Here is a 230,686-nt window from a genome sequence, read left to right on the forward strand (position 1 = left end):
TCGGAGTTTGCAATGGTTTGGTAAGTTCTTATGAACCCCCTAGCCATAACAGTGCTCTACCCCCGAGAGTTAAATACGAGGCACTACCTAAATAGTTTTCGGAGAGAACCAGCTATCTCCAAGTTTGTTTAGCCTTTCACCCCTATCCACAGCTCATCCCCAAATTTTTCAACATTTGTGGGTTCGGACCTCCAGTACCTGTTACGGCACCTTCATCCTGGCCATGGATAGATCACTTGGTTTCGGGTCTACACCCAGCGACTAAGACGCCCTATTCGGACTCGATTTCTCTACGCCTCCCCTATCGGTTAAGCTTGCCACTGAATGTAAGTCGCTGACCCATTATACAAAAGGTACGCAGTCACCCCTTACGAGGCTCCCACTGTTTGTATGCATACGGTTTCAGGATCTATTTCACTCCCCTCCCGGGGTTCTTTTCGCCTTTCCCTCACGGTACTGGTTCACTATCGGTCGATATCGAGTATTTAGCCTTGGAGGATGGTCCCCCCATGTTCAGACAGGGTTTCTCGTGCCCCGCCCTACTTGTCGTTACCCTAGTTCCACAAACGGGATTTCGTATACGGGACTATCACCCACTACGGTCGGACTTTCCATTCCGTTCTACTATCGCGTCTGCTAAAAGTAACAGGCTGTTCCATGTTCGCTCGCCACTACTTACGGAATCTCGGTTGATTTCTTTTCCTCTGGGTACTTAGATGTTTCAGTTCTCCAGGTTCGCTTTACTCTTCCTATATATTCAGAAGAGAATGACCTTACGGCCGGGTTTCCCCATTCGGACATCTCCGGATCAAAGCTTATTTGCCAGCTCCCCGAAGCTTTTCGCAGGCTATCACGTCCTTCATCGCCTGATATCGCCAAGGCATCCACCATATGCACTTATTCACTTGACCCTATAACGTTAAAACCTAAACCCTTTTAAATCTAGATTTCGTCGTGCATGAGACACGCGTTACAGGTAATTCTAAAGCACTATCAAACCTCGTTAGATTCGCTACATCGCTGCAGCTTCTCAACTTGCGTTTAATATTTCTGATTTTGCAATCAATCGATATTACTTCCGGTTAAAAAGTAATATCGCCCATTGAATATAAGTTGTCATCACACAACTCATATTCCTTTACTTCTTCCATTTTGTTAAAGAGCAGTCTTTAGTTTTTTAAACTATCGTTTAAAAACCAGAAGCAAACATTATTCATACAACACTTGCTTCTAATCTCTAAACTGCAACAAAGATACCAAGTCATTGGTGGAGGATGACGGGATCGAACCGACGACCCCCTGCTTGCAAAGCAGGTGCTCTCCCAGCTGAGCTAATCCCCCAATATTCGGTGGTGGGTCTGGTTGGGCTCGAACCAACGACCCCCGCCTTATCAAGACGGTGCTCTAACCAGCTGAGCTACAGACCCTAAGGCGGTTTGCCTAAATCTTTGTTGCTGCTTAAATTCAAGATGACTGATAAGCGTGAATGCTTGAAGCCGAGTGATCTTCTCTAGAAAGGAGGTGATCCAGCCGCACCTTCCGATACGGCTACCTTGTTACGACTTCACCCCAGTCATGAATACTACCGTGGTAATCGTCCCCCTTGCGGTTAGACTAACTACTTCTGGTAAAACCCACTCCCATGGTGTGACGGGCGGTGTGTACAAGGCCCGGGAACGTATTCACCGCGACATGCTGATCCGCGATTACTAGCGATTCCGACTTCATGCTCTCGAGTTGCAGAGAACAATCCGGACTACGATCGGCTTTCTGAGATTAGCTCCCCCTCGCGGGTTGGCAACTCTCTGTACCGACCATTGTATTACGTGTGAAGCCCTGGCCATAAGGGCCATGAGGACTTGACGTCATCCCCACCTTCCTCCGGTTTGTCACCGGCAGTCCCATTAAAGTGCCCAACTAAATGATGGCAATTAATGGCAAGGGTTGCGCTCGTTGCGGGACTTAACCCAACATCTCACGACACGAGCTGACGACAGCCATGCAGCACCTGTGTCCACTTTCCCTTACGGGCACCTAATGCATCTCTGCTTCGTTAGTGGCATGTCAAGGCCAGGTAAGGTTTTTCGCGTTGCATCGAATTAATCCACATAATCCACCGCTTGTGCGGGCCCCCGTCAATTCCTTTGAGTTTTAATCTTGCGACCGTACTCCCCAGGCGGTCTACTTCACGCGTTAGCTGCGTTACTCATGGATTTTACTCCACCAACAACTAGTAGACATCGTTTAGGGCGTGGACTACCAGGGTATCTAATCCTGTTTGCTCCCCACGCTTTCGTGCATGAGCGTCAATATTATCCCAGGGGGCTGCCTTCGCCATTGGTATTCCTCCACATCTCTACGCATTTCACTGCTACACGTGGAATTCTACCCCCCTCTGACATATTCTAGTCTTGTAGTTTCAAACGCAGTTCCCAAGTTGAGCTCGGGGATTTCACATCTGACTTACAAAACCGCCTGCGCACGCTTTACGCCCAGTAATTCCGATTAACGCTCGCACCCTACGTATTACCGCGGCTGCTGGCACGTAGTTAGCCGGTGCTTCTTATCAAGGTACCGTCAGCCTCACACAGTGTTATTGTGTAAGTTTTCTTCCCTTGCGAAAGAGCTTTACAACCCGAAGGCCTTCTTCACTCACGCGGAATGGCTGGATCAGGCTTGCGCCCATTGTCCAAAATTCCCCACTGCTGCCTCCCGTAGGAGTCTGGACCGTGTCTCAGTTCCAGTGTGGCTGGTCGTCCTCTCAGACCAGCTACTGATCGAAGCCTTGGTAGGCCATTACCCCACCAACTAGCTAATCAGATATCGGCCGCTCTTATAACGTAAGGTCCGAAGATCCCCTACTTTCCCCCTCAGGGCGTATGCGGTATTAGCTAATCTTTCGACTAGTTATCCCCCATTACAAGGCACGTTCCGATATATTACTCACCCGTTCGCCACTAATCCCCCTAGCAAGCTAAGGTTCATCGTTCGACTTGCATGTGTAAAGCATTCCGCCAGCGTTCAATCTGAGCCAGGATCAAACTCTTCAGTTTAATTCCTAACTATTACTTTTTACCTCTTTACAGAGGCGGTATTCGTTTCGCTTATATCTCAAATTCATTTCAAGGTATGTGTGTAAACTACACTGTACATACTTGTCATAAATCTAAGTGTAAAGCATTTGTATTTTCTGAGTTTCTACGCATTAAATGCGCTTCACTCAACTACAAACACCCACACTTATCAGTCATCCTAATTTTTAAAGAACAGGGCCTCGAAGGCCTTTCGCTTAACGTTTCGTTTCAAGCGAAGCGCGCATTATACAGAGGTTTTTCGTTCGGTCAAGCATCAAATTCATTTAATTTTCAAACGCATTTTTGCTTGGTTGCGGGAACAGGATTTGAACCTGTGACCTTCGGGTTATGAGCCCGACGAGCTGCCAGACTGCTCCATCCCGCGTCCGAATCGACTTCTAAAACATGTGTTGCGTCGAGAGGTGAGACTATAGCAAAGAATGAAAAGCGCTGTCAACACCAATTGCGAAATTATTAAAGAGCCTCACAATCCTCTAAAAACAAAAGCCGCGTTAATCGCGGCGTCTATAGACTCAGTTAAAGATGATTATTTGACAGCGCCAAATACTTTCTTGAGCAGACTACTGGCCTGCCCCATGGGATCCTGGCGAATCGCGACCTCTTCCTTGGCGATCATCAGGTAGACGCCATCAAGTGCTTTTTGTGTGACATATTGATTGATATTAGCGTCTTCTTTTTTAATCACACCAAACTTACTGCCCATTTCGGCATATTTGTTATAAGTATCGGCCAACTGCACGTTGGCTGTCGCCTTTTGCACAATCGGCAGAAACTTGGCTGCCATGTCCGTCGAAGTAGTCTTCTTGAAATATTGCGTGGCGGCATCTTGCGGGCCGGTGAGAATGTTCTTGGCATCGGTCAAACTCATTTGCTTCACTGAATTGACTAGCAGAGTTTTGGCTTCAGGCACGGCCTGTTCGGCAGCGCGGTTCATTTTAAGCACCAGTTCATCGGCCTGCTTACCCATGCCTATCATGCGCATGCCTTTTTCTATTTTTTTCAATGACTCTGGCAGCGGGATTTTAACTTCACTGTTGCCCATAAACCCGTCAGTGGCTCCCAGCAAGTCCACCGCTTTGGAGACTCCCTGATTCAATGCAAGTTTAAGGCCATCACTGGTTTCCTTGTCGCTAAGGCTACTAACAGCACCATTGCTCCCAATGCTGCCAGTATTTGCACCGCCACCCACCTTTTCAACCATCTCACCCAAGCCTTTGAGATCAAGCGCTTGCACATCGGTGACTAACAAACCCGCCAACACTACCCACACCGTTCTTTTCATCATTGTTTTTCCTTGGCAATCTATATTTAGCACACACTAACCCGGCACCGCACGCGGTTTAGTGTACCCATAAAGCACAAAGCAAGTCTAGGACTTGCTTTGTATGCTACCGATTAAGACAGGCTTTACTAACTCAGGCCTTAAATGGTGAGACTTTCCAAATGCGCTGGGCGTAATCGTTGATAGTACGGTCGCTTGAAAATTTCGCCATCCGTGCCACATTCAAAATAGCCATGCGTGACCAGGCCTCTTCATCCTGGTACAACGCGGCCACTTTTTCCTGTGCCGCGACATATGCAGCATAATCTGCCAGCAACAGGTATTGATCACCCTTATGCAGCAAGGTATCGACAATCGTCTGATAGCGATTGGGCTCTTCTACAGAGAAGTAACCATTCCCTATCATGTCTATCACCTGTTTGAGCTCGGCATTGCCGTGGTAATAGTCCCATGGGTTATAACCGCTGTTTTTTAATTGCGCGACTTCAGGGGTGGTCAGGCCAAAAATAAAGATATTTTCGTCGCCAACTTCTTCCATGATTTCGACGTTTGCACCATCCAGCGTGCCTATGGTTAGGGCGCCATTGAGTGCCATCTTCATATTACCGGTGCCACTGGCCTCGGTGCCTGCCGTCGAAATCTGTTCAGATAGATCAGCGCCTGGGAACAATATCTCCGCTGCACTGACTTCATAATTAGGATAAAACACCACTTTTAACTGGTCGTTGATGGCTGGATCATTGTTGATCATCACGGCGACATCATTAATGAGGCGGATAATCTGCTTGGCAAGCCAATAGCCAGGCGCAGCCTTGCCGGCAAAAATGACGACGCGTGGCGTGTGCTCACTGACTTGGCCGCTACGGATACGGTTATATAAAGTGATCACATGCAACACATTCAGCAGCTGCCGCTTATATTCGTGTATGCGCTTGATCTGTACATCAAACAAAGCATTGGCGTTAATGGCAATGCCTGTTTTTTGCAATATTTTGTCCGCCAGCCTTTGCTTGTTGGCTTTTTTGACCTCGCGGAAGGCTTTTCTGAAAGCCGCGTTATCTGCCAGGGGTTCAACCTTTTTAATCAGTGCCAAGTCTTTTTGGAAGCCGGAACCAATATGCCTGGTCAACAGTTCAGTCAATAAAGGATTGGCCTGGTTTAACCAGCGACGTGGCGTAATGCCATTCGTGACGTTGGTAAACTTGCCCGGATAGATCTTGGTAAAGTCGGCAAATAGGGTCGTTTTTAGCAACTCACTATGCAACTCGGCCACGCCATTCACCGTGTGGCTGCCAACAATGGCCAAGTGCGCCATACGTATCCGACGGCCATGCGTTTCATCAATAATCGAAACCCGGCTCAACAATCCGGTATCCCCCGGGAAATGCTGATTCACCATTTGCAAGAAGCGGTGATTGATTTCGTAAATGATTTCAAGATGGCGTGGCAGCAATTGTCCAAACATCTCCACTGGCCAGGTTTCCAATGCTTCCGGCATCAAGGTGTGGTTAGTATAGGCAAACATGCTGGTAACCAGTTTCCAGGCGCGATCCCATTGCAAGTGATAGTGATCTACCAATTGATGCATCATCTCAGCGACAGCAATTGCCGGGTGTGTGTCATTGAGCTGAATGGCCACCTTATCGGGCAAGGTATTCCAGTCAGAATTGTAGTTGGTGAAGCGATGCAGGATGTCCTGTATGGAAGCCGACACAAAGAAATATTGTTGTTTCAGACGCAATACCTTGCCAGACTCCGAAGTATCGTTTGGATAAAGGACCTGCGAGATCGTCTCCGCACCATGTCGTCCTTCTACCGACTTTTCATAATTACCCTGGTTAAAAGAGGCCAGGTCAAACTCGTTAGTCGCCTTGGCGGACCACAAACGCAGATTATTCACTGTCTGCGTATCGTAGCCGGGCACTGGCACATCATATGGCATGGCGACAACACTCTCATGATCCACCCAATGATGTTCTACCCCATGCTCGGTATGCACATGCAACACCCGTCCATAAAACTTTATTTCACAGGCGTGCTCAGGCCGCTGTATTTCCCAGATATTCTGGTAACGCAACCAGTTATCAGGGTTTTCCTTCTGTTGGCCGTTCTCTATAGTCTGCCTGAACATGCCATAGTCATAACGGATACCATACCCGGTCGCCGGAATATCCATGGTCGCCATGGAATCGACAAAGCAGGCCGCCAGGCGACCCAACCCACCATTCCCCAGGGCCGCATCTGACTCCATCTCGGCCACACCTTCCAGCTTCTGACCAATCTCCTGCAGGCCGTCGCTTAGATCGGGTGCAATGCCCAAATTCAGTGCGGCATTTGACAACATACGGCCAATCAAAAACTCCAGGGATAAATAATAAACGCGCTTGGTATTGGCATCGCGATAAGCGTCGCGTGTATTCACCCAACGACTCATCAAATGGTCACGCACAGTAAACGCAGCCGTTTGGTACCAGTCCCGTGCCGTGGCCCAAGAGTTTGATTTACCAATAGAAAAAGTCAGGTGGTTACGCAGTGCCTGCGTAATCGGCAGCTGTTCAAGCAAAAATTCTTCAACGGCTTGGGCGGTTTCGGGTTTATCAGCTTCTTTACGTTTTTTATTCACATTGGCAGTCATTCATCTTCCCCTGGCGTTAATCAGAAACTTGCTCTAACTAAGTGAAAAGCAAAAAGCAAGCCTACAACAAGAATATGTCAGACAGAATAAAAACCACAAGATTCACGTCGTGGCTTTTGATTATAACGCCACGTCTTGACCCTACTGAAAAGTTTTACAATCCTGCGACCTTATTCTTGTATCAACATCATCCCCTCAATATGAGGGGAAAATTCCGTTTCTGCAAAGGTCTGAGGTTTACAATAAATGGGGTGGCTTATTTTTGGTTAACTAAATAAACCAGTCCCTCATTTAAAGCAGTCTTATTTCACACCATAATTGATATCCACCCGTCGATCCATTTTATGACAACGCTCGTCAGGGCAATCCCGGCTGGCAAACTCGTTACCATAACTCAAGGTTTCCAGCTGCGCATTCTTCACCCCTTGGGCATTAAATGCATTTCTGACAGCCACTGCTCGACGCATCCCGAGATCTTTGTTGTACGCTGGCGTACCCCGCTCATCTGAGTGACCTTGCAATAAAATTTTGCTTTGTGGATGGCTGAGCAAATATTTAGCATGAACGGCTATCAGGTTTTTATATTGCGGATCAAGGATATCTTTATCGTAATCGAAATAAATTTGGCGGTTTGAAAGATAAGCACCATATATTTTATATGGCCGACCTTCATCCTTCTCACCCACCACATGCTCTGCTGCCGCCTCTTGTTTTGAGGTCGGATCGCCAGTATGTGATAAGTTAGTAGGGGTACTTTTACACGCCGTTAAAACAAACGTCAGGGCAACAATTTTCCAAATGGATGCATGCATCACTTTCTTCTCCTTGATTCTTAAAATTTATTGAAAGCGCCGTGGCAATCACCACGCATGAGGTTAATGACCATTGCATTGCTTACTAGGAGGAGGCAGTCTTGGTATCAACCTTGGCAGGCTAACGAATTTGTAAAGATTGATTTATCAGAAAATTTCTTCAAACCATGTAGGAATTCCTTTCTAACTAAAATGGCTTGCGTCCCGCCAGCATGATGATTGATGCTCAGGCAGAAAGATGTGGAGATCAACCTTGTCCTACTTTGAAATAAGATTAAACCGGATAGGCATAAAACTTAGGGTGTCGTTAAATATCTGTACATCCTGCAAAGTCAGGACTTGAGATTGAAGAACTCACTTAATGAAAGGACCTATCATGAAAAAATTCATATTTTTATTAGCACTGACAGCCATTGCACGCAAAGTCATGGCTAAAGTTAAGGACGATAAATCCTGTTGTGCGGCTGAATCCAATGCACAACCCACTCCTTGATATCACCATGAGCGATTAATTGCTTCATACTAAAAAACCCGCGTCTGCGGGTTTTCTCGTTTATGGCATATAGTGCGCTTAATCTGTCATTGTCTCATTGCCATTGTCGTTACCGGCTTGGAGCTTTTCTACCAGCCTGTGGCTTAGTTTAATTTCCAGGTGTAAGCGATGCCCAAGGCGTCTTGATACATTTTGAGGTTTGCCTCACCGCCGCCAAAACCACTGGGCGGCACTCCAGGCGGAATCGAATTTTGCCCCCGCACAGTATTTTCAAAAGCATGCGTATAAGCAAACGAGACTTCAGACTGCGGACTCAAGATCCAGGTCGCCCCAATCGAGAGGTGAGCTTTCACCACACCAGGCGCCAGAATATTAAACAAGGTATCGCCACTTCTTATCGGCTGGTCTACATGGTTGTATCCCGCGCGCAAAATTAAATCCGGGCTATATTGATACAAGGCACCGATCTTATACACCTTGGCATCCTGCCAGTTAAATCCGGCGCCATTATCATTCCCCAAGCCATTGTTCAGGTTAGATAAAGAAGCATTACCAACCGCATCTACCTCACCGTAATTAATACGCTGAAAATCTGCCGCCAACGTCAATGCCGGTGTCACCTTCACGGCCACCCCTACCCCATAAGTAGAAGGCACATCAAAGTCGCCCTGCTCGGCAAACAAGCCTTTGTAATTATCAAAGCGGCTCATGTAGGTGCGGCTCTGGTATGTCGCACCCAGCGTCAAGTTATCAGTGATCTCACCCAGCCAGCCGATATGCACGCCCGCGCCGTATGAATCATCATGGCCATTATTCGTTAGATTGGCCGATGAACTACTCGCATTGCTAAAATTTTGCAGCCCCTTGGCTTCAAAACGCTGATAGGCCAAGTTCAAAGACACACCTAGCGTGTGATGCTCTTGGAACTTCCAGGTGACCGTAGGCGCCACAAACACCTGCGCCAAGTCGACCCCAGTGCGGCGTCCATTGTTATTAAAAAGAGGAATGCCGTTTTTATAGTCGGTATTCATACCACCATTACCATACACACTCACACCCAGCGTCACATCGTCCGAATACTGTGTGTTATAGCCAAACTCAGGAATAAAAAAATTCTGGCTATCGTTGCCCTTGTAAGTGCCATCAAACCCAAATGCATTGCCTTGAATTTCAGTTTCACGCACAGGCCTGAACCAAGTCACGCCTGCATCTACACGACTCCCGACTTTACCCATGCCCGCCGGGTTAGTCGCCGCGGCCAGCGCATCTTGCGGCAACGCGATGCCTACCCCACCCACGCCTTGAGAGCGCACGCCATACCCATGAAAAAAATAACCATCAGTCGCCCACGCATTACCAAACGAAAAAGCGATTACTACCGGAATAATCTTTGACCACTGACGCATTTTCAATCCTTTAATCACCATATTGGATTGAAATATAACAAGCAATCTAAATTCCAATAAATAATATATGAAAATATATTTATAACTTAAAAATATAAAAGCCCGCAATGCGGGCTTTTATAAATGAAAATCCTATCGGCCTTAGTAGTATGAGCAAGGCATTGCTCACGCGTGACAATACAAAATACGCTCCAACTATCCCCAAACCCAACACCTTCAAATGCTAAGGTTTTGTATTGCCCAATGTGTTAAATCCGGCAAAATTGGCAATCAATGATGCCCCTTACTTGGCTGTTAAGGTGCGTTTGCGATTGTCAGGCCTTCGTGTGCCACTTCGATGGATTCAATGGCCACTTCGTTACCGTCTGTTTGTAAATCAGTGGCGGTGATCTTAGTCGGCCATGCGTTAGTCAAGGTCCAAACCATGGTAGGCTTGCCTGCCTCATCAAGGAGGCTAATCGTGACAGGCCCTCGTTTGATGGTGTTCATTTTGACCTGATTAAACCACTCCCAGAACTTGTGATCAGATTAAAAACACCTTTTTTCATCGTGATATTGCCGTATTTTTTGATTCCCGGCATCTTGATTGTCGAAAACACCGGGCTGTCGCCACTTCGGTACTCAATCACCTTCGTTTCCATATCGAGCCCTGACACCTCCTGAAATAAAATCACCTCAGAATCCCATTGCACCTGGAAGTAAAATTTTGGCAGAGGCCATACACCAGATTGTTGCGAGCCATCATCAGCCATGTTGTTTCTCCGTGAGCAGTTGAACGCGTGGGCATCTTGCCCACCCTACTAGACTATTGGAAACTTATGTTTACTCTGGCTTCAAATGCATTTATTCATTCGCCCAATTTAGCGCGTTCAAAGTTTGCAGCGAGCTCTTTTAGAGTGCTTCTCGGCAGGCGTCCATTAAATCTGTCCACAAGCATCTCCAAGGGCATGCCTGCCTTTGCCAACGCCATTGCTTCTTCATGAATCATGCTGATCGGCATTTCCATGTCTCGCATACGAGAGCGTTCAGTCTCATGTTCAAGGCGCCGAATTCTTGAATTTAGCATTCTCGTATTCTCCAGAATCTCACCCAAGACATCTTCTTTCGGACGAGGCTTCGACGGAGGTTGTGCTTCGGTAGTTGCAAGAATGTCCGTAAAGCGGCGTTCGAACTGAGGCCAGTAGGTATCAAAAACCTGTTCAAGAATCCTGTTATCTAAACCATTGTTCGCTAAGGTGCTGTTCAGGGTTTTCACTAATCCAAGCACGCTTTCACGAGTAGGGAAGGTATGGTTGAATTGAGCTAATGGGTCTTCAATATCTTTTGGCTCTAGATCAACCAACAAGGTACAGACACGCGATGTAGAAAGCCCCTTGGCAAGAGCACCAGCCTCAAATAATATCCAAGGTCGCTCTTTATTCTCTTGCGTAAGACAGATAATGCCCACCGTTGTATCTTTCAGTTGGTCATTTATTTCACCAAACCAGAGTGAACCACGATCAAGGTCTCTTGTGGAAATCCAAGGCCGAGAGGCTTGGATTACACAGCAAAGCCAATCACTAAGTAAATTCGCTACTTCTTTACTTCTCTGACCAGACCAGCTAAGAAAAACCTTCATGCTTGCTACTCCCAAATGAATCTAAAGTTCAAAATAAACGGTCTACGCAACTTTTCGCGCAGGTCAGATTGATGGATATGTTCGATTATCTAGATTAAAAACAGGTAGAGTGCTTCAATCAGCAAAAGCAAAGATCTCTGCTGACTTATTTACATCCTTTAAATAATGCCATAAGCATCAAGAAATCAGCAAAAAATCTTTTCTTAATGTTAATAGAAATTTTTGAAAGGTGTCAGAAATGACAATGGATACCCGCTTTCGCGGTTATGACGAGCATTAGAAACTCTTTTGACATACAAAATAAAAAAGCCACCTAACTCCGGTGGCTTTCTCATCGCTGCTAATTAAAACAATTACAGAATCAAACTATTCATTCGCTTCACAAAGCTAGCAGGGTCTTCCAACTGACCGCCTTCTGCCAACAGCGCCTGATCAAATAACACATGCGCATAATCGGCAAACTTGGCATCGTCGCTTTCCGCTTTCAGCTTTTCAACCAAACGGTGGGTCGGGTTTATCTCTAAAATCGGTTTGGTATCTGGCGCTTTCTGGCCAGCGGCTTTGAGAATACGCGCCAGGTTACCGGAGAGGTCATGCTCGCCTGCTACCAGACAAGCGGGTGAATCGGTGAGGCGATGTGTCACTTTCACTTCTTTCACGGTCTCGCCCAGCGCTGTTTTAATGCGCTCAACCAGGTCTTTGGCTTGTTCTTCGACTTGTTTTTGGGCTTCTTTGTCAGCTTCGTCTTCCAGCTTGCCGAGGTCCAAATCACCCTTGGCGATGGATTGCAGTTTTTTGCCTTCAAACTCGGTCAGGCTGCCCAGCAACCATTCGTCTACCTTGTCGGACATCAGCAATACTTCAATGCCTTTTTTGCGGAAGATTTCGAGGTGTGGCGAATTTTTCGCCGCAGCAAACGTATCGGCAGTGATGTAGTAAATCGCTTCTTGCTCGGGTTTCATGCGCTCGATGTAGGCTTTGAGCGAAACGTTTTGCTCTTCAGTATCCGCATGGGTAGAGGCAAAGCGCAGCAATCCGGCAATCTTGTCCTTGTTGGCAAAGTCTTCGCCCGGACCCTCTTTCAGCACGCGGCCAAACTCGTTCCAGAACTTGGCGTAGTCTTCTGGTTTGTTTTCTGCGACGTCTTCCAGCAGGCTCAATACTTTTTTCACTGAGCCGTTTTTAATCGCTTCAACATCGCGGCTATCTTGCAGAATCTCACGGGAGACGTTTAATGGCAAATCGGCAGAGTCAATCACGCCGCGCACAAAGCGCAGGTATTGCGGCATCAGCTTTTCGGCGTCTTCCATAATGAATACGCGCTTCACATATAGCTTGATGCCCTGACGGCGATCGCGGTCGTACAGGTCAAACGGGGCTTTGCTCGGCACGTAGAGCAATGAAATATATTCTTGTTTGCCTTCTACGCGACTGTGGGTATACGCCAGTGGATTTTCGTAATCGTGCGAAACGTGTTTGTAAAACTCGTTGTACTCTTCTTCAGTGATATCGCTCTTGCTGCGTGCCCACAAAGCTGAAGCCTTGTTGATGGTTTCGTCTTCGTCGGTGGTGACCATCTGGCCGCCTTCACCGTTCTCGCCGTCTTTCCATTCAGACTTTTTCATGACGATAGGCAAGGTGATATGGTCAGAATACTTGCGGACGATGGTTTTCAGTTTCCAGTCATTGAGAAACTCATCTTCACCTTCACGCAGATGCAGAATCACCTCAGTGCCGCGCCCGGCTTTTTCCGTGGCTTCGATGGTGAAATCCCCTTCGCCGCTGGACTCCCATTTAATGGCTTCTGTTTCGCCTGCACGACGTGTAATCAACGTGACTTTGTCGGCAATGATAAAGCTGGAGTAAAAGCCCACGCCAAACTGGCCAATCAAGTTGGCGTCTTTGGCCTGGTCACCGGTCAGGTTCTGGAAAAACTCTTTGGTGCCAGACTTGGCAATAGTGCCGATGTTGTTGATGACTTCTTCGCGACGCATACCGATGCCATTATCAGCAATGGTCAAAGTGCGTGCGTCTTTATCAAAGGAAACTCGAATCTTCAGTTCACTGTCATTTTCATACAAACTGCCATTGGAAATCGCCTCAAAACGTAACTTGTCTGCGGCGTCAGAAGCATTGGAGATCAATTCACGCAATACAATTTCTTTATTGCTATACAGTGAATGAATCATCAATTGCAATAATTGTTTGACCTCAGCCTGAAAGCCCAAGGTTTGTTTAGATTGCGATTCTGCGGTCGCTGTCGTCATGACTATTCCTCCAAAAAACGGGATTAACACAAAAATTTACGTTTAGATGGGGAAACAAAAACCGTTTTTCAAGAGGGGAGATTGTGTTTTGGGGTGGCACGGGCGGAAACTCTCATTAGAGCAGGTTGAAGCGGGAGCGCATCTGCACAGAAATAGTGTGATTGGCGCTTTGTTTCGGGCTTTAAATCACTCAGTCCAGCATGTTTTTTGCTAGTTATTTTATGACCCCGTCTGTTAAGCAATAGGAGTGAATCATGAACATTTTTCACACATTGATTGAGCAAATGCAAGTCATGAAACTGCCGCTCACGGCAGTCACGCTGACTGCGGTTCCGCGGGCAGATACCCCTCTACTGCTCATGCTGCATTGGCACGGCTTCCGCAAACAGCCCACCTCCGCCTTACCCATGCTTAAACCCGTGCTACAGCCTGTGCCCGGCTCTGCACTACAGATCAACGACCGCTGGCGCCAGCCTGAAATGGTTGAAGAAGCCGTGCTGGATGCGGCATGGCAACTAGGCGCCTGGGATGTGCAACGCGAAGAACACCGCGCATGCACCTATGTGGGCGCCAGCGAGCAGGAAGCCTTGGCTTGCAAACAGGCTTTTGGTAAATACGACGAAGAACTCGAAGATGAGCTATTAGTGAGTGAAGCGCCTGACCGTGACGAAATGTTGCACCTAGGTGCCAAGGTTGGGTATATCCGCTGGCAATTCAGGCCCGTGAATGGCGGCGTGTGGCAATCGACAGCAGAAGATGACACTTTGCTGGAAGATGGAAGAAGGATTCCGCCGTGCCCGATTCGGCCATTGGCACTAAAAGGGGGCAAGTTGAGTAAAACGGCGTTTAGGTTGGGGCAGATTAATCGGATTATTTTGTTGAAATAATTTTTCGGCACCCTTAGCAACATAAAAGATATTTCTTTCGCCTGTAGGCGACCATTCTTTCTTATGCTTATCCATAAGAAAGAAGGCAAAGAACAAGACACCCTAGCTTCCGCTTATTTCCTGCGTTGCTCATCAAAATAAGCGCTCGCGAAACTCATCCTAGTGGCCTGCACACAACGCAGGCCACCGCGGGATTCGGACAGCCGCTCGCTTAATCTTATTTTGCCTGCGCTACTCGGCGCGGCAGATAGGGGCCCATAAAACCCCACGCGTGCCCTTTAGTGAAATTCTTTGCATTGCATCACGCTCGATCAAAGGTGTCACAAAAGAATTAACCAAACTGTTTATTGAAGCTGAGTCATAAAGAAGTTTTCTAGCGCCCTGAATTTAACATACCCAACGAACGCTTCATCGTGATGGGTTTAAACGGGCCCCTATCTGACGCGCCAAGTAGCGCAATCAGCGTGGGAGTTTTCGGCCATTGGCTGTTCGAGTTCCGCAACAAGCCACGAAGTGTGTGGCTTGTCAGGGCGAGTTTCAATGGACGCCCACGCTGATGAGCAACGCAGGAAACAAGCGGAAGCTAGGGTGCACTTTCTTTTGGTTACTTTATCTTTGGGCAAGCAAAGAAAAGTAACTCGCCTACAGGCGAAATAGAAAGGTGGATCGAGGCAGAATTAGCAAAAAGTACTTGCCGCAAGCTTTGCAGTCAGCTCTTCGATTGTTCCAAGTAGCGTATCAACCTCGCCTAGACTACCCCTTTCAGGGCGCACTGGTTTCTGCATAAGCCAGCCGTTCCGCAGGCACAGAGCATGCTCTGTGAAATCCCTGCTACACCCTCCGCCGGAATGACGACTTATGGCAGGGAGCTTACTTTTGCAAAAGCAGCTGTTAGGCATGCTCTGCTAAACCCCTGCTAATCGCTACGGCGTCCACCTCACCCCAATCGACAACCATTGCGTCTGGCTACTCCCATTCACCTGCTGCCCTACCGTCCCATCAATCTGAAACACGTCCGGCACAAGTGAGTAGCGCAACCCCACTTGATAAAAAGGATTTTGCGTATCATCACCAAACACTTCGGCAACCCCTTTAAAGCGCCCCGCCAGCTTGAACTCGGAGCCTAAGCCCATATTCAACTTGTTGCGATCTTCTTGGCGGTCACGCAGCATGCCGATGTTCACATGGACAATCACATCATCGTCTCTCATGGAGAACGACACCGGGATATATAAATAAGTATTACCGAGCTGGTTAGGCCCGGTCTGGATATCCGGATGCATGACGCGCCCAACTGCCAAGCCCACTCCCCAGCCATTGGTTTCCAGCGGTTTGAACAAGGTTTTGAATTGGGCCACCCAGTCCTCGGTACGGTAGTTGTCATCCCTGTTATGGTAGGTGCCGCCACCCAGGGTGATTTCAAAATTTTCACCCAGATTGCACGCAGGCAAGGCCCATAGCTCTTGTCCGCCCTGGTAGCTACGCATCCAGCTTTCAAGCTGGCAGCTGTGCGCATTGGTCAGGCGAGCATCATCGGTCACCAGCGGACGGGCGGCATGGGAAATCTGGGGAATCCAGAGCAAAAAAATCAGGGAAAGTAAGCGCTGCATGTTGTTGTATCTTTGTTTTTGATGATGTTATTTTCACCAGATGACGGTTTGATGAAATCCTGCGCAACGCGCTGCCTCAATTTCATATTAGTTTCACTGGCCTCTGCCAACATAACAATTTATACTGTTTAAAGAATGTCTGGGGAGGCAATCATGGCAACTATTGAAGTGACTGAAACCAGTCCTAACTCGTTTTCTGTCACCGTGCATGGCTCGCATGTCACCACGCACCAGGTCAGCGTCAAGCCTGATTATGCCAGTGAATTGATCGGTGCGACCCAAAATATTGCTGAACTGGTCAGCGCTTCTTTTAAGTTCCTGCTCGACCGTGAATCAAACACCAGTATCTTGAGAAGTTTTGATTTAAGCGTGATTGAACGCTATTTTCCTGAATACCCCAAGGCCATTAACCGCTATCTTAAGTAACCCATCCTGTATTATCGCATGCTAAAAATTACCCAAGACACCCAACTCGCTGCTGTAGATTTGGGTTCCAATAGTTTTCGCCTTGAAATCGGGCGTGTTGTCGATGGCCAGATCCTGCGGGTGGATTACCTCAAAGAAGCCGTCCGTCAAGGCGGCGATCTTGATGAAGACCGCAATTTGAAACCACAGGCATTTGAACGCGGCCTGAAATGCCTGGCACGTTTTGGTGAGCGCCTAAAAGGCTTTCCGGTTGAGCATGTCCGTGCGGTTGCGACGCAAACCTTGCGAGAGGCCACCAATAGCGAAGACTTTATCAAGCAAGCGCAAAAAGTCCTGGGCTACCCGATAGAGATTATTTCTGGCGTGGAAGAAGCGCGCCTGATTTACCAGGGCGTGAGCCGCATGTTGCCGCAATCGGATGAAAAACGCTTGGTCATTGATATTGGTGGTCGCTCTACTGAGTTTATCCTTGGCCAACACTTCAAAGCGAATGTCACCGAATCCTTGCGCCTGGGCTCTGTCGGCTGGTCACAAAAATATTTTGCTGACGGCCAGTTTAGCGAGCGCAACTTCGAACGTGCAGAAATCGCTGCCGAGTCTATCATCGACATGATTGCCAGCCGCTACGTTGGCCAGTCAGAAGTCGCCTATGGCGCATCGGGCACAGTTGGCGCTGTGGCGGATGTACTGGCGGGTGCTGGCTTTGCGCCTGACCGTATTGAGCGCGCCCAGCTGGAATGGCTGAAGCAGACGCTGATCAAAGCCAAAACACCTGACCGCCTCAATATGGAGGGCCTGAAAGACGACAGGCGTGCTGTCATAGGTGGCGGGCTTGCCATCCTCACGGCGGTGTTCGACACCTTGCAAATTGACACATTGATGGTTGCCAACGGCGCCCTGCGCCACGGTGTATTGTATGACATGCTCAGTAGCGACCATGCGACTGAAGATTTGCGTAACTTGTCGATTGCCAGGCTATGCAAGCAGTTTGGTGTAGAAATGGAGCATGCCAATAATGTCAGCAAGGCGGCTTTGTATTTTTATGATGCCATGCAGGCCAGTGATACACACAAACCGTTATTGCACTGGGCGGCATTGTGCCATGAAATCGGCTGGGCCATCTCACATACCGACTGCAATAAACACGGCGCCTATATTCTGGATAACACGGAACTGATGGGGTTTGCCCAAAGTGAGCTGCATACCATCAGCCTGCTGGTGCTCGGCCATCAGGGTAAATTGCGCAAGTTACCGGCAGACTTTGATAACCAGGACCTAGTTTGCCAATTGATGGCATTAAGGCTGGCTGTGATTTTCTGCCATTCGCGCCGGATGCCTGCGTTGAAACACTTGCAGTTAGAACGCCATAAACAGCAGTTCGTCCTGATACTCTCATCGCAATGGGCTAACCAGCATCCGCAAACACATTATCTGCTCGAAGAAGAGTGCTTGCTTTGGCAAAAACTGGGCTGGCAACTCGAGTTACAACTGACCTAAAAACAAACACGGGCCGATTGGCCCGTGTTTGTTTTTAACCAGCTTTAATCTTTTTTCTTCTTTTCGCGTTTCTCGTCCTCTTCACGCAGTTTGGCTACTTTTTCGCGCCACTCGTGCAATTGCTCGTCCTCAATTTCCAGTTGCAAGGCCAATGCCTCTTCCTGGGAGAGTTTTTCCTTAATAAAGCGCTTAGGCAGTTTTCCGCCCATGCGGGACAAAATACGCTCAGCCTCATCAGAACTTAGTTGTTTTACTTTTTCCAGGTATTCTGGATTGACCTTGTCTTTCATTAGGACTCCCTTTGATTGTCTGTTGACGGCCTGTTACCACAGGCTTGATTTAACTGTTTTGTAAAATCCAGTCCGTGACCGGATTCCACTGGGCAATGTCGACTTCTTTTAACGTACTCGACAATTCAAAAATACTGAGGCCTTCCTCGGCAGCAGTCACATAAATCTGTGAGGCGCGCAGCATGGAAAGCACGGAAAAACCGGATTCATCCATAAATGCCAGCAAGCGTTCGGCAGACCGTGTGCGGGGCATGACTCGCATGCCGACCAGGCCAACAAACGTTTTATGTTTGCGCACCGCTTTTTCTTCAGCCAGCAACTCTAAAAAGTCTTGCGTGGCACCAATATCAAACGCAGAAGGCGCCACCGGCACCAGCACCAAATCAGCCTCGGTCACGGCATCAGAGATTTTCTTGTCACGCAAGCCACCGGGTGAATCAATAATGACCCAGTCTGCTTTTTGCAACGCAGATTTACCCAGGTCTTCGGCATTGAATACGGTTGCCACATGTTGTGGGCGACGCGCCAGCCAAGCCGCAGAGGATTGCTGTCTATCAATGTCTTCCAACACTATTTTGTGACCCAGTTGCGCCAGGTAGCCAGCAAGATTTGTGGCCAGAGTGGTTTTGCCGCAGCCTCCTTTGGTATTTGCCACCAATACCCTGCGCATCTCATACTCCCCGATTGAAGGTGTTGAATTTTGTCATGAAAAGCAGCCTCTATAACACCATAAGAATATGAAATTTTTATGACAATTGACGTCTCAAAAAAACGGTATAAACTGTTTTCACAACATCAACAGGAGAGATTCATGGCCAGCAAACCGGGAGCCAAACCTTCATCGGCAAACAAGACAACCACAACGGCAAAACCAGTGGCAGCCAAACCTGCTGCGCAAAAAACAGCTGCCGCAAAACCGGCAGCCACAAAGCCGCCTGTCGCAAAAATAGCACCGAAAACCCCAGTGGTTGCAAAAAAAGTCTCTACCGCACCTGCGATCAAAGTAGTCAATAAATCGGCAGCGGTAACAGAAAAAGACAAGGCTAAAACCAGCAAAGTCAAAATGGAACGTGACAGTTTTACCATGCCCAAAGAAGAGTATGCACAGATTGCCACATTGAAAAAACGCCTGGAAGGCCTGGGCAAACCAGTTAAAAAAAGCGAACTGTTAAGAGCAGGTTTGAAGCTGCTTTCCGCCATGGATGATGCCAGTTTGAAAACAACCATGGCAACGGTACCTACCATTAAAACCGGCAGACCGAAAAAGTGATGAGCGATGTGCGTTATCCGCATGAAGCATGCTGATTGACGCATCATCCCCATTACTCAATCAAATCAGGGCTTTGCACACTATATAATTTGTAGGGCGGCCCTGATTTCGGCAAGCGCAACCACCAGACGGCACCTTTTTTGATACTGATCTGCCCATCGGGCATGCCTAGGCCATGCGCGGCCAGTTCACCTATCCAAGGCTGGTGTCCAACCAGCATGACCGATTCAAACGGACTTTGCGCGAGCAACTGTAATAAGGGTGCCAGAGGCCTTTCCGGCGCCAAGCGGTTATCTTCCTGCCAGTCATCGCCCCAGTAAGCAATCGTCTCGCGAGTACGTACCGAGGGGCTCACCAACACATAAGTTTGCCTGGGCAAATATTTCTTCAGCCAGCCTGCCATTTGTTTCGCCTGTTTGTGGCCTTTTTTTGTGAGCGCACGTTCCAGGTCTGATGCACCATGCATCAGCACTTCTGCTTCAGCATGGCGCCATAAAATCAGGTTTCTGACAGACATAATGATGTATTACATGGAATGGTATTGTTGCAGTAACAAGCGCTGGCAAGACAGCGGCTCGGCATCGCCTGATTGCTCTGCGACTGGGATATATTGGCCGTGTTCTGTGAGCTGCCAGGCATCTTTGTTGTCCTGCAGGTATAGCTGCAGGCTTTCCTGATAAATCCGCTGCTGCATCGCAGGATCTTTAATTGGCCATGCCAGCTCTACGCGGCGCACCATATTGCGGCTCATCCAGTCTGCACTTGAAAGCCACATCTGCACTTGACCATCCAGCTCAAAATAAAATACGCGTGAATGCTCAAGCAAGCGCCCAACAATAGAGCGCACTCTGATGCGCCCATTCACCACCGGTGAGTCGACTGGCAGAATGCACGCTCCCCGTACAATCAAATCGATCTCGACGCCAGCAGCGGCGGCTTTCATCAAGGCATTGACCAACGGCACATCTGTCAGTGCATTCATTTTGGCAATCACCCGGGCAGGCTTACCCAGCTTGGCGATGCGCTGTGCCTTGATCAATTGCCTGATCATGCTGGCTTGCAAGGTAAACGGGGCAACCAGTAAATGTTTCATGGCCGGGATAGGCAACTCACTGGTCAGGTGGCGGAAAACCGCCTCCATTTCGCGTGTCAGATTGGCGTCTGCAGTTAACATGCTCCAGTCGGTATACAGGCGGGTGGTTTTAGGATTGTAGTTACCGGTAGAAAGATGGCCATAGCGGTGGATAGCTTTACCTTCACGGCGCATGATCAGCAGCATTTTGGCATGTGTTTTCAGACCCACCACACCATACACCACCTGGGCTCCCACGGACTCTAGCGCCTCGGCCCAGTTGATATTGGCCTCTTCATCAAATCTCGCCTTGAGCTCCACCACCACCAGGACTTCCTTACCTCGGCGGACCGCTTCTTGTAGCAAGCGCAACATACGCGGATCAGCACCTGTTCGGTAAATAGTCATACGGATGGCTAACACATGCTCATCCTTGACCGCTTCTTCCAGTAACTGGATGACCACCTCAAAGCTCTCATAAGGCTGGTGAATGAGCAAATCTTTTTCGCGCATCTGCGCCAGTAGGGAAAGATTCTTTTTGATATGCTGTGGCCAATGCGGCTGGAAAGGCACAAATTTAAGATGGTCACCCTTAGCCATGTCTGGCAGCTGGATCAAGCGCCCAAGGTTTACCGGGCCATTGACCCGGTAGAGCGCTAGTGGCGGCAAATTAAACTGTTTCAGCAGGAACTCGGCCAGCGTGTCATCGCACTCCTGTGTGACCTCCAGCCGGACGGCTTCTCCATATTGGCGGTGCGCTAACTCTTCGCGCAATGCCGTACGCAGGTTGATCACATCGTCTTCATCGACTTCCAGGTCACTGTTACGTGTGACGCGGAATTGTGAAAAATGCAGGATCTTGGCGCCCTGGAACAAGACTTCCAAGTTAGCGCGGATAATACTGGTCAGCGATACAAAGCACTGATCGCCCTTGCTGATAGAGGGTGGCAACTGGATCAAGCGCGGCACCACGCGCGGCGCCCGGACAATGGCAATCTTTTCTTCACCGTCCACCGCAATGCGCACAATAAAGTTAAGCGATTTGTTGGCCACTTGCGGGAACGGATGCGATGGGTCCAGCGAGACCGGCATCAAGAACGGCAGCACTTCACGTTTGAAATAGTTGGCGACCCAGGTGGTTTGCTCTGGCGTACGGACAGTGCCGGATACCAGATGCACGCGCTCTTTGGCGAGTGCCGGCATTAGGGCGTCATTGAATAACTGATATTGCTGTGAGACCAGGCCATGTGCCATTTGCGCCACCTGTTCGCAGGTGGCCGCCGTGACCGGGCCACTGGTAACGCCCTGCTGATACGCTTCCATCTGTAATGGCATGCGCACTTCAAAGAACTCATCGAGATTATTAGACACAATACATAAAAAACGCAGGCGTTCCAGTAGCGGATAGTCTTCACGTTGCGCCAGGGACAATACACGTGCGTTAAAACTGAGAATACTGAGGTCTCTATCGAGCAAGGCAGGCGTATTATTTTTCATGGCGATTATTGTATCGGCTGAACTGGCGACTATTGTGACAGTTTTGTGAATTTAGCAGATTGCGCATTACAATTGATCGAGGTGCTGCAATCTTAGCGTGGCCATGTCATTGATGGCAGAACGCTCGTCTGCTGAAAGATTAGCCACATGCTTGACCATGAGCCGCGTACGCTGGTTACTCGCCAAACTGGCCTCGTGTTTGATGAGAAATGCCCAATAGAGCGTGGTAAATGGACACGCATGCTCACCCGTCTTTTGCTTGGGATCATAGCGGCAGCTTTTGCAATAATTGCTCATGCGCTGAATGTAAGCCCCGCTTGCTACGTAAGGTTTACTGGTAAAGCGCCCACCGTTGGCATACAAGGCCATGCCCATCACATTTGGCAGTTCCACCCACTCTACGGCATCGACATACACCGCCAGGAACCAGTCAGAAACTTGCTGCGGTGACAGCTGTGCCAAGGTCGAGAACAGGCCGATGACCATCAGGCGCTGGATATGATGGGCATAGCCGGTACGCAAGGTCTGGCCGATACACTGCGATAAACACTGCATATGCGTGTCTCCCGTCCAGAACCAGACTGGTAAATCCCGCTGATGCTGGAAATAATTTGCCGACTTAATTGCTGGCATTTCCAGCCAATACACGCCGCGCACAAATTCACGCCAACCCAATATCTGGCGGATAAAACCTTCGACACACCCCAGCGGCGCGTGCCCTGCGAGATAAGCTTGCTCGGCAGCTGCAATCACTTCTCGCGGGTTAAGCAATTTAAGGTTCATTGCAGAGGCCAGCAATGAATGCCATAAATATGGCTGGTCTTGCCACATGGCGTCTTGATATGGGCCAAACAGTGGCAACTTTTCCGCAATAAAGTGTTGCAGCAAATCCAAGGCCTGATCGCGCGTGACTGGCCAGGCAAACAGATCCAGCGCACCCGGATGCTGTGCAAACCGCTCCTGCACCAATGCCATCACTTCTTGAGTCACTGCATCCGGGCTAAAGACTGGCGGCGGCAACAAATCCTGTGGTCCCTGCTTGCCCAAAGGTTGACGGTTATCGTGATCGTAGTTCCAGTCCCCACCTGCTGGTGCGTCGCCTTCCATCAGAATCTGGTGTTTTTTACGCATGCCACGGTAAAAGAACTCCATGCGCAAAGAAGGATTTTTATCGCCATATTTGGCCGCCCAGCGTTGGAATTGGGCCCGGCTGCACATAAAATGCGTGTCTTCCAATACCTCCAAAGACGTTGAGTGCTGGTCTGCCACAGCTTGCAAGGCCTGCCAAACCCGCCAGTCGCCAGGCTCGCAAACCTTCATCGCAGAGGGGCTATGTTGCAACAGCATGGCCTGCCAGACCGCTGACAGGTTTGGGTAGGCATGTTCATTGAGTTTGAAATAGGTGAGCGGCAGAGACTGCGCTTGCAAGTGGGCGGCGAAATGCCGCATGGCTGAGAGAAAGAGAATAATGCGCTGCTTATGTGCCCAGACGTGCGTCGATTCCTCCTCCACTTCGGCCATCACAATATGGTCTTGGGCAGGATCAAACCCCTCCAATGCAGGATTATCCAGCGTGAGCTGATCGCCAAGGATGATAATGAGGTGCCTCATGCTGCGATCATTTTGGAGGCACGGCGGCAGCGTTCAGAGCAATACTTCACTTGCTCCCAATTATTGGCCCATGCTTTTCGCCAGGTCATGGGCCTGCCACATTGCTGGCAGCTTTTTGACGGTAAACTACTTTTATTGCCTTTGAATATGGATGTCATGCCTCAAATGACTGGCATGACGGGCGAGGGTTCCCTGAACGCTGTTTTTTGCATGTAGCAACGGCTGGCAATTCTGCAGATTTCGACAAAATCTTCTGCCACTAAAGCTGCGCGCCCCAGCAAACCACCATCGATATCCAGCATACTGAGCAGGCTGTGCGCGTTTTTTGGGGTCATACTGCCACCATAGACAATACGGATACGATCTGCAAACTCGCGGTCGCGCTCTGCGATCATCATGCGGATAAAAGCGTGCATGCGTTGCGCCTGTTCCGGACTGGCGTGCTCACCTGTCCCAATCGCCCACACTGGCTCATAGGCAATGACCATATTAAATTTTTTGGCCAGCGCAAACGCTTCATCATCCAGGCCGTAGACGACATTCAGCATCTGGTTGCGCACAATCAGTTCAGCCATATTGCCATCGCGCTCATCCTGCGTTTCACCGACACAGAAAATAGGCGTGAGCCCGGCATGCAGGGCATTAAGCAGGCGTTTGGTGGCGACCTGGTTACTTTCGAGCTTGAGGGCGCGACGCTCAGAATGGCCAATGATAGTATAGGTGCAGCCAAATTCGGCCACCATTTTGGCTGAAATGCAGGAGGTAAAAGCGCCTTCGGTGAATTGGCTGACGTTTTGGGCGCCCCAGGCAATATGGGAATCTTGCAACAGGGTTTGTGCCTGGAACAGGTATACATAAGGTAAACACACCGCGGCATCCACGCCAGGTAGATCGTGCAACTCTTGCTTGAGACGATTTAGAAGGCCTTGATTTTCAAGCAGGCCGCCATGCAGCTTCCAGTTACCAATGACTAATTTTTGTCGCATGATGAAATTCCTTTACTCATGCCCCCTCGATTATCATTATTTTCAGGCTGTGTTTTGTATTGTCAGCCAGTGTTAATAAATGGCTGCCATTTTTTCCAGTGGAACAACCTTTATCTTACTCGCTTGTCCGGCACTACCAAAGGCCTCGAAGCGTTCTTTACACAAATGCTGCGCTGCAACAGTCGCTTCTTTAAAATATTGTCGCGGATCAAACTGCTCCGGGTGCTCCGCCAGATGGGCACGGATGGCGGCGGTCATGGCCAGGCGGATATCGGTATCAATATTGACCTTACGCACCCCGTTTTTAATCCCTTCGACAATTTGCGAAACCGGGACACCGTAAGTTTCCTTGATATTGCCGCCATAGTGCCTGATTTGTTCCAGCAAGGATTGCGGCACACTCGAAGACCCATGCATCACCAAGTGCGTGTTAGGGATTTTGGCATGAATTTCCCGGATGCGTTCAATCGACAGCGTATCCGCTGAAGGTGGGCGCGTGAATTTATAGGCGCCATGACTGGTGCCAATGGCAATGGCTAGTGCGTCGACTTTGGTCGCTTCGACAAAAGCAGCGGCTTCGTCGGGGTCGGTCAGCAATTGGGATTCATCCAGCTTACCTTCTGCCCCTACCCCATCCTCCTCGCCTGCCATGCCAGTTTCAAGCGAGCCGAGCACACCAAGCTCACCTTCTACCGAAACCCCCACCGCATGGGCAAACTCGACGACACGACGCGTGACATCCACATTGTAATCATAACTGGCTGGCGTTTTATGATCTTCTTTCAAAGAGCCATCCATCATTACGCTAGAAAACCCGCTACGTATCGCCATCTGGCAAATCTTGGGCGAGGTGCCATGATCCTGGTGCATACAGACTGGAATATGCGGATATTGCTCAATGGCAGCTTCTACCATTTTGCGCAAGAATGACTCACCAGCATAGCCTCTTGCACCAGCCGACGCCTGCAAAATCACCGCACTATCGACTTCATCGGCGGCTTTCATGATGGAGAGTATCTGCTCCATATTATTGATATTGAATGCCGGGTAACCATAACTATGTTCCGCAGCGTGGTCCAGCAACTGCCTGAGTGAGATCAATGCCATGTAACACTCCTTCTAAGGTGAGGCTGATGATGCTAATGGGTTTGCTAATGCTAATGGGTTTGCTAATGCTAATCGGCTTGCTGATGATAGTCGCGCAAGCGCTGAACTTCCTGTTTTGAGCCTAGCAACACTGGCACGCGCTGATGGCAGCCGTTTGGCTGTATGGCCAACACCTCTTCCAGCCCGTCTATACTTTCTCCGCCCGCCTGCGTCACCAGCAAGCTCATTGGGTTGGCTTCATACAACAACCTTAACCTGCCCGCCTTGACCGGTTGCTTGCTATCACGCGGATAAAGGAACACCCCTCCACGCGTCAAAATACGATGCACATCCATCACCATACTTGCACACCAGCGCATATTAAAGTCGCGTCCACGCGGCCCTTCCGTGCCTTGCAAGCATTCGACAATATAGCGTTGAACGGCGGCTTGCCAATAACGCTGATTACTGGCATTGATGGCAAACTCTGAGGTTTCTTCAGGGACTTTGACTGTTTGTTCTGTCAATACAAACGCCTGGCTGCTGTGGTCTAATGTAAACACATGCGTGCCCTGGCCAATCGTCAGCACCAGCAAAGTCGCTGGCCCATACATGATATAAGCCGCCGCACGCTGATCCTTGCCCGGCTGTAAAAAAGCCTGTTCACCAAGGGCTGCCAGGCCAGTATTGGGCAATACCGAGAAAATGCTCCCCACCACACCGTTAATCGCCAAGTTGGAAGAGCCGTCCAAAGGGTCCATGCTGACCAGGAAAGGCGCCTCCAGTGTTTCAAACAACACAGGCTTATCCTCTTCTTCAGACAATACCGCTGCCACCACTGCAGAGGTACGTAACTGGGCCAGCGCCACTTCGTGACTACGGATATCCAAATGCATCTGCGTTTCGCCCTGCACGTTGGTACTGGTCATTTTTTCGGTGACCCCTGCCAGCGAGCCCTGCCTGACCAGCGCAGCAATCTCAATACCCGCCTCGGCAATATGCCAGATCAGCGTATTCAGGGCATGATTGATAGAAACCTTTTTTAGAAACACGTCCAATTGCATGGCAATACCTTTATGGGTTAAGCAAATGTGGGCCACATGTCACTGTAGCCTATCGTGTAATGACTTAAACTCATGATCACAGGCTGAAAACCGCTGTATTTACCTGGAGAGATAGTCACATGATGTCTGACCTGTTTAAGGGCGCTTCTATAAACTCAACTTCCTTTGCGATACCGCGTTGCGATTAAAAAATTTCTCCTAGCATATCAATTATATGCGGCGTCCAAATTTTTAAATCGCGCCTTGTCTGGCTTAGCCATTTGAATTTATAGAAGCGCCCTTAAGGTAGACGCCATCCTGAATACATTGTTCAACCCTATGATGGCAGAAATTGGTGAAATAAAAATGTTTTTTAAAAAAAGTTGACGTGATCAAGCCGCCAATAAGTGCTGTATAGCCTGCTGTGCCGCGATGAATCCTGCGCTGGCAGTGACACAAATACTCGAACCATATCCCGCGCAATTCAAACCTGTAAGACCTGTCTGCGAGGCATCACAGGCTTCCTCTGGCCGCTCTACCGGCTCGTCCGAATACACTGCCATGATGCCGAACCTGGCTGATTTTTTGTGATCGGGCGCCTTGGGGAACCCATGGTCGCGACGCAACTGGTTGCGCACCTTCGCCAGCATGCGGTCACCCTGCACCTGGGACAAATCCGCCAGGCGTAAACGCGTTGCATCCAACTTGCCGCCTGCACTGCCTACCATCACCAATGGTAATTTATGTTGCTTGCAATAAGCCGCCAGCGCAATCTTGGCCTTGGTATCATCCATGCAGTCCACCACAATATCCGGCAAGCTTGCCAGCACTTGTGGCAAATTATCCGGCGTGACGAAGTCTTCGACCTCAATCACCTCACACTGCGGATTAATTGCTGCAATCCGCTCGCGCATGGCGGTTACTTTGGCCTTGCCCAGGTTTTCTTCCAGCGCATGAATTTGGCGATTTACATTTGATTCAGCAACATTATCCAGGTCGACCAGTGTTAATTTGCCGACGGCATTGCGCGCCAGCGCCTCCACGGTCCAGGAACCGACGCCACCAATACCGATGACCAGCACATGTGCCTGTTGCAAGTTTGCCAGTCCTTGTTCGCCATACAGCCTGCGTACACCCGAAAAGCGGCGATGATCATCTATATTTTGGAGCATTTTCTAAAAACTTTATCTTTAAACATAAGAAACACAAACTATTCACCGTCTCGATACATGGGAATAGTCATCGTGAAAGTTGTTCCGTCAGCACCACTTAACCACTCTACATGAGCACCAAGAGACCTGCTACGCACTTGAATATTTTTTAAACCTCGACTTTTGCTTACTTGAGTGTGATCGAATCCACGGCCATTATCCTGAATATTGATGACAAGATTGGGATATTGAGACGATACCTGCCATGTAATACGGTTTGATGAGGCATGCTTGAAAATATTCGCAAACACTTCTTGGATGATTCTAAGTATATCTAAAGTGTAAGTTGGCGTGATCCATTCAATTACCGGAATAGAATCAAATTGTTGGTCAAGTTCAATATTGGTATACGCAAGTTTTTGTTTTATACGATAAGCAAAGTTTGCCAATGCAGAATCCAAAGTATTCTCGGCTGGTTCAATCGAATCGATGACCAGTTTCAAGTCGATAATACACTCCTCAAGATATCCCTCTACTTGCTGGGGTGTAATCTGACCATTTTTTAGCAGAATCAGCGTCGTAGATAAGGTTGATCCAAATCCATCGTGCATATCCTTCATTAATCTCTCACGCTCATGCGAAAGTAACTGCTGCCTTTCCTGTCGTTTTTTAATTTCATAGCTTTCATTTAATTCTTTTTCTTGCGCTGCCAGCTTGGTCTCCAAGTGGATATTAGAAAGCTGAATATCTTTCATTGCTTTGAGGTAGCGTGCTCTGACAATCAAAATCAGCACAAACATCGAACCAATCGCGGTATATGGCAGCAAATAAACATTCTCCAAACTGATTTGATAGTTCTGCAACATTAAGTCATGAATGCCTAAAGGAATATTAAACACGAACACACTCGATAACACAGCGCCCTCTTTTGACCTGCTTTTCCAGGACGCAACTACCATCATGCCAGCATAAAATACAAGCACCCCAAAAATTATCAGGCTTGCCATCGACCATACCTGGCCAAAATCATGGGCTAAGTTCAACGTTGGAAGCGTAAAAATGCTAACCAGTGCCATGATGCAAATTAAACCAAACTGAAGTCGTTTAAAACTTATTTGATAAAGATGTGAGCAGGTTGCATAAGTGAAAATAATCGTCCAGCCAGAGGCATTCACAACTAACCAACTAAACCAGTTTTCAGGAATGATGAGGGGATTGACACCGACGAAATATTGCATGCATCTGATGTAGGAAAATATTGAGACACAAAAAAACAACAAGTAAATAAATTCGTCACGTCTCCTCAGCCAAATCGTGAATGCAAATAATCCTGTCAAAAGTAAGGCGCTACTTGCAATTTCAGGGAAGTGAGTTTGTACCCATGTGCGAGTAAGATATTTCAAATAGAGATCTTGCTCATCTCCGAAATAGATCTTAGATAAACCCATTCCCGCCTGCTGGCTGGCATCCACTCGAATCAATAACGTTTTTGGAATTTGGTGAGCTTGAAAAGTAAGCCAGAGAGGATAGTTATAACCATTCCATACCGGACCAGAGTTGGAGGAAAAAACCAATTGCTGGTCGGCATATACTTTAATTTTGCCAATCGTTTGCCATCTTGGCAGATAAACGGCATAACGATTTCCATGTTTGGGGATCTGAGAAGTGAGATTTATCTTAAACCAATAGCTAGTAACCTCTGATCTGGAGTCAACTTGACCAATCTGCCGGGGTTGATAGTATGGCAACTCCACTGATCGCCATACTGTGGGCATATTATTTGGGAGTAAGTCATCATCAGCGGTCTCAAAACTCTGCTGGGAAATACCTAGCATGATGTTTTTGACCACTTGATGAGTAGATGGACCAGCCTGCGCCACACAATAAAACCAACTGATGCAGCATATTAAAATGAGTTGGGACCAATTTTTAGCGAATGACATCATGCTTGAGCATGGTTTCTCAACGATTAAAAAAGCTATGCACAAACATCCTCAACTATCAGCCTCATCCGCTTCTCAAAACGCTTTAAAAATATATTGATAAAAACACACAGATTAAATCCAAAAGTTTTCCTTGGCTTTTTGGACTGCAAGTAATTTTGAGTTTACTTCAAGCTTTTCGTAAATCCGTCTAAGATAGGTTTTGGTAGTATGCTGTGAGAGCCCCATCACTCTGGAAATCTCATTCAGACTCTTTCCCTGACTAATGAATACCAGAACTTCATTCTCTCTCGCAGAAAGTATGTTCTTATCTGCTGTTGTGGAAGCGGTCGGCAGAACTATCTCCGCAAAAAAACCAACCATCCTCTTTGCAATTGCCGGACTGACAACGCATCCATCCTGCCTGTTGAGCAAAGTCTCTAAAAACCCCTCAGTGGCATCCTGCTTTTGGATATAGCCATGCGCACCAGCTTGCAGTGCTTTAAACAAGCGCGCGTCGTCTTCAAACACACTATAGACCATGACCGTACAGTCGGGCTGAGTGGTACGCACCTGCTGAATCGCAGTAGTGCCGTCTCCATCAGGCAATCCGATATCCACAATTAAAAAGTCCATTGATCGCGTTGCGATAAGATCCAGTCCCTCTCTCAAATCATGCGCAAGAATCACGGACTCAACCCGATGATCAGCTTGCAAAAGTGTTCTGAGCATTTGGGCCAACAATGCATCGTCCTCAATGATGCCTATTTTGTAGTTACTGTTCACTTTAGGGGGGGTGATTAACATTGACCATGCAATATTAACTCAAATAAAACCGGCATATGTCGCACGATCGGGTGACATACAAATAATTATCGTATGTTTATGATGCAAGGCATACCAATAAACCGTACATCAGTCATGCATACCCCAAAATTAAAAAAAATCTACGCACTAATATCTCTCTGCTATGCACACGCGCTCATCGCAGGGCCTACAGACGGCCAAGTCATTTCTGGCACAGCCATCATACAACAACAGGGTGCGCTTACGCACATTGAGCAAACGACCCAAAACGCAATCATAAACTGGCAAGGGTTTTCGATTGCACCAGGTGAAACCACGCATTTTCAAATGCCAAGTGCATCTTCTGCAGTATTAAACCGTGTTGTTGGCGGCAACCCCTCAGAAATTCTGGGAACGCTCAGTTCCAACGGACAAGTGTATCTCATCAACCCTAACGGTATTCTCGTCGGTAATGGCGCCACCATCAACACCGCTGCATTTATCGCCAGTACACGAGATGTGAAAGATAGCGAGTTTCTGCTGGGCGGTGCAATAAACTTTTTTGGTAATTCACTCGCCAGCATCACCAATTTGGGTACTCTCAACGCCAGTAGCGGCAATGTGTTTTTAATTGCCCACAACGTGAGCAACCAGGGCAACATTAAAGCAGATGCCGGCACAGTCGGCATGGCAAGTGCAACCGACTTGATGCTGATGCCTTCAAGCAATGAAAAAATCCTGATTAAACCCACTGCGCTCAAAGACATGGGCAGCGTAGACAACCAAGGACAAATTCAGGCGGCACAGGTTGAACTCAAGGCAGTGGGTGGTAACCCTTACGCATTGGCGGTGAATACCGGTGGCAGTATCAGCGCCATCAGTATGAATAACGTAGGCGGCAAAATCATTATCAATGCCAAATCTGGCACTGCAAGCGTGGATGGCACACTCACTGCCAAACAAGGTGATAAAGGGGGTGAGATTCAAGTCACAGGCCAGCATGTTGCGCTGACGGAGGAAGCCAAACTGGACGCAAGTGGCAAACAAGGCGGGGGCACGATTGCGCTGGGTGGCGGCTACAAAGGTCAAGACCCTAACCTGCAAAACGCCGAAACACTCACGGTTGCCAAAGGGGCTGTGATCAATGCGGATGCTACAGAACAAGGCAATGGTGGTGATATTTATTTATGGTCAGATAACAATACACTTTATCGTGGTCACCTGAGCGCCAAAGGGGGTGCATTAAACGGTGATGGTGGCTTTGCAGAAGTCTCAGGCAAACAAGTGCTAAATTATCAGGGCACGGTAGACCTCTCTGCAAACAATGGCAAATTCGGCAACCTGTTGCTAGACCCCACCGACATTACCATTAATAACGACCCCGCCACGGGTTCAACGGCTGTTTCAGGCAACACTTCAATCATTACAGCCACAGACCTCAGAAACGCCTTAAGCCTAGCCAACGTCACCATTACCACAAGTTCAGCGGGGGGTGGTAACGGTGATATCACCTTTGCTGATGTTGCCGACAATAGCGCCTATTTATTTGATGTTGGTAACCGCTCGCTCACACTCTTGGCCGAACGCGATATTAATGTCAACCAAGAAGTGCGAGTGTTTGGCTTTGGCCCAGACTCCACTACTGCCGAGCTTAACCTCAAAGCTGGCCGCAATTTAACAGTCAATGGCGCTAACACCTATTTATGGTCAAACAACCTCACGCTGGTGGCTGACAATAACAACGGCGGCACTGGCAACGGCACCATGTCATTTGCCAATGGCGTTAATCTGTTTGGCGACAATATCCGCTTATTTGTCCCTTCTACCTCACAACTCACTTTACCTAGCTCAGCCAGTGTCAGCAACAATCCACCCACATTTGGTAAATACTTTGGGGATGCAGGCACTTCGGCCGCTGGTATTTATTACAAGCAAGGGTCAGCAAGCACTGGAGGTGGTAATACTGGTAGTAATCCAGGCGTCGGCACCCCACCACAACAGTGCGTGGCAGCGGGTTGTGGAATTGTAATTGGACCAACACCAGCCATTAGCGGGCCCAATGAAATACTTAAATTTCAACTAGCATTACTTGGTTACCCATCAAGCAACTACACACTTGATGATTTAGTTGCAAAAACAGGTGACCAAAACCTTGTATGGTGGCTCCAAATTCTGAATCAAGCCAAACAAAAACTAGCAAGTGACCCCAATGACGCTACCGCAAAAAAAGTGGTTGAGGAATATGAAAAATATATTCTGCAAGCGTTATTAAAAAACCTACCTGATTACGACCCACTGCATGAAAATCGAATTGCCCAAGCTGCTAAATACGAGGATCAGCAACTGACAATGTGGATGAACAATATTAAGACCTTGGAAGAGGCTATTTTAAAAAATGGCAGAAATCAAAAAACGCTGGAGAGTATTGCTGACCTAAAAAATAAAGTTGACATTAAGCTAGCTGGTTTTGTGATTGCAGATCGAATAAATGCTGTGAATGGGAGCGAGCTACAGAATATTACAGGATTTTCAACAAAAGACATGATAGACACTTTTAGTAATTTAGCTGATCCAAACTACCAAAAAGCGCGTGATGGATTAACTTTATATGAGAGAAGTATAAACGGTAATCAAAATTACGTTAACCAATCGACAGAGGCTGAACTGAGGGTTTTTATATTTGAAAGCGCCATAGACAAGCTGGAAGGGATGATCGCCACGATTGATAAAAAATTTGAAAATCAGATACAAATAAACAAAGAGCTTAAAGCATTATTAGAGCATGTTGATAGTAGAAAGGCTTCAAGGGGCATTTCAAATAGCAAAGAAACCAAGGTCAACCTTGCAATGTTGTGGGGTGATGAAAAATCAGAGATTGAATGGTATGGTGATTTGGTTTATACGGTTAACAAGACTTCTAATGACATTTCAACCTTCCTTAAACAACGTGCAGTAATTGGTCAAATGATTGAGTTACTAAACGATTATAAAAGTACCATTATCAGAGCAGGTGAATAAATCATTTTAATAAAATCAACTGAAATCAATTATGCGACCTACTAAAAAACAACTCATACTCATTTCTGCGTTATTAAACTTTTTATTGACAAACGCACGAGCCGAATCGCAAAACTCCATATTGCTAGATAGTGTGCTTGTGACCTCACACGCCGAAGAAAGTCCAATCGAGAGTGGCGTGAATGTGGCTGATGACACTGGCCTCAATAGCCAGTCATTAAAAGAGATGCTGGCTGGCTATATCGGCCAGCCCGTCACTGAGGCACTGTTGCAGACCATCATAGAAAAAGTCAACGCATCACTGGTGATCGCAAACAAGCAATTTGCGGTAGCGACTTTACCTGAACAAACGCTGGATAAAGGTCGTTTAAAGATACTGGTGACTCAGGCAAATGTGGGCACTGTGAATGTAAAAAACATTGGTGAGAACGTGTTTACTGAGGATACTCTCCGCCCCTTGTTGCGGGTAAAGCCTGGTGACGTATTAACGCAAGAAGTACTGGATGAGGATGTTGAGTGGATTAACCGCTCCAACCCTTACCGCAATGCAAAAATCGTGACAGAGCCTGGTAAGGCGTTTGGTCAAACCGATGTAAGCTTGATGGTGACTGATCGCAAGCCTTATGCCTTTTCACTAGGATATGATAATTACGGCACCAAAACCACTGACCGCGACCGTGTGACTTTTTCTGCCGGGTGGGGCAATGTGTTTGGCACTGACCAGCAAATCACTTATGCGCTCAATGGTAACCCAAATTTTAACCGTTTTGAATCGCATAGCTTGAGTTATGTGATTCCATTGCCATGGCGCCATTTATTGAGCGTTAGCGGTAATGTCTCAAAAATCAACAGTGACTTGCCGCAGCCTTTTGATTCACAAGGCCGAACCAGCATTTTATCCTTGCGCTATGACGCGCCGCTTAAACATCTGCATGACTATACCCACGGCCTCAACGCAGGCTTTGATTACAAACGGGCGGATAACAACTTGCTGTTTAGCCAAACACCTGTTTCAAACACACTGACAAAAATCTATCAGTTCAACCTAGGCTATAGTGGCACATTAAAAGACCGCTGGGGGCAAACCACAGGCTCACTCAACTGGGTGTATTCACCAGGTGGTCATGGCAACGAAAATGAAGATGCCGCCTTTAATGCCGCCAGATTCGGGGCCAAGTCAGACTATCAATATCAAACACTGTTCATACAGCGCGCCACTTATTTACCGCATAACTGGACATGGATGATTTCTGCCCGCATGCAATGGTCAGATACTAACCTGCTCGGTACCGAGCAACTCACTGGCGGCGGTGTGCAATCTGTGCGCGGCTTTGCCGAAGCCTATGCTTTTGGTGACGAAGGCTCTGTCATTCGTACCGAGCTTCAGAGTCCATTCTGGGAGCTTGGTAGCGGCATAAACACTTCTCGTTTGCAAGGCGTGTTGTTCTACGATGCCGCCCGCTTGAACAGTGTAGACAAACTGCCAGGTGAAGAAGCAAATAAACGTTTAAGTGCTTGGGGGGTGGGCTTAAGAGCTGGCCTGCCGTATCAGTTCACCATGCGAGTTGATGCTGCCAAACAACTGGTGGCGGATGTACCGGGGATTGATACGCAAAATATTGTGCACTTTAGTTTGAATAAGAATTTTTAATCATTGATTTATCTTAAGGAAGCACTATGCCTAACCCTCAAATTGCAAAGGTGGCTAAATTGATCATGTTAGTCACGACATTAAGCCTAGTAGCAATCAGTGGTTTTTGCCAAAAAGTATCAACTTCGGCGGTGGTGATGAATTCCCAGAACTTTTTTACGATGAATTAAATGGTGTTGCATTCAACGCTATTCCAGATACAAACACATTTGATAATGAACAATTTGGCGAATACTGGCTTGGTAGCGAGTACTTGCAGTGGCAACCTGATCGCGCGCTCGTTTTCGATACTGATATAGGTCTTGGGATGGATCAATTGATGAATCGCCAATCTTTTGTATGGGCAGTGACCCTAGGACAAGTCTCGGCAGTACCAGAACCTGAGAACATTGTCTTGCTTATTGGAGGTTTAGGCTTAGTGTCTGGCATGGTGATTCGCAAGCAAAAACATTTGCCTAAAATATGATCACTTATTATGGTCAAGTCGACGATTGTCAGGGATGCCAATTGGAAGTGGATATTTTTAAAAAATTAATTTGGTGAAATTTAATATGTGCTTTAAAAATAGAAGCAAATTTCTATCAACTCTGGCATTGCTTTTTATGGGATTTAGTTCACCTAATGCTGGTGCCTATGTTGTTAATGATCGAAATTTTGACGCAGTACAACAAGCCAATGCGCAAATTTTATCAAGTGTTAGCGGTAGCCCTGCACCACTTGTCACTAGCCTACCACCTATTGAGACTTTTGGCTTTAATAGTAATGGTAGCCGAGTCGATCCTCAATACTACTACATTGGTGGAGCAGGCGTTTCCAGAGAAGCGAAATTGTCTGGGCCGATTATATTTTCAGATAATATCCCACGTACATTTGAAGCCAGTTCATTATCAGTGGCAAGTGCGCGGACTGGTCAAATAATAACAAAAACGAGTGGGACCAATATTTATAGATGGACCGAACATGCTGTATCACCGCCAGCAAATGCGCCTTGGATTCAAATGCCTCCTGTGATTCAAGTTGATAGCGCAGGTGGTTTTGGTATTGCATCTGCTGAATTAAAGAATCACTGGAACTTCATCCTGGATCCCTCTGCCCCGAGCACAGCGGAACTGACAACACACCCACTAGACTTTCAACTTACCTTGGATGTAAATTCCAGATTTTTACCTACTCCTAATCATGACCATGCTTTTCTGCCTGCGTCAACTGGTAGCAGTGTTCTGATAGTGGAATTTAATTTATTCAATCTTGCTTGGCAACCAGCCGATATTTCAACCACAAGCGATGGCAGGCCGGCCGTAAAAACAATTAGTTATACTTACAACATCGACGCTAACTCTCCCAATCAGCAGACTTTCACCATCAATGAAAGTATTGATAAGTTGATTGAGTATTGGACTGTTGGTGGCAGTGCAGGCGGTGGACTTGTCTACCCCATTGACGGAGATAATAGTGAAAAGTCTCGCAGCTGTTTAGATGCTGCGGCAGGTGCATTGTCTGTCATGTGTAATATTAGTCTCTCAACCAACATTAAACTTCAAACATCAGGTGGTTTTTCAGAAGTCACTTTGAACGCAAATTGGGATGCGAGTATTAACGGAAAGAAAGATGGTATTGTGGCGGTCAATACATCCGCTGCTCGCTGGGGCGAGCCTCTTGATCCTTCACTTTTGATCTCTCCATCACAAATATCACCAGTGCCTGAGCCTAGCAGGGTCATAATGCTGTTTGCAGGTTTAGGCATGATGGCTGGGGTGGTTCGTCGCAAGCAAAACACCTAAAGCACGACCTAGTGCCTTCGAATATAAGTACAGGTTTCTCTTAATTGCTTTCATTGTGAGGTTACTTCTATTCAAGAGCTAAGCGGCCCAAATATTGTATAGGCGACTAAAAAAACCAGCCCAACCGAAATACCAGATCAGAATTGATTTTCAGGTCGTTATCAACCCGACTATCCTGAGAATAGCGTAACGACAAAAAAGTGAGTGGGGTTAGCATTTTACGCGCTGCTAAAAAGTAACGCTCTTGATTAGTCGGATTATCCAACTCAAACTCATCTACCCGTTGTGAACCACCTCTGTTGACTTGCATGCCAGCACTAAACTCCCAAAGTGGTATTGGTTGCCAGCGCAAATATGACGTTAAAGAATAGACGTCGGATTGTCTGAGTCTAAAGTCAGCTACATAGTCTGTATTGGTCGAGAAACGTTTCCACTCAGGTGTGATGTCCCAGTAAAGGCACTCTGATAACTTTTGCACCCAGCCTAGCTGCATTGAAAGTATCCAGCGATTATCACCTGCATTCAGCGCCTGATCATGATCATAACGGCCAGTGGGTGGTGTCACATTTGTAGAAACTGCCAAGGAATAGTTTTTATCAGGCGAGTGAATTGGCCAGAAGTTATAGGTAAAGCGAAGGTCACTCAAGCCTACTGCGCTTTCACCAAATCCGGCAGGCAAAGCGCCTGCTGTTTGTTCTGCCTTGATATAAGGCAAGGTGACTGACCAAGAGGCTGGATGGCTTAATATTTCGCCGTATTGGGTATAGGCAGAGACCAGTGCCTGCCCTCTCAGTTGCCCATCATAAGCAGGCTTGCCTCTCACATAGTAGTCAGAAAAGTCCCGGTGGAAATAAAAGGCAGAGATTAATCGCGTCCCCGCAGGTAACACGATGTACTCTGCAGGAAAAATTTCTGTTCCTGCATAAGAGAATGTTGTTATGAAAATATTGATTACGCTAACTAAATATCCGAAGATTATTTTGTTATCAGACACCATAGATTATTACTCTGTCATCATTTCAAGGGTAACAAAAGCCAGTGCAAGGTTTTTTTCATCGCTGATGCTGATATGCGACTGATGAATATGATGTTGTTTGAGAAACGCCTGTAATGCAGAAGACAACTTGAGCAAAGGCCGCCCCAACGCATCGTGTGTCACGGCAATATTGTGGAAACTGACATCGCCACGGATACCAGTGCCTATGGCCTTGGCAAAAGCTTCCTTAGCAGCAAACCGCTTGGCCAGGAATCGTGCCTTGAGTTGGCTTTCCTGATAGTCAGGCCATTCCGAATCCGCCAGAATCCGTTTGGCAAAGGCATCGCCAAACTGGTCGAGTGAAGACTGGATGCGCTCGACTTCGACGATATCAGTGCCAATCCCGTATATCATTGATACTCCGAATGTTTTAACAAAGACATCATCTAGGTGAAAACTCTTTCATGAGGGCTTTCATTTCGCGCACAGCACTATCCCAGCCGACAAATAGCGCATGTGCAACAATGGCATGGCCGATATTCAGCTCTTCAAAACCAGGCAGGCGCGCAATATGATGCACATTGTGATAATGCAAGCCATGCCCGGCATTGACCACCAGGCCCGCAGCTTTAGCATGTTGCAACGCTGTTTGAATTTTCTCCAGCTCGTCCTGCTGCTGTTTTTCTGTCTCTGCATCGGCAAACGTGCCCGTGTGAATTTCAATCACCGGGGCGCCCATCTTGGCGGCAGCATCAATTTGCGCCAGGTCCGGTGCAATAAACAATGAGACGCGGATCCCCTGGTCAGACAGTTTTTTTACCGCATGCTCGACCTTGCTGTAGTGCGTGAGTACATCCAACCCGCCCTCGGTCGTGCGTTCTTCACGGCGTTCGGGTACCAGACACACATCCTGAGGATTGACCTGGATGGCAATATCAATCATCTCGCCAGTGACTGCGCACTCAAGATTCATTTTGGTTTGCAGCAAGGGCCGCAGCGCAAAAATATCCGCATCCTGCATATGGCGACGGTCTTCGCGCAAATGCAGGGTAATGCTATCCGCCCCCGATTGTTCGGCGCGCAAGGCGGCCTGCACTACGCTAGGATATTTGGTGCCGCGCGCCTGGCGGATGGTTGCAACGTGATCAATATTGACGCCTAGTTTTAACATAATTGACTGATAAGAAAACGGATAAAGCCCTATTTTACCTGCTGACCGAATAAAACCATACCATTACGCGTCGCCATAAAACATCAATCTGCAGATGCGGTCTGTCTAGAGAGTGATCAAACAGAACCAGTGGATAACTAGGCCGCTGTCACGCGAATATATCTCGGCCGTCATCAAAGATTAATCCGCTAACGCCATCATGCCTGCGTTGTAAACACTTTCAACACTACCATGCCCCAGCCGGGGATGTTAATTAAGCGGGATTATCGTGAATAAATCAAAAGTATTTAAATCAACGGCCATGGTGGCCGCTGTGGCAGGCCTGTCCATCGGTGCCGTGTCTTTAGTTTCTGGCCTGGAAGTCAAGCCCATGCCAGCGCCCACAGAAGGCAAAGGTTCCTGGATGGTCGGTGACTTGCATACCCACACAGTGGAGTCTGATGACTCACGCACGACACAGACACTGGACTTTCTGCTGGATAAAGCACTAGGCACTTACAAACTGGACTGGATGATCCTGAGCAATCACTTACGCTCATCTAAATATGATCAGAATGGCAACTTGCTGCCCAAACCAGTGCCATTTGCCTATGCGATGGCGTCGATTGAGATACCGCACGTAAAAGACATGCAAGCAGGTGGGACTTACGCAGACAAGATGATACTCTCGGCAGCGGAATGGGATATGCCTACCCACGACCATGCCAATGTGGTCATGTTCGAGAACGAATCCACGCTGGAGACTTCCACCGATGGAGCCAAAGAATTCCAGTACTTGTTTACAACGCTGTCTGAATCATTGTTTAACCCGCAGGATGTGGCTGCTTGGAAAAACAGGAATGGTTCGGTTCGCCCTAACCAAACCGGCGCAGACGCCTTGTCCGCAATTGCCTGGTTGAAAACCCATTACCCGACAACCAGCTTTGCTACCATCAACCACCCCTCACGCAATCCGAATAAATATACGATTAAGGATTTTCGCCAAATGAATGACTTGGCACCAGATATCGTCTTTATGATTGAAGGTATGGTCGGTAACCAGATGGAGCCTGACCGTGGCGGCTATACCTCTGCCTATATTGACGCTAACCTGCCCAACCGAACCTATGGGGGCGTGGACGCCGTTGTCGCCAAAGTCGGCGGCGTATGGGATGCGTTACTAGGCGAAGGACGCCATGTGTGGAATATTGCCAACTCCGACTCACACTTTAAGATTGATGCGGCCAGCAACAGCAGTGGCTACTATCCTGGCGAATATTCAAAGAACTACGTTTGGATGCCGGATAGCAACCAGGACACGGCCACCGGCTTAATCTCCAGCCTGCGTGACGGCCGCATGTTTGGCGTATTTGGCGACCTGATTAATGCACTCGACTTCAGAATTGTCGGTTCTTCCGGTACCGCTTTCATGGGACAAGAAATCAAAGTTGGGGCTGGTGAAAAAATCAAACTCACCATCCGTTTTAAAAGCCCGGACCTAAATAACTACCTCAAACCAGTCGATAGCAACACGCTGGCGAACATGAAACCGGTAGTTAACCATGTGGACTTGATTGTCGGCGATGTCACACCCAAAGCCAGCCCGGATTCTGCCGCCTATACCGTGGCGACCAACCCGTCTACACGTGTGCTGAAGCGATTCACCGCAGCTGACTGGAAAGTAGGTAAAGATGGGTTTGCCTCGGTGACTGTGCAGCTAGTAGCCAACAAAAACCAGTACTTCAGATTGCGCGGCACTAATCTGGCTGTGGATGCGCCTGGATTCAGCTACAACGGCGAACCGCTGGCAGACCAGAAAACCTGGGTACTGAACAATCAGGGCGGCGTGGATAACAATGGCCGTGTCAACGCGATTAACGACCGCAACTACAGCAGCCTCTGGTTTTACTCCAACCCGGTGTTCGTTTCGGTTAAATAAAAAAGAGGCGCAATCTGCGCCTCAACCAGGCATGAATGACGCGTATTTTATTGATTCAATGATTAAGGATTTGTGATGCAATTTATTAAATTTGTAGTGTTCTTTCTGGCGCTGACTTTTGCTGGCAGTAGTGTTGCGCTGGCCGATTATCGTTACAACATTCTGGCGATTGATGATGTCAATGGAGACCCCACCTTTTCGGGCAGCATGACCACCAGTGCACCGTTCTCCCTGGATTACAACTTCAGCGTGTTAGATTTCGTATTGAATGACCCATTAGATAACGTGAGTTATCGCACTGCTGATGCCAGCATTACCATAGATACACAGGGCTTTACGTTTGCTGCCAACAACGGTTCTTCGATCTTTATACTGACGCTCTACCCGGATAACAGCTACTTCTCTGAATTCACCGCGCTCGGTCAAAGCACAGTCAATAATTCGGGCTACTTTCTCTTTCAGCAAACTGCTGCCGTTCCAGAGCCAGCAAGCAACGCCATGCTCCTGGCAGGTTTGGCAGTGTTTGGATTGCTGATCCGTCGTCAACAAAAAGTCAGATAACTTCAGCTAGGCACGTTTTGTCTCGTCAACTGCAGTCGGTCGAATGCCGACTAGCAGATCAGGTAAGGTGAGTCGTCATCGGCGACTCGCCTTACAACCCCAGATGCCATGCCCAGCAGAACGCCAGGACGGCGCTGAAACCGCTTCAAAAGCCTTGTAAGTCCACCAGTAATTGCCGCGTGTGCAACGGTTTTTCACCCAGATAGTGCTGTAGCAGGTAACGCATGAGCTGCTTGCTTTGAGCCTGGGTGACTGTCTCACTGTAATCCCCGCGTGCCATCTTTAGCAGCGTATTGCCTAGAATCAACAGGCCGTTTTTAGTGGCAGAGGGATCACACGCCCCATAATCGGCTTCAAAACGGTAAGTGCTGTCGGCATGGATGATTTCGCCGTGCTCATCATGCGTGAGCGGGACAGCATACCCAAGTTCTTGCAGCATTTTGAGCTCAAACTTGCGCATGATCATGGCGAGCTGTGTGGCATCTACCGGCATCGGCAACGCGGAGAGAACCTGAATGGTTTGCGCGTAATACTCAAATAGCTGCACATGGGCATCATCGCGTGGCAGCAGCCGCAGCAACAGCTCATTCATGTAAAACCCGCACATGAGCGCATCGCCTCTGAGCAGTGTGAGTCCGGTCATCCACTCCAGGTCGTGCAAAGTTTTGAGCTCATTCTTGCCTGACCAGGTCCCGGCCAGCTGCTGGAAAGACTGCAACATGCCACGCATGGCAGAAAGCGGGCGCCGTGCACCTTTAGCGACAGCGGCAATACGACCCAGGTCGCGGCTAAACATTTCGACGACCAGACTGGTTTCTTTAAAAGGGTAGGTATGAAGAATGAAAACCGGTTGCAGGCTTTGTTTGTGGCTGCCTGAATCAGAAGGTTTTACTGCCATGTGGATGCCAGTAGAGAAGAACCTGCCTGGCTAGAAACCCAGGCTCTTTAATGCGCGGGCGTCATCCGCCCAGCCACCCTTAACCTTGACCCAGGTTTCGAGATAGACTTTAGAGCCAAACAGCTTTTCCATATCCTGGCGCGCTTCGGTGGAGATCTGCTTGAGCTTTTCGCCACCCTTGCCAATAATCATGGGTTTCTGACTATCCTTATCAACAATGATGGCAGCAAAAATACGACGCAGGTTTTTGACGGTTTCAAACTTTTCAATTTCTACCGTGACCGAATAAGGCACTTCATCACCTAGCAGACGGAAGACTTTCTCACGTACCAGTTCAGCCGCCAGGAAGCGCTCGTTTTTATCCGTGAGCTCATCTTCAGCATAGATGGCAGGTTGTTGCGGCAAGTGCTCGCGTATGGCAGACAACAATTCATCCAGGTATAAATTCTTTTTGGCACTGACCGGGATAATGCCGGCAAAATCAAACAGTAAGTCAAAGTCCTGTATCAGGGGCAATAAATTACCTTTGTCTCCCATCAGGTCTGCCTTGTTGACGACTAGCAATACCGGTTTGTTTTTAGGCAACAACTTGAGCACCAGCTCATCGGCTTCCCCTAACTTCATGGGTTCAATGACAAACAACACGACATCCACTTCGGTCAGCACCTGAGTGACGGTTTTGTTGAGTGACTTGTTTAAGGTATTGAGATGCTTTTGCTGAAAACCAGGTGTATCGACAAACAAAAACTGCGTATCTTCAGTCGTGTGTATGCCCAGCAATCGATGGCGCGTGGTCTGCGCCTTGCGCGAAGTGATCGCCAGCTTAAGACCTAAGATATGATTGAGCAAGGTCGACTTGCCGACATTGGGGCGGCCAACGATGGCAACGGTGCCACAACGAAAATCGTCAGCAGCAGGAGTGAGTTCTGTCATGATTGAATATTATCCATGGCCAATTTGGCCGCTTGTTGCTCAGCCACACGGCGGCTGGTACCCACGCCGGTAGTGGTCAATTTAAGTTTCTTAATAAAACATTGCACAGTAAAGGTCTGTGCATGCGCTTCGCCTTCAATGGACACGACCTGATACTCAGGCAACTCCATTTTTTTGCTTTGCAGATATTCCTGCAGTTGAGATTTGGCGTCCTTGTCTATCGACTTGGGATCTATGGTGCTCAGTTTTTCTCGATACAGCAAGGCCACCACTTTTTGTGCCGCATCAAACCCACCATCGAGATAAACCGCACCAACAATGGCCTCCAGCGCATCCGCCAAAATGGAAGGCCGACGCCAACCTGCACTCTTTAATTCCCCCTCACCTAACTTGAGTGCATCACCCAAATGCAGATCAGCGGCAATCTCAGCAAGGCTTGCCTCTTTGACCAGTTTGGCGCGCAACCGGCTCAGGTCACCTTCGGGCAAATGTGGAAACAGATTGAACAGCTGGTGGGCAATAATAAAATTCAAAACGCTATCCCCCAGAAATTCCAGCCGCTCATTATTGCTGGCAGAAAAACTGCGGTGCGTCAGGGCCTGCTGCAGCAGCTCTGGCTGCGCGAAGCTGTAGCTGATTCTGGTTTGTAATACCGGAAGTGCATTCATTACGTTATGATCAAGCCTGCGTCACTATGGTTTGCTGGTCGCGTCAAAATCAATGAGCAGCGTCATTGTGTCTGTCAGTGGAATCTTTTTCTGGTAACGCATGGCGACCACACCACCACTGATTTCCAAATCGCGCCCCGTCACTTCGTGTATGCTGTCTACGTCCATCTGGCGGTCAAATGCCTTGCGGATATCGCTATCGTTTTGCAGCACTGGATCATGTGCGATACGGTTAACGGTAGACTGGATAGAGAAATACTCCATATAGGCTGGGAGGGCTTTTAAGGCAACCATGCCCAAGATACCAAAGGCCGTTAATACCAGTAAAAAGCCGATCAGGCCAATACCGTGCTGGGTAGAAGTCTTTGAGAATTTCATAGGTACTCCCTCAAGATGATGCCCTGTGACACGGCGTGACCCATGCCATTAACCGATACTTTGCCCGATACGGCGCCACTGGTCAAAATTAAACCAGATGAAAAAGGCTTTGCCCACCAAATGTTTTTCAGCAACAAAGCCCCAGACCCGGCTGTCGGAGCTGTTGTCACGGTTATCCCCCATGGCGAAATAATGACCTTCTGGCACGGTGATGGTTTCACCCTGCATCAAGCGGTCACCCAGGCTGCCCGGACTGTACTGGTTCATGATGTCATGGATGAGTACATCATGCTTCACCGTGCCTAACTGCTCATTTAAACGGGAAGCGGTTACATCGACTGCGCGCGCACTGCCAGACTCGTCATTAACATTGAGCGCATACTGATATGGCTGCACAAAATCCAGATTGATGACCTTGCCATTAATGGTCAACTGCTTGTCACGGTACTGAATCTGGTCGCCAGGCAAACCAATCACGCGCTTGATATAGTCAATGGTAGTATCTGGTGGGTAATGAAACACGAACACATCACCGCGCTGAGGCTGACCCACCGGGTAAAACACATTGTTAACGATAGGGACGCGCAAACCGTAGGTGTATTTGTTTACCAGGATGTAATCCCCTGCAAGCAATGTTGGCATCATAGAGCCTGATGGGATTTTGAACGGCTCAACAATAAAGGAACGTACCAAAAACACCAGCAAAATCACCGGGAAGAAACTTTTGCTGTACTCTACATACCATGGGTCTGCCACCTCGCCCAGCGCTCCCGCCTGGCGCTGTTTACGCAACACCAGGATATCCAGCAGCCAAATGGCCCCAGACACCAATAAAATCAACAACATAAACATTGCAAAATACATGCTTGCTTCCTAAAGAGCGGGTGTTCCCGTTTTTATTTATCTTCAACGCGCAAAATAGCCAGGAAGGCCTCTTGTGGAATTTCCACATTGCCCACCTGTTTCATACGCTTTTTACCTTCTTTTTGTTTTTCCAGCAACTTGCGCTTACGTGTGATGTCACCACCGTAGCATTTTGCCAACACGTTTTTACGCATGGCTTTCACCGTTTCACGGGCGATAATATTGGCGCCTATGGATGCCTGGATGGCAATATCAAACATCTGCCGTGGAATTAGCTCACGCATTTTGGCAACCAATTCGCGACCACGATAAATGCTGTTGGCTCGATGCACAATCAGGCTCAATGCATCCACCCGCTCACCGTTTACCATGATATCCAGCTTGACCAGATCAGCTGCTCTGAACTCAAGAAACTCGTAATCCATGGAGGCATAACCACGCGAAACTGATTTGAGTTTATCAAAGAAATCGAGCACCACCTCATTCAGCGGCATCTCATAGCTCAACATCACCTGGCGGCCCATATATTGCATATTGCGCTGCACACCGCGCTTGTTATTACACAAGGTCATCACCGGCCCCACATAATCTTGCGGCATCAACAAGTTAACCACAATCATGGGCTCACGGATTTCTTCAATGCGTGAAGGCTCAGGCAAGCGTGACGGATTCTCGATTTGTATGACTTCGCCACTTTTGAGCAACAGCTCATAAATCACGGTGGGCGCAGTCGTAATCAGGTCCATATCGTACTCGCGCTCCAGGCGCTCTTGTACGATCTCCATATGCAGCAAACCAAGGAATCCGCAACGGAAACCAAAGCCCAGCGCTGTGGAGTTTTCCGGCTCGAACTGCAAGCTGGAGTCATTCAGGCTTAATTTTTCCAGCGCGGTACGCAATGACTCAAACTGGTTGGACTCGACCGGGTACAAGCCTGCAAACACTTGCGGTTTCACCTCTTTAAAGCCTGGCAACGGCTCACTAGCTCCCTTGCCTGCCCCGGCAAGCGTCACGGTATCGCCGACCTTGGCCGCAGCCAGTTCTTTAATACCGGCAATAATAAAGCCAACCTCGCCCGCACTCAGTTGCTGACGCTGCAGAGATTTGGGTGTAAACACGCCCACCTGCTCACACAGGTATTCGGCACCGGTGGCCATCAAGCGGATTTTTTCCTTGGCACGCAGTACGCCATCCACCACACGCACCAGCATGACCACGCCCACATAGTTATCAAACCAGGCGTCGATCACCAGCGCTTTCAACGGCGCATTGACATCACCTTTAGGCGGTGGCACTTTGGCAACCACCTCCTCCAGCACATCACGCACCCCTTCACCAGTTTTGGCTGAACAACGCACGGCATCGGTGGCATCCACCCCAATCACATCCTCAATTTCCTGTGAAACGCGCACAGGGTCGGCTGACGGCAAATCAATTTTGTTGAGTACTGGTGTCACTTCCACACCGAGATCAATCGCGGTATAGCAGTTGGCGACACTTTGCGCTTCCACGCCCTGGGAAGCATCTACCACCAGCAAGGCACCTTCGCAGGCAGACAAAGATCGACTCACTTCATAACTAAAGTCTACATGACCCGGGGTATCAATCAGGTTGAGGAAATACGTTTCGCCATTGTTAGCTTTGTATTGCAAGGCGGCGGTTTGCGCTTTGATGGTAATGCCGCGCTCACGCTCAATATCCATACTGTCGAGCACTTGCGCTTCCATCTCGCGCGCTTCGAGGCCACCGCACAATTGGATGATACGGTCTGCCAGTGTCGATTTGCCATGGTCAATGTGGGCAATAATCGAAAAATTACGAATATTTTTCATGTTCTGTTATGCGTTAATTACAAGCAAGAAAGGCGCTTGAAGCGCCTTTCAAATTCGTTGCATTTTACAACAAATGCATGAATATCAGTGATTTATTTTCCATGGCAGTGCATTTTGGCAGCCGCTTGATAAAACACAAAAAGACGGGTTACCCCGTCTTTTTGTGTTCACTTTCAGGAAATGTCAGTTACTTGATTTTAATCGGCACATACAGGGTATTTTCCCCGCGCTGAACTAAGACGGCGATGGTCTTGCCAGAAGGCACGGCATTGATTTGTTTATTAAACAAGTCAACGCTTTGACTTTCGTTATTGTTTAAGCCCAAAATCACATCTCCGCGACGGATACCCGCCTGTGCTGCCGCCCCGCTGCTTTCAATCACCAGCAGGCCATTTTTGCCATTGAGCTTTTTCTTCTGCTGCGGCGTTAATTCACGCAGTGTCAGGCCCACTTTATTGGCCTCAGGTTTCACCGGTTCTTTACTCACCGCTGGCGCCTCACCTTGCTCGTTAGGCATTTCGCCCACACCCAATTGCAGCGTTTTATTTGCGCCTTTGCGTACAACTTCTACCGGCACGACTTTACCTGGCTTAGTAGCTGCAACCACGCGTGGCAGGTCGCTCGAAGTGGTGATCGGCTTGCCATCAAACTTGAGGATAATATCGCCTGCTTCCAAACCGCCCTTGTCTGCCGGACTGTTTTTCTCTACACCAGCAATCAGTGCCCCATTGGTCTGCTTCAAGCCGAAAGACTCCGCCAGTTCCTTGGTGACTTCCTGGATTCCAATCCCCAACCAGCCACGAGCAATCCGCCCATTGGCTTTGAGTTGATTAGAAATATCGATGGCGACATCAATGGGAATACTGAATGAAAGCCCCATGGAACCACCGCTTTTACTGTAAATTTGTGAGTTCACCCCTACCACTTCACCACGCAGGTTGAACAAGGGGCCGCCCGAGTTACCTGGGTTAATCGCTACATCAGTTTGAATAAAAGGCACATAATTTTCTTGTGGTAAGGCACGGCCTTTGGCACTGACGATACCAGCCGTCATTGTGTTTTCGAGACCAAAAGGCGAGCCAATCGCAGCTACCCACTCACCGACCTTAAGCGCATTGGGATCACCAATGGTGACTCTAGGTAAACCGGTGGCTTCAATTTTAATCAGCGCGACATCAGTCCGCTTATCGGCCCCGATGATTTTCGCCTTGAACTCACGTTTGTCATAAAGCTTCACCAGCACTTCATCTGCTTCATTAACCACATGCGCGTTGGTCAATATATAGCCATCTGCACTGATAATAAAGCCTGAGCCCAAGGATTGAGATTTGTAATCCTGACCACCGTCCTGCCCCGGCATGCCCGGCATCCCAGGGATGCCAAAGCGGCGCAGGAACTCTTGCAGGTTCTCATCATTCGGCATCCCAGGAAAACCGATACCGGTGCCGTGCACAACTGAAGTAATACTAATATTGACCACAGCAGGGCCTTGTTTCTCAGCCAGTTCAGTAAAGTCTGGTAAGTCTTTTGCCTGCACAGTCATTACTGGCATGGTCGCGGTGATTGCACACGCTAACATCACACCAGAAATCCATTGTCTCATCATGATTATTCCTATCATTTAATGACTATTAAAATTGTACTTCTATCTATTCGGGAAAATTGAGCAACACTCATCAATGAAGCTATCCGCTCATTAAGTGGTGGCGCAGTCTGAAAATGCAAGCCCTTAAAACGGATCACCTTTTGAATAAAAACTTACCTATCCGTATACTTGCAATGACGCAAACTACTATTTCTTGAAAGTGACTTGTTGCGCAATTTGCTCAACCGTTTGCGCAGGCACCTCACCGACAACAACCAGCTGGTAACCATTGAGCACATGCGCATACACATTCGTTGAGCCCATGCTTTTCTTGCCGACTCGAGGCTGCATGCCTTTGATCATCGGTTCAACAAACAACGACACTGAGGCCAGCCCATCAGAAAAAATCAATTGTCTTACCGGGGTCGTCCTGCCGGGCACCTTTAATTGTATCTGATCTACTTTTTTATATCCGGCAGGGAGATTTGGAACGACCAAGTTATCTTCTGTGTGCGTCAAGTCGGTCGTGTCATCCATGACATAGGGCTTGGTCGCATCAATTTTAGGCTGGAACCAGTCCAGGTCTTTGGTATGCAACATGGCCACCTGATTAAAGCCAATCTGCTCCAGCGTCCGGCCCTGCATATCGAGCATGCTCATTTTAAGCAGGAGCCCATATTCGGTATCAGACCAAATGCGGTATTGGTAGCGCAGGTTATCGTTAGGGATCATATCGAGGACTTGCGCCAGACGACCGGCCACTCGCTCCTGGCCGATAAACTTGAGCTTGTAATTCTGCTTGAGGGGATACAATTGGGTGGGCAGCATGGCTGGAAACAAATTCTGTCCGCGCCGCTTTTCAATGACGACCTTGTCATTTTTAGCATTGAAGATAACAATGTCATCGCCTTCGCTAAACACTTCACGCGGACGGCCATCAAGCACAACATTGCGCGTAAACTCGCGCCCACCTTCATAAATGTGGGTAATTTGTACTGAGCGGATCACCGCCCCATTCTGATAAACAAACAAGCCCTGGTAATTCAACTCCCTGGCTGCAGAAGCCGTTTTCTGCATGGTGGCCCAGAGATCCTCTTCGGCAACGGCAGATTGGCTAAAAATTGCGAGTAGCAAGACACGCAGAAAATGCCCAGGAAAAACAAACTTGAGTGACATATACCCGTAGATAACAATAGACTTATTCGCCAGCGTTATAAGCTACATTTTGCATGTAGTATGTTGCGCTAGTAGGGGCATAATTATGATGTGCTAATACATACTGATCAGTATCATTATCGGCAATTTGGTCAGGCGCTGCCACTTCGGGTTGATTGATCACAAACAGGCCGACAAAGAAAGCTGCTGCGACCGAGGCAGCAATTGACCATGTGTACTTACTGAAATGCGGACGGATGTGGGAAATTTTTTGGGAGGCAGCGACCGCCTGCGGCGCCAGCATGGTTGGCTCATCTGCCAACTGGGCCATAATGCGGCTAGTCATATCTGATTGTACCCAGCACTCTTCACGCAACACATCTCGGATCACATGGTAATCACGCCAGGCCTGTGCAACCTCACCAGTAGATTTCGCTGCGAGAAAAATATGTTCACAGCGCTCAATATCGACCTCACCGTCGACCAAGGCAGATAATTGCTGCTTCATAATAACCCCAAATCAATTACTGTTTTTATGTTAGCATTTAACAAAAAATTTGTCATAACACTCATATCGTTTTTGTTGTCGAATTGCCTACCAGCGCTTGTGCTGTGGCGTATCCAACAACGGTCTCAATTTGGTCGCAATCGTTTCACGCGCCCGAAAAATACGTGAACGCACAGTCCCGATCGGACATTGCATCACGTTAGCAATGTCTTCATAACTCAATCCTTCAAGTTCGCGCAACGTAATTGCAGTTCGCAACTCTTCAGGCAATGCCGCAATCGCATCATTGACCGTTTGCGCAATCTCTTTGGTCATCAGGGACGTTTCTGGCGTCTCCAGTGTGCGCATATCATCGCCTTCATCGAAGTTTTCTACATCTTCGATTTCCACGTCTTGCAGCACTTGTGGCTTGCGACCCATGGAGACCAGGTAGTTTTTGGCAGTATTAATGCCAATACGATACAACCATGTATAAAACGCGCTGTCGCCACGGAAGCTGTGCAACGCGCGATAAGCCTTGATAAAAGACTCCTGCACAACATCTTCCACTTCCGCCTGATCGCGGATCATGCGCGATAAAAGGCGTCCAAGTTTACGGTGATATTTTTCCACCAATAGTCCAAAGGCACGCTTGTCGCCCTGCTGAGCACGCTCGACCAGCATCTGGTCAAACTCTTTGTTCTCTTGCTGTTTGGCGCTGGCCGCCTGAACAGTCATATCGCGAGGACTCCCTTGGGTAATTTTATGATTAGGAGTAGTATACGCTTTTGTGTTATTTTCGACGAACCCGGTGCGTGTTAACGCTTCTAAATTTGCTGTGTGTAACATCGTCTCATCCCTTATTTTTTGCCTACAATGTCAAATAGCAATGTTGGCAATTGATATGACCCGAACCTCTCTGCAAAGTTCCATTGACTCCACCATCCTATGAATAAAATGTTCGATGTGCTGATTATTGGCAGTGGTCTGGCAGGCCAGTCATTGGCCTTACGCCTGGCAGATAATCATCGGGTATGCATACTGAGCAAACGTGAATTAACCATGAGTGCCAGCAACTGGGCGCAAGGGGGAATTGCTGCCGTGCTCAACAGCGAGGATTCAGTAGAAGCCCATATTAAAGATACATTGGATGCCGGCGCAGGATTATGTGACAGCGAAGTCACGCGCATGGTGGTCACCAATGGCCGTGCCAGTATTGAATGGTTATTACAGCAAGGGGTGAATTTTACACGCGAGGCTGAAGATGACCGCCTGCACCTGACGCGCGAAGGCGGCCATAGCCATCGCCGCGTGGTGCATGTCGCGGATGCCACTGGACAAGCGGTGCAGACAACCTTGACCGACCGTGTGCGCGAGCATCCGAACATCACCATCCTTGAACATCACATTGCGGTCGACCTGATCACCACGCATAAACTTTTCAAGCAGACCGCAATGGATGGCCCCAACCGCTGCCTGGGCGCCTACGTGCTCAACAACCAGACCGGCAAGGTGATTACTCTCTCGGCACAATATACCGTGATGGCTACCGGTGGTGCGGGCAAGGTCTATTTGTATACCACCAACCCTGACATCAGTACCGGTGACGGGATTGCGATGGGATGGCGGGCTGGTTGCCGAGTCGCCAACCTGGAGTTTGTACAATTTCATCCGACTTGCCTTTACCATCCGCATGCCAAATCGTTTTTAATCTCTGAGGTATTGCGTGGCGAAGGAGGCTTGCTACTCTTGCCAGATGGCACGCGGTTTATGCCCTGGCATGATGAGCGTGCGGAACTAGCCCCACGTGACGTGGTAGCTCGCGCCATTGACTTCGAGATGAAAAAACGCGGCCTGGATTGTGTCTACCTGGATATCAGCCACAAACCGGCAGAATTTATCCAGTCCCACTTTCCAAATATTTACCAGCGCTGCCTGCAATTGGGTATCGATATCACCAAACAACCTATCCCGGTCGTCCCGGCTGCACATTACACCTGTGGTGGTGTCATGACTGATATGCACGGCCGGACCGACATTGATTGCCTGTATGCCATCGGTGAAACAGCCTGTACCGGCTTGCATGGCGCAAACCGCCTGGCCAGCAACTCCTTACTGGAATGCCTGGCATTTAGCCAAAGCTGTGCACAAGATATTGAAGCTCTAGGAGCGCAACCCACCATTTCACTGCCAGACTGGGATGAAAGCCGTGTCACCGATGCTGACGAAGAGGTATTGATTACCCACACCTGGGATGAGTTACGGCGGTTTATGTGGAACTACGTGGGCATTGTGCGCACGACTAAGCGCCTGAGCCGTGCCCTGCATCGTATCCATATGCTGCGAGATGAAGTGGGCGAGTTTTACAGCAACTTTAAAGTCAGCCACGACTTGATTGAATTGCGCAACTTGTTACAAGTAGCGGAGCTGATCGTACTCAGCGCCATCGATCGCCACGAAAGCCGCGGCCTGCACTACAGCAAAGACTATCCTGACTTGCTATCGGAAGCGATTCCTACCGTGCTTACGCCTGACAACTACACCAGCCTGCTGGATTAAGATCAGCCAGGGATGAACCAAGCCTGGCTTCTATGCAGCCTGCTGGCATATTATGCCAATGCCCATGCACAGCCTGTATTGGAAAAAGTGCTTGATGGCGACACTGTCATCATTCGTGATGAGGCACGATCATACCACTTGCGGCTGCTGGATATAGACGCTCCAGAACTGCATCAGGCCTTTGGCAAACAATCCAGACGCAGCCTTGACCAACTTTGCATGAATGCCCCCATCTCGGTCCAATTACAAGGACAGGACCTCTTCGGCAGGACATTGGGGCACTTATACTGCGGCAAGCAGGATGCCAGTCAATCTCAAATTGCAGTGGGCATGGCCTGGTTTAACCAGCGTTATTCCAGGCGCTACGAATTGCAAGTCTTGCAAAAACAGGTCCAACAACAAGCATTAGGCTTATGGCAACAGTCGAATCCATTGCCACCATGGCAATGGCGCAAACTTTACGGACGACATTATCATCACCAAGAGTGACACCATCACTACAATATCCTTTAGAATATTGTTTTATTAAAGAACTTTAGGATTTTATACATGCAAGTAGCAATGAACACCGTGGTCACCATGACCTACAAACTGCAAAATAGCGATGGCGACATCCTGGAAGAAAGCAAGGATCCGGTAGCTTATCTGCATGGTGGTTATGACAATATTTTCCCTAAAGTGGAAGAAGCCATGCATGGCAAAAACGTGGGTGACGTAGTAGAAGTCAGCCTGGACCCGGAAGATGCATTTGGTGAGTATGATGAAGGCCTGGTACAAATCGAACCAGCAAGCGCGTTTCCAAGTAATGACCTCAAAGTTGGTATGCAGTTTGAGGGCGAAGACGAAACAGGTGATGTCATTTTGTACACCATTACTGACGTTGCCGACGGCAAAGTCGTCGTCGACGGCAACCATCCGTGGGCGGGCCAACGCTTGCTGTTTACGGCGACCATTGCCAGCGTCCGCTCAGCAAACCAGGAAGAGATTGCGCATCAGCACGTCCATGGCGCCGGTGGTCACCACCACTAATCAGCGACAAGCTGTTTAAACGGGTTGGCGCAACTTTCCTTGCGTCAATACTTCCGTTTTGACAACGTCTGCCACTTCACTCCACACAAGGCTGAGTGACAAAGTCGGCAATGCAGATGACGCAATCTCCTGCTCTAAGACCAGACTGGTTTCTGCTACTCCAGCGGAATTTCGGTTTGAGCAAAGGCTTCAAAGGGTGGCAACTCCGCCAAGGATCGTAAATTCAAGTCATCCAGAAAATGTTTGGTGGTGGCATAGAGTGAGGGTCTGCCGGGGACTTCGCGCTGGCCGACCACATCTATCCAGTCCCGCTCCTGCAATTGGCGAATCACGTTAGGATTCACCGCAACCCCTCGAATCTGCTCAATATCGCCCCGTGTCACAGGTTGCCGGTAAGCAATAATTGCCAGCGTTTCCATCACCGCCCGCGAATACTTTGGTTGACGTTCAGGATTCAGTCGTGAGAGATACTCGCTATACTCAGCCTTGGCCTGGAAGCGATAACCGCTGGCCACTTGCACCAAGTCCAGAGTCTTGTCCAACCAGTCCGCCTTCAATTCATCGAGCAGCATGCGCAAGGTAGCACGCTCCATGCGCCCGGCAAACAGCTTGAGCAAATCTTCCAGCGCTAATGGCTGAGGTGAAGTCAGTAAAGCCGCTTCCAAGATGCGCTTCATTTCCTCGATACTGTCGGGCTCACGCATGGCTGATCCTAACTCGAGCTATTGGCTTGCACATAAATCGTTCCAAACGCTTCCTGCTGGGTAATGCGTATCAAGCCTTCTTTCGCAAGCTCAAGCATGGCGAGGAAGTTCACGACCAGTTTGGGGATGCCTTCGGTTTGCAGGTCAAACAGTTCATCAAATCGCAGCACTTGCATCGTACTTAACCTACGCAATAACAAACTCATATGCTCACGCACAGAAAGCTCGGCTCGCCCTAATTTATGATGCTGGTTCAATTTGGCGCGCTTGAGCACATTGCGCCAGGCTTCCACCAGGTCATCCAGGCTGACTTCTGGCGGTTTCACCTGACTGATATGCTGGTAATACGCCGCTGCGACATCAATCTCTTCCCCGACCTTTGGCATTGCATCCAGTCGCTGTGCCGCCAGCTTGATCGCTTCATATTCCATCAGGCGCTTGACGAGTTCTGCGCGGGGATCATCCTCTTCCTCGACCTCGGTCGGTTTGGGTAGTAACATGCGCGACTTGATTTCAATGAGCATGGCGGACATCAATAGATATTCCGCCGCTAATTCGAGTTTAATCCCCTTCATTTTTTCCACATAAACCATGTACTGCACCGTGAGGTCAGCCATAGGGATATCCAGGATATCGAGGTTATGCTTGCGGATCAGGTACAGCAACAAATCTAACGGGCCTTCAAAGGTATCCAGGTACACCTCTAGCGCGTCGGGTGGAATATACAGGTCTTGAGGCAACTCAGAGAGTGTTTCGCCTTTGATTTTCACCTGGGCGGTGAGTGGGCTATTGAGTGTCGCGTCCATGCCACGATTGTAACGATTTGCGATGCAGGATTAAAGACTATTCTGCATAGGGATTAGCGAAGCCCAACTTCTGCAGGATGGCAATTTCCATGGCCTCCATCAAGTCAGCTTGTGCATCGATTTCGTGGTCATAGCCATGCAGGTGCAACACGCCATGCACCGTCATATGCGCATAATGTGCAAGCAAGGCTTTGCCTTGTTCCTTGGCCTCCCTGGCAACGACAGGGGCACAAATGACAATATCCCCCATGAGCAAAGGCTCTTCAGTTAACGGAAAAGTCAACACATTGGTGGGGTAATCCTTGCCGCGGTAACTGGCGTTCAACTGCTTCCCTTCCTCTTCATCCACCACACGAATGGCTAAACTGGTTTCTACCCGCAACGCCGCGCGTACCCAGCGCTTGAATTGGCTGGCAGAAGGAATATTCTCCGCTTGCGAGGCCAGTTGCAATGAAAAATCCAGTTGGGGCATACCGTTAAGTTTTCTGTAAAATATTCGTTATTATAGAAAGAAAACCCTTAAAGGAAACGGTGTGATGACAAATCGCTCCAAGCTGGTGGTTGCCAACCGCAAAATGCACGGCAACTTGCCAGACAATCAGCAGTTTATGCAAACGCTATTGCAACAAACCCGCCATCATAAGGCACGTTATGCGGTGTGCCCGCCACATCCTTATCTGTTCCAGGCACAGCAAGTGCTGCAAGACAGCCACATTGCCTGGGGTGGGCAAAACATGAGCCGCTATGAAAAAGGTGCCTATACGGGCTCGGTCTCACCTCTCATGCTAAAAGAATTTGGCTGCAGCTATGTGATTATCGGTCACTCAGAAAGGCGTCAACGCGGTCACGACAGTGATGAAACCTGCGGAGAACGTTTTGAATCAGCACTCAAAGCTGGACTCACGCCCATTTTGTGCATCGGTGAAACCTTAGAAGAGTACGAGCAAGGCGAAACTGACCTTGTCGTGGTACGGCAACTCAATCCGGTGATTGCGCATGTCGGCATTGAGGCGCTATCAAAAGGCGTGATTGCCTATGAGCCAGTGTGGGCCATAGGCACAGGCAGAGCAGCCACTCCACAGCATGCACAAGCCATTTTGTCTTTTATCCGTGGCCATATTGAATTACTGGACACAAAGGCGGCCGAGGACATTACCTTGCTGTACGGTGGCAGTATGAATCCTGGCAATGCCGCACAACTATTAAGCATGCCCGATGTCGATGGTGGCTTGATCGGCGGCGCCTCCCTGGTGGCAGACGACTTTATCCGCATCTGCCAGATTGCCAACGAATTGACCCCGCTCAAAACCGCAGCCTGACTCACGTTTCAGCCGCACTGCCCGGACAAGACCAATAAAAAAGCCGACTCACGTCGGCTTTTCTACATCTAAGTAAACTAGATCTTTACTAACAATTTAAGTAAAACCAGATTACTGTAGTCTGGATTACTTAGCTTCTTCAGCAGGAGCAGCTTCAGCTGGTGCAGCCTCAGCAGGAGCAGCTTCAGCAGGAGCAGCTTCAGCTGGTGCAGCCTCAGCTGGAGCTTCAGCAGCTGGAGCTTCAGCAGCAGGTGCCTCAGCAGCAGGCGCTTCTTCAGCTGGTTTTTCACCACAAGCAGTCAAAGCCAAAGCCAACAATGCAGCCAACAATGCAGAACGTGTCATCTTTATTTCCTTAGTATGTATGAGCAAAAAATTATTTACGGACAATTCTCTGGAGGAGAACCAGCCGAGTGAAAAAAATTGTATCAGCAATTGATTAAAAAAAGAACGCAAATCCAGTGAAAAACAAAGGATTTTTTTATGTCAGCGCCTAATCCTTGTGGTTTTCTCACAAAAAACCAGAATAAATCGTTTGTGACCAATGTAATTAACCGCTTTTTTCAGCCAGATGCACATAACCGGCCTGGTACACCTCATGCAACCAGGGCAATAGCGAATCCAGCGTATCTCCCTGGCACAGGGACACGGCCAATTGTCGGCAATTCGCCAATATATTCAATAGATTAGCATCCATTTTCGGGACACTCTCACCATTGATAAAATAGTGTCCTTGCCAGTGCAACATCTGGGTTTGCAGGTCCAATACTATTCCACTTTGCGCAGCACGTTGTTTGAACTTTTCCAGGCTCAGTTTGCGATTCGGCGAAAACACCACATATGCCTTGGGTTCAGAAAAATATTTGGCGAGAAATGGTCCTAATTGCTCTGCTTGCCAGGGCAAGCGACGCATCATGTCGGCCACATGATTGACCATCTCCTCACTGACCGACGACGCATCTGTGACGGGTTGCAAATCAGGATCACGATAAAGCTCATCCGGCAGGTTTTCCTGCCGACAAGCCTCAAGGAACTCAATAGCCAACTCACGTGCCGCAGGGGCACGGAAACCAATGGAATAAGTCATGCAATCATCGTCTTCTGAAATGCCCCAATGCGCCACGTTAGGCGGCAGGTAAAGCATGTCACCAGGTTCCAGCACCCACTCCTGCTCACACTCGAAGTGCGACAGGATACGCAAAGGGGCATCAGGGATGAGCCTCAGATCAGTTTGCTGACTGATGCGCCAGCGGCGTTTTCCTGCGCCTTGCAATAAAAAAACATCGTAACTATCAATGTGCGCACCCACACCACCCCCGGTAGGCGCATAACTGACCATGACATCATCCAGTCTGGCATTCGGGATAAAACTGAATTGCGACAACAAGGCTTGCGCTTCGGGCAGAACATGGTTTACACCCTGAACCAGCAATGTCCAATGCTGTGCCGGAAGTGCGGCAAAGTCTTCGTCATCAAATGGCCCCTGTGTCACTTGCCAACCACGCCCCGCCTGTTGACGTTCAGGATCAAACTGGATCAGCCTGGAAGGCACCTCGGCGTCACACGCCAGGCCTGCCAACTCACTAGGATCAAGGAGCCCCTTGAAATCCGGCATGGCGCCACGGATCAACAGAGGTTTCTTTTGCCAGTATTCCGCCATAAATTGGGCAGGCGTTAAGCCATTGAGTAGGGTCAGTGCTTGTTGCATGATTCAGTCATCTGAAAGGGAGGAAAGGAGCAGTACTGATACTTTGGGTCAGCCGCGAAATAAAGCGTTGTGACTTTTCTGCCAGTGTCAGAGCGAGCAAATCGGTACGCGCAATCAGTTTGCTGAATTCGCGCTCAAAGCTGAGGTTCTGCACTTCGCCCGGCTGGCTGTTGGTCAGCAGCAATAACTCACCCTGCGCATTTCTGGCATTGGCCAGCTTCCATACTGCAATTTCGATATTCCTGGCCGCATTATACAAATTTTGCGGTTCTATGCTATCTGTCAGAAAAAAAGCTGACTTATTACCATGCGCCCGGAATAACATGGACTGCATGCCCACCACCAATGCCAGCACGCGGTCACCGCTATATTGCGGGGTTAATGCCAGCTTAATAGCGGCAGTATCCTGGGCGCCACCCAATGCATCAAACTGCCAGTGATGGACAGCAGCCTGCTCGAACACATAGTCAGCGATCTGTTCCGCTGTACCCAAGCCAGACTTGTGCGCTTCCGCCGGATTGCGCTTGTACATCTTGAGCATGAGCAAACGCAAGGTACTGGCATTCTCGGCGTATTCGATATCTGCCAGTCGATCGAGGTCAGTTTTGACCAATTGGTGGAAGGTATTGCGGTCTTGTCGCGCCGGTATCGGACGTCCATTCGGCGAATCCACATAGCCAACGTTGGAGGTTGTGCCGCATCCGGCCAGCAGTAAGATAAATATACTGAGGCCGAACGGTCTCATGCAGGCAATACCCGATGTGCAGGAAAAATAATCTGGAAGCGGCTACCCTCACCTGGCTTACTCTCAATGTGCAGGCTGGCCTGATGGTGATGCAGGATATGCTTGACGATGGACAAACCCAGACCCGTACCGCCAGTATCTCGGCTGCGTCCACTATCTACGCGGTAAAAACGCTCCGTCAAGCGTGGCAAATGCTGGGACTCTATGCCTATCCCGGTATCCTGCACCGTAAACACGGCTTCTTCACCACGCAATTGCCAGTAGATATCAATCTTTCCATGTTCAGGGGTATAGCGCACGGCATTGCTGGTCAGGTTGCTTAATGCGCTTAACAGCTCATTGTAGCTGCCGCGGATATTCACTTCAGTCTCCATGTGCAATGTCACGGTGTGCTGCCCTTGACTCAGGGCTTGCGCATCTTTTTGCAACTGCCTGAGCAATGCTGGCATGGCAATATCGGTTTCGTCTTTAAGGGTGACGTTATTTTCCAAACGAGACAACGTCAGCAAATCTTCAATAATGCGGCGCATACGCGTCGTCTGCGATTGCATCATGTCAAAATAAGGCTGGATATCGGGTGAGATTTCACCTTGCATATCGCCTATCGTTTCCAGGAAACCGCCTATGACTGTTAATGGCGTGCGCAATTCATGAGAGACGTTGGCGACAAAGTCACGGCGCATGACTTCGGTTTTTTCAATCGCAGAGACATCCCGACAAATCAATAAGCGCTGTTTGCTGGCAAATGGAATAATCTGTAATTCGAGTGTGACATCCGGGCTACGCCAGGATTTAAGCTTGAGCGGTTCACTGTAATCTTCCGCCTGCAAATACTCTACAAACTCTGCCTGCCGCAATAAATAATAGATCGGCTGGTTTTCATCATGATGGCGCTTCAGGCCAAGCCGCTGGATGGCCGGCTCGTTAAACCATTCAATTTCATTACGGTTATTGAGGACGACGACCCCGTCCGGCAAGGCGCTGGTCGCATGACGCAAGCGCTCCAGAGTACTGCTGAGCTGACTCTGGCTACGCGAGTGACGCCGCATTTCATGGTAAAGGTTGGCAAAAATATCTTCCCAGATACCCTTGCCATTGGGAATGAAGTTAAGGCTGGGCTTGAGTGCCCATTGATATAGCCGATGAATCCAGTAAATATGTGCAGCCAGATAAGCCAGAGTCCCCGCTATAAACAGTAGCCAGGCAGTCTCTGCACGAGTAAACCAGCCAACCATCAGGCAACAAAACGCCCAAAACAGCAGATTCCAGAATGCTTTCCAACGAATATCTTGCACGAGCCATTCTCAACACATTGATGGCGCGATTATACGACAATCCCGTTTGCACGCGATGACAGGATGATGACACCTTTGATCGTCCTGTCGCTTACTCCTCCGTGAAGGAGACACTTTTGGCATAAGGTTTGGCAAGCGGCTCCCCTATAAACAAACCTTGCATGGGCCACTTGACGCTTTTCCAGTAAGCCTCGATCAAGGTTTCGCCCGCCAGGTAATGGCCCAGCACGATTTGCGGATTGGGAAATTTTTGCCAGTAATTACACGGCTCGGAGACCGTGCCATAGCTGCCCGTCACGCCCGCATCCAGCCAGCGGCTAGCTGGCATCTGTGTATTGTAACTGCCTAACACCCCTCCCGCTGAAGTCAGATGATCGGCAATCGCACCCGGCAAATAGCTATTGGTCAACATGTAATCCACCTGTTTTTGACCGGTGAAATAAAACATGACCGCAGACTGCTTTTCAATCGCTTCCTGGCTCAAGGTATGCAAGGTCAGTTTTTTGGATTTAATGGTCATGCCATCTTGCGGAAAAAAAGGCTCACGCGGTTTAGAACGGGCCGCATCACGTGTTTTAAGAAAATAACCATCCGCCTCATTGAGGCTAAACTCACTGAGCACGCCGCGATCAATGAGTGCCTTGGCAGCTTCTACACTGGTGATCGGCAACAGCATGGACAAACGCAGATGATGGTCTGCCCATGGCCGTAATGACATGCTGTTAAAGTAAGGACTATCGCGGCCGGGATCACAGGTTTTACGGCACTGATTGAGGTCCAGTCCTAATGTCAGCGCACTGGTCAGGCTGTTGCATTGCACAGCAAACGGCGTACGCCAAACCAGCAGCAATACTTGCTGGTGTGTCAGCTTAGCGTCCAGTTGCGTTTTCAGGGATTCAAATTCCGCAACGCTCAATGCATCTTTGGCATGCCTGGGCAACTCCACGCCAATCAGGTTTTCTGCCGGCACCTGCCTGGCCTGTAAGTAGTAGCGGGCAACTTCTTCACTTTGGGTATCGTTAATGTTGTAAATCACCGCCACATCCTCAGGCTTTAACAAGGAAGGCCTGGTCAAGATTTTTTTGCTGACATCCACGGCGCCCGCCATTGCCTGGGAGACTAAAAGAATCAGACCCAACCCAATCCAGAGCCCCGTTTTTATTCCGAACTTACCCACACCCATTCACACAAACTCCATCGCGGTTGCAAAGACATCACTCTGGCATAAAAACCAGCGTAAAATTCCATCATATCCCAGATTCAACTGCTTGCATGAAATGAGGTGAACGATGGCAATTCAAACGACGGCAACACAGACGATTTTAATCACCGGTGCCAATCGTGGTATCGGACTGGAGTATGTGAGGCAATATGCCGAAAGTGGCAACCAGGTGTACGCCACGGTGAGAGACCTCGCCCAGGCGACATCATTGCAGCAACTGGCTGCCGAGTACTCCAATATAGAGGTATTAGCACTGGATGTGGCAGATATCGCCGCCATCCGTGAACTTGCTGGCCAATTGTCCGCCATTACGGTGGATATTTTAATCAGCAACGCTGGGACCTATCCTGAAAGTAGCTTTGGCAAAACAGATCCACAGGCCTGGTTGCATGCGTTTCAGGTCAATACCCTGACGACCTATTACCTCGCCGAAGCCTTTTTACCGCAACTCAGGCGCGCCAGTCAGGCCAAATTGATTGCCATGACCAGCAAGATGGGTAGCATAGAAGACAACAGCAGTGGGGGCGAATACATTTACCGCAGCAGCAAAACTGCCTTGAACATGGTTGTCAAAAGCCTGGCCCTGGACTTGAAGGAATTCAATATTGCGGTCGCAGCCCTGCATCCAGGCTGGGTACGCACAGATATGGGCGGCCCGAATGGCCTCATCGATACGGCAACCAGTGTACGCGGCTTACGGCAAGTGATCGAACAGTTAACTTGCGAGCAATCAGGGCAGTTTATTGCCTACGATGGCAAACTGATTCCGTGGTAATGCTTGGCCGTAAAACCTAAGCGGGCGAGGACGTCACTTTATAGGGGCTGCGCTCTTCGAGTTCGTCCACGTAATGTTGCATCGTCCCCGCTTCGCGGTCCAGGAAACGGGCCACGCTCTGGTGAAAATCAGCATGACTTAAATAATGGTACGAACAAGTAGGGTAAGGCGCAAAACCACGCGCCAGTTTATGCACCCCCTGCGCACCGCCTTCAAAATAGCGGATGCCGTGGCGGATACAAAACAACTGTGGCTGGTAGTAACACAGTTCAAAATGCAGGCAGGATATCTCGCACAGGCTGCCCCAATAACGGCCATACAACGTGTCGGCGCCTAATATACACAAGCTGGCTGCCACATCTTCGCCATCTTGCGCCGCAATAAACAGCCTGAACTGCTCAGGCATGGCGCGGCTGACCTGCTCAAAAAAGGCTGGCGGCAAATAAGGACTGCTGCCATGCCTGTGATAAGTATTGCAGTAGCATTGATAAAATAAGGCCAGTTCCGCCTTGCTCACGTCATGGCCGTTGACCTCACGGCAAGACACACCTTGCTGGGAGACTTTATTGCGCTCCTGACGGATTTTTTTGCGTTTGTCGCGGCTAAGTGCGGCAAGAAATGCTTCCCAATCCGGGTAACCCGCATTCTCCCAACGGAATTGCACCCCGTTGCGCCGTAACCAGTTGGCGTCTGCACATTCACTGGCGGATGTCGGGTCGGGGAACAATACATGTGCCCCAGACAACCCATGTTGTTGGCATAAGGACTGCATGTGCGACAACATGGCTGATGCCAGCGCTTGTGGGTTTGCATAGCCAGGATGTATCAGTAATCTCGGGCCTGTCACTGGGGAAAATGGAATGGCGGAAATCAGCTTGGGATAATACTGCCCCCCTGCTTGTTCATAGGCATCGGCCCAGGACCAGTCGAATACATACTCCCCATAAGAATGTGTTTTGAGGTAACAAGGCGCTGCAGCTAGTAACTGCTCACCATCAAAGACTGCCAAATGATAGGGAATCCAACCAGTTTGCTCGCCCACAGCACATGATGATTCAAAGGCAAACAAAAACCGGTAATCCAGCATGGGATGATTTCCGGTCACTGCCTGCCAGGCGACAGGTGAGATTTCCTGCAATCCGCGATACCAGACAAACGATAACTGGCTGATATCCATACTGGCTTAGCAGAAGACAAAAGAGGCGCCTAATGGCGGACACGCCTCAATAACAATTGGCATGTAGTGAAGCATTCAGTCTAGCTAGGATGTTTGCGTATGGCCGAAACGTCCTTGCTGCTGGAGCTTGCAGAACTATTGGCCGGAATGACTGATGAAGTGGACTTGGATTTCATTCTGGATCGCGTGTCAGTGTCTGAGTCACTGACGATACTTTGCTGAGCTTCGCTTTTGGCTTCGGCTTCCCGTTGCCTTTCCACCATCTTGGCATAGGCAGTCTCAAGCTCATCCAACGTAATCACGCCATTGTTATCAAGATCAACATAGGAAAAATGGCGGGCGACCTGCGGCAAACACAGCGTGGCCTCTTCACGGTCCAACGAATCATCATTATCGCGGTTACATTCATTAAAACGCTGCGAAATGCTGTCATGCATGGCCTTGCGTTTTTGCAACATGAGTTGATGGTCAGGGTCTGTATTACGTGCGTAATCAGACAATGCCTTGCGCAAGCGTGCGCGGTCCTCCGGACTGAAATTATGCTCCAGAGTTTTGGAGAGGCCGACATCATCATTTTCGATAACGCGATTATCCGTGAGCCGGATAGGTAATTTGAGATCTGCAAATACAGGGAATGCCAGCAACATGGGTGTTGTCAGCAAAAACACATGCTTCAAATGTCTGATCGCTCTAAATATCCACATCCAAACGTAATACCTTACTGCCGTTTCACCAGGACTTCTTTTTAAACAACCGTTTTTAAAAGTGAAACAAGCATGATTAACATGGCTGATATTGCCTGAGTTTGTCTCAGGCGGCTTACCATAGCGCAAATATGGCCGCTCAATCCACTTATTTAACACAAAATAGCACTTTGTTCAAAGCGGTTTCGCGATTTTGAGCAAAGCATCTTGCCTCATGATTGTAACTGCAATATTTCATCGCTGACGCTATTTGTAACCAAGTTGTAACTGCTCCCACTTCATGCCCGTCAGAGCTTAGAGTATAATTATTAACGATAAGTTTACGGCCCCGCCGTTTTCCCTGTCTAATGTCAGGTCAGCCTGATAGCAATCTAGTGCGTTAACAAGCACGCCCGCTTCTGTGTAAAAAGGTACGTAATGGCAGAACAGTTAAAAAAAATCTTGATGGTCGATGATGATTTGCGTATGCGAGAGCTATTACAGCGCTACCTCACAGAACAAGGATTCAATATCAAATCGGTTTCTGATGGCAAGGAAATGGACAAGGCCATGTCTGCCGAGAGTTTTGATTTATTGATTCTCGACCTCATGCTGCCGGGTGAAGATGGCCTGGCGATTTGCCGACGCCTGCGTGGTTCTAACCATCTCACACCCATCATCATGCTTACCGCGCGTGGCGACGAAGTTGACCGTATCGTTGGCCTGGAAATGGGGGCAGATGATTACCTGCCAAAACCGTTTAACCCACGTGAACTGCTTGCCCGTATCAACGCTGTGTTACGTCGTCACGAAATCACGCCCAAGACCACGACAGAAGAAAAGACGTCAGCCTTCCAGTTCGGCGACTTTGTGTTTGATACCAATACCCGCAGCCTCACCAAAAATGGCGCACCCATTACGATTACCAGTGGTGAATTCACCCTATTAAAAGTGTTTACCGAACACCCGCGCCAGCCACTGTCACGAGACCGTCTGATGCAACTGGCACGCGGGCGCGAACTGGATGTATTTGATCGAAGCATAGATGTACAAGTGTCGCGCCTGCGCCGCATTATTGAGCCGGATCCAGCACACCCTCGTTATCTGCAAACCATGTGGGGCTTTGGTTATGTGTTTATCCCGGATGGCGAAGCGCCACAATAACCCTCTGTCTCCGCTCTAGCCCCAGTGCGCTTACTGCCCCGCAGACTGCTGTCCAGAATCATGTTACTGATTGCCATTTTGCTGGCCGTCAGTATTTACGCATCGCTTAAAATCTTTGATTACTTTGATCGCGAACCGCGTGCTACGGCGGCAGCCCTGCAGGCCGTCACCATTGTCAACTATACCCGCGCATCGCTGATTGCCTCACATGAAAACCGTCGCCTGGCCTTGCTATCAGAGCTGTCCGGGCGTGAAGGCGTACGTGTGTATGCTGCAGACTTTTTGGAAGATATTGAGCCCTTACCGGCAGACCCTTTCATTAACCTGGTGGCGCTCAAAATCCGTGAACGGCTGGGCGAAGAAACCATCATCACAGTCAATCATTACGATATCCCTGGCTTGTGGATCAGCTTTAATCTCGGCCAGGATGATTTCTGGGTTGTGATCCCAAAAATTCAGGTGGATCGCCCCTTTCCCTGGCATTGGCTGGGATGGGCGGCCGTGGTCGGCTTGCTGTCATTAGTAGGGGGCTATTTGCTGACCGCCCGCATCAACCGGCCGCTGACCATGCTGGTACATGCCGCAGAACGGCTTCGTAATGGCGAGCCCGCGCCCAAACTGCCAGTGGATAGTGTGGAAGAACTACGCGAAGTGACGCACACCTTTAATGAAATGGCGGAATCGCTGGCACGGCTGGATGCAGAACGTACTTTGCTGCTGGCAGGTGTATCTCACGATATCCGCACGCCGCTAGCACGCTTGCGGCTGGCAGTAGAAATGCTGCCGCAAGAAGCCGACTATATGAAACAGGGCATGATTGAAGATATTTCCGATATGGACAATATCATCCACCAGTTTCTGGATTTTGTTCGCGGCGTTGAAGGCGAGCCCACCCGCATGATGGATATTAACGATTTGCTCAATGCCCTGGCAGAACGGCAACGTCGTGCCGGCCGTGAGCTTAAAATCTCATTAGGACCCAAATACTTTATCCCCATTCGGCCGCTGGCCATGCAACGTCTGCTCGACAACCTGGTGGGCAACGCCTACAACTATGGTAAAGGCAAGGTCGAGGTGCGTAGTCAGGTCATGGCCGACAAGATTGTCATCAGCGTGCTCGACAATGGACCCGGCATTCCTCCCGAACACGCAGAGCGCTTATTGCGTCCATTTGAGCGTATGGACAGCGCACGAAACAAATATGAAGGAGGCAGCGGCTTAGGATTAGCCATCTGTAACCGCATTGCCGCCTTGCACGGCGGCCAGCTGGCGCTGCTTAACCGGCCAGAAGGCGGCCTGGAAGCCAGACTTTCGCTACCTATCCTGCCGAATACCTGATCTTTATTCAGTCGGCGTAAACCAGTTGAGGCGCGACCTCAATTTTACCACTTCACCAATGATCGTCAGGCTAGGCGGCTTCAACCCGGCCGCCGCAACATCTGCAGCTAGATGCTGCAACGTAGATTCCACCACACGCTGCTTCTGCGTGGTGCCTTGCTGGATCACTGCCGCTGGCATCTCTGGCGACAGGCCTTGTGCTATCAGCTTACTGCAAATCTGCTCCAGGCCCACCAGCCCCATATAAATCACCACGGTTTGTTTGGGGCGTGCCATGGCTTGCCAATCGAGGTCTATGGTGCCGTCTTTGAGATGGCCGGTAATAAACAAACAAGCCTGGGCATAGTCCCTATGTGTCAGTGGAATCCCGGCATAACTAGAAACACCATTCGCCGCCGTGATGCCAGGCACCACCTGAAACGGCACGCCATGCTGCATCAGCGTCTCAATCTCTTCACCGCCGCGGCCAAAAATAAACGGGTCGCCGCCTTTTAAGCGCAATACGCGCTTACCCTCCAGCGCCAGCTTGGCCAGCAAGGCATTAATTTCTTCTTGCGGCAAGGTGTGCTGGTCACGCGACTTACCAACATACACCAGTTCCGCATCGCGCCGCACCAGCTCCATCACCTCTTTGCTTACCAGCTTGTCATATACGCAAACATCGCATTGCTGCATCAGCCGCAAAGCTCTAAAGGTGAGCAAATCTGGGTCACCCGGACCACCACCCACTAGGTACACTTCGCCGCGCGTAGGGGCATCTTGTTGCTGACTTAGCAACTCCCCCAACAATTCGCGTGCCGCCTGCTCCTGCCCCGACAACACCCGCTCCACCAGCGGGCCATTCAATACATCTTCCCAGAAGCGGCGGCGGGCAGGCAGGTTGGAAAATTTGGCTTTCACCTGGTCGCGAAACTCACCCGCAATGGCGGCAATGCGGCCGTAAGCCGCGGGCAACATGGTTTCGATCTTACTGCGGATATGGCGCGCCAACACCGGCGCATTACCTTCACTCGAAATCGCAATCACCACCGGGCTACGGTCGATCACCGAGCCCATCGTAAACGTGCATAAAGCAGGCGCATCCACCACATTCACCGGGATATTCAAGCGTTTTGCCGCCACTGACACGGCTTCATTAACCACTTGGTCATCCGTGGCTGCAATCACCAGGCACGCGCTGGTCAACTGTTCTGCATGAAACTCAGCAGGCACATAGTCAATCTCGCCCTGCGTATGCATCTCCCGCAACTCGTCGCATAACTCGGGTGAAATGACGGTAACCTGCCCTTGCGCCTTGCGCAACATAATCACTTTGCGTGTCGCGACATCGCCACCACCGATGACAATACAAGGGCGTTGTGCAATGTTGAAAAAAATCGGTAAAGCTTGCATGCAGAGAAGACTTCGACAAGAAAAGTGTATTTTACCGCAGTCCGTTGTCTTGGCTGGGGTTTCCCCTGCAAATACGCTAAAATACTGTTTTTGTGAGAAATTTAACGTTCGATGAAGCAGGACAGCGGAAAAAAGATATTCATTAAGTCGTTTGGTTGCCAGATGAATGAATACGATGCTTCACGCATGGTGGACTTAATGCGTGAGCACGATGGCATGACCCAGACTGACAAGATGGAAGAAGCGGATGTCATTCTGCTCAACACCTGCTCGGTGCGCGAAAAAGCCGAAGAAAAAGTCTTCAGCCATCTCGGCCGCATGATTCCACTCAAAGAAAAAAATCCCAACCTTGTGATTGGGGTTGGCGGCTGCGTGGCCAGCCAGGAAGGCGAAGCCATCATAGCGCGTGCGCCTTATGTCGATGTGGTGTTCGGCCCGCAAACCCTGCACCGCCTGCCCGAGCTGATTAAAGCCAAACAAGCGGCAGACAAACCACAAGTGGACATTGCCTTCCCCGAGATTGAGAAGTTTGACCATTTACCGCCGCCCCGCGTCGAAGGCGCCACCGCATTCTTAAGCATTATGGAAGGCTGCAGCAAATATTGCAGCTTCTGCGTGGTGCCCTACACCCGCGGCGAAGAGTTCTCGCGTCCGTTTGAAGACATCATTACCGAAGCCATCCAGTTGGCTGAACAAGGCGTCAAAGAGATCACGTTGCTTGGTCAAAACGTCAATGCCTACCGCGTGCCATATCAAGGTATAGAAGCCGATTTAGCACTGTTGATTGAAACGATTGCAGAACTGCCGCAAATTGAGCGCATCCGCTACACCACCAGCCACCCGAATGAAATGAGCGAGCGTTTGATTGCCTGTCACGCTAATGTCCCTAAACTGGCGAATCAATTGCACCTACCGGTACAAGCTGGCAGCGACCGCATTTTAATGGCGATGAAACGCAACTACACGGCCTTGCAATACAAAGGCCTGATCCGCAAATTGAAAGCGGCAAACCCGCTATTAACAATTACCAGCGACATCATTGTCGGCTTTCCTGGCGAAACTGAAAAAGACTTTCAGGCCACACTAAAACTCATGCGCGATGTGGGCTTTGATTACAGTTTCAGCTTTTTATACAGCCCACGCCCTGGTACCCCGGCCAGCTATTTGCCGGATGAAACACCGCAAGCCGACAAGGCGGCGTGGCTTAAGCAATTGCAAACCGAAAACGAAGCGAATGGTGACGCCATTAGCCGCGCCATGCTGGGCACGGTGCAACGCGTACTGATTGATGGCCCGTCGTGGAAAGACCCTAACCTGCTGGCAGGTAAAACCGACAATGGCCGTGTTGTCGATATTGCCGCCAATGCAAGTTGTATCCACCAAATGGTGCAAGTGAAAATTACCGACGTCTACAACCCCAAACGCCTGGTCGGCGAAATAGTGAATTAAGCATGGAAATCACCCTCAGCCCTGAAGACAACCTGATGCTGGCCAACTTATGCGGCCCGCTCGATGAAAATATCCGTCAACTGGCCAACGGCCTGGATATCGACATCAACCGCCGCGGCAGCACGTTTTACTTGAGCGGCAACCAAACCAATATGCGGCTGGGCGCGCAAATGCTGGAAAACTTCTACGCCCGCTCAAAAAAACCGATTGAGCTCGAAGATATTCAACTCGGTCTGGTAGAAATCGACAAACTCAAGCCAGAAGAAGTCAGCAGCAGCGCCATGCCAACGCTAATGACGCGCCGCGGCGACTTGCACGGCCGCACGCCGCGCCAGGTCAGCTACCTGCAACAGATACAAGACCACGACATCACCTTTGGCATCGGCCCCGCAGGCACCGGCAAAACCTACCTGGCCGTCGCCAGTGCAGTGGATGCCATGACGCGTGACCGCGTGAAAAGAATCGTGTTAGTCCGTCCGGCAGTGGAAGCCGGTGAACGCCTGGGCTTCTTGCCAGGCGATTTAAATCAAAAGGTTGACCCCTACCTGCGCCCGTTATATGACGCCTTGTATGACCTGGCGGGTTACGACACGGTGAACAAAATGTTCGAACGTGGCGCCATTGAAGTCGCGCCGCTGGCCTATATGCGTGGACGCACGCTGAATCAGAGTTTTATTATTCTGGACGAAGCGCAAAACACCACACCGGAACAAATGAAAATGTTCTTAACCCGTATCGGCTTTGGCACCAAAGCCGTGATTACCGGCGACGTCACGCAGATTGACTTGCAACGCCACCAGAAAAGCGGCCTGGTAGAAGCACAGAAAATCCTCAAGGAAGTCAAAGGCATAGCCTTTACCCAATTTATGTCGCAAGACGTGGTACGGCATCCGTTGGTGCAGAAAATTATTAATGCTTATGAGAAATTTGAGCAGCACGCAGAAAAGAGCTAACTTACCAGCAGTGCATGGGGGTGACCATAATCACCATTTATAAAGGTGTATTGGTCTTTACGCGGTTAATTTCCTGCAACCAGAGATCAACCGGTTGCGGTCTGGAAAACAAATATCCCTGTTGCACGATTTCAGCTTTTGCGTTTAACAGGACAGACTGTGCCTCTGTCTCTACCCCTTCGGCGACAACCCTCAAGCCTAACTTTTGGGCGACGGCGAGGATGGCGTCAATTAACACTTCATCACTCTGATTGGTCGGTGCATCCTGCACAAAAGTTTTGTCTATTTTAAGTTCGTGGACGGGTAGTTTTTTAAGGTAAGCTAAAGATGAAAAGCCGGTCCCAAAATCATCTATCGAAAAATGGATACCCAGACTACTGAGCATCTTCATTTTCTGGACAACCTCTTCAAGATTATTTAACACCATACCTTCAGTGACTTCCAGCATAATTCTGTCTCCACTCAAGCCATAGATTGAGAGCATCTGCTTGATTGAATCGGTAAACGTGTGCTGCCTGAATGTTCGTGGGCTGATATTAACCGAGATCCTGTGCTGGAATGTTTGCAAGTGGGGAGAGACCAGAAGCTTGCATACTTCGTGCAGGACAAAATGATCAATTTGCGTAATCAAATCCGAGTCTTCGGCCACAGGAATGAAAATGTTGGGTGGGATAAATCCTTGCTCCGGATGCTCCCACCTTAGTAACGCTTCTGCTCCAACGACCTCGGCCGAGGCATTGACCTGAGACTGAAGATACAACTGTAGCTCTTGACCAAGCAAGGCATCGTGCAAGTCACGCTCCACCTGATAATACCTTTCAACAGCCTGTGCCATGGGCGACTCAAAAAATACGGTTTGATTGCCTCCTCGCTGTTTGGCAATATGCAGCGCCGTATCTGCATTTTTTAACACCGTCAGCGCCGTATCATTATTGGCCTCAGGAAAAAGGATCACGCCGATACTGGCTGTAATATGCAGTGGTGTCCCCTGAATGCTAAACGGCTGCATGATCACTTTGGAAACGTTGCCCACAATCGTGGCGGCATGATGCGCCATGGTCCCTTCGTACGACAAAGGGTGATGGATATGAATGGCAAACTCATCTCCACCATAACGGGCGATCATGGCTTGATCAAAATTCAAATCCATTAAACTTTGCGCTACACTTTTAAGCACATCGTCGCCAAATCGATGACCACGCGCATCATTCAAATGCTTGAAATGATCAATATTGATCAGCATCAGAATGTCATTCTGCATTTGACGCTGAGCGGAAGATAAATGCTGGCTTAAATGGCTGATCAGCAAATTGCGATTAGCCAACCCGGTGAGTGTGTCGTAATTGGCTAATCGATAAGCCTCCTCTTCCGCTTTTCTTTGCAGGGTGATGTCCTGCTGCACAGATAGATAATGCGTGATGTCGCCTTTATCGTCCCGCACCGGTGCAACCACAGCCTGCTCTACATATTCAGTACCATCTTTACGAAGGTTGATAAAGCTACCGTGCCAGACCTTGCCTTGCAGCAGGCTATTCCATAAGGCCTCTATAGATGATTTGGGGGTCTTATGAGACGCCCTGAACCCCGGATTTTTTCCTAACACCTCAGCAGCGGTATAACCGCTATTAATTTCGAAGGCTTTATTCACGTACTCAATGTTGCCGTCGAGATTGGTGATAATTGTATTCACAGGCGACTGTTCTATGGCCTGTGACAATTGACGCATGCGGGACTCAAGCGCTTTTCGCTCTGTAATATCCCACATAATCCCCTGCAGGTAGCTAATGTGATTGTGCTCATCTTCTATATAAACGGCTTCATCATGAAAGATTCGCCACTCGCCATTTTTCGTCCTAAGCCTGTACTCACAGGAGAAGCCCGTTTTGTTCTGATGGGCGATCTCCAAGGCCTTGATGGCAATCGGTCTGTCTTCTGGATGTATCTTCTCCATCCATGCCTCAGGGGAGGCCAGCCATTCTTCCAAGGTATATCCAAGCTCGCGTATTTTAGGGCTGACGTAGACATTTGAACTCGCATCATTGATATTGGCGCGATAGATAATCGCCGGCACCTGCTCAGTCAGGGAGCGATAAATCGCCTCGCTTTTAGACAGCTCTTCCAGGGCTTTGTGCTCGGCCGCTTGTGAAACCAACACTCTGTGCAACAGTCTCTTGACCAGCACGTACAACAAAAGCGTGGTCAGCCCAACAAACAGCCAGCCTTTTAAAATACTGACCTGGGTGATTTTTCCCGGCTCTTTGAACAACAAGCTGACAAAGGAGTCTGACAGCCAGATATATAAAGCCGATACGACCGCATAGACAAAAACCACTTTAAGCACCCCTTGCTCAAAGTTGCCATGCTTAAAAAGTGCTTTTGCTCTACTTGCTAAAGACTCCATCCCATTCCCTGGCCTAGGTAATTGCAAAGTGTATTTATGGAAAATTTATTAGGCTATTAATTATCGCGCAGTCTAACACAAGGATTCACACTAACACTGAAGCCTAGAGTCAAACATGGGCTGAATATGCTGCATTAAACACTTCGTGCAAAATCGCTCAGGACAACCTCTCGCTGGCGGTCATAGCAAAGACAGGAAATTTTTGCATGATTTCTGCAAACAAGGCACTCTCCACCCAAGTCGCCAGCCACACACGTAACCTGGAATATGGACTCATTACGAACCATTCCGTATCCACCGCTGCAAATTGCCGAATAAACGGGAATATGGCGACATCAGCCATGCTGGGTTTATCACCAAGCAAATAGTCATGCTGCGCTAACGCGGCTTCCAGCCTTTGCAAAAAATGCTCACCTTGCTCACGGTAATAAGCTTGCGTATGTTCAGGGTAACGGTCAGGATATTTATAGCGATCTAACGCTTTTTTGAAGTCACCGTCGTTGATGGTAATCAGCGCGTTTACTGCTTCAGGCGCTGCATTCAGCCAGCCCTGCGGATCATTCTGGGCAAGTGCCCACTGCATGATATCCAGGCTTTGTTCAAGCACGGTGCCATCAGGCAGTTGCATTACCGGCACGGTGCCTTTGGGGGAAATCTGCAGTAAATGTACAGGTTTTTCACGTAGGGAAATCTCGCGTACTTCTACCTGAATATTCGCCGCCCAGATCGCCATACGGGCGCGCATGGCGTAGGGACAACGGCGGTAGGAGTAAAGTATAGGTAGCGCCATCAGAGGAGTGCGCGACGACAATCTTTAATCAGTTGCGGCCCTTTATAAATCAGGCCACTGTATAGCTGGACCAAACTGGCGCCTGCGGCCATTTTTTCTTTGGCATCGTCGCCGTTCAAAATACCGCCCACACCAATAATCGGCAGACTGCCCTGCAAACTGGCCGCGAGTGTTTGAATGACACGTGTTGAACCGGCTTTTACCGGTGCGCCAGACAACCCACCTGCTTCTTCTGCATTCGGCAATCCAGCCACGGCATCGCGTGACAAGGTGGTGTTAGTGGCAATCACGCCGTCCATGCGGTGCTGCATCAGCAGTTCAGCGATTTCTTGCACTTGCTCGGTGGTTAAATCGGGAGCGATTTTGAGCACAACTGGCACATATTTGCCATGCAATTGCGAGAGGATTTTTTGCTCGGCTTTGAGTGTCGCCAGCAGCTGGCCCAGCGCTTCTTTTTCTTGTAACGCACGCAGGTTTTTGGTGTTGGGTGAGGAAATATTCACCGTGATATAACTGGCATGGTTATACACTTTGCGCATGCAGGTGAGGTAGTCTTCAGCAGCGCGATCGTTCGGGGTATCGAAATTTTTACCAATATTAATGCCCAAGATGCCTTTGAATTTGGCTGCTTTGACATTCTGGATCAGCTGATCGACACCCAGGTTATTAAATCCAAAACGGTTAATAATGGCTTCGGCTTGTGGCAAACGGAACAACCGTGGTTTTGGATTACCTGGTTGAGCGCGTGGCGTGACCGTCCCCACTTCAATAAAGCCAAAACCGAGCGCGGCCATGCCGTCGATGACCGCCGCATTTTTATCTAGCCCTGCAGCAAGACCGACCGGGTTAGGGAATGTCAGCCCCATCACTTCGATGGGTTGATCGGGCAAACGTGGAGCAACCAATTTCAGCAGTCCCATTCTTTCTGCACGGTTGAGCGATTGCAAGGTAATATCGTGTGCTTGCTCTGCATCAAGTTGGAACAGCAGAGGTTTAAGCAGGGGGTAGATATTCATACTTCAATTTCCTGAACAGGGTTTGCAACTTTACAGCCTATGACAATATTTGCTGCTTACATCACTTTTGCGTTACATCAAAAACCATATTGATAATAGGGTTCAAAATAATCCTCAGATGGCTTGCAAGATTATCTGACAGGAGGAACCCAATATGAAAATTTTGATTGATTTGTTATCAACTGACTATGGTTTGATGAGCTTTATTGTGATCGCGGCGATTCTAATCGCGATGACTTGGGCGGGCATTTACGTGTATATCCGCGCACGCAAGCAATAACTCATCCACCAGCCAGTAGAACAAACCCCGCTTGCGCGGGGTTGTTCATTTACAGCAGCACTTTCTCAATGCCGCCGTTATTGGCTTTCTGGATGTAGTTTTCCATCCAGTTTTCACCGAGCACGTGCTTGGCCATTTCCACCACAATGTAGTCAGCCTCAATGCCAGTGTCGTCACCGTAACGTGACAAGCCTTGCAAGCAGCTTGGGCAAGAGGTGAGAATTTTCACCGGCTGCTCAGGTGCGCCTACGGTCAGGCCAATTTTTGCCATACCTTTTTCGAGCTCTTCCTGCTTGCGGAATTTGACCTGGGTGGCAATGTCAGGACGCGCTGCAGCAAACGTACCGGACTCACCGCAGCAACGGTCATTCAGCGCCACATCGGTACCCATGAGCTTGTTGGTGACTTCCAGCGGTTTGTAAGTCTTCATCGGCGTATGGCAAGGGTCATGGTACATATAGCGTGTGCCAGTGACGCCTTGCAGGCGCATGTCTTTTTCCATCAGGTATTCGTGGATATCGAGCAGACGGCAGCCAGGGAAGATCTTCTCAAACTCGTATTTCTGCAACTGATCCATACACGTACCGCAAGACACGATGACGGTCTTGATATCCAGGTAATTTAGTGTATTGGCCACGCGGTGGAACAACACGCGGTTATCGGCCGTGATTTCCTGGCCTTTGTCATGATTACCTGCAGCAGTTTGCGGGTAGCCGCAGCACAGGTAGCCTGGTGGCAACACCGTAATCGCACCGACTTCGTACAACATGGCTTGCGTCGCCAGACCCACATTAGAGAACAGGCGCTCGGAGCCACAACCCGGGAAGTAGAACACGGCTTCTGAATCCTCTGTGACCTTTTGCGGATTACGGATGACCGGAATCATGGTGTCATCTTCCAGCCCCATCATGGCACGTGAGGTTTTGGATTGCATCTTTTTAGGCATTGGGCGATTGATAAAATGAATCACCTGTGCCTTGATTTCTGCTCTGCCCACAGTGGCTGGCGGTGCTTTCTTGTCTTTTAGCAAGCCAAATTTTTTGGCCAGGCTGTTGGCGATGTTAATGGCTTTATAGCCCATTTGTATCATGGTACCGCGCAGCAACTTGATGGTCGCCGGGTCTTTGACATTGAGGAACATCATGCCTGCGGCAGTGCCAGGGTTGAATTTCTTTTTACCCTGCTCGCGCAGGAAGTTGCGCATCTTAACCGACACATCACCAAAGTCAATATTGACCGGGCACGGCTTCTCGCAACGGTGGCAGACCGTACAATGGTCAGCCACGTCGTTAAACTCGTCAAAATGCTTGAGCGAAATACCGCGGCGTGTCTGCTCTTCGTAGAGGAAGGCTTCAATCAGCAGCGAAGTCCCCAGAATCTTGTTACGTGGCGAGTACAGCAAGTTGGCGCGTGGCACATGGGTAGAACACACAGGCTTACACTTGCCGCAACGCAAGCAGTCTGAAATATCATCCGCAATCTCGCCAATGGCAGACTGTTCCATGATAATAGACTCTTGTTCCAGCAGGCCAAAGCTTGGTGTATAGGCATTTTCCAGCCCAGAACCCATCATCAGCTTACCTTTATTGAAGCGGCCTTCAGGGTCTACCTTGGCTTTGTATTTGGCAAAGGTATCAATGGTCGCCTGATCCAGAAACTCCATTTTGGTAATTCCGATGCCGTGCTCACCGGAGATCACACCGTTGAGGCCGCGCGCCAGGTCCATCACGCGCGCCACCGCAGCATGCGCATCTTGCATCATGCCGTAGTCATCGGAGTTAACCGGTATATTGGTATGCACGTTACCGTCACCGGCGTGCATATGCAGCGCAATAAACACGCGGCTCTTCAGGACTGTTTTCTGGATCTCATCCAGCTTGTCGAGAATCTTCTGGTATTCGCGGCCAGCAAAAATATCTGCCATTGGGCGCTTGAGCTCACGCTTCCAAGAGATACGCAGATCATAAGACTGCACGGCGCGGAACACATTGTCATACTGTGCAAATGATTTACCCATTTCGCCCAGTACAGAGACAGGTTCATCCAATGTGTTGAGGATCAGACGCCATCTGGCGCGCACATCACGCAACAACTGCAATGCAATATTTTGCTTGGATTTCACGCCTTCTGGGTCAGCGTTACCGTCTTCATCTGGCTGCAATGGCAAGTCACCCGAAACAAACGCTTCCAGCTCGTCGACCAGTCGCAGTTTGTTATTGATAGACAGCTCAATATTGATCCGCTCAATGCCGTCTGAGTATTCACCCAGACGTGGCAGCGGAATCACTACGTCTTCGTTAATCTTAAAGGCGTTGGTATGGCGGGCAATTGCTGCTGTGCGTGAACGGTCCAGCCAGAATTTTTTACGCGCCTCAGCCGACACGGCAATAAAGCCTTCACCGTTACGGGCGTTACACATGCGCACCACGGCAGAAGCCACTTCGCCCACTGCGTTTTCATCGTCAGACGCGATATCGCACAACAACACCATTTTCGGGCGTTGCTGGCGCGCAGCCTTGGTCGCATAGCCAACCGCTTTCACATAGCGCTCGTCCATGTGCTCCAGGCCAGCCATAATCACCGCTGGGTCGTTTTTAGCCGTCGCATCCAGATAGTCTTTGATCTCAACAATCGCAGGCACCGCGTGCGACACGTTGCCAAAAAACTCCAGCGCAATGGTGCGCACATGCTTGGGCATGCGATGAAGGATAAAAGTGGCCGAAGTGATGAGGCCATCACAACCTTCTTTTTGCACGCCTGGCAGACCAGACAAAAACTTGTCAGTCACATCTTTACCCAGGCCTACTTTACGGAAGCTTGGACCGGGGATTTCCAGGATTTCCGGCTCTGACAACAGATTTTTGAAGTCAATATCGTAACGGCTGATTTTGAAACGCGCCGTTTCAATATCGTGAATCTTGCCCAGGTTATGGTCGAGACGCTCGACTTCGAGCCAGGTCGCATCTGGCGTCACCATACGCCAGGAGGCCAGGTTATCCAGCGCCGTGCCCCACAAGACTGCTTTTTTACCACCGGCGTTCATGGCAACGTTACCACCAATGCAACACGCATCAGCAGAAGTTGGGTCACAGGCAAACTCCAGCCCGGCCGCAGTGGCAGCATCCATGGCACGGCGTGTCACCACACCGGCACCGCACTCAATGGTGGCCACTTGGCGTGAAACGCCTGGCAAGGTACGCATTTGCACGCCGGTATGCTGGTCCAGTTTTTCGGTGTTAATGACGGCAGACAAAGGCGTCAAAGGCACGGCACCACCGGTATAGCCGGTACCACCGCCACGCGGGATAATGGTTAAACCAAGCTCGATACAGGCGCGCACCAGGTAGGAAATCTCAGCTTCAGTATCCGGGTTAATCACCACAAACGGATACTCAACTCGCCAATCGGTCGCGTCCGTGACATGTGAAACACGTGCCAGGCCATCAAACTGCACATTGTCCTTGCGAGTATATTTGGTCAGTTTGGCCAGGGCTTTTTTACGCAGCTCAGCCGTTTGCTTGAAGTCATCAGCAAACTTTTCCACCGCCTTGGTGGCGGCACTCACCAGCTTTTGTACTTTATCGTTGCCACCGCTACGCTCGTTAATGGCAGAAATACGGTGGTACAAAGCCTCGATCAATGCTTTGCGACGTTTGGGATTTTCCAGCAAGTCATCTTGCAGATAAGGATTACGTGACACCACCCACAAATCGCCCAATACCTCAAACAGCATGCGTGCACTACGACCTGTTTTGCGCTCTGCGCGCAAGACATTCAGGATTTCCCAGATTTCTTCGCCCAGAAACCGAATGACAATTTCGCGGTCTGAGAAGGAGGTATAGTTGTACGGGATTTCACGTAAACGCGTGAGAGGAGTAGAATCGTGCTTTAACAAATCTGCGTTGACAGGTGCGTTCATTGATAATTTATCAAAACCAAAAGCTAATTATAACACGCCGGATACGGCACAAACACGTTAAACGGTCTAGGGTTTTTGAGTAAGCAGGTTTAGGATGTCGATATTAAATACTAAGTTCAAAAAATGGCTGGTTCCGCTGATTGCGCTGTTATTGTTTGTCGGCCTGGCTGTGGCTGTGATGCAAAAACCGCAGGCGCCCGAAGTGACTTTCACCACCTTAGACGGTCAAAAAATCAGCATGCAGGACCTGCGTGGAAAAACGGTATTGGTGAATTTCTGGGCCACTGACTGCCCGGGCTGCATCAAAGAGATGCCCGATCTGATAGACACCTACCAGCAATACAAAGACAAAAATTTTGTTGTGATTGCGGTAGCCATGCCCTATGACCCGCCGGCACAGGTCGCCAATTACACCAAAGAAAAAAACCTGCCCTTTGCCGTCATGCACGATGGCTATGGCGAAATGGTCAAGGCATTTGGTGATGTCAACCTGACCCCCACCACCTTTATTTTTGACGCGCAAGGCAACCGCCTGCAAAAAATCATCGGTGAACTTAACTTCGCTGAGTTGCGCAAACTACTTAACCAGAAAGCCAGCTAATGCTTTGGGTTAAGGCGCTTCACATCATCTTTGTGACAAGCTGGTTTGCCGGCTTGTTTTACCTGCCACGCATTTACGTCAACCTGGCAATGGAGCAGGACCCACAGGCCCATGCCCGGCTGATCCTGATGGCCAACAAATTGTACCGCTTTATGCAGCCACTGATGTTGCTGGCACTGGTATTTGGCATTTGGTTATGGCTGGGCTATGGGTTTACAGGCGGCTGGCTACACGCCAAGCTAACACTGGTTGTGCTATTGATCGGTTACCACCACTACTGTGGCAGGCTGCTTAAACAATTCAAAGCCCAGCAAAACCGCCATAGCCATGTCTGGTTCCGCTGGTTTAACGAGATACCGGTGCTGATTTTGTTTGCCGTTGTGATCCTGGTTGTGATCAAACCCTTCTGATCACATGCTCACCGCCCTGCTGCAATCCGAATGGCTGATACGCATGCTGGACAAGTCCGGCAAGCAAGCCTCCCATAAGCTCCTGGGCCTGTTTAACATTTTGGACGACCTGCTATCCAGCCCGCTATATAGCGAAAATGCACCGCAAACATTTGAGTCAGCCCCTGAGACCAACACCCCGGAAAGGCTGCAAAACTATCTTGCTACCCAGGCGCAACTGGCTGGCGCCAGGCTGCCTGACATGCTGGCCAACCAGTTGTACTTTATGGCATTGAGCGCCTGCCAGGAAAAATTGCGCAACAAGCAATCCAGCGCGCTGCAACATGCCAGGCACGCAGCTCAGGCGCTGATTGATGAACAAACAAACCGCGAAATCAATTGGCTGGCGATCCGCAACTACAGCATTGTCATCATGGCATTATTCAGCGGCGTCATGGGCGGTTATTACTGGCACATGCAACTGACCACTAAACCGCCGATACAAACAGCTGAAGCACCACAGCCACCACCAAAGCCCCTCTCGCTTGAAGCCAGCCCGTCGGAAACTGCCGCTATTTACAGCCGCCTGGAAACCATGAAGCATGGTGATTGCCGCCTGCTGGAGGCACTTCAATTGCCCGACCGCGTCAAGAGCGTCTACATCGAAAATATCATTAACGGCCACGTCACCACCAACCGCGACGAACAAATACTTGTGAATCAGCTGTTAGACCAGGTGCAATGCAATTACACACCCAAACTAATGGCAAACTCAAAATAAAAAAGCCGTCGCGGTAACGACGGCTTTTTGATGGATGCAGCGACCTACTGGAACAATGTTTTCAACTGGTTCAAGCCACCATCATAAACACCTTTGATCGTGTCTGAAGCGGCCTTTTCATCCGCGGGTGCTTTAGGCAAAAAGTGGCTTTCCCAAACCACCACTGACTTACCCTCACCATTGCTGTGCACACTCACGGTTGAGGCATACTCATTGACTGGCAACACCCCCTCTGTGATTTTATAAGAGTAGCTTTTAGACTTCGGGTTGTAAGCTGTCAATGTTTCATTGATTTTGCCGCCGTCTTGGAGGGTTAACACTCGCTTCGCTCCTGCGCTGTTGTTTTTACCGGACACAATTTCTGTTTTTGCCACGGCAGGATGCCAAGCGCCCAAATTGCCAAAATCAGACACCTTCTTCCACACCACATCCGCTGATTGATTGAGCTCTACAGACTTCACCACAAACAGCGGCTCCGCAGCAAAAGCACTGCCTGCCACTGCCAATAATGTTGCCAATACTAAAGATGATACTTTACGCATGATTTTCTCCTGGTTAAGTTTTAACGCACTACTAAGCATATACTATACAGTATAGTATATGTAACACAACATAAAGCGTCAATCAATAGGAGTTAATCCTTTAAAGAGGGCTTTAGGCTATACAAGATGGTATAGAGTGCTATAATAAAGTCATGAATACTTTAAAGCAGAAGATTCTGCAGGTATCCACAGACCTGTTTCAGACGCGCGGCATCAACTCCACCGGCGTGGATACCATCGTGGCTGTCGCCGGCACCACCAAAATGACGCTTTACAAATATTTTGAAACCAAGGAAGAACTGATACTGGCCGTATTACAGCAAAGTCATCAGGATTTCCAGAACTGGATGAATGAGAAACTGGGCGGCCTTGGTAGCAACCCAAATGAGAAAATTCAGAAACTGTTTGATTTTATTGAGGAATGGGTGACCTCCCCTTCTTTTACCGGCATTGCCTTTATCAAGGCTTCGGCAGAATTCCCCAATGAAGAAAACCGCATCCACCAGCTGTCTTTCCAGCAATCGCGCGAATTCCGCCAATTCATTTCCAAACTGGCACAAGACGCTAATATCAAGGATGCAGAGGGTCTGGCCCTGCAACTTTCCATTCTGTTTGAAGGTGCCGTTCAGGCCGAACAAATCAAACGCGGTTCAGGGGCGATCAAATCGGCCAAAAAAGCAGCCAAAGCGCTCATTGACCTTGCCATTAAGCAATCCTGACCATCTTCGGGACCTGCGCCTCTTGCCAGCATGCTGGCTGACAGCAATAATAGCCCTACTTTACTTAAAAACCTGACTTCATTCATGAAAATTCTTATCTGTGGCTCACTGGCCTACGACACCATCATGGTGTTTCCTGACCAATTTAAAAATCATATCTTGGCAGACAAAATTCATAAGCTAAGCGTGGCATTTCTGGTGCCGGAAATGCGACGCGAATTTGGCGGGACCGCCGGCAATATTGCCTATAACCTGCAATTGCTGGAAGGCCAGCCACAGATCATGGCAACAGTGGGCGATGACTTTTCGCCTTACCAATCGTGGCTGGAGCAAAACAACATAGACCCCCAGCACATCAAGGCCATTGCCGGGACTTACACGGCACAGGCATTTATCACCACCGATATGGACGATAACCAGATTACGGCCTTTCACCCTGGCGCGATGCAATATGCGCACGCCAATAGCGTGAATGATGCGCGTGACATTGCGCTGGCGATTATTGCACCGGATGGCCGCGATGCCATGTTCCAGCACGCCAAAGAATGCCATGATGCTAACATTCCGTTTATGTTTGACCCTGGCCAGGGCTTACCCATGTTCAACGGCGAAGAACTCATGTATTTTATTGAGATGGCCGATTACCTGGCAGTGAACGATTACGAGTCACAAGTCATCCAAGACAAGACAGGCCTGACACTTGAGCAATTAGCCGCTAAAGTAAAAGCTTTGATTGTGACCCTGGGCAGTGAGGGTTCACATATTTACGCGGATGGTCAACGCCATGACATTCCATGCGTTAGAGCAGAGCAAGTGGTTGATCCGACAGGATGTGGCGACGCATATCGTGCAGGTTTATTGTACGGCATTGTGCGTGGCTGGGACTGGAAAGCCTGTGGCCGACTGGCATCCACCATGGGGGCGATCAAGATTGCCAGCCGGGGTGGGCAGAATCACAAACCAAGCAGAACAGAGATTGAAAACATTTACAGTCATGCGCTGGTCCAGGATGCACTGAAAGAAGATCCTACCCTGCGCCAGACTGCTAGCTGATTAACAGGAGAGAACAATGAAAACACGTGTATTGCAATGGGTTGCAGTGGCATTGATCACAGGGATGCTGGGCGCATGCGCCAGCTCAAATTCCGGCAGCGTTTACTCACGCGATGAAGCGCGCAAAGCCCAGACTGTCAAAACTGGCGTCGTCGAGAGCGTACGCGCAGTCAAACTGGAAGGGACGAAATCTCCAGTCGGCACGATTGCTGGTGGGGCAGTCGGCGGCATTGCTGGCAGTACCATTGGTGGGGGGAGAGGTAGCGCCATCGCTGCCGTGATCGGCGCAGTCGCAGGTGGTCTGGCAGGCTCCGCGGCCGAAGAGGCTGTCACCCGCAAGAACGCGCTGGAAATCACCGTCAAACTGGATGGCGGCGGCCTGGTAGCGATCGTGCAAGAGGCTGACGAGCAATTCAACGCCGGTGACCGTGTGCGTATTGTTGAGAATGGCGGTACTTCCCGCGTTTCACACTAAGCCGCAGACTATCTAAAAAAGAGCGACCAATGGTCGCTCTTTTCGTTTTTCGCTACCGACACCGTCACACAACTGTCACGTCAGCGTCACCAATCGTTCATGTGACACTCCTAATATCACGCTAACCCTCAATCAAGGAGCCGCGTGATGTTAGAACGCAATCTGCAAGAACATGGCTTATACCAGCCAGAGATTCAATCACCCACCACTAGCGCCCGCCAGTCTACCTTAAGTGTCGCACTGGCCACCAGCGCAGAAGAAATCACGGAAGCACAGCGTTTGCGCTACCAGGTATTTGCCGAAGAAATGGGCGCACAAATCAAGAGTCAGAATGGCCTGGATGTGGATGGCTTTGATGCATTTTGTGATCATTTGCTGGTACGTGACGATGCTACGCAACAAGTCGTTGGCACCTACCGCATTTTAAACCCCATGCAGGCCATGCTGGCTGGTGGTTACTATTCAGCCGGTGAGTTTGACTTAAGCCGCCTGGCACCGTTATCTGACCGGATGGTAGAGGTAGGCCGTGCCTGTGTGCATGCCGACTACCGGACCGGCGGCACCATCACCATGCTATGGGCAGGCCTGGCCAAATACATGATGGCGCGTCAGTACGAATACATGATCGGTTGCGCCAGCATCTCCATGCATGATGGCGGCCATACTGCCGCTTCGCTGTTTAACAATTTGCGTGAGGATTATTTATCCCCGGCAGAATACCGTGTGTTCCCACACCATCCTTTACCCATAGAAGCGCTGGACCAATCATTGCCAGTGACCTGCCCGCCGCTGGTCAAAGGCTATCTGCGTCTGGGTGCCTACATTTGCGGCGAACCCGCCTGGGACCCGGCTTTTAATACCGCAGATATGCTGGTATTGTTACCTTTATCCAGAATCAATCCCAGATATGCTGCGCATTTCTTGAAATAACTTGCCAAAAACAAACTTTCTTACTCGCTATTGGCGCATCGCCCGCATTTTTCTCCACACCCTGACCGGACTCACATTGGCAACACTCGTGTTGCCTGTGTGTGGCCGCCGTGGCCGCGAGCAAATCATCCGCTGGTGGTGTGCAAAACTCCTGCGCTGCTTTAACTTACAGGTATCGGTCAGTGGTCAACGCCCTGCACCTCAGACACAGCATACCCTGTTTGTTGCCAACCACATTTCCTGGTCAGATATCCATGCCCTGAATAGCCTGATTCCGGTACGCTTTGTCGCAAAACTTGAGATCAAGGATTGGCCAGTGTTTGGATACCTGGTGAAAAAATCAGGGACGATCTTTATTAACCGGACACGTCAACGCGATGCGGCACGCGTGCTTAAAGTCGTCACACAAGCAATGAAACTGGGGGACAATCTGTGCGTGTTTCCCGAAGGTACGACGACCGATGGACAACAGGTGCTACCGTTTAAAAGCAGCCTGATCCAGGCGTCTATTGATGCTGAGGCAACGGTGATCCCGATTGCAATCCATTACCCTCTACCTGACGGTAGCCCCAATCTGGCGGCTGCTTATGCAGGGGAAACGACCATGATCGAGTCCATGCTGTCTTTTTTAAACATGCAATCCCCACGCGTGCATTTACATTTTTGTACGCCGATAGAAGCGCGCCTGTTGGACCGGCAAACGCTCACCAGCCAGGCAAGAAATGAAATCATTGCACACTTGCCATGGACGACAGCCTCTGAGGTCGTCAGCCAGCCATCACTACAAAGACAACAAGCGTGATCGCAATTAAAAATAGGCCTGCCAGGCCGTCCTGATAATCAGCACCGCAACCACCAGCATAAATACACGCCGCACTAGCTGGGCACCATGCTTGAGCGCCAGCGCCGTACCCAGCAAACTGCCGGCTACATTGGCCGCCGCCATCATCAGGCCCACCTGCCACCAGACATGCCCGGTCGCTGCCAGCATTAGCAAGGCGGCCAGGTTAGTCGTCGCGTTCAATACTTTTGCTGACGCCGAAGCATGGAGGAAGTCCTGCCCCAGCCAGCGCACCAGCAAGAAAATAAAAAAGCTACCGGTGCCCGGCCCAAAAAAGCCGTCATACCATCCAATCGAGGCACCTATCGCAACAGCGATCAGGAAACGTTGCCGCACACTATGCGAAGTCGTGATGCGTGTTAAACCGAATTGCGGATACTTGAAGGTATAGAACAATACCAGCAGTAACACCCAGGGCAATAATTTGCGCAGGAATTCAGGATCCGTCCAGGTCAGCGTCCATGCTCCCAGGCCGGACCCTATCAATGCCGCCAGTGCAGCAGGCGCCAGCCACGCCCAGTCTAAGCGGACATGCCGACCATAACGCCATGCTGCCACGGCAGTCCCAAACACGCTGGAGCACTTGTTAGTTCCGAGCAACAACGCTGGCGCAGTATTCGCATAAGTTGTCAGCAAGGCCGGAACCGTGACCAGCCCACCGCCACCGACCATGGCATCCACAATGCCGGCCAAGAAAGCTGCCGAGATGACCAGCCATAACTCCATATCGTTTGCCTTCTGCTAATCGCTGGCCAAATCGGATGGGCGGTCACGCAAATCTAACGGCACCTGGCTGATCTGCCCGGTCTCCAGCGCATACGCCGTCAACTGACGCCCCCACAGGCAACCGGTATCCAGCCCAATCACACCGTGCCCTTGGTACAACCCTAAGGCAGACCAATGCCCAAACAGAATTTTCTGCGCTGTGTTGGAAGATTGACGGTCAGGGGCGAGAAACCATGGCATATAGCCTGCAGGGGTATCTGGCAACTCGCCTTTGAAAGAAAACTCCATGACCCCTTCAGCATCCAGCAGGCGCATGCGTGTAAAGGCATTGGTAATCGCGCGCAAGCGATCCATCCCTGCCAGATCATCCTGCCAGGCAGCGGGCTGATTGCCATACATTTGCTGTAAAAAGCCAAGGTATTCCGGAGACTGTAAAACGGCTTCGACCTCAGCCGCCATTGCCCTGGCCTCGGCTAATGTCCATTGTGGATAGAGCCCGGCATGCAGCATGGCAAAATCGTCTTCAAGCACCATGAGGGGTTGCTGACGTAACCAGTGCAATAAGTCATCCCCATCTGCAGCAGAAAGGAGTTCAGACAGCGTATCAAAACGATGCGGCGGCTTGATATGATGTGCCACCGCGATGGCGTGCAAATCGTGATTACCCAACACGACCCTGACGTGGGATTGATGCTCAAACACCCAGCGCAGCACTGCTAGCGAACCCGTACCGCGATTGATCAGGTCGCCCACTAGCCACAAGGTGTCATAGCCTGGCTGAAAATCCAGCTGCTCAAGTAAATGCATCAGGGAGTGATAACAACCCTGGATATCACCAATTGCGTATCTCGCCATGGGTTCAATGTGTTCCGGAAACAGATTTACCAATAAAAAAGCCGCTTGATTCAAGCGGCTTTTAACGTGTTACTTCATTATTTTTTCAAGCTGGCAGCGTCAAATTTTGCACCCGCCTGATTCGCCATATAAGCGACGGCATCTGCCACTTCATGGTCGGTCAACTCAGCGTTGCCACCACGGGCAGGCATGCTACGAATGCCTTCAATCGCATGCTTGACCAGGGTTTCATACCCTTGCGCGATACGTGGACCCCAATCGCCAGCGTCGCCCACTTTAGGCGCACCCAGGGCACCAACGCCATGACAGGCAATACACACGCCTTTAACGATTTCCTCGCCGCTTTTCTCAACGTGCTCACCAGCGGCCTCAGCCACTTCCACCGTTGCCACTGGCTGGATATTGGCGACCACTTTCTGTTCTGCTGCCTCAGTGGCTTCTTTAGAAGGCTCCGCCTTTTCGCCACCCACCACGCCAAAAAGATAAGCCAGTAACGAGACTAGCAAAGTGAAACCAATGATGGCCCCTGGAATCGCAATAATTAATTCTTTAATGCTTGAACCCTGATTGTTACCCGACATATCCGTATCCCGTTGCGTTAGAAAAAATATCCACGCGATTATAACGCAGAACGTCAGGACAGGAAACGCACGCACGGCTTTTGTGCCGGAGTAAAAAAACAAACAGCCAGGCATTGCGGATGCCTGGCTGCAATTAATCACTTAAAGATTATTGCTGACGACGACGCATCGCAGCGATAGCAACCAAGCCCAAGCCCAACATTGCGGCAGAACCAGGCTCAGGCACTGCGCTGATGCTGAACAGCGACGTGGTATTAGAGCCTTCGTTGGCAAACGCCAGGTAAGATTTACCCCCTATGTCAAACGCCACCAGACCTTCTGGTGCCAAGTCACCATCAGAGACAATCATATCGATAAAACTGACTTTAGTTGGGTCTGTGATATCAAACAGGGCAACAGCGCCTTTGAGTGTTCTTTCCAGGCCCACCGCAGCAATGGTGCGGCCACCCAGGGTGAACAGGTCAACCCCCTCAGGCTCTACGCCTTTGTCACGGCTGCGGCCATCATCGTAAATGCCACGTGCAAACGCCTCTTTATCAAGAATGTCCCCACTGTCATACACAAGGTTACCATCGGCATCCCGGATACTGAAAGAACGAGCCCCGGCAGCGTATAAATCCCCTGCGGAAGAATCTGTATTGGAGATACGGATATTTGCCAGATCACCGGTTGCGCCCAGAGAACTGGCAGCGGAACGGTCGCCGTCATCCTCACGGAAATCACCTTCATTTGCCGTCACCAGATAGGTCTTGCCAGCCACGTCATAAGTGGCAATGCCATCCGGCATATACAAGCCTTTGACATTGGCATTGATGAAGTTGACGTTACCATTGTTGAGCGGATCAATCGTATTGCCCGGCAAGCTAAAGTCTTTCGCACCCAGGCCAACCACATTGGTAAAGGTATTGGTTTGCAGGTCAAGAATACCGATGGCATTCGCTTCTTGCAGCGTGACATAAGCCTTGCTGCCATCCGCGCTCACTGCAATATATTCTGGTTCAAAATCCATGCCGGTATTGGTACGGATATGAGTACCAGACGTAGGCACACCAGCCAGCGTGGCTGTCGCCGCTACCGTGCGGTTTGCGACATCAATAATCGTGACGCTACCGACTGGGTCATTCGCGGCCGAGCCATACACGCGCGGTACGCTAGACCCAATCCGTTTGCCGTATGCATCTGGCGTGCCTTCGTTAGCCACCAGTATTTTCTTGCCGTCTGGGGTAAAAGTCACCATATCCGGCAATGCACCAACGTTAAAAGTATTGGTCCCTGCGGCCAGGCTGCGACTGGAAGTGTTATATAACTGGACAATGCCCGCATTGGTACGCGTCGAGTTTTCAATGGCAAATGCCGCCATGCCATTGCTGATGCTCACGCTGTTGATACTGCCGTAAGCACTGGTATCAATATGCTGCAGAAAGCCACCTGTCGTGGCATCCAGCACATCCACGCCCTTCACGCCAGCCACCCATAAAGTATTGGTCACCGCATCAAACGCCGGAATTTCAGACAAATAACCACTGCCGCTATGCGTAAATGTCCACTCTTTGCTGATGTTATAAGTGCTTGCGGCCTGGGCTGAGCTTAGTGTGCCCAGCGCCAATGCCAACATGATGGTCAGTTTTTTCATTTTGGTATCCTCTCTCAAAAGTGCTTTAGAGGATACTTAGCGAATATGACATATCCTTGAAACTGGCATGTCTGCCATGTTTCAACGGACTAGTGGAGCTTGAGAATCAAGCAACTTTGCTCAATCAATTATGTAAGTACACACTTACACTACAATCTTGTATAGGCGTAATTCTGAGGATAAACCACTTTTTCGCGTGCATCGGTCCAGATAATATCGCAATTGTCATCATCGATATGCACCATACGCCCCTTGCGATCCACGCAATAATCACCGCAAACAATGCGCTCTTCAATTTCATAGCCTTGCGCAATCCGCGTGTAATCAAACAGGATAGAGCGGATCACCGTACTGTCGCGCTGAACATGACAACCAGAGCTGATCCAGGTTGGGCCAATAATGCGGGCGTTTTTATCAATACGTGAACCAGAGCCGATATACACCGGCCCTTCAATCTGCGTATGTTCCCAGTCGATATGCACATTCAACCCCACCCAAACACCGGGTTTGATCTGCTTGCCTGGAATCGGCATAGAGGGGAAAAATCCCTGCATCATTTGCTGCATCACCAGCCAATAATCGGTGACCACGCCGATATCAATCCAGTTAAACGGATGCTGAATCGCATAAAACGGCATGCCGCGTTGTACCAACAAAGGGAACAAATCCGAGCCGATATCAAACTCGCTGCCTGAAGGAATCAGGTCCAGCACCTCAGGTTCAAAAATATAAATCCCCGTACTCGCCCAGTTGGAGCGCGCCTCCTGCTGACTAGGCTTCTCCTGAAAAGAAATAATGCGACCCTCTTTATTGGTGACCACAATCCCGTAACCAGAGACCTTATCCATAGGCACCTGCATGGTCACCAGGCTCGCCAGCGCGCCTTTCTCCTTGTGCTCTTTCACCGCTCGCGTGATGTCCAGGTCAATAATCGCATCCCCGCACAAAACAATGGTCGTCTCATCAAAAAATCCGCTAAAGTCCTGAATCTTGCGCATCCCGCCAGCAGAACCCACCGCATGTGGCACCACTTGCCCATCCACAATATCGCCTTCAAACGAATAGCCGATATTCACCCCAAAGCGGTGACCATCCTCAAAGTAATCCTGAATCTTTTTGTGCAGGTAACTCACATTGATCATGATATCGGCCACCCCATGCATGGCCAAATGCTCAATCAGGTAAGCCATCACAGGTTTACCTAACACAGGGATCATAGGCTTGGGTAATTCATAAGTGAGTGGTCGCACACGTGTGCCCTTACCTGCAGCAAGAATCATGGCTTTCATAACGCAACACCCTTAAATAACTTAACGTTTAGCGGGTAAGCATAGTCAGCCATGATGACAAGATTATTTCACAAGAGTAGTGCTGGATAAGCTTAAGAGAAAATTGACAGCGCTCGCGCCAAGCCAGCGCGGACTTATTTGCTATAATGGCGGGATTGCGCCCGTAGCTCAGCTGGATAGAGTATTGGTTTCCGAAGCCAAGGGTCGTGGGTTCGACTCCCGCCGGGCGCACCATTGACAAATGATTATCACAAACGAGTGAATTTCACCGCATGTCACTGCTGAACTGTTTCTAAATGATCTCTCAGCCCAGAAAGAGATATTTCAACCACTTTAGATAGTTGATTTAAAGTGGACCCATCTTTGGCTCTTAATGCCATTCCGTGGATAACCGTCAAATAGTACTCCGCCAAATCAGATGTATCCGAGTGATTTCTAATTTGCTTCTCAAGAAGCGCAAGCTCGAATCGCTTTACCAATCTCTCTTTGTAGTCATCTCGGTATGTGCGGACAAAATTCACAAGATCAGTATGCTCAGGCGTCGCATTAATGGCTGACGTCATGATCAAGCAGCCTCTAGGGTTGGCTGAATTCATAAAAAACTCCAAGTTAGCCTGCAAGAGTTTTTTTATGGACTGATAAATATCAGGCTCTTCAGTCAGCGCCTTAAGTGGGCCACTCAGCATCATTTCAGAATATTCTTTGACGGCTTCTACAAAAATTGCATCCTTATTACCAAAAGCGGCATAGACACTGGGGCCTTTCACTCCGATAGCCTCAACAAGATCCGACATCGTTGTGCCCTCATAGCCTTTGGCCCAAAACACATGCATGGCATTTCTTAGCGCTAAAGATTTATCAAAGGTTCTTGGTCTTCCTGCTGGTGCCATCAATATTCCCCTTAAAACTGATTTATTGTCGTCATAAAATAATTATATAACGTAGATTACATAATTATGTTGACAAAGGCAACTCCTTGGCAAATAATGTAATCCAGGTTACATAATTAATGTGACTATCAATATCTTGTCAACGTGAAAGGAAATAAAAATGTCTTATTCAAAAATTTTGGTGTCAGCTGTGATTGGTCTTGCAATGGTGAATGTATCCGTGGCATTTGCAGACAACTTGAAATCCGAGTCAGAATTTATCAATAAAACTTTGTTGGGAAATTGGAAAGCGCAGACCGTATCCAAGAATGATGAAGTGCGTAATGTAGATATCTCTAAAGACCGCTTTATGGACAATATTCTGGGTAAATTCAAAATCGTGACTAAAGAAAACCAGCTTGCAGAGAGAAATGTTGATAGCTCTTTAAAAAGATATACAGAGCAGTTCGGGCATGCGAAGAAGTCTTAAATGACTGAGGCATCGTATAAAACACGATGCCTGCTTATGATCTCTGGCGGTTTATGCAAAGTCCATTGCGAAAGCAATGGACTTTTTAATGGCATCAAGTGGCTGTCATCATAAACAGCCACGCAGCTATGGCCGGTTTGCGAATCAGAGTCAGGCAAGCCCAAAGGTTTTTCTCAAGCCCTTTTCGACGGGACCCGCGGGCATAAAACGCCGGAGTATCGCAAGCAGACTGGCTTCGCCTTTAGGCGTGTGTCGCATTTTCCAAGTGTTCAGTGCTGCTCGTACAATCGTGTCCGCCACCTCATCCGGCAAAGGCGCTTTTTGCACATTTTGTTGGATTGCCTTTGAAACCACAGCAAGCTCTTTTTGATAATCAGCAATCTTGGTCGCGGTCTCGGGTGCATTCATATCTAAATTGGTCTTGGTGAAGGATGGCTCAACCAGTGAGACACGAATACCAAACTGGCGAACTTCATGATCCAAAGACTCAGACAGCCCTTCAATCGCGTGCTTGGAAGCCGAGTACAGTGACATGTAAGGCGCAGGCAGAAAGCCTAATACCGAGCTTACATTGATGATACGACCAGAGCGCTGCTCGCGCATGTAGGGCAAGACGGCCTTGATCAATCGCAAGTGACCGAATACATTGGTTTCAAACAGATGTTTGGCTTCGTCTATGGACGCTTCTTCAGTCGCCCCAAGTAAAGTAACGCCTGCGTTGTTGACCAATACATCGATGCGTTTAGTCTGTGAAACTATTGTTTGCACGCCCGCCGCAATCGACCCCTCGTCGCGAATATCCATTTGAATCAGAACCACACCTTTGATCGCTTGGGCGCTTTCGGGATTGCGGACCGTGCCAAATACGCGACAGCCCTGCGCGACAAACTTTTCTGCAACTGTACGTCCTATGCCTGATGAGACACCCGTGATCAGGACCACTTCAGAGTTTGACATGACGAATTCCTTTAAATATTCATGTTGTGATAAGAGAAAATATAGAGATACCGTTATGCAGGCTTGATCTTGAACCAGATGGCATACATGGCTGGTAAAAACACCAGGGTAAGCACAGTGCCGGCAAAGGTGCCGCCAATCAGCGTGTATGCCAGCGTGCCCCAAAACACGGAATGCGTGAGTGGAATAAAGGCAAGGATGGCCGCCAGCGCGGTCAAGATCACAGGCCTTGCGCGTTGCACCGTGGCTTCAACCACAGCCCGGAAAGGATCTAACCCAGCCTGTTCATTCTCATGGATTTGGCCAATCAGAATCAGGGTGTTCCGCATCAGGATGCCGGATAAGGCAATCAAGCCAACCAGCGCATTAATACCAAACGGCTGCTGGAATAGAATGAGTGTTGGCACCACCCCGATCAGGCCAAGCGGACTGGTCAAAAACACCATGACCATGGCAGCCATAGACCGCACTTGCAGTACAAGTATCAGCAACGTGATGGCAAGCATGATGGGGAAGATGGGCAGCATCGCCACGCTTGCTTTGCCTGACTCTTCAATCGACCCCGCTTCAGTGATCCGGTATCCAGGCGGGAGCTTGCTGATCAGCGGCTGAAGCTGTTTTGTGATTTCTGTTGAAACATCCGGTGGTTGCAGTTCTTCTGCAATATCACCTCGCACCGTGATGGTAGGCACCCGGTCACGACGACGCATGATGGGTTCTTCCATACGGATATCGACCGTACCCACTTGTGATAAAGGGATGCGCTGACCGTTAGCACCAGCTAATGTAAAGTCACCCACTTTGGCAGGATCCAGCCGCTTGTCTCCAGACGAACGGGCAATGACCTGTACGGTACGAATATCTTCACGCACCTCTGTCACCGGGATACCTGTCAGCAGAAACTGTAGTTGTTGCGCGACTGAAGTAGAACTCAGGCCCACAGCTTGCAAACGATCCTGATCTAAGGTCAGGTGAAGCGCGGGGACGCGCACCCCCCAGTCAGTATTGACGGTGCGCATCAATGGGCTGGCATCCATTATCTGCTGCACCTGCTTCGCTATGTCGCGCAAAGTGTTGATGTCCGGCCCTGAAACGCGATAGGCCACAGGGAACGGCGAGTATGGGCCGAACACCAGTTGCGTCACGCGCAAGCGGGCTTCTGGCGCCAGGCCGTCAGCAATCACTTGCCGCAATCTTAACTTTAAGGCTTCGCGCTCCACCTGGTTATCGGTACGCACCACGATTTTGGCGAAGGATGAATCAGGAAGCTCAGGCCCCACCGAGAAAAAGAACCGTGGCGCACCCTGGCCGACATAGGCGGTGACGATTTTGGCTTCTTTTTGTTTGGATAACCAGGCCTCGACCTTGCTGGCCGCCAGGCTGGTTTGAGCGATAGAGGTGCCATACGGCATCTGTACCTCGACCAGGACTTCTGGCCGATCTGAAATCGGGAAAAACTGTTTTTTGACCACGGCCATCCCCAATACTGACATCACGAAAAGCCCAATGACGGTGGCGGCGACGAGCCACTTGCGCGCAATAATCCGCCCTAATAAGCGACGGAAACGGTTGTAACTGGGCTTGTCATAAATCGCATGGTGCCCACCTTCAACTTTTTTAAAGTCAGGCAACAGCTTGACCCCAATATAAGGTGTGAACACCACGGCAACCACCCAAGAGGCGATCAGGGCGATACCAACGATCCAGAACATATTACTGGTATATTCACCTGCGCTTGAACGCGCGAAGCCATTGGGCATAAAGCCCACGGCAGTGACCAGCGTGCCTGATAGCATAGGGGCAGCCGTATGGCTCCAGGCGTAGGCAGAAGCCGTCAGGCGGTCATAGCCCTCTTCCATCTTCACTACCATCATCTCAATGGCGATGATGGCATCGTCAACCAGCAAGCCTAGTGCGAGGATTAAAGAGCCCAAGGTGATGCGATCAAAGTTTTTACCCGTAGCCAGCATGACGGCAAACACCACTGCCAGTGTCAACGGCACCGCAGCGGCAACCACCACCCCAACACGCCAACCCATGCTCAAGAAACTGACCAACAGCACCACCAGCACAGCGGCAAAAAACTTGACCATAAACTCATCGACGGAAGCACTAATATTCACCGCCTGGTCAGTCACTTTCACCAATTGCATGCCCAATGGCTGTTGCGCATTGATGTCAGAAACTTCCTGATCCAGGGCTTTGCCCAAGTCCAGTCCGTTCCACCCTTCACGCATCACCACACCCAGCAATATTGCGGGTTCACCGCCATTGCGTATCATAAAGGTGGCAGGATCTTCATACCCGCGTGCCACTTTTGCAATATCCGATAATTTAAGGGTGCGCCCCTTGGTCACGATGGGCGTATTGCGTATTTTCTCCAATTCATCAAACGCGCCATCGACGCGAATGACGACTGCTGAGCCTTTAGTTTCAACAGTCCCTGCTGGCGTTAACGCATTCTGGTTATTGAGTGCAGCGAATACATCCTGTGGCGTGATGCCTAACGTGGCAAGGCGGTCATGCGAAATTTCAACGAAAATACGCTCCGCCTGCTCGCCGATGATATTGACCTTTTTAACACCAGGCACATGCAGCATGCGCTGACGCAATCGTTCGGCATCGCGTATCAGGGTGCGTTGCGTCAGTCCTTTCGCTTTCAGTGCAAACAAAGCAAAGGTGACATCAGAATACTCGTCATTGAGAAAAGGCCCGATTACGCCAGCGGGGAGCTGACGCACTTCATCGCCTACCTTTTTACGCGCCTGGTAGAACTCATCCTGCACTTCAGAGGGGGGCGTGCTATCAAGCAGGGTCAGCGTAGTAAACGCCAGACCAGGACGGGTGTAGGTCTCACTTCGTTCATACCAGCGCAACTCTTGCAGGCGCTTTTCAATTTTCTCCGCCACCTGGTCCTGCATCTCTTGTGCAGTGGCACCGGGCCAGGCGGTGATAATGGTCATGACTTTGATCGTAAATGAAGGATCTTCAGCGCGACCCAGCTTGAAAAACGCCATCACACCACTGATGGAGATGAGAATAATCAGGAACAGTGTGATGGCACGTTCACGTACTGCCAGTGCCGACAAATTAAAGCCGCTCATTATTGTGCTCCACGGCTAGATGCGGCATCAGGCTTGCCTGCTTTGAGCACCCTGACCTTTTCGCCATCCCGTAAAAGATGCGCCCCCAACGCCACGATCTCATCACTCGTCTTCAGGTTGCCTTTAACGATTACAGATTCTTCACCAACATTCACCAGCTGAATTGGGCGCCAATTGACCTGGCTGGATGTTCGATTCACCACCCACACCCCGGTTGCACTGCCTGTATCCAATATCGCACCGACAGGCACCTCTAAAAGATCGCTTTGATTAGCCTCATCCTCTTTCATCTGGATAATGACGGTTGCCCCCAGTCGTGCATTCACCAAGGCATCGGTCAACGTAAATCGGGCTTCATACGTGCGCGTCAGGGGGTCAGCTGACTCTGAGAGCTGCCTCAGTTTGGCGTTCGATGTCTGATCTTGTTTGCCGTATAGGGTGGCAGTTGCCTTTATGCCAAGCGGAGGATGCATGGTTTCAGGCAGATTCACAATGGCTTCACGCTCGCCTGCATGGGCAATGCGAATGACGGTTTGACCGGCATTAACGACTTGCCCGGGTTCAGCCAGGGTTTCAACAACGACGCCATCTGAGTCTGCCAACAGCATGGCGTAGCCGGAAGCATTTTTGGCGACACCGGCTTGTGACTCAGTCGCTTTGAGCTGGGCCTGGGCAGCATCGGCTGCCGCTTTAATCTGATCATAGGTGGAAGAAGAAATAGCCCCCGCTTCAACCAACCCCCGGTGCCTGAGTTCTTCTTGTGCGGTTTGGTCTGCCCTCGCCTTGGCAGCCAGAACTGTTTCTTGTTGCCCCTTAACGCCCAGCAATAAGTCATTTGCGTCAATACGCAGCAGGGGTTGACCACGTTTCACTTTTTGTCCGGCGTCTACATATCGCTCAAGGACTTTACCGGAGACACGAAATGCCAGGTCACTTTGCACTCTTGCCGCGACCGTACCCGTAAAAGCGCGTGATGCTGTAGAGGCAAACTTGACCGTTGCCGTTTTCACCAATGGCACAGCCGTACGCGGATCCTGTAGTGGCTTCTCGCTGCAAGCGACTAACGATAGTGAACCGAGCAAGATGAGGCTTGCAAGAATGGATGTACGCTGAGGCATGCGAGTTTCTCCCAAATATAGACACTCGCATTCTGAGACTAGTGACTAATTATGTCAATAGTCACTAAATATTTAGGGGGCTAAACTTCTCAATATTAAATTCGAGAGCACCATAGGGGCTTGATCAGCAATATTCAGATTGTGTTGCAGCAGCAAGGGATTGCAATAAGGAAGCATCACAAAAAAGATCGCATTGACGGTTTCATCAATGGGAGTTTTACGCTCAAACTCGCCAGCCTCGCGCCCCTCGCGCACAATATCAAGGATGATTTTTTTGATACTCTCCTGGTAATCAGTGCAGGATTGCCACTGCTCAGTGGCGGCGGATGCCGCAATGTCATATAGCTTGCGGTCTTCAAAAAACAACTGTGAACTGGTCTCAACAACCACCCTAAAAACCCTCCTAAGGCGCTCTGATGCTGAATTTGCATCAGACATCCCGGCTTCTACCGCTTGTAAAATAGCGCTTAAGGTGTTCGCGCAGATCACTTCTCCAATGGCTTGTTTGGTAGAAAAAAACTTATATATATAGGCCTTGGAAAAGCCTATCGCTTTAGCAAGATCAGAAACGGTGGTTTTTTCATAGCCATAGCGGCTGAAGTATTCCGCCGCCGCATTGACGATCTGGTCACGGACATTATGTTCAGAGGGTCCGCGTACATTTGGCTCTGGTTTTTTCATCATATTCATAGCATACATCCACAATGGGGGATTGACAACTAGTGACTATATTGTAATATGGTCACTATCCAACTTGAACAAGCAAAGGTTATTATGCCTTTTAAACGACTGATTCTGACATTGCTGAGCGCTGGCCTATTGAGCAACTGTGCGGTGGGGCCAGAGTATAAAAAAGCAGAGATGCCCCTTCCTGACAGCTTTATGGGACAGTCGACACTTGCGCATCGGAAGGCGACCGCCGATACCGATATCACCAAGTGGTGGGAAGCTTTCGGTGACCCGCAGTTGACCCAGCTTATTGCAATCGCGCTGGAGCAAAACCTGGATATTGCCCAGGCACAAGCACGCATCACCCAAGCCAGATCCGGCTTGAGCTCAGCAAATGCGGCGTTATTACCTTCAGGCAATATCAACAGCCAGGTCACCAGAAACCATCAGTCTCTCGAATCGCCATTAGGCCAGCTGCTGAACGCAGTCCCTGGTTACGATAGGAATGCGACGCTTTACGAGGCAAACCTGAATGCCAGTTGGGAGCTGGATATCTTTGGTGGATTAAAACACCAGCAACAGGCCGCTTTTGCCGAATATCAAGCCACGCAAGCCGGTGCGATTGCAACAAGATTGGCGATTGCTGCGAATACCGCAGACCTTTATGTCACTGTGCGCGGATTGCAATCTCGGCTGGAGATTGCAAGAAAGCAACTTTCAACGCAACAACAACTGGCAGACAAGATACGCCTCCTCCATTCGCGAGGGCTCGCCCCCAAGCTGCAAGTGGAGCAATCAGAGGCAGCCGTGGCGCAAGTTGCCGCCACTATTCCCGTATTAGAAGCGGGGTTGGTGGCGGCCATGAATGCGATAGATGTGATGTTAGGCCAAGCGCCGGGTAAATATCGCGCCGAATTAAATGTGGTGAGACCGATTCCAGCAGCCCCACAAATGACCTCATTGGGCGCCCCGGGCGAGTTGCTCAAACGCAGACCAGACCTGATTGTCGCCGAGCGGCGTCTGGCAATGGCCAATGCCAACATTGGCCAAGCCATCGCGGAATATTATCCAAAAGTTGGGCTTAGCTTGTTAGTCGGTAGTGCGACTGCTATTTCTGGCGGCAATCTGTTTAGCAACGCTGCCAATCAGGCCGCAGCCGTGGCAGGCTTGCGCTGGCGACTGTTCGACTTTGGCAGGATTGACGCACAAATCCACCGCGCAAAAGGACAAGAAGCTGAGTTGTTAGCGGCTTACAGACAATCTGCGCTCCGTGCGACCGAAGATGTAGAAAATGCCATTTCAGCCTTAGTCAAGCGAGAAGAGCAATCCATTTACCTACGGCAAGGAGAGCAGGCATTGGCGCAGGCACGGGATACATCTTTTATCGCCTATCAGCGAGGCGTCGTCAGCTTGATTGAAGTGTTACATGCAGATGAAAACTTACTCAGGGTATCGGATGCAAAAGCGCAATCGCAAACAGAAGCCGCCAGATCGGCCATCGCGGCGTTTAAAGCCTTGGGCGGCGGATGGGATCCAAACAGCACGCAAGCGGCATCTCTGACTCAAGCAGGCATTGAACATAGCAGCAGCGCAAATCCCTGATTGAACCGCAGGCTGCAGCAAACAGTTAAACCTTAACGCAATTAACAGGGAGTAAAAGATGAAAAAAATATTGCTGATGATAGGCGTTGTCTTCAGCCTGTTTCTGACAGGCTGCTCAACTATCAGCCACGGTGAATATACGCAAAACTGGACGCAAAGCGCGCCTGAACTTTTAACCCTGGAGGGGGGAGTCACGGTCAGGTACATGCGCACCGGCAATGGCCCGCCACTTGTTCTGTTACACACCATCCGCACCCAGCTCGACTATTTTGAAAAATTAGTCCCGTTGTTGAGCAGTCAATACGAGGTGATCGTGCTGGATTTACCCGGCCATGGCCAGTCCAGCATTGATGACATTGCCTACACTGAAGAATTTTTCAGGCGAACAACAAAAGAGTTCATCACCAGGCTGGATTTAAAGGAGGTGACGCTCGCAGGCGAATCCATTGGTGGTGTGTTAGCGCTGACTGTCTCTACTGAACTTCCAGATAGGGTGACGCGCGTTTTTTCCCTGAACCCGTACGATTATGGTGAACAATTTGGCGGTGGCATACGCCGTAGTAAAAACGGCTGGATGGTGGGTTTATTCAACATTTTTGGAAGCTACACGCTAGAGCCGCGTTTTGTAACAGCGGCAGTGATGCACGGCGGTTTTTATGATGTGCAGAAATTGCCTGAAGATCTACTGACCGAGTTTTCTAATACGGGCAAGCGAGAGGGGTATCGTGGTGCCGAATACACTGTGTTCAGACACTGGAAAACATGGATAGCCGCCCGGCAGTTATATCCGCGTGTGAGCGCACCCGTCACCCTTATTTACGGTAGCGATGACTGGTCCAATCCCAGCGAACGTATCCGGAACCAAAAAGAGATTGCCCACGCAAACCTAATCACGATTGAAAAATCAGGGCACTTCACAGCGCTGGAAAGCCCAGAAAAAGTGGCTGAGATTATTCTCGGAAAATAACACGCGCTTGCATCTCTTTTACTGCCCTATAGATAAAGTAAATATATAACTTTTAAATCACCTGACCATAAGAGCAATCTATTTAATAGAGGTGGCTTCGATTAGAAACCTATCGCACATAGCGGAAGTTTGATAAAAAAAATCAACGGCCAGATGCGTTTGATTTTTATAGACCAGTGCCTACGTTCACCCACTCGGACACCCCTCATAAAAGAAAAACCAAGGTCGTGATGACCAACTTGTGTCCACCTTTAATCGCATGATCAATTAAGTTGAATAATTAACCTGCCTCGCCACTTACTTAAAGACGTTTAAACCATAATGGGGTTAAACATAACGCTATCCAAATCACTGCTTCTAAAAATGCTGCCAGCACATCGCTCAAGTAATGAGCGCCCAGATACATGCGGCTAAACGCAACCAGAAAGACCATCGCAATCGCTATCGGCAAAATATAAACAGCCCTGCAAAGGGCAGACTTTTGTGAAATCAGCAATACGGCCAAAGTGCCATAAAAAACCGTACTGGCAACGACATGCCCGCTTGGAAAACTGTAGGTGACAAGAGTGACAAGCGGATCATCAAAGGTCGGGCGTGCTCGCTGAAACATATGCTTTGCCAGCAGATTAAGCAACATTGCACCTTGCACTATGAGCAAGACGGACAATGCCGCATACCAGCGTTTTTTCCCAATGTAATATAGCGTGATCATCCCGGCCACGGAACTCAGGATCCAAGGGTCATGCAGGTGGGTGATGACGAGCAGGCATTGTGTGAGCATCGTCGTGCTATGCGCATGCAGCCATTGGGCAACCTCCAGATCGACGAGCGTCAACGCGACTTCGTTAATGACATTTTCAGCAATCAACGCAAACAGCGTACCTGCACTGGCCAGTACGATCAGGCCTAACCTTCGCAGCCGTTGGTAATCAGGCGATGAATGTCTCTCTTCACTGTGAGTGAATAGAGGGGCATGGGAGATGACTGGTTGATAGAGGGTGATCATTCGCCCTACCCAAACCAGCATTAGAATCATGATACCCGCAACTGCCAGGAAAATACTGCCCGCAATGAGCCAGGGTGCTGTTACCATTTAACGAGATATCCTATCTTTATGAAAGCGCCAGCACCTGGGTGTGTGCTGTGATGAACCGGGAGGTCACGGCATCAAAATCCAGCCGTTCAACATGGCAGTAACGCGACGATGTTGTCGGCTCATAGCGGATAAGGTTCACGGAATTCGGCTTGCCTTCGCGTATACGGCTGGAGATGGCCGTTCCCGCGGAGAGGGTCCAGACCGAGCGTGTCAGGCCATCCATTTTTTCTGCAAGATTACGGATATAAGCCAGATGGATGTGCCCACTTAAAATCAAGTCTGCGCCTGCCGCTGCCCAGGCTTTAACAGCTTGTTGGTGACCATGTAGCAGGTTCTCGAGATCACTTTCCCGCTCAACGTACACAGGCTGGTGGACTGCCACGATACGTAACTGCGCTGGCAAAGCACCTCGTAACTGCTGCGCTACCCGTTCAATCTGTTGCGCCGAGACTTCGCCATCGGCGTGGCGCCATGGTCGGGTGGCATTAACGCCTATCACCAGCGCATCCTGACTGGAAAATTGCGGCTCAAGCTGTTTCCCGAATACGCGACGGTAGTTACCATAAGGATTAAAAACACGTGCAAATAGATTAAACAGCGGAATATCGTGGTTACCGGGAATCACCAGCTTCACCGGAGCTGCCAAGGCATCCATAAAACTGCGCGCGGCAGCGAATTGTCCGCGTTTTGCCCGCTGGGTGATATCGCCTGACAGGATAGCGATATCAGGGCGCAACTCCTGGGCAAGCTGCAATAGCGCAGCCGTCACGTGCGGCTTTTCAGTGCCAAAATGCGGGTCGGAAAGATGCAGGATCACGCTCACTGTTCGGTCCCTGACTGCTCACTGGCCGACTTGGGCACGACCAGGCGCAAACACTGTGGACCCACGCGGAATGTTAAAGGTGGACGCATCTGGGACACCTCGCCATCCATAGCAACTTTTACGTAAGGCTTACGCAGCCGCAGCGGCTCCACCACCAGCTGACGACAGGCAAAATGTGTCAACTCAGGCGCTTTGCGCAGCAGCCCCAGCATGCCTCTAAAGGCAAAGGCGATGCGTTTGAACACTGTCATCGGCGGCAGCGCAATAATGGCAAGCTGGCCATTTTTCACATGTTGCGATTCGGAAGCAAGGCCGACATCATGCAGCTGGATAGAGTTGTTACCGACGAATATGGTGGAAGCAGGAATGACACTTTCTTCACCCTTTTGCTCTCCCCCGCTATGCGCAATACGTAACAGCATTTTGATATCGCGTTTTAATATGGTGATCAAGGCCGCCCATTTCGCCACCAGGCGGCTACGTCCGTGCTGTTTTTTAAATACCTCTCGGTCTGCCAGCAATTGCGGATAAAGACCCAGGCTGGCATTCACCAGAAAGACCTCATCATTCAACTGCCCCACCTGCACCTGGCGTTCGTTGCCTTCGCGCATGCCTGTGATCAAGGCCTCCGCCGCCAATTCCACCTCCTGTGGCACACCCTGGTCACGCGCAAAATAGTTGAAGGTCCCCAACGGCACGATGCCGAATGGCAGGCCAGCAGTCAGCGCTGCCTGCGCGATATACCGAATCGTGCCATCCCCGCCTGCAGCAACCACCACGCCATGGCGATGGCTTGCCAGCTCGACAGCCTGCTTGGTCATATCGGAAATATCTCCCGGCCGACGGCATAGGAACAGCTCATAAGGCTGTTTAGCCGCATAAAATATTTCCGCAAGTTTATTTGCAACTGTCTCTGCATTTTTATCGCCGGAACCCGCGTTCAGGACAATGAATAATAGCGTGTATGTCTCGCGCTCTGCGGGATGCGTCGATTGTGTCAGTGTGTCCATATAATGAATACAGAAATTTCTTCTTAGAGTTCTCTATAAATTCATTGTAGATGAAATCCGGGTAAACGACGAAGGCGTCAATCATTCTCGCATTACGCAAGATCACTGCAAGAAATGAACGATCAAAATGTGGGCTCGGTCATGTTGCCAGGTGGCTGCCAGCGTAGTCACTAGGGGAGAAGGTCGAGCGGAGAGGAATAACTAGAGGAAAAGCAGACCAGATGACAATCATCCTTTCGCGGATAAGCTGCGTGCGCCGATGACGACAGTCAACGTGGTCAGTCCGCCTGTGGTATGAACCAAAGCTCATATTCCTCAACGGCTTGCACACCCATGCGTCATCCGACACGATTTTCACCTGACAAAGATAATCTCAACACAAATCTTGTGTCACGACAATCATTTTATTGATAATGGTTCTCATTAGCAATATGAATTACAATCCCGTCCCCAGAATACTAATAACTAGGAAGAGGATATGCCGAACCATCAAATTGTTTCTATTCAACTCAAACGAACGACATTAGGTTCTTTGATTGCTGCGATGTTTGCTACATCAGCATTACATGCCGGTGAGATCACCCAAACAGTTGAAAAGAGTGAATCCAAAAGTGCTTCAGAAACCCAAACTTTAGAGGCGGTGACTGTAAAAGCCATTAAAGAAACCCGTGGGAAGCCTATGCCAGCGTATGCGGGTGGCCAAGTAGCCTCAGGTGGCCGGGTGGGTTTATTGGGGAACAAGTCTGTGATGGATACGCCGTATAGCATGACCAGCTACACCCAGGAGCTGATTCAAAATCAGCAGGCGACGACTGTCGCTGATGTGGTGGCTAATGATCCGTCTGTGCGCAATATCAATCCACGATTTGGCCGTTTCGATCAATTCACCATTCGTGGGTTTAGCTTATCGAATAGCGAAATTGCGTTTAACGGTTTATATGGCCTGGTCCCGACCTATACCGTTCCCGTTGAGTCTGCTGAACGTGTAGAAATTTTCAAAGGACCAAATACTTTGTTGAACGGCATGTCGCCTAGCGGCGCTGTGGGAGGAAGCATCAACATTGCTCCTAAGCGTGCAACTGATAAAGACATCACCCAATTCACCGCAAGTTATGCCACTGAATCAGTGTTAGGCGGACATCTGGATGTGGGTAGGCGCTTTGGTAGCGATGGTCAATTCGGTGCCAGAGTCAATGCTGTTCACCAGGATGGAGACACCGCATTCTCAAACGATCAATCCATAAAACGGAGCTTGGTCTCTTTAGGGCTGGATTTACGCGGTGAGAAATTACGACTGTCGAGTGACATGTACCATTATGAAAACCGTGGCACAGCCCCTTTAGAACGCGTGGCTTTACTCGGGACTGCCGTGACTCCGGATGCCGACCGAATCAGCCGCAATTTTGCTCAAAAATGGTCGTATGCGGACACCACAGACAGCGCCGTCCTGTTAAGGGGTGAATACGACATCACCGCACTGACAACGGCTTATGCCGCTTGGGGCGCCAGAAGAGGCCGTTATGATTTTCTGCGTGTATCGCCAATCAATGTGAATTCAGCGGGTAACTTCACTGCAGATACCAATAAATTTCTACGTGATGAAGACACGATCTCTAATGAAGCAGGCTTAAGAACTGCGTTTTCAACCGGATTTATAGATCATGCAGTCAACTTCAATGCCAGCTTGTTCCGCATTGACTTCGCAAACGCTGAAACCACTGTAGGTAGCATCACTTCCAATATTTATGACCCGGTGAACCGGGCACAACCCAATACGCCAGGCACGCCTGAACGCCCAACCGGGAAAACACAGCTTGAAAGTTTTGCGATCACCGACACTTTATCCATGCTGGATGAACGGATTCAGCTGACATTGGGCGTCAGAAAGCAGCGTGCGATTGGTATCAGCACTCCGGCTAATCGCCCCAGAACCGAATACGATAAAGATGCCTACACCCCAACCGCAGCGATTGTGATTAAACCTTACGACCACGTCTCCATTTTCGGCAATTATATTGAGGCGCTGACGCAAACACCGATAGCTCCTTCCAATGGCGTTGCTAACCCCGGCGCGATGTTCCCACCTGCCAAGACCAAACAAATAGAAGCCGGGGTAAAAGTAGACCTGGGGACATTTACAACGACGATGAGTGTTTTCAGGATAGAGCGGCCAAACGCCTTCACCGATCCAGTCACCAATGTTTTTGGCTTAAACGGCGAGCAGCGCAATACCGGACTAGAGGTCAATGTTTTTGGAGAACCGATGACTGGTGTCCGCCTATTAGGCGGCCTCATGCTTTTGGATGCAGAACTCACAAAAACGAATGGCGGTGTCAATGAAGGTAACACTGCCATCGGTGTGGCTAAATTAAATGCGAATCTCGGCGCTGAATGGGATGTTGGTGGGGTTCCAGGCTTGACGTTTACCGCGCGCGCCATACACACGGGTGAACAATACATCAATGAAGCCAATACCCGCGAAATACCCGATTGGACGCGTTTTGATCTCGGCAGCCGCTATGTATTCAAGACACAAGGCAAAACCGTGACCTTGCGGGCAAGCGTTGAGAATGTGTCTGATAAACGTTACTGGAGCACCGCCTCGCAATTTGGCTTAACTTTCGGGACGCCAAGAACGGCCATTCTCTCAGCCACTGTAGATTTTTAAAATGGATTAATAAGTAAAAGTATCCAACGAAATACTTAATCCGCCCAAAGAAAAAGTCCATTTAGAAATAAATGGACTTTTTTAACGCTTGCCGAAACGAGATATAAAGCATAGTGCTCATAACGATGGCTCAACAACTACTCTTCTGTCATCAATAAGAATCGAGCCACCGGCTTCTGTGTCTGCTTTTATCAATAAAGTGTTCAAACAAGTTCGACTTCAACCAGATTGTCACTAAACGTATTTGAGTGGCCCATGTCGCCATACTCGGCAGAACTGATACAGTTAACCGTCCCCTTGTTGAGTTGGCGCCAATAGCCCAACGTGGCAACCACGATGCCGGGATTCACGTCTGTGGTGACACGGGCGACTGCTTCAAAACCGCCTCTCTCGTTATAGGTTTTGACCATCATGCCATCCTGAACATTGCGCGCGAGTGCATCCACCGGGTTGATCATCAGGTATTGCTCGCCTTGCACACGGAGTTTGGATTCCATATTTGCGTAGGAAGAGTTGATGAAGCCATGGCTTTTGGGAGAGATGATGTTTAAAGGAAACCTGGCGGCCAGCGCTGCGTTGGAGTCCGCCGTTTCACGACTGGGCACATAGGCCGGCAATGGGTCTAAATCTTCGCCTGGCTGAAAACCGTCATACATCTGCCTGAAGGGGCCTGCGACAAAGTTTTTGGCGCCTTCTACCATGAACATACATTTACCGGTCGGGGTGGGGAAATTGCCCTCGCGATGCGGGGCGCGGTCGTCTTTGGTGCCTACATTGAGCCTGACAAACCCATGCTCGCGCATATAGTTGAGGTCTATGCCTTTGCAGGCGGGTGAGTTCCAGTCGACATAATTTTCAAGACATTCGCTATCACTCCATTTGAAGTTATCTTCTTCAAACCCTAACCGTTTCGCCAAGCGGCGGAATATTTCATTGTTGGGTAAGGCTTCGCCGGGCGGCTCTATGCATTTGGTGTTGTAGGTGAGGTATAAATGGCCCCAGGATAAGATCATGTCTTCCTGTTCCGCACCCATGGCGGCGGGCAAGACAATATCTGCATACGACGCCGTATCTGAAATGAAATGGTCAGCCACAATGGTGAACAGGTCTTCACGCTTCAGACCCTCAATCACCTTATCGGTTTCGGGGGATTGGGTCACGGGGTTGGTGTTCCACACCATGATCGATTGAATCGGCACCTCAAGCGGCGTTTCGCCAAGCAGCGCCCGGCCTAATTGCAGGATATTCACCACCGGCGTGCCTTCAGGGATCAAGTCCGGCCTGCAAATCACATCGAACTTGTAAGGATGCTCCCAGACCGGGAATTGCAGCGCACCGCCGCCTACGTGGCGCCAGGCACCAATCAAGGCTGGCAATGAGGTGACAGCGCGTATTGCCTGACTTCCGCCATAACTGCGTTCCAGCGCGACGCCAATGCGGATGGCGGCTGGAGGCGTGGTCGCATATTCGCGGGCAAACAGGCGAATCTGGTCGGCGGGGATGCCTGTGATGTCAGCTGCCCATTCAGGTGTACAGGGTTTAGCTCTTTCCGCCAGCTCGGCATAGCCGACGGTATATTTCTCAACATAGTCATGGTCAACCAAGTCTTCTGCAATGATCACGTGCATCATCGCCATGGCCAGCGCACCATCGGTACCCGGCTTGGGGGCGAGATGCCAATCGGCTTCCTTGGCGGTTTTAGAGGCGAACGAATCCACCACCACAACCTTCGCGCCGCGTTTTTGCGCGTCTTTAATAATGTGCCAGTGATGCAAATTGGTGGAGACAGAGTTACAGGCCCAGATCACAATAAAATTGGCATGGATAAAGCTTTCGGGATCCACCCCGGCTGTCGGCCCGACGGTTAGCAACCACGCCGTACAGGAGCCTTCACCACAAAAGGTTCTTTCACAAACGGTGGCGCCCAGCCTGTTGAAAAAAGCATCGCCGCCATTGAGGCCATGCACCAGCCCCTGATTACCCAAATAACTAACGGGCAATATGGCGCGGGGACCGGTATCTTTGATCAATGCCTGCCATCGATCGACAATGGTATCCAGTGCTTCATCCCAAGTGATGCGCTCAAACTGATTGGTGCCTTTGGGCCCTACCCGCTTCATGGGGTATAACAGACGATTGGGGTGATAATGTCGCTTTTCGTAATCTTTTAATTTCACGCATAAGCCACCACGCGTCATCGGATGATCAGGGTTGCCTGATACCGAGACCAACTCACCGTTTTTGACATGAAACTGCATCGCACAAGTATCGGGACAATCATGCGGACAACCACCATGAAAGGTTTGAACTACATCTGCAACATCATTCATATTTCACTCCAAGCGCACGATTAAATGCCGTCAAGTTTTAAAAAGAATCAATGCAAGACAGGTCTGTCTATTCCGAATACTATACTCCTTGCCCCGGAAATACAATGCTACTGGATAGGCTTTATTTTTGTTATATTCATTGTTTCATCTACGGTAACAAACTATGTGGAAATCTGTGATTGCAATTAGCGTGGGAGCCTCTCTCGGGGCTTTGCTCCGTTGGCAATTAGGCCTCAAGCTGAATAGCCTGCTTCCTGCGCTACCGCTCGGAACCCTGTCCGCCAACTTAATCGGCGCCTATATTATCGGCTTTGCAATTGCCTATTTCTCGCAGCTACCGCAACTTTCCCCAGAAGCACGTTTATTGATTATCACTGGATTTTGTGGCGGATTAACTACTTTTTCCACCTTTTCTGCTGAAGTATTTACCCAACTGCAAAACAGCCAGATACTCTGGGCACTCAGAACCACGCTGGTGCACATCGTCGGCTCAGTATTACTGACCTTTTTGGGATTTGTTTCTTTTCAGTTGTCCCGCCACTAACGTAGTTGTCACGTATCGAATGGAGCCGTTATGCAAGGTTTTCAAATCACCTTTTTTACTCGCCTGGACCAAAAGCATGGCAACCAAATGTTGAGTGAATGGTTGATGCTTACGGCAAGAGAGTTAGGCATCCAAGGTGCAACCATTTTTGCGGCGAGTGAAGGATTCGGGCGGGATAAGAAAATTCATGCCGGACATTTTTTTGAACTGGGTGATCAGCCACAAGAAATTGTAGTCACGGCCAGTGAAGAACAGACCGCAAAACTATTTAGCCTGTTGAAAACTGAAAAGATCGATATTTCTTATATCAAAACACCTGTTGAGTTTGGTACCACTGGCGAATAATCCTCTGCCACAAAGCCTCCCTTTTGCCGTGATGGACATCGAAAAAGTGAACACGCCGGCCTAGATTAAACGCGTCATCTAGAGACAATACAGACCGCTCCAACCCATTAAAATGCATGAAATATTGATGCGTTATAATGCATTTTTGTCTAAAAAATAAATGACATGAGTACGTCAGACCAGTCATCAAGTAGCGAGAATGCCCAAAGCTCTCTTGTTCATATTTTTATCATCTTCCTCAAGCTTGGCCTGACAAGTTTTGGTGGCCCCATCGCGCACCTGGCTTACTTTCGGGAGGAGTTTGTGACTAAGCGTCGATGGCTCACTGAGCATGCTTATGCCGACCTGGTGGCTCTTTGCCAGTTTTTGCCCGGGCCAGCTTCCAGCCAAGTAGGCATTGCCATCGGATTATCACGCGGCGGGATCGCTGGCGCTTTTGCATCGTGGCTGGGCTTTACGTTACCTTCGTTTATCGCGTTGGTGATGTTTGCCGGATTGCTCACCCATGTCAGCGGTCTCTCCGAAGGACCATGGCTGCATGGCTTAAAAGTTGTGGCAGTGGCCGTGGTTGCGCAAGCCATCTGGGGAATGAGCAAGACGCTTTGCCCGGACGCCAGAAGAGCCACGCTGGCGATCATTTCAGCAATGATTGTGGCTTGTGCCCCGGGCTTATACTCGCAACTCGGTGTGATCATCCTGTCAGGAATCGTCGGCTGCTTTTGGCTAAAACATCACCATGGCTTACCTCATCAACCCATGCAAGTGCCCATCAGCAAGGCAAGCGGAATCATCATACTTTCGGTTTTTATATCATTACTGTTATTCATTCCGATCATGCATGATGGCTATGACAGCCATCTGCTCGCAATGTTTGATAGCTATTTCAGGGCCGGTTCACTGGTATTTGGTGGCGGACATGTCGTCTTGCCACTTTTACAGGCAGAAACGGTGTCACAAGGATGGGTGTCGAATGATTTATTTCTGGCAGGCTATGGTGCCGCCCAGGCTGTGCCAGGCCCTTTATTCACGTTCGCTGGATACCTGGGCGCGGTGTCAAATGCACAACCCAACGGCTTGCTCGGGGGGGGAGTTGCGTTGGCAGCGATATTCTTACCGGCATTTTTGCTTGTCTTGGGTGCGCTGCCACTTTGGGAATCCATTCGTCAATATCCCTCGATCCAACATGCGATGCTGGGAATCAACGCTGCGGTGGTCGGGTTGTTGATCGCTGCCTTCTACAACCCGGTCTGGACAAGTGCGATTCTCAGCTCACAAGATTTCGGTTTGGCATTACTGGCTTTTTTAATGCTGATGTTCTGGAAGCTGCCGCCCTGGCTGGTTGTGATGATTGGTGCCCTCGCCGCTACGTTATTAACCTCAGCTTTATAACTGAATCGCCGCTCACTTTACGATACCGTTCAGCCCATGCAAACCACCAACCTGCGTCAATTGATGCAACACTTTAGTCAAGCCGGACAACTGGAGGCCATTTACCTGCGTCCAGAGCGTGGTCAGCCTTGTTTGTCAGCAAATCAAGTCCTGGCCCTTGCCAACCTTGGCCTGCAAGGGGATCGCGCCAGTTTGCGCGCTTCATCGCAGCCAAATGGCAGCAAACGGCAAGTGACCTTATTGCAAGCAGAGCATTTACCCGTGATTGCAGCGCTGACTGGTCACGCAGCCATTGATCCGGCATTACTCAGGCGCAACCTGATTGTCTCCGGCCTCAACCTGCTGGCGGCCAAAGCATTGTTTAAAGATCAGCCCATGCACCTGGTGATAGGCGATGTCGTCATGGAAGTGACCGGGCCATGTGAGCCCTGCTCACGTATGGAGCAGGTGCTGGGTGCAGGTGGCTATAATGCCATGCGGGGACATGGCGGCGTCACAGCACGCCTTGTGAGCGGTGGTCTGTTGCGTGCTGGAGACACGGTACAAGTGGTGACAGGGACGACTCCTGGTCACCCGCTGCAATCTTCACTCCCGCTTTAGCAGCAGGAACACGCAAAGCTGGCGACTGACACACCCACCATACGTACACAGACAGACATCATTAACGAATGGGTTGGTCTGCTAAGCGATATTACCTGGGATTTAATTTTGTATGACTACGCAGGACATCAACAATATTGTCTATGAAACTCCGGACCTTGGAAGAACCTAACTTGTCTTCCCGGTGGACGACATGCACTGGCCATGGCTCTTCTTCGTACGCTTCCAGTATTAATCGCAAAGAACCCTTCTCAACCTCGCTCCATACTTGATAGGAAAGTAAGCGCGCGATGCCTAATCCACTCACGGCGGCCGAGAGTGCCGCATCATTGCTGGTGACCGTCAATCGTGGACCCAGCCTGACCAATAACGCTTCTTTTTCAGCGTTGAATCGCCACTCGGTGTGTGGCGAAACATGGCTGGAGGAGATAATCGAATGCTTAGCCAGCTCAGCTGGGTGTTCAGGTGACCCAAACTTATCTAGATAGTCTGGCGATGCGCACAAAACCCGCCGCACGTGACCCACTTTAATGGCGCGCAAGCCGGAATCAGGCAGGTGACCAATACGGATCGCCACATCCATACCTTCATCCACCAGGTTGGTCACGCGGTCGACTAAATGCGCAATCAACTTCACCTGCGGATAACGTTGCATGTAGTCAATCACACTGGGCATGACAAACATGCGCCCAAACATCACAGGCGCCGTGATCGAGAGCGTACCGCGCGGCGTCGCATTACTTTCTGCCACGGCCTCATTGGCCTCTGCAATGCTTATCAGGATGGCCCGCACATTTTCGTAGTACTGACGGCCTGCATCCGTAAAACGCACATTGCGCGTGGTTCTCTGCAACAACCTGGCGCCCAATTGCTCTTCGAGCGCCACCACGGCACGCGTCACTGCCGCTGGGGAAAGGTCCAGCTTGCGTGAGGCCGCGGCAAACCCGCCTTCTTCAGCGACGCTGGCAAACACCCGCATTAAGTGAAACTGATCGATCGTATTTCTCCTGATGAAATAATGTATTGCGGCTAGCCACGATTTTCTCGCCACCATTATTGACTAAAATTTGGTCATGCGTAAACAAACCAAGGAGAAAATCATGACTGCCAGACTGGTTTCAACTTTAGCGTCACCGAGTGATGTGGTATTCACACCGTCAGTCAAAGCCAGGCAAGAGGAAAATGGCTCCAGGGCAGGTTATGCAAACTTTGAAGCTTCACGCGGCTGGGAGTCACGGGTCACGCCGATACTGGCAGAGTTTATTGCAGCGCAGACCAGCTTTTACATGGCCACCGCCAATGCTCAAGGTCAGCCGTATATGCAGCATCGCGGCGGCCCTCGTGGATTTTTGCATGTGCTTGACGAGCAAACCCTGGCCTTTGCCGACTATGCCGGCAACAAGCAATACATCACGGCCGGTAACCTGGATGAGAATCCCAAAGCACAGCTATTCTTGATGGACTATGCCAATGCGCAACGCGTCAAAATCTGGGGAGAAGCCAAAGTGGTCACAGGTGACCAGGAACTGACCGCCCGCGTATCCTCGCCAGACTATGCAGCAAAAGTCGAGCGCGTGATTGTGTTTACCCTCAAAGCCTGGGATGCAAATTGCCCCAAGCATATTCCTCAACTGCTTAAGGCAGAGGATGTCATCCCGGTGATCAGGGAGCGTGATCAGAAGATTGCAGCGCTGGAAAGCCGGTTGAAAGCGCTGGAAGAAAAACTAATGAGTTAAGGGTTAGGCGCTAACCCCCTGAAGATTAAATGGCTGCCCTAAGTGGCAGCCATTTTGATGATCGTGACGGTCTGGACATATTCATGCGCAGCCATGAAAGGCAGCTTTTTACAGATAGCTGAACACGCCATTAGACGATTGCGCTTTGAGGCGCTCGACCAGCAACGAGGCCAATTGCGGATTATTTTTCACCTGTTGTGCTAACTGCGTATATAACTCTACATTTTCTGTCGAAGCAGAATTCCCTAGTGAAACTTTAGCACTGGCACTGCTGTTATTAATTTGTGATAACACCTGATTAATAATCCCCGATGTATAGCTGGTGCTATTGTTATTGGCACCAGTATCGCCCGCAGACAAATAATTAAGCAGGCTGGAAAGCTTGTTGTTTACTGACACGGCGCTATTGGTATCAACCCCAGAGGCCAGCTTGGTCAGCTGTTGCCAGGCTAGAGGCGTGGTCAGATCACTTGACCCGGTTTGCGCTGGATTCACCACCTGCCAGGCAGACTGAATATCGTCTTTTTGCAACGCCTGGCCTATCTTGAAAAGAGGACTATGACTATCGATAGTCTTCAACTGGCTTAGCTTTGAGAACGCGTCTTTAGCCGCCTTCAGGTCGCCTGATTTCAAAGCGCTATCGAGAGAAACGATGGTCTGCTTGGCTTGCTGCCAGTTGGTTGCAGTTTGAACCTGATTGGCACTGTATGCACTCACACCATTTACCGCCATGACGCCTCCTATCTCAATTGGGCTTGATATTTGCCATCAATATAAAGCGAACGCCATGATTTTATTATTTGAATTAGCCACATGAATGCCGGCTAATTACAGAGTTAAAGCGCTGTCATTGATCCTGCGAATAAATCAGGCAAGCATAGGCACCGATGGTGATAGTTGCAGAGAAGTCATAACCGTCGCGCCCTTCTTCATTGGCTGTGATATCCCCGGAAGGAGTCTGGTCCAGCTGTTCGTTATATAGGCCGGCATCGTTATTGAAACGTAGCTTCCATTCTCCGCCACGAGGCAGACCAATCACATAATTCTCTTTACGACCTTCGGCAAAATTGAATATGACGATGACATCGTCACCCACACCGCCTTCTTTCCAGCGGTGCATGGCAATCAATTTATCATGGTCATTCACATGATAAACAGCGGTATGTTGCCCCGTGAGTCCCGCAGAGTATCCTGCCTTATTCAGCCGCAAATTAATCAGGTCACGATACATGGTGGTAATGTCGGCATATTCTTCCGCCCGATGCCAGTCAATAGGACGGTCATCACGGAACCATTGGTCACGTAAGAACTCCTGCCCCTGGAACAGCATGGGAATCCCCGGCGCGGTCATGACCAGCGCGGCCCCCAGGCATGAGCGCTTGATAGCGTAGCGGCCTGGCTGTTCGCTTGGGTCAATTTCTGAAACAAGGCGTTGCTTACCATTGGCAACTTCGTCATGCGATTCAGTATAGATCACGCGCTGAAAAGCATCGTGGTTATATTGGTTAAGTATGGCATCGCGCACAGCCGCCATGGAGCGGTTGGCGTCATTCATTTCAACCAGGGCAGCACGGACAGGATGCACAAACCCGGCATCCCACTGGCTACCAAAATGGGCGCCACCATCATCACGTTTCAGCGTCAGCTCTGCGCTATTTTGCAGGTCTTCGGCAATGGTGATTTTGCCAGGATGTCGTGCTTCCACTTCGCTGTTAATCCATTGCAGCAGGCTCCAGCCTTCAGCAATCAGGTTTTGTGCGCTGGCTTCTACACTGCGGATATATAGCGTCATGTCATAACGCAGCCCATCAGCGTTGTAATCGTCCAGCCACATCATGGCATTATCAAAAATATATTTGCGCACTTCACCACGGCCATAATCCGGGCGTGTATCTCCCCAAGGCGTAGCCGAACGCCAGTCGTTATAAAAATAAATGCCACCTTTGTTATTTTCGTGCCAGCCATCAAACTGCCACAGGCTGATATCAGAAGGGCCAAAGTGGTTGTATACCACATCGACAATCACTGCGATGCCCATCTCATGTGCTGCGGCGACAAAGCGCTTAAACGCCTCTGGCCCACCGTAAGCGCTCTCCACCGCATAAGGATGTGCCGGGTTATAACCCCAGGAGTAATCGCCGGCAAATTCAGCGATTGGCATGACCTCAACGGCATTAATGCCTAAGGCCTTCAGATGTGGCAACCGCTCAATGGCGGTATCGAATGTGCCGACATGCCCGTCTTTGGCGTTAAAGGTCCCAATATGCAACTCGTAAATCACCAACTCATTCCAGGCAGGCATTTCAAATGGAGAAGATGGCTGCACAAAGAAATCCCCCGCCGGGATCACGCCGTTGCCAACCGAATTGGTAACGATTCTGGCGTAAGGGTCTATGCGCTCCATTTGCTGCTCGCCATTCACCAGGTGAAATTTGTATTCATCTCCCGGTTGTGCATTGTTGATATTGATATACCAATAGCCGTTGTCTTCGCTGATACACTCATCGACTCCGGCTTGCCAATCATTGAATGAGCCAATCACAGATACTTTTTGTGCATTGGGCGCCCAAACGCGGAAAGCGACCCCATCGGCATGCGGGATAGCCCCCATACCGGGCAGTGGGTCGGTCACGGGAGGATTGAGTGGTTGTGCGCTGGCAGTGGGCATAAGGGCTTATCTCCGGGATAGGTGATTAATGGCGTCGCATCATGAAATATCGTGCAAATGCCAAGAATGTATATAAAGCGCAACCGCGAAAAAAGGCGTTCAATTCTGATATTTTTGTCAGTATTTTCTGTCAAAACGGGTCGTATGAAAGATCAAGTAAAACCAGCCTGTAGAGAAACTTAAAGAGACATAAGCACTGGCAAGAAACTCGTAAAAAAACCCTCTCGCTTTCGCAAGAGGGGCAAGGTACCTTTGGAGATCCCTCAAAGGTTCAATGCGTGCACTATTCCATGGCAGGGGGCGTCAGAGGATTGAAGTGATTGCCTTGATCTGCTGGCCTGACTGGCTCAGCACCTTGCGTGTCATGCATCCCCCTGGAAGTATTCAAGGCCTGGATCACTCTTTCCACATGTGGCAAATCTGTGCTGACTAACGCCTGGACTTCACCCTCAGGCATGGTCAGCATCACAGCATATTGAGGTTTGGCGGCTACCCATGCCACAATGCCCAATAAAATCAAACAACCGCCAAAGGCGAATAAATCGCCTTCATCCAGCACCAGCAATACACCAATCGCCATGCATGCCATTGCAAACCAGCGATTAGGTTTTAATCGTTGATAAGTCAGGAAGGAAATCTTATTGATCTCGTAAAGTTGTCCCCTGACGATAAAGCGCGTTTTAGACACCGTCACGCCATACTGATTAAAGAAAACCTTTTTATCCATTCTTGGTAAATCCTTGGTAACCAAAGCGAAGCGAAGAATGGATGAATAAATCACAACCACTATAACGCCCACGCATTGCATGTTAGGCTTTAAAACTATGATGCAAAAATATGCGACGAAAGTGGAAGTGTACGCACTCAGGAAGCACGGGGGGGTATTAAACAAGTACCGGAAAGCTTAAGGCCCGAAGACTGCAGGAGGGGACTTTATTAAAGAATGATAAAACCCACTATACGCGCAATTACATGATATGGAACTGAATTTTCAAATGTTAAGACCTACACACACGAATGAGTCACAGGAGACGTCTGTTTAAGGCGCTATACTACGTTTAAAGGAAGTTGAATCAATTGATAGAAAGGACGCCCATGCATCAAAAAACATTTGTCGCAAAAGATGGTCAGGTCTATCTAATCCGAATAGATGACACCGGGGAGGAAATCCTGGTTTTGAGAGAAGAAGATCCGCTTGGGGTGATAGATTTAAAGCGCCTTCATGAGACAAAAGGCGCGGAAAGCTTCCTGGTCAGCGTATTGGATCTTGAAAAATGCAAAAGAATTGGCATAGGCGAAGCGGCACTGTGCTATCACAAAGAGGTGTTTCATAAACCGCTGCGGGCTAACGGGAATGTTCGCGAAGGTAGGCAGTCCGGAGAAAACCTAATGACGCGTGAAGGCATTGCTTTCATTGGCAATATGCGCAGAAAAGGCGTGATTGAGCTGATTGACTTTCATGATGCCTTCAGTGAGGATGAGTAAAATGACAGACACTCAACCGCACTGGCAATCAGTTAGCGCAATGTAGCGCCTATCATCCACCGCTCTCATTCAATGAGTGGGAATACCGGTGGCAAGTGTACCAAAATGATCCTGCATCTGTCTGACCGGCTCTATTCTTGATGGCGTACCCCGATTGATCATCGCAGCATCCAGCGCATACACTACCTGTGCGATGTAGTCCGAATTTTTGTCCTGCAATACCTTATGTTCACCTGTCTTCGCCCTGAGAATGACAGCGTACCGGGTCTTCGCAAACAACCCGGCCATAATACCGAGCACAATCAGGAAACCACCGACCACAAAGAATGCCCCCTCTGTGAGCAAGAGTACCACACCTAATCCAATGCTATACATGGCTAACCAGCGCGGCGGTTTGATCACGCCTAATCTGACCGAGCTAAGGTCTGCAATGTTATATATGTAGCCGCTAGCTATAAACCGGCTGTCGCTAATGATGACTCCCCTGTCACTGAAAAACACTTTTTTATCCATGACCTGCTCCTTTGAATGGGTTGAAGCGGGCGAAAAAGGATGAAATAGTAGCTTCCAGGATGCCCGTGCTTATTGCGTATTACGTTTTAAAACCAAACGTCTACAAACGCATGCCGCGGAAGTAAAGGACTACTCAGGAAGCACGAGAGAGTTTTGAAGCGATTACTAAAGAGATGTGAAACAGCCTCATACGATCATTTAATTCAATGAGGCTGTATAAATGAATAAAAACACTATACGCTCATATCCAGGTAGTGTGCATTATTTGCATATGTAAACCACTTCATCACAAAACACATCCGGCCACCTGAACAACCCTTGCAGGACGCATTGGCCAGCATTTGCGAAAGGGACTGAAGTTCCAGGGATACCCGGAATAAGTGGCTATGCGGGCAAATTGCTGCGTTGCGCGGTACTCGCAACCTCGCTGTACACAGCGTACTATCTCGGTTTCTGCGTTCCGTGCGCCTTGCACTTCATCCCGCTCGCTCACTTATTCCGGCTATCCCTAGGTTTTGATTTTACGGGCCGGACGTACGGGCGCCTGATCAGCATACATATTAATCAAACTACGCTGACTGCCATCGCCACATAGTTGAAAATGAATCAGGTAACGCTTGCCGACTTTGATAAATTGATGCGCGGCCTGGATTTCTTCCATTGACAACACCGGATTCTCACCGACATTGGTAGCAATATGAAATTTGCTTCCGCGCCAGTCGACCTCGAATTTTTCTGGGGTCAAACCGCTTTCACTGTAAAGCACTGTTTTCACCTTTGCCATCGTTACTTGTTGCTGGCAGTCCGGCAAGACTTCATCCATATTGAGCAACGCCACCACTTTTTGCCTGGTCTCGGCTTTGTTGATGTTTTTCTGCACCGGCGTGCTGATCACTTTAGCGCTATCGCTGGAAGCAAAGACTGACAACGGCATCCATAGACTCAGCGCTAATATGGATAATGGGCGCCCGAATAGATGCAACCGATGAACCAACGACATAAGCCTCCTCCTTTCAAATCCTTCAACGTCAACATGAATAAACGCGGCTATATTCCAACTCAACAGTGAGCGCACACTCACATATGTACTCCTAGTGATGTTAGCCACGCTATTAAAAATTATTATTAATATACCCGCATTTCCGCTTTGGGCGTAAGGGGGGCAGTCATTTTTGATATGGTGATCATCCATTGAATCATCGCAATAATAGACATCGCGTAGGTACATTCTGACCTTTCATCTAGTCAAAATCCGATATGGCAAAGCGCACCGACCTTTTATGATGTCAACATCACCGTAATCAACGAAGGACTCACTGATGCTTTACTACGCGCTGCTGTTTCTTGTCATTTCTTTTATCGCCGGTTTGCTGGGATTTAGAGGTATTGAGTCTGGCGCCGCCACGATTTCAAAAGTGTTTTTCTTTATTTTCCTGCTGTTAGCGATAGGCATCGCCTTGGCAGCCGTGTTGGGTATTAGCCTTTTTGTCTAAACTGACGCTGTAGTATCCGAATCTTAGTTTGATTCATTTTTGTCACGCATCCTGATAGCTGAGTCAGGATGCGTTTTATCTTTACGCTGACTCGGAATCGCGGCGATAATAGGGCATGGTTTCTGGTCACCGCTCTGCACAAGCTCCAACTGCTACTGATCCGCAAACATTGTGTTTGTGGGTTGAGTCTTTGCCTCAACGGTTTACTCCCAGCGAGCTGGCGCAGATTCGTGAGGCGGGAGAGCTGGCTGCCCCCCTCTATGCCCAACACCACGCCATTAACAGCCAGCCTCTGTTACAACATGCACTCGGGACAGCGTCTATCCTGTCTGACATGAACCTGGATGCAGACAGCCTGATTGCCTGCATTCTGTATGCCGTGCCAGACTTTATGGATGACTGGTCTATCACCTTACCCACCCGCTTCAATCCCACCGTTGTGAGCCTGATAGATGGCATTTCGCGTATGTCACATATCCAGGCCTTGAGTGAAATGGATGGCTCGCACCCTGCGGATTCCAAGGCGGACCACAAACACGGTGACCGCGCACAACAATTGGAAGCGCTGCGCAAAATGCTATTAGCCATGGTGCAGGATATCCGGGTCGTGTTGATCAAGCTGGCTGAGCGCACCCAGTTATTACGTCATTTGGCTGGCGCCAGCCCAGCGCAACAAGTGCAGATTGCGCGCGAGAACCAGAATATTTTTGCCCCGCTGGCCAACCGTCTCGGTGTATGGCAGTTGAAATGGGAGCTCGAAGATTTATCCTTACGCTACCTCGAACCACAGCTTTATAAAGAAGTCGCCAAAATGCTGGACGAACGGCGAGTCGACCGGGAACAGTATATTGCGGAGGTAGTGAAGCAGTTGCAGCAGGAGCTGGCCCAAGCTGGCATTGAGGGCGAAGTGAGCGGGCGGCCCAAGCATATTTACAGCATCGTCAAAAAGATGAAGAGCAAGCATCTGCAATTTAACCAGCTGTATGATGTGCGTGCGGTACGCATCATGGTACAAGATGTCAAGGATTGCTATACCGCGCTGGGCCTGGTGCATCACTTGTGGCAACCGATTCCGGGTGAGTTTGATGACTATATTGCCCGTCCTAAAAGCAACAACTACCGCTCACTGCACACGGCTGTCAGCGGGCCTCGTGGCCTCGCCCTAGAGGTACAGATCCGCACCTTTGAAATGCACCAGCATTCTGAGCTGGGCGTGGCAGCGCATTGGCGTTATAAGGAGGGCGGCAAGTCTGATGCAAAATTTGACGAAAAAATTGCCTGGTTGCGCCAGATCCTTTCCTGGAAGGATGAAGTCGCTGATCAGGGTGACCTGCTGGAGCAATTCAACAATGAGTTATTCCAGGACAAAGTGTATGTGCTGACACCTCAAGGCAAAGTCATTGATTTGCCCGCAGGCGCCACCCCCATAGACTTTGCCTATGCTTTACATACAGACCTGGGGCATCGCACCCGCGGCGCGAAAATCGACGGACATATCGTCCCCTTGCATGCCAAGCTGGAGAATGGCCAGCGGGTGGAAATCCTGACCGCCAAACATGGTGCACCCAGCCGTGACTGGCTGAACCCGTCCCTCGGCTTTTTGCAAAGTGCCAGCGCACGTGCCAAGGTGCGGCACTGGTTTAAATACCAGCATTTTGAAGAAAACGTCGCCCAAGGCCGGGCCAAGCTGGATAAAGAGTTACACCGCGCCGGTGCCAGCAGCCTGCCACTCGAGAAAGTCGCGCAAAAGCTGCAGTTCCACAAACTGGAGGATTGCCTGGCGGCCATCGGCCGTGGCGATATCAGCGAGCACCAGATTGCCATCACCATTCAGGGGGAGTTGACACCGGTTGCACAAGACAACTCGCCAGCGATGATCAAGCGCCCCAGCGCCTCCCAGGTGAACCATGCGGGCATCATGATTGAAGGCATAGGCAATGTGCAAACCACCATGGCCAAATGCTGCAAGCCGGTGTCACCAGAACCGATTGTCGCCTATCTGACGCGTCACCACAGCGTGACCATCCACCGCCAGGCCTGCTCGTTTATTACGCGCCTGGACAGTGCACGCCACAACCGCCTGCTCAATGCGCAATGGGGTAACAAACAGTCTGGGGTATATGAAGTCGATATCGTTCTGGAAGCGAATGACCGTCAGGGATTGTTGCGTGATATCAGCGAGCTGTTTGCGCGTGAAAAAATCAATACCACAAAAGCTAACACCCTTAGCCGCAACCATGTTGCTCTCATGCATTTTACGGTCGAGCTGGTTGACCTGGACCAGCTAGCGCATTTGCTAGGAAGATTAAAGCAAGTGCCAGGGGTGATCACAGCCCAGCGGCAGACTTAAACAGTGGCAACAATTTCAGGAGCGTGCGCACATTATGTCTTACCTTGATGACCCTCGCGTTTACTTTGCAGCCGAACGCACTTTACTGGCCTGGCAACGTTCAGCCATTGCCCTGATGGGGCTGGGGTTTGTGATTGAGCGTTTTGGCTTGTTTATACAGCTCATGGCACAGGGTCACCCAGCGTCGCAATCACAAACCACCTTGTCGCTGTATATCGGGGTAGGGTTTATTCTTATTGGTGCCTGTACGGCAATCTTTTCTGCTATCCAATTTCTGGTGTTTTATCAATCACTCAGCACACAGGAAAAACCACGCGGCCATGTTTACTGGCTGCCACCGGCGGTCAATTTATTCCTGGCCGTATCCGCTGCAGCATTAAGCGGATGGTTAGTGCTTACTCGCTAGTTTTGCCAAGCAGGGATAGACTGCATTTGCAGGCTTAAGCGAGCTTTATTTTGCCGATGCTGCACTACTTGCAATATTGACCCGGTCACCATCGCTGACGCCATCTGGTGGATTCTCTATCACCAGGTCAGTGGCGGTCAAACCGGATTGCACTTCCAGTGTTTTTCCCAGATCACGCGCAATGGTGATCGTTTTCAAGGTCACCTTATGATCCTTGCCAACGGTAGCCACCTTGAGGCCATTCTGGTCAAAAATAAGTGCGCTGGCAGGAATGCTCAGGCGCTCGACGGCATCATTGAATAACAGATTGACATTGGCAAAACCCCCAGGCAAAAAACGGCCCGACGCATTATCCACCAGTAACTGTACAAGGGTTGTACCAGAAGACGCATTGATCGCACCTGAAGTAGACTGTATCGTGGCCTCGAATTCGGCACCCGGTGCTTCCGGCACGGTAAACTTTGCTTTGCCACCCGGCTTGATCTGGCCGACATAGTTTTGTGGCACATTGATGTATAAGCGCAACTTGCGCGTGTTGGAGACTTCAAACAGCGGCAATACTGTCGCACTGCTGCTACCGGCATTGATCAGGGCGCCAGTGTCGGTATTGCGCGCGGTCACTGAGCCATCAAATGGCGCCAGGATATGGGCAAAGCTTTTTAGCGCAAGCAGCCGGTTCACATTGGCCTCAGCCGCTTTGACTATCGCTTGTTTGCTTTGGTAATCCCCGACTTTCTCATCGACTTCCTGCCTAGCAATCGATTGGGTTTTCAACATATCCTGCCAGCGCTTGGCGGTGGTCTCAGCCAGGGCAACATTTGCCTGGGCGCTGGCCAGGTCAGCCCTGGCCTGCAACAACTCCTGGTCCAGGTCAGGCGTTTCAATCTCTGCCAGCAATTGGCCGCTTTTTACGCTGCCGCCAATATCCACTTTCCAACTTTTCAAATAACCACTGACGCGGGCATAAATAGGGGCACGAGCATAAGCTTCAAACCGGCCGGGCAGAACCAAACTACCTGCTGCTGCACCATGTTCAGGCAGGTCGACTCTGACTGTCGCCACCGCCTGTTTCTCTGTCCAGGCCTTGAGTTTGTCTTGATGACTGGCGCGGCTGCTGACGCCCACAATCACGATGCCCATTGCTACCAGCGCAAGTAGCAAGCCGCTCAACTTGAATCCGCGGGACATGCCCGCTTTATCATTACGCATTTAATTCTCCGCTAGAAGTACTCTCAGGGCCAGGGTAGGTTTTACGGTGGATGGCACTGAAGACCACAGGTATAAACAATAAGGTCGCCACGGTGGCAAACAACAGTCCGCCAATCACGGCCCGGCCCAGAGGCGCATTCTGCTCACCGCCCTCGCCTAATCCCAGGGCCATGGGTGTCATGCCGATCACCATCGCCAGCGCCGTCATCAGCACCGGACGAAAGCGAACAAAACCAGCATCGATAGCCGCAGCCGTCGCATCCTGCAACTCAACCAAACGCTCACGCGCAAAGCTGATCACCAGCACACTGTTCGCCGTTGCCACGCCCATACACATGATGGCACCGGTCAATGCAGGCACGGATAAGGGCGTATAGGTTGCAAACAGCATCCAGACAATACCTGCCAGCGCGGCAGGTAACGCCGTAATAATGACAAAAGGATCGGTCCACGATTGCAGGTTGACCACAATCAGCAAATACACCAGCACAATGGCTCCCAACAGGCCAAAGAACAGGCCAGTGAATGCGCGGTCCATGGTGTAAGCCTGCCCCAGCATGACGACAGTGGTCGCCTTAGGGACTTGATCCTTGGTTTCTTCGAGAATTTGACGGATGTCTTTAGCGACCGCACCCAAGTCCCTATCTTGCGTACTGGCATGGATTTGCACCATGGGCTGGATATCATACTGGCTGACTACCGCATTACCGACATTACGCTGAAAGGTCGCCAAGCCACCCAGGGTCTGTACCTGGCCGTTACTGCCGCTAATGGGCAAATTAGCCAGCGCATTCAAGCTATTCAGATGATATTGCGGCGTTTGCAGGACGATGGAATAGGTGACCCCATTCGTTGGGTTTAGCCAGTAAGTCGGAGACACCTGCGAACTGCCTGCCATGTTAATCACCATGCTGTTGGTCACATCACGCGTACTGATGCCGATTTCCTGCGCCCGGGTTTTATCCACATTGATATCAAACGCTGGCCGGTTGCGCGACTGCTGGATACGGGCATCGACCACGCCAGGCACGGTGCGCACTTTTGACAGCAAACGGTTGGCATATTCAAAGTTGTCTGCCAGCTTGCCGCCGCGAATCTGGATATCAATCGGTGCCGGGGAGCCAAAGTTGAGGATCTGGCTGACGATATCCGCTGGCGGGAACGAGAAGATGGTATCCGGGAACTGTTTGGGCAAGACTTCGCGCAAAGTACGCACATATTCTGCGGTCGGGGCATGATGCGGCTTGAGCGCAATCTGGATATCACCATCCTGCGAGCCCATGACCCCGGTGTTGTTATAGGTCAAGTTAATACTACTGATTGGCATGCCGATGTTATCAACAATGGTCAGGATTTCGTCAGCAGGAATGACCTTTTTGATGGCTGCCTGGATATTGGCAAAACGGCTGGCCGTCTCTTCGATACGCGTTCCCACTGGCACACGCGCATGCATGAGGATTTGCCCGCTATCCACCGATGGGAAAAAGTTTTGCCCCAGCAAAGGCACCAGCAAGAACGACAACAGCACTACCCCCATAAAACCAGCCATGAATAGGCGGCTATGATTCACGGCCATCGTCAGTATGTTTTTATAACTCGCGCGGAAACGCTCAAACCGGGCCTCAAACCCCTGCTGGAAGTGCACCAGCGGATTGCGGCTCACGGTATGCTCACCCTCAACATGCGGCTTGAGGAAGTAGTTAGCCATGGTAGGCACCAGCGTCCGCGACAAAATAAACGAGCTGATCATGGCGAACATCACGGCTTCCGCCATGGGCACAAACAGGAAGCGTGACACGCCTTCCAGGAAGAACATGGGCACAAACACGATACAGATACACAACAAGGAGACAAACGCCGGTGTCACAATCTGTGCTGCGCCATCCAGAATGGCCTGCTCTACCGGTTTGCCCTGCTCCAGGTGCCAGTTGATGTTTTCTATGGTCACAGTCGCTTCATCCACCAGCAAACCGACAGCCAGTGCCAGTCCGCCCAAGGTCATGATATTGAGTGTCTCACCAATCATTGAAAGGCCCATGATGGCGCCCAGCACCGAGAGGGGAATAGAGGTGGCAATAATCAATGACGAGCGCCAGCTGCCCAAAAACAGTAAGATCATCAAACTGGTCAATATGGCGGCCAATACGCCCTCAAACACCACGCCTTCAATGGCTGCACGCACAAACAGCGACTGATCATTGATCGGGGTCGCCACCAATGCATCTGGCAGGCTGGGCTTGATTTCTTCGAGCTTGTTCTTAATGCCTTCTACAATCGCCAGGGTAGAAATGGCCCCATTCTTCAAGATGGTCATAAGGACAGAACGGTTGCCATCCACATGGACCACATTCGTCTGCGGCGCGCTGCCATCGTGCACTTGCGAGATATCCCGCATATACACCGTGGCGCCGTTGACCACCTTGATCGGGATACTGGCCAGATCATCAATCGCAGTTGCCGCGTTATTGAGGTTAAGCGTGTATTCAATACTGCCGATTTTCTGCGTGCCTACAGGCACAATCATATTATGTGCCGCCAGCGCATTGGAAATGTCCTGCGCAGACAAACCACGCGCCTGTAGTGCCCCCGGATTCAGGTCGATCTGGATTTGCCGGCTTTTGCCGCCATACGGGAAAGGTACGCCCGCGCCAGGCACGGTGACCAGCCGCAAACGTACGGCATTGAGGCCCAGGTCGGCCAGATTTTGCTCGGTCAGGCCCTTACCTGACAATGCAATCTGCAAAATGGGCACCGTAGACGCGTTGTAATTCAGGATCAACGGTGGTGTGGTGCCGGGCGGCATTTGCCTGGTCACTGTTTGCGAAATCGCTGACACCTGGGCATTGGCCGTCGCAATATTGACGCCTGGATGGAAGAAGATTTTAACAATGGCAAAACCGATATAGGAGTTGGCTTCGATATGCTCAATATCATTCACGGTCGTGGTCAGGCTGCGCTGGTATAGCGTCGTAATACGCCCTGCCATATCGTCTGGCGGCAAGCCGGTATATTGCCAGGCCACTGCCACAATCGGGATCCGGATTTCGGGAAAAATATCGACCGGGCTACGGAACGCAGACAAGGTGCCAACAATTAAAATCAGCAGAGCCATGACCACAAAGGTGTACGGGCGCTTGAGCGCGATGCCAACGACGTTAAACATGTATTTCTCTCGCCATGCGTTCTTTTTCCAGCGTCGTCACTTCAAATCCGGCGTCGCGCCAGGCATCAATCCCGCCCGTCAAGGGACGGATATTGCGATAGCCTCGGCCAATGAGTTTTTTGGCCACCTTGGCCGCCGTCACTTCATTAGGGCAGGAACAATACAACACCACTGGGGCATCTTCATCAATCTCCAGCACCAACTGGTCAACATCTTCCAGCGTCACAAACTGGGCACCAGGAATCCAGCCATCATCAATCAGGTGTTTTGCCCGCGTATCAAGGATCACTGGTGCAGCGCCGTTATTAAGCATGGCATTTAATTCGTCGACACTGATGCGTGCCATGCGCAGACTTTTGATAAAACGCTGCCTGTCCCACCACTTGGAAGCAATAAATGCAGCTAGCAAGACCAGCACCAGCAGCGTGCCCCATTTACCCATTTCAACCAGCGTGAGCATCAGCTCATCAATGGCTGAACTGAACAAATTACCTAGCCATAGCGCCGACCCTGCCCATAGTAAGGCACCCAGACCATCCATCAAGGCAAACAGCCAGTAACGTGTGCCTGAAGAACCTGCCAAAGCGCTGGAAATCGATGCGAAGCCTGGAATAAACTTACAGACCAATAAAGCGGGCGGGCCAAATTTCAGGTACAAGGCCTCGGTTTGCCGTACACAGGTATCAGGTGATAAAGAAATTTTGCATAGCTTGCCCATGACACGTTTGCCATATTTGCGCCCGGCTCTATACCAAACGGAATCTGCAGCCAGCGCAGCAATCATGGCTACCAGCAACATGGTCTCCCAGGAATATTGGCCATTACCGATGAGCACGCCTGCCAGCAATAAGGTGGGATAAGCCGGTAAGGGTAAGCCCATTTGTTCCAGAAACACGCTGGCAAACACAATCAGCAAGCCATATTGCTGTATCAACTCAAGAACGGTATGCATAACAAGGTTATTTCATTTCAAAAAATCATTACATGCCCAATGCGGCCAGCATGGCAAATGCCATAAACAATACAAAATGCGTCATGCCTTCAATCGCATTGGTTTCGCCATCATGCAAATTAATCGTGGCAACGATCAGGGTCAGGAACGTCATCACCATCTGTGTCGGCGACAAGCCCACAATCAACGGCCTGTCCTCAATCAGTGCAATCGCCTCAATCACCGGCACCGTCAAGATCACGGTAGACAAGGTGGCGCCCAGCGCAATATTGACCACCGTTTGCATGCGGTCATTGACTGCAGCCTTCAAGGCTGTCAGCACTTCCGGGCTGGCAGCAATAATGGCAACCACAATGGCAGCGACGATTGGTGGCACCCCGCTGCCGGTTAATCCCGCATCCATATGCTTGCTCATTTCCTCGGACAGGAAACCAATCGTAATGATGCCAGCCAGTATGTAAAGAATGGAAAATTTAACATTGGCACTGATAGCCTTGGGCATGCCGACAGATGTGTGAGACTGATGCTGGTCACGGTAACTAAAATAATTACGATGGCGCCCGGTTTGCATCTTTAAAAACAGGGCATAAAACACACTCATGGTAACGATGGTGAACATCGAATACAAACGCCAGTGTTCTTGCGGCAAGAAGGCAGGCAAGGCCATGGAAATCCCCAGGGCCGTCATGATCATGACAATATAGGTATTGCCAGAGTTAACGTTGTACTCCACCTCACCATATTTGATGCCGCCCACAATCGCGCACAGTCCAAGAATGCCGTTGATATCCAGCATCACTGCCGAATAAATCGCGTCCCTGGCCAGCGTGGTCGATGAGGTATGGCTGAGCATCATGACAATAATCACCACTTCGATGACAACTGCACTGATGGTGAGTATCATCGTGCCATAAGGCTCTTTGAGCCGTTCGGCCACATACTCCACCTGGAAGGACAGCTGAAACGCCAGGTTTATGATCAGTAACACAAACAGGATGGAAATCACCAGCGATTCAGGCTGGCCGATGTGCATGATCTTATCGGCTTGCGCCAATGCCAGGTAAGCAATGATAGAAATCAGCAGGGACAACAGGCTCTGGGGTGGTTTTTCTGCAAGCATGCACTTACTTTGTGATCAATGAAGTTCCATCTTAACAGAGACTGCCAGAATCTCCAGTCTCTGGACACGCCTTGCTCACTGACAGGTACACTCGTCGTATTCCTGTAGCGTGATCATTCAGAGACTTTCAGCGAAGTAATATCAATCACAAAGCGGTATTTCACATCACTTTTGAGCATGCGTTCGTAAGCATCATTAATGTCGCTGGCAGCGATCATTTCCACATCACTAACAATATTATACTTGCCGCAAAAATCCAGCATTTCCTGCGTTTCGGCGATGCCACCAATCAATGAGCCGGCGACATGACGGCGTTTGGTGATGAGGTTGGCACCATGAACATCGACGGGATCCAGCGGACCGACCAGAACGATGGTTTTATCACGCTTGAGTAAACCGATATATGGATTCAGGTCATGCGCAACCGGCACTGTATCGATAATCAGGTCAAAGCTGGCCGCATGTTTGGCCATGTCATCGGCATTTTTGGAGATCAGTACTTCATGTGCACCCAACCGGGTGGCATCAGCAGCTTTGCTGGCGGAGGTGGTAATCATGACCACATGTGCTCCCATGGCAGCGGCCAGCTTGACACCCATATGCCCCAGTCCGCCAAGGCCGATAATGCCGACTTTCTGGCCTGGCTGCACATTCCAGTGACGTAACGGGGAGTAGAGGGTAATCCCAGCGCACAGCAACGGGGCGACCGCTTTGGTATCCAGGTTTTCCGGTACGCTGACAACAAAGTTTTCATCCACTGTGATGCGTTCGGCATAGCCGCCAAAGGTCAGGCCGCCATGTTTTGGATCTTTGGCGTTATAGGTAAACACTGTATTGTCGCAGTATTGCTCTTCACCCGCATGACACTCTTCGCAGTGGCGGCAGGAGTCGACCATACAGCCGACCCCAACCAATTGCCCCAGCTTGAATTTGGTGACATGACTGCCCACTTTATTCACGCGCCCCACAATCTCGTGGCCAGGCACCATGGGATACAAGGATCCACCGCCCCACTCGTTTCTTGCCTGGTGGATATCCGAGTGGCAAATCCCGCAATACTCAATATCAATCAATACGTCGTGCGGCCCTGGCTCGCGGCGGTCTATCGTCATCGGTGCAACAGGGGTGGTGGCATTTTGCACACCGTAGGCAGCAGTTCTCATCGTCATCTCCATCAACACTCAACTTAAAAGAGGCGGCTCTCCACGTTAACCATCAAAGTCTAAAAGAACAGGCATGAAAAGCATTGCCTGCTTTTCTTTAAAAATTGCCTAAAGCTATTTTTTTATGGCAGCTCGTACACCCGAGCCCTACTGCTGCACAGTCACATATCTCGCTGCAGCGTCACTCGGATGTGTGATCAGGGCACTACGCACGGCATTCACTTCTTCCATCGGACTTTTGCCAAACATGCGCTTAAACTCGCGGCTAAATTGCGAGGCACTTTCATAGCCCACCTTATTGGCCGCCAAGGTAGCATTCAATCCATCCTGCACCATCAGCAACCGCGCTTTGTGCAAACGCGTCATCTTGAGGTACTGGATAGGGGATGTTGCGGTCACATCCCTAAACGCTGCGTGAAATGAAGGCACACTCATGGTAGATTCTGCAGCCAGCTTGTCCACATTCAGCGCCTTGTCATATTCCGCATGTATCAGCCGTAATGCCTTGCTGATCTTGCCCATATTATTGTGCGTACTGTGCGCGGCCAAAATTGCCGACGCTTGTGATGTCTGCAGAATACGGTAATGAATCTCGCGAATAATGGCGTGGCCAAGCACGGTCGCATCCGTCTTTGACTGCAGGCATTCCAGCAGCCTGACTACGGCATTGGACAACCTGGCATCCAGCGCCGTCGAAGTAATACCGCTCCTGCCATTAATCTGCACTGGGGAGGCATGCTCTACGCTGAGTAGCAACTCTGAAATCATGGACAAGTTGATGCGGATTGAAATCGCCAGCAATGGCTCTTCTGCCGAGGCAATCGTTTCACTCTCAAATGGCAAGGGTACCGATAAAATCAGAAACTGCTGCGGATTATATTGATAAACCTCACCGCCCAAATATCCGATCTTTCTTCCCTGACACACAAACACGATGCTAGGTTCATAAAAAACCGGGCTCCGTGGGATGGTCCTGTTCCAGCGCATCAGTTTGACGCCATCGAGTGCCGTCAGGGTAAATCCTTCTGTTGGCGTCAAGGCAGATAACAGCGCAATGGTTTTGTCTCTGTCATGCGCATACCAGCATTCTTGATTGCTCATCTCATTACGCATCTAGAATAATCAGGCATAAATAATACCTCCAATGATCTCTATTTGAGTGTCATGCAATAGAATTAGGCAAACATTTAATATTTTTTAAACTTACAGCCGCTGCCCAGACTCCGTACACTAGAGATACGCACTTTGTATTGGTTTCAATATTGTTGGAGAAAAAGGATAGTCGTGATGAAAAATAAATTAATAACAGGCCTGATCGCCTCCGTGTTCGCAACCCTGGCTGCGTCGGCCTGGGCAGATATCAACGATGTGCGCGCCAACTTGGGCAAACTGAATGTACCGGACGGCTTTCATGTGGACGTCTACGCAGAAGTGCCGGGCGCTCGCCAAATGACCTTGGGTACCAATGGCAATGTTTACGTCGGCACACGCGGCAACAAGGTTTATGCAGTCGTGGATAAAAACAAAGACCACAAGGCAGACCAAGTGGTCGCGATTCTGGACGATCTGAATGTTGGTAATGGTGTCGCCATGATAGACGGACACCTTTATGTGGCAGAACAGCAGCGTATCACACGCTACGCCGCGCCCGATTTTGATTTGACCCTGCCTTTCAAGGCCATGCGCGAAGTCGTCTATGACAAGCTGCCCGACAAAGCCCACCATGGCTGGCGTTACCTGGCAGCCGGTCCTGATAACAAGCTTTACGTTACCATAGGCGCACCTTGCAACATTTGTGATCCGTCAGGGATAGAGGCCTCAATTATCCGCATGAATACCGATGGCAGCCAAGTGGAAACCTTTGCCAAGGGCGTGCGTAACTCTGTGGGCATGGACTTCCAGCCCAGCACCAATACTCTGTTTTTTACCGATAACGGTGTAGACCTGTTGGGTGCCGATGTGCCACATGACGAGTTGAATGCTGCCCCTAAAGCCGGGTTGCATTTTGGTTTCCCATATTTTGCCGGTGGCGATGCGCGTGACCCAAAATGGAAAGACAAAACACCACCCGCAGTCACCAAGCCGGTGGCTGAATTCCAGGCACATAGTGCCAACCTGGGCTTTAAGTTTTATACCGGCAAGCAGTTTCCGGCCGAATACCAGGGCAACGCCGTGATTGCGCAACATGGCTCATGGAACCGCAAAGTCCCGGTGGGCTACCAGTTAGTGCGCGTGTCATTTGATGCCCAACACCAGGTCAAGGAAACCAAGCCATTTATTGATGGCTGGCTGAGTGCAGAAGGGGAAGTCTGGGGTCGCCCAAACGATGTTCTGCAACTGCCGGATGGCTCGTTGCTGGTATCTGACGATTACAATGGCGTCATTTACCGTGTCAGCTATGATGGCAAAGCCCAGAACGCAAAGACAAGCCCCACCGAAGCCAATACCTTGAGCGGTTTTGTGATGCCGGAATCCGTCTTTGCGACCCCTGAAGGGGTGACTTATCTCTCTGAGATCGGTGAGTTTGGCAAGCTGGGCGATGGCAAAATTACACGCATTGCCGCTGATGGCACACGTTCCCCTCTGGCTGATGGCTTAAATGACCCGAAAGGCCTGGATGTATTTAATAGCCAACTCTATGTGGCTGATATGGATCGCGTGGTCCGCATTGATACCCAAAGCGGGGCGCAAACCGTGTTCGCGGCAGCGAGTGCTTTCCCGCAAAAACCGGTGTTCCTCAATGACATTGAAATCGATGGCCTGGGCAATGTGTATGTCTCTGACAGTGGCGATGACCATGGCAATGGCGCTGGCATCTTCAAAATTTCCCCGACTGGCAAAGTGACACAGATACTGAAAGCCAAAGCAGGCATTCAGCGCCCGAATGGCTTACTCATGGATGGCCCTGACCGTTTGCTGGTCGCCGATTTTGGTACCGGTAAACTCTTCAGCATCCAGGTTGGCAGCAAAAAAACCACGGTCACCTTGCTGAATCAGGGCTTTGGTGGGGCCGATGGCCTGATCCGCGACGCAAATGGTTTGCTCTACGTAAGTGACTGGGCTGGTGGCAATGTCTGGCAACTGGTAGAGCCTAAAGCGACGCCGCAACGCATCATTCAGGGCTACCAGTCGGCGGCGGATATCAGCCTCTCAGCAGATGGAAAATCACTGCTGATTCCTGATATGAAAGCTGGCACACTGCATCGTCTTCCAATTAAATAGTCTGTTCAACAAGCCCGGGATTAACCGGGCTTTTTTATTCCCAAAAGCAGGCGGCTCTATGTCACAATGACAGCACAGGCCTGCCTGCAGGCGGCCTTAAACTCGAATAATATTTACTTTTTTGTTTGGAGACTTTCATGACTAAATTGCTGATGGCATTGTTGCTGTCCTGTGCCTGTTTATCTGCTTATGCCGGTACACAACAGGAAAAAATGAAAACCTGTAACGCAGACGCGAAAGCCAAAGCTTTGGCCGGTGATGAACGCAAAGCCTTTATGAAACAATGTTTGTCTGCCGACGGTGCGAAATCTGGCCTGACCGCACAGCAGGAAAGAATGAAAACCTGTAATGCAGATGCGAAAACCAAAGCCTTGGCCGGTGATGAACGCAAAGCCTTTATGAAAACCTGCCTGTCTGGCAAATAAGTTTCTCAATAAAACCTAGACCTTAAAAGCCTGTTGCACTGCAACAGGCTTTTTTATTATTTTTTTCAACGTTCACCTAAAGTTCTTTTTTATTCTGCCGTTAAACCAGTTAGCCATTTTTGCAACCACCTTTTTTATCCTATTGATAATGGGTGCGATCGCTGAAAACCATATGTCTCACCTTAAGACAGAATAGTATGAATACTCACATTAAAATAGTTGCAGGCAAACTTTTCTTGGCCATGATAGCGCTGGGACACCAGAGCGCTTCTGCTATCACCCACCATGTGCCAGCTCACACTGGTTTCAGCGTTCACCCAGTCGTGATTGAAACCGCCATCACGGTCATTTCGCTGCTGTGCATATTACTGCTTTACCAGTTCTGGCGTTTTTACCAAAAAGCCAAAAGCCGTGAAGCTGACATCCGTGAGCAAATCTGGCGTCAAGCGAATTATGACTACCTGACACAACTCCCCAACCGTTACCTGCTACAGAGTTGTCTGGAAGAAGCCATTCTGGAGTGTTCCCAATCCGTTCAGCAACTGGGATTATTGCTGATCGACCTCGATGGCTTCAAAGATGTGAACGATGTTGCCGGCCATGCGATTGGTGATCGTTTATTGCAAAATGCCGCATTGCGTATTCAGTCTTGCGCACGTAATGGCGATACGACAGCCAAGTTGGGGGGAGACGAGTTTGTGGTGGTCGTTCCAAAATTACTTAATCTCAAGGAACTGCATCAAATAGGGGCAAAAATCGTAGACAGTATACGTTCGCCATTTCATATTGATGATAATCAGTACTTTGTCACCGCCAGCATTGGTATTGCCGTCTTTCCAGACCACAGTACGTCTGGCGAAGAATTGATGATGTTTGCTGACCAAGCCTTGTACGCCGCCAAACGTGCTGGCAAAAACCAGTATCAATTTTTTACGCAGATGATGCAGCGCGAAATCCGCGAACGTATTTTGTTGACGCACGACCTGCGTTCGGCGGTGGCAAATGGCGAGTTGCACCTGGTCTACCAGCCTATCTTCCGTTTGCGAGACTTGGGATTGATCAAGGCAGAGGCACTGATCCGCTGGCAACATCCGACCCGGGGCAATATTCCGCCGGATGTATTCATTCCCCTGGCAGAAGAGTCCGGGCTCATTATTGAGATCGGCAGATGGATTTTCGACGAAGTATTACGTGATTTTTCAGCGATTGATCTGCTACGCCTGCGCGGGACGCAAATCAGCCTGAATATTTCCCCTGTGCAGTTTTCACATCCACAACACCTGATGGCATTTATCAAGCGCTTGCAACGCACCAACATACCCTGTGAACGCTTCTGCTTCGAAATCACCGAGGGCTTGTTACTTGAACCTTCCAAAGCAATACAAGATACCTTGAAAACAGTGAGGCAGGCAGGCATCAAACTCTCAATCGACGATTTTGGTACGGGTTACTCTGCGCTGGGTTATCTCAAAAAATACCAAATTGATTATGTCAAAATTGACAAATCATTCATCAAAAACCTGGAGGTGGATAATTATGACTTTATTCTTTGCCGCTCCATCATCCAGATGGCACACGAACTGAATATCAAACTGATTGCGGAAGGGGTAGAGAATGCTCGCCAGGAGAATATTCTCAAAGTGATGAACTGTGATTTTATCCAGGGCTTTTTACATGGCAAACCGGTCATGTTCAACTCGCTGCTGGATCAGGTTTATCAGCAAGGTGCCCACGACCGTATTCATCAACTGCTCAACAGCGAAACCAAGCATTAGGCATCCGTGCTTGCACGGATGCGCCATCTGGTTAGACGAGGTAGTGATCCAACAGCAAAGCTGCGAATATCAGGCTCAAGTAAATAATCGAATATTTGAATGTCGTTTTGGCCAATGCATCCGAATAGCTGCGATATAGGCTCACCACATAATACATAAAAATCATGTTCAGTACGGCTGCCGAAACGAGGTATAGCCAGCCACTCATGCCCAGTCCATAAGGCATCAGGGACACCACAACGAGGATAATGGTATACAACAGGATATGCAGCAGGGTAAATCGTTCGCCATGTGTCACTGGCAGCATCGGCATGCCCACTCTGGCATATTCTTCACGGCGGTATAAGGCCAGCGCCCAGAAATGGGGGGGCGTCCAGGCAAAAATTATCAGGAACATCACCAGCGATTCAGGCGACACCGTATTATTGACAGCAGCCCAACCCAGGATGGGTGGCATGGCACCAGATGCGCCGCCAATCACAATATTCATCGGTGTGGCCGGTTTGAGGAACACGGTGTAAATCACTGCGTACCCAACAAATGTGCCCAGGGTGAGCCACATGGTCAGTGGATTCACCCAGTAATACAGGATACTTAAACCGATACCACCCAGCACACTGGCGAACAGCAAGGTTTCCATCTGTGACAACTGCCCGGTAGGTAATGGACGTGCCCGTGTGCGCGCCATCATGGCATCGATTTTATGCTCGATGAGACAGTTAAACGCTGCAGCCGCGCCTGAAGCAAACGCAATACCCACCGTTGCAGCCAGTAATATCGAGACTGGCACCATCCCCGGCGTGGCCATCAACATGCCGATGATGGCCGTAAAGACAATCAACGCCGTCACACGCGGTTTGCATAAGGCATAAAAGTGTCGCAGGCTCATTTTAGCCGTCGACAATTGCGTCATCCAGGTTGTCTGCATCTTCTTCCCCTTACTTTTTTAATATGATGTATTCATCAGTCTGGCATTGATCGCCACCAGACAAACGCCCAACAAAGCTGCCCCTGCATTATGTAATACGGCTAATACCAATGGCAGTTGCAATAGCAGATTGCCTATCCCCACAGCGATCTGGCACAACACAATCGCTATCAAAGCCCATCCCAACATTTTTGCATTTTCACGTTGCATCAGCATTCTGGCTGCCACACTCATCCAGAGCAGTACCACGAATGCGCCCAGCCTGTGCACCCATTGGATTGCCGTTAGCGCATCCAGATGTAACTGGCCCCCATCACGGCTTTCGCCCAATGCACGCGTGAGATGGAAGGCGTCGCGAATATACATATCCGGCCACCACATCCCGTGGCAGGTTGGAAAATCGGTGCAGGCCAGGGCTGCATAATTACTGCTCGTCCATCCGCCCAGCAACACTTGCACTATCCATACCAGCAAGGCCAAACGTAACCAATATTGTGCGCCCTTAGGCAACGCAATATCCGGCTTGCTGACGTGGCGGAAAGCGATCCAGCTGAGCATGGCCAGTGTGGTCATTCCTCCCAGCAAGTGCAGGGTGACAATGACAGGCTTCAACAATAAAGTGACCGTCCACATCCCCAGCAACGCCTGCAACACAATCAATACCACCAAGGCGGCCGAAAGCTGCCAGGACGTCCTGATCACCTGCCGTTGACGGTAAGCCTGCACCGCCAATGCCACTACCAACAACCCCAAGCTCCCTGCCAGATAGCGGTGCGCCATTTCCTTCCAGGCTTTGGCGTGTTCAACGGGTTTATCCGGATAAGCCTGCTGCGCCGACTGGATGGCTGCCTCACTCTGCGGCACTGTCAGCGTACCATAACAGCCAGGCCAGTCAGGACAACCAAGACCGGCGTCTGACAGCCGTACATACGAACCCAACACAACCACACAAAATGCCACCACTGCGGCCACTGCACTTAACGTTCTAAACATGCGCTAGCCTGCCCAAGAAGCCTTTAATAATTTCACCAAGTCCTTGCGTATCCATTTGGCTTCCATGCCAGGTCCATACTGCATCATGATGTTGCCCAGTGGATCAATGAAATACACACGATGGGCATCCAGCGTATTTTGTCCCCCACCGCTCAACATCCTCCCTAATTCTGCGACCTGCTCTGACTGCCCATTAATGATCAGCAAATCAGGATAGCGAGCCCGGATCGGTGATGTGTCAGCTTGCTGGGTAATCAGCACCCGCTGCACACGTACCATATCTTTGTACATGGAGACGTAAATCTGCCGGAGATCATATAGACGCTGCATACAGCCAGCATCACACTCGCGTGCAATCAGGACCATATTCCACTTATCCTGCCAGAACATCGGCAACGCTTGCTGATTGTCGTTTACCCAGTTCCTGGCATGTGCGATGGAAACCGGAGGTTGAATCAGCTGACCGTAACTCTTGCCGCTTGGCCGCCATTCAAACTTGATCATAGCCACGACTACCAGCAGCGGCACAGTAAAAAAGATCGCCAGCAACAGAAATATCATGCGACCTTTGCGCTGCTGAACCGGATCAAGGATTTGGTGCGTCTGTGCTTCGTCGTTAGTCATCATCAAGCCCGCTTTTCTATCATTTGATACACGCCGATCAGCAAACTTGCCACAGCAAAACCAAACCACTGGTAAGCGTAACCAAGGTGCTTCTCAACCTGACCGCTAGGGACATCCCAATGCCGCAGGTAGCCCTCAGGCATCGTGGGATCCAACTTGAGAATCACATCGGGGAAATGGTATGGCACATGTTCGCGCAGATAAGCAAAGTCGATCACAGGCTGGACCGTCTGCCATGTCTTGCCGGGCTTATCGAGGCGGAAGCCTTTCTTAGTTTGCTGCCAGAAGAGCCCCTTAACGACTTGTTCGCTTTGGGTTGTGGTAATCGTGGGGACTTTCTGGTGATCGGCATACCCTGCGATCCAGCCACGGTCTACCCACACGACATGCTGTTTATCATTGAGCAATAAAGGCGTGATGACATGAAAACCTGCCTGTCCTTGTTCCACCTGGTTATCCAGAAAAAAACTGAATTGAGACAGATAGTGTCCCCTGAACTCGACTGTCTGCAAATGCAAGGCATCCAGTTTAGCAACATCTCTCAGATCTTGTGCCTGTACTGCAATCGCCCCCGCATGACGGGTCAAAGCGTGTGTGATCTCCTGCTTCTGTTCGGCTTTATGCCATTGCCACAAGCCTAGTCTCACACAACTCCAAATAGCCAATACCATCACACACACCACCATCCAGCGCACACGAACAACATAATTTCCCAAGGGTATTTGCATTTTCCTGCTTACAGCCCATAATGTCATCCAATTACAGGAGATCACACCATGTTCATTAAAATTGCCACCATTTTGATACTGATTGTCATCATCGGCAGCTTGTTCTCCGCCCTGCTATTTCTGCTAAAAGATAAACGTGGTTCAGATCGCACCGTCAAGGCACTGACCATGCGTATCGGTTTATCCATTTGCCTGTTTATCGCATTGATCATCGCAGCCCATTTTGGCTACGTAGGTCATACGCTCTAACTGTCAGATTTATTAAAGGACACTTCTAAAAAAGGGCGCTGGTTGCGCCCTTTTTTAATTAGAGCATGTAGACAAAAATATACAGGCCTAACCAAACTACATCGACAAAGTGCCAGTACCAGGCCACCCCTTCAAAGCCAAAATGATGCTCGGGTGTAAAGTGACCCTTGATACTACGCAACCAAATCACAATCAGCATTAAAGTCCCAATGGTGACGTGAAAGCCGTGGAACCCTGTCAGCATGAAGAATGTGGCACCATACGCACCAGACTTCAGCGTCAAGCCCATTTCTGTATAGGCATGATGGTACTCAGCGGCTTGGCAGCACAGAAAAGTGATCCCCAGTGCAATTGTCAGGAAAAGTCCAACAACCAACTGTTTGCGATTGTTTTTGATTAGCCCCCAGTGCGCCCAGGTAATCGTCGCACCCGAACTCAGTAACAACAAAGTGTTGATCAGTGGCAAACCACTCCAACTCATTGGATGAAAGGAAGGGTTGGGCTTATAGGACTCACCAAGCACCGTTCCACCAGGGCCTTGTGATGGCCAAGTACTCAGGAAATCTTTATAAGGTGTAATATCCGGCGCATAAGAAGCCAGATCGGGCACTGACAACACCCGCATGTAGAACAGCGCACCAAAGAAAGCGGCAAAGAAGGCCACTTCTGAACAGATGAATACAATCATGCCGATGCGGAAAGACTTGTCTTCCCATTTTTTGTACTGGCCAGTGACGCTTTCAGTGACCACAGCGCTCAACCACTTGAACATCATGACCAATATAATCGCCAGACCAATATACATCATGTATTTGCCTGGTGTGGCCAGGTAAGACAGCGCCGGGTTCTTGATAGAACCATCCATGCGTGTATCAGCCCCCGTGACATTGAAAACAAAACCACTGGCCATAGACAGCAGACCGACGGAAATCAGCGCCGGGTAAATGCTGCCATGTGGGACAAAATAGTGATTTCCTGAATGACTAGCCATGCATTAACTCCCTATCCTTTAATTGTGTTGCTCATTTATTTATTGCTGACTTGCCGGAAAAAACGAATACGACAATGTCATTTCTTGTACATCCTCAGGCAATTCGGCACTGACAAAGAATCGCAGTGGCAATGCCTTCACTTCCCCAGGTTTGAGTGATTGCCTGACAAAGCAGAAACACTCAATCTTTTTCAAATGCGCTGACGCCTTGCCAGGTGTCACACTTGGAATCGCCTGTCCTGCCAATTCCACATTCGTAATATTCTTGGCCTCAAACATTACTGTCGTGACCTGACCCGGATGCACCACCACACTGCTTTGTTTGGGGTAAAAATTCCACCCCAGACCAGGCATCACTGAAGACACAAACTGCACCGTGACTTCACGTTTCAAATCCACCACCGCTTTCGCAGCACTCTCGGCACTGTTTTTTGTTTTGCCATTCAGCCCGGTCACCGAACAAATCACGTCATACAATGGCACCAGAGCAAAGGCAAATAACAACGCGCCGACGATGATCCACACCAACTTCAACGCCAATTTTTTATTGGCGGCTACCTGATCCTGTTTTAATGCCATAACGCTGTTAGAAACCGGTTTACTTCCAAATGGTAAACATGGAAATCAGGTACCAGAGTATTGCCACCACGGCTAACAGCCATGCAATTTTCCTGTTGTTGGACTGCTTATTACTCAAAATACTTCCACCTCAAAACAAAGCCAATCAACCACAGAGACTGGATTGACTGGCTTTTTAGCATTTACTTAACCACCGGCTGTTCGGTAAAACTGTGGTAAGGCGGTGGCGAAGGCAATGTCCACTCCAACCCTTCAGCACCTTCCCAAACTCTGTCTGTGGCCTTTTTGCCACCTTTCACACAGCTGATAATAATGTACACAAACAGCAACTGAGACAGGCCAAGTACGAATGCACCTATTGTAGAAATCATATTGAATTCTGCGAATTGCAATGCATAGTCCGGAATCCGGCGAGGCATCCCAGCCAACCCGACGAAGAACTGTGGGATGAAAGTCACATTGAATGAAATGGCTGTTAACCAGAAGTGCAATTTACCCAGCTTCTCGTTGTACATATGGCCCGTCATTTTTGGCAGCCAGTAATAGACGCCCGCCATAATACCCATGATGCCACCAGCAAACAGGGTGTAGTGAAAGTGTGCTACCACGAAGTAGCTATTGTGGTACTGCGCATCCGCAGCCACATCAGCCAGCACCAGACCCGTCAGGCCACCAACACCAAACAGAATAATCCAGCCAACGGTAAACAGCATGGGTGTTTCAAAGCTCATGGAGCCTTTCCACATCGTGCGTATCCAGCAGTAAAACAACACGGCCAATGGCAGTGAAATCGCCATGGTGCTATACATAAAGTAGAGCAAAGCAGGCACTGGCATACCGGCAGTAAAGAAGTGGTGCGCCCATACTACGACAGCCAGCGCGCCAATCGCCCACAAGGAATACACTTGTGCCTTGTAGCCATACATGGGTTTGCGGCTGAATGTTTGCAGAATTTGTGGGATAAAGCCCCAGACCGGCAGCAGCAAGATATACACTTCCGGGTGACCGAAGAACCAGAACAGATGCTGGAACATGATAGGGTCACCACCACCGGCAGCGTCAAAGAAGTGTGTACCAAAGTGACGGTCTGTCAGCAACATGGTCACTGCTCCTGCCAGTACAGGAATTGTTGCAATCAGCAGGAAAGCCGTAATCAGCCAACCCCAGGCAAACATAGGCATTTTCATTAAAGTCATGCCAGGCGCGCGCATGTTGTAAATGGTCACAATGATGTTAATCGAACCCAGTACAGATGAAATACCGAGCAAGTGCACCGCAAAAATAGCGAAGTCGACGCCAATGCCGCCTTGCACCGACAGTGGCGGATAGAACGTCCAGCCTGTCGCCAGCGCACCATCACCCACGCCAAACAAAGCCAGGGTAAATGGCAGTGTCAGCAGGATGGCTGAAGGTGGCAAAATCCAGAAACCCCAGTTATTCAATCGTGGCAAGGCCATGTCCGGCGCGCCGATCTGCAATGGCAGCATCCAGTTGGCAAACCCGGTCGCTGCTGGCATCAGTGCTGCAAAGATCATGATCAATGCATGCACACCAATTAGCTGGTTGAAAAATTCCGGATTCATTAACTGTAAGCCCGGTTTGAATAATTCGGCACGAATGCCAAGAATCATGGAGCCACCTACCAGAAACATGATAAGTGAGAATGTCAGATACATGGTCCCGATATCTTTATGGTTGGTGGTGGTTAACCAACGCATAATCCCGGTTGGGTGATCGTGATGCTCATCATGATGTGCTACGGTTGTAGTACTCATAGTGCTCTCCTAAAATCGCTCAAATATTTATTCGCGTGCAGCTTTGACTTGTGCGGGCTGCACCACTGCATCCACTGCGGCGGTATTACCAAGCGCATTACGCTCGTAGGTAATCACTGCGGCAATTTCCGTATCATTTAGTGTCGCTTTCCAGGCCGGCATCACGCCTTTACCATTCAGCACACGATCCATGTGACTGTCTTTCTGGTATTTACCATCTGCGCCAAAAATCGGGCCAGTAGCAACCTTGCTACCTGTCAAGGCTGGGAATGCCGGAGGCAATCCTGCACCGCTCACCTGGTGGCAAACAGCACAGTTTTTCTCGTAAACGGTTTTACCCTGGGCGATCAATTCATCCTTAGTCATTTCTTTGACATCGCTGGCCGCTTTTTGCTCATCCTGTTTTTTATTCGCCCACTGTGCAAACTCTTCTTTGGAAACCGCATTCACAACCACAGGCATATATCCGTGACCCTTGCCACAAAGCTCTTTACACTGGCCTCGATAAACGCCAGGCTTCTCAACTTGCACCCAGGTTTCGCGGATAAAACCAGGCACCGCCACACGGGAAGAGCCAAACTGAGGCACCCACCAGTTATGCAACACATCCGAAGCAGTCATTAAAATACGCACCTTCTCGCCCACAGGTAGCACCAGTGGATTGTCGACTTCAAGTAGGTAATGCTCGCCCTTGTCTTCGGCGTTATGCATCTGTCCATCTGTCGTTGCCAGATTGCTGACGAATTTAATGCCCTTTGCATCGCCATCCAGATATTCATATTGCCAGCGCCATTGTGAGCCGGTGATCTTGATGACCATGGTCGACTGGTCACGCGTATCTTCCATCATCACCACGCTGTGGTAAGCAGGAATCCCCATGATGACAAAGTCGATCAGCAACAGAATGGCAAATGGGATCAGCGTCCAGAAAATTTCAATCGCGGTTGAGGGTGCTTTATCGGCCACAGGTTTGTAGCCTTTGCTGTGACGGTGAGTCACAATCGAGTAAATCATGATTGCCAATACCACCACAAAAATCACGGCTGTAATCAGCATAAATTTGTTATGTACGTGGAGGGTATCCAAAGCCATGGGTGTCACAGGCTCTGGAAAATTCCAGGTGAAGTCAGCACGTGCACTTAAAGACAAGAACAATGCGAACGCACCAACCCCGAGTTTCTTCATCCCTTGCATCTAATCACTCCAAAATCCAGTTATTTAGTTTTTAAAAGCATTCGCTTGAGATGAGATGCCACTTGCTCACGCTGCACGTTGTCCATGGTATCTCGACCAAACTCAACTTCTTCATTATGGGACCCAATCCACAGTGACGTTTTACCGTCCTCACCTTCCCTGAGCGTTACCCGGGTCCAATAGCATTGAAAGCGAGCAAGCTTTATTTTCCCCAACACACTTTGCTCGATTTCAATATGGTTCTCGACGAAAGTGATTTTTTCGTAATCACCCCGGTGACGCAGTACAACCACAAACGCCAGAACCACCAACACCAACTCCAAGCCAGCAAATGGCAACACCATCCAGGCACCGATGTGAAAAAACCCCATCGCTATCAGCCCTGAAAGGACCACCAGACTGAGCAATAGCTTGAGCACACTTTCTGTGGAAGCCGATGCATTCGGTTTGGTGATACATTGTGTTTCGCAAATAGATAACATGTTTGCCAACCCAGAATTTAGCTTGTAGCAACTAAATTACGTTTAGTTACAAATTTGTTACACGTTGTAAATTAGCACAAGACGCCCGGAGTGACAAGACAAAAAAATGAGGTTAAACCTGTCATGAATGTAAATTTATGGTTGACAGAAGTTAACAAAAACGCGCCAACTGCTTAACTTTTTTAATTGCAAATACACCCGCCAATGCCTGAAAAACTAAGCGTTAGCAGTCAATTGCCTAGTGGCAAAAAGAGGAATAAGCCATCCAAAAATGAACAGAAACGACCGCATTGAGTAAATTTAATGTTTCATGTTGTCACATTTTTGTGGTTGCCTAACGAACGTTTCATGATTAAGCTAACCGAATAGAAAATCCAGAATGTCCCGTGGCGAAAATGCGAACACCCTTCCGCTTCGGTGCAAAAGCAGCAGTTTTTTTGTGTTGATTGATTAGAAATGCAGCAGTGTGACCGCCGTTCACAAAAGCGTATTTTTAGTGTCAAAGCGGCCCCACTGCAAACAGCAACGAATGATAGCCATCATTTTTACGGGGGCCAAACACATGGGCATACAACATATTTCAGCCAACAAAATAAACGCTGACGACGACATCTTCATTCGCCAGGTTACACCCCATGTTATTCCAGACTGGTTACATGCGGGGGTGACTGACATCCACCTTGGCGGCCGCGCCAGCCTGTTCTATGGGATTATTTTTGCGGCGGTGGGGGTGATCATCCACACCATTTTTGCTGAAAACTACTGGTTATTGGCGGGGACGACGACTGGTTTTTTCCTGCTGGGACCATTTTTGGCAATGGGACTTTACGACTTGAGCAGACGGATGGGGGCAAGCGAACAGCCAGCGCTCCCCCCTACACTCACGGCATGGCTACCCAACCTCATCAACATATCCATATTCACGATGCTATTGATTCTTGTGTTTTTTGCCTGGATCAGGTTATCAATGAGCATATTTGCCCACTACTTCAATGGTGCACTGCCCACTTTTGCCGATGTGGTCATCAATGTGTTCACATTTAAACAACCCACATTTCTATTTGTCTACTTTTCTGCTGGTGCCATGTTTGCGACATTCATATTCAGCATCAGCGTCATTGCCATGCCGCTGATGCTAGACCGTAACGCAAGCGCATGGACTGCAGCCATCACCAGCCTGCGCACATGCGCACGCAATCCGGTCACTATGGCACTATGGGCGTTTTGCATTGTGGTGCTAGTTGGTTTCGGCCTGGCGACAAACTTTCTAGGGTTGATCTTGACCATGCCGGTGGTCGGGCATGCCAGCTGGCATGTTTATCGAAGCCTGATTGAAATCAAGAATTAGGTGGCGTGACAAAGAGAATGAGAAGACTCACAGCTGTGCTCTTGTCATCAGCTGGGCGTAGGCAGAAGACTCTGGAAAAGTTGACAAGAAAATTTCAAACGCATCTATAGGCAACGGCTTACTGAAAAGATAGCCTTGGTATCTTGTGCAACCTTTCTTGAGCAAATATTCGAGCTGTTCGATCGTTTCCACACCCTCAGCAATCAGCACCATTTGCAAACTACTACTTAGCGAAACCAATGTTTTCACGATGGCTTTATCGTTGTCATTGATCAACAAATCCTGGACAAAAGACTGATCTATTTTCAATTGCTCAAACGGCAGGTGCTTTAGGTAGTGCAACGAAGAGTAACCTGTACCGAAATCATCCAGGGACCAACTGACACCGAAGTCTCGCAACGACCGCATCTTTTGAATAGTGATATCGACCTCTTTTGCCAGCATACTCTCAGTCAGCTCGAGCTTTAGTTGCGAAGGTTTCGCGCCACTGCGGGTCACGATTTCTATCACCTCCTGCACAAAGTCCGGTTGCCGCAACTGAGATGCACTGACGTTCACGGCAATCGTGAGATGGGCCATTTTGGGATCTTTTGCCCATGTCACCAAATGCGCGCAAACCTCTTTCAGTACCCACGCCCCTATCGGCAAGATGAGTCCCGTTTCTTCTGCCGCCGATATGAACATACCTGGCGGGATCATGCCACGCGTAGGATGCTGCCAGCGAAGCAGTGCTTCTGCGCCAAATATATGTCCTTTGGCATCCACTTGCGGCTGATAATGCAAGCAAAAATGCCCCTTAGCCAGAGCCTCATGCATATCCGCATACAACGAGTGACGTATCGTGACATCGGTCTGCATGACAATCAGGGCAACGCCTAGTACGCCAAGGGCAGCCAGGTAATTCGCCCACACTCCTATTGAACGAACATCGCTATCAGCAACCAGATCTGGCCGCGTAATGCCCATGTGTGAAGCGCCAAAAACAAAACACCCCAGCAACATGATAAACGGCAAAATCACCCGCAAATAAAGATTGTCATTGCGAAACACCAGGGTTGCACCAGCAGCAAGTGGCAAAAAGTACATATGTACAGATCTGACCACTCCTGCGACGGGCGCATCGAGAATACAGATCAACGTAATGGTCAATAGCAGTCCATGGGCTATCCAAATGGCAGTCAATCGATCGCGACCAGCGTTGAGCAAGGTAAGGCCCAACAAACCCAGTACCACTAGCATCAGGTTACATGCCATTAAAAGCCATTTGGCATGCGTCACGTAATAAGCACTCCAAGCCCCGCCCAAAATGATCGGCGCCCAAACGCCAATGGCAAGCAAAAGCCTCATCCTGAGAAGATGCGGGTCTTGGATAGATTGAGAAATCTCGCTTTTAAAAAGCTTAGAGATGAATAATCGCTGCATGAAAAGTGGTTAAATCGCAAGCCTTGGAAAGTATCCATTCCTCAAATGCATTCGGTAGAAAATTTGCCTATGCATAATCATTTCTGGATGGTGGCTCCATCATAATTGAATCAACTCAGCCACAATCACGAAAACACCGAGCTTTGGCACCCTTTATTCGTTTTAAGTACTCAGAAGTCCTAAATCACATGCAATAGCATGAAGTAAAAAAGGCCTAGATTTTCATCTAAGCCTTTAATTCATATGTTTCTAAATCAGGAGGTTATTTAAACGAATAATTAGCGGTCAACATCACTGTGCGTGGATCACCTTGATAACACTGAGTCATGCTGGCACAGCCTGCAATGTATTGTTTATTCGCCAGGTTTCTGGCATTGAGTGCAAACCGCCATGAAGCAGTATTGTAATAAAGCCCCGCATCAAACAAAGTATACGATGGGACATTAAATGTGTTCTCACCGTTACCTGCTTGGTTTCCAATATATCTTGCGCCAGCCCCAACACCCAAACCTTGTACCCATCCAGATAAATCATAGCGAGCCCATACATTCGCCATATTTTTGGCAACCAATATGGGGCGCTTACCCAAGGTATTGGTTGTGCTCTTGGTGATCTCCGCATCAATGTAGGTGTAAGTAGCCACCACATTCAATCGATCTGTTAACTGACCGGTTGTTTCAAACTCAAACCCTTTGTGGCGTTGCTCACCCGTTTGTATATTGAAGTTAGCGTTGTTAGGATCAGGTGTGGTTGCGTTCTGCCTCCTCAAGTCATACACCGCAAAAGTAGTACCGAACTGATGATCTGGAGACTCATATTTAATACCGGCTTCGTGCTGTTCACCGGTTTCAGGCTTGAAGGGAGACCCATCTGCCGTATTGCCGGTTAAGGGCAAAAATGACTCGCTGTAGCTGATATAAGGCGACCACCCATTCTCAAACGCGTACAGCAAGCCTGCCTTACCTGTCATTTTTGAAGGATCAGATTTTGTAAGGCTGTTGTTAATGCGGGTTTGCAGCAAATCCGTCTCATCATGACGTAGACCCAGCTGCACATTCCAGCCATCGCCAAACTTGATTAAATCTTGTAGATAAACACCATACTGCCTGGCCATATCACTCCCTGTACTATTGGCAACGACAATAGGTGCCCCGACCACAGTGGCACCATAGTTTGGTTGAAACAGGTTAAGCGCTGTCAGGCTGCGGTTAGTAAAAGTGCGTTCCATGTTGTAGTGCAGAATATCTGCGCCTACCAACATGTCATGTTTTACTCCAAACATGTTGAAATGCGCTGCGAGTTGGTTATCCATCGTCCACATTTGGGCAGATAGATTCCGCACATTCAACCGACGTTGATAGTTAAGCTTATTGGCAGTTAATCCATTGGTAGTATCGGTAAAAGCGCCATCGACATTGAAAGTGCTATATCTGACATTTTGCCTGAAGGTAAACGTGTCATTGAACATATGAGAGAACTCGTAACCAAACAAGGAGATTTCGGTTTCGTATTTATCAAGACCAGGGACACCTACAAAACGGCTGAGAGGGATATTGCCATTTGGGTTAGAAAGCACAGTGCCCTCTGCCGGCAAACCTCGCACTGGGACATAACGACTTTTCTGATAGCTGGTCAGCAAAGTAATGCTGGTGCGATCGCTAATATCCCAGGTGAGTGATGGCGCAATATAAGTGCGGCTACGGTCTACAAAATCCACTTTATCATCGCTTTCTGACTTCAGGGCGACCAAGCGATAACGTAGCGTTCCACCCTTATCCAAGGCATCAGAAAAATCCGCCGTCCATTGTTGCTGATCATAATTTCCCAAAGTCAGCCCGACTGTTGCCAATGGTTTGTCCGTTGGCCGCTTGCTCACGACGTTAACAAAGCCTCCCGGGCCAGTTTGACCATACAGCACAGAAGCAGGCCCCTTCATGACCTCTACACGCTCAAACCCGAACGGCTCAGACTGCACCCAGGCGGTGTCGTAAAACATCCTCATCCCGTCACGCAACACGTAATCGCTTTGAACAAATCCTCGGATAGAAAAATCATCAAGACCGCGCCGTCCTCTTTGCCCGGCATCAACCCCAGCCACAAATTTGAGCGTATCTGCCAAAGTTTGAACGCTTTGGTCGCGTATTTGCTCGCTGGAAACTACCGAGATTGATTGCGCAGTTTCATTAATCGGCGTCTCTGTTTTTGTAGCAGTACGTGCCTGTGATGCTTTGTATTTATGGATAGGCCCAGTGGCTGTCTCTTTGGCTTTGCCTGAAGTAATCACTACTTCAGGTAGTGTATCGGGTTGATTGTCTAACTCTTGCGCGAAGGCGTCTATGTAAGGGCAAGACAAGATCACCGCTAAACAAGCGGATTTAATGTTCATTTGGTCACTTTCATGATAATGTTAACGATTCTCATTAACATGATTGTATCATTGCGATGCAACACAATTCCCTGAAGAAAAACCAGAAAAAGATAATTTTAAGTAAAGAGGTCTCTGCAATTGCTGACTCACGCCTCCCTATATACGATACTCAAAGTACGAACGACAATTTACCTTTAGCTATAAAATTAGCTTTCTATACCTGAATAAATAGCTTAGATATCCCAATGACTTCAACCATTACTCACAGGGCAAAATCTTTACCACCCAAGCCAACGTCCAGATCTCGTCGGAGTTCGTTTCTAAAGTGGTTGCGTGATATCCACGGCTGGCTAGGGTTGTGGGGGGCTGTTTTAGGATTACTGTTTGGCGTCACCGGCATCATCCACAATCATCGCACTGTACTAAAAATTGAACTGGAAAAACCCACAGCCAGCCAAATCCAAATGGCCGTACCAGAAACAGCCAAAAAGTCTCCCGAAGCAATGGGAATCTGGCTACGCGATGCATTGTCGATGGACCGTGAACCTCGCCTCAAAAAAGAAAACGCCGAGACTGTTTCATGGAATGGCATGGATGTTATCCAGCCAGAACACTGGGATATCCGCTTTGTGGCCCCTCAATATAAAGTCGTTGCAGACTACTGGGTTGGGTCAAACATGGTGACCGTTAAACGAACGGATGAAACCTGGGTAGGAACGATAGATAACTTTCACAGAGCAAACGGAGCAAACGTCGGCTGGGTTCTCTTGGCTGATAGTATCGGCGGCAGTATGATTTTGCTGTCAATCACCGGCGTGCTGCTATGGACGGAGCTTAATCGCAGAAAAACGATTGGCGCCATTATTTTTATCGCATCAATCGCAGGAATGATCTTTATAGGCTTTAAAACAATGTTTGCGGGGTAGTTTAAACCTGCACACATTCTTTCACTTTTGGCTTATTTCTTGGATATGCTTAAAGATACGTCGATGCTATGAATGAAACATATATGTAGCGCAAACATTCCACCCAAATACTCTGTAATGAACTTAATGTATATGTGAAGAGACGGTTTGATATGAAAAAAGGCCTAGATTTTCATCTAAGCCTTTGAAATTCATGCTATTTTGAGTCTTTTTGGTACTACTTTAGAGTACTTCATGGTGCGGGAGCCTGAACCGAATGTTTCATTTTGAGCCTTTATTCAAGCCAAATTAATAAATACCATAAGTATAGTTATACAAATTGTTATACATATTTACGAATGCTGAGGAATAAAAAAACCGCCTTGTTGGCGGCTACACAACATCGATTTAGACATTATTGAGCTGTTGCAATAGGTTTATCTTGAACTGTTACACTGAAACCATCAAAAGTCTTAGGAATATTAGACCGATTAAAAAAGATATGTGGATCAATCCAGACAAGCAAATGTTTGCCACCCTTATCATTTAAGGGAATGATATTGTAATATCCCTTTGGCAGGTTAAGACTATCGTACAATTTGCTAGCAGCCTCTTCAAGTGAAATACTCATCATATGTTGTGACCTCTCACTAATTGGACATTAAAGTATTGCAATATGTTCCTAATAGGTAAAACATACGAATTACCTTGATTGTCACCTGCAAACACAATACCCACTGCTTTCAAAGTACCACTTATATCTGCAACTACCAAAGATCCAGAGTCTCCCGGCAAAGAGAAAGGTGTTCCTTGAGGATCATTTACCAAAAACACATTATGGAAAAAAGCTAACTGCGGGCCGATGCCATGCGCGGTGTAATTACATCCCCATTCACCATGTAACATGCCTTGAACATAGCCTGTTGTATAACCGGTTGTTCTACCAACTTTATAAACAGTATAACCTGCTTGCAAATCTTCAATTTCATCTGGAGTATCGTATTTATCCCCTTGCATTGAGGATACCCTAGAAGGATCTGCAATTTTAAACATTGCCGCATCAAGGTTACTTGAAACATCAACATTGGCAGAAACGCCTGAAATAAAGGGTGCAGAGCGGACATGATGTCCTATAGTGAATGGATCTATCATTCCAGGATGTATATCTACATGACCAGGGGCCAGTATTTGTTCATTCTCTAGTGTGAAATTGCAATTGCCTGTCACATGATTATTAGAAATGCCAAATATTTCTCCGTTATCATTTTTTACCAAACAACCCAACGTACCCGACCCAATGTGCCTAGCAGGGTGTATAGAGCTACCACATGTATAGATCCCTGCTGCCGTTAGAGTATAGGGAGAAGCTGTATTCCCTGGTTGTTGTGCCTGAGCATTATTAGCCTGTATATATTCAACCCTATATTCTTGTGTGAGAAATTTAGGCAAAGCCTCATGGTCTTTTTTAGCTAATTGCTTCTTGAGAAGGACATATATTATTTTTGCCGACTGGTTATACGCAAAACCAATAATATTCTTTTCCTTTAACAGAGTCTCTGAATTGGCAAACTGTCGGAAATTCTCAGCCGCGAGAGCTTGATTCTCATTATTGACAGGATGAATCGGAAAAGAGGAATTATATAAATTTCTTGATATGGCCCAATTTTGCAGCGCTTCAGTAGCTTGTTCTATAGTAGCCATCTTTTTTCTCTTATATTTTGATTACTAAATCGACGATTTACAGGATAAGACTCTAATCTTTAACTACCAAAAACACAATCGAGCAATAATTTAAAGTGAGTCTACGGATGCTATTTTTGTAAGAATGAAACAGTCAACACTCGCCCACAATCCTTTTACTGCTTGTTCTATCATCTCTGTAATTTTCAAAAACTTAACAAAAATTCTAACGACCCCCTAGAATTACAATTCCGCTCCTATTTGGCTTTTTCTTTTATGCCTTATATCAGCCAAGTTAAGGCCATTGCCTACGACCCAATTTCGACTTCAGATATTTCCGATGCTTCTTCAACATTACTCGCCGCTAAGTGCCGAGTCCTCAGATCTTCAACCTGATCAGCCGTTAGCTCCTGTACTGTTAACTCCGGCAAATCGATGACTTCTGTTTGATTGTCTCTAGCAAAATGTTTTTGAAGTATATCGGACGTGTTCTTAAGCGCTGTTGAATATGCCGCTGCACCCCTCATTACTTGTGCCGCTGAATTAACATCAGTAGCTCTTAGATGCTCACTTGCTTCAACAAGTATCTCTCGGACATGACTTACATGCGCAATATCATCAATAAGCAACTGAGCTATCGCTTGTTTGATTGCCGGATCGCTACGAAGCAATAACAAAGCTTCCTCCCTAGCCACATCAATTAGCTCACTTTTGAGGCTACCTTTCTTTACACCTGAAATAGCCAAATGCCTTTGCACAGTTCTAACTCCAAGACCCAGACGCTTTGCTATTGCAAGATTTGTGTAGCCTGCTTCCCGAAAAGCTACAATTTGAGCTTCAAGTGTTGGCGTGACAGTTGTTCTTTTAGCTTTCATTTAATGTACCGCCTTTGATATCTCACAAACGAGATGAGCTGGTGCAGATGGTAAATATATATACTCACCGTTAGGCGGTGCAGTCGACATATCTTTTTCCAGCATTACCGCACCGGTATTCGGTGCAGGTAATGATGCTGTTACACCGGTAGCCGGTACGACTTTTATATTGGCCGCACCGATTACAGGTGTATGTGCTTTTTTAGGCAGCATAGGGAAAAGCGGCGTAAAGGTAGCTCTTTGATATGCTCGTGAGTTCATATCCAACCCTTCAGTAATATCCAGCCCTAGCCACCCTAATGCATACCATGAAGGACGAGAGAGGGGAGGTCGCATACCCTGCCTGGTCATAATCAAGAAACCGCCTTGCACAAGTTCCTTCAGCGCCTTTGTTATGGTGTCGTTAGATCTCCAACCTAAAGGCTTTAAATACTTGCTGCACGCCACCAGCGCCCCGTTGTTATCTCCTCTATACTGAGCGGCAATATCAATTAATAAACGACATGCGGCATGATTAAGTGCGCGATACTCCATACTCATGATGACACTATGCGGCAGGGCCGTAAAACGACCCTGTATTTTTCCTCGCTTAGCATCTTTTCGTTTGCTATAGCTGGCGCCCATTATTTACCGCCGAACTTTGCATCAAGGCCTAGTAGTTCAATGGTTCTTTGCTCGAAAGCTTCAACATCTCGAATAAACTCATTAATCTGATTATCAGAATCGCCCTGAAGCTCATCCATAGAATCTAAAAGTTTAGCTCTATAAATGTAGAGTGTAACTTCGTTAACTAGACCATTGAATTTCCTTGCGAGTGCTGAAGTGCTCGTATCTCTAAAACATTGGAACGCAGTCTTTAACGCTTTCAAATTAGCCACTTTCTTTCTTACTATTTCTAAATCAGTCATAATTAAGCAGCCTCTCTGTTCGCAATAAACTCACGCAAAGTGTTTAACTTTACCGTTGTCGTGCGCTCCGTAAGTTTGGTAGTTTTGAGTTGTCCTTTTGAGACTAATCGCCAGAATGTGGCTATCGATACTCCAAGTAGCCGAGCGCAGTCCTTCGGTCTCAAATGGGCTTCATCCGTGCATAGGCCAAAAATAGTTTGACCTGATTTATTGCGTAGTTGACTCATGGAAACTCCTATAATTTGATTTAATTTCAAGATCGATAATGACCTATCTGATTTATATTATAGGCAGCCGTGGCTAGGATTTAACCGGCGTGAAATCTGAGGGAAATAGGCGGTTATAAGAAAGCGCCTACCATTGGGTAAAAATCAATTTACCACTTAATTAAACATACGAAATTTTACATAGATTATGTGAATTGGCTCGATTAAATTAAGCTTGTTTGAACGGTAATACACTAGCACCCTTTTTTAGCTCATCAATATAATCAGCCCAACGTTGCATCATGATTTTGCGGTCTTTCAAGAATTGCGCTCTTTCATAAGCCGTGCCCAAAGGATTAGCCACAGAGTGCGCAAGCTGTCGTTCGATGTGTTTAGGGTCTAAGCCTAGCTCCTGCTCTCCTAGCGTCTGTGCAACCGCTCTGAAGCCGTGACCTGTGATTTCTGCTTGCGTGTCATAACCCATGTTGCGTAATGCTGCATTAATCGCGTTTTCACTCATAGGACGTTCATGTGTGCGGCCACCGGGGAAAACATACATGCCATGACCAGAGAATGGGCGCATCTTTTCAATGATGGCTATAGCTTGGGTAGATAAAGGCACAATGTGCTGAGTCTTTGTTTTGGTGACTAGATAGCGCCACTCATTGTTTTCAAAGTCCAGATCAGCCCATTTCATATGACGTAACTCACCAATACGCTGAAATAACAACGGAGCAAGCTTCAACGCACACTGCACAGTGAGCGTGCCTGTGTAGCCGTCAATACTTCGCAGAAGGTCTGCAAAGTCTTTAGGCTCGATCATGGCAGCCATGTTCTTTACTACTGGTGGAGGCAATGCACCTTTAAGATCTGGTGCTGGGTTGTAAGTAGCAAACCCTTTTTGAATGGCATAGCGGAAAACCTGCCCAGCAGTTTGAATAACTCGGTGAGCGGTTTCTAGCTTGTTCTGTTTCTGCAATACGCTGGTGGTCTCTAAGACCATAGGCGCGGTAATGCTTGAAACTGCCTTCTGGCCTAGGCTTGGGTATAGGTAAAACTCCAACCAGCGTTTAACGCGCTGCTGGTGCCGTTCTGACTTGCTTTTATTGTGTAGTGCGTGCCATTCATTAGCGATAGCCTCAAAAGTGTTTAGGGCTTGAAGCTTTGCCAGTGTCTTTGCTTCCTTGCGGGCTTCGCCTGGGTCTTTACCTTCTGCCACCAGCGCACGGGCTTGATCACGACGCGCGCGAGCCTGCTGTAGCGATACTTCAGGATATGTACCAAAGGAGATGAGCTTGGGCTTGCCTAAATGACGATAGCGAAAACGCCAACCTTTTGCACCTTTACTCGTTATGAGAATGGACAAACCTTGGCCGTCTGTGATTGTGTAATCTTTTTCGGTTGGTTTGGCGTTGCGGAGTTGCGTGTCAGTGAGTGCCATGTGTATAACACTTTCGAGCGTATAAATTATTTATACACAAAGTTATACACGAAAAATGTATATGTCAAGCGACGCTATGATATGAAAAAAGGCCTAGATTTTAATCTAAGCCTTTGATAATTATTGCTTTTGTGTCTTTGTGATACTTCTTGAGAGTATTACATGGTGCCGGGAGCCGGAATCGAACCGGCACGCCTTGCGGCGCTGGATTTTGAGTCCAGTGCGTCTACCAGTTCCGCCATCCCGGCATGGGATATAATGTAGGACATCAAAGACCGTTATTATAACCATAATTTTGATTTATGAGAACTCTAGATTTCGATTTTTATCTGCCGCCACACCTGATTGCGCAACATCCATTACCCAACCGTTCAGAAAGCCGCTTGCTGGATGTCAACGCGGCAAACAATACCATTCAGGATAATTATTTCCGCCATATCGCCGATCACTTTGAAGCCGGGGATGTATTGGTACTCAACGACACCAAAGTCATCAAGGCCAGGCTCTTCGGCCAAAAGGCCACGGGCGGCCAGATTGAGGTGATGATAGACCGCGTGCTTTCTTCGCAAGAAGCCTATGCGCAGATCAAATCGTCGCGCTCGCCCAAAGCTGGCGGCTTGCTGCATTTGGCGGGCGATATGCAGGCTGTGGTGATGGGCCGGGTGGCAGATATGTTTCATATCCGTTTGCTTGGCGAGCAATCATGGTATGACTTTTTGGAGCAATATGGTCAACTGCCTTTGCCGCCTTATATTGAGCATGCCGCGGACGAGACGGATGATAGCCGCTACCAGACGGTGTTTGCCAAACATGCAGGCGCCGTGGCTGCGCCAACGGCAGGCTTGCATTTTGACGAAGCGTTGTTGCAATCGCTGGTAGATAAAGGTGTGCATGTGCGCTATGTGACGCTGCATGTAGGCGCGGGGACGTTTCAGCCGGTGAAGGTGGATAATATCGCCGAGCACCATATGCATAGCGAGGTTTACCATTTGCCGGAAGAGACCATCTCTACGATTTTAGCAGCACAGGCCGCGGGCAAGCGCGTGACTGCCGTCGGCACCACTTCATTGCGCACATTGGAGAGTGCAGCGCATGCGGGCAAGTTGTTTGCGCATCATGGTGACACGGATATTTTTATCACGCCCGGATTTGAGTTCAAGCTGGTGGATAGGCTGATCACTAATTTTCACCTGCCTAAAAGCACCCTGATGATGCTGGTCTCAGCCTTTGGCGGCTATGATTTGATGCGTGAAGCCTATGCCCACGCGATTGCCGAGTCTTATCGCTTTTTTAGCTACGGTGATGCCATGCTGATCACGCGCAATCAATCCGCCAAGGGTTAAACTTGCAGACTAAAATAGAGTCTACTGAACACTGATAAAAACTAGGATACGGAGATATGCAATTCATCCCAAACACTTTGAGCGGCCTGGCACTGCTATGCCTGACGCTCACCACACAGGCAGAGATTCTGCCTGAGGCAGAAATTGGCATCAAAATCCCGCTGGCCAAAAAGCCAACCACACGCCCGATGGGGGTTGCTTATTTACCCAGCAACCAGCATTACTATATTGCTGATGGCGGCCTGGCCCCCATGGGTAGTGAGTTTGAAGCGCCGATTTCCAAATCGGAAGTACACGCTTTCACTAGCGATGGTCAATATGTCAATTCAGCAAAACCAGGCTTTGATAACCGTTCTATTTATTACAATCCCAACACAAACAAGCTGGAAACGATTACTTATAACATCTCCAGCGCAGTGGGTTTCTCACCCAACACTGGCATTTACAGCCTGGACGTAGGCGACAAGGGTGAGGTGCTCACGACTTCGGGCGATGTCGCGCAGTTCAACCCGGCCTTTGGCGATGCTGGCACCATGCCCAGTTATGATCCAGTGAGCAAGCATTATTATGCCAAGCAGGACAGGGGCAATATCGTCTTTGTCGTCGATGCCAAACAGCGCGAAAAACTGCAGGAAATCAAGCTCGACTTTGCCAAGGCGCAAGTAGCACATGATGATATCAGTGACCATTACATTGCGTTCACAGGCGTGGCGGGTAACGAATTGGCCTTGCTGGATGTAGATCACAAAGCGGTGCTGATTTTTGACCTGAATGGTCAGTATATGGGCAAGAGTGCTTTACCCACTACCATGAAGTTACGTTCACAGAACCACTTCAATGGCTTGGGTTATACCAATGGCATGATGTTTATCTATCATGAGCCGGAGGGAGAGTTTGGCACGTACTACGGATTTAAAGTGGTCAAGTAAACACCAAACCGCGTAAAAAAACCGCGCATTTGCGCGGTTTTTTATTGGGATATTGACCACGCACTACTGGCTGCTGGTCATATTCACCTTCATCACCTGAGCCGAGGGCGTGTAATGCCAGTGATTGCGCCATGCACCCACCACCAGGTTAGGGTATTCCGGCTTGCCCAGGCTGCCGTTATAACGCCCAAGCGCACGGTAATAATCGCCACGTTCAATATCCAGGTAATGGCGCAAAATCGTACAGCCATAACGCAGATTTAAACGCATATCAAACAGGTTGTGTTCGTTAGTGCCTATGGACTTCACCCAAAAAGGCATCACTTGCATATAGCCGCGGGCACCGACGCTGGAAACGGCGTATTTCTTGAAGCCGCTTTCCACATGAATCAAGCCCAGCACCAGTTGCGGATCCAGCCCTGCTCGGGTCGCTTCATAATGGACAGACTTGAGGAAATCTTCACGATATTGAGGGTCAGGCATGCGCTTTGCCAACCGTGTAGACATTTCCTGCAACCAGGATTGCGCAGCTTGCTCAGAATCGAATATCAGGCGGGGCGCAGCGAGGTCACTGACCGATTTCTGCATCAGCGCCTTGACGCTGTTTGCCAGCGGCTCCTCTTTCTGGTTGCCCGCCATAGAGGGTGCTGACCAGGCGCAGAGGCCGATCAACACGAGCACAAAAGATAAAAAGAAGACTTTTTTCATCCCACCTATTGTAATCACAATATGCACGACAGAGACGCAAAACAAAGGGATGAAATCCCTCTAATTAGTGACCAAGTTTGTCACGCAAAAAGGCCAGACAATCAGTCACTTGCAAGTTTTGTGCCTCGGCGTCAGTACGGCCCTTGTATTCTATCTTGCCTTCAGCCAGACCTCGATCACCAATGACGACGCGATGCGGGATGCCCATGAGGTCACTTTCTGCAAACATGACGCCTGGGCGCTCGCCACGGTCATCGAGCAATACATTCACCCCTGCTTGCTGTAACTGGGCATACAGGTCAAATGCCGCCTGTTTGACTGTCTCGCTCTTATCGAGGCCAATCGGGCAAATCACGACTGAGAATGGCGCCATACTCAGCGGGAAAATAATGCCTTTATCATCATTGCCCTGCTCAATCGCTGCACCCACAATCCGTGACACGCCAATGCCGTAACAGCCCATTTCCATCACTTGCGTCTGCCCATTTTCGTCCAGGTAAGTTGCCTGCATGGCTTCGGAATACTTGGTACGCAACTGGAAAATATGACCGACTTCAATGCCGCGGCACAAACTCAAAGTACCTTTACCATCCGGGCTGGCATCGCCTTCCACCACATTGCGGATATCTGCCACAATGGCTGGCTCTGGCAAGTCACGGCCAAAGTTCACGCCTGCCAGGTGGAATTTAGGCTTATTGGCACCACAGACAAAGTCGCTCATGAGCGCTACGGTCCTATCGGCCACCACGCGCACATTGGCGTTCACGCCCACCGGGCCGATAAAGCCTGGTGGGCAGTTCAGGTTGGCGCGAATTTCTTCTTCGGTCGCCAGGCGGAACTCTTTCACGCCCTCTACCTTACCGAATTTCACTTCATTGAGTTGATGATCGCCGCGTAACAGGGCCAGCGTAAATACACCGTCCACCACCAACGCGACCGATTTCACGGTTTTGTTCACAGGCACTTCGAGCAACTTGGCCACATCTTCACAGGTGGTCTGCTTGGGCGTATCGACTTCACGCATGGCTTCTGTGGCTGCCGCACGGCTACCCGTGGCAATGGCTTCCGCCAGTTCTACGTTAGCGGCATAATCAGAGTGTTCGCAGTAAGCCAACGCATCCTCGCCACTATCTGCCAGTACGTGAAACTCTTGCGAGCCATCGCCGCCAATGGCGCCAGAGTCCGCTTTCACGGCGCGGAATTTGAGGCCAAGGCGCGTAAACACATTGCTATACGCCGTATGCATGGTGTTATAGGTGTTCACCAGGCAATCGACGCTGGTATGGAAAGAGTAAGCGTCTTTCATCAAAAACTCACGCGCGCGCATCACGCCAAAACGCGGACGAATCTCATCACGGAATTTGGTCTGGATCTGGTAAAAATTCAGCGGCAATTGTTTGTAGCTGCTGATTTCCTTGCGCGCGATGTCAGTAATCACTTCTTCGTGCGTTGGGCCAAAGCAGAAATCGCGTTCATGCCTGTCCTGGATTTTCAGCATCTGTGGGCCAAATACTGCCCAGCGGCCGGTTTCTTCCCACAGTTCTTTAGGTTGAACGGCAGGCATCAACAGCTCCAGCGCGCCTGCCTTGTTCATCTCGTCGCGCACGATGTTTTCTACCTTACGCAACACGCGCAACCCCAGCGGCATCCAGCTATACAAACCGCTACCCAATTTCTTGATCAGGCCGGCACGCACCATCAGTTTGTGGCTGATCAGCTCGGCGTCAGAAGGGGCTTCTTTTTGGGTGGCGATGAAAAATTGTGAGGCGCGCATAAGAATAACTTTTAATTAAAATCCGAAAGCGCGATTTTAGCCTTATTCGATGGCGGCGTCACTCGCGCCTACTCCGTTGGCGGGTCTTTTTGCTGTGGTCGCTGCACGATAGGGCTGTCTTCTGGAATATAACCCTCTTTCCAGGTAGACATAGGCACAATGGTTGCCGGATAACCATTATCATAAAACCAGCTATCGACAGCATACTCTGCGTGAGTAGCTTGCTCGCGGATGACAGCGGCACTATGTGGCCAACCGGTAAAAAAGAATTTACGTGTGCGGGTATCCAGAATATCGTGCAACCGGATCAGGCCTGCCTGTTGCATCAGGCGCATGTAAGTCGTGGTATTGATGGCCTCATCATTGCAGTCTTGCTGATGCAGGTAATCACTGTTATTGAACGTTCCGGCCCGGTCCGCCGCCGTCCCTATCTTGGTGCCCACGATGTCTTCGAGTACACCGACAGCCTGGGCGATGGCTGCTCTCTCGCCCTCTGGCGTTTGCGGCAGCGGTGTAAATAAGCGAGTGATATTGTCCCATTCAGCCGTGGTCAGGCTAAGAACATCAGACTGCATACATCCGCCACCCTGACAAATTTCGAAAGCATTGAGTGAGGGGGTGCTATGGTAGATACGGTAAATATCTTTGAGGTCAGCGTAGGCTGGCAGCGCTATCCATAGGCTAAAGCACAAGCACCCTGTTAGAGAGTTCGTTGCGCGGTATGCTTTCTGGTGGAAAGTGCTTTGCCAAATGCTCACCAATCGCTTGTATGCCGTACACCACACCAGACTCAAACTGCCCACTTCTGAACATCCCTTCCATTTGCTGGCAAATCTGCTGCCAGCCGGCCTCGCCAACATGCCGATGGATACCGCGGTCAGCGACAATTTCGACATCGTGATCTGCCAGCAGCAAATAAATCAGCACACCATTGTTATGCTCGGTATCCCAGATATTGAGATGTCCAAACAGATTGATCGCCCGTTGCCGCGGCGCCAAGCCTCGCAGGATAGCATAGCCTGGCAAGCCAGACTCAATCACCACCCTGATTTCACCAGCGTGACAGTGCTCACTCTCGGCAATCACCTGTTCGATGTGTTTTAGTGATTTTTCGGGGAACAATGCAGCCACATGCCGTGGATGACTCCAGGCATGTCTTAACCAGCGTTTGAAAGGATGTATCGGTTTCATTGTTTTGCTTTACCAGTCACCAGAGGCTCCGCCGCCGCCAAAGCCACCACCGCCGCCGCTGAAAATATCCGGGCCACGGCTGCCACCAGAGTAACCGCCAAAACCGCCCGGAATATAGGGGCTTGAACCCATGCCACGCCCACCCATCGCCATTGTGAAAACGAATGCCGCCAAGCCGATTAACCCCATGATCAATGCGGTTGCGCCCAGCAACCCCGCCAGGCCACCGAGCAAACCGCCTGTTACCAGGCTGCCAGGGAAATCTCCCAATATACCTTTCAGGATTGCACCGCCAATAATAGCCGCAAACATGAGGATAGGCAGCAGGCTCATCCAGTCATTGGCATGCCCTTTGTGAGCTTGTTGTGCAGGGGCAGGTAACTGTTCGCCCTGGATTAACTTGATCAGCGTATCAGTGGCGAGTTCAAGCCCCTGGTAAAACTGACCTTGTTTGAATGCGGGCGACATTTGCTCACTGATAATGCGCTTGGCAATCGCATCTGGAATCGCACCTTCCAGGCCATAGCCCACCTCAATACGCATTTTCCTGTCGTTTTTGGCAATGATGACAATGACGCCATCATCCTGTTTCTCGCGACCAATCTTCCAGGCATCTGCTAAACGGATACCAAATTGTGAGATTTCTTCAGGCTGGGTGCTGGGCAACAGCAACACCGCCACTTGCGAACCAGATTGCTGTGAAAACTGGCTAAGCTTTTGGTTAAGAGCGGCCTGCTCTTCTACCGACAGTGTCTGCGTTAAATCCGTGACCGGACTTTGCAGGGTAGGGATATCCACCAGTCCATCTGCTGCATGGCCAGTGACCGCACTGAGCAACAGGCAACAGACTAGCAGCAGGGAGTTCCAGCGAGACCTCATCACAAACAATGACTTAAACAATTATTTACTGTCACCAAAATCCACTTTGGGCGCGCTGGAAATGGTTTTCTCGTTCTCGACGGTAAAAGTCGGTTTGGGTTGATAGCCAAACATCATGGCAGTCAGGTTGTTAGGGAAGCTACGCACAGCCACATTATATTGTTTCACTGACTCAATATAGCGGTTACGCGCGACAGTGACACGGTTTTCAGTCCCTTCCAATTGTGCCTGTAAATCACGGAAGCTGGCATCTGCTTTCAGATTAGGATAATTCTCGGAAACGACCATCAACCGTGACAAGGCACTGGTCAGCTGGCCTTGTGCAGCCTGGAATTTGGCAAACGCATCCGGGTCATTCAACAGCTCAGGCGTCACCTGCATGCTGCCCACTTTTGCCCGCGCTTCAGTCACTTCAGTCAACACTTTTTCTTCATGGCTGGCATAACCTTTCACGGTAGACACCAGGTTAGGTACCAAATCAGCCCGGCGCTGGTACTGGTTCAACACTTCAGACCAGTTGGCCTTGGTTTCTTCATCCAGGCTTTGGAACTGGTTATAGCCGCAACCAGATAAGCTTAAGGTCGCTGCCACTAATAAAACGTTTAATAATCGGCGCATGTCAGACTCCAGTCTAAAATTAAAACTTATTGTTGGGTTTTGTGATTGCAATAGCTCACATGTTCGCAAATTAGATGTGGGCTATCAGCGACTTCTTCAAGCGCTTTCCATCTCTTTCTGCGCCAGTAACAGACACAGATCTTGCCAAACCTCTTTTTTCAGCTGGGGGTTTTCGAGCATGGCACGTGGATCATGGGTAATGACATAGGCCATATTGCCTTGCGTGTGCAATTGCCCGCGGACCGATACCAGTTCACGATGTTCTGCGTTTAAAAAATGATTTGCAGCTTCCAGTCCAAACAACACACAAAAACGGGTTTTTACCTGATCGAGGCTAACGATTTGCTGATGCAACACCACCTCATCAGCTGGTAAGCGCAAGGCAAGTACGATATTTTGTAATAATTGCTGACTTGGAACATCTCCAGCTTGCGGGCAATACAACAACCATGGCGACTGCACCACTGGCTCAGGTGAAATGTCGGGTGGTTTTATTTCAGCAATCAATGCCGCAGCGTCTTCCTGAACTATAGGCGTCTCTGTAGCAACCACCACTGACTCTGCGCTTACCTCAACCACAGGCATGGCAACTACCTGCGTTTCAATGCTGGGCGCTTTCTCAGGCACACTTGGCTGCAGCAAGGTTTCGGCCAGAGGCGACCGCAACCGCCAGACAGGTAATAACTCCAGTTCACGCAGCATGTCTTCACGCGTCAAGCTCATCGCTGCCTCCTGCTCATAAAGCCAGTCCCATTAACACCGCATCTTCACGACCAGTTTTGGTTGGATAATAATTGCGGCGTATACCCATTTCACAAAAGCCCATTGCCTCATATAACGCAATGGCCTTGGTGTTGCTCACCCGTACTTCAAGAAACATATTGGCGGCCTGATGGCGTTGAGAAATATGGATCATATGTGCCAGCAAGGTCCGGCCCAGGCCCTGCCCCTGAAACGGTCTGGCCACGCTCAGGTTGAGCAAGTGCGCCTCATCCAGCACCATCATCACCAGCGCATAGCCGACGAGATCCCCCGCTATTTCCATTACCCATGCACTATACCCGGCATTGAGCGAATCTTTGAAATTTCCTAATGTCCATGGATGGCTATAAATGGTCGGCTCAATCCTGCTGATGACAGCTAGGTCATCGTAGGACATTGGCCGAAACGACACTTGTTGTTGTGGTAAGGCACTCATAGGGTCGCGCTTATAGCGTTTGTCCTTGTGCACGCTCGGCTGCAGTTAATGCAACCCGGTTACGTACATATAAAGGCGCAGCATCCTGCGCAGATTGCGCCTGGCCCGCCGCAAACAATGGCTGGGCCAACGCCAGCATGATACTAGCCTGTGGCATCATATCCGGGCGTACACTTGCCAATTGACCCTCATACTTACCCGACAGCGCCTGCTCAAACACGCGCCAGCCAGATCCAGCCCCTAGCCAACCATCACCCTCAACGGCAGGCACATCCTGCGGCTTGCAAACCACAGGCGCAGAAACTTCTTGCCAGGCATCCGCCTGCCAGATCAATGCTGCGTGATAAACCTCGCCCATCCTTGCATCCAGGCACACAATCACTTTTTCTGCCTGTGCTATTTGCCTTGCAGACTCTGCAACTGCGAGCACAGAGCTGATGCCGATCACTGGCAAGTTGGCACCAAACGCCAACCCTTGTGTGACACCCACTGCCACACGTACACCGGTGAATGCCCCTGGCCCGGTGCCATAAACGATGCCATCCAGCTGAGGCAATTGAACGCCAGCCTTCATCAATAAATTTTGGATTTCCGGCAAGATACGCTGCGAAGCGGCCGGGCCGGTCACTTCATCAAATGCCAACATACTTGCCTCGGTTTGCAGGGCTAGTGACAGCGTTTCGGTAGAGGATTCTAGAGCTAGTAATTTCATGATGCATGAGTGATAAAGCGCTATTTTGCCATAAGGATGCCCAGCCACACAGCGATTACTTTCGCCTATAGGCGAGTTACTTTCTGTTGCTTGCCCCACAGAAAGTAACCAAAGAAGAGGGCACCCAGCCATCACGGCCTAACGGCTTCCTTGCGTTGCTCAACAAAGTAAGCGGTCACGAAACTCGCCCTAGCAGCTTGCATACTTCGCAAGCTGCTGCGGAGCTCAGACAGTCGCTCCCTTCTCTCTTACTTTGTTTCCGCTACTCAGCGTGATGGGATGGGATTTATCTCGCCAAACTCTCAGTGTAGAAATTGGCACGTCTAAAAATTCAAATTCTTTTCTTTGATGCACAACCGATGGCGCTCATGGGTTTTCGGGCCCCTATCTGCCGCGCCGAGTAGCGCAGGCAAAATAAGATCAAGCGAGCGGCTGTCCGAATCCCGCGGCGGCCTGCGGTATGTGCAGGCCACTAGGATGAGTTTCGCGAGCGCTTATTTTGATGAGCAACGCAGGAAATAAGCGGAAGCTAGGGTGTCTTGTTCTTTGCCTTCTTTCTTATGGACAAGCATAAGAAAGAACGGTCGCCGAAAAGGCGAAAACCCCTCACCGCCTAATAACTATGCCTATCTTCAGGAAAACGCCCTTCCTTGACTGCTTGCACATAATCACTCACGGCCTGCTGCACACTGCCTGACTGCTGCAAAAAGTTCTGCGCAAACCTTGGTGCCTTATAGTCTTGCGGCGCTTTATCGGCCGGGCCGGTATAAATGCCCAGTAAATCCTGCAACACCAGCACCTGGCCAGTACAGCCTGGCCCCGCGCCTATCCCTATCGTCGGCACATGAATGCTTTGTGTGATGTGTGTCGCTAATGCCGCCGGCACCATTTCAAACAGTACCATGCTTACCCCAGCTTGTGCCATGGCTTGCGCATCTGCCAGCATGGTCTGTGCGCTTTCTTCCGTTTTGCCCTGGATTTTATAGCCCCCCAGCTTTTCAACCGATTGCGGAGTAAAGCCAAGGTGCGCGCAAACAGGCACGCCATTATCAACTAGGTAGCGCGCAGTGGCGACCATCTCGCCACCACCTTCGATCTTCACGATATGCGCACCGGCAGCCATCAGTGTTTGCGCGTTGGCCAGTGCCGTTTGCGGATCATGCTCATAACTGCAGGCTGGCATGTCAGTCATGATGACGGTATTGGGCGCGCCTTTTGCCACCAGCCGCGTGTGGTAAATCATGTCCTGCATGGTGACTTCCAGGGTATTGCTCGCCCCTTGTATCACCATGCCCAGCGAATCCCCCACTAGCAAGACGTCCACGCCGGCCAATGCCAGCACTTTGGCAAACGTAGCGTCGTAGCAGGTGAGCATGGTAATTTTCTCGCCTGCCTTGGCCTTTGTAAGAAGGGTATTCAGCATCTGTTTTCAGTGATCCAAATAAGATCGGCACGTACCGATTGCCGACCATATTTCAATTAAAAGTTAGGATTAAAGTACTCGCGGCTGCTCTTGATCTGGCCGATGCGTTCAATCAGCAAATCAAAGGCTTCCGGATCTTTAATGATATTGAGCTTTTCGTTATTGACGATCAACAAAGGTGAGGCATCATAGGCATGAAAAAATTCGCTGTAAGCATCAGCCAGGCGCGCAATATATTCGCGCGGCATGTCTTGTTCGTAGCTGATATTGCGCTCCTCTATGCGGTCCATCAATGCATCGACAGGGGTTTGCAGATACACCACCAAATCGGGTTTTGGTGCCTTAAGTTGTAGATGGTGATAAATCTGGTGATACAGCGAATATTCTTCGTCATCTAGGTTTAACCGCGCAAACAGCGGGTCTTTCTCCAGGAAGAAGTCAGAGACAGTCGGCTGGCCGAACATATCCCGCTGGGCCATATCTTCAATCTGGCGCGAACGCTGAAACAGGAAGAATAACTGTGTCGGCAAGGCGTAGCGCTGAGCATCCTGGTAAAAGCGGGTCAGGAAGGGATTGGCCTCAGCTTTTTCAGACAGCAGCTCGACTGAAAACTTATCAGCCAGCATGCGTGCCAATGTAGTTTTGCCACTGCCTATGGGGCCTTCAATCACGACATAAGGGAAACGGTTAAACATTGTTCTTGCTCGTTCAGCTTATTAAATCAGTGCCAGTATGCGCACGTCTCAGTTTTATTCATGCCACTTTTTTCACATCCCAATTTTTCTAATATCTTGGTGCTGAGATTCTGCTACCCATTCTACAACAGTCTTTCCCTGTGGCAGTATAAAGTCGGGCACAATTTCAGCCAGCGGCAAAATGACAAAGCCGCGTTCATGCATGCGTGGGTGTGGCAGCTTCAAAAGCTCGGTATCCAGTTGCATGCCGTCATAGTCCAGCAAATCCAGGTCCAGGATACGCGGTGCATTGGGGAATGGGCGCTCGCGGCCAAATGTCTGTTCAATGTTGAGTAAAAGCTGCATCAACTTTGGTGCCGGGATATCGGTCGCCACCTGCACCACGGCATTGATAAAGTCAGGCTGGTTATCGTAGCCTACCGGTGCCGTCGAATATAGGCTGGAAGCCTTGATCAAACTTAAACCGGGCGTGTTTGCCAACACCTCAATCGCCTTGCCGACCTGTTTTTCAGGCTGTTGCAAATTACTGCCCAGCGCAATCAGGGCTGTCGCCATTAAGCCGGCTCCTCGCCAGCAGGTTTTTTCTTGCGCGGTTTACGGCGGCGTTTTTTGGGCCCGTTTTCAGGCAATAACATGGCAGTACGCTCCTCAGTGCCCGCGTCGGCAAAGCGTGTCCACCAGTCACCTATCTCCTGCGGCAGCTCGCCAGAGGCACAACGCAGCAGTAGGAAATCATAACCCGCGCGGTAACGAGGATGCGTGATCAAAGCATAGGGACGTTTACCCGAGCGTTGTTCAAAACGCGGCTGCATGGCCCAGATTTCTTTCATGGTCGAAGTATAGCGATTATGAATCGCCATTTTCTCAGCCTGTTTGTCGATGACTTCGTTCATCGCCTCATGCAAGGCCGGGATCATGTGCTCGCCACGCTTCTGGTTTTCCTGCCAGGCCAGCAATACCTCATGCCACAGCAAGGTGGCAAACAAAAAACTGGGGTTGGAAGACTTGCCGGACAGAATGCGCTCATCAGTATTTTTCAGCGCCAGCATGACAAACTTTTCACCTAGGGGCTGCTCCAGCACCACATCGAGCAGGGGCAGCAAACCATGATGCAGATGCTGCGCGCGCAAGGCATTGATGCTCTCAATCGCATGGCCAGACAAGAACAGTTTGAGCATTTCATCGAACAGGCGACTGGGTGGCACGTCTTCGAGTAGGTCAGCCAGTTTTCGAATTGGCGCTTCGGTAGACTTTTCCAGTTTCAGGCCAAGTTTGGCCGACAGGCGCACGGCGCGCAGCATGCGTACCGGGTCTTCCTGATACCGCGTGACCGGGTCACCAATGATGCGCAATGTTTTGGCACGGACATCGGCCACGCCATGATGAAAATCGAGCACTTCCTGACGTTTGGGATCGTAATACAAGGCATTGGCGGTGAAATCACGTCGCACCGCATCCTCTTCTATGCTGCCAAAGACGTTATCGCGGATGATACGGCCACTATCATTGGTTTCAGCATCACCTTCGCTCAGGTGATGCCCCCGAAATGTAGACACTTCTATCGTTTCATGCCCCCACAAAACGTGTACCAGCCTGAAGCGGCGACCAATAATACGTGAGCGGCGAAACACTTTGTGTACCTGCTCCGGCGTGGCATTGGTCGCCACATCAAAATCCTTCGGCGGATGGTTGAGCAGCAAATCGCGTACGGCACCACCGACAATATAGGCTTTAAAACCCGCTTTCTGTAGCTGGTCACAGGTTTTCAGCGCTGCCTGACTGATGTGCTTCTGGTTGATTTTGTGTTTGCCCGCCGGAATGATTTGCGCCGCAGGCAATTGGGTATGGGTGTTCGCGCTGGCACGACGCCGGAAGACTTTTTGCAGTAGTTGTTTAATCATTATTTTGTAATTCGAGCGTCAGCGGCGCTGCGCTATAGTTTATGTTGGTTATTCCACAATACATCAGGCACGCCTGCATGCCGGTTAAGCGCGCGACACAGGACAAATAATAAATCGGACAAACGGTTCAGGTATTGTAATGCTTCAGCGGTTACTGGCGATTGCGCATGCAAAGCATGTAACACCCGCTCGGCACGACGACAAACCGTACGCGCCAAATGGCAAACAGCCGCCGCCCGGCTACCACCCGGCAGAATAAATTCCTTCAATGGTGGCAACGTTTCATTCCACGCATCCAGCGTCATTTCCAGAAACGTTACGCGTCCAGCCTGGATAAAGTGGTGCCCTGGCATGCACAGCTCACCACCCAGGTCGAACAAATCATGCTGGATCGCCAGCAAGCTGTCACGCACCTCATCTTCCAGATCTTCCACCAGCAACATGCCGAGCACCGCATTGAGCTCGTCCACGTCACCCATGGCTTCCACGCGCAAATCATACTTCGCTACGCGCGAGCCATCGCCGAGCCCTGTTGTGCCGCTATCGCCAGTGCGTGTGTAAATCTTGCTTAGCCTGTTGGCCATGCCTGATACCTGTCTAAAATCCGATATAATCCAACCATTATAAATCATACCGTGCCATTTCGATGTGCTCAGCGATTGCAGTCAACGCCCCGGTCGGGGTGATGGATTCCGGCGTCGGCGGACTCAGCGTACTCCAGCATTTAACCCGCCAACTGCCGCACGAACATTTCATCTATTTTGCCGACAGCGCGCATGCGCCTTATGGCAATAAAACCGCGACCGAAATCCAGCAACGCTGCTTCACCATTGCCGACACACTCATCGCAAAAGGCGCTAAAGCGCTGGTCGTCGCCTGCAACACCGCCACCGCCGCGGCTATCGCTGCCATGCGCGAGCGTTACAGCCTGCCCATTATCGGCATGGAACCCGCAGTCAAACCCGCGGCAGCGGCCAGCAAAAACGGCATTATTGGCGTACTCGCCACCACTGGCACCCTCAAAAGCGCGCAATTCGCCGCCCTGCTTGAGCATTACGGTCAGGGTGTACAAGTCGTCACTCAAGCCTGTGTGGGGCTGGTGGAATGTATAGAGCAAGGGCAACTCGACACCCCTCACACGCTTGCACTTTTAGAACAATACTGCCAGCCACTCATAGCCGCTGGTGCTGACACCATCGTACTGGGCTGCACGCACTACCCTTTTGTGCGCAAACATATTCAAACAATTGTGGGGCCGGATGTTACTTTGATTGATACTGGCGCGGCGGTGGCGAAGCGTTTACAGCAGGTGCTGGAGCAAGAGCAAATGCTCAATACAGCAACAGAAGCTGGGGATTATGTGTTTTTGACGAGTGGTATGGAAAAGACTGGGCGGGTGATGCAGGAGTTGTGGGGGCTAACAGCCTAGACTTTAATTTTTAATATAAAGGTTTATAACAAGTAACTCTTCAGAAATTTGACTTTTCAGAATATCGAAACGTCTTATTTCGCCTGTAGGCGAGTTACTTTCTGTTGCTTGCCCCACAGAAAATAACCAAAGAAGACGGCACCCAGCCATCACGGCCTTCGGCTCCCTTGCGTTGTTGGCTACGGCCGCTACGCTTAACATTGCTGCGCAAGTTAGCCTACGCCGTAACAGTCTGCTTCGCATTCTTAGTTATCAACAAAGTAAGCGGTCACGAAACTCATCCTGGCAGCTCACAAACAACGTGAGCTGCTGCGGGATTCAAACAGTCGCTCCCTTCTCCCTTACTTTGTCTCCGCTACTCAGCGTGATGGGATGGGATTTATCTCATCTAAGTAGCATCGTTGAAGTTTGGACGGTTCAAAAACAAAATTCTTTATTCAATCCACTAACGGTGGCCCTCATGGGGTTTCGGGCCCCTATCTGACGCGCCGAGTAGCGCAATCAGCGTGGGAGAAGTCGGCCAGCGGCTGTCCGAGTTCCGCGGTGGCTTGCGCAGTTTGCAAGCCACTAGGGAGAGTTTCGCTGGACGCCCACGATGATGAGCAACGCAGGGAACAAGCGGAAGCTAGGGTGCACTTTCTTTTGGTTACTTATTCTTTGGGCAAGCAAAGAAAAGTAACTCGCCGAGGGGCGAAATAAACATTTATCCATCCAGCATCGAACGCAAAAAACCACAAACCGGGCAAGTAAAGACAAAGCAAATTACTAAAAAGCGAAAAGCAATTACCCAGCCAGGGAAAGGACTTTAGTCACAAATCGAACCCAGCGTGGATTCCGGCAGTCGCCGGAATGACGCAGCTGATGACAGCCCAAGCTTGACGATATAAAAAGCTCTAAATTATTCACCCAACATCCGCCAACAAAAAACCCAAGCATCGCGTGGGTTTTTCAATTTAATGGTGATGCACCTGCGTTCCAGGCTTCAACCTGAACTTTGTCCCGCAATACGGGCAAGACACCTGCCCCGTTTTCGCCACATCCAGAAACACTCTTGGGTGCGATGCCCATAACGCTACTTCTTTGGTCGGGCAGTGCAAAGGCAAGTCTTTGCCGTCTACTTCAAACTCTTTGACATCAGACATTCAAACTCTCCCGCAAACAGGCGTGTCGCAAATTGATTAAACGTGATTGATTAGACCAAAGTCAGCCAGTGGGCATACTTGGCATTTTTGCCTTTCACCACATCGAAATACATGCTTTGCAGTTTCTCGGTGATGGGGCCACGGCTACCTTCACCAATCGCGCGGTTATCCAGTTCGCGGATAGGCGTCACTTCAGCGGCTGTGCCAGTGAAGAAGGCCTCATCTGCGCTATACACTTCATCACGCGTAATGCGCTTTTCGATCACTTCCAGACCCAGCTCTACTTTCGCCAAGTGGATGATGGTGTCACGCGTGATGCCTTCCAGCGCTGAAGTCAGGTCTGGGGTGTACAGTTTGCCGTTGCGGATGATGAAAATGTTTTCACCGGAACCCTCAGCCACGAAACCATCTACATCCAGGAGCAACGCTTCCTGATAGCCATCTTGCGCGGCTTCCTGATGCGCCAGGATGCTGTTCATGTAGTTACCGTTGGCCTTGGCTTTACACATGGTGATGTTGACGTGGTGACGCGCAAAAGAGGAGGTCTTGACGCGGATACCTTTAGTGATGGCCTCTTCACCCATGTAAGCGCCCCAGCTCCATGCACCGACAATGACGTGGGTAGACAGGGTTTTAGCGGAAATGCCCATCGCTTCTGCACCATAAAACGCCATCGGGCGCAGGTAGGCAGACTCAAGATTATTTTCACGCACAGCCGCTTTTTGGGCCTCGGAGATGGTTTCTTTATCGAACGGCATTTTCATGCCGAGGATATGCGCACTGCGGAACAAGCGGTCTGTGTGCTCTTTGAGGCGGAAAATCGCCGTGCCTTTATCCGTTTTGTAGGCACGCACCCCTTCAAACACGCCCATGCCGTAGTGCAGGGTATGGGTTAATACATGGGTGGTGGCGTCACGCCAGTTGACCATTTTGCCGTCGTACCAGATAACGCCGTCACGGTCTGCCATCGAACTCGGTATTGCCATTTAAACTCGCCTTTAATCCGTCAGTCATCAAAAACCAATATTGTAAACCAATCTCCGCCCTTTTCGCCTATGTTAGAATCCATTTCAGTGATGATTTACAAGGATTTTTTGCATGTCTGTGCGTTTTAAGTGGGTTTACCTGGCCTTGATACTGCTAACCACACTACTGGTCGCCTGCCAGCAGGGGAGTTCTGCCAGTTTCATTGGTACTGATTTAACCGGCACCCAGTTTGGCAAGCCGCTTTCGCTAACTGACCATACCGGCAAATTGCGCAATATGAATGACTTCAAGGGTAAGGTTGTCGTGCTATTTTTTGGTTACACGCATTGCCCGGACGTCTGCCCGAGCACGATGAGCGACCTCAAGCAAACCATGAAGCTGCTGGGAGACAAAGCCAATGACGTGCAAGTACTGTTTGTGACGGTAGACCCGGAACGTGATACGCAGGAAGTGCTGGCACAGTTTGTGCCAGGGTTTGACCCGCGCTTTATTGGACTGCGTGGCACCGTGGCCGAAGTCGCCGCCAACCTCAGTGAATACAAAGTGTATGCGGCCAAGGTCAGCGAACCTGGAAAATCCGGCTATACCATGGATCATAGCGCTGGTTTATATGTCTTTGATAAAAGCGGCGCCCCTCGCATCTATCTGGGCTATGGTGAAAAACCAGCAAATATTGCACATGATTTGCAGTTACTCCTCTAGTTGCAGAGCGCGAAGGAATCTTTCCCAGCGCCAGCATCAAGAACGATTGTCATTTAGATTTTTATTTAAAATATTATTTAAAATCAAATAGTTAAGTTAATTTTTTAATTGCATCATTTGTGTTTTCCTGTATGATAGCTGCATCAAAAATGCAAACAGGAGCCGACATGAAAGGCGATAAAAAAATCATAGATATATTGAATGACCTGCTGGCGGGTGAATTATCCGCCACAGATCAATACCTGATCCACGGTGAAATGTATGCAGACATGGGATTGGGGAGCCTGGCAGAACACAGCCTACATGAATCCCTGCATGAACGTGAACATGCCCGCGCGCTGATCCAGCGCATCCTGTTTCTCGAAGGCAAACCTAACCTGGCCAAGCGCGACGCGCTGAATATCGGCAAGGATGTGAAATCCATGCTGGAATCTGATCTGGCGCTTGAGTATGCCGTGGTCAAACACCTGAAAAAAGCCATGGAAGCCTGTGAACAAGCACAGGATTACGTGACCCGCGAAATGTTGCTGGTGCAACTGGAAGATACGGAAATGGACCACGCCTACTGGCTGGAAAAACAGCTTAACCTGATCAAACTGGTGGGTATGGAAAACTATTGCCAGAGCCAGATGGGCAACAGCCCTTCTGCCGCATAAGGAGCATGACGGATGAAAGGCGATAAACAAATCATCAACACCTTGAACAAGGTGCTTAAAAACCAGCTGACTTCTATCAACCAATATTTTTTGCATGCCCGCATGTTCAAAAAATGGGGGCTTGAGCGACTGAATGACTACCAGTACAAACAGTCCATCCGCGTCATGAAAGAAGCCGATGAAGTGATTGAGCGCATCCTGTTTCTGGATGGACTGCCTAACCTGCAAAACCTGGGTAAACTACTGATAGGCGAAGATGTCGTTGAATGCCTGCAGGGCGACCTGAGCTTTGAAAAAGAAGTACAACGCCCGCAACTGGTGGAAGCCATTGCCGAGGCAGAAAAACTGCAGGATTATGTCTCTCGCGATTTGCTGACCGAGCTGCTGGAAGCCTGCGAAGAAGCGATTGACTGGCTGGAAACCCAACAGCGACTGATTACAGACGTGAGCCTGCCGAACTATCTGCAATCACAGATCGAGTCTGATTAGCTGGATAGATAAAAGCGAATCATCGAATTAAGCCGCGAAAGCGGCTTTTTTCATGGCTGCATGGAACCATATTGCTATTGACAAAGTCCACATAAATGATAATAATTATCATTAGTGATTTTAAGTAGAGGCAATATGTACGTTTGCGTGTGTAATGCAGTGACTGAGCGGCAAATTCATCAAGCAGTGAAAAATGGTGCGAAAACCGTAAAGCATTTGAAGGACGAGTTAGGTGTAGGGGCAGAATGCGGCAAATGCGCCAGCTGTGCTAAGGCCTGCCTAAAAGAAGCGCACGCAGAACAACATCCAGGCCTGGTTAAAAAACTGATACAACTGACGCCCGTACAACTAGGCGCAGCTTAATCGAAACCGATTCTGAAAAGGGGCTTTGAGCCCCTTTTGTTATTTATCGACCGTAATCTTTGCGCCATAACCAATCGCCATCTACAATCTGGGTTCCCCATTTTGGCCATCCGCATGACCCTCGCTACTTCACCGGCTCTACACTGGCGCACCCTGGTTTTATTATTACTGCCCCCACTATTCTGGGCTGGTAACTTCATTGCCGGACGCGCGATCAATACAGAAGTGCCTCCTGTCATGCTTTCCCTGATTCGCTGGAGCATTGCTGCGGTTTGCCTGTTACCGTTTGCCATCCACCCTTTTTTACGAGATTGGCGAAGCTATGGGCAATACCGCTGGCATGTGCTGGGCACTGCCATCACTGGCGTCGCGACGTTTAACTTACTCGTGTACTGGGGCTTACATACGACCAGCGCCACCAATGGCATCATCCTCAATTCATTTATTCCATTCCTGGTGGCCATTTTTGGTTTTCTGCTCTACCGGCATCAACTACCTGGCAATCAACTGGTCGGACTGCTCGTATCGCTGGTTGGCGTACTCATCGTCGTCTCCCATGGCAACTGGCTGGTATTGCGTTCTTTGGCCTTCGCTCCCGGGGATCTGATTATCTTACTTGCGATGATTTTCTGGGCGCTGTACACCTTATGGATCAAGGAGATTCCAGCAAACATTAATCGCACCGGCCTCATGTTATGTCAGGTATTCATTGCTTTGTTACTGTTGATGCCACTGGCCGTGTGGGAAAGTCAGACAACAAGCATTCACCTGGAGAATTCTCATACGTTATGGATATTAGCTTACATCGGCATTTTTCCATCTGTGATTGCCCTGCTTGCTTACTCCAAAGCAGTGACGCTGGTTGGCTCAGTGCGTGCCAGTGTTTTTATTCATGCCATGCCAATTTTCGGATCAATCCTATCAACCCTACTGCTGCGAGAGACATTCCATGGATATCAACTGCTGGGCATGCTGACCATTTTTACCGGTATCTGGCTGGCGAACCGTACAAGCAAGAGATAAGCATTTCAACTTAAGTCATTCGACTTTGTGATTGACGGTTATTTGTTTCAAAACTTCAAGGAGATCAAGTGATGGCAATTGCATTGAACCCTGAGTTGGATTTAATTCTGGAAAGAGAGGTGGATGTGACGCCAGAGGAAATATGGCATGCGTGGACTACCCCCGAGCACTTGAAAAAATGGTTCTGCCCGTTGCCGTGGAAAACCGTCGAATGTGAAATCGACCTCAAACCAGGTGGGCTTTTCCGTACAGTGATGCAGTCGCCCGAAGGGCAGCAATTTCCTAATATTGGCTGCTATCTTGAGGTGATCACAAACAAAAAGCTGAGCTGGACCAATGCCCTGCAACCCGGCTTTAGGCCAGCGCAAATGCCAGAATTATCACCTGGCCACGAATGTGCAGAATTCTTGATGACGGCCACCCTGCTGCTGGAAGCCACCGCGCACGGAACCAGATATACCGCCTATGTGTTGCATTCTGATGCCGCAGCCAAGCAGCGGCATGAAGCCATGGGCTTTGAACAGGGCTGGGGGATGGTGCTGGATCAGTTGGTGGCTGAGATCAAAAAATCGCGTTAAATCCCTGCGATCACGCCATGCGATGCAAAATGGGCGACAATGCCCTGAGCTCTTTTTCAGCCTGTACGTGATTGGGGAACAGGCTCTCCTGCACCGCATAAAACCTCGCCGAGTGGTTCATTTCCCTGAGATGCGCCATTTCATGGCAAACCACATACTGGATGATATGGGGTGGCGCTTGAATCAATCGCCAGTTCAAACGGATTTGTTTGCGGCTATTGCAACTGCCCCAGCGTGACTTAGCATTTGAAATCGCGACCGAAGTAATGTTTTCACCCATTTGCGCAGCGACAAGCTCTACCCGACGCTTAAAGTCCGGCAGGGCTTGCTGGGCATACCATTGCAATACTTTGCGCGCGACAGATGCAGGCTGGTCAACCTGCGGCGACCTCACCAGCAACTGGTTACCTTGCAACACCACCGCTTTATTGGTGGCATGATGTTGTAGCGTCAGCACAATATCCTGGCCCATAAACAACAGCGGCTCGCCATCCTGCCATTGCATGGGGGCAACTTGGTTGGTTTCTCGCAAGGCGAGTTTCTGCTGTATCCAAGTAGCTTTTTGCAGCAGGACTTGTTGAAGCTGGGTGGCAGAAATACGTTTGGGGGCATGTACCACCAAGCCATTGGCGGTAATTTTGAGGCCTATGGTTTTACGCAGACGTAAATCGAGCTGGTAGGGAATCGTTTGCCCGTCAGGCAATTGCAGGCGCTGCTCAATCACAGTTTCAACATCTCGGCTTCAATCCAGTCCTCAACCTGTTTGTTGACGGCGTCGGGCTTGAGGCCTTTGGTATCAATCGGCTGACCTATCACCACCTGGATCACACCCGGATATTTGAGGATGGAGTTTTTGCGCCAAAAACGCCCGGCATTATGCGCAACCGGCACAACAGTGGTTTCACTGTGCGATGCCAGCCAAGCACCGCCGATATGATACTTTCCTCGATGACCGGGGGCCGTGCGGGTGCCTTCGGGGAAAATCACCACACTCAAGCCCTGCTTCAGGCGGTCTTTGCCATTGTTGACCAGTTTTTTCAATGCCTCACGGCCAGAGCTGCGATCAATCGGAATCGCATCCAGCGCCCAGAACGCCCAACCCAGGAAGGGAATCATCAGTAGCTCTTTTTTCATCACCCACACTTGCGGCGGAAAAATACACTGTAGCCCTATAGTCTCCCAAGCCGACTGATGCTTGGCAAGAATGATATGTGCGCCAGCAGGAATGCGCTCACGGCCAGTGACCTCATAGCGCAAATTGCACGTCACCTTAAGCCACCACAAGACGCCATACGCCCAGCCACTGACCCAACGCGACCGCGTGACCGCAGGGAGTGGAATCAGCAAAATCGCCAGTAATGAAAATGGAATGGTCAACACAATCAACCCGGCATAAAATAGCAAGGCGCGCGCATACAACACCGCTTTTTGCATTACTTGTCACCTGCAATGATGTCTTGAACAGCCGCGGCCAGGTCAGCAACCACAATGGTATTCATGGGCACATCAGCCAAGTTATAGGTTTCTTCGCCTTTGCCTGTACGCACCAGATAAGGTTGGCAACCTGCTTTATCAAACGCCTGCAAATCACGTAAGGCATCACCCACGCCAGGCACTTTGGTCAACTCGATATTGAAACGGCGACCGATTTCTTCAATCATGCCCGTTTTGGGTTTACGGCATTCGCAGTGGTCATCTGCCGCGTGCGGGCAATAAAAGACGGCATCGATACGGCCACCGACCTGAGCCAGGGCTTTGTGCATTTTGTCGTGAATAGCATTGAGCGTCGCCATATCAAAATAGCCGCGCGCGATGCCCGACTGGTTGGTGGCCACTGCCACGCGGTAGCCATGCTGGTTTAATTGTGCAATCGCTTCCAGGCTTCCGGGAATCGGAATCCACTCGTTTGGGTTTTTGATAAAGGTCGCGCTGTCGCGGTTAATCACGCCGTCACGGTCGAGGATGACTAATTTCATGCATAAACTCCTGACGGCAATAAATTAACTCGCCAGCTTGGACAAATCTGCCACGCGGTTCATGGCCTGGTGCAAGGTGGCTAACAGACCAAGGCGGTTCGCTTTCAATGCAGGATCGTCTGCATTGACCATCACCTCGTCAAAGAATGTATCGACGGGTGCCTTGAGCACGGCCAAGGCTTGCAGTGACGCAGTGTAATCACCAGTTTCAAACAGTTGGTCCGCCTTAGGTTTGGTGGTTGCCAGCGCCTGATACAAGTCTTTTTCAGCCGTTTCTTGCAACAACTCCGCTTTCACGTCGGCTTTCACTTCGCCTTCCACCTTTTTCAGAATGTTAGACACGCGCTTGTTAGCAGCCGCCAGCGCAGGCGCTTCTGACAGGTTGGCAAATGCTTGCACCGCACTTAAGCGACGAGGCACTTCGGCTAATTGGTTCGGTGACAATGACAACACTGCATCGACTTCTTGCGCGCTTGCGCCCTGGTCACGAAGATTCACAGCCAGGCGGTCAAAGCAGAAGGCCTTAATGGCATCAGCCACATCTTGCCCACCATTAAACACGCTCAGGGTTTGCGCAATCAACGTATCAAAGGCCAATGGCAAATCGGTTTCCATCAGCATGCGCAAAATGCCCAATGCCTGACGGCGCAAGGCAAACGGATCTTTATCACCGGTTGGTTTTTCACCGATGCTGAACAGGCCGACCAGTGTTTCCAGTTTATCGGCCAAGGCCACCACCACACCGACCTGGCTGCGCGGCAGTTCATCCCCAGCGAAACGTGGGCGGTAATGGTCTTCAATGGCATAAGCCACATCATCCGCCAGGCCTTCATGCTGTGCATAGTAGCGGCCCATAATGCCTTGCAGCTCCGGGAACTCGCCGACCATATCCGTCAGCAAATCGACTTTGGACAAGCGGGCGGCTTGTGCCACTTTGGCAACAAAACCATCGCCGCCAATGTGCTGGGCAATCGCGGAGGCAATCGCCACCACGCGCTCATTGCGCTCGCCTTGTGAGCCTAACTTATTATGGTAGACCACTTTACCCAGGCCAGCCAAACGGCTTTCCAGCGTCTTTTTGCGGTCCTGATCAAAGAAGAACTTGGCATCGGCCAGACGTGGACGCACCACGCGCTCGTTACCACCAATCACCTTGCTGGCATCCGCCGGGTTGATGTTGGAGACAATTAAAAACTTATTCGTGAGTTTGCCGCTCGCATCTAACAGCGGGAAGTATTTCTGGTTGGCCTTCATGGTCAAAATCAGGCACTCTTGCGGCACCGCCAAAAACTCTTCTTCAAACTGGCCCAGCAACACATTGGGGCGCTCCACCAGCGCAGTCACTTCATCGAGCAGCGCCTCATCTTCAATCGGCTTCAGTCCTTGTTTATCAGCGGCGGCTTGCAGCTGTTTTACAATCTCGGCACGACGCGCGTCAAAACCTGCAATCACAGCACCCTCATCAGCCAGTTGCTGTGTGTAAGTATCGGCAGAGGAGAGCGTCACGACTGGATTTTTCGCCTCAAAGCGGTGACCTTGCGTGGTATTGCCTGCCGTTAAACCCAGCGTTGAAACCGGTACGATTTCATCACCATGTAGTGCGACCAGGCCATGCGCCGGACGCACAAAATTCACACTTTCCCAGCCATCGTTGATCTGGTAAGTCATCACTTTGGGGATAGGCAATTTTGCCAGCGTTTCATCCAGTGCTTTTTGCAAGCCTTCTTGCAAGGTGGCACCTGCCTGGGTCGCATCCAGAAACAGGATATCGGCCTTGCCATCATGCTCTTTGCGCAGCTTGGCAACGGCACTTTCATCTTCACCCAAGGCTTGCAGCTTTTTTAGCAAAGCAGGCGTCGCATTGCCGCTAGCATCCAGACCAACAGTCGCTGGCATCAGCTTTTGTGCGACTTGTTTATCAGCCGCTTTGGCAGAGACCTTGGTTACATGCGCAGCCAGACGACGTGGCGACGCAAAGGTGGTCACCATACTATCATCGGCCAGCAAGCCAGCTGATTTCAGGCTTTCAGCCAATACACCACTAAAAGCTTCACCCAGTTTTTTCAGTGCCTTAGGCGGCAGCTCTTCGACAAATAACTCTACTAACAGATTGCGGGTACTCATGCGGCGGCTTTCTTGTTTTGTTCTGCTTGTTCGCTCTCAAGTTTGGCGATGACTTCATCGGCCCAGGCTTTAGGCGCCATGGGGAAGCCCAGTCTGGCGCGGCTATCCAGGTAGCTGGCGGCAACTGCACGGGCCAGGTTGCGGATACGGCCAATGTAAGCGGCACGCTCAGTCACTGAAATTGCACCACGCGCATCCAGCAGGTTAAAGGTGTGCGCGGCCTTTAATACCTGTTCGTAGGCTGGCAAGGCGAGCTTCGCTTCCATCAGGTGCTTGGCCTGTTTTTCGTGCGCATTAAACGCGGTAAACAGGAAGTCAGCATCGGAATGCTCAAAGTTATAGGTCGACTGCTCAACTTCGTTCTGGTGGAACACGTCGCCGTATTTCACGCCAGGCGAGTACTCGAGGTCATAGACATTCTCCACGCCTTGCAGGTACATGGCCAGACGCTCCAGGCCATAGGTAATTTCACCGGTGATGGGCTTGCAGTTGATGCCGCCAACCTGCTGGAAGTAGGTAAACTGCGTCACCTCCATGCCGTTAAGCCAGACTTCCCAGCCCAGGCCCCAGGCACCCAGGGTTGGATTTTCCCAGTCATCTTCCACAAAACGAATATCGTTTTCCTTGAGATTAAAGCCCAATGCTTCGAGTGAACCTAAGTACAGTTCCAGAATATTGGCTGGCGCTGGTTTCAGTACCACTTGATACTGGTAATAATGTTGCAAGCGGTTTGGGTTTTCACCATAACGGCCATCTTTGGGACGGCGGCTAGGTTGCACATAGGCTGCTTTCCATGGCTCAGGGCCTAATGCGCGCAAAAAAGTGGCGGTATGGCTGGTGCCTGCGCCAACTTCCATATCGTAAGGTTGCAGCAAAGTGCAACCTTGTTTATCCCAGTATTCTTGTAGTTTTAAAATGATTTGTTGAAAGGTCAGCACCATGATGCCTGATCCGCTTGATTGTAAAACGATTATTTTACCTGATTCAGACTAGGTTAAGAAATCGCATTGCAGCGCCATTGAATGAGTTAAACAGTTTTTTTTACGGTTTTTTGCGATTGTGGCTGCAAAGAAATTTTGATAGATTAGATGCATGAAATCCTATCGCACATGGGTACTGTTGCTCACGTTGTGGTTTGCCCTGTTGCAAACCATTGCGCCGCTGTTGCACGCTCATGCTGCTGGTGACACGGCCATAGATGACGGCCCACATATGCATATGGTCGATATCCCGGCCTTACACACTGAAGCGGCCGAATCCAAGCATCCGTTTCACTGGCATATGCACTCCAGCAAATCGCACGGCCAGATCATCGGTCTAGGTCAGGCGATCAGTGAAAGCAATACCTTGTTATCTCTGATTGATGCCTATGCCAGCATTTGGCTGACTGCTTTAGTCCCTACGCTTTTTCTCTTGTCACTATGCCTGTTGCTACCTTGCCGCCAATTTAACCGGCAGCCACACGATAGTGCACAATACCGATCTCCCCTCACGCGCCACAGTCCGCGCGGCCCACCTTACGCCTGAACCATAAACACCTTGCATCGGCTGGTATTAACCAACCGTTTGCCTGTTTTGTTCAGGAGATTCTATGTTTCATTTAAGCAAGAGAGCCTGTCGCTCTCTGTTCATCGCATGGTGCGTATGGCTGATGTTTAGCCATGCCTGCGCTGTATTGGCCGATGGTCTCAGCCAGGATAGCGACCATGTGGATACGGTTTCAACCAACTCGCGCATGACGCTGCATGAGGTATTGCAGCAGGTCGTTGCCATCCACCCCCAACAATCATTACTCGCGGCCCACCAGCAAATGGTGCAAGCACGCAAAGTCATGGCCAACAGCTGGTTACCCCAAGCGCCCTCAGTTGGCTTTTCACATCAGAATGATGCCCTGCTTAGCAACCGTGATGAACGCGAATGGCAAGCCCAGATGCAAATCCCGATCTGGCTGCCAGGGCAGCGCCAGGCACGCAGCCAGGTGGCCAGCCTGGCTGACGACAGTCTTATTCAAGACCGGGCCGGTTTACAGCAATTGGCCGCAGACTTGCTGCGCAATGCCGTGTGGGAAATCGCCATGCGTCGCAACGATGTCAGCCTGATGGAAAACCGGCGCAGTACCCTGCGCAGCATAGGCGAAGATGTGCAAAAACGTTTCAAGGCGGGCGAAGTGGCCAGACTGGATGTGATGCAAACCCAGCAGGAAACCTTGCAGGCTGAACGGCAGCTGGTCACCGCGAATGCCGAGCTCATGCATGCGCAATTCCGTTACCAGCAGTTGACCGGCCTCAGTGAAATGCCGGCAAAACTGGAAGAAACGCTGTCCACACGCGAACATTATGAAGACTCGCCTTACTGGCAAGCGGCACAGGCCAGACTCAAGCTGGCTGAGGGCCAGCGTGACCTGACGGCCATTGAGCAAAGACAAAACCCGCAACTGACACTCAGCACCCGCACCATCCAGGGTGGGTTTGATTATGCCTATAACTCCAGCATGGGGGTTGCCATCAACATTCCATTGCAAAGCGAGGTGCACCGCGCACCCTTGTTGGCCAACGCTGAACAGAATATCGGCGATGCCCGGACGCAACTGGAGACCTTACGTCGCCAACTGGAAAACAACTTGCACGAAGCCGAGCACAACCTGCATGTCAGCCGCCAGGAGCTCACGCTAGTCCAGCAACAGCAAACCATCGCCAGTGAAAACGCTTCACTCGCCCGTAAAGCCTACCGCTTGGGCGAACTCGACCTCAACCAGTTATTACGCCTGCAATTACTTGCCTTTGAAGCTGAACGCAGCTTGAGCAGCCAGCAGTTACAAGTGCAATGGAATATTGCCAAATACAACCAGGCTGTAGGAGTCCTGCCATGAAAAGAATACTTTTTTTAACCCTCTCCGCCTGCCTGTCATTACACGCATGGTCTGCCACCGTGTTGCCGCTGTCAGCAGCACAACTCAAACAGATGCAAGTGCAGTGGGGTCACTTGCAAGCTCAAAACAGTGGCCTTTCTGCCAGTTATCCGGCCGAGGTAATGTTGCCCCACACACAAACCCGTGTCGTCACCGCACCACAAGGTGGACTGATTACCCGACTCAATGTGAGTGTGGGTGACCGCGTGAAACAGGGTCAGGTGATCGGCCAATTAAGCAGCCCGGACCTGGTGGCCTTACAAAGCAATTACCTGCAAAGCGAGACTCAGGCCAGGCTGCATGAACAGGCGCTCAAACGCGACCAGGAGTTATTCAAAGATGGCATCATCTCCCAGCGACGCATGCAGGAAACTCAAAGCGTTTATGAAACCAGTCAGGCGCTGATGCATGAACGCCAGCAAACGCTCAAACTGGCAGGCATGGGTGAGGCCCAGATTAAGCAACTGGCACAAAAGCGCAGCATGCAAAACGGCATGTCTATCGTCGCGCCTATCAGCGGGCAAATTATGGAACAGCAACAGCAAGTGGGTTCACGGGTCGATATGGCCATGCCTATCTACACCATCAGCAACCCGAATCCCTTATGGCTGATGATACAAGTACCCATTGCCCAGGCCCAGCAACTGAGCCCAGGCGCCACGGTGCGTTTGCCTAAACTGGGACTGACCGCCAAGGTAGACACTTTGTTAAGGCAATTGAATAAAAACAACCAGACCACACAGGTGCGCGCGACTATCAGCCAGGGTGCTGACCAATTATCGGTGGGCCAGATCGTTGAGGTCGCACTGGTTGAACAGACCGCGCAAGGGTCCCATGCCAGTTTCGCCGTGCCGAGGACTGCCGTGGCCAGGCAAGGTGAGCAAGCTGTGATTTTTGCCCGGCATGCCAAAGGCGTGGCTGTGATACCAGTGAAGGTGTTGCTTGAGCAAGACCAGCAGCTCACGGTACAAGCAAATCTGCAAGGCAACGAAACCATTGCCGTGCAAGGCGTGGCCGCCCTCAAAGGCCACTGGCTAGGTTTGGGTGGGGAATAATATGCTGCATTGGCTCATAGAACACTCGCTCAAACAAAGACTACTGATCTGCGTCTTCACCATTGGCTTGTTGTTTGCCGGTTGGAGGGCGTATCAAACGATTCCGATTGATGCGTTTCCGGATGTGTCTTCAACACAGGTGAAGATCATTATTAAATCCCCCGGCATGACACCAGAAGAGGTCGAGGCCAGGATCACGGCGCCGATTGAAGTCGAAATGCTGGGTATTCCCAGGCAGACGGGCTTACGCGCAGTGGCCAAATATGCCCTGACTGATGTAACCATTGATTTTGAGGACGGCACAGATATTTACTGGGCACGCCAGCAAGTCACTGAACGCCTCAATAACGCCTGGGCCAACTTGCCAGCTGAGGTCTCAGGCGGTATCGCACCCATGACCACACCCTTGGGTGAAATGTTTATGTTCACCATAGAGTCAGACACGCTGAGCTTGCAGGAAAAACGCACCTTACTCGACTGGGTGATCCGCCCACGCCTGCGCACCGTCCCTGGCGTGGCGGATGTCAACGTCCTCGGTGGCTTGGTGCGCAGCTTTGAAATTGTGCCAGACAACGCCAAGCTACAAGCCCGTGGGATTGCCTTGAATGAACTGCAAACCGCCATCAGTGAGAACAATCACAATGACGGCGCAGGCAGGCTCAAGGATGGTGAGGAGTCACTTCTGGTGCGTTCTGAAGGCGCTTTCAAGACCCTGGACGATGTGCGCAACACCGTCATCAAAGGCCAGCAAGGCAGCCCGGTGCGTATTGCAGATGTGGCCGAGGTGCGCATCGGTGAATTGACGCGTTATGGCGCTGTCAGCCGCAATGGCAAAGGCGAAGCGGTGGAAGGCCTGGTGCTCGGTTTACGCGGCGCCAATGCCAGACAAGTGGTAGAAGGCGTGCGTGCCAAGCTGGCTGAAATCAAGCCCAGCTTGCCCAAAGATGTGAAGATTGAAGTGTTTTATGACCGCGGCAACCTGGTTGACCGCGCGGTGCATACCGTCAACAAGGCATTGCTGGAAGCGGTCGTGCTGGTGTTGATTCTGCTGGTACTGTTTTTAGGCAATCTGCGCGCGGCCCTCACGGTGGCCTGCGCCCTGCCGCTGGCGATGCTGGCAACTTTCTGGCTCATGCAACGCTATGGCATGTCAGCCAATCTGATGTCATTGGGTGGCCTGGCGATTGCGATCGGCATGCTGGTCGACTCTGCGGTGGTCGTGGTTGAAAATATTGTCGAACATCTTGCCCACGCGCCCGAGAATCAGGGCAAACTGGCGGTCATTCTGGCAGCGATGCGTGAGGTCAGCGTGCCAGTGAGTGCCGGGATAGTCATCATCATCACGGTATTTTTGCCTTTACTCACCTTGCAAGGGCTGGAGGGCAAACTGTTCGCACCGGTTGCCCTCAGCATTATGTTCGCGCTGGGCGCCTCGCTGTTACTTTCGCTCACCATCATCCCCGTATTGGCTTCTTTCCTGATTAACAACCAGGCCAGTCAAGAGCCCTGGTTGATCAGACACCTCAACCGCTGGTACGCCAGTTCGCTCACAAGCGCCATGCAGCATAAACGCATCGTACTGTTTATAGCCGTAGTATTACTGGTGCTGACAGGCATCGTTTACCCCTTCATCGGCAAAACATTTATGCCCACCATGGACGAAGGTGACGTGATTATCGGCACTGAAAAACTGCCATCAATTGCCCTCTCACAAAGCATTGCTACCGATAGCCACCTGCAACAAACGCTGTTGCAACAAGTGCCTGAGGTACAAGGCGTTTATTCAAGAGCCGGAGCCGATGAACTGGGGCTGGACCCCATGGGCGTCAACCAGACCGACAACTTCCTGCTACTCAAGCCACGCGAGCAATGGCAAGTGCCAGACAAAGCCGCCCTGATTGAAAAATTACGTGGGGTCATGCACAGCATCCCCGGACTAGATTACAACTTCACGCAACCGATTGAGATGCGCGTCAACGAAATGATTTTGGGCGTACGTGGAGATCTAGCACTCAAGATTTTTGGCACCGACCTCAAAATACTGGACCAGAAAGCACAAGAAATCATCAAAGTGCTTGAATCCGTGCCGGGCAATCAGGATGTCTACACGCCGCAAAACAGTGGTGTGCAATATCTGCAAATCAAGATAGACCGCGTCGCAGCTGGCAGGCTTGGGCTGACTGTAGCTGAGATTAATACCCTGCTACAAAGCCAGCTCGAAGGCAAACTGCTGGGCGTGGTGCTTGAAGGCAACCGCCGTACGCCCATCCTGCTAAGAGGCAGCCAACTCATCCGCGAATCCTCTTCTGACTTCAGTCAATTGATGCTGAGCTTACCGCAAGGCGGTACCGTACCGCTTTCCAGCGTCGCCACGATCGTTCGCGAAGAAGGCCCGGTCAAAATAGATCGTGAGCGCGGTAACCGCATGGTCGTCGTCACCGCCAATGTCAAAGACCGTGACCTAGTCAGTTTTGTCGATGAAGCCAGGCGCAAAGTCACTCAGCAAGTGAAATTACCTGAAGGCTACTGGCTGGTATGGGGAGGCCAGTTTGAAAACCAGCAGCGCGCTGCCGCACGCCTGAGCATCGTCATCCCGGTGTCGATTGTGCTGATTGCCCTCTTGCTGTTTATGACGTTTGGCTCATTGCCCAAAGCCTTGCTGGTGTTGTCGAATATCCCGTTTGCCATGATAGGTGGCGTGTTTGCGCTATGGCTTTCCGGGGAATACCTCTCAGTTCCCGCCTCGGTTGGCTTTATCGCCCTGCTAGGCATTGCCGTCCTGAACGGCGTTGTCATGGTCAGCCATTTTCAGCAGTTGGCAGGGCAAGGCATGCCTGCCGACAAAATTGCTTATGAAGGAGCCAAACGACGTTTGCGGCCCGTGTTGATGACGGCCAGCATTACCGCATTTGGGCTGATTCCCTTACTGTTTGCGACCGGGCCGGGGGCAGAAGTTCAACGGCCATTGGCGATTGTGGTGATTGGCGGGTTGATTACAGCGACGTTTTTGACGTTGTTTGTCTTGCCGATTTTGTATCAGCATTTTTTTGGTAAGGAAGAAACAGGTTAATTTAGAAAGTAATTTTCAGAATTCGGACGGTTTCGGACTATTGAAATGTTTTATTTCGCCTCAAGGCGAGTTACTTTCTGGTGCTTGTCCCCCAGAAAGTAACCACAACTAACGGAGTGTTGCGGCGTAGGCTAACCTTTAGGTTAAGCCACAAAGTGGCGGCCGTAGCCAAAGAGGACGACACCCAGCCATCACGGCCTTCGGCTGCCTTGCGTTGCTCAACAAAGTGGGCGTCCATCGAAACTCGCCCTAGTGGCTTGCACAAGACGCAAGCCACCGCGGAACTCGAACAGCCGATGGCCGAAAACTCCCACTTCGTCTCCGCTACTCAGCGTGATGGGATGGGATTCATCTCGCCAAAGTAGCATCGTTGACGCTTGGAATAGTTAAAAACTCACATTCGGTTCTTTAAGCCACAAACGGTGGCGCTCATAGCTTTTCGGGCCCCTATCTGCCGCGCCGAGTAGCGCAGCCAAAACAAGGGAGAAGGGAGCGACTGTTCGAGTCCCGCAGCGGCTCACGCATTTTGTGAGCTGCCAGGTCGAGTTTCGTGACCGCTTGTTTTGATGAGCAACGCAGGAAACAAGCGGAAGCTAGGGTGCATTTCTTTTGGTTACTTATTCTTTGGGCAAGCAAAGAAAAGTAACTCGCCGAGGGGCGAAAGAGGTCGCATCAAACAACCACTAACTATCCGTGTGGGCATAACCGCCCACCCTACAACTTAATCTACTAGAGCATATAAAAATTTAAAGTTGAAAGAATTACCGCCTTACCCCTATCCACAACAACCCGCCAAAACTCAACACCAGAAATGCCCAGTTCCTCCACCAAACATACGGCGTCCTTCCCTGATAACTCTGAGCCTCTCCAGTCAAAATCACCGCTTCATCATGCGGTGCATTCTGAAGCACCTGGCCATTTTTATCGATGATAGCAGTAGCCCCCGTATTGGTACTGCGCAGCACCATACGCCCGGTTTCAATAGCTCGCACCTGGCTGAACTGCATATGCTGATCCGCCGCAAACGATTGCCCATACCAGGCATCGTTACTGATATTCACCAGCAATTCTGCCTGGGGTAGCTGCTGCGCGATCTCTTCGCCAAATACATCTTCATAGCAGATATTCACGCCCACTTTCTGCCCTGCAATCAGCAGCGGTTGTTTGGAGGTTCCGCGTGACAAGTCGCTTAACGGCATATGCAGCCAGTCGCGGTAAATCCAGCCGAAGACGCTTTTCAGCGGGATATACTCGCCGAACGGGACCAGATGACTTTTAGAATAGGACTGCGTTTCTGCGCTACCCAGGCTGATGGCACTGTTAAAGTATTCACCCTGCTTTGATTCGACCACCCCCACCAACAGATCACCACGCTGATGCCGGGCATGCTGTTTCAGTGCATCCAGGTAAGATGGATCCAGTTGCTCCACCAGGACTGGCAGGGCTGTTTCAGGCAGCACAATCAATTTCGCCTGTGCCTGACGTACCATCTCCAGATATTGTTTCAAGGTCTGTTCGGCATGTTCAGGTGACCATTTGACGGTCTGGCTGATATTGCCTTGCAACATGGCCACAGTCACGGGCTGACCGACGGGTTTTGTCCAGGGCACGGCAGTCAGTGCACTGCCTGTGACCAGCAGAATGATCATGATCACCACTGCCCGTATGCGCTGGATAGCGCTAGCAATCATCACCAGGCAGGCGGCAAACAAAACAGCTAAAACCGAGACACCGTAGACGCCAACGACGGGTAGAAAACCCGCCAGCGGACTATCTGGTGCCTGGCTGTAGCCAAGCGTCAGCCAGGGGAATCCGGTAAAAATCCAGCTGCGTACCCAGTCGGACAAGGCCCACAAAATCGGGGCCGCCCAAAGCAAGTGCCCTATTCTTTTTGCCAGGTAACCCGCCACTGCCGGGAACAACGCCATAAACGCACACAGGCAAAACGTTGAGAAGCCAGCAAACCACCATGGCATGCCGCCAAACGTATGCAGGCTGATATAAATCCAGTAGATGCCAAACATATAAAATCCCAGGCCAAACGCCAGCCCCAGCTTGAACACTTGTGCGGGCGTTTTTGCCTGATGCCATAACCAGAGCTGGCCAGCCATGGTCAGCCATGGCAACCAGAATAAGCCAAAGGGTGCAAAGCCAAACACGGTGAGTACGCCTAACAATGCGGCCAGTATCGCCCGCTGCCAAACAGTCGCCTGATTCAACCAATCCAAACTCAAGTGTCACCTTTCACAGAGCCTTTGACAGGCTGAATATCGGCCATCCCTAACCAGGCAGAGAAATCTGCCGATTGCATGACTTGCCACTCCACCATCCTAGCGACCGCAATCGGGTCATCGGAATCAATTTTTTGGGTGGGTCGTGCCGGATGGCACATCAGTACTGGCGGCAAATCTGCTTCAGGTCCCGGTGCAAATGCCAGTTGCTTGAGTTGTTTTACCCAGCTCATCCAGTGCGCCTGGTAAGAGGCGGCATCCCCTTCAAAATCGTATACACCGAGCAATAATGGCGAAAAACGAAATCCAGCGGCATTGGCCAATCGTTTCAACTTTTCTGCGCCCAGCCAATGGATGATGCGGGCTTTAAGGCCGCTGCCGGGGGGCGGACTGGAAATACGCAGCCATGGTCGCTCTGTGAATGGTAAATGCCCATAGCGCTGTTGCAATATATTGACCAGCGCTTCGCGAATGACGGGTAACTGATGTACATGTAAATGGCCATCTACATAATCAGGAGGCGTCTGCAACGCCAGTTCAAACGCGTCTAATTGCTGCTGAATATTGTCGACAACGGCTTGCCTGTTTAGTATGCCAGACAGGCTGCGCAAGACGAGTAGAGAATGTGGATACCGGATGGTGTGTGAAAACTGCGTGAAATCCAGATGCACTCCAATATCAGCATGATGTCGGATGGCGGGCGTTAAGGCTCTTGCACTACCAGGCCATTCCGGGCTTAAGGTCATGCAGGAAGCGGCAGTCACGACACCCCGTTCTATGAGTGCCAGAATCGCGGCATCAATCGCAGGCGACTGTGCGTAGTCATCGGCACAGATAATCAACTTAGCCATGCCATCCTTCACGTATATTGAAAAGCCCAGAATCGGCTAAGTAGCCAAGTGCTGACTGCAATAATGACCATCACCATGCCTAACACGAACCAGAATGGTAACGGAGTATAGGTCAGTGCCAGCCATAGTAAGCCCTGATTGCCGAGAAAACCGAGCAATGCGACCGTCAGGAACTTGAAAAAGGCTGTCATGTGGCTGGCTTGTGTGCCGCGAAATGACCAACGGCGGTGACCGATATAACTGACCGGAAAAGCACATAAAAACCCTATCCAGTTTGCACCCGTTGGCTGCCAGCCACCCGCGTGCGCAAGCAATGCCACCACATAATGTACAGCAGCAGCCAGGGCGCCTACACTCACAAATCCTAATACAGAAGCACGCATGTCATTCATCAGGGATGATCAGTTGAAGAGCTTACCGCTGGCTGAACCACTTCTGCAACGATATAGGGAGGACGTCCTTTGACTTCGTCATAGACACGTGCCAGGTATTCGCCCAGGATGCCAATAAACAATAACTGCACGCCGGCAAAGAACATCATGCTGGCTACCACTGTAGGCCAGCCTGGAATGGACTCATGAAAGAACAAAGTGTCAATGATCACCACTGTGCCATAAGCAAACGCAATCAAAGCCAGGACGGCACCCGTTAGACTGGCCAAACGTAACGGTAAAACCGAGAACCCGGTAATGCCAGTCCATGCCAGTGCGATTAATTTGAGTTTCGAATAGGCGCTTTCACCGTGCAGACGCGGCAATGGCGTATAGGGAATGCCAATCGATTTATACCCTACCCAGGCATAAATGCCCTTCATAAATCGGTTACGTTCGGGCAAGGCACACAAGGCATCTACGACCTTGCGGTTCATGAGGCGAAAATCACCGGCATCACGCGGAATTTCAATATGATTACTGGTGCTCATCATCCGGTAAAACAGGCGTGAGCCCCACAATTTGAAAGAAGACTCCTGCTCACGATCCTGACGCACAGCATAGACCATATCATAGCCCTCGCGCCACTTTTCCAGCATGTTCAGCATGAGTTCAGAGGCATGTTGACCGTCGGCATCCATACAGATTACCAGGTCTCCCTTGGCGTAACTCAGCCCGGCACTGATGGCGTTTTCCTTGCCAAAGTTACGTGAAAACCTAACCAGAGTCACCTGACAAGCCTCGACCAGTGATTGCACGACTTGTGCGGTCTGGTCACGGCTGCCATCATCCACCACCACAATATCCCAGTTGGGCGACATCTGCTGCAAAACGCCACGGATATTTTGCAAGGTGCGAGCAATATTTTTTTCTTCATTATAGGCAGGCACCATGACCGTGATGTGCGGCTGGGCAGTTTGGCGATTGGCTTCGATCTCTGTATTCGTCATGGCGTCACGTAGAAGATTCACTGCGGTTATTGTAGCGGATTGCTATTAGTTTTTGGCGGGTGTTGCCCGGCGATCAACACCTTGCAATGCGCGGCGGTCCTTGACGACTGCCAGCCACATACCCTGACGCTGCACGCCACCCACCAGTTTGCCTTTCATGACTTCATGACAATGCATATTTGTCGTAGACAGGAAGAAATCAGCTTCTTCCCAGCGGCGGGTCACACTGAAACGCCCATCGAGATAGGGTTCGATTTGTGGGGTATCGACACAGGCAGCGACCCAGTATGGCTGTGGACGCTCTGGCAGTTTCATTTCAGTGAGTTGATCTGCCGCGGCGCGTAAAGCACTTGACCAGTAATCACCTTCCCATTTGAACTGCGCCTGCACCTGATCTCCAGCAAGGCGGTTTAGCCTGACGTACTGGTAAGGATGAAGTTGGGCGATATCCAGCAAGTTGACTAACATCAGGCCTATCATGACGCCAGCCCAGATGGCTTGGTAAATGGCTCGCCCAGCGACATGGCTGCTGGCCAACGCGCGCCAGACCGCCACAATCGCCCAGGCAGAAATAATGGCCAGTAACGGCAGCAAAAAGGTGAAGTGTCGCACACCGTTATACAGCGCAGGCCTGTCATCCATCACGAAGACGAGCGGGAACAGGATGCCAACTAACAAAGTCGCCATGACCATGCGTGAGGACCGTTCAGCGAGACACAATGCATCACGACAAAACAGCCACAATAATGGCAGCCCAAATAACCCGAGCAAAGCAGCTTCGGGCAATTTGACCGCCAGGTACTGAAACAGGTAACTGCGTGGCACTTCGCTAATGTTATAGACCACACCGTTGGCAATGGTCTGCATATTAAAATCAAAGTGTGAGAAAGATTTGGCAGCTTCGAGTAAATTGTCCGCCTCAATCACACTCCATGGCCAGCACATGGCCATAAACACAAATGCCAACACTGCAGCGGGTAACAAAACCACCGTCATGCGCAGCAAACGTGAAAAGACAGGTGTACGCTCAAACCTGTGGTCAAGCAGCACGCGCCCTATCACCAGCAAAATCAGGTAGATGACGGCAAAAGCACCTCCCACGCGCAATCCCAAAGCACCGCCGACGGCAAACCCCAGCAGAACAATGGCTTTGCCACTGACATTCTCCATATCGCGCACAACCAGCGCCGTGGCATACAGCGCCCACAGCATACAAGTCGCGAAGGGCACATCTTTGGTATGAGTAAACATGGTGCCAGACCAGGAGACGGTGAGGAATAACATGATCATCGCCAGCAATGACAGGCGCGTACCGCCAAGCAAGCCTGCAAACCTTGATACGCCGTAAAATCCCAGTAGACCAAACAGGGCAGAAAGTAAGTGCCGGATATCCCAGATCATGATGGGAATATAGGGGTCTATTGCTGCTGCAATAATGTCGAACAAGCCACCGTACAAATAAAGATTACGGTAGTGAAAAGCATCCTGGTCCTTGAACCCGGACTGATACCAGTCGAGCAGCATCTGGCCGTAAGTATGTTGCACATACTCGTCATTACTGATGCCATGCTGACGGAAAGTGAGACCTACCCAGATAAACAGGCCCAACCAGAAAAATCGTATCAACCAGCGATACATGGTAGCCGAACAGCATGGGTTAGAAATGAGTTTCATGGGCGATTAAATCGTGAAGAATCAACACGCGCAAGCGTATCACGACACCCTGGCCGAAGATAGAGCGTGAACCCTGTCACGCTCAAATAAAATCCCTAATCGATATTGGGCAATATCAAAGATTAATTACCGGGATCGGTATGCACGGAAAAACGATAGCCAGAGCCACGTACAGTTTGGATCATTTCCTGGTGATTAGAGGCCACCAACGCGTTACGCAAGCGACGGATATGCACATCCACGGTACGGTCTTCCACAAACACGCGGTCACCCCATACTTTATCTAAGAGCTGTGTACGGCTGTGCACACGCTCAGGGTTGGTCATGAAGAAATGCAGCAACTTAAACTCGGTTGGACCGAGTGGGATATGTACATTGTGACCTGTCACACGGTGTGTCGTCGGGTCCAGGTGCAAACCGGCAATTTCAATCGGATCATCGGTCATTTGCGGCGCCCGTCTGCGCAGCACAGCCTTGATACGCGCATTCAGTTCACGCGGACTGAAAGGCTTGGTGACATAGTCATCGGCACCCACTTCCAAGCCACGCACCTTGTCAAATTCATCGCCACGCGCAGTCAGCATGATAATCGGTACTTCTTTGGTCAGACTGTCAGACTTCAGACGGCGGGCAAACTCGATCCCGCTCATACCAGGCAACATCCAGTCCAGCAAAATCAGGTCAGGCATGGTTTCACGCAACAACATTTGTGCATGTTCAACGCTGGTGGCGCGAATGGCATGATGCCCCGCTTGTTTGATATTCAACGCCAGCAATTCCTGAATCGCCGGTTCGTCTTCTACCACCAAAATATTCGCTGCAGCCATGACACTCCCTTCAAGCAATCATTGAGATCAAAGTATTGATTTAATGCTCGCCAGTTTATGAATGAATTATGACAGTTTAATGACAAACTCACATAATTTTAAATTTGGCTTTATTGCCTTTTGCAGCAATTTGTAACAAGATGTTACGGCAAAAAAATAAAAGGGTTTTGATCTTGATTAATCTTTCCAAAGAACACATCACAGCTGGCAATCATTTCAATCGCTGGCTGGTGCCTCCGGCTGCGCTGGCCGTGCATCTCTCCATCGGCATGGCTTATGGATTCAGCGTCTTCTGGAAACCGTTAGGCAATGCGCTGACGGGACCAGATGGCAAACCGGTGGCTGCATGTGCTGCGGGCGCAACCACTTTCAGTGACAAACTGGCAGGCACGGCAAAAGCCCTGTTTGCCACCGACTGTAACTGGACCCAGTTTGACTTGGGCTGGATGTATACGCTGTTCTTTGTCCTGCTGGGTTGCTCGGCTGCCCTCTGGGGTGGCTGGCTGGAGCGTGCAGGCCCACGCAAAGCCGGTTTGGTCGCCATGCTCTGTTGGTGTGGTGGCCTGTTACTTTCGGCCCTCGGTGTTTACCACCACCAGCTGTGGATGATGTGGCTGGGCAGCGGTGTCATTGGTGGCATCGGGCTCGGACTAGGCTATATTTCGCCAGTTTCTACCCTGATCAAATGGTTTCCTGACCGCCGCGGTATGGCGACCGGCCTGGCTATTATGGGTTTTGGTGGTGGCGCCATGATAGGCTCGCCGCTGGCGACCAAATTGATGAGCATCTTCGCCACGCCAACAGCGCCTGGTGTCTGGCAAACCTTTGTCGTACTGGCCCTGGTTTATGCGGTCTTCATGACTTTAGGCTCGCTGGGTTATCGCGTACCTGCAGCCAACTGGAAGCCCGCTGGCTGGACACCACCAGATATACAGCACAACCGCTTGGTAGCAACGCGGCATGTACATTTGAAAAATGCGCACAAGACACCGCAATTCTGGTTATTGTGGCTGATCTTGTGCATGAATGTGTCCGCTGCCATCGGCATCATCGGTGCGGCTGCCCCCATGTTGCAAGAGACTTTTGGCGGGGTATTGATTGGTCAGCCTGCACTTGGTTTCGCAGAAATCAAGGCGGACGAAACCCTTACTGTGACAGCGGCGGCAGTCGGTGCCGGTTTTGTCGGCCTGATTTCACTGTTTAATATTTTTGGCCGGATCGGCTGGGCCACTTCCTCGGACAAACTGGGCCGCAGAAATACCTATTTCATCTTTTTTGTGCTCGGTATCATGATGTATGTGTGTGGCACCTATGCCGCCAACCATCATCAGTTGGCGCTATTCCTGCTGGTGTTTTGCGTGATTGCATCCATGTATGGCGGCGGTTTCGCTACCATCCCGGCCTATCTGGCAGACCTGTTCGGCACGCAGTTTGTGGGCGCTATCCACGGCCGCTTGCTCACTGCATGGTCAACCGCAGGGATTCTTGGCCCGGTCATCGTCAATTACCTGCATGATGTCAGGTTGGAAGCCAATGTCCCATACGCAGACATTTACGCCCCCATTTTTATGACACTGGCGGGCTTACTGCTTGTGGGCTTTGTGGCTAACTTGCTGGTGCGCCCGGTCGCTGACAAATATTTCATGTCTGACAGTGAGCTGGCTGCAGAACAAAGCACTGGCAAGCCAACCAGCACGGGGTCCACTAACAGTAGCCTGAATGATCCTAAAACGCCTGCCATCCTGGTGAAACTGGCTTGGCTGGCAGTACTGATCCCCATCAGTTATGGCATCTGGATGACGGTGCAAAAAGCCTGGTCACTGTTCGCATAATCCGCAAGCTTGCCGTTTGGGTTAAAATAGCGGCTTAATGTTTTAACCCACGGAATGACAAGTGAAAAAAATAGCCCAAAACCTGGACGGTACCGGTAAAAAAATCGGTATCGTTCTTTCCCGTTTTAACGACAATATCGGTGCCGGCTTATTGCAAGCTTGCGAGCAAGAGTTGCTCAAATTAGGTGTCAGTGCTGATGACATTACCCTGGCGACCGTCCCTGGCGCGCTGGAATCACCGCTGATCCTGCAACACATGGCCCTATCAGAAGAGTTTGATGCGCTGATTGCATTGGGTGCCATCATTCGTGGTGAAACCTACCATTTCGAAGTCGTTTCCAATGAGTCTGCACGAGGGATTTCTGAAGTTCAGCGTGATACAGGCGTGCCCGTTGCCAACGCCATCCTGACCACAGAGAATGACGAACAGGCTGAGGCCCGTGTCGCGGTCAAAGGGGCTGAGGCCGCACAAGTTGCTATTGAAATGGCGAATCTGGTGAACGCATTATGAGCCAAGAAAACGCACCTGGTTCTCCACCAGCCAAAGGAAAAGGCAGCAAAAACCGCCGTAAATCCCGTGAGCTGGCACTGAAGGCACTATACCGAAACCGCATGAATGCAGGCGACGTAAAACAACTGCGCCTCGACAGCCTGGATGATCCTGACTACTTCAAGGCCGATGAAACTTACTTCAAGCAATTGTTGACCGGCGTACTGGACCATACGGGAGACATTGACGCCATGATCAGCCAGTTTATTGATCGCCAACTGGACGAGCTGAGCCCAATAGAACATGCGATTTTGCGCATTTCAGGCTATGAGCTGATGTTTGACGTCAGCATCCCCTACCGAGTCGCCATTAACGAAGGCGTAGAACTAGCCAAGACGTATGGTGGCATTGATGGCCATAAATATATCAACGGCGTGCTGGATAAAATTGCGGCCCAAGTCAGGCCGCAAGAGTTTCAGCGCTGATGACCAAAGCAACAAGAGAATAAAAACCCCTGCATGCAGGGGTTTTTTGTGAATGCGAGTTGGTGTTGTGCCGGGCTGAATACTTGTGGAAGTTATTCCTGCCAGCCTCGGGCTACATAAGCGGTTACCTTATGCAAGCCCATCATGGTTTTCAAGAAGTTACTTGAGCAAGGGCAAATCTATGAGTTGCAACGCTTGCTGGTCGAGACGTGCGCAAATCGCATGGTCATGCCAGTCGCCAAGCACCATGCGCTCACACGTATGCCCATCGACTTGCAATTGGTGGACCCCCGGCCTGTGCGTATGCCCATGCAACAGAATCTCAGGATAATCATACTTGCGTATTAAATCGGCTACTGCGTCTACGTTCACATCCATGATATCTATGGTTTGCATGGCTTTGTTTTGTGCACTCTGGCTACGTGCCTGGTCAGCAAAAGCCAATCTGGCTGCCAGTGGCTGCGCGAGAAAAGCCCTCTGCCATTGCAGATCACGCACTTGTACACGGAATTGCTGATAAGCGACATCGTCAGTACAAAGGGCATCGCCATGACTCAACAGAATGCGTTTGCCTCCATACTCCAGCAAGGTTGGATCATGGAGTAACCGCATGCCACAAGCTTGTGCGAAAGTCTCGCCGATCAAGAAGTCACGGTTGCCATGCATGAAATACAGGCTTACTCCTTGCTCAGACAGTGCACGCAAAGCCTGGACAATTGGCAAGAATTCACTACCATGTTGCACGTCATCCAGAACATCATCACCAACCCACACCTCAAAAAAGTCGCCCAAGATATAAAGAGCTTCAGCATGAGCGGCCTCTGTTTGCAGCCAATGCAAAAAAGCCTGCGTTACCGCAGGCCTTTGGGCACATAAGTGCAGATCAGAAATGATCCAGGTGGTCATGCCTTAGGCTACCACAACAGCTTTTTCGATGATCACTGGTTCGACAGGCACATCTTGATGACCAGCACGGCTGGTGGTTGGCACGGCTTTGATTTTATCTACAACATCCATCCCTTCAACCACTTTGCCAAATACGCAATAACCCCAACCTTGTGTGGTCGGTGAAGTGAAGTTGAGGAAGTCATTATCCTTCACGTTGATAAAGAACTGCGCAGAGGCAGAATCCGGCACCATAGTACGCGCCATGGCGATGGTGTACTTATCATTGCTGAGTCCATTATCGGCTTCATTCTTGATAGTGGCATCGGTCGCCTTTTGTTTCATGTTGGTGTCAAAACCGCCACCTTGAATCATGAAATCGTTGATGACGCGGTGAAAAATCACGCCATCATAAAAACCTTTTTCAACATAGCTCAAAAAATTGGCAACAGTAATAGGCGCCTTTTCCGCATTGAGTTCAATCGTAATATCGCCAAAGTTGGTAGTCAGTTTGACCAAAATATTCTCCGTTGTATTGAGGGGTGGAATAATTATTTTCCGTTAATAATGCTGGCGCGTCTGATCACGACCGTACGAATCGGCACATCCGAAAAACCGCGCTGGTTGCCGGTAGGCAGATTGCTGATTTTAAATACGACGTCCATGCCAGAAACCACCTTGCCAAAGACGCAGTAACCGATACGGTCAGGCTCAGGGCTGGTGTAATCCAGGAACTGGTTGTCCGCCACATTGACAAAAAACTGCGCCGTGGCTGAGTTGGGATCTGGCGTTCTTGCCATGGCAATCGTACCCGTCGCATTCAACAAGCCATTATTTGACTCATTCACCACTGGCGCACGGGTTGGCTTTTCATTGAGTTCGCGGTCAAAACCACCGCCCTGGATCATGAATCTGCCGATCACACGATGAAAAATGGTGTTGGTGTAAAAACCATCTTTCACATACTGCAAAAAGTTTTCTACGGTTTTAGGCGCCTTGTCGGCATACACCTCCACCGTAAAATTACCCTGATTGGTTTCAAACAACACTTGTGTCGCTGCATTCGCCATACCTACCGCGGTTAACATGCAACACCCTACGATCCAAGACAACATGCGCATCAAGCTGATCCTTCATACAAAATTTTCCATTGCCCGTTTTCCTGCACCCAGTATTGCCTTTTTTTCATGACATTACGTAAGGCTGCGCTTGAAAACTCCTGCTCAAAATCTACGACCACCATATTTCTCGTCGAGTTCGGATAAGTGAACATGCTGACTTCAGACAGGTTGACTGCGACCTTGGGTTTTGCCGCCTGAATCTGGCGCTTATAGCTGGCCCATTTGGACAAGTCGCCTCCTGAATAAAAAAAGTCACTGGTGTAGTGAGACAGATAAGCATCGGTATTCTGCGACACCCAATCTTTACGCCAATGCTCTATAGCCGCCTTCAAATCGGCTTTAGCACGGTCTTGCTGACGTAATGATTGCGGGTTGACCCATTGAAAATTGACGCCTATCACTACCGGGGTATTGCCAGCCTGCAATATATCCTGCAAGGCTTTCATATCCGGGTTGGACAACACGACGCAGCCATCGCTGGCACGGGGAGGACGGCTATAGGTATCCCTTGGCGTTCCATGAATCCAGATGCCTGAACCAGTCTTGCGTTCGTAGCTGTCAATTTCATTGGGGTAATTCAACGGATATGCTGCATCGCCATACAAATCCGGCAATGGGCGGTTAAGTTTGCGCGAGGCGAAATAGACACCTATTGGTGTGCGTTTATCGCCCTGGTCTTTTTTGCCGATACCGTTTTTACCGATGGTGACGTAATAATCGGCAACATACTTGAGCACATCCCCCTCAGCCTTTTCATATACGTAGAGGCGCGAACGGGCGGTATCCACAAACAACACATGGCTTTGCTTCTCAGACAGCTCCACCAACATATTGGGCTGCGTCAAGCCCCGGTTACGATCGAAGTAATTGCGGATACGGATTTCGGCTTCTTCTTTGAAGTCCTGGATACGGTTAACGTCGGCGACATTGGCATCGCCAAAGTTATTAAGTATCCTGGCTTTGGCAGACAGCAGATCGCCGTGAATCAGGTGAGCAAGGGCAAAATTAGGGGAGATCGCCAGTAACTGGTCTACATAGTCCAGGGCCTGTTGCAAACGGCCTTCTTTAATAGACTGCAAAGTTTGCACCAACATGCGTTCAACCGGGCTGGTATTCTTGTTCTGAATGAACAAACGCGCAGTCAACGCCTCATGGTTAACCGCGGTTGCATTCCAAGGCAATAGCGCAGCACTGACAAACGCAATATAACAGTACTTTCTCAAACTACTCATACCGATATTATACATTTGTTTAAACCAAATCTTGCACGCTTAAACGGCCAAAATCGCTGCTTAAATAGCGATTTAACTCGCTTCACCCAACTTAGCTGAGGACTAGAATTTACCGACGCGCTCTTGCTGGATCACCCAGCGACTTCCTTCTTTGACCATATTCAATGTTTTGTTCGAATTCGCGTCCAGACCAGTCGCCTTATAAACTTGGCGGAAAGTGACCTTGGCTGCCGTATCACTTTCTATTTTCACTGCCAGATTACTGAGCTTGACTGAAATTTTGCTGGGACGGCTCACGCGCTCACGACGGGTAGACTCCCATTGCTTACGGGATTCACCACCGGGTGTTTTAAAGTCTTTGGCATAGCTATCCAGGTAACGGTCCACATTTTGTCCAGACCAGGCACCCGCCCAGGCATTCACTGCATCGAGTATTGCGCGCTCCTGCTGGGCCGCAGCTGGTTTCTCTTCTACAGGTTTGGATTCCACTGTTGCAGGTTTTTTAGTTTCCGCCACCACAGGAGGCGCCGTCACAGCCGGCGCTGTTGCTGCAGGTGCCGGGGATGCTGGAGGAGTATTTGCCGATGGAGTCGCACTCGGTGTTGCTGGTGCTGGCGTCACTGCGGGGGCTGGTGCTGTGGTTGTCGTACGCGTTGTCGTACGTTTTCCACCAAACAGGTCAGTGATCATGGCCAACTTGTTTTGTGCACGACTGTTAGACGTATCCAGCTTGAGTGCTTTGTCATAAGCCTCAGAAGCCAGGCGTGCGTAAATATCTCCCAGGTTTTCGTGCGCAGTGGCATAACTTGGGTGCGTTTTAATGGCTGATTCCAGTGCCTTCCTGGCTTTGTCGTATTGACCCTGGTCGGCATAAAGCACTGCCAGGTTATTGTATGGCTCAGGCAAATTGGGATATTTCTCAGTCAGCTCAGTAAATGACTTGATCGCATCATCACGCTTACCCAGCTCTACCAGAATCACGCCACGCATAAACATGGCTTCCGCATTTTTTGGGTTGGCTGCCAGGTATGCATTCACGCGCTCCAGCGCTGCGGCCTGATTGCCCTGTTCGGAAAGCTGGTTGATTTCACGCAGCTCGACATTGACCTGACCCGCCAACGCATAATGAGAAAAGGTGGCCTGGCTTAACAAGACACCCAAGACCAGCAAATATTTTTTTAATGTTGCATTCATGAGTTTATTACCTGAGCAATCGTTGATTTTTAGCAGTATGTTATACTTGAATTGTACAAGAGACAGGGCGCGTTTAGGTGATTATTACGCGATGATTCAGCATCAAATTTATGTGTTGCGTGGTTACCTGACAACAAATTATCAAACAGTGGCACCCCTCGCCAACAGTGAATACAAGCCCCACAATCTTAATATAAATTAAACACTGCAGTCATTTCGCTAATTTTATCACGCATTCATCCATCTACATTTCGTTAGCATGTTAAAACTATACAACACCCTTTCCCGCAGCAAGCAAGACTTCAAGCCCATCACAGACAAAAAGGTCAGCATGTATGTCTGCGGCATGACGGTATATGACTTCTGTCATTTAGGGCATGCACGCGTGATGGTCGTGTTTGACATGGTTGCGCGATGGTTCCGCGCCAGCGATTATGAAGTGACTTATGTACGCAATATCACCGATATTGACGACAAAATCATCAAACGTGCCAACGAAAATAACGAAAGCATCCAAAGCCTCACCCAGCGCTTCATTACCGCCATGGATGAAGATTCGGCCAAATTGGGGATTATCCGACCTGACATTGAACCACGCGCCACCGAACACGTGCAGGGCATGCTGGACATGATCAGCCAGCTGATTGCCAAGGGCTTTGCCTACCAGGCAGGTAACGGTGACGTGTTTTACAAAGTGCGCATTTTTAATGACTACGGCAAACTCTCAGGCAAAAGCCTGGACGATTTGCGTGCTGGCGAACGTGTCGATGTCGACGGTCACAAGCAGGACCCGCTGGACTTTGTGTTATGGAAATCCGCCAAACCAGGCGAGCCTTATTGGGAGTCTCCGTGGGGCAATGGCCGTCCTGGCTGGCATATTGAATGCTCTGTCATGAGCGCCGAGCATCTGGGGCAACACTTTGACATTCATGGCGGGGGGCAGGATTTACAGTTCCCGCATCACGAGAACGAAATCGCTCAATCTGAAGCCACCCACGGCTGCACCATGGCTAATTACTGGATGCATAACGGTTTTATCCGTGTGGACGATGAAAAAATGTCCAAATCGCTGGGCAATTTTTTTACCATCCGCGAAGTACTGGAAAAGTATGACCCGGAAGTCGTGCGTTTCTTTATCTTGCGCGCACATTACCGCAGCCCGCTCAATTATTCCGATAAGCACCTTGATGATGCCAAGGCTTCATTAACGCGCTTGTACACGGCATTACGCGGCATCAAGATCACGGACATTACAATTGATTGGAGTTTGCCTCAGGCTGCTAAATTCAAGGCCGCGATGGATGATGACTTTAATACGCCGGAAGCCATTGCCGTGTTGTTTGAACTCGCCAATGACTTGAACAAGGATAAATCTGCCTCCACGGCCACATTGCTGAAACAATTGGCTGCAATCATCGGCTTGTTGCAACGCGACCCGGAAAGCTTTATGCAAGGTGAAACCGGCAATAGCGACCTGGATATTGAAAGCCTGATCAATGCCCGTATTGCGGCCAAAACAGCCAAAAACTACGCCGAAGCAGATCGCATCCGCAAGGAGCTGGCTGAGGCTGGTATTATTCTGGAAGATACCCCGCAAGGAACGACCTGGCGTCGTGCTTAGCTAAACGACTCATGATTCTGTTGGGCTTAAAAATGTATAAAAAACTGGCCTTGTTGTTACTATGCATCGTAACCAGTCTTCAAGCTGAAGAGTTAAATTATCAGCACTCGATTGCGATGGACATCCCTTCATTTCATGAGAAAGCTGATGCGTTACACATCATGACGCACACCAATAAGTTCAGCATTTTGCCAGTTTCACGCCACAATGCAGCTTTTATTCAGACACCCCAGGTACCAGGGGCAGACCCGATTTCATCCCTGGTGGGGGCTTTGATTGCGACCAGCATTATCAATGGCCAGAATGCAAGGGAAAATGATGCCGCCGCCAGGTTTAATGCCGAGTTAGCGGCAATCCTGCAATCCATGGATATTAATCAGGAGTTCAGTGCAGCGTTACAAGAGAAGCTGTCTGAACAACTCGCCAATACCCAATTTGAGTTTGAACATGTCGACTCTAGAAACACCTTAAATCAAGCGGGGTTGTTGGTTCGAATCAAGCAAAACTATATCCTGACGTTTGAAAATCGCCTCTATTTTGATAGCAAACTTCAATCACTTTGTTTTGAAACCAGCCCAAGGCTGTGGGTGAAAGATAAAGTAAATCCATTTTATCTGTCAGAAATTAAATATATCTCTCACCAACTGATCGGCCAGGATAAAAACCTGTTGAAAGCGAGCTGGACTCAAAATGGCGGGGAGCGATTGAAGCAGTCGATTCGTGACGGTGTACACGTTGCGGTTGAAATGTTCATCCTGGACTTCCTCGACAAAACCTGGAAAACTGGGCCTGCATCAACGGTCAGAGAGATTTCTTTTATAGACACCCATTCAGGGAAAGCCAGCAAGAATCAATTATTTCTATTGGCGGAAACACCCGACCGGATTGCTGGCCGGATGTTTGCTCATGATGCTGCGCAGCTGATTTCGATACCCAAATCACAACTGATCAGCCAGGCCGCACCTTAAATTATTTCAAATTGCCGCCAAAAAAAGCATTGCCAAGGCTATCGATACCGCGATCCAGATTGGTGTTCACAGCAGTAGAGACGTTGTCGAAGCTAGGTGACTGATCCCAAGGCTCAGAAATAGGCATATTGCTCACATCATCCACATACCATTTCAGCTCATTGGTATTCAAATCAACCAAATATCCCTTGTATTTGAAATCAGCCATAGGAGCGCCTGTGGGCATGAATCCGTAATAATTTCTAATCGTGCCAACACGTTCTACCGCCAATAACAACACATAATCAACGTCATTTGATTTTAAGCTGCGGAAATCGTACTCGGCATAAGGCGTCGTTTCTGACTTGCCGGAAAACTTCTGCATCTTTTGTAAATCAATCGCTTGATCAATTTTCTTCACCTGAAACCCTCTCGCCTGCAATTGGGCGATAAATTCGTTATCCATCGTTTTCACTTTGGAGGTATCCATTTTCTCCAGATGTGTGATCAACGATTTTGCATTACCACGATTAATTGCGATATCTAACAACCCCATATTGCCCGTCATAAATGCATCTGGTTTCGGTGTTGTGGTTTTGGCGATGCCAATGACGGGTTTGCGGTTCTCCCAGAAGTGATTATCCAGTGCTACCGGCTTTTGTACTGAAGCACACCCGACTAAGCCAAGCATTAATACTATCGAAATTATTTTTTTCATTTTTCTTTCAATCTTTAATTAAAGTTTAAGTGTCCGTTAAAACTTACTCTCCTATCAAGTCTTAACAAATCAAAGATTATCACATCGCCGAACATAAATTAAATCATGGAGCCGGTTTATCACCGTTTTTAGGGCAGACTTTTTGTCACCATTCTCTTGTAAAATAGCCATTTACTTCAAAGACAAAATCGCGAGAGAAATCGAATGCCGGTCAAACTAGTCGCTCCCCTAGCAAAATCATTATTACCCGTCAAAGGTGTACAACTCGGATACGCCCAAGCGCATATCCGCAAACCCAACCGTAAAGATGTGCTAGTGATCACCCTACCTGAAGGCAGCAGCGTGTCTGGCGTGTTTACCCTGAACCGCTTTTGCGCAGCCCCCGTCACCGTATGTAAAGAGCATTTAAAACTCAACAAAGGTATACGCGCCTTGCTGGTGAATACTGGTTGCGCCAACGCAGGCACTGGCCAACAAGGCCTGGACGACGCACGGGCCAGCTGCATCGGTGTGGCACAAGCATTGAATATCAGTCCTGAACAAGTGTTGCCGTTCTCAACCGGTGTCATCCTGGAAACGCTGCCCATGGACAGGTTGCTGACTGGTATTGCCCCTGCTGTCGCCAACCTGCAGGAAGACAACTGGCTGAATGCCGCTGAAGCAATCATGACGACAGACATCGTTGCCAAGGGGACTTCGCGCCAACTCACTATTGATGGCAAAAAGGTAACAATTACTGGCATCAGCAAAGGTTCCGGCATGATTCACCCCAACATGGCGACCATGCTGGGTTATATTGCCACCGACGCCGCTATTAGCCAGGCGGCGCTCGACAGCATCATCCAGTACGCCGTGAACAAATCCTTTAACTGCATCACCGTGGACGGTGACACCAGTACCAACGACAGCCTGATCCTGATGGCGACTGGCCAGGCAGGCAATGCGGTCATCAATGAGCAGAGTGCCGATTTTGTCACCTTGCGTGATGCACTCACAGATGTCGCTATCGAACTGGCACAAGCGATTGTGCGTGATGGCGAAGGCGCCACCAAGTTTATGACCATACAGGTTGAAGCTGGCAAAGATGAGGAGGAATGTCGCAAGGTGGCTTATGCCATCGCGCATTCACCGCTGATTAAAACCGCATTTTTTGCTTCAGACCCTAACCTGGGCCGCATTCTGGCGGCCATTGGCTATGCAGGGATTGAAGACCTCGACGTCAACACCATGCAGCTTTATTTAGGCGATGTATTGGTGGCTGAAAAGGGTGGTCGTGCTGGGAGCTATGTTGAAGAGCAAGGCGCTGCAGTGATGAAGGAAAGCGATATTTTGGTGCGCGTGGTGCTTAACCGTGGTCGCGCCAATGCGACGGTTTGGACATGCGATTTTTCTTACGATTATGTGAAGATTAATGCGGATTACAGATCGTAAGCAAAGGTGCGCTTAAGTCGCACCTTTTTCCGTTCTGGAGGTGAATGACATTCTCGCCGTCAATCCTCGCCAACAACCCTGCCTCGACCGCGTTTAACGACGCTACGCTGCATCTTGCCAGCCACCCGCCGTTTCCTGGCCGCCAAGGTCGGCCGGGTAGCGTAACGTATCGGCTGCACATGCCTCGCCGCCTCTACAATCGCATGCAGGCGTGCAATGGCATCCCGTTTATTAGCTTCTTGCGTCCGGTATTGCTGCGCCTTGATCACTAACACACCTTCCGCGTTAATTCGCTGATCCTTGCTATGCAGCAGCCTGCTTTTAACTGCTTCACTGAGGCTTGAAGCATGGATATCAAAACGCAGATGAATGGCCGAAGAAACCTTGTTGACGTTTTGCCCGCCTGCGCCCTGCGCACGAATGGCACTCAACGTATACTCTTGAGCAGGAATCTCTATCATGGCTGGTCACCAGCATTGATCAATGCAAAAAAGTCCTCAACTTCTTGCTGTACCCGCGTGCGTCTGAAAGGCGGCAAGCTTTGCCAGATACGACGACCATAGGGTTTATCCACCAGGCGCGGGTCACAAATCATCAGCACGCCTACGTCCTGTTCGTCACGGATCAGGCGTCCGGCCCCCTGCTTGAGGGTAATCACCGCGTAGGGTAACTGGTACTCCATAAAGGCATTTTTACCTTCGGCATTCATTTTGTCGATGCGCGCAGCCAGCACAGGGTCGTCTGGCGGCGCAAAGGGCAGTTTGTCTATGATCACGCATGACAACGCTTCGCCACGCACATCGACGCCTTCCCAGAAACTTTGTGAGCCAACCAGCACTGCGTTGCCGTGAGCCCGGAAACGGTCCAATAACTCCGTGCGGTTGCTCTCGCCCTGCATCAATAATGGGTATTCCAGGCCATGCTCTTCAAATGCCTGTTTGAGCAGCGCATGCACTTCACGCATGGCTTTCAATGAGGTGCACAACACAAACGCCCTCCCACGGCTGGCCTGCAATATGGGCAGGCTGACCGAAGCGACAGCCGCAGTGTAAGCGCTGCTATTAGGCTCGGGCATGCCACTTGGCACATAGAGCAATGCCTGTTGGCTATAATCAAACGGGCTTTGCCAGTGTTTGGTTTGTGCAGCCAGCAAGCCCATTTGGCCCTGGTAATGACTGAAATCACTCTTCACAGCCAAGGTGGCCGACGTAAAAATCCAGGCACGCGGTTGTGCATTGAGCTGCTTGCCAAAACCATCTGCCACACTGAGGGGGGTCGCGTGCAATTGCACACTTTGGCTGAACACTTCTACCCAGCGCACCAGGTTGGCCTGATTGCCTTTTAACCAGGCTTCCAGCAAAGCCAACAATCCTTCTCCGCGCTGCCAGCATTTTTCAAGCAGCGGATCCCGGCCCGCCTGGGTTTCAAGCACGGCGGTGAGCGTGGACAAGGTTTCAAGCATGCGTTGATAGGCATCGTCAAAATTTTTAAGGCTTTGCGCTTTTTGCACTGGCATGCGCGAGCCTTCAAACTGGAACACCAGCCGGAAATCACGACAGGCCTTCTCCAGCGGCGGCACCGCTTCGCTCAGCGCGACACAGTCCTTGGCAATACTCAGGTAAGCCATCTGGCTATCGCGCCCCAAATCCATCAACTGCGAGGTGGATATATCTTCGCCAAAAAACAGGCCTGCCACTTCCGGCAACTGGTGCGCCTCATCAAACACCACTGTATTAGCACTCGGCAACAATTCAGCCACGCCTTCATCGCGCAACATGACATCCGCAAAAAACAAGTGATGGTTGACCACCACCACATCCGCAGCCAATGCCTGCTTACGTGCCTCCATGACAAAACATTGCTTGTAGTACTGGCAATCCTGGCCTACGCAGTTATCGCGTGTGGAAGTCACTTGTTGCCACACCGTCGCCTGCTCAGGCACCTCTACCAGCTCGGCCTTATCGCCGCTTTGGCTGTGTTCGGCAAAGCTTTGCAGGATAGGGATATATTGCGCATCTTCGCGCGACTGGAAACGTCCTTCCTGGCTGGCACGCTGCAAATGGTAATGACAAATATAGTTGGCACGGCCTTTGAGCATGGCGACAGAAACTGGCACTTTGAGTGCCTCCCTTACCGCAGGCAAGTCACGCTGGTACAGCTGGTCTTGCAGCGTTTTGGTCCCCGTTGAAATAATCACTTTACCGCCGGACAACAAGGCGGGCACCAGGTAAGCATAGGTTTTGCCCGTACCGGTGCCAGCCTCAGCCACCAGTTGCTGTTGCTGTTCAATCGCTTCGGCGATTGCCTGCGCCATCTCCTGCTGCTGTGGACGGCTACGAAAAGCAGGCATCGCTTGCGCCAAACACCCGTTTTCTGAAAATGCGGAACTGACTTGCTGCTGTAAAGACATATCTTAATTATCCCACGAGCGCACATAAATCGCAGGCTTTTTCAACCACCAAGCGTGTTCTCCGTCGCCCACAATGGCAGCAAAAAGCCCCGAATACTTGCATATGCCATTAAAGTATGGCAAGGTTTAGCCCGTAGTGCTCTGTTTATAACCTCAACCCCGTTCTCCAAGCCTTTGATTGCGATGAATAAATCAGTTATTCGGCTGGCTGCATTAATGGTCAGCATGCTGCTATGCCAATGCAAAAGCGTCGCCGCGCCAGGCGATGACAAGCGCTGGCAAAATGCCTACAGCTACACTCAAGATCAAGCGATGGAGAATCAGTCTGCCATTTCTGGTAGCTGGTCGGAAAAAGTTGAAGAAATCATGATCAGCGCCCTGAGCCTAACCGGCGTAGACTACAAATATGGTGGCCGCAGCCCCGAAACCGGTTTTGACTGCAGCGGGTTTGTCCAATACGTATTCAAGCACGCAGCTCAAATTTCCCTACCACCATCAGCACGCACCATCAGTGAAATGGGGGATGCCGTCAAACGTGAAGACCTGCAACCTGGCGACCTGGTGTTTTTTAACACTCTAAGATCAGCTTTTTCACATGTGGGTATTTATGTTGGCAACAACCAATTTATACACGCACCCAGGGCAGGTGCGAAAGTTCGTATAGAGAGCATGGATGAACGCTACTGGAGAACGCGCTACAACGGGGCCAAACGCCTCGAAGTGGAAGCGTCACAATAAACGCAGCCTGCTTAATCACTCCCCAACCCCTTTAACTGGCCTGTCACTGTGCCCCAGTGAACGCTCCGGGTCTATCATGTCGCGGATCAATTGCTTCAATTCTTTAGATTCAGGAAACCGGCCAGCCTCTTTACGCGAAAAAATCACCTTAGCATCACAGCGCACTTCAAGTATGCCACCTGTCCCGGGCACCAGATTGACTGACTTTAAATCCCCATCAAATGTCGTCAGTAGCTCTTGCGCCAGCCAGGCCGCCCGCAACAGCCAACGGCACTGTGTACAAAATTCAATTTCTACGATAGGCTTTTGCATATTTCTCTCTAAACATTTATTTGCGTGGAAAGTATAGTCAATTTTATAGAAATAGCGGAAAATGAACTTAACAGCGTTCTCTCCACTCTCTAAAACAGGCTGACATCCGTTGATGCAACTTGACTCTTAATACAGTAATATTCTTCGCTTAATTGATCACACAAGGCATTGTATGCGTTCCAAATTAGAAAAGTTCGGCTTGCTGGGTGCAGGCGTATTTGTAGGTATTCTGGTGAGTATCAATATTTCCGCCTGGGCAGACCGGACATCCGTCTCTCAGCTGCCTATTGACGAGCTGCGTGTTTTTGCCGAAGTATTCGCCAAAGTAAAATCTGACTATGTAGAGCCAGTAGAAGATAAAAAACTCATCAATGAAGCGCTTTCCGGCATGCTGCAAGGCTTGGATCCGCATTCTACCTTTATGGATGCCGATGCTTACAAAGAACTGCAAGCGGGCACTCAAGGCGAGTTTGGTGGCCTAGGTATTGAAGTGGCCATGGAAGATGGCCTGGTGAAAGTGGTCACCCCCATTGAAGACAGCCCCGCTTACAAGGCTGGCCTGAAATCAGGCGACCTGATCATGAAACTGGACGACACCCAGGTGCGCGGCCTGACCCTGAACGATGCCGTCAAACGCATGCGCGGCACCCCTGACACCAAAATCACATTGACAGTCTTGCGCAAAGGCGAAGACAAGCCACTGACTTTCACCCTGACACGTGCTGTCATCAAGGCACAGAGTGTGAAAAACAAATGGATTGAACAGGATTATGGCTATGTACGCATCACCCAGTTTCAGGAGCGTACAGGTGAAGATCTGGCCAAAGCGCTTAAAACGCTCGCTGCCGAAAACAAAAAACCGCTGAAAGGCCTGGTGCTGGATTTGCGTAATAACCCGGGCGGTTTACTGGATGCTGCGGTAGGCGTGTCTGCGGCCTTTTTGCCAAAGGATGATCTGGTGGTGTATACCGAAGGTCGTGTTGTGGATTCAAAAATGCGCTTGAACGCAACACCGATGGACTATGCACGTCGTGGCAAATCAGATTATCTGAAAGACTTGCCAGAAGAATTTAAATCCGTTCCTATCGTTGTGCTGATCAATGCAGGCTCTGCTTCCGCCTCAGAAATTGTAGCTGGTGCGTTGCAGGATCATAAACGTGCCACCATCATGGGCATCCAGAGCTTTGGTAAAGGGTCTGTGCAAACGATCTTGCCAATGAACAATGGCAGCGCGATTAAATTGACCACCGCCCGTTACTTTACGCCTAATGGCCGTTCAATACAGGCCAAGGGTATCGTGCCAGATATTACGGTCGATGATGGTTCTGATCCAAGCCTGAGCCTGCATGAAGCTGATTTGAAACGACACTTGTCCAATCCGACCGATGCTAAAGGCAATGTGGATAGCAAAGCGCTAGACGAAGCAAAATCACGTGCAGCTGCAGAGAAGCTCAAGGAAGAGAAACATGCCGAAGCACGTGGCCCGATTGAACCAGCAAGCAAGGATGACTTCCAGTTTCAACAGGCATTGAACCAACTCAAAGGCTTGCCAGTTCAGAAAGCACCAGAACCCGCTAAAGTAAGCGCAGCTAAACCGTAAGTAACTCTTTATTGGCCGCCTGATCACAGAACACAGGCTGCCAACAGAGGTTTTGGACAGGGAGCACGACATGCTGACTTTACCACCACTAACATTAGACAATGCGATTGCTGTGATGGACATGGGGCTGCGTACTGTATTTAGCCCCGCCGTTGCCAGTCGCCCTTACCCGGCCGCTGAGGTAGCGGGTGAAAGTGTGTTGTCCGATAACGAACGCAAGCATGCCGCAGCACTCATGCGCATCAATCATGTCGGTGAAGTCTGTGCCCAGGCTTTGTATAGTGGCCAGGCACTGGTGTCACGCGACCCCGCCAATGTCGAGGCGTTAAAACAGGCATCACGTGAAGAGGTTGACCATCTCGCCTGGTGTGAACAACGCATCACCGAATTGGGTGGGCGTAAAAGCTTGCTGAACCCTCTCTGGTATGGTGCCAGTTTTGGTTTAGGACTCACTGCCGGATTGTTGGGCGACAAATGGAACCTGGGTTTTCTGGCTGAAACTGAACATCAGGTTTCGGCGCACCTGAATAGCCATTTACAAACACTCCCTGCCGGTGACAATGCCTCGCGCGCCATTGTCGCCCAAATGAAAACAGACGAAGAACAACACGCCCAAACTGCCGAACAGCTCGGTGGTGCCGCATTGCCGACCCCGGTAAAACTGGCCATGCGTCTGGCATCAAAAGTGATGACACGGACTGCGTATCACTTGTAAGATTTGTAGTAACCTAGAGTCAACCATGCAAAAATTTAGTGACAATCTTCTGATGCTGGACACTGCGGACCATGTGAAACGCATTGAACTGTATGATGAAAACAATCAGCCAGCAGGTGTGATTGAAAACAAACCCGGCACCCAGGGATCGATCAAGGTTTACCACCATCTGTTTAAAATGTTTGGTGAAATCAATACTGACGCGGCAGTAGAAGGTTTAGCCTTGTATGCCGAACACACTGAGGATGCAGAAGATCATCCAGGCAAGCACCCCAATATTGACCGCTTACTGAATGTCCTGGATAAAGAGCAGACGCTCTCCATTAAGTTAGTGACAGAATAATCGACACCTTATTGAAAAGCCTCCTGATTCAGGAGGCTTTTTAGTTGATACACAAAGCCGGGATAAGGTTAGCAGCCGCTAATTACTTTTGTAGTAGCTGCTGCGCAATGGGGGGATGATAAATAAACTCTAGCAAATGCCCTACACTGTCCAGGCAATAAAAGCCACGTGAGCCATCCCGATGGCTTTTGGGCGCCTCGGTAATGCGTACATCATGCGCAACCATATGCGCATACCAATCATCCACCGCCTGTGCGTCGGTCAGCACAAAGCCAATATGATCCAGGCGCTGCATCGGATCAGGCGTATAACTGACCCTGTGCAGGGCAAACACATCACCCTGGTTGGTCAAATATACATTGTCTGGATCCGGTTGCCACTCAATCTGCATACCGACCACACGCGTGTAAAAATCGACAGCCGACTCTAACTCTTTGATAAACAAGGCCACATGCCGGATACCTATCATGCCGTGAGGAATGCTCATGCCAACTCCTCACTTAATCGAAGCTGGGCGCTTTGATTTCAAAGCCGTGCGTAATCTCGCAGGCTTTTTGCAACATGATGCTGGCCGAACAATATTTCTCTGCAGAGAGTTTTACTGCACGCTCCACTTGTGTCTCATTGAGGTTCTCACCCGTCACCACAAAGTGTACATGAATCTTGGTAAATACTTTAGGCACTGTTTCCGCGCGCTCAGCCTGAATCTCAGCCACACAGTCAACAATCGGCTGACGTGCTTTTTTAAGAATGGTGACGACATCAAACGAAGTACACGCCCCCATGCCAATCAGCAGCATTTCCATCGGGCGCATGCCAATATTACGTCCGCCATTCTCAGGCGCACCGTCTAAAACCACTGCATGGCCAGTTTCCGACTCACCGACAAAGCTGACACCATCTATCCATTTCACCTGGACTTGCATTATGACTTTCCCATCATTGAATCAATTCACCACGAACCAAGGTCAGTGTATTGCTGAAGCATGCAAAATCGCACTGCCATGATGGTGGCGTGAAAAGAATTATTTTTACTTCACACCAAGTAGCTCGACATCAAACACCAAGGCAGCATTGGGCGGAATCACGCCACCCGCACCACGTGCGCCATAGCCCAGATCAGAAGGAATAATGAGGGTACGTTTGCCGCCCACTTTCATGCCCTGCACACCTTCATCCCAACCTTGGATGACCTGACCGCCCCCCAAAAAGAAATTAAAGGGCGACTTGCGGTCCAGGCTGCTGTCAAACTTCTGGCCTTTATGGTCTTCTTTATTGGCGTCATATAGCCAGCCAGTGTAGTGCACAGTGACGTTAAAACCAATTTCAGCTTCGCGCCCATCACCAACCACCGTATCAATCTTTTGTAACTCAGTCACATTGGCAGACATTTGTGTAGCTTCCTTGTTTTTTGAAGAATTGGATTGCGCTTGGCAACCTGTGACAGTCATCAACATCAACATGCTGAGACCAATTAATTTGATTCCAGATTTCAATTTATTTACTCCCAGAAAACACGTCATTTTACGCGCTTTTAATAACAAATTCTCGGGCAATTAATGCCCTTCGATCAGCTGCTTTAGTAATGTATCCTGTACCGCACGCACCGCAGCTGCGCGGACATGGTTCGCCACCACCACCAGCACATAGCGCTTGCCAGCACTATCCTGCACGTAGCCTGCAATACTGCTCACGCCCTCCAGCGAACCGGTTTTGAGGTAAGCCATGCCTTTACTTGCGCCATCGGCGAGACGTTTCTTAGTGGTACCATCCAGCCCGAGTATCGGCATAGAGGCCATCAATACGGGCATCACCGGGCGTTGCCAGGCTGTGACGAGCAATTGCGCCAAATGTTCCGCGCTGATACGCTCATTGCGTGATAAGCCTGATCCATTTTCCAGCACCAGCTCAGGAAATTGCAAGCCGCGCTGCCGCAACACCTGCTTGAGGGCGAGCCCAGCCCCCGCCTCATCGGCTGGCGTAAAACCTGCTTCCAGGCCTATGGTCAGCAGTAACTGACGCGCCATGACATTATTGCTCCACTTGTTGATATCGCGCACCACACTATCCAATGGCGGGGAGGACCAGGTGGTCACCAGCGTCGCAGCGTCAGTCACTGGTGTCAGCACCAGCTGACCATTAAACTGCCCCCCAAGCTGCGCCCACAATTTCTTAAAGCTGGCATAAACGTATTGCGTGTCGCTCAGCACACTGAGTTCCAGGTAACGCTCATCGCATTGCTCAGGCAGGGTGCCATTAAAAGCAACCGTCACGCCGTCAAGGTAGGGGGTGACTGTGTAACGCAAGTCCCCGCGCCAGTCATTACACGCGCCCTTTCGAGTTTGCATGGTATTAATGACACGGATTTGCGGTAATTCGAACTCCTGGGTGATTTGTACGGTAGGTTTACCTGCCAACTTCGTCGCCGCAAAGCTGAAGCTGGTATTGCGACCATTCAGTAACAAGGCACTCGGATTGGCGTTATAAGCGCGCCAGGGTTCGTCATCCAAGACTGGCCGCTGACTCACTTCAGGCGCATACGCCGATAAATCCAGCACCAGGTCACCCTTGATTTGACGGATACCTTGTTGTTGCACCAACTGCAGCAAGCGCCAGAAATCAGTGATATTGAAAGCAGGATCCCCAAACCCCTTGATTATTAAATCGCCATCCAGTATCCCTTGGTTCACGGGTCCGTTTCGGTAGATTTCAGTTTTCCAGCGATAGGCGGGGGTCAGCGCTTCGAGTGCAGCATAGGTCGTGACCAATTTCATCACGCTAGCCGGATTCATGGCTTTGGAGGGATTGTGGCTAATCAGCGGCGATCCGCCATCAACAGGCTGCACGATGATCGCCACACTGTCGACAGGCAATTGTGCTTTGCTCAATGCATCTTGCAAATAATTGGGTAACGCAGCCTGAGCCATGGCTGCCCAGCAGCTGCATATGACAAATAGCCAGCGCATTACCTACTCTCCAGCACAGCAGCGCGTGTAGTTTGAGCCAGGTGCAGCATATCTGCCTCATTCAAACAATAAGGCGGCATCCAGTACACTGTATTGCCGATGGGGCGCAGCAGTAAGCCATGCTTTAATGCCGCAGCGTAACAATCGCGCGCAAAGTGTGGATTGTGCGTGGTGACTTCAAAGGCGGTAATCATACCGCGCTGGCGGGTATGTTGCAGTGTCAAATCATAGTCCTGTACAGCCGCCCATAACTGTTGCGAGATATGGCGGTTATTTCCCAGCACATCTGCAGTTTCGAACAACTTCAGCGTGGCCAATGCCGCACTACACGCCAGTGGATTACCGGTATAGCTATGGCTATGCAAAAAGCCTTTGACGGTTTGATCATGATAAAAGGCTTGATAAATCTCCTCCGTCGTCAACACCACAGACAAAGGTAAATAACCGCCAGTAATGCCTTTGGACAAGCAGATAAAGTCTGCAATATCGCTGACCTTCCCCCCCGCCTGCTCACAGGCGAACAATGTACCAGTTCGGCCAAAACCGACAGCAATTTCATCGGCAATCAAATGCACCTGATAGCGGCTGCAAATCTCGCGCGCGCGCTGCAAATAAGCGGCATGGTACATCGCCATACCTGCTGCGCCTTGCACCAATGGCTCGATAATAAACGCGGCCAACTCCGTATGATGTTCAGCCACATAAGTTTCCAGGGCGTCGGCACAACGCAGAGCATAAGCCTTCTCAGACTCACCTGCCTCTGCAAGTCGGCTATCCGGGCTAGGCATTTGTGCTGACTGCAAAATTAGTGGTGCATAGGTGTCTTTAAAAATGGCGACATCGGTGACGCTCAGTGCGCCCAAGGTTTCACCATGATAACTGTTTTGCAAACTGATAAATTGAGTTTTCTGCGGCTGGTCAACATTTCGCCAGTAATGAAAACTCATCTTGAGTGCGATCTCGGTGGCACTGGCGCCATCTGAACCGTAGAACGCGTGACCCAATCCAGTTAAGGCCGAGAGCTTTTCTGAAAGCTCCACCACTGGCTCATGGGTAAACCCGGCCAGCATGACATGCTCTAACTGATCAAGTTGAGACTTAATCGCTTCTTTAATGACGGGCTGGTTATGACCAAATAAATTGACCCACCAACTACTGACAGCGTCGAGGTAACCCTTGCCGTCGCTATCAAACAACCAGGCACCTTCGCCACGCGCAATCGGCACCAAAGGGTAACGTTCGTGATGTTTCATTTGCGTGCAAGGGTGCCAGACGGCTTGCAGGGAGCGTTGTAATAAATCAGGGTTGTTCAATGGTAATCCACTTCTCTTTGGTGCTTAATCGCTAGCACCAGCACTAAATTTGCGAGCTCATCATATTGATAGCGCGCCAAATAGCCTGTGCTGCCATGCGAGATCACTAACTCTCTTAAACCGTTTGGTAGCTGCCTGCCAACTAAAGGATGCTTTTTTAACAAATCAATACCATCACTTATCACAAACAAAATGTGATTCGCCAACTCGAGATTATCTTGATGAAACATGCTAAGCCTAATCAAATCTTCTCGCGCATCAAGCGCATATTCCACTCGGCAGAGTTGCTGGCTCATTTTTTATCTTTTACTGGAATCAAATCGGGCAGAGGCTGACCATTCAGCTTTGCTCGCACATACGCATGCACGTCCTCAGCCGCATAAGAAATACCAGTTTCACGATAATGCTGTAGAGATGCCTCAGCCCGTGCCATAAATGCGCGCTCTTGTTCTTCACGTGCGGCCTTTTCTGCAATGGCTTCTAGCATAAATGCGTGAGCAGTTTTGTCTGTGTTTGACACTAAGTTACTCACACGGTCTTTTAAACTATCGGGTAACTTTAAGCTGGTGGTTGCCATGATTTTTTCCTCAAAGTGAAAAAGTGTTACCAAAGTAACACCCCAACCTTTGCCTGTCAAATGCTGCTTTGTGCTATAGTGCGCATCTTATTGATTTATATGCATTATCCATGCAAAAAACCCGCAAACACCTGGAAATGCTCGCCCCCGCCAAAAATGCCGAGTATGGCATTGAAGCGATTAACCATGGCGCTGACGCCGTGTATATCGGTGGCCCGGCCTTTGGCGCGCGCGCCAAGGCACCAAACACCGTGCAGGACATCGCGCGCCTGGTGCAGCATGCACACCGCTTTCATGCGGAAGTGTTTGTGGCGTTGAATACCATTTTTCATGACAATGAGCTGGAAGGCGTGCGCCAGTTGGTGCATCAGCTCTACGACTCTGGCGTCGACGCGCTGATTGTGCAGGATATGGGTTTGCTAGAACTGGACTTGCCGCCGATCCAACTGCACGCCAGTACGCAGACTGATATCCGTACAGTTGAAAAAGCACAGTTTCTGGACCAAGTAGGGTTTAGCCAGATCGTGCTGGCGCGGGAACTGGATATCGCCACCGTCAGAAAAATCGCCGATGCGACCACGGCCAATCTCGAATATTTTATTCACGGTGCCTTGTGTGTTGCATTTAGCGGCCAATGCTTCATCAGCCATGCGCATACCGGCCGCAGCGCCAACCGTGGCGAATGCTCACAGGAGTGCCGCCTGCCCTACACGCTGGAAGACCAGAAGGGCCGCATTATCGGCAAAGACAAACACTACCTGTCGATGAAAGATAATGACCAGAGCGCCAACTTGCGCGCCCTGATTGCGGCAGGGGTGAGCAGCTTTAAAATTGAGGGCCGCTACAAAGACTTACCGTATGTGAAAAATGCCACCGCGCATTACCGCCAGTTACTCGATGAGATTCTGGAAGAGATGCCCGAGTATTCAAAATCGTCAGGCGGGCATGCGACCTACACGTTTACACCACAACCGGAAAAAACCTTTAACCGCAGTGCCACCGATTATTTTGCCAATGGCCGCCAGGCGGATATTGGCGCCTTTGATACGCCAAAATTTGCTGGCGAAGAACTCGGCAGAGTGCGCAAGGTGGGCAAAGATTTTATTGATGTCGCCACTGAGATTGAACTACACAATGGCGACGGCGTGTGCTTTTTTGACGTGCACAAAGAGCTGGTGGGTTTACGCGTAAACATCGTGCAAGCACTGGACAAATATACCCAACGCTTATTCCCTAACGAAATGCCGGCGGATATCCGCAACAACACCCAGCTTTACCGCAACCGCGATCATGCCTTTATGCGCTTGCTAGAGAAAGACTCTGCGACACGCAAAATTGCGCTGAATGCCGTGTTGTATGAAACACGTGACGGCTTTGCATTGACGCTGACCGATGAACAAGGCTTTAGCGCAACCGCGCAATGTGATGCAGAAAAACAACCTGCCAATGATGCAGAAAAAGCCGCCGTTTCACTGCGGGAAAATCTGTCCAAACTAGGCAATACAGACTTTGTTGCGCAAGAGATCAGCCTGGAACTTACTCAAGCCTGGTTCTTGCCCGCCTCCGTGGTCAATCAGCTTCGCCGTGAAGCCATCGAAGAACTGCAAGCTATCCGCACGCTAGGCTATGAGCGCCCGACATTAAGAAAAGCAGCCGAGCCGCCTGCGATTTATCCGCAAGATAGCCTGAGTTATCTGGCTAACGTCTATAACCAAAAAGCGCGTGACTTTTACCATAAGCATGGCGTCAAACTGATTGCCAGCGCTTATGAAGCCAATGAAGAACTGGATGAAGTGCCAGTGATGATTACCAAACATTGCCTGCGCTTTAGCCATGGCTTGTGCCCAAAAGAAGCCAAAGGCGTGATTGGCGTGCAAGGCACAGTGACCGCCGAGCCGATGACGCTGATCAGCGGTAAAGACAGATATACGCTCAAATTTGACTGCAAACCTTGCGAGATGCATGTCATGGGCAAAGTGCGCAAACATATTCTGCAAATGCCGCCGCCACAACCGATTACGTTTTTTGATAAACGCCCGGTATGAATGATGCCTGATGGGGAGCCTGAGACAGGATGAATGAATATACCTATCTGCTGAAAGTCGCGATTGCACTGATTGCCATTGTGAACCCCATCGGCTGCCTGCCTATTTTCATCAGCGCAACCAGTGGCTGGAGCAAGGTCGAGCGTGCACGTACAGCACGTACGGTGGCGATCACAGTCATGATCGTACTCTGCGTCTCCGCCTTTATCGGCGACAAGATTCTTGATTTCTTTGGCATCACTATTCCGTCTTTCCAGGTCGGTGGAGGAATATTACTGCTGCTGATTTCCATCTCAATGATGCACGGCAAACAAAGCGCCACACGACAGACACCAGAAGAAGCCCAAGACTTAAGCGAACGCGAAGTGATTGCCATTGTGCCACTCAGCATCCCCTTGCTGGCAGGCCCTGGCGCCATTTCAAGCATGATCCTCACTGCGCAACAGCATCCAGGTTTTTGGGGGCACCTGAGCCTGGTGATCCCTATTGCGCTGATTTCACTGTTCATATGGGGCCTGCTACAACTGGCGGATGGCATTACGCACTACTTGGGTAAAACCGGTATTAATATTGTCACACGCCTGATGGGCTTGATTCTGGCCGCTATGGCCGTGGAATTTATTGCGCATGGCTTGTCTGGCCTGTTTCCACAATTAGTCACTGCTGCATAACCACAAGGCAGTCTAAATTACCCCTCCCTCAATCAATCGCTTAGCGGTAAAATAACGCTTTTAACGAAACCTGCCTATCTTGAGTTCTTCCGTTCTACAACCCTCTAAATCTTCACACCAATGGAAACCTAACGTGACCGTGGCGGCAATCATTGAGCAGGACGGCAAGTTTTTACTGGTTGAAGAAACCACAGACCGCGGCAATCGATTTAATCAGCCGGCTGGTCATTTGGAAGAGGGCGAAACGATTATTGCAGCTGCGATTCGTGAGACGCTTGAAGAGACGGCTTATGATTTCACGCCTGAGGCTTTGGTAGGCATTTACCACTGGCAGCATCCGCTCAACGGCATTACCTATTTGCGTTTTGCCTTTACCGGCAAATTGGGGACGCATTATTCAGAGCAGGGGTTGGATGATGGCATTATTCGCACCGTATGGAAAACAGAGGCAGAAATTGCAGCTGAAGGCGAGCTCATGCGTAGCCCGCAAGTATTGTTGTGTGTGCAGGACTACCTCGCTGGAAAACGTTATTCTTTAGACATTTTGAAGCATTTGGGCCAAGCATTATGAGTAAGCCACATGTCATCGTCGGGTTGTCCGGCGGTGTTGATTCCTCCGTCACAGCCTTGTTGTTGAAACAACAAGGTTACCAGGTCACTGGTTTGTTTATGAAAAACTGGGAAGACGATGATAATGATGAGTATTGTTCTTCACGCCAAGATTTGATCGACGCTGTTTCGGCCGCTGATATAATTGGTATCGATATCGAAACCGTGAATTTTAGCGCCGAGTATAAAGAGCGAGTGTTTGCTAACTTTTTACAGGAATACCAGGCAGGCCGCACGCCTAACCCGGATATTCTGTGTAACGCAGAAATCAAATTTAAGGCCTTTCTTGACCACGCCATGGGGATGGGCGCAGACCTGATTGCCACCGGCCATTACGCACAGGTGCGTGAAAACCCGATTGAGCCTGGCAATTATCAACTGCTTAAAGCCGATGACGGCAGCAAAGATCAGAGCTACTTTTTGTCGCGCCTTAATCAGGCGCAACTCTCAAAAACACTGTTCCCACTAGGTAAATATCTCAAACGCGAAGTGCGTGAAATTGCCCGCGCACACGGGCTGGCCAATGCCGAGAAAAAGGATTCAACCGGCATCTGTTTTATCGGCGAACGTCCGTTTCAGGAATTTTTGCAGCGTTACCTGCCACGCCATCCTGGCGTCATGCGTACGCCTGAAGGCAAAGTAGTCGGCGAGCATGAAGGCTTGATGTATTACACCATTGGTCAGCGTCAGGGTCTTAAAATCGGTGGCAGCCGCGAAAGCAATGGCGAGCCATGGTTTGTCGCAGCCAAACATATGGCCGATAACGAACTGATTGTGGTGCAAGGTCATGATCATCCGCTTCTGCAAAGTGATGGTTTGAAGGCCGGGCAATTACACTGGATCAGCGGCGAACAACCGCGTACCAATTGGGTGTATGCCGCTAAAACGCGTTACCGCCAACCTGACGCACCTTGTGAAGTAGATGCTGTTAACGAGGAAGAAGCCACGATTCGTTTTGGCCAGCATCAGTGGGCAATCACTCCCGGTCAAAGTGTGGTGGTATATGAAAGCAACGTGTGTCTGGGTGGCGGGATTATCACAGGCGCGATTTAGCCATCTAAAAGGCATGGTTATTGCTTATGCTTCCATAATGTAATGACAACGAACCGCCAAGTGACGAGGAATGACACCTTATGGCCTACATCTTAAAAAATAACGAAGGCGTAATTATTGCAGCAAGCCCGGATACGCAAGTGGCGGCGGACTGGTTAGCGGTGGAAAATACAGATACTGAATACCTGGCTTTTTTAGATAATGAATTAAAAAAGCACCATACCTTCCGTGAGAGTGACATTCAACTGGCGCGAGTGCTGGAAGACCTGATCAGCATTTTGATTGACCGTAGCCTGATCAGTTATACAGACTTCCCTAGTGCCGCCCAGAAACGGTTAAATGAACGCCAGAGTCTGCGGCATAAAAACAAGCTGAGCCTGCTTGGCGACGACGACGTGACCCCGCTGTAATCTCAATAAGTCATTTCGACCAGAAACTTCACATTACGTCCGGGGCCGTACATACCCAAGCCTCCCATGGTCCCGTCCAGGCGATAAAGTTCATTTTTGAGGTTCTCACCGATCAATCTTAGTGTCATGTGTTCATTAGCTCTCCACCGGATACCAGCGTTCCACAACTCATAGCCATCCTGCATCCCAAACTGTGGATTAGACACAGCTGTCCCACTTGCTAATACAGTTCTTTCCGACACCTTTCTATATGTCAAATTCATATCTATATCTTTTAAGATTTCGGTACCGATATTGATATTGAGCGCATTCCCAGGCACTGTAAATAATGGAATTTGCGTGGCTCCATTAAACAACTCACCATTAATACGTGAATAGGCAGTGCGCATATAAAAATTACGATATTGCAAGAAACTTTCAATCTCCACTCCATTTCTGCGTTCCCATCCATTTTGAGTGATTCTTCCATCAGCCTCTTCTCTTAATGACAGCAACAAATGAGATGTATAGGTATGGTAAAAGTTAAACTTTCCTGAAAACCAAACATCTGTATTTAGCAAATGTGGATTCTGATAACTGACCCCGACTTCGGTTGACTCAGACAGTTGCGGCTGATATAGCTCCCCGCATATCTGGGAGGCAGGTCCATTTGCAGGCATTGCACCAGCGGTACATAAACTAAAATTTCCCTGCGTAAAATACTCATCAATTAATGGCGGCCTAAAGCCTTGTCCGTAATTAGTATAAAACGTTAATTTTTCCGGTTTGTTTTTGGAGAAAAGATCATAGGCCAGACCTAAACTCCAGGTTTCCTCTTTAAATTTTATTTTGCTATTTTGGTTGTAGGGCTCAAGCAGTGCCAAAGTACCGCCATCAGCCTTCACCTCGTAACTATCATTTCGATAACCTGGTGTCACACTAAATTGACCAATTTGAAGTTTGGGTTGCAAGTAAATTGCATTAAATGATTTACTTCCCGGCGGCGCAGAAGCATTGAAACCGTTGGGATATTGCGTTGTTTGAGTAGTGCTAAGTCGATTATCAAAAAAACGCTCAATTTCCCTTTCGCTTGAATTGTACTGATATCCAGCAAGCAAGGAAGCAATCACAGAGTCGCTTTCAAAAAGCACGGCAAGATTATTAATATCAACAGTTTTTGTTTTGTACTTATAAGTATCGGTCAAATTCCCACGGCAGATGTTGGTGTTTGATGGATTGGGCCGATATACGATTCCATCACATAGCGGCTGTGCGGAGTTAAATGACGACATCCCAGGACGCATCAAATCTTGTAGATTTGTATGCCCTGCACCTATCGTGGCTTTTAAATTAATCCATGGATGCACTGGCTCATAATGAAGGCTTTCAGACCAAGTTAAATCATCAATTGAACGAATAACATTACCAAAGAAACCTGGCTGTCCTCCAGTCGCATCATAAGGCTGCAAACCTGTGTCCTCAAACTTAACAACAGAGGTTACTAATTCAATGTCCTCCACCGGAAATAAGCTCACCTTTAACAAGTGAGAAATAGACTCTATTGCCGAGTCATCCAGTTTGGTGCCATCGCCCAAAGTAATATTATTTGAGTGCCTGTTTGAATAGTTGTAGAGTATGTCTACCCTTTCATCTGGTCGTCCATAGACGAGATAAGATCTGGTGTACTCATCATTGTTGTTGCTATATCCAAACTTCACTTTCCCACCATACTTCTGACCTGGCCTTAAAAAATCTTCAGCACTTTTGGTCGAGGCAATAATGGTCCCACCCAGAGAACCCGAGCCACTTGCAATCTGCGGGCCTCGCTGAACCTCAATACTTTTTAACAGCTCAGGCTCAATGAATGTGCCTCCCATCCGATACTTTTCAAATCCCTTTTGCACACCATCCACTTTAACCATCACATCTTCATTATCCGCGTAACCACGTATACTGAATGTCATACCACTCGGACGTGGCCCTCCGCTGATTGACACACTCGGCACTGAACGAACAGCATCGAAAATATTACTAGGTTGGTTTCGTTGCAACTGCTCAGTCGTAATTGTAGTAGTCGGCAAAGTCGAGTTAATTCCTGATTCTTCCTTTACTTTTTTATCTGTCACTGATACTTCGGGCAAAGTATCCACATTTTCAGTATCCTCGTTCTTTTTTTCAGCCTGCTCATTTTGAATGGTTGCCTCAACCTCCGCGACAGTACTTTCACTTACCTGTTCGGCTGCATGTCCAGCAGCAGTAAACACCCAAAAGCAAAGACAGATTTGCAATATATCTAAACCAACAAGTATCAACTTATTATTTTTCATGTGTTGCCACACTTGCATAGCGCATTTCGCCATAAGAACTTTACTTAACGGAAAACGAAGAAGTAAAGGGGCTAAAACGCCCCTTTGTTGTGAGTGCTTTAATTGAAATTAGGCTTTATTTTTACGCGCGCGACGCGTTGCCAATGTCAACAAACCTAAACCCATCATGCCGTAAGTCTCAGGTTCTGGTACTGCGGTAACAGCCACAGTGGCTAGCGCTACTTGATCCAGGCTCATGTGAGGTGCTGAGGCGCTAAATGTAAATGTATAAAGACTATCGCCCGCAACGTTAGCCCATTTCCAGTAAACCTCTTGCTCGGCACTCTCGCCCCCCATCACAATGGTAATCGGGCCGATGGTATTCACTTCTGAAGCGCTGGCGGAAGCGCCATTCAACGTAGCGGTGATATTAGGTACGGAACCTAATGTGCCTATACGCAGATATACATCATATAGCCCGTCCACATCCCCTCCACCAAGCGTGGTAGTGAATTGCATACCGACTGCGCCAGCGAAAATACCTAATCCATAAATATTGGAGCCATTTGAATATCCGCCAGATTGAGCCGGATTATTTAATGTAAGGTTCGCAGTCGCATTTGTGGAAACATCTGGTGTTGAATCATTAATGCTTTCAATGTCGGTCCACTCAGCGAATTGCGACAACGTTGAACCTGCCCACGGTGCAGTGGTATCCCACGCATTGGCAGTTGCAAATGCAGACCCACTAAAAGTGACACCCAATGCCAAAGCTAATACTGATAATTTCATGATTTGAATCTCCTCAACGAGCACCTGTGCCCCTTCCTCACGAAGGCCATGGCGCCACCTCTAAAATAAGTCTCACGGACCCACACCGTTGAGTATTTCAATCACCATGCAAACACATGGTTATAAAACTGAAATCAAGAGAATAAATTCTGGTTATTTTTCTACCGCAGCCTCAAAGTCAACGACAAATCGGTATTGCTTGCCGCAATCGATAATGACTTCTTTTTGCCCGCGTTTTAACAAGCGAATATCTACCTTGATGCTGCCAAAACCGTCATGAGCTATCAGCTCATCCAGTAATTCGAGCAATCTTTTTTTAACAGGCGCATTACCAGCTTGCATAGCATTTATTCATATGTGTTTTGTTTATTTTTAAATGATAACAATTATCATTTACTTTATCAATAAGAAATAACCCTTCACGGTGAGTAAAGAATGGTTAATGTCCGAACTGGCACTTTTAGGGAATCACAGCATGAAACAAAGACTTAGGCAGGATGGTTTGGCAACCACCCTCGGGAGAATCAAGAGGAATGACAAGAGGAAACAGAATACCCGCTTGTGCGAGTATTCTGCGATAGCGCTCAATTATGGTTGAGGCAAGGTTTGTTTGAAGCTGGGGCGTTTGACGAGCACACCATAGTGTTTGGCCAGGTTGGGAAACTTTTCCTGCCAGTATTTACCTTCCCACTTTGCATTTTTAAAACGCAAATCGATATAACCAAGCGTGGTTCCCAAAGCAATATCTGCCAGGCTAAAAGTCTCGTTGACACACCATTTCTTTTTAAGCAGATCCTCATCCAACGCAGTCAAGCCAGCAGTCACTTTGGCAAACTGCTTCTCAATCCAGGCGGCAGATTGTTGTGCATCGGGTTTACGCTGTTCCAGCATCACAGCCACAGCTGCGTCACAGATCCCATCCGCCAATGCTTCCCAGCGACGAACTTTGATCTTGGCCGAATGGTCTTGCGGAATCAGGTGAGCCACTGGTGTGCGATGATCCAGATACTCAACAATCACACGCGAATCATACAAGGCCTCGCCATCATCCAGCACCAGCACAGGGACTTTACCCAATGGATTATGTTGGCTGACTGGACAATCCGGTGCGGACAATACCACCTCGGTTAACGTGAGGTCGACATGTTTCTCGATGGCGACAATGCGCACCTTGCGCGCATATGGACTGTTTACCGTATATAAAAGCTGCATAGTGTGATGTGAGCCAAAAGGTTAAATACTTGTTCAAAAAAATACCCCATGACGAAAATCGCATGTCCAAACATAGCGGGTCTTGGGGTTCTTTTTATTATAATAGCTTTTGGCATGGGCTTAGAATGGTCACATGCATAATTTTTGAACTTGCAGACACCAAATGACCCACTCCATGCCTGATCAGCCATTCCCGCCCTACATAAACGACTCCCTCATCGCCGAACAAGTCCGTGCAGCGCTGGCAGAAGACATGGGTAATGGTGACTTAACGGCAGCACTGATTCCGGTCGGCACACAAGCAACCGCGAGCATCATTAGCCGTGAGCAAGCCATCATTTGTGGCTGTGCCTGGGTCGAGCAATGCTTCAAACAACTGGATCCAACCATTCAATTAACTTGGCTGGTCAAGGAGGGGGACCGCGTAGAAGCGAACCAGGCACTCGTCAACATTCAGGGGAATGCCCGCGCCATGCTAAGCGCAGAGCGGCCTGCACTCAATTTCCTGCAAACCCTGTCTGCCGTATCCACCCACACTCGCCGTTATGTGGATGCGATTGCTGGACTACCCACACAGATTTTAGATACGCGCAAAACGTTACCTGGACTTCGCCTGGCACAAAAATACGCTGTACTGACAGGAGGCGGGGCAAATCAGAGGCTGGCTTTATACGATGGCATTCTCATCAAGGAAAACCACATCGCTGCGGCAGGGTCGATTGCAGCTGTGTTGGCAGCCGCCTTTGCCATGGGTAGCACAAGCAATATTCAGATTGAAGTCGAGAACCTGGATGAACTTCAACAAGCGCTGGGTGCAGGCGCAACCAGTATCCTGCTGGACAACTTCACGCTGGAAGACCTGCGGCAAGCTGTGGCGATCAACCAGAAACGCGCTTTGCTAGAAGCATCAGGCAATGTGGATTTAACGACGGTGCGGGCAATTGCCGAAACAGGCGTGGATAGGATATCCATTGGGGCACTGACTAAGCATATTCAGGCGGTGGATTTAAGTATGCGGATTCAGATGAAGTTGTAGATTATTTAAAATCGCCCATCAACTGTAAAGGCTAATGTTCTTATCTGACATTTGGTTTCGCCTATAGACGAGTTACTTTCTGTTGCTTGCCCCACAGAAAGTAATCAAATAGGAGGGCACCCAGCCATCACCGCCTTCGGCTCCCTTGATTTCATTACTCGTCAGTCGCGGTTGCAGAACTCAACCTGGCAACTTACACAAAACCTAAGCTGCTGCGAGATTCAAACAAGCTGCAACCTTATTCCGCCTGCCAAGCAATGAAATCAAGCGTGATGGGATGGGATTTATCTCGCCAAACGAGCATTGCAGAAGTTTGTAATAGTTAAAAACCCAGTTCTTTTCTTTTAATCCACTACCAGTGGCGCTCACGGGGTTTTCGGGCCCCTATCTGCCGCGCCGAGTAGCGCAGGCAAAACAAGATCAAAGGGAGCGACTGTTCGAGTCCCGCAGCAGCTCACGCATTTTGTGAGCTGCCAGGTCGAGTTTCGTGACCTCTTGTTTTGGTGAGCAACGCAGGGAACAAGCGGAAGCTAGGGTGTCTTGTTCTTTGCCTTCTTTCTTATGGACAAGCATAAGAAAGAATGGTCGCCTAAAGGCGAAATAAAACTCACCCTACCGGGCCGAAGAGTACTCTTGCTCCGAATACGCAGTCATTCAAAAGTGACCATTTCTGCCACATTTCTATGGCATGGTTCTTGCACCATAAGCTGGTACCCCAGCCCTTATGTGTCATGAATAGTCCAGCCCCTTTTTCAATACCCAAATCTTTAGACAGCCTGCGCTTGGGCGATTTATTGCGCATGCTGGTATCAGATGGCCGCATTGACAAGGCATGGGCAGAAAAGCTGCATCAGGACCGCAAGCGCGATAGCTCTAAAGTACACCCGATTATCATTGTGGCCGAGCAAAAGTGGCCTGACCAACGACAATCTTCACAATTACTCACGGTAGATAGCCTCAGCCGATATGTCGCCGACAAGGCTAAAGTCGCTTACTACCAGATTGATCCGCTGAAATTAGATTTCAGCGCTGCAGCACAAATCGTCTCCCAGGCGTATGCTGAGCGGTTGCGCATCATGCCGATAACTGTGAAAGACGGTGTTGCCACCATTGCCACTGCCGATCCTTTCCATCAGGAATGGCTGCATGACCTGGAGCGCATGCTCAAATTGCGCATAGAAGTAGTCATGGTCAATCCGCTGGATTTACAGCGCTATTTGCCCGAGGTATACCAGCTTTCGGCCGCCATTCAGTCGGCTAATGCTGCCAAGGCTGGCCAGATTGTTGGTGTACAAAACTTTGAACAATTAATTGAGCTGGGCAAAGACCGCCAGCTGGATGCCAATGAACAGCATGTCGTGAACATCGTTGACTGGTTGTTTAAATATGCGTTTGAGCAACGTGCCAGTGATATTCACCTGGAGCCCCGCCGTCAGATGGGACTGATGCGTTTCCGTATTGACGGCGTGTTGCACCAGGTTTACCAGTTACCCAGCAACATCATGAACGCCATTACCAGCCGCATCAAGCTACTGGGCCGCATGGACATGGTAGAGAAGCGCCGTCCGCAGGATGGCCGCGTCAAAACCGTCGGGACTGATGGCAAGGAAATCGAACTGCGCTTATCGACCATGCCAACCGCCTTTGGTGAAAAGCTGGTCATGCGGATTTTCAAACCAGATATCCTGGTGCAAGATTTCCAGTTACTTGGTTTTTCCAAACGCCAAAGCGAGCAATGGGCTCAATGGACGCATCAGCCCAACGGCATCATTCTGGTCACGGGGCCCACAGGTTCGGGTAAAACCACCACCTTGTACACCACACTCAAGCAACTGGCTACCGATGAAGTGAATGTCTGTACGGTGGAAGACCCGATTGAGATGATAGAACCCGCATTCAACCAGATGCAGGTGACGCAGAACATCGGGCTAGGCTTTGCGGAAGGCATACGCACGCTGATGCGGCAAGACCCGGACATTATCATGGTGGGCGAAATCCGCGATCAGGAAACCGCAGATATGGCGATACAGGCGGCATTGACCGGGCACCTGGTGCTTTCCACACTGCATACCAATGACGCACCTTCAGCCGTGACACGCTTACTGGACCTGGGTGTACCTGCCTACCTGATCCACTCGAGCCTGCTGGGTATTATGGCGCAACGCCTGGTACGCACTTTGTGTCCACACTGCAAAACGGAGGACGAGATTTCAGACGAGCAATGGGCCAGCGTGACACAGCCGTTTAAAGCTAAAAAACCAGCAAAAACCATGAAAGCAGTTGGCTGCAAGGAATGCCGCCAGACCGGGTATCGCGGCCGGACGGGCATTTATGAAATGCTGACGCTCACGCCCGCGCTACGCAAACTGATCACGCCCGAAACGGATTTACTGCAGTTACGCCAAGCTGCGACACAAGCTGGCATGCAACCTTTGATGCTGAATGGGGCAGAGAAGATTGCGGCCGGGTTGACCACGGTAGAAGAAGTTCTTAAAGTGGCGCCGCCAATTGAGATGGACTAACCTGCAAAAGACCTGCGTTTATTGATAGCGCAAGGCCTCTATGGGATTTAAACGTGCGGCTTTCTTAGCCGGATAAAAGCCGAAAAAGACACCAATACTTGCCGCCACGCTAAACGCGATCAAGACGGAGGCACTCGAGATAATCACTTCAGCCTGGGTGAACACGCTGACCAATATCGCGCCGCTGACGCCGATCACAATCCCAATCAGGCAACCGACGATCGAAATCATGATGGCCTCCAGCAGAAACTGCATGAGAATATCGCGCTCACGGGCGCCTATGGCCATGCGGATACCGATTTCGCGCGTTCGCTCGGTCACCGACACCAGCATGATATTCATAATGCCGATGCCACCTACGAGCAAAGATACCGATGCGATTGCGCCTAACAGTAAAGACATAGTACGCGCGGTTTCAGCGGCAGAATTGGCAATCGCTGTCAGGTTGCGCACAGAAAAATCACTGTCAGCGCCCTCGCGGATATTGTGTCGCTGATTCAATAAACTGTTCAGCGCGTCTTCAACCATGCCCATCATATTATCCGACTCAGCCTGCACCATAATCTGTCGCACCGTACCTGGCAACTGGTTACCAAACAGTTTGCGCTGCGCGGTGGTCAGCGGCACGATGATGGTGTCATCCTGATCGCGGCCATCCAGCGTTTGCCCTTTGCTATCAAGCACGCCCAGCACCACAAAAGGACGCTGGTTGATGCGGATGGTTTTACCAACCGGATCAACGTCCTCTTCACCAAACAGGTTTTGCACGACGGTTTTACCAAGCAAAGCCACGCGTGTGGCAGAGCGTGTATCTGAGGATGAAAACGGATAGCCGGCAAACAAGCTCCAGCCACGGATATCCATGTATTCTGGTGTGGTACCGATAATATCGGTATTCCAGTTATTGCTGGCGTAAACCACTTGGCCTTTGCCCATGGTCACGGGAGCGACACCGACCACGCCATAGAGCTCGCTCATGGCATTGGCATCACGCACATTCAGTGAAGGTGCGTTACCGGTAGCAGTGCGCGCGCCGCCCATTCTGGGCGGGCCAGAGAGTACGACAAACAAATGACTGCCCATGGCACTAATAGAGCGTTTGACCGAAGCCTCAGCGCCTTGACCAATCGCCATCATCAATACCACGGCACTCACACCAATGACCATGCCCAGCATGGTTAGAAACGTGCGTAAGCGGTTGGCACCCATGGCGTGCCAGGCTTCTCCCAACATGGCGCTAAACATTGGCGTTATCCGCACTTAAGGCCCTAGCCCCGGTGTCCTGCACAATCTTGCCGTCCAGGAAACGCACTTGCCGTTTGGCATGCTCGGCAATATCGGTTTCATGCGTGACCAGCACAATGGTAATGCCTTCCTGATTCAGGCCATCAAAAATGGCCATGATCTCTTCACTGGTGGTGCTATCAAGGTTACCGGTGGGCTCATCCGCCAAAATCAGCCGCGGCTGGTTGACCAATGCACGTGCAATCGCCACCCGCTGTTGTTGCCCGCCAGAAATCTGGTTGGGATGCGAGTGCATATGCTTGCTCAATCCTACCTTTTCCAGCAG

At 49.8% G+C, this 230,686-nt stretch carries 219 protein-coding genes, 5 tRNA genes and 2 rRNA genes (2 of these 226 cut by a window edge); 78 read left to right on the plus strand and 148 right to left on the minus strand.

Annotated elements, in window-relative coordinates:
- The 13 genes from ACJ67_RS11020 to htpG form a co-directional block, all read right to left on the minus strand.
- Window positions 1–911, minus strand: a 23S ribosomal RNA gene (locus ACJ67_RS11020) (it extends 1,972 nt beyond the left edge of the window).
- Between the two features lie 354 nt (window positions 912–1,265).
- Window positions 1,266–1,341 (minus strand) — tRNA-Ala (locus ACJ67_RS11025).
- A 9-nt stretch (window positions 1,342–1,350) separates the two neighbouring features.
- A tRNA-Ile gene (locus ACJ67_RS11030) sits at window positions 1,351–1,427 on the minus strand.
- An 87-nt stretch (window positions 1,428–1,514) separates the two neighbouring features.
- Window positions 1,515–3,053: ribosomal RNA gene (locus ACJ67_RS11035) — 16S ribosomal RNA — on the minus strand.
- The 16S and 23S rRNA genes sit together here with 3 tRNA genes alongside, the layout of an rRNA operon.
- A 329-nt stretch (window positions 3,054–3,382) precedes the next feature.
- Window positions 3,383–3,459, minus strand: a tRNA-Met gene (locus tag ACJ67_RS11040).
- A gap of 162 nt (window positions 3,460–3,621) precedes the next feature.
- The gene (locus ACJ67_RS11045) at window positions 3,622–4,377 is read right to left on the minus strand and encodes a DUF4197 domain-containing protein (RefSeq protein WP_049639902.1); all 756 of its coding nucleotides are present in this window, start codon (window positions 4,375–4,377) and stop codon (window positions 3,622–3,624) included.
- A gap of 133 nt (window positions 4,378–4,510) precedes the next feature.
- Entirely contained in the window at window positions 4,511–7,012 is a 2,502-nt protein-coding gene (locus ACJ67_RS11050; RefSeq protein ID WP_049639111.1) for a glycogen/starch/alpha-glucan phosphorylase, read from the minus strand.
- Window positions 7,013–7,314: 302 nt separating this feature from the next.
- Window positions 7,315–7,824: an OmpA family protein gene (locus tag ACJ67_RS11055; protein WP_053092898.1), complete on the minus strand. Its 510-nt coding sequence runs from the start codon at window positions 7,822–7,824 to the stop codon at window positions 7,315–7,317.
- Between the two features lie 636 nt (window positions 7,825–8,460).
- Window positions 8,461–9,723, minus strand: a complete 1,263-nt coding sequence (locus ACJ67_RS11060) for an OmpP1/FadL family transporter (RefSeq protein WP_049639904.1) — start codon at window positions 9,721–9,723, stop codon at window positions 8,461–8,463.
- A gap of 294 nt (window positions 9,724–10,017) precedes the next feature.
- Entirely contained in the window at window positions 10,018–10,212 is a 195-nt protein-coding gene (locus ACJ67_RS15125) for a phage tail protein (protein ID WP_197080606.1), read from the minus strand.
- Window positions 10,209–10,475: a phage tail protein gene (locus ACJ67_RS15130; protein WP_197080607.1), complete on the minus strand. Its 267-nt coding sequence runs from the start codon at window positions 10,473–10,475 to the stop codon at window positions 10,209–10,211. The genes ACJ67_RS15125 and ACJ67_RS15130 overlap by 4 nt, the downstream gene beginning before the upstream one ends.
- 95 nt (window positions 10,476–10,570) lie before the next feature.
- Window positions 10,571–11,341, minus strand: a complete 771-nt coding sequence (locus ACJ67_RS11070) for a TIR domain-containing protein (RefSeq protein ID WP_049639112.1) — start codon at window positions 11,339–11,341, stop codon at window positions 10,571–10,573.
- Window positions 11,342–11,694: 353 nt separating this feature from the next.
- Window positions 11,695–13,608, minus strand: a complete 1,914-nt coding sequence (gene htpG / locus ACJ67_RS11075; RefSeq protein WP_049639113.1) for a molecular chaperone HtpG — start codon at window positions 13,606–13,608, stop codon at window positions 11,695–11,697.
- A 254-nt stretch (window positions 13,609–13,862) separates the two neighbouring features.
- Between htpG and ACJ67_RS11080 the strand changes: the two genes are divergently transcribed.
- On the plus strand, window positions 13,863–14,495 hold the full coding sequence (locus tag ACJ67_RS11080) for a hypothetical protein (RefSeq protein WP_049639114.1): 633 nt from the start codon (window positions 13,863–13,865) through the stop codon (window positions 14,493–14,495).
- Between the two features lie 923 nt (window positions 14,496–15,418).
- Here ACJ67_RS11080 and ACJ67_RS11085 read toward each other — a convergent pair.
- A complete protein-coding gene (locus ACJ67_RS11085; RefSeq protein ID WP_049639115.1) occupies window positions 15,419–16,105 on the minus strand; it encodes a hypothetical protein in 687 nt (228 codons plus the stop codon).
- A gap of 153 nt (window positions 16,106–16,258) precedes the next feature.
- On the opposite strand from ACJ67_RS11085, the gene ACJ67_RS11090 reads away from it, so the two are divergent.
- Both ACJ67_RS11090 and ppx read left to right on the plus strand, forming a co-directional pair.
- The gene (locus ACJ67_RS11090) at window positions 16,259–16,531 is read left to right on the plus strand and encodes a hypothetical protein (protein WP_049639116.1); all 273 of its coding nucleotides are present in this window, start codon (window positions 16,259–16,261) and stop codon (window positions 16,529–16,531) included.
- Between the two features lie 18 nt (window positions 16,532–16,549).
- Window positions 16,550–18,028: an exopolyphosphatase gene (gene ppx / locus ACJ67_RS11095; RefSeq protein WP_049639117.1), complete on the plus strand. Its 1,479-nt coding sequence runs from the start codon at window positions 16,550–16,552 to the stop codon at window positions 18,026–18,028.
- A 44-nt stretch (window positions 18,029–18,072) separates the two neighbouring features.
- Here ppx and ACJ67_RS11100 read toward each other — a convergent pair whose 3' ends face one another.
- Together ACJ67_RS11100 and ACJ67_RS11105 are read right to left on the minus strand one after the other, a co-directional pair.
- Complete coding sequence (locus tag ACJ67_RS11100; protein WP_049639118.1) at window positions 18,073–18,318, minus strand: hypothetical protein; 246 nt, start codon at window positions 18,316–18,318, stop codon at window positions 18,073–18,075.
- 49 nt (window positions 18,319–18,367) lie between these two features.
- The gene (locus ACJ67_RS11105; protein ID WP_049639119.1) at window positions 18,368–18,988 is read right to left on the minus strand and encodes a ParA family protein; all 621 of its coding nucleotides are present in this window, start codon (window positions 18,986–18,988) and stop codon (window positions 18,368–18,370) included.
- A 141-nt stretch (window positions 18,989–19,129) separates the two neighbouring features.
- Here ACJ67_RS11105 and ACJ67_RS11110 point away from each other — a divergent pair, with 141 nt between their 5' ends.
- Window positions 19,130–19,588: a hypothetical protein gene (locus ACJ67_RS11110; RefSeq protein ID WP_049639905.1), complete on the plus strand. Its 459-nt coding sequence runs from the start codon at window positions 19,130–19,132 to the stop codon at window positions 19,586–19,588.
- A 52-nt stretch (window positions 19,589–19,640) separates the two neighbouring features.
- Here the strand turns inward: ACJ67_RS11110 and ACJ67_RS11115 are convergent, their stop codons facing one another.
- The 10 genes from ACJ67_RS11115 to ACJ67_RS11155 all read right to left on the minus strand — a co-directional run bounded on the left by ACJ67_RS11115 (window position 19,641) and on the right by ACJ67_RS11155 (window position 30,763).
- A complete protein-coding gene (locus ACJ67_RS11115; RefSeq protein WP_049639120.1) occupies window positions 19,641–20,105 on the minus strand; it encodes a histidine phosphatase family protein in 465 nt (154 codons plus the stop codon).
- A 9-nt stretch (window positions 20,106–20,114) separates the two neighbouring features.
- Complete coding sequence (gene ppk1, locus ACJ67_RS11120) at window positions 20,115–22,157, minus strand: polyphosphate kinase 1 (RefSeq protein WP_049639121.1); 2,043 nt, start codon at window positions 22,155–22,157, stop codon at window positions 20,115–20,117.
- A 66-nt stretch (window positions 22,158–22,223) separates the two neighbouring features.
- Window positions 22,224–23,768 (minus strand): cryptochrome/photolyase family protein, encoded by a 1,545-nt coding sequence (locus ACJ67_RS11125; RefSeq protein WP_049639122.1) that lies wholly within the window; start codon window positions 23,766–23,768, stop codon window positions 22,224–22,226.
- Window positions 23,765–23,926, minus strand: coding sequence for a DUF2256 domain-containing protein (locus ACJ67_RS15135; protein ID WP_082164015.1), 162 nt, complete (start codon window positions 23,924–23,926; stop codon window positions 23,765–23,767). The genes ACJ67_RS11125 and ACJ67_RS15135 overlap by 4 nt, the downstream gene beginning before the upstream one ends.
- A 3-nt stretch (window positions 23,927–23,929) precedes the next feature.
- Complete coding sequence (gene tpiA, locus ACJ67_RS11130; RefSeq protein WP_049639123.1) at window positions 23,930–24,754, minus strand: triose-phosphate isomerase; 825 nt, start codon at window positions 24,752–24,754, stop codon at window positions 23,930–23,932.
- Between the two features lie 72 nt (window positions 24,755–24,826).
- Entirely contained in the window at window positions 24,827–25,861 is a 1,035-nt protein-coding gene (gene fba, locus ACJ67_RS11135; RefSeq protein WP_049639124.1) for a class II fructose-bisphosphate aldolase, read from the minus strand.
- A 68-nt stretch (window positions 25,862–25,929) separates the two neighbouring features.
- Window positions 25,930–26,904: a class 1 fructose-bisphosphatase gene (locus ACJ67_RS11140; RefSeq protein WP_049639906.1), complete on the minus strand. Its 975-nt coding sequence runs from the start codon at window positions 26,902–26,904 to the stop codon at window positions 25,930–25,932.
- 371 nt (window positions 26,905–27,275) lie between these two features.
- Window positions 27,276–28,055, minus strand: a complete 780-nt coding sequence (locus tag ACJ67_RS11145) for a ThiF family adenylyltransferase (RefSeq protein WP_049639125.1) — start codon at window positions 28,053–28,055, stop codon at window positions 27,276–27,278.
- A 38-nt stretch (window positions 28,056–28,093) separates the two neighbouring features.
- Window positions 28,094–29,980 (minus strand): sensor histidine kinase, encoded by a 1,887-nt coding sequence (locus ACJ67_RS11150; protein WP_049639126.1) that lies wholly within the window; start codon window positions 29,978–29,980, stop codon window positions 28,094–28,096.
- A 111-nt stretch (window positions 29,981–30,091) separates the two neighbouring features.
- Complete coding sequence (locus ACJ67_RS11155) at window positions 30,092–30,763, minus strand: response regulator transcription factor (protein ID WP_049639127.1); 672 nt, start codon at window positions 30,761–30,763, stop codon at window positions 30,092–30,094.
- 114 nt (window positions 30,764–30,877) lie between these two features.
- On the opposite strand from ACJ67_RS11155, the gene ACJ67_RS11160 reads away from it, so the two are divergent.
- The 4 genes from ACJ67_RS11160 to ACJ67_RS11175 all read left to right on the plus strand — a co-directional run bounded on the left by ACJ67_RS11160 (window position 30,878) and on the right by ACJ67_RS11175 (window position 37,192).
- Window positions 30,878–33,760: a filamentous hemagglutinin N-terminal domain-containing protein gene (locus ACJ67_RS11160; RefSeq protein WP_049639128.1), complete on the plus strand. Its 2,883-nt coding sequence runs from the start codon at window positions 30,878–30,880 to the stop codon at window positions 33,758–33,760.
- Between the two features lie 139 nt (window positions 33,761–33,899).
- Window positions 33,900–35,411, plus strand: a complete 1,512-nt coding sequence (locus tag ACJ67_RS11165; protein WP_197080608.1) for a ShlB/FhaC/HecB family hemolysin secretion/activation protein — start codon at window positions 33,900–33,902, stop codon at window positions 35,409–35,411.
- A 106-nt stretch (window positions 35,412–35,517) separates the two neighbouring features.
- Complete coding sequence (locus ACJ67_RS11170) at window positions 35,518–35,877, plus strand: PEP-CTERM sorting domain-containing protein (protein ID WP_049639130.1); 360 nt, start codon at window positions 35,518–35,520, stop codon at window positions 35,875–35,877.
- 73 nt (window positions 35,878–35,950) lie between these two features.
- Entirely contained in the window at window positions 35,951–37,192 is a 1,242-nt protein-coding gene (locus tag ACJ67_RS11175; protein WP_197080609.1) for a PEP-CTERM sorting domain-containing protein, read from the plus strand.
- A gap of 106 nt (window positions 37,193–37,298) precedes the next feature.
- On the opposite strand, the gene ACJ67_RS11180 is transcribed toward ACJ67_RS11175, so the two are convergent.
- From ACJ67_RS11180 to pdxJ, 3 genes are read right to left on the minus strand one after another with little or no spacing between them, the layout of a single operon-like run.
- Window positions 37,299–38,189 (minus strand): transporter, encoded by an 891-nt coding sequence (locus tag ACJ67_RS11180; protein WP_049639132.1) that lies wholly within the window; start codon window positions 38,187–38,189, stop codon window positions 37,299–37,301.
- A gap of 6 nt (window positions 38,190–38,195) precedes the next feature.
- Window positions 38,196–38,582 (minus strand): holo-ACP synthase, encoded by a 387-nt coding sequence (acpS, locus tag ACJ67_RS11185; protein WP_049639133.1) that lies wholly within the window; start codon window positions 38,580–38,582, stop codon window positions 38,196–38,198.
- 28 nt (window positions 38,583–38,610) lie between these two features.
- Complete coding sequence (gene pdxJ / locus ACJ67_RS11190) at window positions 38,611–39,339, minus strand: pyridoxine 5'-phosphate synthase (protein ID WP_049639134.1); 729 nt, start codon at window positions 39,337–39,339, stop codon at window positions 38,611–38,613.
- Window positions 39,340–39,607: 268 nt separating this feature from the next.
- On the opposite strand from pdxJ, the gene ACJ67_RS11195 reads away from it, so the two are divergent.
- Together ACJ67_RS11195 and ACJ67_RS11200 are read left to right on the plus strand one after the other, a co-directional pair.
- The gene (locus ACJ67_RS11195) at window positions 39,608–41,257 is read left to right on the plus strand and encodes a hypothetical protein (RefSeq protein ID WP_197080610.1); all 1,650 of its coding nucleotides are present in this window, start codon (window positions 39,608–39,610) and stop codon (window positions 41,255–41,257) included.
- A 75-nt stretch (window positions 41,258–41,332) separates the two neighbouring features.
- Complete coding sequence (locus ACJ67_RS11200) at window positions 41,333–41,818, plus strand: PEP-CTERM sorting domain-containing protein (protein ID WP_049639136.1); 486 nt, start codon at window positions 41,333–41,335, stop codon at window positions 41,816–41,818.
- Window positions 41,819–41,963: 145 nt separating this feature from the next.
- Here the strand turns inward: ACJ67_RS11200 and recO are convergent, their stop codons facing one another.
- The 10 genes from recO to rpoE all read right to left on the minus strand — a co-directional run bounded on the left by recO (window position 41,964) and on the right by rpoE (window position 51,356).
- Window positions 41,964–42,716: a DNA repair protein RecO gene (gene recO, locus ACJ67_RS11205; RefSeq protein WP_082164021.1), complete on the minus strand. Its 753-nt coding sequence runs from the start codon at window positions 42,714–42,716 to the stop codon at window positions 41,964–41,966.
- A 30-nt stretch (window positions 42,717–42,746) separates the two neighbouring features.
- Complete coding sequence (gene era, locus ACJ67_RS11210; protein ID WP_049639137.1) at window positions 42,747–43,649, minus strand: GTPase Era; 903 nt, start codon at window positions 43,647–43,649, stop codon at window positions 42,747–42,749.
- Window positions 43,646–44,317 (minus strand): ribonuclease III, encoded by a 672-nt coding sequence (rnc, locus tag ACJ67_RS11215; RefSeq protein WP_049639138.1) that lies wholly within the window; start codon window positions 44,315–44,317, stop codon window positions 43,646–43,648. Before rnc ends, era begins: the two co-directional genes overlap by 4 nt.
- 24 nt (window positions 44,318–44,341) lie before the next feature.
- Complete coding sequence (locus ACJ67_RS11220) at window positions 44,342–44,695, minus strand: DUF4845 domain-containing protein (RefSeq protein WP_018986989.1); 354 nt, start codon at window positions 44,693–44,695, stop codon at window positions 44,342–44,344.
- Between the two features lie 48 nt (window positions 44,696–44,743).
- Window positions 44,744–45,559, minus strand: a complete 816-nt coding sequence (lepB, locus tag ACJ67_RS11225; protein ID WP_049639139.1) for a signal peptidase I — start codon at window positions 45,557–45,559, stop codon at window positions 44,744–44,746.
- A gap of 32 nt (window positions 45,560–45,591) precedes the next feature.
- Window positions 45,592–47,391 (minus strand): translation elongation factor 4, encoded by a 1,800-nt coding sequence (gene lepA / locus ACJ67_RS11230; RefSeq protein WP_049639140.1) that lies wholly within the window; start codon window positions 47,389–47,391, stop codon window positions 45,592–45,594.
- A 187-nt stretch (window positions 47,392–47,578) separates the two neighbouring features.
- Window positions 47,579–48,997: a DegQ family serine endoprotease gene (locus ACJ67_RS11235; protein ID WP_049639141.1), complete on the minus strand. Its 1,419-nt coding sequence runs from the start codon at window positions 48,995–48,997 to the stop codon at window positions 47,579–47,581.
- A gap of 186 nt (window positions 48,998–49,183) precedes the next feature.
- Window positions 49,184–50,152 (minus strand): MucB/RseB C-terminal domain-containing protein, encoded by a 969-nt coding sequence (locus ACJ67_RS11240; protein ID WP_049639142.1) that lies wholly within the window; start codon window positions 50,150–50,152, stop codon window positions 49,184–49,186.
- Window positions 50,153–50,174: 22 nt separating this feature from the next.
- Entirely contained in the window at window positions 50,175–50,639 is a 465-nt protein-coding gene (locus ACJ67_RS11245) for a sigma-E factor negative regulatory protein (RefSeq protein ID WP_049639143.1), read from the minus strand.
- Between the two features lie 87 nt (window positions 50,640–50,726).
- The gene (gene rpoE / locus ACJ67_RS11250; RefSeq protein WP_018986996.1) at window positions 50,727–51,356 is read right to left on the minus strand and encodes an RNA polymerase sigma factor RpoE; all 630 of its coding nucleotides are present in this window, start codon (window positions 51,354–51,356) and stop codon (window positions 50,727–50,729) included.
- Between the two features lie 210 nt (window positions 51,357–51,566).
- Here rpoE and nadB point away from each other — a divergent pair, with 210 nt between their 5' ends.
- From nadB to ACJ67_RS11265, 3 genes are read left to right on the plus strand one after another with little or no spacing between them, the layout of a single operon-like run.
- Window positions 51,567–53,177: an L-aspartate oxidase gene (gene nadB / locus ACJ67_RS11255; RefSeq protein ID WP_049639144.1), complete on the plus strand. Its 1,611-nt coding sequence runs from the start codon at window positions 51,567–51,569 to the stop codon at window positions 53,175–53,177.
- Between the two features lie 12 nt (window positions 53,178–53,189).
- Entirely contained in the window at window positions 53,190–53,666 is a 477-nt protein-coding gene (locus ACJ67_RS11260) for a thermonuclease family protein (protein ID WP_049639145.1), read from the plus strand.
- Between the two features lie 60 nt (window positions 53,667–53,726).
- Complete coding sequence (locus tag ACJ67_RS11265; RefSeq protein ID WP_026295502.1) at window positions 53,727–54,206, plus strand: peptidylprolyl isomerase; 480 nt, start codon at window positions 53,727–53,729, stop codon at window positions 54,204–54,206.
- Between the two features lie 155 nt (window positions 54,207–54,361).
- Here ACJ67_RS11265 and scpB read toward each other — a convergent pair whose 3' ends face one another.
- Genes scpB through ybeY form a run of 3 tightly spaced genes read right to left on the minus strand, consistent with a single transcriptional unit; the run spans window position 54,362 to window position 56,188 of the window.
- Window positions 54,362–54,910 (minus strand): SMC-Scp complex subunit ScpB, encoded by a 549-nt coding sequence (scpB, locus tag ACJ67_RS11270; protein WP_049639146.1) that lies wholly within the window; start codon window positions 54,908–54,910, stop codon window positions 54,362–54,364.
- Window positions 54,911–54,918: 8 nt separating this feature from the next.
- Window positions 54,919–55,716 (minus strand): ScpA family protein, encoded by a 798-nt coding sequence (locus tag ACJ67_RS11275; protein WP_049639147.1) that lies wholly within the window; start codon window positions 55,714–55,716, stop codon window positions 54,919–54,921.
- Window positions 55,717–55,753: 37 nt separating this feature from the next.
- Window positions 55,754–56,188 carry an rRNA maturation RNase YbeY gene (gene ybeY, locus ACJ67_RS11280; RefSeq protein WP_049639148.1) on the minus strand — a complete coding sequence of 145 codons (435 nt, stop codon included), beginning with the start codon at window positions 56,186–56,188 and terminating at the stop codon, window positions 55,754–55,756.
- Window positions 56,189–56,252: 64 nt separating this feature from the next.
- Here ybeY and tpiA (ACJ67_RS11285) point away from each other — a divergent pair, with 64 nt between their 5' ends.
- The gene (gene tpiA, locus ACJ67_RS11285; RefSeq protein ID WP_049639149.1) at window positions 56,253–57,035 is read left to right on the plus strand and encodes a triose-phosphate isomerase; all 783 of its coding nucleotides are present in this window, start codon (window positions 56,253–56,255) and stop codon (window positions 57,033–57,035) included.
- Between the two features lie 126 nt (window positions 57,036–57,161).
- Here tpiA (ACJ67_RS11285) and ACJ67_RS11290 read toward each other — a convergent pair whose 3' ends face one another.
- The 5 genes from ACJ67_RS11290 to ACJ67_RS11310 form a co-directional block, all read right to left on the minus strand.
- On the minus strand, window positions 57,162–57,380 hold the full coding sequence (locus ACJ67_RS11290) for a hypothetical protein (protein ID WP_049639150.1): 219 nt from the start codon (window positions 57,378–57,380) through the stop codon (window positions 57,162–57,164).
- A gap of 205 nt (window positions 57,381–57,585) precedes the next feature.
- Window positions 57,586–58,743: a cupin domain-containing protein gene (locus ACJ67_RS11295; protein ID WP_049639151.1), complete on the minus strand. Its 1,158-nt coding sequence runs from the start codon at window positions 58,741–58,743 to the stop codon at window positions 57,586–57,588.
- Window positions 58,744–58,750: 7 nt separating this feature from the next.
- Complete coding sequence (locus ACJ67_RS11300; RefSeq protein WP_049639152.1) at window positions 58,751–59,488, minus strand: hypothetical protein; 738 nt, start codon at window positions 59,486–59,488, stop codon at window positions 58,751–58,753.
- On the minus strand, window positions 59,485–60,783 hold the full coding sequence (gene phoR / locus ACJ67_RS11305) for a phosphate regulon sensor histidine kinase PhoR (protein ID WP_082164023.1): 1,299 nt from the start codon (window positions 60,781–60,783) through the stop codon (window positions 59,485–59,487). The genes ACJ67_RS11300 and phoR overlap by 4 nt, the downstream gene beginning before the upstream one ends.
- A 91-nt stretch (window positions 60,784–60,874) precedes the next feature.
- On the minus strand, window positions 60,875–61,921 hold the full coding sequence (locus ACJ67_RS11310) for a TIGR03790 family protein (RefSeq protein WP_231587167.1): 1,047 nt from the start codon (window positions 61,919–61,921) through the stop codon (window positions 60,875–60,877).
- Between the two features lie 151 nt (window positions 61,922–62,072).
- Here ACJ67_RS11310 and ACJ67_RS11315 point away from each other — a divergent pair, with 151 nt between their 5' ends.
- Window positions 62,073–62,780 carry an SDR family oxidoreductase gene (locus tag ACJ67_RS11315; protein ID WP_049639154.1) on the plus strand — a complete coding sequence of 236 codons (708 nt, stop codon included), beginning with the start codon at window positions 62,073–62,075 and terminating at the stop codon, window positions 62,778–62,780.
- 16 nt (window positions 62,781–62,796) lie between these two features.
- Here the strand turns inward: ACJ67_RS11315 and ACJ67_RS11320 are convergent, their stop codons facing one another.
- Window positions 62,797–63,957 carry a GNAT family N-acetyltransferase gene (locus ACJ67_RS11320; protein WP_049639155.1) on the minus strand — a complete coding sequence of 387 codons (1,161 nt, stop codon included), beginning with the start codon at window positions 63,955–63,957 and terminating at the stop codon, window positions 62,797–62,799.
- Between the two features lie 80 nt (window positions 63,958–64,037).
- Complete coding sequence (locus ACJ67_RS11325; protein ID WP_197080611.1) at window positions 64,038–64,661, minus strand: EF-hand domain-containing protein; 624 nt, start codon at window positions 64,659–64,661, stop codon at window positions 64,038–64,040.
- Between the two features lie 417 nt (window positions 64,662–65,078).
- On the opposite strand from ACJ67_RS11325, the gene ompR reads away from it, so the two are divergent.
- Both ompR and ACJ67_RS11335 read left to right on the plus strand, forming a co-directional pair.
- A complete protein-coding gene (ompR, locus tag ACJ67_RS11330) occupies window positions 65,079–65,804 on the plus strand; it encodes a two-component system response regulator OmpR (protein WP_049639156.1) in 726 nt (241 codons plus the stop codon).
- Between the two features lie 60 nt (window positions 65,805–65,864).
- The gene (locus ACJ67_RS11335; protein ID WP_049639157.1) at window positions 65,865–67,142 is read left to right on the plus strand and encodes a sensor histidine kinase; all 1,278 of its coding nucleotides are present in this window, start codon (window positions 65,865–65,867) and stop codon (window positions 67,140–67,142) included.
- Between the two features lie 3 nt (window positions 67,143–67,145).
- Here ACJ67_RS11335 and cysG read toward each other — a convergent pair whose 3' ends face one another.
- Window positions 67,146–68,534, minus strand: coding sequence for a siroheme synthase CysG (cysG, locus tag ACJ67_RS11340; RefSeq protein ID WP_049639158.1), 1,389 nt, complete (start codon window positions 68,532–68,534; stop codon window positions 67,146–67,148).
- A gap of 111 nt (window positions 68,535–68,645) precedes the next feature.
- Here cysG and miaB point away from each other — a divergent pair, with 111 nt between their 5' ends.
- Together miaB and ACJ67_RS11350 are read left to right on the plus strand one after the other, a co-directional pair.
- The gene (miaB, locus tag ACJ67_RS11345; RefSeq protein WP_049639159.1) at window positions 68,646–69,983 is read left to right on the plus strand and encodes a tRNA (N6-isopentenyl adenosine(37)-C2)-methylthiotransferase MiaB; all 1,338 of its coding nucleotides are present in this window, start codon (window positions 68,646–68,648) and stop codon (window positions 69,981–69,983) included.
- 2 nt (window positions 69,984–69,985) lie between these two features.
- The gene (locus tag ACJ67_RS11350; RefSeq protein WP_049639160.1) at window positions 69,986–70,936 is read left to right on the plus strand and encodes a PhoH family protein; all 951 of its coding nucleotides are present in this window, start codon (window positions 69,986–69,988) and stop codon (window positions 70,934–70,936) included.
- A gap of 37 nt (window positions 70,937–70,973) precedes the next feature.
- Here ACJ67_RS11350 and ACJ67_RS11355 read toward each other — a convergent pair whose 3' ends face one another.
- The 3 genes from ACJ67_RS11355 to ACJ67_RS11365 all read right to left on the minus strand — a co-directional run bounded on the left by ACJ67_RS11355 (window position 70,974) and on the right by ACJ67_RS11365 (window position 75,143).
- Window positions 70,974–73,337 carry a GGDEF domain-containing phosphodiesterase gene (locus tag ACJ67_RS11355; protein ID WP_049639161.1) on the minus strand — a complete coding sequence of 788 codons (2,364 nt, stop codon included), beginning with the start codon at window positions 73,335–73,337 and terminating at the stop codon, window positions 70,974–70,976.
- Between the two features lie 157 nt (window positions 73,338–73,494).
- Window positions 73,495–74,127 carry a glutathione S-transferase gene (locus ACJ67_RS11360; protein WP_082164025.1) on the minus strand — a complete coding sequence of 211 codons (633 nt, stop codon included), beginning with the start codon at window positions 74,125–74,127 and terminating at the stop codon, window positions 73,495–73,497.
- Window positions 74,127–75,143, minus strand: coding sequence for a quinone-dependent dihydroorotate dehydrogenase (locus tag ACJ67_RS11365; RefSeq protein ID WP_049639163.1), 1,017 nt, complete (start codon window positions 75,141–75,143; stop codon window positions 74,127–74,129). Before ACJ67_RS11365 ends, ACJ67_RS11360 begins: the two co-directional genes overlap by 1 nt.
- A 154-nt stretch (window positions 75,144–75,297) precedes the next feature.
- Between ACJ67_RS11365 and ACJ67_RS14675 the strand changes: the two genes are divergently transcribed.
- Window positions 75,298–75,423 (plus strand): DUF3149 domain-containing protein, encoded by a 126-nt coding sequence (locus ACJ67_RS14675; RefSeq protein WP_082164026.1) that lies wholly within the window; start codon window positions 75,298–75,300, stop codon window positions 75,421–75,423.
- Between the two features lie 49 nt (window positions 75,424–75,472).
- Here ACJ67_RS14675 and ACJ67_RS11370 read toward each other — a convergent pair whose 3' ends face one another.
- Entirely contained in the window at window positions 75,473–79,342 is a 3,870-nt protein-coding gene (locus ACJ67_RS11370) for a DUF3683 domain-containing protein (RefSeq protein WP_049639164.1), read from the minus strand.
- A 94-nt stretch (window positions 79,343–79,436) separates the two neighbouring features.
- On the opposite strand from ACJ67_RS11370, the gene ACJ67_RS11375 reads away from it, so the two are divergent.
- The 3 genes from ACJ67_RS11375 to ACJ67_RS11385 are packed head-to-tail and all read left to right on the plus strand — an operon-like array spanning window position 79,437 to window position 81,113.
- Window positions 79,437–79,943, plus strand: coding sequence for a TlpA disulfide reductase family protein (locus tag ACJ67_RS11375; RefSeq protein WP_049639165.1), 507 nt, complete (start codon window positions 79,437–79,439; stop codon window positions 79,941–79,943).
- On the plus strand, window positions 79,943–80,353 hold the full coding sequence (locus ACJ67_RS11380) for a CopD family protein (RefSeq protein WP_049639166.1): 411 nt from the start codon (window positions 79,943–79,945) through the stop codon (window positions 80,351–80,353). Before ACJ67_RS11375 ends, ACJ67_RS11380 begins: the two co-directional genes overlap by 1 nt.
- Window positions 80,354–80,357: 4 nt before the next feature.
- The gene (locus ACJ67_RS11385) at window positions 80,358–81,113 is read left to right on the plus strand and encodes a hypothetical protein (RefSeq protein ID WP_049639167.1); all 756 of its coding nucleotides are present in this window, start codon (window positions 80,358–80,360) and stop codon (window positions 81,111–81,113) included.
- Window positions 81,114–81,157: 44 nt separating this feature from the next.
- Here ACJ67_RS11385 and ACJ67_RS11390 read toward each other — a convergent pair whose 3' ends face one another.
- On the minus strand, window positions 81,158–81,655 hold the full coding sequence (locus tag ACJ67_RS11390) for an SRPBCC family protein (RefSeq protein WP_049639168.1): 498 nt from the start codon (window positions 81,653–81,655) through the stop codon (window positions 81,158–81,160).
- Between the two features lie 152 nt (window positions 81,656–81,807).
- On the opposite strand from ACJ67_RS11390, the gene ACJ67_RS11395 reads away from it, so the two are divergent.
- The 5 genes from ACJ67_RS11395 (at window position 81,808) to ACJ67_RS11415 (ending at window position 85,634) form a co-directional block, all read left to right on the plus strand.
- Window positions 81,808–82,374, plus strand: a complete 567-nt coding sequence (locus tag ACJ67_RS11395; protein WP_049639169.1) for a TetR/AcrR family transcriptional regulator — start codon at window positions 81,808–81,810, stop codon at window positions 82,372–82,374.
- An 84-nt stretch (window positions 82,375–82,458) separates the two neighbouring features.
- Window positions 82,459–83,427: a carbohydrate kinase family protein gene (locus ACJ67_RS11400; protein WP_049639910.1), complete on the plus strand. Its 969-nt coding sequence runs from the start codon at window positions 82,459–82,461 to the stop codon at window positions 83,425–83,427.
- A 16-nt stretch (window positions 83,428–83,443) separates the two neighbouring features.
- On the plus strand, window positions 83,444–83,902 hold the full coding sequence (locus tag ACJ67_RS11405) for a glycine zipper 2TM domain-containing protein (protein ID WP_049639170.1): 459 nt from the start codon (window positions 83,444–83,446) through the stop codon (window positions 83,900–83,902).
- Between the two features lie 147 nt (window positions 83,903–84,049).
- Entirely contained in the window at window positions 84,050–84,832 is a 783-nt protein-coding gene (locus ACJ67_RS11410) for a GNAT family N-acetyltransferase (protein ID WP_049639171.1), read from the plus strand.
- Between the two features lies 1 nt (window position 84,833).
- The gene (locus tag ACJ67_RS11415; protein ID WP_049639172.1) at window positions 84,834–85,634 is read left to right on the plus strand and encodes a 1-acyl-sn-glycerol-3-phosphate acyltransferase; all 801 of its coding nucleotides are present in this window, start codon (window positions 84,834–84,836) and stop codon (window positions 85,632–85,634) included.
- Between the two features lie 6 nt (window positions 85,635–85,640).
- Here ACJ67_RS11415 and ACJ67_RS11420 read toward each other — a convergent pair whose 3' ends face one another.
- From ACJ67_RS11420 to ACJ67_RS11440, 5 genes are all read right to left on the minus strand, one after another.
- On the minus strand, window positions 85,641–86,399 hold the full coding sequence (locus ACJ67_RS11420) for a TSUP family transporter (protein WP_049639173.1): 759 nt from the start codon (window positions 86,397–86,399) through the stop codon (window positions 85,641–85,643).
- Window positions 86,400–86,414: 15 nt separating this feature from the next.
- The gene (locus tag ACJ67_RS11425) at window positions 86,415–87,254 is read right to left on the minus strand and encodes a symmetrical bis(5'-nucleosyl)-tetraphosphatase (protein WP_082164139.1); all 840 of its coding nucleotides are present in this window, start codon (window positions 87,252–87,254) and stop codon (window positions 86,415–86,417) included.
- Window positions 87,255–87,331: 77 nt separating this feature from the next.
- Window positions 87,332–87,835 (minus strand): cytochrome c5 family protein, encoded by a 504-nt coding sequence (locus tag ACJ67_RS11430; protein WP_049639912.1) that lies wholly within the window; start codon window positions 87,833–87,835, stop codon window positions 87,332–87,334.
- A gap of 148 nt (window positions 87,836–87,983) precedes the next feature.
- A complete protein-coding gene (locus ACJ67_RS11435; RefSeq protein ID WP_049639174.1) occupies window positions 87,984–89,468 on the minus strand; it encodes a choice-of-anchor I family protein in 1,485 nt (494 codons plus the stop codon).
- Between the two features lie 149 nt (window positions 89,469–89,617).
- Entirely contained in the window at window positions 89,618–90,757 is a 1,140-nt protein-coding gene (locus tag ACJ67_RS11440; RefSeq protein WP_049639175.1) for a sugar phosphate nucleotidyltransferase, read from the minus strand.
- Window positions 90,758–90,914: 157 nt separating this feature from the next.
- Between ACJ67_RS11440 and ACJ67_RS11445 the strand changes: the two genes are divergently transcribed.
- A tRNA-Arg gene (locus tag ACJ67_RS11445) sits at window positions 90,915–90,991 on the plus strand.
- Between the two features lie 41 nt (window positions 90,992–91,032).
- Here ACJ67_RS11445 and ACJ67_RS11450 read toward each other — a convergent pair.
- Window positions 91,033–91,647, minus strand: coding sequence for a TetR/AcrR family transcriptional regulator (locus ACJ67_RS11450; protein WP_082164027.1), 615 nt, complete (start codon window positions 91,645–91,647; stop codon window positions 91,033–91,035).
- A 160-nt stretch (window positions 91,648–91,807) separates the two neighbouring features.
- Between ACJ67_RS11450 and ACJ67_RS11455 the strand changes: the two genes are divergently transcribed.
- Window positions 91,808–92,116, plus strand: coding sequence for a hypothetical protein (locus tag ACJ67_RS11455; RefSeq protein WP_049639177.1), 309 nt, complete (start codon window positions 91,808–91,810; stop codon window positions 92,114–92,116).
- Window positions 92,117–92,266: 150 nt separating this feature from the next.
- On the opposite strand, the gene ACJ67_RS11460 is transcribed toward ACJ67_RS11455, so the two are convergent.
- The 4 genes from ACJ67_RS11460 to ACJ67_RS11475 all read right to left on the minus strand — a co-directional run bounded on the left by ACJ67_RS11460 (window position 92,267) and on the right by ACJ67_RS11475 (window position 97,985).
- Window positions 92,267–93,073: an oxidoreductase gene (locus ACJ67_RS11460; RefSeq protein ID WP_049639178.1), complete on the minus strand. Its 807-nt coding sequence runs from the start codon at window positions 93,071–93,073 to the stop codon at window positions 92,267–92,269.
- A gap of 53 nt (window positions 93,074–93,126) precedes the next feature.
- On the minus strand, window positions 93,127–96,177 hold the full coding sequence (locus tag ACJ67_RS11465; RefSeq protein ID WP_049639179.1) for an efflux RND transporter permease subunit: 3,051 nt from the start codon (window positions 96,175–96,177) through the stop codon (window positions 93,127–93,129).
- Entirely contained in the window at window positions 96,177–97,295 is a 1,119-nt protein-coding gene (locus tag ACJ67_RS11470) for an efflux RND transporter periplasmic adaptor subunit (protein ID WP_049639180.1), read from the minus strand. Before ACJ67_RS11470 ends, ACJ67_RS11465 begins: the two co-directional genes overlap by 1 nt.
- A 72-nt stretch (window positions 97,296–97,367) precedes the next feature.
- On the minus strand, window positions 97,368–97,985 hold the full coding sequence (locus ACJ67_RS11475; RefSeq protein WP_049639181.1) for a TetR/AcrR family transcriptional regulator: 618 nt from the start codon (window positions 97,983–97,985) through the stop codon (window positions 97,368–97,370).
- Between the two features lie 84 nt (window positions 97,986–98,069).
- Between ACJ67_RS11475 and ACJ67_RS11480 the strand changes: the two genes are divergently transcribed.
- Complete coding sequence (locus tag ACJ67_RS11480; protein WP_049639182.1) at window positions 98,070–99,566, plus strand: efflux transporter outer membrane subunit; 1,497 nt, start codon at window positions 98,070–98,072, stop codon at window positions 99,564–99,566.
- Window positions 99,567–99,624: 58 nt separating this feature from the next.
- Entirely contained in the window at window positions 99,625–100,533 is a 909-nt protein-coding gene (locus tag ACJ67_RS11485; RefSeq protein ID WP_082164029.1) for an alpha/beta fold hydrolase, read from the plus strand.
- A 301-nt stretch (window positions 100,534–100,834) separates the two neighbouring features.
- On the opposite strand, the gene ACJ67_RS11490 is transcribed toward ACJ67_RS11485, so the two are convergent.
- Genes ACJ67_RS11490 through ACJ67_RS11500 form a run of 3 tightly spaced genes read right to left on the minus strand, consistent with a single transcriptional unit; the run spans window position 100,835 to window position 103,462 of the window.
- Window positions 100,835–101,626: a phosphatase PAP2 family protein gene (locus tag ACJ67_RS11490; protein ID WP_049639183.1), complete on the minus strand. Its 792-nt coding sequence runs from the start codon at window positions 101,624–101,626 to the stop codon at window positions 100,835–100,837.
- 19 nt (window positions 101,627–101,645) lie between these two features.
- Window positions 101,646–102,452: a metallophosphoesterase gene (locus tag ACJ67_RS11495; protein ID WP_049639184.1), complete on the minus strand. Its 807-nt coding sequence runs from the start codon at window positions 102,450–102,452 to the stop codon at window positions 101,646–101,648.
- A complete protein-coding gene (locus tag ACJ67_RS11500) occupies window positions 102,449–103,462 on the minus strand; it encodes a diacylglycerol kinase family protein (RefSeq protein WP_049639185.1) in 1,014 nt (337 codons plus the stop codon). The genes ACJ67_RS11495 and ACJ67_RS11500 overlap by 4 nt, the downstream gene beginning before the upstream one ends.
- A gap of 478 nt (window positions 103,463–103,940) precedes the next feature.
- On the opposite strand from ACJ67_RS11500, the gene ACJ67_RS11505 reads away from it, so the two are divergent.
- Complete coding sequence (locus ACJ67_RS11505; RefSeq protein ID WP_049639186.1) at window positions 103,941–106,130, plus strand: TonB-dependent siderophore receptor; 2,190 nt, start codon at window positions 103,941–103,943, stop codon at window positions 106,128–106,130.
- Window positions 106,131–106,333: 203 nt separating this feature from the next.
- Here ACJ67_RS11505 and ACJ67_RS11510 read toward each other — a convergent pair whose 3' ends face one another.
- The gene (locus tag ACJ67_RS11510; RefSeq protein ID WP_049639187.1) at window positions 106,334–108,460 is read right to left on the minus strand and encodes a molybdopterin-dependent oxidoreductase; all 2,127 of its coding nucleotides are present in this window, start codon (window positions 108,458–108,460) and stop codon (window positions 106,334–106,336) included.
- A gap of 163 nt (window positions 108,461–108,623) precedes the next feature.
- Here ACJ67_RS11510 and crcB point away from each other — a divergent pair, with 163 nt between their 5' ends.
- The 4 genes from crcB to ACJ67_RS11530 all read left to right on the plus strand — a co-directional run bounded on the left by crcB (window position 108,624) and on the right by ACJ67_RS11530 (window position 111,338).
- Window positions 108,624–109,004, plus strand: a complete 381-nt coding sequence (gene crcB, locus ACJ67_RS11515) for a fluoride efflux transporter CrcB (RefSeq protein WP_049639188.1) — start codon at window positions 108,624–108,626, stop codon at window positions 109,002–109,004.
- Window positions 109,005–109,034: 30 nt separating this feature from the next.
- The gene (locus ACJ67_RS11520; RefSeq protein WP_049639189.1) at window positions 109,035–109,349 is read left to right on the plus strand and encodes a DUF190 domain-containing protein; all 315 of its coding nucleotides are present in this window, start codon (window positions 109,035–109,037) and stop codon (window positions 109,347–109,349) included.
- Window positions 109,350–109,514: 165 nt separating this feature from the next.
- Entirely contained in the window at window positions 109,515–110,738 is a 1,224-nt protein-coding gene (chrA, locus tag ACJ67_RS11525) for a chromate efflux transporter (protein WP_049639190.1), read from the plus strand.
- Window positions 110,739–110,774: 36 nt separating this feature from the next.
- Complete coding sequence (locus ACJ67_RS11530; RefSeq protein WP_049639191.1) at window positions 110,775–111,338, plus strand: MOSC domain-containing protein; 564 nt, start codon at window positions 110,775–110,777, stop codon at window positions 111,336–111,338.
- 91 nt (window positions 111,339–111,429) lie between these two features.
- On the opposite strand, the gene ACJ67_RS11535 is transcribed toward ACJ67_RS11530, so the two are convergent.
- Window positions 111,430–112,317 carry a LysR family transcriptional regulator gene (locus ACJ67_RS11535; RefSeq protein ID WP_049639192.1) on the minus strand — a complete coding sequence of 296 codons (888 nt, stop codon included), beginning with the start codon at window positions 112,315–112,317 and terminating at the stop codon, window positions 111,430–111,432.
- Window positions 112,318–112,438: 121 nt separating this feature from the next.
- Between ACJ67_RS11535 and ACJ67_RS11540 the strand changes: the two genes are divergently transcribed.
- A complete protein-coding gene (locus tag ACJ67_RS11540) occupies window positions 112,439–113,074 on the plus strand; it encodes a pyridoxamine 5'-phosphate oxidase family protein (protein ID WP_049639193.1) in 636 nt (211 codons plus the stop codon).
- A gap of 108 nt (window positions 113,075–113,182) precedes the next feature.
- On the opposite strand, the gene ACJ67_RS11545 is transcribed toward ACJ67_RS11540, so the two are convergent.
- From ACJ67_RS11545 to ACJ67_RS11555, 3 genes are all read right to left on the minus strand, one after another.
- Entirely contained in the window at window positions 113,183–113,806 is a 624-nt protein-coding gene (locus ACJ67_RS11545; protein ID WP_049639194.1) for a hypothetical protein, read from the minus strand.
- A gap of 115 nt (window positions 113,807–113,921) precedes the next feature.
- Window positions 113,922–115,742: an alpha-amylase family glycosyl hydrolase gene (locus tag ACJ67_RS11550; protein ID WP_049639195.1), complete on the minus strand. Its 1,821-nt coding sequence runs from the start codon at window positions 115,740–115,742 to the stop codon at window positions 113,922–113,924.
- Between the two features lie 283 nt (window positions 115,743–116,025).
- Window positions 116,026–116,469 carry a DUF6232 family protein gene (locus tag ACJ67_RS11555; RefSeq protein ID WP_049639196.1) on the minus strand — a complete coding sequence of 148 codons (444 nt, stop codon included), beginning with the start codon at window positions 116,467–116,469 and terminating at the stop codon, window positions 116,026–116,028.
- Window positions 116,470–116,837: 368 nt separating this feature from the next.
- Here ACJ67_RS11555 and ACJ67_RS11560 point away from each other — a divergent pair, with 368 nt between their 5' ends.
- Complete coding sequence (locus ACJ67_RS11560) at window positions 116,838–117,227, plus strand: hypothetical protein (protein WP_049639197.1); 390 nt, start codon at window positions 116,838–116,840, stop codon at window positions 117,225–117,227.
- Between the two features lie 69 nt (window positions 117,228–117,296).
- Here ACJ67_RS11560 and ACJ67_RS11565 read toward each other — a convergent pair whose 3' ends face one another.
- A complete protein-coding gene (locus tag ACJ67_RS11565; RefSeq protein WP_156171678.1) occupies window positions 117,297–117,740 on the minus strand; it encodes a DUF6232 family protein in 444 nt (147 codons plus the stop codon).
- 508 nt (window positions 117,741–118,248) lie between these two features.
- Window positions 118,249–118,740, minus strand: a complete 492-nt coding sequence (locus ACJ67_RS11570; protein ID WP_049639198.1) for a hypothetical protein — start codon at window positions 118,738–118,740, stop codon at window positions 118,249–118,251.
- A 319-nt stretch (window positions 118,741–119,059) separates the two neighbouring features.
- Here ACJ67_RS11570 and ACJ67_RS14680 point away from each other — a divergent pair, with 319 nt between their 5' ends.
- The 3 genes from ACJ67_RS14680 to ACJ67_RS11585 all read left to right on the plus strand — a co-directional run bounded on the left by ACJ67_RS14680 (window position 119,060) and on the right by ACJ67_RS11585 (window position 121,989).
- Window positions 119,060–119,233, plus strand: a complete 174-nt coding sequence (locus tag ACJ67_RS14680; RefSeq protein ID WP_018987103.1) for a DUF1328 domain-containing protein — start codon at window positions 119,060–119,062, stop codon at window positions 119,231–119,233.
- Window positions 119,234–119,348: 115 nt separating this feature from the next.
- A complete protein-coding gene (locus ACJ67_RS11580) occupies window positions 119,349–121,583 on the plus strand; it encodes a bifunctional (p)ppGpp synthetase/guanosine-3',5'-bis(diphosphate) 3'-pyrophosphohydrolase (protein ID WP_049639199.1) in 2,235 nt (744 codons plus the stop codon).
- Between the two features lie 34 nt (window positions 121,584–121,617).
- Window positions 121,618–121,989, plus strand: coding sequence for a YidH family protein (locus ACJ67_RS11585; RefSeq protein ID WP_049639200.1), 372 nt, complete (start codon window positions 121,618–121,620; stop codon window positions 121,987–121,989).
- A 45-nt stretch (window positions 121,990–122,034) separates the two neighbouring features.
- Here the strand turns inward: ACJ67_RS11585 and ACJ67_RS11590 are convergent, their stop codons facing one another.
- From ACJ67_RS11590 to ACJ67_RS11615, 6 genes are all read right to left on the minus strand, one after another.
- Complete coding sequence (locus tag ACJ67_RS11590) at window positions 122,035–123,198, minus strand: efflux RND transporter periplasmic adaptor subunit (protein ID WP_049639201.1); 1,164 nt, start codon at window positions 123,196–123,198, stop codon at window positions 122,035–122,037.
- Window positions 123,191–126,361: an efflux RND transporter permease subunit gene (locus ACJ67_RS11595; RefSeq protein WP_049639202.1), complete on the minus strand. Its 3,171-nt coding sequence runs from the start codon at window positions 126,359–126,361 to the stop codon at window positions 123,191–123,193. Before ACJ67_RS11595 ends, ACJ67_RS11590 begins: the two co-directional genes overlap by 8 nt.
- Complete coding sequence (locus tag ACJ67_RS11600) at window positions 126,354–127,313, minus strand: DedA family protein/thiosulfate sulfurtransferase GlpE (protein ID WP_049639203.1); 960 nt, start codon at window positions 127,311–127,313, stop codon at window positions 126,354–126,356. The genes ACJ67_RS11595 and ACJ67_RS11600 overlap by 8 nt, the downstream gene beginning before the upstream one ends.
- 28 nt (window positions 127,314–127,341) lie before the next feature.
- On the minus strand, window positions 127,342–128,433 hold the full coding sequence (locus ACJ67_RS11605; protein WP_049639204.1) for a calcium:proton antiporter: 1,092 nt from the start codon (window positions 128,431–128,433) through the stop codon (window positions 127,342–127,344).
- Between the two features lie 113 nt (window positions 128,434–128,546).
- Entirely contained in the window at window positions 128,547–129,596 is a 1,050-nt protein-coding gene (locus tag ACJ67_RS11610; protein WP_049639205.1) for an NAD(P)-dependent alcohol dehydrogenase, read from the minus strand.
- A 147-nt stretch (window positions 129,597–129,743) separates the two neighbouring features.
- Window positions 129,744–130,697, minus strand: coding sequence for an AraC family transcriptional regulator (locus ACJ67_RS11615; RefSeq protein WP_197080613.1), 954 nt, complete (start codon window positions 130,695–130,697; stop codon window positions 129,744–129,746).
- Window positions 130,698–130,883: 186 nt separating this feature from the next.
- Between ACJ67_RS11615 and ACJ67_RS11620 the strand changes: the two genes are divergently transcribed.
- From ACJ67_RS11620 to ACJ67_RS11630, 3 genes are all read left to right on the plus strand, one after another.
- On the plus strand, window positions 130,884–132,818 hold the full coding sequence (locus ACJ67_RS11620; RefSeq protein ID WP_197080614.1) for an SMP-30/gluconolactonase/LRE family protein: 1,935 nt from the start codon (window positions 130,884–130,886) through the stop codon (window positions 132,816–132,818).
- Window positions 132,819–132,955: 137 nt separating this feature from the next.
- Window positions 132,956–133,243, plus strand: a complete 288-nt coding sequence (locus ACJ67_RS11625) for a PsiF family protein (protein WP_049639208.1) — start codon at window positions 132,956–132,958, stop codon at window positions 133,241–133,243.
- Window positions 133,244–133,440: 197 nt separating this feature from the next.
- Window positions 133,441–135,018, plus strand: coding sequence for a bifunctional diguanylate cyclase/phosphodiesterase (locus ACJ67_RS11630; protein WP_049639209.1), 1,578 nt, complete (start codon window positions 133,441–133,443; stop codon window positions 135,016–135,018).
- A 31-nt stretch (window positions 135,019–135,049) separates the two neighbouring features.
- On the opposite strand, the gene cyoE is transcribed toward ACJ67_RS11630, so the two are convergent.
- From cyoE to ACJ67_RS11650, 4 genes are read right to left on the minus strand one after another with little or no spacing between them, the layout of a single operon-like run.
- Complete coding sequence (cyoE, locus tag ACJ67_RS11635) at window positions 135,050–135,946, minus strand: heme o synthase (RefSeq protein ID WP_231587169.1); 897 nt, start codon at window positions 135,944–135,946, stop codon at window positions 135,050–135,052.
- 18 nt (window positions 135,947–135,964) lie between these two features.
- Entirely contained in the window at window positions 135,965–136,939 is a 975-nt protein-coding gene (locus ACJ67_RS11640; protein WP_049639210.1) for a heme A synthase, read from the minus strand.
- Window positions 136,940–136,942: 3 nt separating this feature from the next.
- Window positions 136,943–137,566 (minus strand): hypothetical protein, encoded by a 624-nt coding sequence (locus tag ACJ67_RS11645; RefSeq protein ID WP_049639211.1) that lies wholly within the window; start codon window positions 137,564–137,566, stop codon window positions 136,943–136,945.
- Window positions 137,566–138,291, minus strand: coding sequence for an SURF1 family protein (locus ACJ67_RS11650; protein WP_049639212.1), 726 nt, complete (start codon window positions 138,289–138,291; stop codon window positions 137,566–137,568). The genes ACJ67_RS11645 and ACJ67_RS11650 overlap by 1 nt, the downstream gene beginning before the upstream one ends.
- A gap of 48 nt (window positions 138,292–138,339) precedes the next feature.
- On the opposite strand from ACJ67_RS11650, the gene ACJ67_RS11655 reads away from it, so the two are divergent.
- Complete coding sequence (locus tag ACJ67_RS11655) at window positions 138,340–138,540, plus strand: twin transmembrane helix small protein (RefSeq protein ID WP_049639213.1); 201 nt, start codon at window positions 138,340–138,342, stop codon at window positions 138,538–138,540.
- 58 nt (window positions 138,541–138,598) lie between these two features.
- Here ACJ67_RS11655 and ACJ67_RS11660 read toward each other — a convergent pair whose 3' ends face one another.
- The 5 genes from ACJ67_RS11660 to ACJ67_RS11680 form a co-directional block, all read right to left on the minus strand.
- Window positions 138,599–139,531: a cytochrome c oxidase subunit 3 gene (locus tag ACJ67_RS11660; RefSeq protein ID WP_049639214.1), complete on the minus strand. Its 933-nt coding sequence runs from the start codon at window positions 139,529–139,531 to the stop codon at window positions 138,599–138,601.
- Window positions 139,532–139,570: 39 nt separating this feature from the next.
- The gene (locus ACJ67_RS11665; RefSeq protein WP_018987121.1) at window positions 139,571–140,110 is read right to left on the minus strand and encodes a cytochrome c oxidase assembly protein; all 540 of its coding nucleotides are present in this window, start codon (window positions 140,108–140,110) and stop codon (window positions 139,571–139,573) included.
- 182 nt (window positions 140,111–140,292) lie between these two features.
- Window positions 140,293–141,885 carry a cytochrome c oxidase subunit I gene (ctaD, locus tag ACJ67_RS11670; RefSeq protein WP_049639215.1) on the minus strand — a complete coding sequence of 531 codons (1,593 nt, stop codon included), beginning with the start codon at window positions 141,883–141,885 and terminating at the stop codon, window positions 140,293–140,295.
- Window positions 141,886–141,912: 27 nt separating this feature from the next.
- Window positions 141,913–143,079, minus strand: a complete 1,167-nt coding sequence (gene coxB / locus ACJ67_RS11675; protein WP_049639216.1) for a cytochrome c oxidase subunit II — start codon at window positions 143,077–143,079, stop codon at window positions 141,913–141,915.
- Window positions 143,080–143,099: 20 nt separating this feature from the next.
- Complete coding sequence (locus ACJ67_RS11680) at window positions 143,100–143,561, minus strand: DUF2244 domain-containing protein (RefSeq protein ID WP_197080615.1); 462 nt, start codon at window positions 143,559–143,561, stop codon at window positions 143,100–143,102.
- A 529-nt stretch (window positions 143,562–144,090) separates the two neighbouring features.
- Between ACJ67_RS11680 and ACJ67_RS11685 the strand changes: the two genes are divergently transcribed.
- Window positions 144,091–144,909 (plus strand): DUF2189 domain-containing protein, encoded by an 819-nt coding sequence (locus ACJ67_RS11685; protein WP_231587170.1) that lies wholly within the window; start codon window positions 144,091–144,093, stop codon window positions 144,907–144,909.
- Between the two features lie 27 nt (window positions 144,910–144,936).
- Here the strand turns inward: ACJ67_RS11685 and ACJ67_RS11690 are convergent, their stop codons facing one another.
- Both ACJ67_RS11690 and ACJ67_RS11695 read right to left on the minus strand, forming a co-directional pair.
- Window positions 144,937–146,256 carry a bifunctional diguanylate cyclase/phosphodiesterase gene (locus ACJ67_RS11690; RefSeq protein WP_231587171.1) on the minus strand — a complete coding sequence of 440 codons (1,320 nt, stop codon included), beginning with the start codon at window positions 146,254–146,256 and terminating at the stop codon, window positions 144,937–144,939.
- Between the two features lie 337 nt (window positions 146,257–146,593).
- Complete coding sequence (locus ACJ67_RS11695) at window positions 146,594–148,717, minus strand: TonB-dependent siderophore receptor (protein WP_197080616.1); 2,124 nt, start codon at window positions 148,715–148,717, stop codon at window positions 146,594–146,596.
- A gap of 227 nt (window positions 148,718–148,944) precedes the next feature.
- Between ACJ67_RS11695 and ACJ67_RS11700 the strand changes: the two genes are divergently transcribed.
- On the plus strand, window positions 148,945–149,625 hold the full coding sequence (locus ACJ67_RS11700) for a PepSY-associated TM helix domain-containing protein (protein ID WP_049639218.1): 681 nt from the start codon (window positions 148,945–148,947) through the stop codon (window positions 149,623–149,625).
- A 394-nt stretch (window positions 149,626–150,019) separates the two neighbouring features.
- Here the strand turns inward: ACJ67_RS11700 and ACJ67_RS11705 are convergent, their stop codons facing one another.
- The 7 genes from ACJ67_RS11705 to ACJ67_RS11740 form a co-directional block, all read right to left on the minus strand.
- Window positions 150,020–150,238: a hypothetical protein gene (locus ACJ67_RS11705; RefSeq protein WP_049639219.1), complete on the minus strand. Its 219-nt coding sequence runs from the start codon at window positions 150,236–150,238 to the stop codon at window positions 150,020–150,022.
- The gene (locus tag ACJ67_RS11710; protein WP_049639220.1) at window positions 150,235–151,305 is read right to left on the minus strand and encodes a hypothetical protein; all 1,071 of its coding nucleotides are present in this window, start codon (window positions 151,303–151,305) and stop codon (window positions 150,235–150,237) included. The genes ACJ67_RS11705 and ACJ67_RS11710 overlap by 4 nt, the downstream gene beginning before the upstream one ends.
- Window positions 151,306–151,592: 287 nt before the next feature.
- Complete coding sequence (locus ACJ67_RS11715; RefSeq protein ID WP_049639221.1) at window positions 151,593–152,159, minus strand: hypothetical protein; 567 nt, start codon at window positions 152,157–152,159, stop codon at window positions 151,593–151,595.
- Window positions 152,160–152,783 (minus strand): hypothetical protein, encoded by a 624-nt coding sequence (locus ACJ67_RS11720; protein WP_049639222.1) that lies wholly within the window; start codon window positions 152,781–152,783, stop codon window positions 152,160–152,162. It abuts the gene before it with no gap.
- Complete coding sequence (locus ACJ67_RS11725; protein WP_049639223.1) at window positions 152,783–153,067, minus strand: hypothetical protein; 285 nt, start codon at window positions 153,065–153,067, stop codon at window positions 152,783–152,785. The genes ACJ67_RS11720 and ACJ67_RS11725 overlap by 1 nt, the downstream gene beginning before the upstream one ends.
- Before the next feature lie 435 nt (window positions 153,068–153,502).
- Window positions 153,503–154,714 (minus strand): integrase arm-type DNA-binding domain-containing protein, encoded by a 1,212-nt coding sequence (locus ACJ67_RS11735; protein ID WP_049639225.1) that lies wholly within the window; start codon window positions 154,712–154,714, stop codon window positions 153,503–153,505.
- 163 nt (window positions 154,715–154,877) lie between these two features.
- Window positions 154,878–154,962, minus strand: a tRNA-Leu gene (locus ACJ67_RS11740).
- 54 nt (window positions 154,963–155,016) lie between these two features.
- Here ACJ67_RS11740 and queA point away from each other — a divergent pair.
- Window positions 155,017–156,057, plus strand: coding sequence for a tRNA preQ1(34) S-adenosylmethionine ribosyltransferase-isomerase QueA (gene queA / locus ACJ67_RS11745; RefSeq protein ID WP_049639226.1), 1,041 nt, complete (start codon window positions 155,017–155,019; stop codon window positions 156,055–156,057).
- Between the two features lie 56 nt (window positions 156,058–156,113).
- Window positions 156,114–156,986 carry a hypothetical protein gene (locus tag ACJ67_RS11750; RefSeq protein ID WP_049639227.1) on the plus strand — a complete coding sequence of 291 codons (873 nt, stop codon included), beginning with the start codon at window positions 156,114–156,116 and terminating at the stop codon, window positions 156,984–156,986.
- Between the two features lie 63 nt (window positions 156,987–157,049).
- On the opposite strand, the gene ACJ67_RS11755 is transcribed toward ACJ67_RS11750, so the two are convergent.
- The 14 genes from ACJ67_RS11755 to ACJ67_RS11820 form a co-directional block, all read right to left on the minus strand.
- A complete protein-coding gene (locus tag ACJ67_RS11755; RefSeq protein WP_049639228.1) occupies window positions 157,050–157,694 on the minus strand; it encodes a lytic transglycosylase domain-containing protein in 645 nt (214 codons plus the stop codon).
- A gap of 64 nt (window positions 157,695–157,758) precedes the next feature.
- Window positions 157,759–159,468 carry a proline--tRNA ligase gene (locus tag ACJ67_RS11760; RefSeq protein ID WP_049639229.1) on the minus strand — a complete coding sequence of 570 codons (1,710 nt, stop codon included), beginning with the start codon at window positions 159,466–159,468 and terminating at the stop codon, window positions 157,759–157,761.
- Between the two features lie 68 nt (window positions 159,469–159,536).
- Window positions 159,537–160,043, minus strand: coding sequence for a hypothetical protein (locus ACJ67_RS11765; protein ID WP_049639230.1), 507 nt, complete (start codon window positions 160,041–160,043; stop codon window positions 159,537–159,539).
- A 106-nt stretch (window positions 160,044–160,149) separates the two neighbouring features.
- Window positions 160,150–160,659 carry a TPM domain-containing protein gene (locus ACJ67_RS11770; protein ID WP_049639231.1) on the minus strand — a complete coding sequence of 170 codons (510 nt, stop codon included), beginning with the start codon at window positions 160,657–160,659 and terminating at the stop codon, window positions 160,150–160,152.
- 9 nt (window positions 160,660–160,668) lie between these two features.
- The gene (locus tag ACJ67_RS11775) at window positions 160,669–161,538 is read right to left on the minus strand and encodes a YgcG family protein (RefSeq protein ID WP_049639918.1); all 870 of its coding nucleotides are present in this window, start codon (window positions 161,536–161,538) and stop codon (window positions 160,669–160,671) included.
- Between the two features lie 21 nt (window positions 161,539–161,559).
- The gene (locus ACJ67_RS11780) at window positions 161,560–162,156 is read right to left on the minus strand and encodes a LemA family protein (protein ID WP_049639232.1); all 597 of its coding nucleotides are present in this window, start codon (window positions 162,154–162,156) and stop codon (window positions 161,560–161,562) included.
- A 96-nt stretch (window positions 162,157–162,252) separates the two neighbouring features.
- Window positions 162,253–162,879 (minus strand): hypothetical protein, encoded by a 627-nt coding sequence (locus ACJ67_RS11785; RefSeq protein ID WP_197080618.1) that lies wholly within the window; start codon window positions 162,877–162,879, stop codon window positions 162,253–162,255.
- Between the two features lie 13 nt (window positions 162,880–162,892).
- Window positions 162,893–163,354, minus strand: a complete 462-nt coding sequence (rimI, locus tag ACJ67_RS11790; RefSeq protein ID WP_197080619.1) for a ribosomal protein S18-alanine N-acetyltransferase — start codon at window positions 163,352–163,354, stop codon at window positions 162,893–162,895.
- Window positions 163,355–163,364: 10 nt separating this feature from the next.
- Complete coding sequence (gene tsaB / locus ACJ67_RS11795; RefSeq protein WP_049639234.1) at window positions 163,365–164,066, minus strand: tRNA (adenosine(37)-N6)-threonylcarbamoyltransferase complex dimerization subunit type 1 TsaB; 702 nt, start codon at window positions 164,064–164,066, stop codon at window positions 163,365–163,367.
- Window positions 164,067–164,679: 613 nt separating this feature from the next.
- Window positions 164,680–165,489 carry a 3-methyl-2-oxobutanoate hydroxymethyltransferase gene (panB, locus tag ACJ67_RS11800; RefSeq protein ID WP_049639235.1) on the minus strand — a complete coding sequence of 270 codons (810 nt, stop codon included), beginning with the start codon at window positions 165,487–165,489 and terminating at the stop codon, window positions 164,680–164,682.
- A 56-nt stretch (window positions 165,490–165,545) separates the two neighbouring features.
- The gene (locus tag ACJ67_RS11805) at window positions 165,546–166,184 is read right to left on the minus strand and encodes a deoxynucleoside kinase (RefSeq protein WP_049639236.1); all 639 of its coding nucleotides are present in this window, start codon (window positions 166,182–166,184) and stop codon (window positions 165,546–165,548) included.
- 72 nt (window positions 166,185–166,256) lie between these two features.
- A complete protein-coding gene (folK, locus tag ACJ67_RS11810; protein WP_049639237.1) occupies window positions 166,257–166,739 on the minus strand; it encodes a 2-amino-4-hydroxy-6-hydroxymethyldihydropteridine diphosphokinase in 483 nt (160 codons plus the stop codon).
- Window positions 166,739–168,085 (minus strand): polynucleotide adenylyltransferase PcnB, encoded by a 1,347-nt coding sequence (gene pcnB, locus ACJ67_RS11815; protein WP_049639238.1) that lies wholly within the window; start codon window positions 168,083–168,085, stop codon window positions 166,739–166,741. Before pcnB ends, folK begins: the two co-directional genes overlap by 1 nt.
- 32 nt (window positions 168,086–168,117) lie before the next feature.
- Window positions 168,118–168,669 (minus strand): cob(I)yrinic acid a,c-diamide adenosyltransferase, encoded by a 552-nt coding sequence (locus ACJ67_RS11820; protein ID WP_026295613.1) that lies wholly within the window; start codon window positions 168,667–168,669, stop codon window positions 168,118–168,120.
- Between the two features lie 62 nt (window positions 168,670–168,731).
- Between ACJ67_RS11820 and murI the strand changes: the two genes are divergently transcribed.
- The gene (murI, locus tag ACJ67_RS11825; protein WP_049639239.1) at window positions 168,732–169,514 is read left to right on the plus strand and encodes a glutamate racemase; all 783 of its coding nucleotides are present in this window, start codon (window positions 168,732–168,734) and stop codon (window positions 169,512–169,514) included.
- Window positions 169,515–170,467: 953 nt separating this feature from the next.
- Here murI and ACJ67_RS14685 read toward each other — a convergent pair.
- Together ACJ67_RS14685 and ACJ67_RS11835 are read right to left on the minus strand one after the other, a co-directional pair.
- Window positions 170,468–170,656, minus strand: a complete 189-nt coding sequence (locus ACJ67_RS14685; RefSeq protein WP_082164031.1) for a zinc-finger domain-containing protein — start codon at window positions 170,654–170,656, stop codon at window positions 170,468–170,470.
- A 50-nt stretch (window positions 170,657–170,706) separates the two neighbouring features.
- Window positions 170,707–171,624 (minus strand): branched-chain amino acid transaminase, encoded by a 918-nt coding sequence (locus ACJ67_RS11835; RefSeq protein WP_049639241.1) that lies wholly within the window; start codon window positions 171,622–171,624, stop codon window positions 170,707–170,709.
- Between the two features lie 130 nt (window positions 171,625–171,754).
- On the opposite strand from ACJ67_RS11835, the gene ACJ67_RS11840 reads away from it, so the two are divergent.
- The 6 genes from ACJ67_RS11840 (at window position 171,755) to ACJ67_RS11865 (ending at window position 175,454) form a co-directional block, all read left to right on the plus strand.
- Entirely contained in the window at window positions 171,755–172,345 is a 591-nt protein-coding gene (locus ACJ67_RS11840; protein WP_049639242.1) for an SCO family protein, read from the plus strand.
- Window positions 172,346–172,512: 167 nt separating this feature from the next.
- A complete protein-coding gene (gene bfr / locus ACJ67_RS11845; RefSeq protein ID WP_049639243.1) occupies window positions 172,513–173,001 on the plus strand; it encodes a bacterioferritin in 489 nt (162 codons plus the stop codon).
- Between the two features lie 12 nt (window positions 173,002–173,013).
- On the plus strand, window positions 173,014–173,490 hold the full coding sequence (gene bfr / locus ACJ67_RS11850) for a bacterioferritin (RefSeq protein WP_049639244.1): 477 nt from the start codon (window positions 173,014–173,016) through the stop codon (window positions 173,488–173,490).
- Between the two features lie 135 nt (window positions 173,491–173,625).
- Window positions 173,626–173,853: a bacterioferritin-associated ferredoxin gene (locus tag ACJ67_RS11855; RefSeq protein ID WP_049639245.1), complete on the plus strand. Its 228-nt coding sequence runs from the start codon at window positions 173,626–173,628 to the stop codon at window positions 173,851–173,853.
- Between the two features lie 114 nt (window positions 173,854–173,967).
- Complete coding sequence (locus ACJ67_RS11860) at window positions 173,968–174,876, plus strand: DMT family transporter (RefSeq protein WP_049639920.1); 909 nt, start codon at window positions 173,968–173,970, stop codon at window positions 174,874–174,876.
- Between the two features lie 71 nt (window positions 174,877–174,947).
- Window positions 174,948–175,454, plus strand: a complete 507-nt coding sequence (locus ACJ67_RS11865; protein WP_049639246.1) for an SRPBCC family protein — start codon at window positions 174,948–174,950, stop codon at window positions 175,452–175,454.
- A gap of 10 nt (window positions 175,455–175,464) precedes the next feature.
- On the opposite strand, the gene ACJ67_RS11870 is transcribed toward ACJ67_RS11865, so the two are convergent.
- From ACJ67_RS11870 to glyQ, 5 genes are read right to left on the minus strand one after another with little or no spacing between them, the layout of a single operon-like run.
- On the minus strand, window positions 175,465–176,178 hold the full coding sequence (locus tag ACJ67_RS11870; protein WP_049639247.1) for a M48 family metallopeptidase: 714 nt from the start codon (window positions 176,176–176,178) through the stop codon (window positions 175,465–175,467).
- The gene (locus ACJ67_RS11875; protein ID WP_049639248.1) at window positions 176,175–176,888 is read right to left on the minus strand and encodes a 1-acyl-sn-glycerol-3-phosphate acyltransferase; all 714 of its coding nucleotides are present in this window, start codon (window positions 176,886–176,888) and stop codon (window positions 176,175–176,177) included. The genes ACJ67_RS11870 and ACJ67_RS11875 overlap by 4 nt, the downstream gene beginning before the upstream one ends.
- Entirely contained in the window at window positions 176,888–177,430 is a 543-nt protein-coding gene (gene gmhB / locus ACJ67_RS11880; RefSeq protein ID WP_049639249.1) for a D-glycero-beta-D-manno-heptose 1,7-bisphosphate 7-phosphatase, read from the minus strand. Before gmhB ends, ACJ67_RS11875 begins: the two co-directional genes overlap by 1 nt.
- Before the next feature lie 24 nt (window positions 177,431–177,454).
- Window positions 177,455–179,554: a glycine--tRNA ligase subunit beta gene (gene glyS / locus ACJ67_RS11885; RefSeq protein ID WP_049639250.1), complete on the minus strand. Its 2,100-nt coding sequence runs from the start codon at window positions 179,552–179,554 to the stop codon at window positions 177,455–177,457.
- On the minus strand, window positions 179,551–180,492 hold the full coding sequence (gene glyQ, locus ACJ67_RS11890) for a glycine--tRNA ligase subunit alpha (RefSeq protein ID WP_178055179.1): 942 nt from the start codon (window positions 180,490–180,492) through the stop codon (window positions 179,551–179,553). Before glyQ ends, glyS begins: the two co-directional genes overlap by 4 nt.
- A gap of 154 nt (window positions 180,493–180,646) precedes the next feature.
- Between glyQ and ACJ67_RS11895 the strand changes: the two genes are divergently transcribed.
- From ACJ67_RS11895 to ACJ67_RS11910, 4 genes are all read left to right on the plus strand, one after another.
- On the plus strand, window positions 180,647–181,081 hold the full coding sequence (locus ACJ67_RS11895; RefSeq protein ID WP_049639252.1) for a hypothetical protein: 435 nt from the start codon (window positions 180,647–180,649) through the stop codon (window positions 181,079–181,081).
- A gap of 64 nt (window positions 181,082–181,145) precedes the next feature.
- Window positions 181,146–182,423, plus strand: coding sequence for a TolC family protein (locus tag ACJ67_RS11900; RefSeq protein WP_231587172.1), 1,278 nt, complete (start codon window positions 181,146–181,148; stop codon window positions 182,421–182,423).
- Entirely contained in the window at window positions 182,420–183,517 is a 1,098-nt protein-coding gene (locus ACJ67_RS11905; protein ID WP_049639254.1) for an efflux RND transporter periplasmic adaptor subunit, read from the plus strand. Before ACJ67_RS11900 ends, ACJ67_RS11905 begins: the two co-directional genes overlap by 4 nt.
- Window position 183,518: 1 nt before the next feature.
- Window positions 183,519–186,587, plus strand: coding sequence for an efflux RND transporter permease subunit (locus tag ACJ67_RS11910; RefSeq protein ID WP_049639255.1), 3,069 nt, complete (start codon window positions 183,519–183,521; stop codon window positions 186,585–186,587).
- Window positions 186,588–187,348: 761 nt separating this feature from the next.
- Here ACJ67_RS11910 and lnt read toward each other — a convergent pair.
- The 6 genes from lnt to phoB form a co-directional block, all read right to left on the minus strand.
- On the minus strand, window positions 187,349–188,821 hold the full coding sequence (gene lnt / locus ACJ67_RS11915; protein ID WP_049639256.1) for an apolipoprotein N-acyltransferase: 1,473 nt from the start codon (window positions 188,819–188,821) through the stop codon (window positions 187,349–187,351).
- The gene (locus tag ACJ67_RS11920) at window positions 188,818–189,669 is read right to left on the minus strand and encodes a ChbG/HpnK family deacetylase (protein ID WP_049639921.1); all 852 of its coding nucleotides are present in this window, start codon (window positions 189,667–189,669) and stop codon (window positions 188,818–188,820) included. The genes lnt and ACJ67_RS11920 overlap by 4 nt, the downstream gene beginning before the upstream one ends.
- Before the next feature lie 8 nt (window positions 189,670–189,677).
- Complete coding sequence (locus ACJ67_RS11925) at window positions 189,678–190,052, minus strand: GtrA family protein (protein WP_049639257.1); 375 nt, start codon at window positions 190,050–190,052, stop codon at window positions 189,678–189,680.
- A gap of 8 nt (window positions 190,053–190,060) precedes the next feature.
- A complete protein-coding gene (locus tag ACJ67_RS11930) occupies window positions 190,061–191,050 on the minus strand; it encodes a glycosyltransferase family 2 protein (protein ID WP_049639258.1) in 990 nt (329 codons plus the stop codon).
- 45 nt (window positions 191,051–191,095) lie between these two features.
- Window positions 191,096–192,724: a hypothetical protein gene (locus ACJ67_RS11935; protein WP_049639259.1), complete on the minus strand. Its 1,629-nt coding sequence runs from the start codon at window positions 192,722–192,724 to the stop codon at window positions 191,096–191,098.
- Window positions 192,725–192,846: 122 nt separating this feature from the next.
- Window positions 192,847–193,551: a phosphate regulon transcriptional regulator PhoB gene (gene phoB, locus ACJ67_RS11940; RefSeq protein WP_018987628.1), complete on the minus strand. Its 705-nt coding sequence runs from the start codon at window positions 193,549–193,551 to the stop codon at window positions 192,847–192,849.
- A 269-nt stretch (window positions 193,552–193,820) separates the two neighbouring features.
- Here phoB and ACJ67_RS11945 point away from each other — a divergent pair, with 269 nt between their 5' ends.
- From ACJ67_RS11945 to nusB, 3 genes are all read left to right on the plus strand, one after another.
- Window positions 193,821–195,383: an OFA family MFS transporter gene (locus ACJ67_RS11945; RefSeq protein ID WP_049639922.1), complete on the plus strand. Its 1,563-nt coding sequence runs from the start codon at window positions 193,821–193,823 to the stop codon at window positions 195,381–195,383.
- Window positions 195,384–195,444: 61 nt separating this feature from the next.
- Window positions 195,445–195,894 (plus strand): 6,7-dimethyl-8-ribityllumazine synthase, encoded by a 450-nt coding sequence (gene ribH / locus ACJ67_RS11950; protein ID WP_018987631.1) that lies wholly within the window; start codon window positions 195,445–195,447, stop codon window positions 195,892–195,894.
- Window positions 195,891–196,358 carry a transcription antitermination factor NusB gene (gene nusB / locus ACJ67_RS11955; RefSeq protein ID WP_049639260.1) on the plus strand — a complete coding sequence of 156 codons (468 nt, stop codon included), beginning with the start codon at window positions 195,891–195,893 and terminating at the stop codon, window positions 196,356–196,358. Before ribH ends, nusB begins: the two co-directional genes overlap by 4 nt.
- A 159-nt stretch (window positions 196,359–196,517) precedes the next feature.
- Here the strand turns inward: nusB and ACJ67_RS11960 are convergent, their stop codons facing one another.
- From ACJ67_RS11960 to ACJ67_RS11980, 5 genes are all read right to left on the minus strand, one after another.
- The gene (locus ACJ67_RS11960) at window positions 196,518–197,264 is read right to left on the minus strand and encodes a UDP-2,3-diacylglucosamine diphosphatase (protein ID WP_049639261.1); all 747 of its coding nucleotides are present in this window, start codon (window positions 197,262–197,264) and stop codon (window positions 196,518–196,520) included.
- Window positions 197,265–197,267: 3 nt separating this feature from the next.
- A complete protein-coding gene (locus ACJ67_RS11965) occupies window positions 197,268–197,762 on the minus strand; it encodes a peptidylprolyl isomerase (RefSeq protein ID WP_049639262.1) in 495 nt (164 codons plus the stop codon).
- Window positions 197,763–197,794: 32 nt separating this feature from the next.
- Window positions 197,795–198,331 carry a peptidylprolyl isomerase gene (locus ACJ67_RS11970; protein ID WP_231587173.1) on the minus strand — a complete coding sequence of 179 codons (537 nt, stop codon included), beginning with the start codon at window positions 198,329–198,331 and terminating at the stop codon, window positions 197,795–197,797.
- A gap of 32 nt (window positions 198,332–198,363) precedes the next feature.
- Window positions 198,364–199,611, minus strand: a complete 1,248-nt coding sequence (locus ACJ67_RS11975; protein ID WP_049639264.1) for a L,D-transpeptidase family protein — start codon at window positions 199,609–199,611, stop codon at window positions 198,364–198,366.
- An 87-nt stretch (window positions 199,612–199,698) separates the two neighbouring features.
- A complete protein-coding gene (locus ACJ67_RS11980; RefSeq protein ID WP_049639265.1) occupies window positions 199,699–200,790 on the minus strand; it encodes a tetratricopeptide repeat protein in 1,092 nt (363 codons plus the stop codon).
- A 259-nt stretch (window positions 200,791–201,049) separates the two neighbouring features.
- On the opposite strand from ACJ67_RS11980, the gene cysS reads away from it, so the two are divergent.
- The gene (gene cysS / locus ACJ67_RS11990; protein ID WP_082164033.1) at window positions 201,050–202,411 is read left to right on the plus strand and encodes a cysteine--tRNA ligase; all 1,362 of its coding nucleotides are present in this window, start codon (window positions 201,050–201,052) and stop codon (window positions 202,409–202,411) included.
- A gap of 272 nt (window positions 202,412–202,683) precedes the next feature.
- A complete protein-coding gene (locus ACJ67_RS11995) occupies window positions 202,684–203,379 on the plus strand; it encodes a hypothetical protein (RefSeq protein ID WP_197080621.1) in 696 nt (231 codons plus the stop codon).
- 1 nt (window position 203,380) lies between these two features.
- Here ACJ67_RS11995 and ACJ67_RS12000 read toward each other — a convergent pair whose 3' ends face one another.
- Window positions 203,381–204,076, minus strand: a complete 696-nt coding sequence (locus ACJ67_RS12000) for a hypothetical protein (protein ID WP_156171680.1) — start codon at window positions 204,074–204,076, stop codon at window positions 203,381–203,383.
- A gap of 204 nt (window positions 204,077–204,280) precedes the next feature.
- Here ACJ67_RS12000 and argJ point away from each other — a divergent pair, with 204 nt between their 5' ends.
- A complete protein-coding gene (argJ, locus tag ACJ67_RS12005; RefSeq protein ID WP_049639269.1) occupies window positions 204,281–205,507 on the plus strand; it encodes a bifunctional glutamate N-acetyltransferase/amino-acid acetyltransferase ArgJ in 1,227 nt (408 codons plus the stop codon).
- Between the two features lie 59 nt (window positions 205,508–205,566).
- On the opposite strand, the gene arfB is transcribed toward argJ, so the two are convergent.
- The gene (gene arfB / locus ACJ67_RS12010) at window positions 205,567–205,968 is read right to left on the minus strand and encodes an alternative ribosome rescue aminoacyl-tRNA hydrolase ArfB (protein ID WP_049639270.1); all 402 of its coding nucleotides are present in this window, start codon (window positions 205,966–205,968) and stop codon (window positions 205,567–205,569) included.
- Window positions 205,965–207,917: an ATP-dependent DNA helicase gene (locus tag ACJ67_RS12015; RefSeq protein ID WP_049639271.1), complete on the minus strand. Its 1,953-nt coding sequence runs from the start codon at window positions 207,915–207,917 to the stop codon at window positions 205,965–205,967. Before ACJ67_RS12015 ends, arfB begins: the two co-directional genes overlap by 4 nt.
- A gap of 183 nt (window positions 207,918–208,100) precedes the next feature.
- Between ACJ67_RS12015 and ACJ67_RS12020 the strand changes: the two genes are divergently transcribed.
- The gene (locus ACJ67_RS12020) at window positions 208,101–208,655 is read left to right on the plus strand and encodes a C40 family peptidase (protein WP_049639272.1); all 555 of its coding nucleotides are present in this window, start codon (window positions 208,101–208,103) and stop codon (window positions 208,653–208,655) included.
- A gap of 15 nt (window positions 208,656–208,670) precedes the next feature.
- Here the strand turns inward: ACJ67_RS12020 and ACJ67_RS12025 are convergent, their stop codons facing one another.
- Window positions 208,671–208,967, minus strand: a complete 297-nt coding sequence (locus ACJ67_RS12025) for a SelT/SelW/SelH family protein (protein WP_049639273.1) — start codon at window positions 208,965–208,967, stop codon at window positions 208,671–208,673.
- Between the two features lie 172 nt (window positions 208,968–209,139).
- Between ACJ67_RS12025 and ACJ67_RS12030 the strand changes: the two genes are divergently transcribed.
- From ACJ67_RS12030 to ACJ67_RS12040, 3 genes are all read left to right on the plus strand, one after another.
- On the plus strand, window positions 209,140–210,567 hold the full coding sequence (locus ACJ67_RS12030; protein WP_049639274.1) for a S41 family peptidase: 1,428 nt from the start codon (window positions 209,140–209,142) through the stop codon (window positions 210,565–210,567).
- A 70-nt stretch (window positions 210,568–210,637) separates the two neighbouring features.
- Window positions 210,638–211,282: a 2-polyprenyl-3-methyl-6-methoxy-1,4-benzoquinone monooxygenase gene (gene coq7, locus ACJ67_RS12035; RefSeq protein WP_049639275.1), complete on the plus strand. Its 645-nt coding sequence runs from the start codon at window positions 210,638–210,640 to the stop codon at window positions 211,280–211,282.
- Window positions 211,283–211,307: 25 nt separating this feature from the next.
- The gene (locus ACJ67_RS12040; RefSeq protein ID WP_049639276.1) at window positions 211,308–211,625 is read left to right on the plus strand and encodes a DUF2322 family protein; all 318 of its coding nucleotides are present in this window, start codon (window positions 211,308–211,310) and stop codon (window positions 211,623–211,625) included.
- An 82-nt stretch (window positions 211,626–211,707) separates the two neighbouring features.
- Here the strand turns inward: ACJ67_RS12040 and ACJ67_RS12045 are convergent, their stop codons facing one another.
- From ACJ67_RS12045 to ACJ67_RS12075, 7 genes are all read right to left on the minus strand, one after another.
- Window positions 211,708–212,112 (minus strand): VOC family protein, encoded by a 405-nt coding sequence (locus ACJ67_RS12045; protein WP_049639277.1) that lies wholly within the window; start codon window positions 212,110–212,112, stop codon window positions 211,708–211,710.
- A gap of 13 nt (window positions 212,113–212,125) precedes the next feature.
- Window positions 212,126–212,551, minus strand: a complete 426-nt coding sequence (locus tag ACJ67_RS12050; RefSeq protein ID WP_049639278.1) for an OsmC family protein — start codon at window positions 212,549–212,551, stop codon at window positions 212,126–212,128.
- Window positions 212,552–212,656: 105 nt separating this feature from the next.
- A complete protein-coding gene (locus ACJ67_RS12055; RefSeq protein ID WP_369799112.1) occupies window positions 212,657–213,088 on the minus strand; it encodes an FKBP-type peptidyl-prolyl cis-trans isomerase in 432 nt (143 codons plus the stop codon).
- A 93-nt stretch (window positions 213,089–213,181) separates the two neighbouring features.
- On the minus strand, window positions 213,182–214,591 hold the full coding sequence (dacB, locus tag ACJ67_RS12060) for a D-alanyl-D-alanine carboxypeptidase/D-alanyl-D-alanine-endopeptidase (RefSeq protein ID WP_049639279.1): 1,410 nt from the start codon (window positions 214,589–214,591) through the stop codon (window positions 213,182–213,184).
- Window positions 214,591–215,904: an adenosylmethionine--8-amino-7-oxononanoate transaminase gene (gene bioA / locus ACJ67_RS12065; RefSeq protein ID WP_082164035.1), complete on the minus strand. Its 1,314-nt coding sequence runs from the start codon at window positions 215,902–215,904 to the stop codon at window positions 214,591–214,593. The genes dacB and bioA overlap by 1 nt, the downstream gene beginning before the upstream one ends.
- Window positions 215,901–216,200, minus strand: coding sequence for a type II toxin-antitoxin system RelE/ParE family toxin (locus ACJ67_RS12070; protein ID WP_049639280.1), 300 nt, complete (start codon window positions 216,198–216,200; stop codon window positions 215,901–215,903). The genes bioA and ACJ67_RS12070 overlap by 4 nt, the downstream gene beginning before the upstream one ends.
- On the minus strand, window positions 216,197–216,481 hold the full coding sequence (locus ACJ67_RS12075; RefSeq protein ID WP_049639281.1) for a hypothetical protein: 285 nt from the start codon (window positions 216,479–216,481) through the stop codon (window positions 216,197–216,199). Before ACJ67_RS12075 ends, ACJ67_RS12070 begins: the two co-directional genes overlap by 4 nt.
- Window positions 216,482–216,591: 110 nt before the next feature.
- Here ACJ67_RS12075 and ACJ67_RS12080 point away from each other — a divergent pair, with 110 nt between their 5' ends.
- The 5 genes from ACJ67_RS12080 (at window position 216,592) to ACJ67_RS12100 (ending at window position 221,269) form a co-directional block, all read left to right on the plus strand.
- Window positions 216,592–218,526 (plus strand): U32 family peptidase, encoded by a 1,935-nt coding sequence (locus ACJ67_RS12080; protein ID WP_049639282.1) that lies wholly within the window; start codon window positions 216,592–216,594, stop codon window positions 218,524–218,526.
- A 29-nt stretch (window positions 218,527–218,555) separates the two neighbouring features.
- Entirely contained in the window at window positions 218,556–219,197 is a 642-nt protein-coding gene (locus ACJ67_RS12085; protein ID WP_049639283.1) for a YchE family NAAT transporter, read from the plus strand.
- Window positions 219,198–219,336: 139 nt separating this feature from the next.
- Window positions 219,337–219,768 carry an NUDIX hydrolase gene (locus tag ACJ67_RS12090; protein WP_049639926.1) on the plus strand — a complete coding sequence of 144 codons (432 nt, stop codon included), beginning with the start codon at window positions 219,337–219,339 and terminating at the stop codon, window positions 219,766–219,768.
- Window positions 219,765–220,859: a tRNA 2-thiouridine(34) synthase MnmA gene (gene mnmA / locus ACJ67_RS12095; RefSeq protein WP_049639284.1), complete on the plus strand. Its 1,095-nt coding sequence runs from the start codon at window positions 219,765–219,767 to the stop codon at window positions 220,857–220,859. The genes ACJ67_RS12090 and mnmA overlap by 4 nt, the downstream gene beginning before the upstream one ends.
- An 80-nt stretch (window positions 220,860–220,939) precedes the next feature.
- Window positions 220,940–221,269 carry a hypothetical protein gene (locus ACJ67_RS12100; protein WP_049639285.1) on the plus strand — a complete coding sequence of 110 codons (330 nt, stop codon included), beginning with the start codon at window positions 220,940–220,942 and terminating at the stop codon, window positions 221,267–221,269.
- Window positions 221,270–221,271: 2 nt separating this feature from the next.
- Here the strand turns inward: ACJ67_RS12100 and ACJ67_RS12105 are convergent, their stop codons facing one another.
- The 4 genes from ACJ67_RS12105 to ACJ67_RS12120 form a co-directional block, all read right to left on the minus strand.
- The gene (locus ACJ67_RS12105; protein WP_082164149.1) at window positions 221,272–223,575 is read right to left on the minus strand and encodes a TonB-dependent receptor domain-containing protein; all 2,304 of its coding nucleotides are present in this window, start codon (window positions 223,573–223,575) and stop codon (window positions 221,272–221,274) included.
- Window positions 223,576–223,683: 108 nt separating this feature from the next.
- Window positions 223,684–224,346, minus strand: coding sequence for a PEP-CTERM sorting domain-containing protein (locus tag ACJ67_RS12110; RefSeq protein ID WP_049639286.1), 663 nt, complete (start codon window positions 224,344–224,346; stop codon window positions 223,684–223,686).
- A gap of 153 nt (window positions 224,347–224,499) precedes the next feature.
- A complete protein-coding gene (locus ACJ67_RS12115) occupies window positions 224,500–224,688 on the minus strand; it encodes a hypothetical protein (protein ID WP_049639287.1) in 189 nt (62 codons plus the stop codon).
- Between the two features lie 246 nt (window positions 224,689–224,934).
- Window positions 224,935–225,558 carry a glutathione S-transferase family protein gene (locus ACJ67_RS12120; protein ID WP_049639288.1) on the minus strand — a complete coding sequence of 208 codons (624 nt, stop codon included), beginning with the start codon at window positions 225,556–225,558 and terminating at the stop codon, window positions 224,935–224,937.
- 163 nt (window positions 225,559–225,721) lie between these two features.
- Here ACJ67_RS12120 and nadC point away from each other — a divergent pair, with 163 nt between their 5' ends.
- Window positions 225,722–226,594 carry a carboxylating nicotinate-nucleotide diphosphorylase gene (nadC, locus tag ACJ67_RS12125; protein WP_049639289.1) on the plus strand — a complete coding sequence of 291 codons (873 nt, stop codon included), beginning with the start codon at window positions 225,722–225,724 and terminating at the stop codon, window positions 226,592–226,594.
- 731 nt (window positions 226,595–227,325) lie between these two features.
- Window positions 227,326–229,116 carry a GspE/PulE family protein gene (locus ACJ67_RS12130; RefSeq protein ID WP_049639290.1) on the plus strand — a complete coding sequence of 597 codons (1,791 nt, stop codon included), beginning with the start codon at window positions 227,326–227,328 and terminating at the stop codon, window positions 229,114–229,116.
- An 18-nt stretch (window positions 229,117–229,134) separates the two neighbouring features.
- Here ACJ67_RS12130 and ACJ67_RS12135 read toward each other — a convergent pair whose 3' ends face one another.
- Window positions 229,135–230,361 (minus strand): ABC transporter permease, encoded by a 1,227-nt coding sequence (locus tag ACJ67_RS12135; protein WP_049639291.1) that lies wholly within the window; start codon window positions 230,359–230,361, stop codon window positions 229,135–229,137.
- Window positions 230,354–230,686 carry the 3' portion of an ABC transporter ATP-binding protein gene (locus ACJ67_RS12140; RefSeq protein ID WP_049639292.1) on the minus strand. Its footprint extends 384 nt past the window's final position, so 333 of the gene's 717 nt are visible here — the last part of the coding sequence; its start codon lies off the right edge, out of view — the gene reads right to left on this strand; the stop codon is at window positions 230,354–230,356. Before ACJ67_RS12140 ends, ACJ67_RS12135 begins: the two co-directional genes overlap by 8 nt.

This window comes from Methylophilus sp. TWE2 (assembly GCF_001183865.1).
In the GTDB taxonomy this organism is placed as follows: domain Bacteria; phylum Pseudomonadota; class Gammaproteobacteria; order Burkholderiales; family Methylophilaceae; genus Methylophilus.

Coding starts and splice junctions, on each gene's coding strand:
- ACJ67_RS11430 (WP_049639912.1), bottom strand. CDS start 87,835: ATGTCGGGTAACAATCAGGGTTCAAGCATTAAAGAATTAATTATTGCG.
- ACJ67_RS11630 (WP_049639209.1), top strand. CDS start 133,441: ATGAATACTCACATTAAAATAGTTGCAGGCAAACTTTTCTTGGCCATG.
- cyoE (WP_231587169.1), bottom strand. CDS start 135,946: ATGCAGACAACCTGGATGACGCAATTGTCGACGGCTAAAATGAGCCTG.
- ACJ67_RS11660 (WP_049639214.1), bottom strand. CDS start 139,531: ATGGCTAGTCATTCAGGAAATCACTATTTTGTCCCACATGGCAGCATT.
- ACJ67_RS11405 (WP_049639170.1), top strand. CDS start 83,444: ATGAAAACACGTGTATTGCAATGGGTTGCAGTGGCATTGATCACAGGG.
- ACJ67_RS11710 (WP_049639220.1), bottom strand. CDS start 151,305: ATGGCTACTATAGAACAAGCTACTGAAGCGCTGCAAAATTGGGCCATA.
- ACJ67_RS11755 (WP_049639228.1), bottom strand. CDS start 157,694: ATGAAAAAAGTCTTCTTTTTATCTTTTGTGCTCGTGTTGATCGGCCTC.
- ACJ67_RS11900 (WP_231587172.1), top strand. CDS start 181,146: ATGTTTCATTTAAGCAAGAGAGCCTGTCGCTCTCTGTTCATCGCATGG.
- dacB (WP_049639279.1), bottom strand. CDS start 214,591: ATGCGCTGGCTATTTGTCATATGCAGCTGCTGGGCAGCCATGGCTCAG.
- ACJ67_RS11735 (WP_049639225.1), bottom strand. CDS start 154,714: ATGGCACTCACTGACACGCAACTCCGCAACGCCAAACCAACCGAAAAA.
- tpiA (WP_049639149.1), top strand. CDS start 56,253: ATGACAAATCGCTCCAAGCTGGTGGTTGCCAACCGCAAAATGCACGGC.
- ACJ67_RS11410 (WP_049639171.1), top strand. CDS start 84,050: ATGTTAGAACGCAATCTGCAAGAACATGGCTTATACCAGCCAGAGATT.
- ACJ67_RS11520 (WP_049639189.1), top strand. CDS start 109,035: ATGCAAGGTTTTCAAATCACCTTTTTTACTCGCCTGGACCAAAAGCAT.
- ACJ67_RS11385 (WP_049639167.1), top strand. CDS start 80,358: ATGCTCACCGCCCTGCTGCAATCCGAATGGCTGATACGCATGCTGGAC.
- ACJ67_RS11720 (WP_049639222.1), bottom strand. CDS start 152,783: ATGGGCGCCAGCTATAGCAAACGAAAAGATGCTAAGCGAGGAAAAATA.
- ybeY (WP_049639148.1), bottom strand. CDS start 56,188: ATGCCCCAACTGGATTTTTCATTGCAACTGGCCTCGCAAGCGGAGAAT.
- ACJ67_RS11560 (WP_049639197.1), top strand. CDS start 116,838: ATGCATCAAAAAACATTTGTCGCAAAAGATGGTCAGGTCTATCTAATC.
- gmhB (WP_049639249.1), bottom strand. CDS start 177,430: ATGAAATTAGTCATCCTCGACCGTGACGGCGTGATTAACCGCGACAGC.
- ACJ67_RS11945 (WP_049639922.1), top strand. CDS start 193,821: ATGGCTTATGGATTCAGCGTCTTCTGGAAACCGTTAGGCAATGCGCTG.
- ACJ67_RS11765 (WP_049639230.1), bottom strand. CDS start 160,043: ATGCAGTCTGATGTTCTTAGCCTGACCACGGCTGAATGGGACAATATC.
- ACJ67_RS12055 (WP_369799112.1), bottom strand. CDS start 213,088: ATGTTGATGTTGATGACTGTCACAGGTTGCCAAGCGCAATCCAATTCT.
- ACJ67_RS11805 (WP_049639236.1), bottom strand. CDS start 166,184: ATGTTTAACCGTTTCCCTTATGTCGTGATTGAAGGCCCCATAGGCAGT.
- ACJ67_RS11450 (WP_082164027.1), bottom strand. CDS start 91,647: ATGGCACCAGCAGGAAGACCAAGAACCTTTGATAAATCTTTAGCGCTA.
- ACJ67_RS11545 (WP_049639194.1), bottom strand. CDS start 113,806: ATGGCGGTAAATGGTGTGAGTGCATACAGTGCCAATCAGGTTCAAACT.
- ACJ67_RS11350 (WP_049639160.1), top strand. CDS start 69,986: ATGGAAATCACCCTCAGCCCTGAAGACAACCTGATGCTGGCCAACTTA.
- ACJ67_RS11970 (WP_231587173.1), bottom strand. CDS start 198,331: ATGTTAACCGCGGTAGGTATGGCGAATGCAGCGACACAAGTGTTGTTT.
- ACJ67_RS11840 (WP_049639242.1), top strand. CDS start 171,755: ATGTCTGTGCGTTTTAAGTGGGTTTACCTGGCCTTGATACTGCTAACC.
- ACJ67_RS11475 (WP_049639181.1), bottom strand. CDS start 97,985: ATGAATATGATGAAAAAACCAGAGCCAAATGTACGCGGACCCTCTGAA.
- ACJ67_RS11895 (WP_049639252.1), top strand. CDS start 180,647: ATGAAATCCTATCGCACATGGGTACTGTTGCTCACGTTGTGGTTTGCC.
- ACJ67_RS11080 (WP_049639114.1), top strand. CDS start 13,863: ATGAACATTTTTCACACATTGATTGAGCAAATGCAAGTCATGAAACTG.
- ACJ67_RS11665 (WP_018987121.1), bottom strand. CDS start 140,110: ATGGCATTAAAACAGGATCAGGTAGCCGCCAATAAAAAATTGGCGTTG.
- cysS (WP_082164033.1), top strand. CDS start 201,050: ATGTTAAAACTATACAACACCCTTTCCCGCAGCAAGCAAGACTTCAAG.
- arfB (WP_049639270.1), bottom strand. CDS start 205,968: ATGATAGAGATTCCTGCTCAAGAGTATACGTTGAGTGCCATTCGTGCG.
- ACJ67_RS12130 (WP_049639290.1), top strand. CDS start 227,326: ATGAATAGTCCAGCCCCTTTTTCAATACCCAAATCTTTAGACAGCCTG.
- ACJ67_RS11115 (WP_049639120.1), bottom strand. CDS start 20,105: ATGTCTGTCAGAAACCTGATTTTATGGCGCCATGCTGAAGCAGAAGTG.
- coq7 (WP_049639275.1), top strand. CDS start 210,638: ATGCTGACTTTACCACCACTAACATTAGACAATGCGATTGCTGTGATG.
- ACJ67_RS12135 (WP_049639291.1), bottom strand. CDS start 230,361: ATGTTTAGCGCCATGTTGGGAGAAGCCTGGCACGCCATGGGTGCCAAC.
- ppk1 (WP_049639121.1), bottom strand. CDS start 22,157: ATGAAAAATAATACGCCTGCCTTGCTCGATAGAGACCTCAGTATTCTC.
- ACJ67_RS11325 (WP_197080611.1), bottom strand. CDS start 64,661: ATGTGGATATTTAGAGCGATCAGACATTTGAAGCATGTGTTTTTGCTG.
- ACJ67_RS11425 (WP_082164139.1), bottom strand. CDS start 87,254: ATGGCGAGATACGCAATTGGTGATATCCAGGGTTGTTATCACTCCCTG.
- ACJ67_RS11300 (WP_049639152.1), bottom strand. CDS start 59,488: ATGAGACCGTTCGGCCTCAGTATATTTATCTTACTGCTGGCCGGATGC.
- ACJ67_RS12070 (WP_049639280.1), bottom strand. CDS start 216,200: ATGAGCCAGCAACTCTGCCGAGTGGAATATGCGCTTGATGCGCGAGAA.
- ACJ67_RS11375 (WP_049639165.1), top strand. CDS start 79,437: ATGTCGATATTAAATACTAAGTTCAAAAAATGGCTGGTTCCGCTGATT.
- ACJ67_RS12115 (WP_049639287.1), bottom strand. CDS start 224,688: ATGCAAGCTGGTAATGCGCCTGTTAAAAAAAGATTGCTCGAATTACTG.
- ACJ67_RS11550 (WP_049639195.1), bottom strand. CDS start 115,742: ATGCCCACTGCCAGCGCACAACCACTCAATCCTCCCGTGACCGACCCA.
- fba (WP_049639124.1), bottom strand. CDS start 25,861: ATGGCATTGATCTCACTCAGGCAGTTGCTGGACCACGCTGCGGAACAT.
- ACJ67_RS11460 (WP_049639178.1), bottom strand. CDS start 93,073: ATGTCAAACTCTGAAGTGGTCCTGATCACGGGTGTCTCATCAGGCATA.
- ACJ67_RS11370 (WP_049639164.1), bottom strand. CDS start 79,342: ATGAACGCACCTGTCAACGCAGATTTGTTAAAGCACGATTCTACTCCT.
- folK (WP_049639237.1), bottom strand. CDS start 166,739: ATGGCGACAGCCCTGATTGCGCTGGGCAGTAATTTGCAACAGCCTGAA.
- ACJ67_RS11930 (WP_049639258.1), bottom strand. CDS start 191,050: ATGACGAATACAGAGATCGAAGCCAATCGCCAAACTGCCCAGCCGCAC.
- ACJ67_RS11105 (WP_049639119.1), bottom strand. CDS start 18,988: ATGCGCAGGGTATTGGTGGCAAATACCAAAGGAGGCTGCGGCAAAACC.
- ctaD (WP_049639215.1), bottom strand. CDS start 141,885: ATGAGTACTACAACCGTAGCACATCATGATGAGCATCACGATCACCCA.
- ompR (WP_049639156.1), top strand. CDS start 65,079: ATGGCAGAACAGTTAAAAAAAATCTTGATGGTCGATGATGATTTGCGT.
- argJ (WP_049639269.1), top strand. CDS start 204,281: ATGCCGGTCAAACTAGTCGCTCCCCTAGCAAAATCATTATTACCCGTC.
- ACJ67_RS11100 (WP_049639118.1), bottom strand. CDS start 18,318: ATGAAAGACAAGGTCAATCCAGAATACCTGGAAAAAGTAAAACAACTA.
- rpoE (WP_018986996.1), bottom strand. CDS start 51,356: ATGACTGTTCAGGCGGCCAGCGCCAAACAGCAAGAGAACAAAGAGTTT.
- ACJ67_RS11685 (WP_231587170.1), top strand. CDS start 144,091: ATGATAGCCATCATTTTTACGGGGGCCAAACACATGGGCATACAACAT.
- ACJ67_RS11980 (WP_049639265.1), bottom strand. CDS start 200,790: ATGAATGCAACATTAAAAAAATATTTGCTGGTCTTGGGTGTCTTGTTA.
- panB (WP_049639235.1), bottom strand. CDS start 165,489: ATGCTGAATACCCTTCTTACAAAGGCCAAGGCAGGCGAGAAAATTACC.
- ACJ67_RS11905 (WP_049639254.1), top strand. CDS start 182,420: ATGAAAAGAATACTTTTTTTAACCCTCTCCGCCTGCCTGTCATTACAC.
- ACJ67_RS11200 (WP_049639136.1), top strand. CDS start 41,333: ATGCAATTTATTAAATTTGTAGTGTTCTTTCTGGCGCTGACTTTTGCT.
- ACJ67_RS11420 (WP_049639173.1), bottom strand. CDS start 86,399: ATGGAGTTATGGCTGGTCATCTCGGCAGCTTTCTTGGCCGGCATTGTG.
- glyS (WP_049639250.1), bottom strand. CDS start 179,554: ATGAGTACCCGCAATCTGTTAGTAGAGTTATTTGTCGAAGAGCTGCCG.
- ACJ67_RS11090 (WP_049639116.1), top strand. CDS start 16,259: ATGGCAACTATTGAAGTGACTGAAACCAGTCCTAACTCGTTTTCTGTC.
- ACJ67_RS14680 (WP_018987103.1), top strand. CDS start 119,060: ATGCTTTACTACGCGCTGCTGTTTCTTGTCATTTCTTTTATCGCCGGT.
- ACJ67_RS12040 (WP_049639276.1), top strand. CDS start 211,308: ATGCAAAAATTTAGTGACAATCTTCTGATGCTGGACACTGCGGACCAT.
- coxB (WP_049639216.1), bottom strand. CDS start 143,079: ATGCAAGGGATGAAGAAACTCGGGGTTGGTGCGTTCGCATTGTTCTTG.
- ACJ67_RS11860 (WP_049639920.1), top strand. CDS start 173,968: ATGACCCTCGCTACTTCACCGGCTCTACACTGGCGCACCCTGGTTTTA.
- ACJ67_RS11355 (WP_049639161.1), bottom strand. CDS start 73,337: ATGGAGTCTTTAGCAAGTAGAGCAAAAGCACTTTTTAAGCATGGCAAC.
- tpiA (WP_049639123.1), bottom strand. CDS start 24,754: ATGCGACAAAAATTAGTCATTGGTAACTGGAAGCTGCATGGCGGCCTG.
- ACJ67_RS11315 (WP_049639154.1), top strand. CDS start 62,073: ATGGCAATTCAAACGACGGCAACACAGACGATTTTAATCACCGGTGCC.
- ACJ67_RS11150 (WP_049639126.1), bottom strand. CDS start 29,980: ATGATGTCATTCGCTAAAAATTGGTCCCAACTCATTTTAATATGCTGC.
- ACJ67_RS11770 (WP_049639231.1), bottom strand. CDS start 160,659: ATGAAACCGATACATCCTTTCAAACGCTGGTTAAGACATGCCTGGAGT.
- ACJ67_RS11085 (WP_049639115.1), bottom strand. CDS start 16,105: ATGCAGCGCTTACTTTCCCTGATTTTTTTGCTCTGGATTCCCCAGATT.
- ACJ67_RS11435 (WP_049639174.1), bottom strand. CDS start 89,468: ATGAAAAAACTGACCATCATGTTGGCATTGGCGCTGGGCACACTAAGC.
- ACJ67_RS11875 (WP_049639248.1), bottom strand. CDS start 176,888: ATGCAAAAAGCGGTGTTGTATGCGCGCGCCTTGCTATTTTATGCCGGG.
- bfr (WP_049639244.1), top strand. CDS start 173,014: ATGAAAGGCGATAAACAAATCATCAACACCTTGAACAAGGTGCTTAAA.
- ACJ67_RS11220 (WP_018986989.1), bottom strand. CDS start 44,695: ATGAAATTCTCAAAGACTTCTACCCAGCACGGTATTGGCCTGATCGGC.
- ACJ67_RS11055 (WP_053092898.1), bottom strand. CDS start 7,824: ATGCATGCATCCATTTGGAAAATTGTTGCCCTGACGTTTGTTTTAACG.
- ACJ67_RS11570 (WP_049639198.1), bottom strand. CDS start 118,740: ATGTCGTTGGTTCATCGGTTGCATCTATTCGGGCGCCCATTATCCATA.
- ACJ67_RS11925 (WP_049639257.1), bottom strand. CDS start 190,052: ATGCGTGCTTCTGTATTAGGATTTGTGAGTGTAGGCGCCCTGGCTGCT.
- ACJ67_RS11935 (WP_049639259.1), bottom strand. CDS start 192,724: ATGAAACTCATTTCTAACCCATGCTGTTCGGCTACCATGTATCGCTGG.
- ACJ67_RS11320 (WP_049639155.1), bottom strand. CDS start 63,957: ATGGATATCAGCCAGTTATCGTTTGTCTGGTATCGCGGATTGCAGGAA.
- ACJ67_RS11615 (WP_197080613.1), bottom strand. CDS start 130,697: ATGAGCAATCAAGAATGCTGGTATGCGCATGACAGAGACAAAACCATT.
- pcnB (WP_049639238.1), bottom strand. CDS start 168,085: ATGATTAAACAACTACTGCAAAAAGTCTTCCGGCGTCGTGCCAGCGCG.
- ACJ67_RS11070 (WP_049639112.1), bottom strand. CDS start 11,341: ATGAAGGTTTTTCTTAGCTGGTCTGGTCAGAGAAGTAAAGAAGTAGCG.
- ACJ67_RS11145 (WP_049639125.1), bottom strand. CDS start 28,055: ATGCTCCAAAATATAGATGATCATCGCCGCTTTTCGGGTGTACGCAGG.
- ACJ67_RS11535 (WP_049639192.1), bottom strand. CDS start 112,317: ATGCGGGTGTTTGCCAGCGTCGCTGAAGAAGGCGGGTTTGCCGCGGCC.
- ACJ67_RS11530 (WP_049639191.1), top strand. CDS start 110,775: ATGCAAACCACCAACCTGCGTCAATTGATGCAACACTTTAGTCAAGCC.
- era (WP_049639137.1), bottom strand. CDS start 43,649: ATGACAGAACTCACTCCTGCTGCTGACGATTTTCGTTGTGGCACCGTT.
- ACJ67_RS11690 (WP_231587171.1), bottom strand. CDS start 146,256: ATGAGGCTTTTGCTTGCCATTGGCGTTTGGGCGCCGATCATTTTGGGC.
- ACJ67_RS15135 (WP_082164015.1), bottom strand. CDS start 23,926: ATGACATCCATATTCAAAGGCAATAAAAGTAGTTTACCGTCAAAAAGC.
- scpB (WP_049639146.1), bottom strand. CDS start 54,910: ATGCGTGAGCCCGACAGTATCGAGGAAATGAAGCGCATCTTGGAAGCG.
- ACJ67_RS11365 (WP_049639163.1), bottom strand. CDS start 75,143: ATGAATATCTACCCCCTGCTTAAACCTCTGCTGTTCCAACTTGATGCA.
- ACJ67_RS11750 (WP_049639227.1), top strand. CDS start 156,114: ATGCAATTCATCCCAAACACTTTGAGCGGCCTGGCACTGCTATGCCTG.
- ACJ67_RS12075 (WP_049639281.1), bottom strand. CDS start 216,481: ATGGCAACCACCAGCTTAAAGTTACCCGATAGTTTAAAAGACCGTGTG.
- bfr (WP_049639243.1), top strand. CDS start 172,513: ATGAAAGGCGATAAAAAAATCATAGATATATTGAATGACCTGCTGGCG.
- ACJ67_RS11335 (WP_049639157.1), top strand. CDS start 65,865: ATGTTACTGATTGCCATTTTGCTGGCCGTCAGTATTTACGCATCGCTT.
- ACJ67_RS11440 (WP_049639175.1), bottom strand. CDS start 90,757: ATGAAAGCCATGATTCTTGCTGCAGGTAAGGGCACACGTGTGCGACCA.
- ACJ67_RS11565 (WP_156171678.1), bottom strand. CDS start 117,740: ATGGATAAAAAAGTGTTTTTCAGTGACAGGGGAGTCATCATTAGCGAC.
- ACJ67_RS11775 (WP_049639918.1), bottom strand. CDS start 161,538: ATGAGGTCTCGCTGGAACTCCCTGCTGCTAGTCTGTTGCCTGTTGCTC.
- ACJ67_RS11480 (WP_049639182.1), top strand. CDS start 98,070: ATGCCTTTTAAACGACTGATTCTGACATTGCTGAGCGCTGGCCTATTG.
- ACJ67_RS11605 (WP_049639204.1), bottom strand. CDS start 128,433: ATGCTTGCAGAAAAACCACCCCAGAGCCTGTTGTCCCTGCTGATTTCT.
- ACJ67_RS11540 (WP_049639193.1), top strand. CDS start 112,439: ATGACTGCCAGACTGGTTTCAACTTTAGCGTCACCGAGTGATGTGGTA.
- ACJ67_RS11595 (WP_049639202.1), bottom strand. CDS start 126,361: ATGTTTAACGTCGTTGGCATCGCGCTCAAGCGCCCGTACACCTTTGTG.
- ACJ67_RS11060 (WP_049639904.1), bottom strand. CDS start 9,723: ATGCGTCAGTGGTCAAAGATTATTCCGGTAGTAATCGCTTTTTCGTTT.
- ACJ67_RS11485 (WP_082164029.1), top strand. CDS start 99,625: ATGAAAAAAATATTGCTGATGATAGGCGTTGTCTTCAGCCTGTTTCTG.
- ACJ67_RS11640 (WP_049639210.1), bottom strand. CDS start 136,939: ATGTTTAGAACGTTAAGTGCAGTGGCCGCAGTGGTGGCATTTTGTGTG.
- ACJ67_RS11910 (WP_049639255.1), top strand. CDS start 183,519: ATGCTGCATTGGCTCATAGAACACTCGCTCAAACAAAGACTACTGATC.
- ACJ67_RS11610 (WP_049639205.1), bottom strand. CDS start 129,596: ATGAGAACTGCTGCCTACGGTGTGCAAAATGCCACCACCCCTGTTGCA.
- chrA (WP_049639190.1), top strand. CDS start 109,515: ATGAGTACGTCAGACCAGTCATCAAGTAGCGAGAATGCCCAAAGCTCT.
- ACJ67_RS12080 (WP_049639282.1), top strand. CDS start 216,592: ATGCAAAAAACCCGCAAACACCTGGAAATGCTCGCCCCCGCCAAAAAT.
- ACJ67_RS11585 (WP_049639200.1), top strand. CDS start 121,618: ATGTCTTACCTTGATGACCCTCGCGTTTACTTTGCAGCCGAACGCACT.
- ACJ67_RS11695 (WP_197080616.1), bottom strand. CDS start 148,717: ATGAACATTAAATCCGCTTGTTTAGCGGTGATCTTGTCTTGCCCTTAC.
- acpS (WP_049639133.1), bottom strand. CDS start 38,582: ATGATATACGGGATTGGCACTGATATCGTCGAAGTCGAGCGCATCCAG.
- ACJ67_RS11245 (WP_049639143.1), bottom strand. CDS start 50,639: ATGAAGCAGCAATTATCTGCCTTGGTCGACGGTGAGGTCGATATTGAG.
- ACJ67_RS11240 (WP_049639142.1), bottom strand. CDS start 50,152: ATGTCACTCAAGTTTGTTTTTCCTGGGCATTTTCTGCGTGTCTTGCTA.
- ACJ67_RS12000 (WP_156171680.1), bottom strand. CDS start 204,076: ATGAAAAAAATAATTTCGATAGTATTAATGCTTGGCTTAGTCGGGTGT.
- ACJ67_RS11260 (WP_049639145.1), top strand. CDS start 53,190: ATGAACCAAGCCTGGCTTCTATGCAGCCTGCTGGCATATTATGCCAAT.
- mnmA (WP_049639284.1), top strand. CDS start 219,765: ATGAGTAAGCCACATGTCATCGTCGGGTTGTCCGGCGGTGTTGATTCC.
- ACJ67_RS11780 (WP_049639232.1), bottom strand. CDS start 162,156: ATGCGCCGATTATTAAACGTTTTATTAGTGGCAGCGACCTTAAGCTTA.
- ACJ67_RS11835 (WP_049639241.1), bottom strand. CDS start 171,624: ATGGCAGACCGTGACGGCGTTATCTGGTACGACGGCAAAATGGTCAAC.
- nusB (WP_049639260.1), top strand. CDS start 195,891: ATGAGCCAAGAAAACGCACCTGGTTCTCCACCAGCCAAAGGAAAAGGC.
- ACJ67_RS11180 (WP_049639132.1), bottom strand. CDS start 38,189: ATGGTGTCTGATAACAAAATAATCTTCGGATATTTAGTTAGCGTAATC.
- lepB (WP_049639139.1), bottom strand. CDS start 45,559: ATGTATTTTGCAATGTTTATGTTGTTGATTTTATTGGTGTCTGGGGCC.
- ACJ67_RS11655 (WP_049639213.1), top strand. CDS start 138,340: ATGTTCATTAAAATTGCCACCATTTTGATACTGATTGTCATCATCGGC.
- ACJ67_RS11600 (WP_049639203.1), bottom strand. CDS start 127,313: ATGCATACCGTTCTTGAGTTGATACAGCAATATGGCTTGCTGATTGTG.
- tsaB (WP_049639234.1), bottom strand. CDS start 164,066: ATGAAATTACTAGCTCTAGAATCCTCTACCGAAACGCTGTCACTAGCC.
- nadC (WP_049639289.1), top strand. CDS start 225,722: ATGACCCACTCCATGCCTGATCAGCCATTCCCGCCCTACATAAACGAC.
- ACJ67_RS11110 (WP_049639905.1), top strand. CDS start 19,130: ATGGCCAGCAAACCGGGAGCCAAACCTTCATCGGCAAACAAGACAACC.
- ACJ67_RS11265 (WP_026295502.1), top strand. CDS start 53,727: ATGCAAGTAGCAATGAACACCGTGGTCACCATGACCTACAAACTGCAA.
- nadB (WP_049639144.1), top strand. CDS start 51,567: ATGAATAAAATGTTCGATGTGCTGATTATTGGCAGTGGTCTGGCAGGC.
- ACJ67_RS11715 (WP_049639221.1), bottom strand. CDS start 152,159: ATGAAAGCTAAAAGAACAACTGTCACGCCAACACTTGAAGCTCAAATT.
- lepA (WP_049639140.1), bottom strand. CDS start 47,391: ATGAAAAATATTCGTAATTTTTCGATTATTGCCCACATTGACCATGGC.
- rimI (WP_197080619.1), bottom strand. CDS start 163,354: ATGAGTGCCTTACCACAACAACAAGTGTCGTTTCGGCCAATGTCCTAC.
- cysG (WP_049639158.1), bottom strand. CDS start 68,534: ATGCAAGCTTTACCGATTTTTTTCAACATTGCACAACGCCCTTGTATT.
- ACJ67_RS14685 (WP_082164031.1), bottom strand. CDS start 170,656: ATGTCTGATGTCAAAGAGTTTGAAGTAGACGGCAAAGACTTGCCTTTG.
- ACJ67_RS11395 (WP_049639169.1), top strand. CDS start 81,808: ATGAATACTTTAAAGCAGAAGATTCTGCAGGTATCCACAGACCTGTTT.
- ACJ67_RS11760 (WP_049639229.1), bottom strand. CDS start 159,468: ATGCGCGCCTCACAATTTTTCATCGCCACCCAAAAAGAAGCCCCTTCT.
- pdxJ (WP_049639134.1), bottom strand. CDS start 39,339: ATGTTAAAACTAGGCGTCAATATTGATCACGTTGCAACCATCCGCCAG.
- ACJ67_RS11500 (WP_049639185.1), bottom strand. CDS start 103,462: ATGGACACACTGACACAATCGACGCATCCCGCAGAGCGCGAGACATAC.
- ACJ67_RS11290 (WP_049639150.1), bottom strand. CDS start 57,380: ATGACACGTTCTGCATTGTTGGCTGCATTGTTGGCTTTGGCTTTGACT.
- ACJ67_RS11160 (WP_049639128.1), top strand. CDS start 30,878: ATGCATACCCCAAAATTAAAAAAAATCTACGCACTAATATCTCTCTGC.
- crcB (WP_049639188.1), top strand. CDS start 108,624: ATGTGGAAATCTGTGATTGCAATTAGCGTGGGAGCCTCTCTCGGGGCT.
- ACJ67_RS11580 (WP_049639199.1), top strand. CDS start 119,349: ATGGTTTCTGGTCACCGCTCTGCACAAGCTCCAACTGCTACTGATCCG.
- ACJ67_RS11465 (WP_049639179.1), bottom strand. CDS start 96,177: ATGAGCGGCTTTAATTTGTCGGCACTGGCAGTACGTGAACGTGCCATC.
- ACJ67_RS11510 (WP_049639187.1), bottom strand. CDS start 108,460: ATGAATGATGTTGCAGATGTAGTTCAAACCTTTCATGGTGGTTGTCCG.
- ACJ67_RS11975 (WP_049639264.1), bottom strand. CDS start 199,611: ATGTATAATATCGGTATGAGTAGTTTGAGAAAGTACTGTTATATTGCG.
- ACJ67_RS11785 (WP_197080618.1), bottom strand. CDS start 162,879: ATGAGCTTGACGCGTGAAGACATGCTGCGTGAACTGGAGTTATTACCT.
- ACJ67_RS11360 (WP_082164025.1), bottom strand. CDS start 74,127: ATGGCGCTACCTATACTTTACTCCTACCGCCGTTGTCCCTACGCCATG.
- ACJ67_RS11470 (WP_049639180.1), bottom strand. CDS start 97,295: ATGCCTCAGCGTACATCCATTCTTGCAAGCCTCATCTTGCTCGGTTCA.
- ACJ67_RS11155 (WP_049639127.1), bottom strand. CDS start 30,763: ATGTTAATCACCCCCCCTAAAGTGAACAGTAACTACAAAATAGGCATC.
- htpG (WP_049639113.1), bottom strand. CDS start 13,608: ATGACGACAGCGACCGCAGAATCGCAATCTAAACAAACCTTGGGCTTT.
- ACJ67_RS11555 (WP_049639196.1), bottom strand. CDS start 116,469: ATGGATAAAAAGGTTTTCTTTAATCAGTATGGCGTGACGGTGTCTAAA.
- ACJ67_RS11645 (WP_049639211.1), bottom strand. CDS start 137,566: ATGATGACTAACGACGAAGCACAGACGCACCAAATCCTTGATCCGGTT.
- ACJ67_RS11295 (WP_049639151.1), bottom strand. CDS start 58,743: ATGCAACAAGCACTGACCCTACTCAATGGCTTAACGCCTGCCCAATTT.
- ACJ67_RS11620 (WP_197080614.1), top strand. CDS start 130,884: ATGAAAAATAAATTAATAACAGGCCTGATCGCCTCCGTGTTCGCAACC.
- murI (WP_049639239.1), top strand. CDS start 168,732: ATGTGCTCAGCGATTGCAGTCAACGCCCCGGTCGGGGTGATGGATTCC.
- rnc (WP_049639138.1), bottom strand. CDS start 44,317: ATGAATGCACTTCCGGTATTACAAACCAGAATCAGCTACAGCTTCGCG.
- ACJ67_RS11700 (WP_049639218.1), top strand. CDS start 148,945: ATGACTTCAACCATTACTCACAGGGCAAAATCTTTACCACCCAAGCCA.
- ACJ67_RS12085 (WP_049639283.1), top strand. CDS start 218,556: ATGAATGAATATACCTATCTGCTGAAAGTCGCGATTGCACTGATTGCC.
- ACJ67_RS11390 (WP_049639168.1), bottom strand. CDS start 81,655: ATGCGTAAAGTATCATCTTTAGTATTGGCAACATTATTGGCAGTGGCA.
- phoB (WP_018987628.1), bottom strand. CDS start 193,551: ATGGCTGCAGCGAATATTTTGGTGGTAGAAGACGAACCGGCGATTCAG.
- ACJ67_RS11625 (WP_049639208.1), top strand. CDS start 132,956: ATGACTAAATTGCTGATGGCATTGTTGCTGTCCTGTGCCTGTTTATCT.
- ppx (WP_049639117.1), top strand. CDS start 16,550: ATGCTAAAAATTACCCAAGACACCCAACTCGCTGCTGTAGATTTGGGT.
- ACJ67_RS11705 (WP_049639219.1), bottom strand. CDS start 150,238: ATGATGAGTATTTCACTTGAAGAGGCTGCTAGCAAATTGTACGATAGT.
- ACJ67_RS11820 (WP_026295613.1), bottom strand. CDS start 168,669: ATGGCCAACAGGCTAAGCAAGATTTACACACGCACTGGCGATAGCGGC.
- ACJ67_RS11920 (WP_049639921.1), bottom strand. CDS start 189,669: ATGGCTAAGTTGATTATCTGTGCCGATGACTACGCACAGTCGCCTGCG.
- ACJ67_RS11235 (WP_049639141.1), bottom strand. CDS start 48,997: ATGATGAGACAATGGATTTCTGGTGTGATGTTAGCGTGTGCAATCACC.
- ACJ67_RS11045 (WP_049639902.1), bottom strand. CDS start 4,377: ATGAAAAGAACGGTGTGGGTAGTGTTGGCGGGTTTGTTAGTCACCGAT.
- queA (WP_049639226.1), top strand. CDS start 155,017: ATGAGAACTCTAGATTTCGATTTTTATCTGCCGCCACACCTGATTGCG.
- ACJ67_RS11865 (WP_049639246.1), top strand. CDS start 174,948: ATGGCAATTGCATTGAACCCTGAGTTGGATTTAATTCTGGAAAGAGAG.
- ACJ67_RS11400 (WP_049639910.1), top strand. CDS start 82,459: ATGAAAATTCTTATCTGTGGCTCACTGGCCTACGACACCATCATGGTG.
- ACJ67_RS11680 (WP_197080615.1), bottom strand. CDS start 143,561: ATGTTATCTATTTGCGAAACACAATGTATCACCAAACCGAATGCATCG.
- ACJ67_RS12030 (WP_049639274.1), top strand. CDS start 209,140: ATGCGTTCCAAATTAGAAAAGTTCGGCTTGCTGGGTGCAGGCGTATTT.
- ACJ67_RS11490 (WP_049639183.1), bottom strand. CDS start 101,626: ATGGTAACAGCACCCTGGCTCATTGCGGGCAGTATTTTCCTGGCAGTT.
- recO (WP_082164021.1), bottom strand. CDS start 42,716: ATGGCAGTAAAACCTTCTGATTCAGGCAGCCACAAACAAAGCCTGCAA.
- ACJ67_RS11505 (WP_049639186.1), top strand. CDS start 103,941: ATGCCGAACCATCAAATTGTTTCTATTCAACTCAAACGAACGACATTA.
- ACJ67_RS14675 (WP_082164026.1), top strand. CDS start 75,298: ATGAAAATTTTGATTGATTTGTTATCAACTGACTATGGTTTGATGAGC.
- ACJ67_RS12020 (WP_049639272.1), top strand. CDS start 208,101: ATGAATAAATCAGTTATTCGGCTGGCTGCATTAATGGTCAGCATGCTG.
- ACJ67_RS11590 (WP_049639201.1), bottom strand. CDS start 123,198: ATGCGTAATGATAAAGCGGGCATGTCCCGCGGATTCAAGTTGAGCGGC.
- ACJ67_RS12045 (WP_049639277.1), bottom strand. CDS start 212,112: ATGAGCATTCCTCACGGCATGATAGGTATCCGGCATGTGGCCTTGTTT.
- ACJ67_RS11855 (WP_049639245.1), top strand. CDS start 173,626: ATGTACGTTTGCGTGTGTAATGCAGTGACTGAGCGGCAAATTCATCAA.
- miaB (WP_049639159.1), top strand. CDS start 68,646: ATGAAGCAGGACAGCGGAAAAAAGATATTCATTAAGTCGTTTGGTTGC.
- ACJ67_RS12105 (WP_082164149.1), bottom strand. CDS start 223,575: ATGAAAAATAATAAGTTGATACTTGTTGGTTTAGATATATTGCAAATC.
- ACJ67_RS12025 (WP_049639273.1), bottom strand. CDS start 208,967: ATGCAAAAGCCTATCGTAGAAATTGAATTTTGTACACAGTGCCGTTGG.
- ACJ67_RS15125 (WP_197080606.1), bottom strand. CDS start 10,212: ATGAACACCATCAAACGAGGGCCTGTCACGATTAGCCTCCTTGATGAG.
- ACJ67_RS11650 (WP_049639212.1), bottom strand. CDS start 138,291: ATGCAAATACCCTTGGGAAATTATGTTGTTCGTGTGCGCTGGATGGTG.
- ACJ67_RS12015 (WP_049639271.1), bottom strand. CDS start 207,917: ATGTCTTTACAGCAGCAAGTCAGTTCCGCATTTTCAGAAAACGGGTGT.
- ACJ67_RS12110 (WP_049639286.1), bottom strand. CDS start 224,346: ATGAAATTATCAGTATTAGCTTTGGCATTGGGTGTCACTTTTAGTGGG.
- ACJ67_RS15130 (WP_197080607.1), bottom strand. CDS start 10,475: ATGGCTGATGATGGCTCGCAACAATCTGGTGTATGGCCTCTGCCAAAA.
- ACJ67_RS11960 (WP_049639261.1), bottom strand. CDS start 197,264: ATGACCACCTGGATCATTTCTGATCTGCACTTATGTGCCCAAAGGCCT.
- ACJ67_RS11050 (WP_049639111.1), bottom strand. CDS start 7,012: ATGACTGCCAATGTGAATAAAAAACGTAAAGAAGCTGATAAACCCGAA.
- ACJ67_RS11725 (WP_049639223.1), bottom strand. CDS start 153,067: ATGACTGATTTAGAAATAGTAAGAAAGAAAGTGGCTAATTTGAAAGCG.
- ACJ67_RS11140 (WP_049639906.1), bottom strand. CDS start 26,904: ATGCAATTGGACGTGTTTCTAAAAAAGGTTTCTATCAATCATGCCCTG.
- ACJ67_RS12050 (WP_049639278.1), bottom strand. CDS start 212,551: ATGCAAGTCCAGGTGAAATGGATAGATGGTGTCAGCTTTGTCGGTGAG.
- ACJ67_RS12120 (WP_049639288.1), bottom strand. CDS start 225,558: ATGCAGCTTTTATATACGGTAAACAGTCCATATGCGCGCAAGGTGCGC.
- ACJ67_RS11380 (WP_049639166.1), top strand. CDS start 79,943: ATGCTTTGGGTTAAGGCGCTTCACATCATCTTTGTGACAAGCTGGTTT.
- ACJ67_RS12100 (WP_049639285.1), top strand. CDS start 220,940: ATGGCCTACATCTTAAAAAATAACGAAGGCGTAATTATTGCAGCAAGC.
- ACJ67_RS11125 (WP_049639122.1), bottom strand. CDS start 23,768: ATGAGGCACCTCATTATCATCCTTGGCGATCAGCTCACGCTGGATAAT.
- ACJ67_RS11275 (WP_049639147.1), bottom strand. CDS start 55,716: ATGGACGCGACACTCAATAGCCCACTCACCGCCCAGGTGAAAATCAAA.
- ACJ67_RS11455 (WP_049639177.1), top strand. CDS start 91,808: ATGTCTTATTCAAAAATTTTGGTGTCAGCTGTGATTGGTCTTGCAATG.